The sequence below is a fragment of the Alkalihalobacillus phoenicis genome, from assembly GCF_047302405.1.
Lineage (GTDB): Bacteria > Bacillota > Bacilli > Bacillales > Bacillaceae_D > Alkalihalobacillus.
In genome coordinates this window covers 3,344,942-3,575,627 of the sequence record NZ_CP154853.1, presented here as the reverse complement: position 1 = coordinate 3,575,627, position 230,686 = coordinate 3,344,942, and the positions used below count along the sequence as shown (strand labels likewise).

The following is a 230,686-nucleotide window of genomic DNA, read 5'->3' as shown; positions in this document are numbered from 1 at the left end:
GTGCGGACACAGGGTATGATTCTATGGGTGATTTCTCCATGGCACGTGATTTAAATCAATTTTTGAATGAGCTTGATCAAAAAAATCAGCTGCCAAAGACGATCATCTACACTTTAAATCCGATTTATAATGAAGTCATTGCAACAGCGATCGGTAATTTCCAATCTAGTGGTACTGTCGGTAAAATTCAATTTGGTTCTGGTTGGTGGTTTAACGATCAAAAGGAGGGCATGGAAAAACAAATGCGCGATTTAGCGAATATTGGGTTACTCAGTGCTTTTGTCGGCATGTTAACCGATTCACGGAGCTTTCTTTCCTATACTCGTCATGAATATTTTAGACGAATTTTGTGCAATATGATTGGCAAATGGGTTGAGGATGGTGAAGTTCCTTATGATGAGGAATGGCTTGGTCAAATTGTGCAAAATATTAGTTATCATAACGCTAAAAATTACTTTCAGTTTTAAATCAGTGTGTACTCGTTTCAGGGTTAAACCGACTCCGCTTAATATGTGGGGTGATTGCACTTGAAAAAAATCATCCTTTTAGGTGGAGCTGGAACCATTGGTGCGGTACTAGCTAAAAAGTTACAAAATGAATATAAAGTGATCGTGATGGATAAACAAAAGCCCAATACAAATGTGGAGTTTATTCCGGTTGATGCGACGAACTATAACGAGCTGTTTAAAGCGATACCAGGTGACGCCGATACAATTGTCAATCTGTTACGGATTGAGGCTTCTAGTGGGGTTGAAAGTATTGACGAGTTTAATCACTTAACTAATGTGTTTTTTCAAGCGAGTTATTATGTTTTGATGGTCGCACGAGAGAAAGGCGTTCGCCGTGTTGTCTTTGCTAGTAGTAATCACGTCACGGATGGTTATGAAGAAGATGGGTATTCGCTTTTATCTCGTGAAATTACAGTGGATGATTTTCCGAAAACGAAATGTCTCTATGGGGTTTTAAAGTTTGCTTCAGAACAGCTAGGTCATTTATTTGCAGAAGAGGGAAAACTCTCGGTAATTAACTTACGAATTGCTTCCGTACCTGCTAAAAAGAAAGGGAGTCCTGATACCGACCGGTTGAATCGAACGCTCCTTTCTGATTATGATTTAGTTTCACTTGTAAGAGCAGCCATTGAAACGAAGACCTATTTTGGAACTTATTACGGTGTGTCTAATCATTTAAATAAACCATGGAGTACATTAAATGCCTATCAGGATTTAGGTTTTCTATCAAACCTTTGTAAAGGGATGGAAGAAGGGGAAGGGGTCTGACAAGTTCTGTCAGGCTCTTTCCGTTGTAAAAAAAGTAAGACGTCATTGACAAAAGAGCAAAATTTAATCAAACTATTCAAATAAGTGATAGTCTCCTTTAGATAAAGAAAATGACTTTCATTTTCTTCTATTTATTATTTCGTTCTTTCATTAATTACCTAAAGGAAATGATAGATTATTGTCGAATTTCTATTAACAGCTTATGTGCATATGGTCGACTAGACTATTGGATATTCTATTTTTAAAAGCGGTTACATAAATAAGGGGAAACCTTTTACTCTTTGAAAATAGCGATTTATTTTAATTATTTTCAAAGTTGAATTTTTCAAGTTCAGAGCGGGCACTTAATGTTGACAAAGGTAGTTGATTCACCTCTGACATTTAAAATAAGTCATGAGGGAGAGGGGTGAAAGACAATGCATCGTAGTTTATGGATTAAGTTATTAATCTATGGAGGAATCGTAGGAACGATACCAGTTATTATCGTAGGCGTATTTGCGTATATACAATCAACAAGTCAAGCGGAACAAAGAGTAGAGAATGAAAAGATGGAACTAATTCGACAGGTTCAATCGAATATTGAACAAGTCTTAACCACCGTTCATCATTCTTTAAATAATACGATTGAATCGCCTACAATGGAAACTGCGATACGTCGTCCGCTTTTAGCGGATGATTTTATCGTTTATCGAGACTTGCGTAGCCAACTTATTAAACTGCAGTCCTTTGATACAAAAGTAGAAGAGACGATCGTTCTTAATAATGATCAAAATTGGATAGCGACCAATCAAGGAATCAAACGCTTTAATGAGCACCCCGACTATGAACGTTATTTAACTTATTTTGATTTGCCATATGATACAACATGGCAACTACTTGAAACAGATTCTTTTGAAGAAAAGATCATTCGGCGTAATTGCCCTTATAGCATTAGTTTAATTAAAAAGCTCCCAGCACGGATGAGTGATAAATTTGGACTAGCTTTTGCCAATATCCCAATGTGTAGCATTCGTGATTTATTGGGGAGTGAGGGTGTCAGTGATGAACTAATGATCTTAGATGAAAACAATCGAATCATCGTTCATTCAAATGATGATGCTGTTGGAAAAACGTTGGCAGAGATAGGCTTTTCTGAACCTGAATGGGAAGAAGGGGAAGAAGCAGGTCGTTATATTGTCGATAATGATCATGAGTCTTATGCCCTTACGTACTCAACCTCAGGATTTTCAGGGTGGAAATATGTTTCAGTCACATCAATGAAAGAGCTATTGAGTGAATCTAGAAGCATTGGTTGGTTTACTTTTTATGTTGTATTAACGATGGTGGCGATTACGGCGCTTGTCGTCTGGGCTTTTGCGAATAAGCTTTACTCACCTGTTCAAAAGCTGGTTTCATCGATTAATCAAAAAGGGAATCGAGCTACTGATGAGAAAGATCGAACAGAGTTCCAAGTGATTGAAGATCATCTTCAAGAACTATTTTCGTCCAAATCATCGCTTGAACAAGAGTTAAGCATTCATTCTCAGCAATCATTAATGTTATTTATTATTCGCTTATTTCAGGGGCATTTTTCAGAAGATGAAATGAAAGAACGATTAAGGCTTTACGAATTAGAAGAACGAATGTCGTCTTGGAATTATTTAAGTGTGTTAGCGATTCATTATGAAAAACCAGGTGAGGAAGAAGACCAACAAGAAAAAGAACTAAGAACATTTGCGATCCGCAACATTGTTGAGGATACAGTTCCTGAACCATATCGTTTGCCAGCCGTTTGGGTCGATGATTTACTTGTTCTGTTAATTGGGTTCACTGAGCACGAGGATGGAGAAGGGGAAAAATCAGTTTATTATTGGAGTGAACAAATTAAATCGTATACACAGCGATTTATAGAAGCGGAAGTCAGCATCGGGATAAGTGCACCGTTTAAAGATTTACCGCGGGCAAGTATCGCCTTTATGGAAGGGAAAGAAGCATTAACACATCGACTTAAGTTTTCGGAAAATGTGATTATAAATTATAAAAGCATTGAAGCTAAGGAAAAGGCGACCATTTATCAACATCCGACTCAGATTGAGGAAGAGTTACTGCTTTCGATACGGTTGGCCGATAAAGAACGTGTTGATCATTTGTTTAGCTCTTGGCAACAAGAAGTGATGAAAGAAGGGCATAGTATTGGTGAAGTGCAAGTTTCCTATATGCATCTTCTCAATAAGTTGTTGCGGCTATATCAAGAAAGTGGCATGAAGCGCTCGGAGATTCTTTTACAAGAAAATGTGCTTTATCAAGAAGCTTTAATGATTCGTAGTCAAGAACAGATGAAACATTGGTTTGAGGTTCAATTACTTAATCCTTTAATCGCGGCTTTTAATGAAGTCAGTGAATCTCAATTTAAAAATCTCTCAGAAAAGATGATTGATTATATTCATCAGTATTATGACCAAGCGATTACGTTAGAGCAATGTGCCGCTGACTTACATTACAATGCAAATTATTTAAGCAGTGTATTTAAAGAAGGAACAAAAATGACCTTTAGTGAATATTTAACTCAGTATAGGTTAGCAAAAGCGAAAGATTGGTTAGTGAACTCTGGGCGTTCGGTAAAAGCGATCGCAGAGGAACTTGGATACAATAATTCACAAAACTTTATTCGCTCCTTTAAAAAGTTGACAGGAAAAACGCCTGGTCAATATAGACAGGAAAAGCAAGCAGATTAACAGCTCATTTTTGGGCTGTTTTTTTGATTGTTCAGATAAAAGAATAGGAGGATGAATGTATTTGACTTTGTAATGTTTGAATGTTCGACATAAATGCTGGATATAACACGAGTAATCATTCTATCAGATATGGCTGAATAGCCTGATAAATCAAGGTTTTCTGATAAGATGATTATTCAAGAAAACGATTCAGAAGGATAGAATTGAAACATAGATAGATAAGCTTTTACAAGTAGAGATTTCGGAGAGGACGCAACGTAACTTAATAAAGATGGGGGTTTATTGATGAAGAATTGGAAAAAGTGGTGTCTAGGAATTGGTTTACTAATCATCTTAACTGTTATTGCTGCTTGTGGAGGAAACGGTAATGGTAATAATGAAAGCGCTTCCTCTGAGGCGGGTGGAGAAACGGCAAGTGATGAACCATTTAAATTTTCAATCATGGCAAACTTGCACACAGCTGAAGTTCCAGATAAAGCTGTGCAAAACTTATTAGAAGAAGCAACGAACACCGTAATGGATATTCAATGGGTACCAGACAATAACTATGAAGAAAGATTAAACACAGCATTTGCAACGGGGTCACTTCCTCAAGCCGTTTATATGAAAAACCAAACAACATATAATCAGTTTAAAGACGCGATCAGAGACGACCAGTTTTGGGAAATCGGTCCATACTTAGATGAATTCCCGAATTTACAAAACTTAAAACCAGAAGTAGTTGAAAATACGATGGTTGATGGTAAGATTTATGGTCTTTATCAAGGGCGACCGTTATCACGTTCTGGAATCATTTATCGTAAAGATTGGGCGGATAATCTTGGAATTGAAGCTCCTACAAATGTAGAAGAATTTATGGAAATGGCCAGAGCGTTTACAGAGGATGATCCAGATGGCAATGGTCGTGACGATACATTCGGTTTAACAGACCGGAGCGACTTAGTATATGGCGCCTTTAAATCAGTATCCTCTTGGTTTGGAACTCCAAATGGTTGGGGTGAAAAAGACGGACAGCTTTTACCGGAATTTATGTTTGATGAGTATATGGAGACATTGGAATTTTTTAGAGAGATGCATTCGAACAAATTTATGAACCAAGATTTCCCTGTAACAAGTAAAAATGACCAACAAGCACTTTTTAAAAATGGAACAGCTGGTATTTATGTAGGTTCAATGGGTGATGTCGTTTCTTTATACGCTGAGGCTTCACAAATTAATCCTGATATTGTCTTTGATGTTCATAATTATGTAGAAGGTCCAAACGGAGAATATAATATTTGGGCTATTCCTGGATATGGAAATTTAGTTATTTTCCCTAAATCAGCAGTACAAACAGAAGAGGAACTTAAAGGGATTTTATCTTTTTATAATCAATTAATGGAACCAGAAAATGCGAACTTAATTTACTGGGGGATTGAAGGCGATCACTATACAGTAGATGGTGACCGTGCTGTTCCTAGTGAGGATACTCAACGTACAGACCGTGAAGTGAAACCATACCAATCGATTGAAATTGGAGAGGCGGACACAAGTGGTCGTTATCTTGGAAAGAGTATGTATGATGTGAAATTAAAAGCGGATGAGTTAGAAATCGATAATGAGCAATATTTGATTCACGATCCGACAATTACACTTGATTCGGCAACAGAGCAAACTCACGGTGAGCGCCTGCAACAAATTATTAATGATGCCACTTACCAATATATCCTTGGTCAAATTGATGAAGCTGGTTTTGAGAATGCGATTGAAACATGGAAAACACAAGGTGGAGATAACATTATAAACGAATATAACGAATCCTATCAGCAATAAATGATTGAAGCTGGGACAAAACGAAAGGGTTTAACTTTAACTGAGAATACGAACCATATACAACCTTAGCGAAGGAAATAGACGTAGGATTCTGTGGAAATACAATCTAATGGTTAAGCACCTGACCCTTCCTCGTGCGGGAGTCTCCGTGTCTTCTGTCCGCTTGAAATAGGTGAATCATAGAGACGCTTCTTTAGTAACTCAGACTTCCAAGTAGGTAACTAGTTATCGATTCAAACAATCGTTTCCTTAACCAAAACGGAGCCAGCGCAATACCCGAAGACTCCTACGGGAGAAGTGAAGAGGTCACTCAAAAAGTTTTATTATCGCCTTTAACTAGGAAGAATATCAAACAATTAGGTTATTCGTGGATGAGCCATTATTGCTTCAGTTGGTTTTTCTTTTACCAAAACGGAGCCAGCGCAATACCCGGAGACTCCTGCGGGAGAAGTGAAACACGGGAGACCCCTCAAGCGAAGCGAGGAGGCTCCCGGTTCACCCGCTATTGCTGTGGGTATGGAGCTGGCGGAGTAAAGCTAACTAATATAACCATGGTTCAACTATCATTAAGTTCAGACTTCTCATCGGAAAAACCCTTTTGTCCCAAACTTTTCATCACGAATCATTTTATGAGTTATTAATCTGTAAGAAAAGAGGTGTGCTATGGACAACCCGATAGTAGTGGAAAATAAGAAACCAATGCAGACAAAGCCAGAAAAAAGAAATGAATTGTGGAGAAAAATTGTTAAGAATAAATGGATTTATCTAATGATTGCTCCAGGGATTCTCTATTTCTTTATTTACAAGTACATACCAATGTATGGGTTGGTCATTTCTTTCCAAGATTATAAACCTTACTTAGGAATTTCAGGCAGTGAATGGGTTGGTTTCGAGCATTTTCGTCGCTTGTTTGCCGATCCGGATTTCTGGATGATTTTCCGAAATACATTGATGTTATTTGTTTTACAAGTCCTGATTGCTTTCCCAGTCCCGATTATTTTAGCTCTTATGTTAAATGAGTTAAGAAGTCGTTGGTATATGAGAAGTATTCAAACGTTGATTTATATCCCGCATTTTATGTCATGGGTTGTTATCGTATCGATTAGTTATGTGATGCTAACACTTGACGGTGGTATTATTAACAGTATTTTAAGAGCACTACAATTTGACCAGGTGAACTTCTTATTGAATCCAGATTGGTTTAGACCAATGTACATTATACAAATCATTTGGAGAGAAGCTGGTTGGGGCACGATTATTTTTATTGCTGCGATTGCCTCGGTTGACCCGCAACTATATGAAGCGGCGAAAATGGATGGGGCCAGTCGGTTACGACAAATGTGGCATATTACGATCCCGGCCATTCGAAGTGTCATCATTGTTCTGTTAATTCTGAAAATTGGAGATGTACTTGAACTAGGTTTTGAGCATGTCTATTTGCTCCTAAATGCCTCAAACCGTGAAGTAGCTGAGATATTTGACACATATGTGTATACAGCTGGTTTAAGACAAGGTCAATTCAGTTATAGTACGGCGGTTGGTTTCTTTAAGGGGTTTGTTGGACTTATCCTCGTAGTCGGGGCCAACTGGTTAGCAAAAAAATACGGCGAAGAAGGCGTTTATTAGAAAGGAGGCATTTTAAATGGTTGGGGACAAAACGATATCCAGTCGATTATTCAATGCCACAAATATGTTCATACTTGGCGTCATTGCCTTGCTTTGTATTTTACCCTTTATTCATGTGATTGGGAGCTCCTTTGCAACAGGTGCAGAGATTGCTCAGCGAAGCTTTTTACTCTTTCCGACACAATTTAGTTTAGATGCTTATCGTTATATCTTTTCAACGGATACGTTAATGCGTGCATTAGGTGTATCGATTGCTGTGACACTCGGCGGAACGCTTTGGAGCATGCTATTTTCCGTTCTTACCGCATATGGATTGTCACGTAGAGATTTAGTTGGTCGACGTTTTATTATGTTCTTTATCGTTTTTACGATGTTGTTTAATGGTGGGATGATTCCAACTTTTTTAGTTGTTAAAGAAACAGGGCTGATTGACTCATTGCTAGCACTTATTATTCCAGTGACGATTAATGCTTTTAATATGATCATTTTACGAAGCTTCTTTATGAACTTACCGAGTGGTCTTGAGGAATCAGCAAAAATTGATGGCTGTAGTGATTTTGGAATCTTGTTCCGGATTGTTATTCCATGTTCATTACCTGCGATTGCGACGATTTCCTTGTTTTATGCCGTAACGTATTGGAACACGTACATGCACGCGATTTTGTATTTAAATGATCCGAGTAAGTGGCCAGTTCAAGTGTTATTAAGGCAAATTGTTGTGCTAGCAACGGGATTAAATTATGACGGTTCTGAATATACGAGCGTTCCGCCACCGGAAATTAGTGTAAAAATGGCCGTAATCGTTGTAGCCACGTTACCGGTTTTACTTGTCTATCCATTTTTACAAAAGTATTTTGCTAAAGGTGCCTTAATTGGTTCGATGAAAGGGTAAGCATTTATGCATGAGGTTGATCGTTTTTTGCAAGTGCTTTATCAAAAAGAGTCGAGGACCGTTGTGGGGAAAAAGGAACGGAAGGCTTACCTCCAAAAAACTATTGGTACGTTTGAGCCACCAAAAGAAGCGGATGCTAAATTACTTTGGAAACAAGTGACAAATCGATATGTCGAAATGGCTTATGTACTCCCAACGACGAATGGGCTGCAGCTTTCTTTCCGGTTATTAGAACCGAAGCAAAAAAAGGACGATTCACCGGTAATTATCGCCTTACATGGACATGGAAAAGGGGCGGAGGAAGCACTCGATCCAAATAGCATTCATAATGGTTTTGCCGAGACCTTAGTGGATCAAGGGGCGACGGTCCTTCTCCCCGAGCTTATTGGTTTTGGAAGGCGGAAACAAGAAAGTGAAGAAGGGGAGAATAGTTGCTATACGCTAGCCTCTCATCTCTTATTATATGGAAAGACATTAGCTGGATTGAGAGTATTTGAATGTAAAAGATTATTAGATTGGTATGAGAAAAAGTATCATGTCTCACAGTTTGGCTGTTTCGGCTTTTCGGGAGGCGGACTGATTGCTCTTTTACTCTCGTGCTTAGACGAGCGAGTGAGAGCCACCGTTTTATCTGGGTACGGAAGTTTGTTAAGAGATAGTATTTTAACAAGAAGACATTGCTTGGATAACTATATTCCAAATGTACTCTTAATAGGTGAAACAACTGATTTGATTGAACTAGTGGAACCGAGACCGATATTGATTGAAAGTGGTCATGAGGATCTTCTATTTCCAACACAATCGATCCAACAATTAGCCAAATCACAGCACCATGTAACGTTGGATTCTTTTGATGGAAAACATGAAGTGAATGGAGAAAAGTCGATCCCATGGTTGCTGGAACAAATGAAGAAGGAGAAATGATAAATGAAGACATTTCAAAATCCTGTCATTCCAGGTTTTTACCCGGACCCATCCGTCTGTCGAGTGAATGAGGACTATTATTTAGTCACTTCTACATTTGAATATTACCCAGGAGTTCCTATTTTTCATTCGAAGGATTTAGTGAATTGGACACAAATTGGTCATGTACTGGATCGACCTTCTCAATTAAATTTAGATGAAACCCCTAATTCAAAAGGGATTTATGCTCCGACTATTCGTTATCATAATGGGCTCTTTTATATGATTACAACCTTCGTGGTGAGTCAATTAGGGGAACGCCGTAATTTTTATGTCACGGCAGAGGATCCGAGTGGGCCGTGGTCAGAACCAGTTTGGTTAAAAGGGGCACCAGGCATTGATCCCTCCTTATTTTTTGATGAAGATGGGCGAGTTTATTACACAGGTAACCGCGTCCCAAAAGCAGGACAAACGCATGCCAAACATATGGAAATTTGGTTGCAGGAGCTCGATTTGAAAAAAGGTGAACTAATCGGAGAACCTGTTGGAATATGGGATGGAGCGTTAAAAAATGCCCATGCTCAAGAAGCGCCACACTTATATAAAAAAGATGGTTATTATTATTTACTTATTGCGGAAGGAGGCACGGGTTTTACTCATGCCGTAACGGTTGCAAGAAGTAAATCGCTTACGGGACCGTATGAAGCGAATAAACGAAATCCGATTTTAACGCATCGCCACTTAAGTAAGGATTATCCGATAACGAATGTCGGTCATGCTGATATTGTCGAAACACAAGACGGAGAATGGTGGTTATTTTGTTTAGCTTCTAGACCTTATGGCGGCGGTATGTTTAGGAATATGGGACGTGAGACCTTTTTAGCCCCGATGATTTGGGAGGATGGGTGGCCAGTCATGTGTCCGGATACTGGACGGATTGAAGAAATCATGCCAGGTCCTTCGTTACCAAGAGAGGAAGCCGTCGATTTCCAAAAATATGATCACTTTGATTCAACGGAATTAGGGTTGGAATGGAATATGATTCGTACACCGAGAAGAGACTTTTACTCATTAAAAGAACGTGATGGTTATTTACGTCTCAAGTTGCGACCTGAAACATTGAATGAGCAAGTTAGCCCGAGCTTTATTGGAAGAAGGCAACAGCATAAAAGTTTCACTGTGACGACATTATTAGAATTAGATACCGTTCAAGAGGGAGAAGCGGCTGGTTTAACGTTATTCCATACACAAGAAAACCATTATCGATTTGAGCTGATTCAAAAAGAAAAGCGAATGATCCAACTCGTCAAAATGGAAAATGGAAAAGTGGATGTGGTTGCACAAGAGGTGTTCGATGCTAGTTCCATTGAATTAAAAGTGACAGCCGATTTGCAAGAGCTTCATTTTTCATTTCGAGGGTCAGAGGCAGGGTGGAAGCTTTTAGCAGAAAATCAAGATGGTCGTTTATTAAGTACTGATCGTGCCGGCGGTTTTGTTGGGACATATATCGGAATGTTTGCTACGAGTAATGGGCAAGAAAGTGAAACTGTCGCCGACTTTGATTGGTTTGAATATAAGGAGGAGAAACAATGACAAATGCTGAAAAAATTCAAAATCAAACACCATTAGAATGGGGAAAAAGGGCTTCTGAAAGCATTATGAATCAATACAAACCGATTGAGATGCCACCAGCGAATCGTTGGCATTATCATCAAGGGGTCTTCTTATGTGGTGTGCATCGTATTTGGGAGATGGAAAAAGACGAGCGTTATTTCGATTATGTTAAAGAATATGTGGATGACCTAATCGATGAAAACGGGAATTTTTTATTTGCGCGTGATGAGCTTGATGCGATTCAAGCTGGGCTATTATTGTTGCCTTTATATGAAAAAACAGGTGAGTTTCGTTACAAAGAAGCAGCCCGTAAGCTTAGACATTTATTAAATACAATTAACCGTAATCAATATGGTGGCTTCTGGCATAAGGACAAATATCCGAATCAAATGTGGTTAGATGGTTTATATATGGCAGGACCATTCGCTCTTGAATATGGTCGATTATTTAATGAACCAGAATTAACCGAGCTATTCCTTAGACAAGAGGCACTCATTCGTCAATATACAAAAGACGAAGTGACTGGACTTTATATGCATGCTTGGGATGCGAGTAAGCAAGTGAGCGTTTGTGATAAAGAAACAGGTAAAACAACAGAAGTATGGGGGAGAGCTCTTGGTTGGTATACGATGACGCTTGCCGATGTTATAGATTGGCTCGGTGAGGAGCATTATAAACAGCCTGAACTTGTTCGTGCATTTCAAGAGTTAATGACCAATTTATTGACGTATCAAGATGAAAAATCTGGTCTTTGGTACCAAGTTGTTGATAAAGGAGATCAACCAGACAACTGGTTAGAAAGTTCTTGCACGAGTTTATTCGTTTATGCCTTAGCAAAAGGGTATCGTCTTGGATTGTTAGACGAAATAGCTTATAAAAAGGCCGAAAAAGGATTGGCAGGAATTATTGAGCATTCTATTGAAACGGATGAAAAGGGCGAATTGTTATTAAAAGATATTTGTATTGGCACCTCTATTGGATTTTATGAGGATTATGTGACAAGACCGACAAGTGTGAATGATTTACATGGAGTGGGAGCGTTTGCTCTTGCTTGTACAGAAATTGAAAAGGCACGACAAATATAAGTAAGGGCGGGGAAGGTATGAAGCGATTCTTTTTTTTCATCAGTATAAGCATATTGCTTATGAGTTTAGGGGCATGTAATAACACGAAAGACGAACGCCTTCATGTCATGGCCTTCTCCGATGAACTTTATGAAAATCAGGATGTGCTAAGTGAGTTAATAGAAGATGAGAATGTTCAGTTTACCGTTTATCCAACGATTTTGGAAAGACTGATCGTTGAGCTCGCTGGACATGACGCTGATATTCTTTTTGTAGAAGAAAGTATAACAGAACCGATGGACCCAGAAGGCCTTATTTCCTTAGATGAGGTGGATGGCACACGATTTGTTCTAAGGGATGAGGAGTATGTAGCCGGCCTGTCTTTAAATGAAATGTTTGATGGGGTTGTTGAATTAGAAATCAAGCATATGGTAGCAGTGCCGGTATACAATGAGCGGCAAACAGAAGCGTTGGCATTAGTGAAAAAATGGCATGAGGAGGAGTTACCATGGAGTTAAGTGGCATTTGGGGGAGTTTTTATCGGATATCGGTCGTGATCTCTAAAATGGCTTACGTCAATTTATTGTGGATTGCCTTTACGTTACTTGGGTTCGTTGTATTAGGAGTTGCTCCGGCAACGGTCGCTTTATTTACGATTACTCGTGATTGGGCCAAAAAAGATTGGGACCAACCGGTATTTAAAACGTTTTGGCAGACGTATAGGGAAGAATTTTGGAGAGCGAATGGAGCAGGAATAGCCTTTTTTGCTATCGGCTTTTTACTCTATTGGAACTTTACTTTATTTGCTGGAGCAGGGGTCGTGATGCTCATCGTTCGTGGTATTTTACTCATAATCACCGTCCTCTTTGGCTGTATGCTTGCTCTTTTCTTTCCTACGTATGTTAGCTTTCATTTAAAAGGATTACACCGAGTACGGGCCGCATTATTAATTGCCTGTGGCCATCCTTATCACTTGATTTTAATCGCTGTTAGTCTATTTATTCTTCAATCTATTTTTATGTTTATTCCTGGACTTATTTTATTTTTCGCAGCAGCGAGTGTTGCTTATCTCATTTCATGGATTTCACACCGGATTTTTGAAGCAATGAAACAAAAACAACTTTCTCAAAATGAAGCTCCTCAACATGGGTGAGCTCAGAAGGGGTGCGAGATGAAGAAAATAGTCGTTTGTGGCCTTAGTAATAGGGCCCTTAAGATGTTTATAGAACCGATTTTGACACGATTTCATCATGAAAATCAAGTCGTTGGTTTGTTAGATTTTGATACGAGAAGATATGAAGTTTGTATAGATACGTATCCAGAACTTGCTGGGGTTGGCTTTTATACACCAGAGCAATTTGAACAAATGGTGAAAGAAACAGGTGCGACAACGGTCATTGTCACAAGCCGCGATGACACCCATGTGGATTATATTTTACGTGGTCTTGCGTTAAACCTAGATATTATTAGTGAAAAGCCAATGGTGACAACGAGTGAGGATGCAAGAAGGGTCCTTGAAGCAGAACAAAATAGTAAAGGAAAGGTTACGGTTGCTTTTAATTATCGTTATAGTCCGTACCATATTAAAATCAAGGAATTAATTCAGTCAGGTAAAATTGGCAAGGTCACATCAATAGATTTAAATTGGTATATTGATACGTATCATGGCTCAAGCTACTTCAAGCGTTGGAACAGAGAACGTGCCTTTTCCGGAGGGCTTTCTGTGCATAAATCGACACACCATTTTGATTTAGTTAATTGGTGGATTAACCAACAGCCTGAAGAAGTGTTTGCTTTTGGAGATTTACATTATTACGGACAAGAAAGCGAGTTAAATCCAAGCCCTCGAGACGGCAGACATTGCGGAACATGTAGTGAGCAGCAAAACTGTTCTTACTATCGCCGTTGGTTTGGTCGTAGTGACACAACGGCCGCGAAGGACGACCATTTAATGGCGGGACAGGATTTAGGAGCTTATACAAATTACCGTCCAGATTCCTGTATTTTTGATAGTGAAATTGAAATAGAAGATACGTATGTCGCAACGGTTAAATATAACAAAGGCGCTTTACTTAGCTATTCGATTAACTTCTCTGTTCCTTATGAAGGCTATCGTCTTGCGATTAATGGGACAAAAGGGCGCATTGAAACACAAGAATATCATGCCCCTTCTAGAACGCCATTCCCTGTTCCAGAGCAAACGATTGATTTTATCCCGCTCTTTGGCTCGAAGGAAATTATCCATGTTGTCAAAAATGAGGGGGGTCATGGTGGGGGGGACCCGTTAATTCAAGAAGATATCTTCCTTGGTCCAGACCCGGCACGTCCGTATGAAATATTAGCAGGGGCCGAGGCTGGAACTTATTCAATCGCAGTCGGTGAAGCGGTCTGGAAATCGACGAAAAGCGGCCAACCGATCAAAATTAAAAGCTTGCTCACGGAAAAAGAGGAGGTGTAAAGATGGACCATTTACTCATCCATGCTAATGATGATGTCCTTGTTTTGTTAAAAGACTATCAAAAAGGTGAAACGATAGAATTTGATAGTCAAGTGATTACATTGAAGGAAGACGTTGCCCGTGGTCATAAAATCGCTCTCCATGACATTCAGGTTGGTGAACCGATCCACAAATATGGGTTTCCGATTGGTTTCGCTAAGGAAACGATTGAACTTGGCTCTTGGGTGCATACCCATAATACAAAAACAACTCTGGATGGCACATTAGATTATGAGTATAAACCAAACCAAGCGGCAGCCACATTAGAACTAGAACAGAAAACGACAACGAGAACGTTTAAAGGTTTTGTTCGAAAAAATGGTGAGGTCGGGATTCGCAATGAAATTTGGGTGATCAATACAGTTGGCTGCATTAATAAAACGGCTGAGCTCGTTGCCCGCTTAGGTAATCAAGAAGGGTATGAAAATATTGATGGTGTCTACCATTATCCACATCCATTCGGCTGTTCACAATTAGGCGATGATTTAAAACATACGCAAGCGATATTAAGCAATCTTGTTCAACATCCAAACGCGGCAGGAGTGCTTGTCCTTGGATTAGGTTGTGAGAACAATTATATTGATTTATTTAAAGAAGCGATCGGTGATTATGACGCTAGGCGGGTAAAGTTTCTTTCCGTTCAAGAAGCGGCAGATGAATTAGAGGAAGCTTCAGACCTTGTGACAGAAATTGCTGAGCTTGCGAAAGCGGATGTACGGACAGAATTACCGGCTTCTAAATTAAAGGTTGGTCTAAAATGTGGAGGTTCAGATGGGCTTTCTGGTATTACCGCAAATCCACTTGTCGGGGCGTTTTCCGATCGTTTGATTGCACAAGGTGGGTCGACGATTTTAACAGAGGTTCCCGAAATGTTTGGAGCAGAGACCATTTTAATGAACCGTGCCGCAGATGAACAAGTTTTTACCGATATTGTGGAAATGGTTAATGGCTTTAAGGACTATTTTATTAGACATGGGCAAGTTGTTTATGAAAATCCATCACCTGGTAATAAAAAAGGTGGGATTACAACACTTGAAGAAAAATCACTTGGCTGTGTCCAAAAAGGTGGCTTTGCCCCAGTAGCTGATGTTTTGCCGTATGGAGGGCGTGTTCGGAAAAACGGGTTGACACTCGTACAAGGACCAGGAAATGATCTCGTTTCGGTCACAGCCCTTGCTGCAGCTGGAGCTCATATTGTGTTGTTTACAACCGGAAGAGGGACACCATTTGGCGGTCCAGTCCCGACTGTAAAGCTCTCCACAAATACGCCACTTTACGAACGTAAGAAAAATTGGATTGACTTTAATGCCGGACAATTGGTAGAAGGCAAAGAGATACATGAATTGGCTGATGAATTATTAACATACGTCCTTCAAGTCGCTTCAGGAGAAATCACGACACATAATGAACGTAATGGCTTTAAGGAAATTGCTTTATTTAAAGATGGAGTTATTTTGTAAGTGGGAGGCCAATTATGGATAAGACGGAAACAAAACGATTAACAAAAAAAGCAGTTAATTTAGATTTTGTGCAAGGCAATGAGACGATTGTGCAAATTGGTGAAGGGAATTTTATGCGTGGCTTTCTCGACTGGATGTTTCACCAACTTCATCAAAAGGGATTATATGATGGAACGGTTGCCACGATTCAACCGACACCGCATGGGAAGATAGTTCCAGTATTAGAAGCACAAGATGCTTTATACACGACCATTTTACGTGGCAAGTTAGACGGCGAGATAGTCGATGATGCGGAGTTAATTCAATCGATTTCTAGAGGGATTAATCCATATAGTGATTGGGATGAAGTGTTGAAACTTGCTTATTCCCCACATGTGAAATGGATGTTTTCTAATACAACGGAAGCGGGTCTCGTCTATCAAAAAGAAGACTATGAACGAGGGAAGTCCCCGCTATCGTTTCCAGGGAAAGTGACCGCCTTTTTATATGAACGCTTCCTCTATTTTGATGGAGCGCATGAGGCTGGGATAAATCTCGTACCATGTGAATTAATTGAGGATAACGGCCAAGTCTTGAAACAAATTGTCAGACGAATCGCTTTTGATTGGGAGCTTCCTGACGCCTTTATGAAATGGGTCGATGAGGCGAATATTTTTTGCAATACATTAGTTGATCGGATTGTGACGGGATTTCCGCGTGGTGAGGAAGATGTTTGGGCTAAAAGGCTTGGATATGAAGATCATTTATTGACGGTGGCCGAACCCTATCATTTATTTGTGATTGAACCTGAGCGCCCAATTGCTAATGTCTTACCGTTTCAAGAAGCTGGCTTAAATGTAAAGTGGGAAAATACGGGTTATTATCGTGAGCTCAAAGTTCGTTTATTAAATGGGTTGCATACGATGATGTTTGCTGCTTGTTATTTGGCAGGAGAAAAGACCGTAAGTGGAGCACTAGCCAATCCGAAATTACGAACGTTTATTGAAGCAGGGTTAAAAGAGGAGTTGTTGCCAGTCGTTGCGGCAGAGGAAGCGGAAAAATTAGCCTACGCTGAAACGGTATTGGAACGTTTTGAGAATCCATTTTTAGCTCATCAATTAACCGATATTGGGATGAATGCGATTTATAAATTTCAAACGAGACTCCTACCGACATTAGCAGCTTACGAGCAGCAAAATGAGGAGCCCAAACGTCTATTATTTAGTTTAGCTGCCTTGCTTGTTTATATGAAACCAGTTGGAAAAGATGGAGCGTTTTTAAAAGGAGATTTTGGTGGAACAAGCTATACAATTCGTGAAAATGAAGGAACGATGAGTTTATTAGAAGAGCAATGGTCAAGTTTCGATAACGGCTCCCAGTCGCTTGAAGAGACGGTTTCTTTATTGCTGCAAGCAGAAGAGCTATGGGGACAGGATTTAAGTCACTATTGTAAACTAGTTAGTCTATATGTTGACGCTTTATTAAATAATGGAGCTTTGTCGGTTATCGAAAGTTTGTAGAATGATAGGGGCAGAGTGTTTTAAGGACTTGAAGTCGTTTGAGACAGGGAAGCCCAAATTATTTAATAAAAAATATAGGAGCTAAGCAATGAAATTTACATTTAAATCGATTGCTGATCAACGTCAATTTTCCCCTCTTTCAGTCAATGCTTGTTTTAAACTAACAAGTGGGGAGCATTTTTTACCAGGTCAATACCATGATGAACAAGTGCCGTCCTTTTTAATCAGTGTTCCAAAAGGGATTTATCAATTAAAAGCCGAAGTTGAGCCACATACGACCGTTAAGCTTCTGACCGGTCAGCTTGCACTTTCGCCAAGAAAAGAAGCTTTTATTATGACAAATGATGTGTATGTAGAGCACGATCAATTTGAAATAGCTTGGTGGGGAAATGGTGTTGCTTCGTTAGAATTGGTCCCAATAAAGTTGTCCCATAGAAAAATGGTCTTAATTGGTGATTCAACGATGTCTGAGCATCCGCCAGGTCATTATCCACAGTATGGTTGGGGGCAATTACTTGCGGAGCAATTGCGAGACTACCCAACATTAAATATTGCTCAGTCAGGTCGGAGTTCCAAAAGTTTTCGAGAAGAAGGCCATTTCCAACGAGCCCTACAGCATCTTGAAGCAGATGATTTGCTTCTTATTCAATTTGGCCATAATGACCAGAAAACGGATCAGCGTGGGACAACACCAGAAGAATTTAAGCTCAATCTCAAACAATATGTTGAGGAAGCGAGAAATAAAGGAGCCGTTCCTGTGTTGCTTTCTCCGGTACAGCGTCGTTATTTTTCAGAAGGTGGAAAAATACTCAATCCGCATCAAGGTTATGATGAGAAGGTAGCTGAGTTAGCAAGCGAAGAAGAAGTCGACTTTATTGATTTAACGAAATTGAGTTCAGAAGCTTATCAAAGGCTTGGTAAAGAGGAGTCGAAAAAATGGTTTATGTGGCTCAAGCCGGGGGAAGCACCTAATTACCCAGAAGGAAATGAAGATAATACACATTTTTCAGAGAACGGGGCGAGAGCGATTTCTGGGATTGTGATCTCTGAACTTCAGAAGCAAAATCTATTATAAAGACGTTCCAAATGACTTATTAGCTTAGGCTAGTAAGTTTTTTGAATTAAGCAGGAAATGAAAGCATCAAAGAAGAAGAAATGTAGAGTGACAAAGCTTGAGCGAATCGACTTCATATACGAGGTCATGATTTTGCTAATATGAAACGAAATAGGACTAATCGAAAATGATTGAGCAGGTCGTATTAATTCAAGGACTGATTGAAATGAGCGAAATTGAGAAATGAGTTGGGACTGATTGAATGTGAAGAAACCGTTTGTAGTCATGATTATCTTAGTAGCAGTCGGAGCTATCATTTATTTTCCTTTTTATCAAAATAGTGAAGAACCCGATAGTGTCGAAAGTAGAGAGCCTATAGAAACGGCAGCACTAAATACAGAAGAAACAGTGGAAGATGAAACTGAACCAATTATTCAAGCGATCGAGGGTGAAGATATCGAAGCCCTTCTGCCTTTAGCGATGAGTGAAGAAAGTGTTCAAAACCGAATTCATCACATGTCGCACGGTTATATTCACGCCCGGCAAAAATGGGGGAAGTTTGAGGTAACCCAAGAGCGGCTTGAGAGATTAATAGAAGTGATTGAAGAGAATGACTATGAAAATGAAGAGCTTTATTTAGAAATATTAACACGTTGGACAGATGGAGACTTCTCAAAGGCGGTAGAAGATCATAATGCAATTTGGCGTTTACAAAATGGTACAGTTGGTGAAGCCCTTCGTCTCTTAAGTGCAGATGAAAGAGAAAAGTATCAGGAGCAACATTTTGACCAAGAATAGGCGATTGATTTAATGGTAGCGTAGTTCCTCATGCAGAGCGGAACTACGTTTTTTATTGTCTTTATTTTTAAAGCATTAAACAGGTTGAAATCGGTTATATATCGACATCCACCTACATAATGATAAGAAGGAACTTTTACTGATAGTAAATAAACAGTATGTATTAATTGTTTTGTGACATTCTTAATGTTAAAGGAAATGTCACTATATTTATTCTAGCTACGTCCGTTAGAAGCTCGAGAAAAATAGGTTCTGGATGAACGGACTTCGCTTTATTTTAAAAAGGGGTGATAAGATGACAGAAGAAGTAAATCCTCAATTAGAAAGCAATGATGCGGGCCCTAGTCGTGTGATGAAATGGATTTTTGGTGGTCTTGAAGCATTTTGGGGAATTCCATTTATTGGTGGTCTCATTATTCTTTCGCTTGCGTGGATTCCTCTTGGGATCATGTTGATTTTACATATTATTGGATTAGTTTTTGCCTCTAAAGAAAACAGAAGTAAAACGGGTCATATTTTAGGAATCTTAGCATCAGCACTCGGATGGATTCCAGGCGTAGGAATGATTTTGCATATTTTAGCGGCGATTTTCCTTATGATTGAAGCTGGGAAAAATAATTAAACAAATTGGTTGAAGGTTCTGTATCAATAAAATATATAAGTCCGTCGATGAGGAGTTTAGGAGCCTTTCATCGACTTTTTTTATGGGAATTAATTCTTTGAGGTAAATAGAAAAAACAGCTGATTTTAACTTCAGCTGTCTCGACAAAATCCGGGAGGTACCACCTCGCTTAATGCTCACCGTGATCGATAGGTGGATTCGGTCTAGGTCTTGGCCTTTCAATCGGTGTCCCATTATCGTGGCCGTACCCGTGTCCTGGAGGCATTGGACTCGGGTTGTTATCGGTTGGGTCGACAACTCTCATTGGTCGCATCATATCGTAATCTTCATGTTCTAAAATATGACAATGCCATACATACAGGCCTGCATATGGAGTAAATCGGCAAATGAGCTTCGTGATTTGACCAGCAGGAGCTGCAATGGTATCTTTCCAGCCTCGCTCATTTTCCTTCGGAGGAATGAGTGGGCCGATAAGTTGGATTTCTCCGGTTTCATTATATAAAGGTAAATCAAACGCTTGATGGCCGATCACTTGAAATTGAATTAAATGAATATGCACAGGGTGTGGAAAATTGGTCACATTTATGATATTCCATATCTCAGTAGCTCCAAGCTTTGGGTTTTCTGTGATTGGGTCATGCCAAAAATGATTATCTAATAAAAGGAGTGCTCGACCGATATCATCGACACCACCATTTAGTGTCAAATTTCGGATCTTCGTTACGTCATTTTGTCTTAAACAAGGAATCGTTGATAGATGCTTTGGGAGCCGGCTTCTATCACGCCCTTTGAGAGGTAAGATCACTCGAAATTGCATAATATCAGCAATGGGGTTTTCTGGGTCCGCATTTGGCCCGAGGTTATTTCTTAAGGTGATCGTTTCCCCCACGTGTTTTGAAAAGTCGATAATCACTTCAATTCGTTCAGCGGGCTCGAACTCGAATTCTTTTAGAGGAACTGTTCTTCTCAATAATCCGCCATCAGAAGCAATTTGATAAAAGGTTTGATCGCTATCTAGGAAAAGTGTGTACCCTCGTGAGTTCGAACCATTTAAAAGTCGAAAGCGATATTTTCTAGGCTCTACTTCTAAATAAGGCCAAACCTTTCCATTGACTAAGATTGTATTTCCCCCAAAAAAAGGGACGATACAAGGATCTGGAAAATTGGGTCCAGGATTATTGGGTTGTCTAGGGTAAAATAAGGAACCATCCTCTTCATTAAAAGTACGATCTTGAATTAAGAGGGGAATATCATAGTCTCCACTTGGCAACTTTAATCTATCTTCATCCTTATCGTGAAGTAAATATAGCCCTTCTAAACCAGCATAAACATTTAATCTGGTAATGCCCATCGCATGATCGTGATACCATAATGTTGCCGCCCTTTGTGCATTCGGATATTCATAGATTTCCCGTTCAAATAATGGCCCCTTTTGTTCGAACCCTCGTGTATACCAAGCTTCTGGATAACCATCACTATCTGCTCTTGTTTCAGCTCCGTGTAAATGAACGACTGTACGAACTTCTGGCTCCATATCGAGATGGTGGATCGATTTATCTATCGGTAAAAAATGTCTGTCAGGCAAGTTGTTGATCCATTTGACGTGAACTGGTTGGTGTCTTTGGGCATGGATCGTTGGCCCAGGGTATTGACCGTTATAGCCAAATAATTGTGTTGGCTCTAAATCTCTGTGAAGCTTCTGAGTAAATTCTGTCATTTCAATTTCATAATGAGCTCCTTTATCATCAACATGTGTAGGTTGTGCTGCCTCCATAATCGGAAGGGTGTCGACAAATTTTTCTAACGCCATCAAGTTCAACTCCTGTTTCTAGGTATTAATCTATTTTATGAACGAGAGAAGATTGTGCTTAGGCAAATGCCAGGTGTAGATGAAAGTAAATATTTAATTTTTTTGTCGATGAAAAGCAGAGTAGTCATTAAGAGAATAAAAGTCTTAGACCAAATGAAGTTAAAAGTTGATCGAAAAAGAGGTGAAAGGGAATCAAAGGGGGGCAATGAAACCGGAAGCTGCTGAATCAGAGGGGCAAAGGGAATCGAAGGCGACCAATGAAGCCGGAAGCCGCTGAATCCAAGAGGCAAAGGGAATCAAAGCCCGTTAATGAAGTCAAAAGCCGCTGAATCAGAGGGGCAAAGGGAATCGAAGGCGACCAATGAAGTCAAAAGCCGCTGGATCCAAGAGGCAAAGGGAATCAAAGGGTGGCAATGAAGCCAAAAGCCGACAAATCAAAGCCGCAAAGGGAATCAAAGGCCACCAATGAAGCCAAAGTCCGACAAATCAAAGCCACAAAGGGAATCAAAGAGAGCGAATGAAACTAAAAACCGATCTGAAAAGGGTACAAAGCCATTATTCAAACTAATGAATATACGAATTGATCACTTGTCTTTCCAATATATTAATCTAGATTATTTCGTGGTAAATATATAGAATAAAGGAAGTGAGAATTTAGAAAAATTAACCAAACGATTGGCGAGGTTTAAATGTGGAGTTTCTTTTTGTTTGTAGCTCTTTTTATAGGATGTTGAATCATTATTTAATATTTCGCTATTTCGTTAATGAAAGGATTGATCGAAGTGTCAGAACAATCAGCATTGTCTGTTGGGGAAAGTGACTCATTTTCACAGCAGCAAGAAAAAGTATATAAACGTACATTGTGGATTGTCGTTATTTCACAAATTTTTGGTGGAGCTGGTTTGGCGGCTGGAATTACGGTTGGGGCATTACTGGCACAGGAAATGCTTGGTACAGATGCATATGCTGGGTTGCCAATAGCGTTATTTACATTAGGATCAGCATTAGCGGCTTATGTAGTCGGTCGTTCTACGCAACAATTTGGACGCCGCTTAGGATTATCCCTAGGCTTTTTTACTGGAGGAGTAGGAGCAATTGGGGTTGTTTTTGCGGCTCTTTTTGGTCAAATATGGCTATTATTTCTTTCTTTATTTATATATGGAGCGGGGACAGCGACTAATTTACAAGCCCGATATGCGGGAACAGACTTAGCTAAACCGAGACAACGAGCAACGGCGATTAGCATAGCGATGGTTTTTACGACCTTTGGAGCGGTTGCAGGACCAAATCTTGTCAGTGTTATGGGGAATTTTGCTGAGCGGATGGGGATTCCTTCCCTTGCTGGTCCTTTTATTTTGGCAGCTGTAGCTTTTCTGTTAGCTGGACTTGTTATTTTTGTCTTGTTAAGACCGGATCCTTTTCTTTTAGCGAAGAAAATAGAAAAGGAAAAGAATGAGCGTAAAACGGAGGAGCAACGGGCGAACGAGCCTGTTGAAATTTTTAATAAAAAAGGTGTGATTGCTGGGGCAACTGTAATGGTATCCACCCAAATTGTAATGGTCGCGATTATGACAATGACACCTGTTCATATGGGACATCATGGGCATGGTTTAAGTGAAATTGGATTAGTGATTGCGGTTCACGTAGCGGCGATGTATTTGCCATCTTTAGTTACAGGAGTATTGGTGGATAAAATTGGACGGAAGATAATGGTGCTGGCTGCGGGCGTGACGTTAATTTTAGCGGGGGGCTTTGCCGCGTTTGGACCTGCAGATTCCTTAATGAATTTAATGATTGCTCTTGCTTTGTTAGGGTTAGGTTGGAATTTTGGACTAATAAGTGGAACAACGATCATTGTTGATGCAACAACAGCGACAACTCGGGCTAAGACTCAAGGAACTGTTGATGTTCTAATTGCTTTAGCAGGAGCATCTGGTGGAGCGCTTTCAGGGATGGTTGTGGCTCATTCAAGTTATGCCACGTTATCATTAGCAGGTGGTGTTTTAGCCTTTTTATTCATTCCATTTGTCGTGTGGATGTTAAGAAGGTAGGTAGTGGCAGGGAGTGGTTTCGCATTTTTATGATAATAAATAAAGGGCATTAGGTTGTTGGTATCGTTTCCTAGCAAATTTCCTTCCGAATAAGAGGAGAACGGTCACTCGAAATGGAATACATAATAAAGAGATAAAATGGTAAGATGTTTCGACTTTATGTATGAACATGAGGCCGGTTTGGATAGGAAGGACTTGGAACTACTTAACGAAAAGAAGTAGGAGGTTTTTACACATGTCAGCAACTTCAGAGATTCTAAAAAAGACAGAAAAATATGGGGCTCATAATTATCATCCACTACCTGTTGTGCTCAATAAGGGAGAAGGAGTCTGGGTTTGGGATCCAGAGGGCAATCGATACTTGGATATGCTTAGTGCCTATTCGGCGGTTAACCAAGGGCATTGCCATCCTAAGATCACTCAAGCCCTAAAGGCTCAGGCGGATAACATTACTTTAACATCAAGAGCTTTTCATAACGATCAACTTGCTCCTTTTTATGAAAAAGTAGCCCACTTAACGAAAAAAGAAATGATTTTGCCAATGAATACAGGGGCAGAGGCGGTTGAAACAGCGGTGAAAGCTGCGAGACGATGGGCCTATGATATAAAAGGCGTGAAAGAAAATCAAGCCGAGATTATTGTTTGTGAAGAGAACTTTCACGGGCGAACGATGACAGCCGTTTCGCTTTCTTCAAATGAAGAGTATAAAAGAGGATTTGGACCAATGTTACCTGGTATTAAGGTTATTCCGTATGGCGATCTAAATGCTTTAAAAGAGGCAATTACGGAAAATACAGCTGCTTTTCTATTAGAGCCAATTCAAGGAGAAGCAGGGATTATTGTCCCTAAAGAGGGTTTCTTAAAAGAAGCTTTTCAAGTTTGCCAGGAGCAAAATGTTCTTTTCATTGCCGATGAAATTCAAGTCGGGCTAGGGAGAACGGGAAAAATGTTTGCTTGTGACTGGGAAGATGTTGAGCCAGATATGTATATTTTAGGGAAAGCCCTCGGTGGTGGGGTATTTCCGATTTCAGTAGTAGCGGCTAATCAAAACATTTTAGGGGTATTTGAACCTGGGTCACATGGGTCAACTTTTGGTGGAAACCCACTAGCGTGTGCGGTTTCAATCGCGGCTCTCGATGTGATTGAGGAAGAGAAATTGGCCTGGCGTTCGTTTGAGCTAGGCGAATATTTGAAATCTGAACTAGTGAAAATAGACAATCCTCTTATTAAAGAAGTTCGTGGAAAAGGTTTATTTATCGGAGTTGAGCTGACAGTACCAGCTAGAAAATATTGTGAGTCGTTAAAAGAAGAAGGCCTTTTATGTAAGGAAACACATGAAAAAGTCATTCGCTTTGCCCCGCCACTAGTTATAAAAAAAGAAGAGTTGGACTGGGCCCTTGAGCGGATTAAAAAGGTATTGAGTAGTTGAGCTGGTTTGAAGGATAAAGTAGAAGAATAGTATTAAAGAAGCTTGTGGGTGATGGTTTTGTACCACTTACAAGCTTCTTTTGTTGTTTGAAGGCCTTTTTAAATGAAGGGTTATACGCCCTGTAATATGAACGCTCATCAACCGAAAAAAGGCTTCTCAAAAGGCGATGTAGCCTTTTGAGATAGTCCTTTCTAGCTAACATTAAATGAATATTAATTCTTATAAAGCATCTGAAACGGTTTTTGGTTGTAAGAATAATAATAAATGATCGGGTCCGCCTGCTTTAGAGTCTGTACCAGACATATTAAATCCACCAAATGGTTGATAACCAACAATGGCCCCTGTACAACTACGGTTGAAATAAAGGTTGCCGACATGGAACTCATGACGAGCTCTTTCAAGGTGTTCACGGTTATTAGAGATAATCGCTCCTGTTAGCCCGTACTCTGTGTTATTAGCAATTTCTAAAAGTTCATCAAAATCCTTCGCTTTTGAGAAGGCGACAACCGGTCCGAAAATTTCTTCTTGCATAAGTCGTGCATCTGGGGCAACGTCTGCAAATACGGTTGGATTCACAAAGTATCCTGTTGAATTATCGCCTGTTCCGCCTATCATTAGTTTCCCTTCAGAAGACCCAATTTCAATATATTGCTTCACTTTATCAAAAGCGGCCTGGTCATTAACTGGGCCCATATAGTTTGTATAATCAGTAGGATCACCAACGGTTAATTTCTCTGTTTCTGCGACAACTTTTTCTAACACTTCATCATAGACATCCTCGTGTATAACGGCTCTTGAGCAAGCTGAACATTTTTGTCCAGAGAAACCAAACGCCGATTGTACAATCGATTGGACAGCTGTTTCGATATTGCTGTCGTTATCAACGATGATTGTATCTTTTCCGCCCATTTCAATCGCTACACGTTTGAACCACTTTTGGCCAGGATGTACTTTTGCAGCCCGTTCATAAATGCGTACGCCAACATCTTTGGAACCTGTGAAGTTAACAAAAGCCGTTTTCGGATGGTCAACTAAATAGTCACCGATTTCAGAACCGCTACCTGGAATGAAGTTGACCACTCCTGCTGGCAGTCCTGCTTCTTCTAAGATCTCCATAAACTTATAAGCGATAACAGGAGTTGTACTTGCTGGTTTTAAAAGAACGGTATTACCAGCGACAACGGGTGCAATCGTCGTTCCTGCCATAATCGCAAAGGCGAAATTCCAAGGAGAAATCGTTACTCCAACTCCTAATGGAATGTAGTTGTATTGATTATGCTCGACTTGTTCACGACTGTGAATTTTGACGCCATCTTTTAAAGAAAGCATTTGTCTGCCATAATATTCGAGGAAGTCGATTCCTTCCGCTGTATCGGCATCCGCTTCTTTCCACGGTTTCCCAGCTTCATAAACAAGATAAGCTGAAAATTCATGTTTTCTTTTACGAATTAATCCTGCCGCACGGAAAAGAATCGCCGCACGTGACTCAGCTGACCAAGTTTTCCACGTTTTAAAAGCTTCTTGAGCCGCTTCATGGGCTTGCTCCGCATGATCGCGAGATGCTTTTGAAACATAGCCGACAATTTCTTTATGATTGGATGGGTTCTCCGAAACAATTTTATCCTCGGTAAAAATTTTCTTCCCACCAATTACAATCGGATATTCTTTTCCTAATTCTTTCTTTACTAATGTTAAAGCTTCCTTAAATGCTGCTTGATTGGTGCTATCGCTAAAATCTGTAAATGGTTCATGTTTGTAATCCCAAGTCATGAGAGATCATCCTTTCGATTTCGAATTTTAAGTAAAGCTTAAAGACAAATATTTTTTATGAATTTTGTCTATTTGATTGTCTAATGAACTATTATGCAATTTATATGCCAACTTTTTTATTTAACGAACCAAGAAGTGTTCATTGCTGACAGATAGCTTTCTATTAAAATATAATGATTTATTTTAATGTAATCGTTTAATATGATTTATACATAAGTGTAAATGTTTAGACAGTTTTGTTTATTTATTTGACTAAAAACAGATTTGCTGGCTGAATAACTAGTAAAAAAATCAGAAAATATAAAAAATTAGGAGAAAAACTGTTTTAAAGCTCTGAAGTACTATGGGATTTTTAGATTGAAAGATAAATAATGTAGGAAAAGTCAGGAGCAACAAAGGGGGAAAGGCCAATTAAATTCAAGCTTTAGGCAGCAAAGTCATTCAATGTTTTTTAGGTAGGTAAATAAGAACAAAAAACTAATCCGGAAGATAGCCGAAGAAAAGAGGTTATCATTCCGGATTATTTACAAGGATACTTAGAATAGGTTATTAAAAAGGAACACTAGTTTAATTTGTATTTTTTCATTTTGTTATATAATGTGGCTCTTGATATTCCTAAGATTTTGGCAGCAGCAGAGCGGTTGCCGTATGTTTTGTCTAGGGCACTTACAATTTGCTCTTTATTAATAGAGTGACTAGTATCTTCTATAGTAGGAGTACTTTCACCTAGTGGCTCAGTAAGTTTCGTTTGTTGTGATTCGAAAAAATTTGGAGGCAGATGTTTAGCATTAATTGTATCAGTATCACTTCCGAGTATGACGAGACGTTCAATGATATTCCTCAACTGTCTAATGTTTCCTTGCCAACGGTGTTGCATAAAAGCATACATCACTTCCGAGTCGATATGTGGTGCTGGTGTTGAGTATTTAAAAGAAAACTCTTTCAAAAATAACTGGACGAGAGCTGGGACGTCCTCGATTCTTTCCCGTAGAGGAGGGACGTGAATCGCGATCACATTAAGGCGGTAGTAGAGGTCCTCTCTAAAGCGACCATTTAAAACCATTTGCTCAATATCACGATTCGTAGCCGTAATGATGCGAACGTCAAATGGGATCGATTCCGTTCCACCAACACGATAATATTGTTTTTCTTGAAGAACGCGTAATAATTTTACTTGGAGCTCCAGTGGCATCTCACCAACTTCATCTAAGAAGAGGGTACCCCCTTTTGCTAAATCAAATTTCCCCTTTTTACCTCCGCGTGCAGCTCCGGTAAAGGCCCCTTGTTCATAACCAAAAAGCTCACTTTCAAATAATGCATTCGGTATCGCTCCACAATTGATCGCAATAAAGGGCTTCTTGTTCCGTTTGCTTGCTTGGTGAGTACCTTCTGCAAAAAGCTCTTTACCGACCCCGCTTTCACCCGTAATTAGAACGGGGGCATCTGTACTAGCAACTTTTTTAGCTAATGTAATGGCTTCTTGTAATTTGGTACTTCTACCTTTTATTTTTTGAAAAGATGGCTCGGCTTGCCCATTTACATTCTGCTCTAAATCATGCAAGTAAGCCGTTGTTTCAGATAGGTGTTCATTTAGTTTCACCATATCGGTAATATCACGTTCAATGGAAAGACCGCCAATAATCTTATTGTCGACATAGACCGGTGCACTGTTAATGAGTACATGTACGTTCGGGCGTGGTTGATTGTATTGTTGATGAACACCAAGCTGCGTTTGCATGGTTGATAATAAAATAAGAGCTTCTTTCTCGAAAAAGTTGGTAATTGGTTGTCCGATAATTTCTTCTTTTTTTAGTCGATACATTTCTTCTGATTTGCGATTCCAAGCACTCACATTTCCGTTTGTGTCTGTAATCGCAATCGCATCTTCCACATTCGTCAGTAAAGTGTCGTAAAAGGCACTTATTTCTTTTGTATATTGAAAAAGCTTTAGGACAAAATCATCCATAGATACCCAGCCAACTAAGTTTCCTTCAACGTTTTCTAAAAGAAAATCCTGACCGAGTTCGAGCGTGGGCAAGTCAAGGATATGCAAATCCTCAGAAACTATTTTCATCTCATTGATTGGTAGACGTTCGGTTAATGGTTTAGCCATTTCCTTAAGTTGAAAAGCTGTTTTCAAATGAAAGCCCTCCTAAATGTAAACTCATTAAGACAAATGTGTATAACTATTTTCTTCATCATAAACAAAAATGTCTAATAATTCTATATCTTTTCGCTTTCAAATACAGGAAGTTTTTATCTTTTTTAATAGACAAAGAAAAAGACGGGAAAATCGGCATGAATTTTAAGAAGGAATAGTTTATTAGAAAAACAATTATTTGGCGCGGAATTTGCAATAGATAGAAGTATATAAGTTGTGGAAAAGGGACGTAGCACACACTTGCAAAGACTTTGTTTCATATTAAATCCAGCTACGTCCGTTAGAAGCTCGAGAAAAATCGCCCATCTGAATGAAGACAAAAAGCGTCTTCATCAGCTGTTCTTATTTTTTCTCACTTCTGAGCAAACGGACTTCGCTTTATATTAAAGGAGGAATTGGTATGATGGTGGTTGAAAAGGTTTCGCGGAATTTCTTTTTGTTTTTATCGCATAATCGATTGATTAGTAGTGGGGCAAAAAAATGGGGCTTGAAATTTGGCGCTTCCCAAGTTGTGGCAGGAGTTGCGATTGAAGAAATGATTGAATCATTAAAAGAATTAAATCAAAAAGGACTTGTTTGTACAGTCGATCATTTAGGCGAGTATGTGCAGAGTAAAGAAGAAGCTTTAGAGTCAACAGCTATGGCGATTCAGACGCTTGAAGCGATTGCGTCTTCAGGAGTTTCTTCACATATGTCGGTCAAGCTGACCCAACTTGGACTTGATATAAATGCGGAATTTTGTTTAGAGAATATGAAGAAGATTGTCGGTGTAGCCAAAAAACATGATATCTTCATGAGGATTGATATGGAGGACTATACGAGGTGTCAGAAAACACTAGATATTTTAGCCGAGTTAAGGAAAGATTATGAAAATATTGGAACCGTGATTCAAGCTTATTTGCATCGAGCTGAAAAAGATGTAGACGAATTACAGGATCTTAGCTTACGATTAGTAAAAGGCGCTTATAAAGAGCCAGCCAAGGTTGCTTACCAAGAGAAAGAAAAAGTTGATGAGAATTATTTCAATATTATAAAAAAACATTTGTTAAATGGAAAATATACAGCAATTGCTTCCCATGATCATCATATAATTAAGAAGGTGAAAGCGTTTGCTAAAGAGAATAATATTCCTAAGTCACAGTTTGAGTTTCAAATGTTGTATGGCATGAGAACGGAAATGCAACAAAGTATTGCCGATGAAGGGTATACGATGAGAGTCTATGTACCGTTTGGGAAAGATTGGTATGGTTACTTTATGAGGAGATTAGCTGAGCGGCCGCAAAATGTAAAGTTTGCTCTCCGAGGACTCTTCTCAAACAAGTAAAATCTTGTAAGGAGTGAACGAGGATGCTTGATTTTAGTTTGGTTCAAAAGCAGCGTACTGACTTATATATGACAACAGAACTACGTCACGCCATATCCTTGCTTCAACTGTCAACGCATGAATTAATTGCTCATATTGAAGAACAAGCGTTAGAAAATCCATTATTGGAAGTTGAGTTGCAATCTGAAAAAGAGGCCACTAAAAATGACGAGTTTCAGCCGGATTATGAGGTGAGAAAAGCTCGACAATCAAGTGGAGTGGAAAGTGAGACAAATTGGCTTGAACAAATTTCTGAAGAGTCAACAGGTCTACATCCTTATTTAATTGAACAAGCTAGATTTTTGCCACTTACTAGTATTCAATTTGAGCAGCTATGTTATTTTATTAATCATTTAAACGATGATGGTTATTTATCCTATCCATTAGATGAATTGTGTTCAGAATTAAAAATATCAATTGAAGAGGCAGAGGAAATATTATCGACCTTACAGCAGTTTGAACCATACGGAGTTGGAGCAAGAACACTAAAGGAATGTTTGTTAATCCAATTGCAACAGTTAGAATCTCGTCATCTCTTAGTTGAGCAAATTGTCGTAGAGCATCTTGACAATTTGGCGAATAAGAGATGGAAGGAGATTGCCAAAAGTTGTTCGATAAATCTTTTAGAAGTGCAACAAGCTTATGACTTCATACAGCAACTTCAGCCGAGGCCAGGTTTAAATTTTCAATCAAGTTTAACGAGATATGTAACTCCAGATGTGAGTGTTTATTTAGATAAAGAGACAAATGAAGTTAAAGTCCATGTTCATATGGAGAGAATCCCACGTATCACGGTGAATCAGCAATATGTAAAGATGATGCATAATCCAAATGAAGATGTGACTAAATATGTTCGCTTGAAGCATGAAGAAGTAAAATGGCTGTTAACGAGTATTGAAAAAAGACAATCCACATTAAAAAGAGTAACGGAAGTGATTGTTCGTCATCAAGCTGATTTTATTTTCAAAAATGCTTCTTTAAGGCCTCTTATTTTAAAGGATGTAGCAGATGAGCTAGAGATTCATGAATCTACAGTGAGTCGGGTGACAAGTAATAAATATTTACAATCGCCAAAAGGATTATTGGAATTGAAAGCTTTTTTTTCATCGGCTGTAAGTTCTAATCGAGAGGATTCAGCAAACACATCTGAATCGATAAAGCAGTTATTAAAGCAGTTGATTGCAAAAGAAAATAAAGAAAAGCCATTGTCTGATCAGAAATTGGTCGACTATTTGCAAAAGGAACACCAAATTGAAATATCGAGAAGAGCGATTGCTAAATATCGTAATGAATTGAGGATACCGTCTTCTAGCAAACGAAAACGATATGCCTAGTTGAGGAATGGTTTTATTGTAAATGAATGAAATAAGGTCTAAAACTTCTATTCGAAGCATTTGCTTTTTGATATAGAAGTTTTTTTATAGAGTTGAAACAAAAAGGTGTTGATAAACGTATAATTAATAGGTTGCTTATAGAAATTATTTTTTAATGGAAGAGTGTAGGGGTCTATTTATTTTTGTTCGTCTAATGTTATAAAAGGCACATCATGTAAAAGTAAAAAAAAGATAGTAATCTTATCGATAGTTATGTAGAATGTATGTATTATTTAATTTGAAAAAAATAGGTTATTTTATCAATGTTGTCAATTTATGTGAATGGAAATTTGTGTCTTGTTTATGGTGTATCTGTAGGGCTCCCAATTCTTCTACTTGGGGAATATCCGTCTTAAGGCTGAGAACCAATCACCCTCAAGATTGTTCTCTTTATCTTTTTTATTGATGATAATGTAAGAGGGAAAATTGTTTTGCATTCATTCTATTTTATTTATTTTATTAAGCCTTTAATTGAGGAGCAAGGGTTGATTTCTATGAGGAAAAGATATATTTATATTTTATTATCTGACACAGGTACTTTATTTGCAAAGGCCATCAGACTGTATACAAAAGAACAATTGAATCATGTTTCGATTTCATTTAATAAAGAACTTACTGAGGTTTATAGCTTTGGAAGGAAGCGCCCACATAATCCATTTGTTGGTGGATTTGTGAAAGAAGATATGCACTCATTTATTTTTCAAAGAGCTAATTGTGAAGTCTATCGTTGTGAGGTTAGTGAACGTGATTTTGAGCGAATGAAACGGAAAGTGGAGCAAATTTCGATTCAACGCGAAATGTATCGGTATAATATTCTTGGTATGATTGCTTTAATGTGTAAATATGATTTTAAGCGCAAAAATGCATTTTTCTGTTCTCAGTTTGTAGCGACCGTATTAAATGAAGGGGAAGTTCCGATTGCGAAGTTTTCACCGAACTTAATGCAACCACGTCATTTTCCAGAATCAGAATACTTAGAGCAAATTTTCGCCGGTAAAGTAGGCTATTATCCATATTTAGAAGAAAACAAACGAATAGAACTATTCCTAAAACCAAGCCGATTTGAGAAGAGTGTCTGAGAAATGGGCAATGGGTTAGTGAAAAGGTATCAAGTCATATTAAAAGATATAGTTAAAATAATGGAGACTATTTTAAAAGGTCATGTGACTCATTGAGTAGTCTCTTTTGTTGAGTGAAAAAGGATACGAAAAATTTGTGAATGGCAATAAAATAGTGTAGTCGCACTGGCCCGTACGTTTTAGGAAGAGCGAATTAATTCATATTATAATCTGGAAAGAAGTCTTTTTGTCTTTTTTGATAGAAAATGAAACTTATTCGAGCGGTGACTGATCTTTCATTTGATAATATTAAAAAAGGGGCTGGACCCTCAAAGGTCATTTTCATCACCTTTTGGGACAGCCCCATTTTTTAAAAGTCTCTCTCCTTTAGTTCGTTTCTTTCGCTGACACGATCATTTTTGCTTGCTTTCTTGCCGCTATGGGGGTGTTTTATTTGTATCCTCCGCCATAGCCGCCTCCAAAGCCACCACCGCCGCAGCAGATAATGATGAAGAGGAAGAGTACGATCACAATGGCAATACCGAATCCGCCACCACCATAGCCACCGCCGTAGCCACCACCATAGCAAGGAGGAGGTGGAGGAGGAGGACAATAGTTATATGGAGTATAACCGCCACCATAAAATCCCATGAATGAACACCACCTTTTATTGTTTCAGTAAGAAACTCATAGCTTCTTGTAGTTTATTTTATGGTTGACAACCTTAAAGAGTGAAGGACGGTCATGAGATTGGGTATTTACCTAAAAGGACTTATATTTTTCGAAATTATGAAAAAACGTCTTGCAATTGTTGGAAATATCGGCTAAGATTTTGAATGTAATCAAACTAATTATTTTTAGAAAAGGAGGAGCGGGACAATGCGTACATTCATTACATTTGATCAATTTCATTATCACAACTGTATAAAAGTGCCGTCTCCTTTTCTTTGTATACACCAATAGGGGTTTGTATAATGGAGGGCGGCTTCCTAGTCGTCGTTTATTTTATTGATTGTGCTATTTGTTTATGGTGAGCAAAGCATATCGCGACTAGCGGTATGCTTTTTTGTTGGCCTGAAAAAGGCTCCTACTGTATGAATACAGAGTTTGATCAAGTAAACGAAGGAGGAGAAGGATGATGATAGTGCCTAGAGCTCAAATCTTATCAATGGGAGAGTTAGAAGGCGGTTAGTTGAACGAAGAGGGAGGAAATTGGATGTTTAGGATTTTTAAACAATTATCATGGTTTTTTAAAGAAGAGTGGCGGAGGTATACGATTGCCTTATTGCTTCTAATACTAGTTGGAATTATTGATATTATCCCACCAAGTTTAATTGGGCGGGCGATTGATTATTTTCAAATGGGTCAATTAAGTGGGTCTGTTTTTTGGACACTCATTGGGGTATTTGTCATTGTGACGATTGTCAGTTATGGCTTTACGTATATATGGATGTCTAAGTTATTTGGAGGTGCCTTTGTCCTAGAAAGGAAGCTTCGGAAAACGTTTATGAGACATTTATTAAAAATGGATCCACCGTTCTATGAAAAGCAAAGAACGGGCGATTTAATGGCGAGAGGAACAAATGATTTAAAGGCTGTTTCGATGACGGCTGGTTTTGGAATTTTGACGTTAGTTGATTCGAGTGTCTTTATGTTAACGGTTTTAGTAGCGATGTGTATTTTAGTAGATTGGAAATTAACGCTCGCAGCGATTTTACCGTTACCGATTATGGCTATTTTTATTTCAATTTTAGGAAAGCAAATTCATACTCGATTCACATCTGCACAAGATGCCTTTGGTAAGTTAAATGACCGTGTTCTAGAATCGGTTGCAGGGATGAGAGTCATTCGAGCGTTTCGGAAAGAACGCCTTGATGAAAAGAAATTCCGAGATATGAGCGAAGATGTGTATAAAAAGAATCTTCAAGTGGCTAAAACGGATGCATTATTTGAACCCGTGATAAATATTTTAGTGGGGATGAGTTATGTAATAGGAATTGGTTACGGTTCTTACCTAGTGTTTCAACAACAAATTTCATTAGGTCAACTTGTCACATTTAACATTTATTTAGGGATGATGATTTGGCCAATGTTTGCAGTAGGGGAGCTTATAAATATTTTGCAACGGGGAAGTGCATCTTTAGATCGTGTTAATCAAACACTAGCGATCAAACAAGATGTTGTCGATCCGGTAAATGCTGCTATCCAGCCATACCCTGACAAAATCAATTTTAATGATGTTACATTTAAATACCCATCCACTAAGCATGCACAGCTTCAGGATGTTTCGGCATTGGCTCATTCTGGTGAAACGATTGGAGTTGTCGGCAGGACGGGTAGTGGGAAAACGACCTTTGTAAAGCAATTATTAAAGTTTTATCCGATGGGTCAAGGAACCATTAAAGTTGGGGAGCATTCAATCGCTGATCAAACGAAGGAACAAGTTCGATCTTGGATCGGCTATGTGCCACAAGAGCATATTTTATTTTCTCAAAGTGTCGAAGAAAACATATTAGTTGGAAAAGATGGTGCATCGGAGGAAGATCTTGAGAAGGCGATTCGTCTCTCTGCTTTTGAACAAGATTTAGCCTTTTTGCCAGAGGGATTGGAAACACTTGTTGGAGAAAAAGGAGTGGCTTTATCTGGAGGCCAGAAGCAACGAATTTCAATTGCTAGAGCCTTGATATCAGACCCTGAAATATTGATTTTGGACGATTCATTGTCAGCTGTTGATGCCAAAACGGAAGCTTTAATCGTCAAAAATATTCAAGAAGAGCGTAAAGGGAAAACAACGATTATTACAACGCACCGTATGTCTGCGGTTGAGCATGCCGACTTAATCCTTGTGTTTGATGATGGGAAAGTGGTAGAACAAGGAACACATGAACAACTTATTCAACAAAATGGTTGGTACAAAACACAAGTTGATAGACAGACATTATCTACAGGAGGGGGTGCTCTTGCATGACAGTAGGAAAAAGACTTTATCAATACGCCCTTTCGAGTAAAAAAACGATCATTTTTGCTCTCATCTTATTATCTGTCAGTGTGGCGGCAGAGCTAACAGGTCCTTTTATTGCAAAGACGATTATTGATAATCATATTATGGGGATAGAGGAGCCTTGGATTGAAACGGTCGAGCAGGAACAGGCTGTTTTATATAATGATACATGGTATATACGTGAATCTCGACTATCAGAGGGAAGTGATAGGGGGGATACGATTCAAATCGTACAAATTGGTTTAAATTTTTACGTCACTAACCAGCTTATCCCGTTTGATGGTGAAAAGAGTTTTGAAAACGGAGAACTGACGATTACAAATGCTGATGACACTTTTGTTTCTGAAGCGGTTGCATTATCTGCTTCGGAAGTGATGGATTTTTATAGACCGGAAATTATGCCGGTTGTGTATTGGCTTTTATTTTATTTAGGCTTAATCATTTTTGCTTCGTTCTTCCAATATGGTCAACGTTTTTATTTACAAAAGGCTGCGAATCGAATTATTCAAAAGCTGCGGACGGATGTATTTAACCATCTATCCCGTTTACCTGTTCGTTTTTTTGATAATTTGCCGGCTGGTAAGGTCGTTGCGCGCGTTACAAATGACACGGAAGCCGTACGAGAGTTATATGTCGCCGTGTTAGCAAATTTCTTCTCAAGTGTAATTTATATGATTGGGATTTATACGGCATTATTCCTTTTAGATGCTAGGTTAGCGGCAGGGGCACTCGTTCTTATCCCGATATTATGGGTCTGGGTTGTGCTCTACCGTAAGTTTGCGTCTAAATATAATCATGAAATTCGTTCGAAAAATAGTGAGATTAATGCGTCGTTAAATGAATCGATTCAAGGGATGGAGATCATTCAAGCCTTTCGTAAAGAAAAAGGTCGCGAAAAAACCTTTGGCAAATTGAATGATCAGCATTTTACGGCTCAGAATAAGATGCTACGTTTAAATTCTTTAACGTCACATAATTTAACAGCTGTGCTTCGAAACATGATTATGGTTGGGTTAATCTGGTTTCTAGGAGGAGCTCAAACGGGTGTTGGGGCTGTTTTAACATTAGGTGTTCTCTACGCGTTTGTTGATTATATTAACCGTTTATTTGAACCGATTAACCGTATTGTGAACCAGTTAGCAAACTTAGAGCAAGCTCGTGTCGCTGGGGAACGTGTCTTTGAACTTATGGATAAAGAAGGCGAAGATGTAGCAGAAGAAGTTATGAAGCGTCCAAAAGGTGAAATTACATTTGATGATGTAAGCTTCAGCTATAAAGAAGATGAATACGTCTTGAAACATTTATCCTTCACCGCAAAACCTGGTCAGACGATCGCTTTAGTTGGTCATACTGGTTCAGGGAAAAGTTCAATCATGAATCTTTTATTTCGTTTTTATGATTGTCAAAAAGGGGCCATAAGGTTAGATGGTCAAGATATTAAGGACATTCCACGTCAGACATTACGTGAGCACATGGGGATTGTGTTGCAGGAACCATATTTGTTTACGGGGACGATCGAAACGAATATTACGTTAAATCGAAATGATATTACGAGAGAAGAAGTGGAGCATGCCTTAGAATTAGTTGGTGGCAAACAAGTCTTTTCACGACTGGATAATATTTTGGAAGAAGAAGTAAAAGAAAAAGGAAGTACTTTATCAAGTGGGGAAAGACAGTTAATTAGCTTTGCCAGAGCATTAGTTGTCAATCCTGCGATTCTTGTTTTAGATGAAGCAACATCGAATATCGATACGGAGACGGAAACCATTATTCAAAAAGCGATGGATACATTAAAAGAAGGGCGTACGACTTTTATTATTGCCCACCGTCTATCGACGATTAAAAACGCTGATCAAATTCTTGTGCTCGATAAAGGAAGAATCGTTGAACAAGGTACACATGATGAGTTAATGGAGCTCGAACAAAATTATGCGAAAATGTATCAGCTTCAGCAGCAAGTAAAAGAAGAAAGCAAAGTAGGTTAAGGGTTCTAATCTTTAATAAACTTGGAACAGAAAGAAAATTGATTGAAATAGCATTCTCATAAAAGGCTGTCCCATAAGGTTATGAAAATAATCTTATGAGGGCGGCTTTTTTGTGTTTTTAAAGGTAGAAAGTGGGAAATACACTGCTAATCAAATAATCAAAGTTAAAAAGGCTCGCAGGCTCCCGTCCGTTAGTTAAACATTACCTATAAACGTGGATAGGTAATGAAAAGGAAGAGTGTCTCCAATTATGGTGCGAAAAAAGGGGAATAGGTAATGAAAAAAGAGAGTGCCTCCAATTACGGTGCGAATAAACAGGCGTTTTTAAGTAGCTGCCCTTTTATACGAAATCACTATTTTGAATTTTTTGTAAATGTTGGCATGACCTCTATCACAAATGGTATTATGGAAGTACTCCAAAATAAAAAAGGGGAAAAAGGTAGGTTTTACTCACTTTTTGTAGAATATAGTCTCTGGGAGATTAGTAGGATTTTTAGAATAAGTCTATTAAAGGCATAAAAGTATGTATAGATTGATTGGATTTTGACTTTGAATATTGGACAAGGAGAAATGGAGGCACGGATGACAACATTACACCAAATCGAAAAGGTCATAAATAATATAGAAAAAGTGGTTGTAGGGAAGAGGAAAGAAATTGAATTATGTTTAGTTGCTTTAATGGCAGATGGTCATGTTTTATTGGAGGATGTTCCAGGAGTAGGGAAAACGATGCTTGTAAAATCGATGGCACGTTCGGTTGGAGCTGAATTTAAGCGAATTCAATTCACCCCTGATTTATTACCCTCAGATGTAACGGGAGTTTCCATCTATAATCAACAAACACAAAGCTTTACCTTCCGACCGGGGCCGATTATGGCGAATATCGTATTAGCAGATGAGATTAACCGTACCTCACCCAAAACACAAGCCGCTTTATTGGAATCTTTAGAAGAAGCAAGTATTACTGTTGATGGCGAAACGAGAGTCCTGCAAAAGCCTTTCTTTGTAATGGCAACCCAAAACCCAGTTGAATATGCAGGAACCTTTCCGTTGCCAGAAGCTCAATTAGACCGTTTTTTAATAAAACTTCAAATTGGTTATCCGAGCGTTAATGAAGAATTAGAAATGTTAAGGCGGATAGATGAAGGGCTACTAATAGAAGAAATTGATTCGGTCATTTCTACTGAGCAAGTGCTCGCTTTGCAAAAACAAGTAGGGGAAGTACTAGTTGATGTCCATGTTAAAACCTATATTGTGCGTTTAACACATGCAACGAGAGAGCATCGTTCGGTAGAGCTAGGTGTCAGTCCGCGTGGAACGATCGCTTTAATGAAAGCTGCTCAAGCGTATGCTTTAATTCAAGGCCGAGATTACGTCATCCCCGATGATGTACAGTATTTAGCCATGAATGTGCTCTCTCATCGGATTATATTAAGTACGGATGCAAAAATGGCCAATATTACCGTGGAGCATATTGTGAAGGATATTTTAAAACGCGTAGAAGTCCCAGTAGCGAGAAGAAGGTTAACGACATCGTGAACAGGCGAGGAATGAAACAAACATTAAAGGAGATTTTAAAATACATTTTGTTCCTTTTAGTGGCTATGATCGTTTTGATTTATGCGATGTTTCAAGGTGGGTTTGTCAGTTGGTTCTTATTTTATAGTACGATCACGGTATTAGGCCTCACGTTGCTCATGTCGTTGCTCCCAGTTAAGGGTTTTAAGGTTGAGCGTGTGATTCAACCTACTGTAGCCAAAGGTGGGGATGACTTGCTCGTAACGGTTACGGTGAGAAAGTCTTCTTTCCAGCCATTCTTTTATATGCATGTGTTTGATCACGTGTCAGCCGACTTAGGTGAGGTTCAAAACCCTAGTGCTTTCTTTTTCTTTTCTTTTCAAAAAAAGTTTCAATATCGGTATTCGATTCATAATGTTAAACGGGGTCAATACGAGTTTGATAAAGTGGAGCTAATCTTTGGTGATTTATTTGGTTTTTTTGAAAAAAGAAAAGCGATTGTAAGTGAAACGATCGTCAATGTTTATCCACGTTACCAAAAAATTAGAGAAGTGCCACATGGAAAACAAGTGGAATCGATTGAGGGAAAACTAAGAGCGAAGGAATTAGGGGAGGAACGAAATCTATCGAGTGTTCGTCAATACATTCCAGGTGATCGATTAACGAGTATTGACTGGAAACAATCGGCTCGTTCGACACAATTAATGACAAAGGAATTTGAATCCTTTCGTGGTGAAGGTATTGTCATTGCTTTTGATCCTTATTTGTCTGCACAGACAGAAGAAATGTTCGAAAAATCAATTGAACTAACCGCTTCCTTACTCGTTACTTTTATGGAGAGTCAAGGTTCTGTTCAGCTTGCTGTTCGACTAGATGATTGGGTCTCGCGTGTTGTTTCATCCAATCAATTGTATAAGGGTTTAGAGTTGTTAGCACAAATTGAAGGAACAGGTAAGGTACTGACTTTTGGAAGTGTTTATGAACAATGGAGAGGAGCGACCGTTTATTTTGTTTGTGCTGAATTAAGTAAAGACATGCTCCCGGCATTTGAAAAGTTAAGGCAGCAGCAAATTTCGCTTCAAGTTTGTTTAGTTCGAAACAACGGGCGTAATCAATGGATGATCAATGATTTGGAAAGACTCGGAATCAAAACTCATATTGTTCAGTTGTAAATTGTTTATTTTGGGAAGGGGGTAGGGCTCAACATGTTTGGAAAAAAGAAAATCGAACTTGGTAGGGACTTCCTCCTTTATGGTTTAAGTTTTCTTCTATTGGCAGAATGGATTTTGCCTTTACCACATATTGCGAATACGGGTTATATCTTTATTTTTCTTATCGTGACTGCTCTCTTTTTTGCAATTACATTTTGTCAGTTGCCACTTTACCTTTCATTAGGATTAAAAGTCACGACCATCATAGTGGGCTTAAATATTATGTTCTTTGATGATTCTTTCTTTTCATTAGGATGGGTAGGAATCATTATTCGAGATTTAAGTGTCAATATAGGAGCGATTTTTAGTGGGCAATGGTATGAATTAACCGATATGTTTAGAAGTTTTTTATTCTTTTTATTATTGGCGATATTAAGTTATTTGCTCTTTTATTGGACTGTTATTGTTAGACGAATTTTATTCTTTTTTATATTTACGGTTATTTACATAGCAGTGATTGATACATTTACGGTATATGATGCTACTTTTGCGATTATTCGAACGTTTATTATTGGCTTCTTACTTGTTGGCTTATCATCGATTTATCGAATGATTGATAAAGAGAAATGGCTTTCGTTTTCGAAAGATGTGCCAAAGCGTCTCGTCATGCTGATGGTGGTTTTACTAGTGATAGCGAGTACGTTTGGAATCTTGTTACCGAAATACGAATCACAATGGGATGATCCTGTCCCGGCTTTACGCCAGATGGTAGGGCTTAGTTCAGGAGGTGGAGCGACCCAAAAAATTGGGTATGGAGCAAACGATACCCGTTTAGGAGGAGGGTTCGTTCAGGATACGACACCTTTATTCCACGCTGAGACAACGAGGAGCCATTATTGGCGCGGCGAAACGAAGGATTTTTATACGGGCCATGGTTGGGAAGTAGGAACTCCTGAGCCGGAGAATGGATTTAATACGATTGTAGGCGGTTATGGACGGAACTCAGAGGCCGTTGAGTTTGAACAGTTAACAACAACGATTTCATTTGTAGATGACGAAAGAGCTGTTTTTCCTCATTTATTTTACCCTGGTGAATTTCTAGGGATGATCGATTATTTGTCTGAGTATGCTTTATGGCAGTATGACCCATTTACGGCTAAAGTATCGACTTACAACGGGGATAGAAGTGGAGAGGAAGTCGCTCTTTCTTCTTATACACTTGAGTATGAATATCCGACCTTTTATTTAGAAGAGCTTCGAAATTTATCGAGGAGTGCACCAGCTGATGTTGTTTCTACTTACACACAGCTTCCGGAAACGGTTCCTCAGCGTGTTTATGATTTGGCTGCTGAAATCATAGCAGAAGAGACGAATGTTTATGACCAAGCCAAGGCGATTGAACGTTTTTTGGCAGGGCCTGATTTTGAATATGAGACGGAGGATGTTCCGGTTCCGGCGGAAGGACAGGATTATGTCGACCAATTTTTATTCGAAACACAAAGAGGCTACTGTGATAACTTCTCGACCGCGATGGTTGTGATGCTGCGAGCAAATGACATTCCAGCTCGTTGGGTAAAAGGGTTCACAAATGGAGCTTTAATTGACTCTGAATTTGGGCAGCAAATTTATGAAGTTACGAATGGAAACGCACATTCATGGGTAGAAGTTTATTTTGATGAAGTAGGTTGGGTTCCTTTTGAACCAACCAAGGGATATAATCACTCATTCGAATTTATTTCGTCACAAACAGAGTTAGATGATGCCATTGATGCGGAGGATGCTCCAGAGGTTGAACAAGAAGAAGAGGACCTTCCGGACGAAGATTTAGAGCAGGAGGAGGAAGAAGAACGAGAAGAAGAACAAGCAGCTGGTAGTTCTAGTTCTGGCTCTGATTTTCATATTAATTGGATCCCTATTGTGGTGATGGTTATTTTGTTGCTTATCCTTGTTTTTATTTTTAGGAAAAAAATGATTCGTCAATATCTTTTGTTTCGTTTTAAATATCGAGATGATGAACAGGCTTTTGTAGAAGCGTATGAAAAGTTATTATGGTATGCCGAGTATTGTGGTTATAATCGGATGGAAGGCGAGACTTTACGAGAGTATTCAAAGCGGATCGATAAAGAAACAGGTGTTAACGGCATGTTCATTTTAACTAAAGCGTATGAACCGATTTTTTATGGTGGAAAGCTAGGGAAGACAAGCTGGAAGGAGCAAAAAGAACGTTGGATTTATGTTGTTCAAAAAATCACCGCTTGACCAGCTTTTTTCCTGTTGTTAAAATGTATCCGTGCTTAAAAAATAGTGTATAGAGTAATAACCTTCGTATATCCTTAGGAATAAGGCCTAAGAGTCTCTACCGGATTTCCGTAAAAAATCTGACTATGAAGGCAGAATAGACATGCTAGAATTCTGCCTTTTTTTCGTTTGTTTACATAGCGATTGGCAGATTCTAGCTTTTTTCTGTTTATTATGGAAATAGGTGTTTATCATATTCTTAATGTGAACGAATGTCGGCTCACGACCTATATCAATTATCGTTTGTTTTTTATAAGCAAAAGAAGCGCAAAATAATTGATAACGGACACGGTTTTGCGAGAGTCTATTAGTGTTGGATAATCCTTTTTGAAGGAAGAGACATATGAGTCGGAATCATTCTATGCAAGAATATTGTCTTTGCTAGAAAGACAAAGTTATTTGAGCGATATCAATTTGAGAAAAGGTGGGAGAAAAATGAATGAATTGAATCAAGAAATCGTCGTTGTTCTAGATTTTGGAGGTCAATACAATCAATTAATTACACGTCGTATTCGTGATTTAGGGGTATATAGTGAGCTTCATTCACACAAAATTACGGTGGAAGAACTAAAAGGCATGAATTTAAAAGGGATCATTTTCTCTGGTGGTCCTAATAGTGCCTATGCAGAAGGTGCTCCGCATTGTGACCCAGCTATTTTTGATTTAGGAGTACCGATTCTGGGAATATGTTATGGAATGCAATTAATGACTCAGCATTTTGGCGGGAAAGTTGATGCGGCTGATCACCGTGAATATGGAAAAGCTAATATTAACGTTCAAAATCAATCAAAATTGTTTATGGGGTTACCGATTGAACAAAGTGTATGGATGAGTCATGGGGATTTAATTTTAGCTCCACCATCTGGATTTGTAGTCGACGCTTCTAACCCATCTTGTCCGGTAGCGGCGATGAGTAACGAGGAACGCAAATTCTATGGAGTTCAATTCCACCCTGAAGTTCGCCATTCTCAATTCGGTAATGAGCTATTAAAGAACTTTGTTTATGAAGTGTGCCAATGCGAAGGCGAATGGTCGATGGAGAACTTTATTGAGATTGAAATTGAAAAAGTAAAAGAGCGTGTAGGGAATAAAAATGTCTTATGTGCCCTTAGTGGTGGTGTAGATTCTTCCGTTGTTGCTGTTCTTCTTCATAAAGCTATTGGTGACCAATTGACGTGTATGTTTATTGATCATGGTTTATTGCGTAAAGATGAAGCCGAAGGGGTTATGAAAACTTTTAGCGAAGGATTTAATATGAAAGTGATTAAAGTTGATGCCAAAGAGCGCTTTATGAGCAAGTTAAAAGGTGTTTCTGATCCAGAAGAAAAACGTAAAATTATTGGAAATGAATTTATTTATGTGTTTGAGGAAGAGACAAGCCAATTAGAGGATATGGATTTCTTAGCTCAAGGTACTCTTTATACAGATATTATTGAAAGTGGTACAGATACAGCTCAGACGATTAAGTCGCATCATAATGTTGGTGGATTACCAGAGGATATGAAATTTGAGTTAATTGAACCACTAAATGCTTTATTTAAAGATGAGGTTCGTGCTGTTGGGACAGAATTAGGTATTCCTGATGAGATTGTTTGGCGCCAACCATTCCCAGGTCCTGGTTTAGGAATTCGTGTTTTAGGTGAAATTACCGAGGATAAATTGGAGATTGTTAGGGAATCTGACGCTATTTTACGTGAAGAAATTAAAAAAGCTGGTCTTGATCGTGAGGTTTGGCAATATTTCACGGCATTACCAAATATGCGTAGTGTAGGTGTTATGGGAGACGGCAGAACCTATGACTATACAGTGGGAATCCGTGCAGTGACTTCGATTGACGGCATGACATCGGATTGGGCCCGCATTCCATGGGATGTGTTAGAGTTAATTTCGACTCGTATTGTGAACGAGGTAAAGCATGTTAACCGTGTTGTTTATGACATAACATCTAAGCCGCCAGCAACAATCGAGTGGGAATAAACGAACGATATTGTGAAAAAATATGACAATGTTCGGATTTATCATTGACAAAAAATTGACTGATTGATAAAATTCATTTGTGATAATTAAAAAGATCAAACAACCATGTCGTATAACTGCAGGAATAGGGTCTGCGCGTTTCTACCAAGCTACCGTAAATAGCTTGACTACGATTTCAGTCAATCAGTCTTTATATATGAAACCTTAGTACGGAAGTCTAGGGAGTGAATGTATAAAACTTTTGTCGGAATTTGTAGCTTCGGGTAGAACTGTACTCGGAGCTTTTATTTTTCTCCGATACGATTTCTGTTTTATGCCATGGTGAGATTGAGGAGGAAATAAATTGGAACGTATAGCTCAGTTCTTTAAGTTTAAAGAAAATAACACAGATTTACGTACAGAATCAGTAGCGGGTATGACTACTTTTCTTGCGATGGCTTACATTTTATTTGTAAACCCAGATATTTTAGCTGCTGCTGGTATGGATCAAAATGCGGTCTTTGTAGCAACGGCCTTATCTGCAGCAATTGCAACATTAATAATGGGGTTACTTGCGAACTACCCGATTGCTTTAGCGCCGGGAATGGGTTTAAACGCATTTTTTGCATTTTCAGTTGTTATTGGAATGGGTATTGATTGGCAAGTAGCATTATTTGGAGTTTTTTGTTCTGGTATCTTATTTATTATTCTTTCTGTAAGTAACATTCGTGAAACGATTATTAATGCTATTCCAGCAGAAATGAAATACGCAGCAGGTGCTGGTATCGGGCTTTTTATTGCTTTTATTGGTCTACAAAATACAGGAATTATCGTTCCTTATGATGCGACGATTGTAGCGTTAGGTGATTTATCTAACCCTTCTGTGTTACTAACGATTTTTGGTTTAGTTGTAACAGTTATTTTCTTAGTGATTGGATTAAAGGGTGGAATTTTCTTCGGGATGGTTGTGACAGCTGTTGTTGGGATGATTTTTGGAATTATTAACACACCTGATAGTATCGTTGCACCGATTCCGAGCTTAGAACCGACGTTTGGTCAGCTTTTTAATATTGATTTCTCATCTGTGTTTACTTTACAGCTATTAATTGTTATTTTAACTTTTTTATTCGTTGATTTTTTCGATACAGCTGGAACTCTTTATGGGGTAGCAAACCAAGCAGGGTTTATTAAAGATAATAAATTACCACGTGCTGGTCGTGCTTTGCTTGCTGATTCGACAGCAGGACCAATTGGTGCAGTTTTAGGGACATCAACTACAACTTCTTATGTTGAGTCTGCAGCAGGTGTAGGATCTGGTGGACGTACTGGTTTTACATCAGTTGTTACTGCGCTATTTTTCCTTGTTGCTTTGTTCTTCTCGCCATTACTTGCAGTTGTTACACCTGCTGTTACAGGGCCAGCTTTAATTTTAGTCGGGGTAATGATGGCATCGGCCTTAAAACAAATTGATTGGAATCGATTAGAAATTGCGATTCCGGCTTTCTTTACGGTTCTCGCAATGCCACTTACTTACAGTATTGCAACAGGGATTGCTATGGGCTTTGTCTTTTATCCAATTACGATGATTTGTAAAGGTAAAGGAAAAGAAGTTCATCCACTAATGTACGGATTGTTTGTTGTCTTCTTACTATATTTCATTTTCCTTAAATAGATAAAAGTAAGGAGGGCTGTCTCAAAAGCCCTTAAGATAGAAAAAGCCGATGTCTTTTACAATGAGTAAAAGACATCGGCTTTGATTCTTTTTGAGTGGTTTTAGTTTTGGGAATGCTAAAAGGATTAGAGTGTCGTTTGGATTAATACTAGTTATTTTAAAAAAAGATAAAAAGATCATAAAAAACTATTGCATAATGATTATATATCATGGTATATTATTTCTTGTCGCTAAGACACACAGCAAAAACAACTCATTAAACAAAATATTTTAATGAAAAAAGTTGTTGACTTGAATGAGTCGAAGTGATATATTAGATAAGTCGCCAATGAGCGAAACAAGTTCTTTGAAAACTGAACAAAAGCCAAGCGAATTAAAGAGATACAAGGTATCTCGTCAATGTTAGTCATTGAGAAATCAATGCAAAATGGAACTTCAGTGAAAGCTGAAGCTAGCCAGCAAAAATGAGCGAATCAGCTTATCCTTTAACGGAGAGTTTGATCCTGGCTCAGGACGAACGCTGGCGGCGTGCCTAATACATGCAAGTCGAGCGAATCAAAGGGAGCTTGCTCCCGGAGGTTAGCGGCGGACGGGTGAGTAACACGTGGGCAACCTGCCCTGTAGACTGGGATAACATCGAGAAATCGGTGCTAATACCGGATAATCAAAGGAATCACATGGTTTCTTTGTAAAAGATGGCTCCGGCTATCACTACGGGATGGGCCCGCGGCGCATTAGCTAGTTGGTAAGGTAATGGCTTACCAAGGCGACGATGCGTAGCCGACCTGAGAGGGTGATCGGCCACACTGGGACTGAGACACGGCCCAGACTCCTACGGGAGGCAGCAGTAGGGAATCTTCCGCAATGGACGAAAGTCTGACGGAGCAACGCCGCGTGAGTGATGAAGGTTTTCGGATCGTAAAGCTCTGTTGTTAGGGAAGAACAAGTGCCGTTCGAATAGGTCGGCACCTTGACGGTACCTAACCAGAAAGCCACGGCTAACTACGTGCCAGCAGCCGCGGTAATACGTAGGTGGCAAGCGTTGTCCGGAATTATTGGGCGTAAAGCGCGCGCAGGCGGTCTTTTAAGTCTGATGTGAAATATCGGGGCTCAACCCCGAGGGGTCATTGGAAACTGGGAGACTTGAGTACAGAAGAGGAGAGTGGAATTCCACGTGTAGCGGTGAAATGCGTAGATATGTGGAGGAACACCAGTGGCGAAGGCGACTCTCTGGTCTGTAACTGACGCTGAGGCGCGAAAGCGTGGGGAGCAAACAGGATTAGATACCCTGGTAGTCCACGCCGTAAACGATGAGTGCTAGGTGTTAGGGGTTTCGATGCCCTTAGTGCCGAAGTTAACACATTAAGCACTCCGCCTGGGGAGTACGGCCGCAAGGCTGAAACTCAAAGGAATTGACGGGGGCCCGCACAAGCAGTGGAGCATGTGGTTTAATTCGAAGCAACGCGAAGAACCTTACCAGGTCTTGACATCCTTTGACCACTCTAGAGATAGAGCTTTCCCCTTCGGGGGACAAAGTGACAGGTGGTGCATGGTTGTCGTCAGCTCGTGTCGTGAGATGTTGGGTTAAGTCCCGCAACGAGCGCAACCCTTGATCTTAGTTGCCAGCATTAAGTTGGGCACTCTAAGGTGACTGCCGGTGACAAACCGGAGGAAGGTGGGGATGACGTCAAATCATCATGCCCCTTATGACCTGGGCTACACACGTGCTACAATGGATGGTACAAAGGGCAGCAAAACCGCGAGGTCGAGCCAATCCCATAAAGCCATTCTCAGTTCGGATTGTAGGCTGCAACTCGCCTACATGAAGCCGGAATTGCTAGTAATCGCGGATCAGCATGCCGCGGTGAATACGTTCCCGGGCCTTGTACACACCGCCCGTCACACCACGAGAGTTTGTAACACCCGAAGTCGGTGGGGTAACCTTTTGGAGCCAGCCGCCTAAGGTGGGACAGATGATTGGGGTGAAGTCGTAACAAGGTAGCCGTATCGGAAGGTGCGGCTGGATCACCTCCTTTCTATGGAGTATTTAACTCTAGTCGACGAACAACTTCGGTTGTTTGCGCTTTGGTCCTTTTGTTCAGTTTTGAATGAACTTTGATTCATTCTTATATAACTAAGGTGAATGGTTTATTCCCGAAGTTTTATTAGAAGTTATATATGGGCCTGTAGCTCAGCTGGTTAGAGCGCACGCCTGATAAGCGTGAGGTCGGTGGTTCGAGTCCACTCAGGCCCACCATATATACTCATCCTAATAAGTGATAAGTGATGCTTATTTTTTGTCTGGAAAAGTAGTTTGATAACTAAGAAAAGGGCAGAAGAAATAGGATTATCATTTACAAATAAAGGGCAAAGAGAACCGAGTAGTTCGAGGAAACGAATGACCGAAAGAATGGAATGTATCTTGATACATGACATGATGGAGGGAGTGAAGTTGACGAAGAAATACGAAGGTTATCTGAAGTCATATTGGGGCCTTAGCTCAGCTGGGAGAGCGCCTGCTTTGCACGCAGGAGGTCAGCGGTTCGATCCCGCTAGGCTCCACCAATTTTACACAAAATGGTTCTTTGAAAACTAGATAATAACGATAAACATGATTAATTCATCGGAGTCTATAACGATAGACGAACGAGAATGTCAAGAATTCATATCAAACCTTTGATAATACGACCAACGAGATTCGATTCATCGAAAATCGGAAGTCAAATTTGGCCAAAAGCAACGGTAAATTTATTTTTACGTTGATTTGCAGCCAAAATGGTTAAGTTAGAAAGGGCGCACGGTGAATGCCTTGGCACTAGGAGCCGAAGAAGGACGCGACGAACGGCGAAACGCCTCGGGGAGCTGTAAGTAAGCTTTGAACCGGGGATATCCGAATGGGGGAACCCACCATCTTTAATAGGATGGTATCCATATCTGAATACATAGGGTATGAGAAGGCAGACCTGGGGAACTGAAACATCTAAGTACCCAGAGGAAGAGAAAGCAAATGCGATTTCCTGAGTAGCGGCGAGCGAAACGGAATCAGCCCAAACCAAGAGGCAAGCCTCTTGGGGTTGTAGGACACTCTATACGGAGTCAAAAAGAAACGAAGTAGGTGAAGCGACCTGGAAAGGTCCGTCGAAGAGGGTAACAACCCCGTAGCCGAAACTTCGTTTCCTCCAGAGTGGATCCTGAGTACGGCGGGACACGTGAAACCCCGTCGGAATCCGGGAGGACCATCTCCCAAGGCTAAATACTCCCTAGTGACCGATAGTGAACCAGTACCGTGAGGGAAAGGTGAAAAGCACCCCGGAAGGGGAGTGAAAGAGATCCTGAAACCGTGTGCCTACAACTAGTTGGAGCCCGTTAATGGGTGACAGCGTGCCTTTTGTAGAATGAACCGGCGAGTTACGATGTCGTGCAAGGTTAAGCTGATAAAGCGGAGCCGTAGCGAAAGCGAGTCTGAATAGGGCGAATGAGTACGCCGTCGTAGACCCGAAACCGTGTGATCTACCCATGTCCAGGGTGAAGTTCAGGTAACACTGAATGGAGGCCCGAACCCACGCATGTTGAAAAATGCGGGGATGAGGTGTGGGTAGGGGTGAAATGCCAATCGAACTCGGAAATAGCTGGTTCTCCCCGAAATAGCTTTAGGGCTAGCCTCGAGGTGAGAGTATTGGAGGTAGAGCACTGATTGGACTAGGGGTCCCCACAGGATTACCGAATTCAGTCAAACTCCGAATGCCAATTACTTATCCTCGGGAGTCAGACTGCGAGTGCTAAGATCCGTAGTCAAGAGGGAAACAGCCCAGACCATCAGCTAAGGTCCCCAAGTATACGTTAAGTGGAAAAGGATGTGGAGTTGCTTAGACAACCAGGATGTTGGCTTAGAAGCAGCCACCATTTAAAGAGTGCGTAATAGCTCACTGGTCGAGTGACTCTGCGCCGAAAATGTACCGGGGCTAAACGTATCACCGAAGCTATGGATTTACACCTTCAGGTGTAAGTGGTAGGGGAGCGTTCTAAATGCAGCGAAGTCAGATCGTGAGGACTGGTGGAGCGTTTAGAAGTGAGAATGCCGGTATGAGTAGCGAAAAGAGGGGTGAGAATCCCCTCCGTCGAAAGCCCAAGGTTTCCTGAGGAAGGCTCGTCCGCTCAGGGTTAGTCGGGACCTAAGCCGAGGCTGAAAAGCGTAGGCGATGGACAACAGGTTGAAATTCCTGTACCACCTCCTCACCGTTTGAGTAATGGGGGGACGCAGAAAGATAGGGTAAGCGCACTGATGGATATGTGCGTCCAAGCAGTTAGGCTGAGAAGTAGGCAAATCCGCTTCTCATGAAGGCTGAGCTGTGATGGCGAGGGAAATTTAGTACCGAAGTTCCTGATTCTACACTGCCAAGAAAAGCCTCTAGCGAGGTGAGAGGTGCCCGTACCGTAAACCGACACAGGTAGGCGAGAAGAGAATTCTAAGACGCTCGGGAGAACTCTCGTTAAGGAACTCGGCAAAATGACCCCGTAACTTCGGGAGAAGGGGTGCTCTATTAAGGTGAATAGCCTGAGAGAGCCGCAGTGAAAAGATCCAAGCGACTGTTTAGCAAAAACACAGGTCTCTGCGAAGCCGCAAGGCGAAGTATAGGGGCTGACACCTGCCCGGTGCTGGAAGGTTAAGAGGAGGGGTTATCCTTCGGGAGAAGCTCTGAATTGAAGCCCCAGTAAACGGCGGCCGTAACTATAACGGTCCTAAGGTAGCGAAATTCCTTGTCGGGTAAGTTCCGACCCGCACGAATGGTGTAACGATTTGGATACTGTCTCAACGAGAGACCCGGTGAAATTATAGTACCTGTGAAGATGCAGGTTACCCGCGACAGGACGGAAAGACCCCATGGAGCTTTACTGTAGCTTGATATTGGATGTTGGTACAGTTTGTACAGGATAGGTAGGAGCCTTGGAAGCCGGAGCGCTAGCTTCGGTGGAGGCGTCGGTGGGATACTACCCTGACTGTGCTGACATTCTAACCTCGGACCGTGATCCGGTTCAGGGACAGTGTCAGGTGGGCAGTTTGACTGGGGCGGTCGCCTCCTAAACAGTAACGGAGGCGCCCAAAGGTTCCCTCAGAATGGTTGGAAATCATTCGTAGAGTGCAAAGGCAAAAGGGAGCTTGACTGCGAGACCTACAAGTCGAGCAGGGACGAAAGTCGGGCTTAGTGATCCGGTGGTTCCGCATGGAAGGGCCATCGCTCAACGGATAAAAGCTACCCTGGGGATAACAGGCTTATCTCCCCCAAGAGTCCACATCGACGGGGAGGTTTGGCACCTCGATGTCGGCTCATCGCATCCTGGGGCTGAAGTAGGTCCCAAGGGTTGGGCTGTTCGCCCATTAAAGCGGTACGCGAGCTGGGTTCAGAACGTCGTGAGACAGTTCGGTCCCTATCCGTCGCGGGCGCAGGAAATTTGAGAGGAGCTGTCCTTAGTACGAGAGGACCGGGATGGACACACCGCTGGTGTACCAGTTGTTCCGCCAGGAGCATCGCTGGGTAGCTACGTGTGGAAGGGATAAGTGCTGAAAGCATCTAAGCATGAAGCCCCCCTCAAGATGAGATTTCCCATGGAGTTAATCCAGTAAGACCCCTTAGAGATGATGAGGTTGATAGGTCTGGTGTGGAAGCGTGGCGACACGTGGAGCTGACAGATACTAATCGGTCGAGGACTTATCCATTATATTCTTGACATCATGTTTTTATCGATTATCTAGTTTTGAGAGAATCCTCTCAACAATTCAATAGACATCACGTCTATTTGACGAAGAGACCCTTCATAGGGGATCGGACGTCAAAAGTCTGGTGGCGATAGCGAAGAGGTCACACCCGTTCCCATGCCGAACACGGCCGTTAAGCTCTTCAGCGCCGATGGTAGTTGGGGGCTTCCCCCTGCAAGAGTAGGACGTTGCCAGGCAGATAAAGCACATTCCAAGAGGAATGTGCTTTTTAATTTGCATAATGAGCATAATTTGTGTCGCATTAAGGGATTTACGACGCGAAATCGATTTGAAGTTCACAATTCGAGTCGTAACTGAAGATTTTCGAAGTAGAATCAGTCTGAGTATCACAATTCACGCCGTATCATGGAATTTACGCCGTGAAATCAGTTAGAAATCGACAATCCAAGTCGTAACAGATAATTTAGTACACGACTCGCTACTTCTGTTACAAGTTTCGTATCAAATCGACCTTAGCTCTAATATCTCTTCTCTCAATTATACGAAATCTGATTTCACAAAAAAGATATCACGAATAGCTCTACTCCCTTGAAATTTTGAATGGTACAATATAAAAAAACAGAACATTTAATTTATTGAATTTAATATAATCTAATTATTAATAGGAGAGATGAGATGAATCAGGCGTTATTAATCATTGATGCTCAGCAAGAGTTAATGGATGGAAATAGGGATGAAAAAGAAGTGTTTCAAAAAGATAAGTTAATTGCTAATATAAATAACGTCATTGAGCAGGCGTTAGTAGAAGGTGTACATATTATTTTTGTAAGAGATAAAGATGTTGCTGATGGTAAAGGGGCCGGTTTTCAGGTTCATAAAAAAATTAAGATACCAACTAGTCCAGTCACTTTTATAAACAAAGAGGCAACGAATTCATTTTATAACACGAGTTTGCTTCCACTTTTACAAAGGAACCAAATAGAACACTTGGTGATTATGGGGTGTAAGACCGAACATTGTATTGATACAGCGGTTAGAACGGCTACAGTTAATTCTTTTGATGTAACCCTTGTAGGCGATGGACATTCGACGACAGACTCGAAAACATTGTCTGCTGAGAATATCATTGCCCACCATAATGAATTGCTTGATGGTCATTATAACGTAGATAATTTTTCGGTTGTTAGATATAGTAATGAGAACTTATTCGAACCAAACCATAATCAGTATCGGTAGTTTTCTTTAAACCTGCGTTGATTTATCAGGTTAATAGAAAGTAGGGGGGATAAAGTGAACCTGATCGCAACTGGAAATACAGCCAAAATATATCTTCATGAAAATAAAATCTTCAAAATATATAATGATGAATTGCCTGAAACCGAGTCAATACATGAAGCCAATAAACAAAAGTGGGCGTACTCTTTTGGGCTCTCTGTCCCTAAAGTATTGGATGTTACAAAAATTGAGGGAAAACAAGCACTTGTCATGGAGTATAGTAGGGGAAAGACATTAGGCGATTTTTTATTAGAAAACAAGGAACAAGCAGAATATTATATGAACCTATCCATTGGTTTTCAACAACAAATTCATACGGTTGTTCCGGACACTACATTGGAATTGATGACGGAAAAGCTCCAGCGTCAAATAGAGGCTGTTTCGATTTTGGAGCAAAGGCGAAAGGCTACATTAATTAAAAAGTTACATTCTATCCCATTTGAAAAAAAGCTCTGCCATGGTGATTTTCATCTATTTAACCTAATTAAGACGAATAACGGAGTAACTATTATTGATTGGGTAGATTCTAGTGTTGGCGATATTCGTGCGGACGTCTATCGAACCTATCTTTTGTATTCACATTTTTCATTAGAATTAGCGGATATGTATTTGCGACTTTATTGTGAGAAAAGTGGACTGTCAAAAGTCGAGATTTTTCAATGGGCACCGATTATTGCAGCGGCAAGGCTAGCTGAAAATGTCACATCTGAAAGTTCTGAACGTCTTTTGGAAATCGTTAATCAATTCTGCCCGTTATAGTTTTAATAGAGGAATAAGACTTTTATTAAGGAGCAGCGGTAGGGAGAATGGGTATATTTTTTGAAAAAGCGACTAAACCTTTGTTAAAACCTTTTATGATTGCGAGGATAGTCGTTTTATTTATGATTTTTATTCAGTGTGTTTTTGTTTTCCAAGGTGAGCGATTTTATAAGTACTTTGTTTTATCGGGAGCATTCATCATATTGGCACTTATTACTTTTTGAATAAAGGAAGATGAGGGCTGTCTCAAACCCTTAAATTAGAAAAGGTTAGTAAAGTGGACATTGAGCGGTGTCACCGCTTCAGAAAACACGATCCCCGTCAACCGCCAGACGCTAAGCTTAGAGGACAAGATAGAGTAGCCGACTCCTGTAGACGGAAAGGGTAGGCTACTAAAAAAGTCCCATTCTCAATTTTAACTGAGAAGAACCTCAAACCATTAGTTGATTCATTAGATGATCTATTATGGCTTTAGCTGGTATTTGTTTGACTAAAACGGAGCCAGCGGAATACCCGGAGACTCCTGCGGGAAAAGTGAAACACGGGAGACCCCACAGCGGCTTGCGTGAGGATGCTGTCCCGATCTAGGAAACCGGTGTCTTCCCACTCACTTTATAACATTCTAAAAGGAAGCTAATGAGAGACAACAAGGTAATAGACCATATCAAGAGTGTTTTTGTATATATCTTGAATAATTCACCATAATATTACCGATCTTTCTATACAATCCTGAAAAAAAATTTAAGATAAGATAAGGAGTGAACATATTATGAGAACGAACTTTTTTTGTGATTTCCTTTTGATATAAAAAGGAGATAAAAACATTAATAACGAATAATGATTAACAAAATATTTACTTTTGAAGGAGGTTTATTGTTGCTAAGTGACGCGATAATGATGTGGGTCTTGATTATGATAATGGCCAGTCCTTTTATTTATTTATGTTTAGGGAAAAGAAGATTTGCGATGATAAATGCTGTTTTATGTGTGTTATATGTTTTTATTTGGTATAACTCATCAAAGTATAAAGGCAGTTTGACCTTGAATATGGAGACGATTATTTGGCTTACCTTATTACTTACACTCATCTTGTTTTTGGGGGTAGCGATATCTTTAGTGATGATGCAATGGTTTGCTTTAAAAAAGAGTACTTTAATTGTAGTTGCTTTCCTCGTTTTAGTTTTAGGTGTCATGCTTACATCGTTTATTAATGATGGAGCATTTAAACTATTAGAAGTCACGTTGATTGTCGTTGTGCCAATGTACGTTTTTAGTCTCCTTCTAATAGGGGTGATTAAATTTGATAAAGAACATAGAACCGTTGAACGATTGTTAAAACACCCCAATCAAGTAGAGTGAGGTGTTTTTGGGTGGTTCTTAAGAAAGTTCCTTTATTTTTTTAGTAAGTTCATTAAACTTTTGATCGAGTTCTGTATATTCTTTACTGCTAGGGCTCATAAAGCTCAGTTTACCTAACACTTCCTGTCGTTCTGTTTCAAGTTTTAACCTTAATTCTTCAACATCATTTGTTTTGGGTGAGGATTCGTTTCCATTCAGCTGCTTGTAGATACCTTTCTCAGAAAAAATAAGATTGATGTCAGTTGTTTTTTCGAGAAAATAACGATCGTGGGAAACGATCAGCAGTGTTCCTGTATACTGTGCCAAAGTATCTTCAAGCTGTTCACGAGAAGGTAGGTCCAAATGATTGGTTGGTTCATCTAATATAAGGACATCTTTTTCTTCTAAAATATATTTCATCAACTTAACCTTCACTCGTTCACCCATACTCATATTTTCAATCGGTTCTGTCCATTGCGAAGCACTGAAGCCTAAATGTTTCATTAAATTTTGGACATGACCTCTTCCTGAAAAAGTTTCCTGATAAAATAGTTGATCTGGCGTTTGCCGAAGGGGAAGGTCAAATACCTCCTGTGTTAAATAACCTATTTTAGCTGATGGAGAAATCCAAATATCCCCTTCTCCAGTCTCTTCTCCAACAATCATTTTCAAAAAAGTTGTTTTTCCACTTCCATTTGGCCCCGTTACGGAAACTTTTTCACCGTGTTGAATCGTAAAATGAACATTTTGAAATAGGATTTGCTTGCCAAATGTTTTAGCTAGATTTTTGACTTCTAAAAATCTTTTCCCAACTTTGTGGGTGGATTCCATCGAAAACTGAACTTCATATTCAGGCTCAAGTGGTTGAGCTTTGATTCTTTCTAGTTCTTTCTCTAATCGTTTTTGCTTGGATTTCGCTTGTGAATCTAGACGTTTTGCTTTAACACGATAATATTCTTTGAAGCCTTCTTTTTTAGTCGATTGTGCATGACCTGATTGAGCCCATGAGGTTAACTGATTCATTTGTCCTTCAATGCGCTCAACCATTTTTTGTTGCTTTTCGTATTCACGTTGCTGTGTTAGTCTTTTTTGTTCGCGTGCTTCCATATAACTTGAGTAATTGCCTGTATGGACGTATACCTTTTTATGCTCAATGGACCAAATTTTTGTTGCCACTTCATCTAAAAAATAGCGATCATGTGAGACTAAAATAACGGTACCGTGATAACTTTTTAGTTGTTTTGTTAAAAAGTCTAAGCTTTGTTGATCAAGGTGATTGGTCGGTTCGTCGAGTAATAAAAGGTCGGTTCCTTTTGCTAAACCTCTAGCAAGGCGTGCTTTTAACTTTTCTCCGCCACTTAATTGTGCGTAAAAGCGAACTGGTACATCCCATTTCTTTAATAGGATTTCTTCTTGATTGGTGATGTTATCAAAAGAATGGGATTCGGTTTCTTGCTCAACGATCGTGATTTTGAGATGGTTTTCTATTTGCTTGATTTGCCCTGTTGTCGGGACTAAATCACGATTTAATAGTTGTAACAAAGTCGATTTCCCAGCTCCATTTTTTCCAATGATCCCAATGATATCCCCTTGTTGAATATTTGTGTTCACCTTCTCAAAAATAGTCTGATCATTTATTTCATAGCTGATATTTTGTAGTTGTAATAATTCTTTCATTAAAATTTCCCCCTTCTTTTTTAGGAGAATAAAAAAATCCTCCCAATAGACATGGAAGGATTAGTCGCATTTTAACGTACCTAAATGAAGCCATATAATCATATAGCTCAAACGTTTATAGAAAAATGGGCAGACTAATCCTATGTTTTATAATCTGAAATATACGATTTCAAATGTAAAAAATAGGTTAGTTATCCATCGTCCACCCATCATTCCTTTCCGTAAATAATAATAAAATTGTAGCATGAATAAAATATGGATGCAATAAGTCATAAATATCCTATTAAATGTCATAGGCCATACGTAGAGTTTTGTCGATTGATGCTAAAAAAATGTTCTAAATTTAAAAGGGAATGTCCTATTATAAGAGTCGATAAATAATAAAATAATCGGGTGTTTGTTCTCAATTAAATGAGGGGAAAGAGTGAAATGAGAGAAAGAAATATGCGATTTTTTAAAATCTTTTTTTTATGAGAGAGTCGAATTAAATTTGTTGTTAGTCGCTATATATTGTGTTAATATGTGATAAGAACATCAATATATTGACGATGGTGAAGGATTTGTCAAGCCCTAATTTCGCACACTTTTAAAAGTATATACGATATAAGTAGATAAAACAAATCTATTACTCACGAAAATATTTCTATATGATCGAGAGGCTTATAGAATAGGGCTTTATCTCTTTAATTTGTCTAGGTTTGCTTATGAATATGAATAATAATATAAAAGAATGGTGGTCATAATTATGTCAAAAGTGACAGTGTATACAAAAAACGGTTGTCCGCAATGTGAAATGACAAAAGTCGTTTTAAATGGAGAAGGTATTGAGTTTCAAGCTTTTAATATTGAAGAAGATCAAAAGGCTTTTGATTATGTTGTGAATACCCTAAATTTACGTCAAATGCCAGTTGTTGTGGCGGATGGGACAGAACCATTTACAGGATTTCAACCAGATAAGTTAAAAGAATTGGTGTTGAATTAAATTGCTCATTGCCTATCTTTCTTTAACGGGGAATGTTAGAGAATTTGTGGAAAAAACAGGTGAGAAATCTGTTGAAATTAATTACAGCGACCCTTATGAAAAAATCGATGAACCTTTTATTGTCGTTGTCCCTAGCTATGACGAGCAAATTACTGAGGTAGTTAGCTCATTTATTGATTATCAAATGAATAGGAGCCATTTAATCGGGTTCGTAGGTAGTGGTAATTTGAATTTTGATGGGGATTATTGTTTTAATGCGAAGGACTTGTCCAAAAAGTATAATAAGCCATTATTATATACATTTGAATTTAGTGGGACGAATAATGACTTACTGAATTTCAAGGAGGAATTGAACCACTATGCAGGCACCGGAATTAAGTAAAAAGGTAAAAGAGGATACGTATTTTACCTTAAACAATCTATTGAACTTGCCAAAGGAAGGCAAGATTCAAATTGATAAAGATAGAGAAGCCGTGAAAGCTTATTTTTTAGAATATGTAAATCCGAATACTGTCTTTTTTCATTCATTAGATGAGAAGCTCGATTATTTGATTGAGAATGACTATATAAAAGAGGATTTTTTAAATAAATATGACCGAAAGTTTGTTAAAAAAGTATTTAAATCGATTTATAATCATAAGTTTCGTTTTCGTTCTTTTATGGGGGCTTATAAATTTTACTCCCAATATGCGATGAAAACCGATGATGGGCAGCGTTTTTTAGAAAGATATGAGGATCGTTTGGCTTTTAATGCTCTTTCGATTGCGGATGGGGATGAACAATTGGCTTTAGATTTAGCGGAGGAATTAATTAACCAACGTTATCAACCAGCCACTCCAACATTCCTAAATATCGGTAAAAAGAGATCAGGTGAAATGGTGTCGTGTTTTCTATTAACGGTTTCCGATGATATGAATTCCATTGGTAGAAGTATTAATTCAGCATTACAACTATCTAAATTAGGTGGCGGAGTTGGAATTAGTTTATCGAACGTCCGTGCAAATAATGATCCAATCAGAGGCATTTATGGACTAGCTGATGGGGTAGTACCTGTCATGAAATTGTTTGAGGATGCTTTTTCTTATGCCAATCAAGGCGGAGCAAGAGATGGTGCCGGGGTTGTTTATTTGAATATTTTCCATCCTGATATTGTTGATTTCTTATCGGTCCGAAAAGAAAATGCGGATGAGAAAGTAAGAATTAAGACTTTATCGCTTGGCCTCGTTGTGCCTGATAAATTTTATGAACTAACAAAAAGCAATGACTTTATGTATTTATTCTCACCACATGATGTGGAAAAAGTGTACGGCAAGCCTTTTTCTTATGTAGATATCACCAAAGAATATGACAACATGGTCGACAACCCTGAAATTCGAAAATCGAAAATCAAAGCGAGAGATTTAGAGACGGAAATTAGTAATCTTCAAAATGAGAGTGGCTATCCGTATATTATTAATATCGATACGGTTAATCGTGAAAATCCGATTGATGGACATGTGATTATGTCAAATCTTTGTACTGAAATCTTTCAAGTGCATAAGGATTCTATGATTAATAATGACCAGACATACGCTCAATTAGGAAATGATGTTAGTTGTAATTTAGGTTCAACAAATGTCGCGAACTTAATGAAATCTCCTGACCTTGGGAAATCGGTACGAACGATGCTTCGTGCTTTAACATATGTGACAGACCATTCAAGTATTGATGTCGTTCCTTCTGTAAAAAATGGTAATGATATGTATCATTCAGTCGGTCTTGGAGCGATGAATTTGCATGGTTTCTTAGCGAAAAACCAGATTTATTACGGATCTCCTGAAGCGATCGAGTTTACGGATATTTATTTTATGTTATTAAACTATTGGACACTCGTCGAAAGTAATCAAGTTTCGATTGATACAGGAAAAACCTTTTACGATTTTGAAAAGTCTAAATATGCAACAGGTGAGTATTTTGATAAATATTTAGCGGAAGAGGACTTTTCGTTTAAGCATGAGAAAATAAAAGAAATCTTTGAAGATATCTTTATTCCTCGTCACGAAGATTGGGAGAAGCTTAAAGCGTCCGTAATGGAACATGGGATTTATAATGCGTACCGACTCGCTGTGGCCCCTACTGGCTCGATTTCTTATGTGAATGAAGCAACCGCCTCAATTCATCCGATTACGCAAAGGATTGAGGAACGTACAGAGGGTAAACGTGGGAAAGTGTATTATCCAGCCCCTTATTTAACGAGTGAAACGATTCCACATTACGAGTCTGCTTACGATATCGATCAACGAAAGATTATTGATACGTATGCGACCGCACAAAGGCATGTAGACCAAGGATTAAGTATGACCTTATTTTTAAGATCTGAATTACCAGAAGGGCTATATGAGTGGAAAGTTAACAGTGAGTATCCGACGAAAAAAACAACAAGAGACTTAAATATTTTAAGAAACTATGCATGGAAAAAAGGCATTAAATCCGTTTACTATATTAGAACCTATACGGATGATGGAACTGAAGTTGGTGCCAACTATTGTGAATCGTGCAGCATTTAGGGAGGTTTTAATTGGTGACGGACTATGCAGCTTATGAAGCGGTCAATTGGAATAATATAGAAGACGCGATCGATAAAATCACCTATGAGAAGTTAACGGAACAATTTTGGTTATCGACTCGTATGCCAGTATCGAAAGATCGTTCAGATTGGACAAAGTTACCCGATGAAGAAAAGCGTTTAGTGGAGAAAGTATTTGGTGGTCTAACGATGCTTGATACTCTTCAATCAGAATCAGGTATTGATGCACTAAGGAAGGATGCGAAAACTCAACATGAAATTGCGGTGTTAAATAACATTCAATTTATGGAGTCTGAGCATGCACGAAGCTACTCTTCGATTTTTAGTACGTTAAATACGAAGAAGGAAATTGAAGATATTTTTAGATGGGCACGTGAAGATGATTTTCTGCAAACGAAGGCTCGTATTATTGATGAAGTGTATAGAAATGGTTCAGCTCTAGAGAAAAAAGTAGCAAGTGTTTTCTTGGAATCATTCCTCTTTTATTCTGGTTTTTATACCCCACTCTATTATTTAGGTAGAGCGAAACTGATCAATGTAGCTGAAGTCATTAAGTTGATTATCCGCGATGAATCGGCACATGGGGCGTATATCGGTTATAAATTCAAAGTCGGATTTAATAAACTATCCGATTCGGAAAAAGAATCGTTAAAAACGTGGACTTATTCATTGTTGTATCAATTATATGAGAATGAAGTGAAATATACAGCCTCCCTCTATGACCAAGTCGGATGGACAGAGGATGTGAAGGTCTTCTTACGTTATAATGCAAACAAAGCGTTAATGAACCTTGGGTTATCTCCATTATTTCCGGATACAGCGGATGATGTGAATCCGATTGTCATTAATGGATTATCGACAGGTACAACGAATCATGATTTCTTCTCAACGGTTGGAAATGGTTACTTGCTTTCAGTTGTTGAGGATATGGACGAGTCAGATTACGATTATTAAAAAGAGAGAGGGACTAGTGAATTTAGTCCCTATTTTCTTTGTTACGAAAAAGGAGAATAAGATGTCAACAGAGCAAATTAGAATTAAATATTTTAATGATAATCTTGTAAAGGCTGATAAAATCGTTCAAGGCGATTGGATTGATTTACGTGCAGCCGAAACAATCGAGTTTAAAAAGGATGAATTTAAATTAATCCCACTAGGAATTGCGATGGAGTTGCCAAAAGGATATGAAGGCCATGTTGTTCCGCGTTCAAGCACGTTCAAGAATTTCGGCATTATCCAAACGAATTCTATGGGGATTATCGATGAATCGTATAAAGGCGATAATGATCAGTGGTTTTTCCCAGCATATGCCTTAAGAGATACGGTGATTGAGAAAAATGATCGGATTTGTCAATTTAGAATCATGAAAAAAATGCCAGCGATCGAATTTGTAGAAGTTGAAAAACTTGAGAATGAAAACCGTGGTGGACACGGTTCAACTGGAACGAAATAAAGATAGATTCGATACTAAATATTTGCGATGTATTTACCTTTAGATAGTTTTATCTAAGGGTTTTTTTTGGTTTAAGGAGTTTCTAGTGAGTTAGGTAGTTTGGATTTGGACGTGTATTAGGGTTTATCGGACATAAAGAGAGAATCATCTGTAGAAAGTTGTCCTATAGAACCTGTTTCTGAGACAAATAAAGAAAGTTTAGCTTCGACTTGTCCTATAAACCAAGGTTCTAAGACAAACAAGGGAAGGAATGTTATCGACTTGTCCTATAAACCAAGGTTCTAAGACAAACAAGGGAAGGAGTGTTATCGGTTTGTCCTATAAACCAAGGTTCTAAGACAAATAGGGAAACAGCAGCTACCAGATTGTCCAATAAAACAAGTTTTAGGGCATTTTACTATTGTTGGACATTAGAGGCATTTCTTTAATTGAAGAGCATCAAAAAAGAACAGCTTACGCGACTGTTCTTTTTTTCATCATTAATAAAATTTGTGAGACGGCGGCAAGGACCGGCAGTTCGATAAGTGGACCAATCACTAGTGCTAAGGCGATAAGAGGTTGTTCGGGAAAGGCTATGACGACGATAGCTAAGGCGATCGGTGAATTCCGAGCGATAATCGTTAAATTTAAACTTGTCGTGTCCTCGAATGAAAATTTGAGAACCTTACCAACTGTTTGAGCCACAATAAAATTGATACTAAAGAAAAGCAATAAAGGAATCAGTAATAAATAAATAACCTCTAAATTTGCTAATAAATAGGAGCCTTGTGAAGCGAACATTGCGACTATCGCCAATGATAAAAAGATGATTTGTGATGTTGCAAAAAACGGTATGATCTTTTCTTGGAGTATGTTCTGTCTATTTTTGAATAGATAGCGTGTGACTGCCGCTAAGAAAAGAGGAAGTAACAGTACGAAAACAACACTTTCAATAATCGATGAAAAGGCGACCGTCTCCATCGTACCAGCAAAAATAAAAAAATAAACAGGCAATAGAATGACTTGTAAAATTAAGTTAACGGGTAAGACAGATGTGGATAAAGCAATATTTCCTTTCGCAATCGAAGTAAAAACTAAATACCAATCTGTACAAGGTGTGACGAGCAGCAAAATAAACCCAAGCCATAATGCCGGGTGATCGGATAGAAAGACAGCCCCTAGTAACCAAGCGAGAATAGGCGTCCAAATAAAGTTAATAAGTACATTTGAGCTTAAAAAGGGAATGTTTTTAAAAGCTTTTTTAAGATTATCAATGGGAGTTGTTAAAAATAAACCGTATAACATGAACAATAAAAACGGCAAAATGAATGAACCTGCTTGGGTTTCGATATAGGGGACTTGACCAAAAAGCAGTCCAATTCCTACTGCTAATAAAATAATGAATGTTTGAAATTTTTCAATGATGCTCATAAAGAGTACTCCTTCTTACGATTAATACTTTTATTAAAATCATATCATATTTACATAGGGAAATAGGAATCGAGGAGATTGGATGCAAGAGATTTAATATAAATCTTGGGAGGTTTATAAGGTTCAAGAAGAGGGTGTGACAAGAGGGAGAAATCATAGAACAGAGTAGAAAAACCATGTCTCCAAGGGAACATGGTTTTTTAGGTTATGATTTATCACTAGATGAACGGTTTTTTGTTTTCTTTTTGTTCCGCTCGTCTTTCATTTCTTCTTCTATTTCTTCAAGTGGTAAGTCATCAATCGGCATGATCAATTGATCGACTTCCTCTTGAGATTTTTTGTCTTTTTTAAATTTATCAGGATCATTTTTTCTTGTTTTGTTTTTATCGGTTGTCATTTTATGTTCCTCCTTCAAGGCTTTTTCTTTTCGGAGTTGCTTATAAAGGCTATTCCCTTTGGCCCTTTTTTTAAACAAGTCTTCTCATTAAAGGGGAAAAAAGATAGCTGAAGGTTAATTCAACTTTTGAGAGAATTGCTGAAAGACAGCCTTTGTAGGTTCTGGGTATATCTCACGTCCAGCAATCGTGTTAATGACCTTTTGGTTTCGTAAAACAGAGAGTCCGAGATTTGTGGCACTAGCCCCGTGCGAATGCTCGATGTTTGTGAGGGTGAATAGAGCATTTTTTCGTTCTGTTTTAAAGGTAAGGCGGTAATCTTCTGTTACTTTAAAACGCTTGTCATCTTCCCAAAGGATTTTATCTTCAAATCGATTTAGCCAATCAGGTAGTTTTGGTTTGTAGCCTGTGGCGAGTATGAGCTTTTCTGTTTCGTACGTAAAATCGTGATCTTCTTGCCATTGTGTACACGATAATTGATACGTTTTATTTGCCTTTTTGATGCCGTTCAACTCAGTCGTTGGTTGAATGGTGACGGCAAGCTCTTGCTGAATCGAGCGATTGTAGAGTAAATCATAAATGCCTTTTAAGATTTTTGGATCGACACCATTTCGGACGGGATCAAGCGTATCAAGTGCATCCAACCGTTGCTCAAATGGCAAATGATGAAAATAATGAACATATTCTGGTGAGAAAACTTCAGTCCCAAGCTTGGCCTCTTCTTTTTGAAAAAAACCACCTGAGCGCGTGAACCAAGTTAGCTCATAGTTATAATATTTTTGTTCCAATAATAAATCATAAAAAACCTCCGCGGCACTCTGTCCAGAGCCAGCAACTGTAATCGATTTACTTTGTTTTAAATTCTTTTCGTACTCAAGATATTGACTCGTATGAAGGACATCTTCACTTGGGTAACCTTCAAAACCATCTGGTACATTAGGAACACCGCCCGTCCCTAAAACGAGATGTTTACAGTAGTAAGATTGCTTTTTACCATTTTTAGGATGGAAAACAACAACTTCATAATACGGCTTTTCTATATTGGTATGATCGAGTACATCAACCACTTGATGACCAAAGTGGCAAAATTTGAGCTGAGAGAGAACCCATTTACAGTATTCATTGTATTCTTTACGAGGAATATCAAATCGATTAAAAAAATAAAACTGGTATAAACGGTTATGTTCGTGCAAATAATTGACAAATGTATAAGGACTTTGTGGGTTAGCGAATGTGACGAGGTCCGCTAAAAAGGGAGTTTGTAAGTCCATTCCCTCAATTAACATTCCAGGATGCCATTCAAAGGAATCTGATTGCTCGAAAAAGAGAGCTTCTATTTCATCTATAGGCTCAATAAGGGCAGCTAGACTTAAATTAAATGGACCAATTCCTACACCGATCATATCGTATATTTTTTGTTCGTTCATTGCTCCGCTCCTTTTGGGAATTCCTTTAATAGTTTGTATTTTCCCCATTTTCTCTTAAATGAAACGAATCTACTCTAAAGAGAAAACTTCCATTTGCCAGCTGCAAACTTTTTGAGTATAATATCTAGAAATATATTTGTCTGTGAGGAAGAGAGTAGTGATGGGGTAGTTTAAGCGAGTTAGGGTTGGTGTGAGCCTAATAACGAAACCATGATGAAGCGCACTTCTGAGATGCATCCTGAAATAACTAGTAGGGATTGCCGGTGCTAGCCGTTATCTAGTTGAAAGTAGGTTCGTATTTTGAACAATCAGAGTGGTACCGCGGGTAAATCTCGTCTCTAAATAATAGAGACGGGATTTTTTTGTGAAAAAAATGAAAGAGGTGTAGAGATAATGGAAGCAAAGCAACTATATGCAGAGAAAATAGAAAAGGCGATTAATGGTGTAAAAAAGAAAGAGGAGATTGAGGGATTAATAGAGAAGCCTAAATTTGAGGAGCAAGGAGATTTAGCTTTCCCTTGTTTTGTTTTAGCGAAGCAGTTGAAGCAAGCTCCAGCTAAAATCGCTGAACAATTGGCTAACCAAATTCAGGCATCCGTTTTTTCCAAGGTGGTCGCGGTAGGGCCTTATGTGAATGTGTTTTTAAATCGAGCGGAAATGAGCAAGAGTATTTTGTCGAAGGTTTTAGCTGAAAAGGAGTGTTTTGGTGCTCAATCGATAGGTGAAGGCCAAGTGCTGACGATAGATTACTCTTCACCCAATATTGCAAAACCTTTTTCAATGGGGCATTTACGTTCAACTGTGATCGGAAATTCACTGGCTACGATTGCTGAGAAAAATGGCTATCAGGTCGTTCGTATTAATCATTTAGGTGATTGGGGTACACAGTTCGGTAAGCTCATTACTGCTTATAAAAAATGGGGCGATCCTGATATGATTAAAAGGAATCCGATTAAGGAACTACTTGCTTTGTATGTGAAGTTCCATGAAGAAGCAGAGGAGAACCGAGAGCTTGAAGATGAAGCAAGAGCTTGGTTTAAGAGGTTAGAAGATGGGAATGTCGAAGCAACAGAGCTTTGGAATTGGTTTAAGGATGAATCATTACAAGAGTTTGCGAAAATCTATCAGCTGTTAGATGTCCCGTTTGATTCCTATCATGGGGAAGCTTTTTACAATGACAAAATGGACGGGGTTATTAAAGAACTAGAGAATAAAAATGTGTTAGAACGTTCAGATGGAGCGGACGTTGTTTCATTGAAGAAGGAGAATTTACCGCCTTGTTTAATTCGGAAATCAGATGGAGCGACCCTTTATGCAACAAGAGATTTAGCCGCCGCCATTTATAGACAAAATACGTATCAATTTTCTAAATCATTTTATGTGGTCGGCCATGAACAGAGCTTACATTTTCAACAAATTAAATTAGTATTAGAAAAGCTTGGCTATGATTGGGCCAAGGAAATGGAGCATATCCCATTCGGGTTTATTTTACAAAATGGCCGCAAGATGTCGACGAGAAAAGGTCGGGTTATTTTATTAGAGGAAGTGATTAAAGAAGCAATCGATTTAGCGAAGCAAAATATTAATGAAAAGAACCCAAATCTTGAAGACAAAGACGAAGTGGCCAAACAAGTAGGGGTTGGGGCGATTATTTTCCATGATTTAAAAAATGAAAAACAGAATAATGTCGAATTTTCATTAGAAGATATGCTTCGTTTTGAAGGAACAACGGGTCCTTATGTCCAATATACACATGCAAGAGCTGGCTCAATTTTGCGTAAGGCGAAGCTTGGGGAAGTATCGTCTCCGGAAGGTGGTTTGGACGATTCGTATAGTTGGGCCGTTCTGAAGCTTGTCGATCATTTTCCGCATGTCGTGGAAAGAAGTTTCCTATTAAGGGACCCATCAAAGGTAGCCAAATATGTCCTAGAGTTGGCTCAAGAATTTAATAAATATTACAGTCATGTCAAAATCTTAGTGGAGGACGAACATTATGAAGCTCGTTTAGCCTTAGTGAAAGCCGTGACGATTGTCTTAAAAGAAGGATTACGATTACTTGGAGTCAAAGCACCAAAGCAAATGTAAAAACGAGGGAGAACATAAGGAGGAACAGCCATGTCGATAACAATTGAAGGCATTTATGTTGGAAAGCCAAGGGAAGTCATGATGAATGGTAAACCAGTCAAAACGAGTATATATAAGGAACCACTATTTTCAACAGTACAGGTGAATTCATTAGGGATTATCGGTGACACGCAATCCGATCTAGTTCATCATGGTGGAGTGGATATGGCGATTTGTTTATATCCGGCTGAACACTATTCCTATTGGGAAGAAAAACTTGGTCGAAATCCAGGGCAATCAGCTTTTGGTGAAAATTTAACGGTTTCTGGGTTAAGCGAGCAAGATGTGCAAATAGGTGATGTGTATAGAATTGGAGACGTCTTACTTGAAATTAGCCAACCACGTTCCCCTTGTTACAAAATTGGCCTAAAACACAATGAGCCAAAAATGGCTTTATGGGTGAATGAAAAAGGCTGGAGTGGCTACTATGCCCGCGTGTTGCATGATGGAGAGGTGAGTGTGGGAGACGAGTTGGAACTAGTGGAGCGCCATGCTAAGAATCCGACGGTTTTGGACGTAAATAAAGCAAGGTATTGGAAAGAAGCGACATCAGAAGATTGGCAGGAGCTTGTCAAAGTGAGACAACTTTCCCAAGAATGGCGCGAGCATTTTCAAAAAAGATTGGAAAAGCAGAAATAAAAACGGAACCCACATTCAATTGACGTTGGCTGTGGGTTTTTTGTGTTGATTTTAGGAGTTTTTGAAGTATGGAGGGATGAATGAGTGGATAAGTAATGAAAAAGTGCGGAGTGGGGAATTAGAGTGCGAAAAAATGTGAATAAGTAATGAAAAACCGTGCAGAGTCAAATTACGGTGCGAAAAAAGCACATTAGGTAATGAAAATCCAAGTTGTTCTATATTACGGTACGTATAACCAGAAAAGAAGTAATAAACTGGAAACCGAGACGACATGAAGGTACAAACTAGAATAAATTAACTAATACTGGAAAACCTAAACTATCAAAATAAGGATAGGGGCTTAATTATGGTTAGTATTTTATCGGTAGGAACCTTTCGTCCGCCCAATAGGTTGACTCAGGATTTAACGATGGAGTTTGCGAAGGAATTGTTTAGTGAAAGTTTTTCAGATATTAATCGATTGCTGCCCGTTTTTAAAAATGGGCAAATTGATGAGCGACATTTTGCTGTTCCAATTGAATGGTTTGAGGAAAGTCATACTTTACAGGAACGTAATGATTTATACATCGAACTCGCCACCGAATTTGGGGTCGAAGCTATAAAGACTTGCCTACAAAATGAAGCGTTCCTCAAAGAGCCAATTGAAGAAAAAGAAATCGATGCGATTGTACTGGTGACGAGTTCAGGTATGTCGACGCCGAGCTTAGATGCAAGAATTATGAATCAAATGAACTTTTCCCCTCATACAAAAAGAATTCCGTTATGGGGATTAGGGTGTGCCGGTGGGGCAATTGGAATAAGTCGTGCCTTTGAATATGCTCGTGCGTATCCAGAGCAAAATATATTGGTCTGTTGTATTGAACTTTGTAGCTTAACTTTTCAAAAAAATGACCGATCAAAAAGTAATTTAATCGGTGCGTCTCTATTTGCTGATGGTGTCGCTTGTGCGTTAATTTGTGGGGAACATTCTTCATTAATACAAAAGGCAAAAAATCCCCTTCGTCCAACGATTACTGCAACACATTCGACTCTAATGCCAGATTCAGAGGGGATTATGGGCTGGGATGTGAAGGATACAGGCCTTCATGTTGTATTCTCGCGTGATATTCCTAGTGTCGTGGAAAATTGGTTTAAACCAAATGTAGAAGGTTTTTTGCATGAGTACGGCTTAGAAATAGGTCAAATTGATTCTTTTGTTGCTCATCCAGGTGGGAAAAAGGTACTTGATGCTTATGAAGCGTCGCTGGCGATTCCGACGACCTTAACAGAGGAAGCGAGAGATGTATTACGAATGAATGGCAATATGTCGTCGCCAACTGTTTTATATGTACTCGAAGAATGTATGAAAAAGGAACGGCAATCAGGTGATATTGGTTTAATGGCGGCGTTAGGACCAGGCTTTTGTTCCGAACTTGTTCTGCTAAAGTGGGAGGGAGTTCATTGAGTATATGGATTTATATTTTCCTTGGCTCTATTGTGTTTCAAAGAGTGTTGGAGTTGATGATTGCCAATCGTAACAAACGTTGGATCGAGAGCCAAGGAGGATTTGAAGTGGGGAAAGAACATTATCCTTTTCTTGTCTTATTGCATGTAGGTTTCTTTCTTTCCTTAATTAGTGAAATGGCAGTGAAGCAACCTGAAATGGTGAAATGGGCGGCGATTCCGTTTTGTCTATTTATCAGTGCTCAAATTGTTCGGGTCTGGGCTTTGTCATCGCTCGGGCGTTTTTGGAATACACGAATTATGATTTTGCCGGGGGCGAAGGTTGTGACTAAGGGACCTTATCATTTTATGAGGCATCCTAATTATGTGGTCGTGGCTGTCGAGATTATCAGTTTACCTATTATTTTTCAAGCGTATTGGACGGCCTTTTTGTTTACGATTTTAAATGGAGTCGTCCTTTCGATTCGAATAAAACAAGAAGAAAGAGCCCTTCAAGCAGATACGAACTACAATGAAATTTTTGAAAATAAAAGTAGATTCATTCCGAGTTCCGATGATTGACGTCACGATGTCGCTCAAAATGTAATGGGGAAGCCACTGAAAAAATTTTCATCTCATCTTTTAGAGAAAGTCTAAGGAATTTGGTTTCTAAGTAAATAGTCGTACATAGCTCAAACTGTTTTTTTTATAATCCAAAACGGAGCGAGCGGAATGCCCGATTCACCCGCGGAACACGTAGTGCATGCAGCTCGCGGAGTAAGCTAACTAATGTAACCACCTATTTACGAGTAAACTATTTTTCAGTCGCCTCTTTAATAGGTGTTGTCAGTCTTCCTCAGACACACTACAATATGGTGTATGTCGGGCATGAAATTCCGAACAAAAAAAGAAAACAACATAAGTAATGTTCATATAGGGGGAATGTATGTGAGTCAAAAGAAAAAAATGAAGTTTGAGGTTCAGGAGGGGGAGTCGATTGCTGGTTGTCTTGAACGGATGGATAAAATGGGGTATAGACCGATAAGGAGAATGGAGAAACCTGTATTCTCGGAGGAGAAACAAGGTCAAAATGTCCACTATGAGCCGATAAAACAAGTGATTGTCTTTGAAGGGTTATTAAAAGAAGACGAACGATAATTATTTTATGATAGTAAATGTTCGATTTTTCGTTGACATCACGGTGAGTTACTTGTAAGATGAAGGTGAAAAGAACACAAATACGAAATTACCTCATATAATCCTTGGGGATATGGCCCAAAAGTTTCTACCTAATAACCGTAAATTATTAGACTATGAGGGAAAGTTCGGCATTCATTCATCTTAATGTCCTAAAATGAATGATTTACGTTTGGATAAAAAGCGTAGAATTAGCTTACTTTCTCTCGAAAAGATCGATGATAAAGAACCTAATTCTATGTTTTTTTATGTTTAAGTAAAGGATTGACCAAGGAAAATAATAGATTGTTGGATAGGGAGAGATTGAATATGGATCCGGTTGTCGGTGTCATTATGGGAAGTACATCTGATTGGGAGACGATGAAACATGCCTGTGACGTATTAGAAGAGCTTGAAATTCCTTATGAGAAAAAGGTTGTATCCGCTCATCGTACACCTGATTTAATGTTTCAATATGCAGAAGAAGCAAGAGTAAGAGGTTTAAAGGTGATTATTGCTGGAGCTGGGGGAGCTGCCCATTTACCAGGAATGGTAGCTGCTAAAACGACGTTACCGGTCATTGGTGTTCCCGTTCAGTCAAAAGCTCTACAAGGATTAGATTCCTTATTATCGATCGTACAAATGCCAGGTGGTGTACCAGTTGCAACAGTCGCCATTGGGAAGGCAGGAGCAACAAATGCTGGTTTACTTGCCACTCAAATCATTGGCTCTTTTAATGAAGAAGTTCAATTACGTTTAGAAAAAAGAAGAAAACAAACGGAACAAAAAGTGTTAGAAAGCAGTGATACATTATGAGTCAGCCTTTAACACCAGGAGCAACTATTGGAATTATTGGCGGGGGTCAGCTTGGAAGAATGATGGCGATGGCAGCAAGACAGATGGGGTATCGGATTGCTGTACTAGAACCAACGGCTGATTCACCTTGTGGGCAAATAGCAGATGTCCAAATCGAAAAAGGTTATGACGATTTAGATGGGGCAAAACTACTCGCAGATGTGTCAGATCTTATAACATATGAGTTTGAAAATATTGACCAGAAGACAGCTGGCTGGATGGCTGAACAATGTTTTTTCCCACAAGGGGATAAATTGTTGAAAATCACACAGCATCGTTTAAAGGAAAAGCAAGCGATTGAAGCATTAGGTGTTAAAGTCGCTCCGCATCGTGCTATTTTAGCGGAGGAAATGATTACACAAGCTGGTGAAGATATCGGATTTCCAGCTGTTTTGAAAACATGTCGTGGTGGTTATGATGGCAAAGGGCAAGCGGTTGTCAACAATCATGAGGAGCTTAATGAAGCGGCGAGAAGGTTACTCAAGCACGGTGAACTAGTATTAGAAGCTTGGATTCCGTTTCAATGTGAGGTTTCGGTAATCGTTACTCGGTCAACGACTGGAGAAGTGAAGACTTTCCCAGTAGCGGAAAACATCCATCGTAACAATATTTTATATCGTTCCATTGTTCCAGCAAGGGTCTCACAGGACATTCAAGATGTTGCCAAAAGAATGGCTTTAACGATTGCGGAAGGGCTCGGGTTAGTCGGAACGCTCGCTGTTGAATTTTTTGTCGGCTCTGATGGTACCCTTTTTGTAAATGAACTTGCCCCAAGACCTCATAACTCTGGACATTATACGATTGAGGCTTGTGAAACTTCTCAATTTGAACAACATATTCGTGCGGTTAGCGGTTGGCCACTTGGAGAAACAACGTTGCATAATCCGGTCGTGATGGAAAACATTTTAGGTGAGGACTTGCCGCAAGTTTTAGCCAATATTGAGCAATTTAATGATATAAAGCTTCATCTATATGGAAAAGCCGAGGCAAAAGAAAAAAGAAAAATGGGACATTTAACCGTAATGGCTAAAACCGTTGAAGAGGCATTGCAAAAATTAGATGAACGCTCATAATAAAGAAGGTACGAAAAAGATAATTGGAGGCATTAAATTATGATTGAACGTTATACGAGACCTGAAATGGGAAATATTTGGACGGACCAAAACCGCTATCAAGCTTGGTTAGAAGTTGAAATTGTTGCTTGTGAAGCATGGGCAGAGCTTGGCGAAATTCCAAAAGAAGATGTACAAAAAATTCGCGAAAATGCAAGCTTTGATGTAAACCGTATTTTAGAAATTGAAGAAGAAACACGTCATGATGTCGTTGCATTTACTCGCGCTGTTTCGGAAACGCTTGGCGAAGAGCGTAAATGGGTCCATTACGGTTTAACGTCTACAGATGTAGTAGATACGGCCCTTTCTTACTTATTAAAACAAGCAAATGAAATTTTACTACATGACTTAGAAAATTTCTTAGAGATTATTAAAAACAAAGCAAAAGATCATAAATATACGGTAATGATGGGACGTACGCATGGTGTCCACGCTGAGCCAACAACTTTTGGATTAAAGCTTGGCCTTTGGTACGAAGAGATGAAACGTAACATCGAACGTTTTAAACAAGCAGCTGAGACCGTTCGTGTCGGAAAGCTTTCTGGTGCGGTTGGAACGTATGCCAATATTGACCCGGCGGTTGAGCAATTAGTTTGTGAAAAATTAGGTTTAGAGGCAGCACCGATTTCAACGCAAACCTTACAACGTGATCGTCATGCTCAATATGTGAGCACATTAGCCCTTATTGCGACGTCAATTGAGAAATTTGCAGTTGAAATTCGTGGGTTACAAAAAAGTGAAACACGTGAAGTGGAAGAGTTTTTTGCAAAAGGTCAAAAAGGTTCTTCTGCAATGCCACATAAACGTAATCCAATTGGTTCAGAAAATATGACAGGTCTTGCTCGTATTGTTCGTGGACATATGTTAGCGGCTTATGAAAATGTTCCATTATGGCATGAGCGTGATATTTCCCATTCGTCAGCAGAGCGTATTCTGTTACCAGATGTGACAATCGCCTTGAATTATATGTTAAATCGTTTCGGAAATATCGTGAAAAACTTAACCGTCTTCCCAGAAAATATGAAACGCAATATGACAAGAACATACGGTTTAATTTACTCACAACGTGTACTTCTTTCTTTAATTGATAAAGGTCTTGTTCGTGAAGAAGCGTATGACCTCGTTCAACCAAAAGCGATGGAAGCATGGGAAAAGGGTATTCAATTCCGTGAACTAGTGGAAGCTGAAGAACGAATTACTTCTGTATTATCACCAGAAGAAATTGAGGAGTGCTTTAACTACGAGCATCATTTAAAGCATGTTGACACGATCTTTACACGCTTAGGAATTGATGAGTAAGACAATTAGGTTATTCATTAAATGAGCCATTATGGCTTCAACTGATTTTTCTTTAACCAAGCGGTGCGAGCTTAATGCCTGGAGACCCCGTAGCGATTCGAGGGGCTCCCGACTCACCCGCGGAACGTGTAGGGCATGGAGCTGGCGGAGTAAACCAATTAAAAAGAACGACTGTCTTACATTGGTTACCACTCATTGCTTTTGATTATTCTTAATATTTATGCATATCGCATTTACCTGTGTTTTTTGACTTTTAACTATTACTTTAGTGGAGGCTCCAAATGGAAAAACAACAACTCCTATATGAAGGAAAAGCGAAAAAGATTTATCAAACGAATGAAGCAAATATCCTCTGGATTGAATATAAGGATGAGGCAACAGCCTTTAATGGCGAAAAGAAAGATACACTCGCTGGGAAAGCTCGTTTAAATAATGAAATTTCTTCTCTTATTTTTACTCAGTTAAAGGATAAAGGAATTGAGAGCCATTTTGTTGAGCGGCTATCGGAAACAGAACAGCTCGTGCAAAAGGTTGAAATTGTTCCATTAGAAGTGGTTGTTCGTAATATTATTGCAGGAAGTATGGCAAAGCGTCTTGGAATGGAAGAGGGAACCCCGCTCGGAAAGCCGATTGTTGAATTTTATTATAAAGATGATGATTTAAGAGACCCGCTGATTACAGAAGCCCATATTGAACTACTTGAGGCAGCATCAGATGAAGAGGTAGCTCAATTAAGAGAGATGGCATTAGCGGTAAATGAACATTTGATTGCTTTATTCTCTGAAATTAACATTCGTTTAGTAGATTTCAAGCTTGAATTTGGTCGGACGGTGGAAGGTGAACTTCTTTTAGCAGATGAAATTTCGCCTGACACATGTCGTCTTTGGGATAAAGATACAAATGAACGCTTTGATAAAGATTTATTCCGTCGCAATTTAGGTAATTTGCAAGATGGTTACGCTGAGATTTTAGCTCGACTCACGCAACATTCGTAAACTTCACTAAATCATAAAAACCATTCTAGGAGGACTTATCCATGTTGAAAGTAAAAGTATTTGTCACGTTAAGAGAAAGTGTGTTAGACCCACAAGGAGTAGCAGTTAAGGGAGCTCTTCACACGATGGATTATAAAGAAGTTCAAGAAGTGCGTATCGGTAAATATTTGGAACTTCAATTAGAAAAAACGGAAAATGTAGAAGAACGTGTTAAGGAAATGTGCGAAAAGATTCTTGCGAACACAGTGATTGAAGACTATCGTTTTGAAATCGAGGAGGTCGTGCCATCATGAAATTTGCAGTAATCGTTTTTCCTGGATCCAATTGTGATTCAGATATGTACCATGCAATTAAGGATGGTTTAGGAGCGGAAGTCGAATATGTTTGGCATGATGAGGCTTCACTTGAAGGTTTTGACGGAATTCTTTTACCTGGTGGGTTTTCATACGGAGATTATCTCCGCTCAGGGGCAATTGCTCGTTTTTCAAAAGTGATGAACGCGGTCATCGAAGCGGCTCATGCTGGTAAACCTGTACTTGGCGTTTGTAATGGTTTCCAAATTCTTCTTGAAGCAGGTCTCTTACCTGGAGCGATGAAACGAAATGAAGGGTTAAAATTCATTTGTCGTCCGGTTCAGTTACAAGTTGAAAATGCTAGCACGATGTTTACAGCTGGTTATACAAAAGGTGAAGTTATTAATGTTCCTGTTGCTCATGGGGAAGGAAACTATGAATGTGATGAAGAAACACTTGCGAGATTAGAAGAGAATAATCAAGTCGTTTTCCGTTACGTTGATGCGATTAATGGGTCTAGAAATCAAATTGCTGGAATTACGAATGAACAAGGAAATGTACTAGGAATGATGCCACACCCAGAGCGTGCGGTAGAAGAGATTTTGGGTAGTGCCGATGGATTAAAATTATTTCAATCGATGTTACGAAATTGGAGGGAAACTCATGTTACAACAGCTTGAGCCAACATCTGAACAAGTAAAGGAACAAAAATTGTATCGTGATATGGGCTTAACAGATGAAGAATTTGCCCTTGTGGAACAAATTTTAGGACGTACACCGAATTACACTGAGACAGGAATTTTCTCTGTTATGTGGTCTGAGCATTGTAGCTACAAAAATTCGAAGGTTCTGTTAAAGAAATTCCCTGTTGATGGTGAAAAGGTTTTACAAGGTCCTGGAGAAGGGGCGGGGATCATTGATATTGGGGATGAGCAGGCGGTTGTTTTCAAAATAGAAAGTCATAACCATCCATCCGCGATTGAGCCTTATCAAGGAGCTGCAACAGGAGTCGGTGGAATTTTACGCGATGTTTTCTCGATGGGAGCTCGTCCAATTTCGTTATTAAATTCATTACGTTTCGGAGAATTAACCTCTCCAAAAGTGCGCTATTTATTTGAGGAAGTTGTTGCTGGCATTGCTGGTTATGGAAATTGTGTCGGTGTACCAACGGTTGGAGGAGAAGTTCAATTTGACTCTTGTTATGACGGCAACCCACTTGTAAACGCAATGTGTGTCGGTTTAATTAATCATAAAGATATTCAAAAAGGCCAAGCAAAAGGTGTTGGCAACACGGTTATGTATGTTGGTGCTAGTACAGGGCGTGACGGAATTCATGGAGCTACCTTTGCTTCTGAAGAATTAAGTGAAGGTTCAGAAGCGAAACGACCAGCGGTTCAAGTGGGCGATCCGTTTATGGAAAAATTATTGCTTGAAGCTTGTCTAGAGCTTGTCCAATGTGAGGCGTTAGTTGGAATTCAAGATATGGGAGCAGCCGGACTTACTTCATCTTCAGCAGAAATGGCAAGTAAGGCAGGGTCAGGAATTGAAATGAATCTTGATTTAATTCCGCAACGAGAAGCTGGCATGACACCATATGAAATGATGCTTTCAGAATCTCAAGAAAGAATGTTACTAGTTATCAAAAAAGGCCAAGAGGATGAAATTAAAGAAATTGTTGAGCGTTGGGGATTGCTTTGGGCCGAAGTAGGCCATGTAACTGATGATAAGAAACTTCGCCTTTTACATAAAGGAGAAGTGGTTTCAGAAATTCCAGTCGATGCTTTAGCTGAGGATGCACCTGTTTATCATAAGCCATCAACTGTACCAGCTTATTACGAAAAATTCCAACAGCTTGAGCAAGTGATTCCAGTGATTGAAGATAAAAAGGAAACATTATTAAAGTTATTAGCTCAGCCAACGATTGCGAGTAAGGAATGGGTATACGACCAATATGATTACATGGTACAAACGAATACAGTTGTTAGCCCAGGTTCAGATGCTGCGGTCGTTCGGATTCGTGATACACGTAAAGCTCTTGCGATGACAACTGATTGTAATTCTCGTTACTTATATTTGGACCCAGAAGTGGGCGGCCAGATTGCTGTCGCTGAAGCAGCTCGTAACATCGTATGTTCAGGCGGTGTGCCACTTGGTGTGACGGATTGTTTAAATTATGGTAGCCCGGATAAACCAGAAATTTTCTGGCAGCTAGAAAAATCAACAGACGGAATGAGTGAAGCGTGTCGTACGCTCGAAACACCTGTTATTGGTGGAAACGTCTCTTTATATAATGAAACGAATGGGGAAGCGATTTTCCCAACACCTGTTATTGGAATGGTTGGCTTAATCGAAGACATTGACCATATTACGACCCAAGCTTTTAAAGCGGCGGGCGATTTGATATATGTGATTGGGGAAACGAAGCCTGAGTTTGCCGGTAGTGAATTACAAAAACTTTTAGAAGGCGAAATCTCTGGAAAAGCACCAGCTCTTGATTTAGAAGTGGAAAAAGCAAGACAAAAGAAATTATTAGCGGCCATTCAGCAAGGCCTTGTTGCATCAGCCCATGATGTTGCAGAAGGTGGACTAAGTGTCGCAATAGCTGAAAAAATGACATCAGGAAATGTTGGGGCGAGAGTTACTTTAGCAGGAGATGTTGTCACGGTTCTATTTAGTGAAACCCAATCTCGTTTTGTCGTTACGGTAAAACCAGAAAATCGTCTTGCCTTTGAAGCGGCTGTTGCTGAAGCGACTCTAGTCGGTGAAGTAACTGATGAAGCGCGTTTAGTGATTACGGATGAGTCAAGTAAGATCGTGGTTGATGCCACTCAAGAAGAAATTGTGACATCTTGGAAAGGGGCTATCCCATGTTTGCTGAAATCAAAGGCTTAAATGAAGAATGTGGTGTGTTTGGTGTTTGGGGTCATAAGGATGCCGCACAGATTACGTATTATGGACTTCATAGCTTACAACATCGTGGTCAAGAAGGAGCAGGGATCGTTGTTTCAAATGGCGAGCATTTAAAAATTCATAAAGGTTTAGGTCTCGTAAACGATGTGTTCCGTCCGGAAACTTTGGCTGAGTTACAAGGGACATCAGCCATTGGTCATGTGCGGTATGCAACAGCAGGAGGTGGGGGTCTCGCAAATGTGCAACCCCTGCTTTTCCGCTCTCAAACAGGCGGTCTCGCGATTGCTCATAACGGGAATCTCGTAAACGCTAATAATATGAAACGCCAACTAGAAGCACAAGGGAGTATTTTTCAATCGACCTCAGACACGGAAGTTTTAGCACATTTAATCAAAAGAAGTGGGTTTTATAGCTTAGAAGAGCAGTTACGCAATTCATTAGCGATGCTCAAAGGAGCTTATGCTTTTACGATTATGAATGAAAAACAGATGATGGTCGCTCTTGATCCGAATGGTTTGCGTCCGTTATCGATTGGACGTTTAGGTGATGCCTATGTTGTCGCGTCTGAAACATGTGCGTTTGATGTAATTGGGGCCACTTATGAGCGTGAAGTGGAACCAGGGGAGCTTGTCATTATTGATGATAATGGATTACGTTCCACACGTTTTGTCAATAAAACGGCTCGTTCGATTTGCTCAATGGAATATGTATATTTTGCACGTCCAGACAGTAATGTCGATGAAATTAATGTTCATACTGCCCGGAAAAATCTAGGAAAACAACTAGCAATCGAATCACCTATCGAAGCAGATGTTGTTACAGGTGTGCCTGATTCTAGTATTTCAGCGGCGATTGGTTATGCCGAACAAACAGGTATTCCATATGAGCTTGGCATGATCAAAAACCGATATGTTGGCCGAACGTTTATCCAACCGTCACAGGAATTACGTGAGCAAGGCGTTAAGATGAAGCTATCGGCAGTGCGTGGTGTTGTAGAAGGTAAACGGGTAGTCATGATTGATGATTCAATTGTTCGTGGGACAACGAGTCGGCGTATCGTTAATATGTTACGTGAAGCTGGTGCTCTTGAGGTTCATGTTCGCATTAGTTCACCACCGATTAAAAATCCTTGTTTTTACGGCATTGATACATCGACAACAGAAGAATTAATTGCTTCCCAACACTCGATTGAAGAAATGCGTGAAATAATGGGGGCCGATTCTTTATCGTTTTTATCAACTGAAGGGCTAATGAAAGGAATTGGACGCTCAGATAGTGAAGCAAACTGTGGTCAATGTTTAGCCTGTTTTACAGGACAGTATCCGACCGAAATTTATTCCGATACATTGCACCCACACGCAAAGGTTTAACCTCACACGGGTTGAGGCAACTGATAAACTCTCATGCTGCCCCGCGATTGCTGCGGGCAAGCAGCTGGTGGAGTATATGAAAATGATCTATCTTCTAAACATATGAAAAATTAAAAACATATAGTAAGTAGTTAGCTAAAGTAGGAGGCAATTAAACCATGTCCGAAGCGTATAAAAAAGCAGGCGTTGATATAGAAGCAGGTTATGAAGCAGTGAATCGAATGAAAAGCCATGTGGAAAGAACCTCTCGATTAGGTGTCATGGGTGGTCTAGGTGGGTTTGGCGGCATGTTCGACCTTTCTGCTCTGCAAATGAAGGAACCGATTCTCGTTTCTGGAACAGATGGAGTTGGCACAAAGCTTATGCTTGCTTTTATGATGGATAAACACGATACGATTGGGATTGACGCGGTTGCGATGTGTGTCAATGATATTGTCGTACAAGGAGCAGAACCCCTTTATTTATTAGATTATCTAGCTTGTGGAAAAGCGATTCCGGAAAAAATTGAAGCCATTGTTAAAGGGTTTGCTGATGGTTGTGAACAAGCAGGATGTGCCTTAATTGGTGGGGAAACAGCTGAAATGCCTGGAATGTACGAGGTTGAGGAATATGATTTAGCTGGTTTTGCGGTAGGTGCTGTTGAAAAAGCCAATGTCATTACAGGTGACAAAATCAAAGCGGATGATGTCGTGCTCGGGCTTGCTTCAAGTGGACTTCATAGTAATGGTTTTTCATTAGTAAGGAAAGTTTTGTTAGAGGATGCCAAGCTAAGTTTGCAAGACGAGTTGCCGACACTTAATCGAACATTAGGAGAAGAACTTTTAACACCAACGAAAATTTACGTGAAACCACTTTTAGCTTTACAAAAAGAGTTTGATGTCCACGGTTTAGCTCATATTACAGGTGGAGGTTTTTATGAAAATCTTCCACGAATGCTCCCAGAGGGCTTAGCGGTGGAAGTTAGTGAAATTTCATGGCCTGTGCCACCTATTTTTTCAATCATTCAACAGTATGGCGGGTTAACCGAGCGTGAACTATTCTCTACTTTTAATATGGGAATCGGAATGGCAGTTGTCGTTTCTGAAAAGGATGCGGACAAAGTGCTTGAATTTTTACAAAAAGAAGGAGAGCAGGCCTTTGTGGTTGGTCGAGTGATTGAAGGTGAAGGGGTTCATATCGGGGGCATTGATTTATGAAAATAGCTGTGTTTGCTTCAGGTAGTGGCTCCAATGCAGAGGCTATTATTAAGGCGACAAAAACTGGGAAATTACAAGCGGAAGTGGCACTCGTTATTTGTGATAAACAGGGGGCGAAAGTGGTGGAACGTGCAGCCAACTACAATATTCCTGTCTATGAATATATGCCGAAAAACTTTCCGACAAAGAGTGCGTATGAAGAAGAGGTTGTCCGTCATTTAAAAGAAAACGAAATTGATTTTATCGTGTTAGCAGGGTATATGCGATTAATCGGAACGACACTTCTTACTGCTTATGAAGGGCGTATTGTCAACATTCATCCGTCACTATTACCGGCATTTGCCGGGCTTGATGCGATTGGCCAAGCGTTTGAAGCTGGGGTGAAAGTTACTGGGGTTACAATCCATTATGTTGATGAAGGAATGGATACGGGACCAATCATTGCTCAAGAGGCAGTTCAAGTTGAGGGGAATGACACGAGAGAGTCATTAACGAAAAAGATACAAGCTGTGGAACACAAATTGTATCCAGAAACATTACAAGCAATTTTTTCCTTACATAAGGTGGAAGGGGAGTAAGATGACAAAGAAAAGAGCATTAGTGAGCGTATCGAATAAGGAAGGCATTATAGATTTTGTTAAAGGTTTAGTGGAGCGAGGCTTCGAAGTTGTTTCAACTGGTGGGACAAAAAAAGCGATTGAAGATGCGGGTGTTCCAGTAACTGGTATTTCTGAAGTGACAAACTTCCCAGAAATTATGGATGGTCGTGTGAAAACCTTACATCCAAACATTCATGGTGGTTTATTGGCCATGCGTGAAAAGGAAGATCATGTCGCCCAACTAAAGGAACATAATATTACGCCAATTGATGTCGTTTGTGTCAATCTTTACCCATTTCAAGAAACGATTGCTAAACCGGAATCAACTTTTGCTGATGCGATCGAAAACATTGATATTGGTGGACCGAGTATGCTTCGTTCTGCCGCAAAAAATAATAAGCATGTTACGGTCGTAGTCGATCCAGCTGATTATGAAACGGTTTTAACAGAATTAGATAGTGGAGCTACAACAGAAGCAACACGTCGTAAGCTTGCGGCAAAAGTATTCCGTCACACAGCAGGGTATGATGCTTTAATTGCCCAGTATTTAACAAAAGAAGTCGGAGAAGAAAATCCAGAATCATTAACGGTTACTTACACGAAAAAACAAGACTTACGTTATGGGGAAAACCCACATCAACAAGCTGTTTTTTATGAAAAGCCATTAGCGGACGATAATTCGATTGCTAAAGCCATTCAGCTTCATGGCAAGGAGCTCTCTTATAACAATATTAAAGATGCAGATGCTGCGTTAGCGATTGTGAAGGAATTTGATCTGCCAGCAGCGGTTGCCGTCAAGCATATGAATCCATGTGGTGTTGGAACAGGTGAAACGATTGAAGCGGCTTATGAGGCAGCTTACCAAGCGGATCCAGTTTCTATTTTTGGCGGGATTATTGCCTTGAACCGTGAAGTGGACCAAGCGACAGCACTAAAATTGAAAGAAATCTTTTTAGAAATTATTATCGCGCCATCCTTTACAGAGGAAGCACTGGATGTATTAACATCTAAGAAAAATCTTCGTTTATTGACCATTGATGTAGCGGCTAAAGAGAAAAAAGAGCAAGTGATTACATCGATTCACGGTGGTTTGCTTGTACAAGATGAAGATCGCTATGGTTTTCATGAGGCTACGATCTCAGTACCAACGGAGCGTCAACCGAGTGAAGAAGAATGGGCAGCATTAAAGCTTGCTTGGAATGTGGTAAAACATGTGAAGTCTAATGCGATTGTTTTAACGAATGATAAGATGACGGTAGGAATCGGGGCCGGTCAAATGAATCGTGTCGGAGCGGCTAAAATTGCGATTGAACAAGCAGGAGAAAGAAGTGCTGGAGCTGTCTTAGGTTCTGACGCCTTTTTCCCAATGAATGATACGGTCGAAGCAGCTGGAAAAGCAGGAGTTACCGCTATTATTCAACCAGGTGGCTCGATTAAAGATCAAGAATCGATTGATAAAGCGAACGAATATGGCATCGCAATGGTCTTCACAGGAGTTCGTCACTTTAAACATTAATCAAAAGTTAAAAGGCTCAAATAAAAGCTCAATAAAAAAAGAAGGCACTGAAAAAATCCCATGCTCAACCTTAACAGAGGAAAATTATAAATAATTGGTTATTCATTTAGAAGATCTATGTCGCTTTAGCTGTTTTTTCTTTGACCAAAGCGGAGCGAGCGCAATACCCGGAGACTCCTGCGGGATTAGTGAAGTACGGGAGACCCCGCAGCGACTAGTCGTGAGGAGGCTCCCGATTCACGCGCGGAACGCGTAGGGTATGGAGCTGGCGGAGCAGTCTAATTAATGTAACCATTTTTAACGAGCAGATCATTTTCAGTGGTTTTATAAAAAAGGGGACATTTTTGTGAATGTATTAGTTATCGGTAGTGGCGGAAGAGAGCATACGATCGCTTGGAAATTTTCAAAAAGTAAACATGTCTCAAAGGTATTTGTTGCACCAGGTAATCCTGGGATGGTCGATGTGGCCGAAGTCGTAAATATCGCTGAAGCGGCTCATGAGGAAATCGTCAAATTTGCGATTCAACATGAAGTAGAACTCGTCTTTGTCGGTCCAGAAGTACCACTTTTAGCTGGCTTAGTGGATCGTTTAACGGTTGAAGGCATTCCAACATTCGGACCAAATAAGGAAGCCGCTTTATTAGAAGGTAGTAAATCTTTTGCGAAACAAATGATGAAAAAGTACAATATTCCAACCGGCGATTATGAGAATTTTACAGATTATGAAAAAGCAGTTGCTTATGTAAAAGAGCAAGGGGCTCCGATTGTCATTAAGGCAGATGGTTTAGCGGCAGGCAAAGGAGTCGTTGTCGCTTTTACTGTGGAGGAGGCGATTGCTGCTTTACAGTCGATGCTTCAAGATAATCAATTTGGCGATGCAGGTGCCTCGGTTGTCATTGAAGAATATTTAGATGGTGAAGAGCTTTCCTTAATGGCTTTTGTTCATGGCGATATTGTTGTACCGATGGTGGGAGCACAAGATCATAAACGTGCCTATGATCAGGATGAGGGACCAAACACAGGTGGAATGGGAGCTTATTCTCCAGTACCTCAATTTACCGAAGAAGATGTTGACCGTGCGGTGAAAGAGATTTTACAACCAATGGCCGAGGCGATGATTCAAGAGGGACGTACATTTACAGGGATTTTGTATGCCGGTCTAATGATGACAAAAGAAGGCCCTAAAGTCATTGAGTTCAATGTTCGTTTTGGTGACCCAGAGACACAAGTTGTTTTACCACGCTTGAATTCTGATCTTTATGAAGTGTTACAAACATTATTAGCTGGAAAAAGACCTGAATTGGACTGGTCAGATGAGGCAGTACTTGGTGTTGTTCTAGCAAGCAAAGGGTATCCAAGAGCATATGAAAAGGGTATTTTAATTAAAGGATTAGAAAACATAAAAGAGCCACATCTTCTTTTCCATGCAGGGACTAAAAAAGAAGAAGAACAATGGGTGACAAACGGAGGGCGTGTCCTATTAGTCGCTGGAAAAGGTAAAACCATTGCTGAGGCACAAAAAGAAGCTTATTCAGCGGTAAAAGAAGTAAAATCATCTGGCTTATTTAATCGTAGCGATATAGGGCAAAAAGCGATTTCCAAAGTCATTTCATCATAAGTTAAGAAAAATGACCATTTTAAAGAGGAATTCGTTGTACCTCTTACGAATAATACAGTATGGGATGGCATATACATGTTCCCATACTGTATTTTTATGATTATGAAGGATTAACCACTTCGTTTGGTGATTCTTGCTTATACTCTTTTTGTTTTTGCACTAAATAAATGATAGGGCAAAAGCGAGTAATCCCTTCTGCCACCTTCATTGCCCCTATTAGACCGGCAATTATAGGGAAATCACGAGTATGGCGGTTGGCACATTTTGAGCCTGTCCATGCTAAAATAACAAAACCAATCGTAATTCGAATGAAAGCACCACATATTCCAATATTTTGTTTCAAAAGAAAAACCTCCTAAAAGTATAAAGCGAAGTCCGTTTGGTCAGAAGCGAGAAAAAGTGTAGTTTGTTTACTCCGTCAGCTGCATGCCCTACGCGTTCCGCGGGTGAGCCGGGAGCCTCCTCAGCTATTTGGATATTACTGGATGAATACCGAGAAAAAAGCTCTTTTTTTACGATTTAATGTTACAAAGTAATGACTTTTTAAAAAATGTGTGAAAACATATCACATAGATGTTAGTCTTTAACAATTTATGTGGTACTATAGAAAAAACTGATTGGAGAAATGAGTGATTGCACATTATGACTGAGAGATTGAATCGATCGACAAAGAAAAAACTACGACATCAACTCGCTGTTGTTAAAGGTGAACAGGCACCATCACTTGTTTTAAAGAATGCTACTTATTTAAATCAAGCTCGTCAGAAATGGCTTAAAGCAAATATATGGATTTCCGAAGACACCATTGTTTATGTGGGAGATGAAATGCCGCCTGTTTTACATGATGCGGAAGTCGTTGATTGTGAGAACCAATTTATTGTTCCTGGTTACATTGAACATCATGTTCACCCATTTCAACTTTATAATCCCCTGAGCTTTGCAAAGTATGCATCTATAACAGGTACAACAACACTGATAAGTGACAACTTAATTTTTCTATTGGCCCTAGAAAAAAAGAAAGCGCTTACTTTAATTAGCGACTTAGATAAACAACCAACCTCCATGTATTGGTGGTCACGTTACGATCCACAGACAGAACTAGCAAATGAAGATGCGATTTCGAATTCAAAAATGAAGGAGTGGCTTGAGCATCATTTAGTCGTCCAAGGGGGAGAGCTAACATCTTGGCCCAAGGTATTAAGTGGAGACGATGCAATTCTTCATTGGATCCAAGAAACAAAACGACTTCGTAAACCAATCGAAGGACATTTTCCTGGAGCCTCAGAAAAAACACTAACCCAGATGGCTTTAGTTGGTGTCACATCTGATCATGAATCAATTACTGGAAAAGATGCGTTAATGCGAATTAATATGGGCTATTACACGTCATTACGCCAATCCTCGATTCGACCAGATTTGAAAAAGATTTTAATCGAGTTACAAGAGTTAGGTCTCGAGCGCTTTGATCGCTGTTTGATGAACACGGATGGTTCTCCGCCTTCCTTTTATGAGTCTGGCGTGATGAATCATCTCATTCAAATTGCGATCGACAATGGCGTTCCGCCGATCGAAGCTTACAATATGGCGACGTATAATGTGGCCCGCTATTATAATTTTGAAAATAAGCATGGTTTAATCGCGCCAGGTAGAATGGCGAATTTAAACTTTTTATCTGCAGAAGATAACCCAACACCTGTTTCCGTATTGGCAAAAGGGCAATGGATTGTTCGAGAAAATAAAGTAATCGAACGTGATGATTTCTTCCCATGGAAAGATTACGGAGTCGATAAAGTTGAATATAATTGGGATTTACATGAGGATGAGCTTCACTTTTCGATGCCAATGGGAATTGAAATGGCTAATGCAGTTATTTTGAAACCTTATCATATTTCGATTGATTCAACGACAAAAGAATTAAGCCAAGAACATGATGAAAGTTTTTATGCCCTTATTGACCGCCATGGGAAATGGCATATTACGACGATGATTAAAGGATTTGGAAACCAAATTTCTGGTTTAGCAAGCTCCTATAATAATTCAGGCGATGTTATCTTAATCGGTAAGAGTATTCCAGATATGGTTTGTGCGTTTAATCAAATGAAAGAACAAGGTGGAGGAATTGTGCTTGCCGAAAAAGGTGAGGTTATCGGAAATATAGAGCTTCCTTTGCTTGGCATGATGTCTAATAAATCGATGGAAGAAATTATGGGAGAAGAAAAGCACTTAGTTTCTTTATTACGAGAACGAGGATATAAACACGAAGACCCAATCTATAGTTTACTCTTTTTCTCTTCAACCCACTTACCTTATGTTCGTGTGACTCAAAAAGGAATTTATGATGTCAAAAAGAAAACGGTATTGTTCCCGTCTATTATGCGTTAAACTAAAAATAGGTTCTTTAGCCTGATGCTAGGATAAAGAAAAATAGGGAAAAGGTTGTGGGAAAAGAGGATGAAATATTGGATTGGAATAATTATGACTCTACTCATAATAATCGCTGGATGTAGCGAACCTCATGCCGAGGAAGAAAGTCCTAATCAAAATGAACAAATACCAGAAGATAATGAGGAGCCGGAAGTCCCTGAATCAGAAGTGATGTTAACGCATCCTTTAACAGGAGTAGAAACGGATGTCATCAATAATAATCGTGTGATTGGGGCGGTTATCAATAATTCTCCGGCTGCTCGTCCGCAGTCGGGGCTATTAGAAGCGGATCTCATTTATGAAGTATTGGCAGAATATGAAGTAACGCGTTTTGTGGCTTTGTATCAAAGCCAATTACCAGAACGGATTGGACCTATTCGAAGTGCAAGGCCTTATTTTGTTGATTTATCAGATGGGTACGAGGCGATGCTTGTGATCCATGGCTGGAGCCCAGACGCACAGACGATGCTTACAAATGGTACGACAGATTATTTGAATGGATTATATTATGATGGCACCTTATTTGAACGTTCAAGCGATCGTGTCGCCCCTCATAATTCGTACTTATCATTAAATCATTTAATGGAAGGTATGAAACTAGAGCAATTGGAGTTTGAGGCTGAAGTTGAGCCAAATGTCTTTTTAGATAAAAATGTTGAGGTTTCTGGTGAGGAAGCAACCGAAATATCCATTAATTATTTAGATTTATATAATGTCCATTATCGATTAGACGAGACAAAAATGACTTATTATCGGTATAATGAAGAGCAGACAGTCGATTATGAAACAGGGGCTGCCATTGAATTAGCTAATATTTTTATCGTTGAGGCCACGCATCAAGTTTTGGATGAGGCAGGAAGACGGTCTGTTGATCTCGAATCAGGAGGTAAGGCTTTACTGATTCATAGTGGTAAAATACAAGAATTAGAATGGGTTAATAACGCCGGACGAATTCTTCCGATAAAAGATGGGGAAATCGTACCTTTTAAGCAAGGTCAAACGTGGGTAAACATTATTCCTGATTCTCCCGGTCTTAAAGGAAGCGTAACTTATTAATAGAAGACAAGAAAGGGTGCTTACCGTGCAAATAAATAAATTAAGAGGCAAAGAGCTCGACCAATTATTTAATGCCATTTTGTCATTAAAAGATTTAGAAGAATGTTATGAGTTTTTTGATGATCTTTGTACCATTAATGAGATTCAATCTCTTGCACAGCGTCTCGAAGTAGCTCGTATGTTACAAAACGGATATACATATCACAAAATTGAAACAGAGACGGGTGCAAGCACAGCGACGATTTCACGAGTGAAGCGCTGCTTAAACTATGGAAATGATGGTTATAAAATGACTCTAGATCGTATAAAAGAACAAGAAACAGTTGGAGAATAACCAAGTTGCATATATTTCTAAAAGTTAGGGACAAAACTAGCTAAAAAAGAGTTGGATGACTTAAATGACGGTCATCTAACTTTTTTTATTGGAAATTCCTTATTTTATATTCAAAATAGAATGGAAAAATTCACAAGTATAAAAGGAGGAATCCTAATCTTAGCGGAGCATAATTTTCGGGAGCCGTGAACATCGCTCCATGTCCACCTCTAACTAATCTCATGCAAAAATAATCACTGCCGATGTATTTTACAACGAGTAAAATGCATTGGCTTTTTCTATTTAAGGCTTTTGGGACTGTTCCTTTTGGGGAAAAGTAAGTAGTCGGAAGCGGAGAGATAATTTTATATTACATTAAAAAAAGCTAAAAAGCGTAGTCTGTCTAAATTGAAATAAAATTTTATAAAAATATGTTATATATTGATTTATTATTTCAGATGATAGTATAATAAAAACGTTAAAAACTATAAGAGGTAGATGAGTATTAAGGGAGATGTTATAAATGCTAGACAAATTATCAACAGAAAAACGAAATGAACGAACGATGAAGATGGATGAAATGTCTACGTTGGAAGTACTGAAGATTATGAATTACGAAGATCAGGCAGTCCCTCATGCTGTTAAGGCAGCTATCCCTATAATAGAGAGCTTAGTAGAACAGACGATTCAATCCTTAAAAAAAGGAGGAAGAGTGATTTATGTTGGGGCTGGAACGAGTGGACGCTTAGGTTTATTAGATGCTGTTGAATGTCCACCAACTTTTGGAACCGATCCCAAAGTCGTCGTTGGATTAATCGCTGGGGGAGAGGAGGCTTTTGTAAAAGCAGTAGAAGGGGCAGAAGATTCATTAGAACTAGGGAAAAGTGATTTACAACAAATAGAACTCAGTAACAATGATGTTGTCATTGGAATAGCAGCAAGCGGAAGAACCCCTTATGTGATTGCAGCTTTAAAATATGCTAATGAAGTAGGTGCTGTAACAGGGAGCATTTCTTGTAACGATGATGCTGAAATTAGTCACTTCGCCGATTATCCAATTGAAGTAGTGACTGGTGGGGAAGTGCTCACGGGTTCTACAAGATTAAAAGCTGGAACAGCCCAAAAGCTAGTGTTAAATATGATTTCAACGGCTTCGATGATTGGAATTGGGAAGGCTTATAACAATTTAATGGTTGATGTGAAACCGACAAATGAGAAATTAGTCGTTCGTGCAAAGCAGATTATCATGCAAGCAACAGGCATAGATGAAAAGAGAGCTGCGGAAGTGTTTAAGCAAGCAAATAGTCAAGTAAAACCAGCGATCGTTATGATCTTGGCTGATGTTTCTTATGAGGAAGCATTGGATCGCTTAAATAAAGCGGAAGGGTTCGTCAAGGGAGCCATTTCAGATAATTAATAGGGGGGAAAGAATGATGAAAAAAGAACAAGCCATTGCCGAAGGAATTTTAAGCAATGTTGGGGGAAAAGAAAACATTATTAGCATTACGCATTGTATGACCAGAGTTCGATTGAAGCTTAAAGATGAGCAAAAGATTCAATTAAGCGAGGTAAAGAAAGTCGATGGTGTCATGGGTGTAGTAGAAGATGAAACTTTGCAGGTTGTCGTAGGTCCAGGAACAGTTAACAAAGTTTCAGCTGAACTATGTCAACTTACAGGACTAACACTTGGGAGTGAACAATCTGATTCGGTAGAATATCCGGCAAAAAATAATAAAAAACGCTCACCGATAAAAAACTTTTTGAAAAGAATTGGGAGCATCTTCATTCCATTGATTCCAGCTCTAGTCGCTTCAGGTTTAATTAATGGAGGGGCGAACTTTGCTCAAAATGCCGGAGTTGATCCTGAAACGACATGGCTACAAATTCTACTTGTCATCGGTGGAGGAATTTTCGCCTTTTTAGGGATCTTGGTTGGCTGGAATACGGCAAAAGAGTTTGGAGGGACACCTGCACTAGGAGCGATTGCTGGTATCCTCATAATTAACCCTGCCCTTGCAAACATCACTTTGTTTGGAGAACAATTAGTACCTGGACAAGGGGGACTTTTTGCGATTATATTAGCAGGTTGGTTTATGGCTGTTGTTGAAAAATTTGTTCGAAAAGGGGTTCCATCTTCTCTAGATATTATCCTTACTCCGTTTATCACAGTATTGTTTGTTGGGGTTCTAACAATTATTGTTCTTCAACCAATTGGGAGCTTTTTGTCAGATGGGATTACACAAGGAATTCATAGTGTATTAGATGTCGGAGGAGTATTTGCAGGTGCGATTTTAGCCGGAACATTTTTGCCGCTTGTTATGATCGGAATGCATCATGGATTAACACCTATTCATTTAGAGTTCGTAAATATAATGGGTGCGACCCCACTGCTGACGATTTTAGCAATGGCTGGTGCTGGACAGGTAGGTGCTTCCATCGCTGTCTATGTGAAAACAAAAAATCAACGTTTAAAAAATACAGTAAAAGGTGCATTGCCAGTTGGGTTTCTTGGAATTGGAGAGCCACTCCTTTATGGGGTAACGCTTCCGCTTGGACGCCCATTTATTACCGCGTGTTTAGGTGCTGCAGTTGGAGGAGCTTTTCAGGCTGCTATGCAAACGGCTTCATTAGGGATTGGAGTGTCAGGTTTATCACTTCTTCCACTTATTGCTGATAATAAGTATTTTCTTTATTTCTTAGGACTTGTCATTGCGTATACATTTGGTTTTCTGTTTACGTATGCATTTGGATATAAAGAAGAAATGGCTAAAAACCTGGAATAAGGTTGTCATCAATCTAGCTGCGCCTGTTAGAAGTTCAAGAAAAATCGGCCTGCCTACAGGAAGTGGGTACAAGGCGTTGCGACAGGACGTCGCGAACTTAGCGTTGATCTTTAGTGTTCTCGCTTCTGAGCAAACGGACTCCGCTTTTTATCAATCTAGCTCCGCCTGTTAGAAGCTCAAGAAAAATCGGTCTGACTATAAAGTCAAAAAGCGACTTTCTAGTCAGCCCTGTATTTTTTCTCACTTCTAAGCAAACAGGCTCCACTTTTTATATTAAGGAGATGAGGAAATGATGCGTGGGGTGTCTATCTTTTTGGGGCAACGTTCACAGGAACAAATAAATGAATACCTTACAACGATGAAGGAACATGGATTTCAAACTATCTTTACGTCCCTTCATATACCGGAAGACGACTCATCTATGTATATAAAAGAATTAAAGCAGTTAGGTGAGTGGGCAGTTCAACATAATATGGAACTGATTGCTGATATTTCTCCGAGTTCATTATCTCTATTAGGCTCTTCCATTGAGATAAAAGGATTAAGTGGGTTAAGAATTGACTATGGAATTGGGGCTGAGGAAATTGTTAGGCTTTCAAAGGTCATGCGAGTCGTTCTTAATGCCAGCACACTAACGGATTCCTTTTTTGAAGAGCTATTGGAAAAAGGACTGAATCTTGCGAATGTAGAAGCATGGCATAATTATTACCCGCGACCAGAGACAGGCTTAGCCAAACATTCGTTCATTCAGAAAAATAGGCAACTGAAACAATGTGGTATAAAGATTGCCGCCTTTGTCCCTGGCGAAGGAGAGAAAAGGGGGCCAATAAATAAGGGATTGCCTACACTTGAGCAGCATCGTCACGTTTCGCCTTTTGCCGCAGCAGTAGAACTATGGCGAGAATGCGGGGTAGATAAAGTCATTATAGGTGATCCATGGCTCTCTAAAGAAAGTGCTCAAACGTTCTCTACCTATGATAAGGGCGTTATCACGTTTCGAACAACGTTCTTAAAAGCGAGTGAACCAACAAAAGAACTTATTGAACAGGTACATTATGAACGGCTGGACTCTGCTCGAGATGTTATTCGTTCAGCTACTTCTAGGAGTTATGCTCAAACAGGTAAGTTTCACGTACCGATAGTTTCAACAGTGGAACGGCCTAGAGGAAGTATAACAATTGATAATGAACGATATGGACGTTATCAAGGTGAATTGCAAATTACTAAAAAGTCGTTGCCAGCACATGATGCCGTTAATGTTGTTGGTTATGTTGTACCGGAAGATCAGCTGCTTTTAGATGTCATTAAGCCAGGTGAAGGCTTTTGCTTTCGCTGTACTGAAGCATAAATTAATTAAAGATATACTAAGATTAGTAGCATAGATCATGGCCTGTGCTACTATTTTTTTATTTTAGGGTAACTTTCATTTTGTCCAAATAAAAACACTTCCAAGTAATAACTCAACTTTCGCATCGAGAAAATCCGTTCAACTAGTTGGCAGAGCGAAAGGGAAGCTCTTAAACAAATGCCCTTGACACGTTTGAAAAGCGAGAACGTACTATCACACCAAACGGATAAACTGCGCAGTAAAAAAAATATGCCCTCCGGCGGTCGCTACCAAAACCTTACTCCGCGTCCTTGCCGAGAACCTGGCGAGCCTCCTCGGTACACCTGTGGGGTCTCGCTCCACGGTTTATTCCTGCGGGAGTCTCCGTGTCTGTTTGGGAGCGACCGCCGGAGGGCCTAATTTTAGTGAACAAATCCCTTCAACAGCCTACGAAAAGATGTGTTCAGACTGTCAACGATTGAACTGTTCATGTAAAGTCAATTTGAGTCTTGTATCGCCCTAAAGTCAATCTCTATCAACGGTTAAGGGGCAATTATACGCTGCGAAAGTTGAGTAATAAGAGTTAATCTGTTTAAAAGTAAAAGCTTTCCCGGTGATTTCCTTACGAACCAGGTGCATTTTGAATCAATTCATACTACAATAGGAAAAATGTATATTGAGGCGGGTGTGCTTATGGTTCCTAAAAATGAGTTGAAAAATAAGATTGCTGCAGCAGCTAAAGCAGAAGAGGCTGATTTAATTTTAAAAAATGGAAAAATCATTGATGTGTTTACATTATCGCTTTACGAGGCAGATGTGGCGATAAAAAACGGCTATATTGTTGGAATTGGTTCATACGAGGAGGCAAAAGAGATCGTCGAATTGAACGGTCAATACATTTCGCCTGCTTTTATAGATGGTCACGTTCATATCGAATCTGCGATGGTCCCCCCAGAAGAATTCGCCAAAATCGTCGTTCCAAGAGGAGTGACAACGGTCATGGCTGATCCTCATGAAATTGCCAATGTCGGTGGATTAAGTGCGGTCAAATATATGGTCGAAGCGTCTAAGGATTTGCCTCTTGATGTAAAAGTCATGGCCCCATCATGTGTACCAGCGACTTCTTTTGAGAATAATGGAGCGGATTTAACAGCAAATGATATTGATTTATTATTTCAAAATAAGGAAGTGCACGGTTTAGGAGAAGTAATGGATTACCCTGCCGTTCTTTCAGGTGATGAATCGATGCTTCAAAAGCTGAACATTGCCAAAAAGAACGGAGCAGGAATTGACGGTCATGCAGCTGGTCTTGATGAGGACGGCTTAAATGCGTATATGACGGCGGGAATCCGCAATGATCATGAAGCAGTAACAGCAGAAGAAGGGTTAGCAAGACTTAGACGGGGAATGTACTTATTAATGCGGGAAGGGACAGCAGCCAAAGATGTTGAAGCATTATTGCCTATCTTAACCACTGCTAATGCAAGGCGTTGTGTATTTTCAACTGACGATAAACATTTGGATGATATAGTTGAAAAAGGAAGCATTGATGCAAGTGTTCGTTTGGCGATTCAACACGGTGTTGACCCAATTCAAGCGATACAAATGGCAAGTTTAAATGCAGCTGAATGTTTTGAACTGAAAGAAAAGGGTGCGATTGCCCCAGGATACGAAGCAAACTTTTTGATTGTGAGTCACTTAGAGAATCTTGAAGTTGAACAAGTTTTTGTGATGGGGGAAAAGGTCGCAGAAGATGGCCATCTAATAACTGAATTACGCCATCAAGTAACCCCACCTCTTGCATTAACCGATAGTGTACGTTTACGTGATTTTACTCTTGAATCATTAGCATTGTCGCTTGAAGAAGGCAAAAAGGCTAATATTATTAGTACAAAACCAGGCTCGATTATGACGGAACATTTAAAAGAAGAAGTGGATATGGAGGACGGGTTGTTTAGAAGCTCGGTTGAAAAGCATCTTTTAAAGCAGGTCGTTGTCGAGCGTCATCATAATTTGGGGCATGTCGGGGTTGGTATTGTTAAAGGAATCCCTTTAAAAGAGGGAGCAATTGTCTCAACCGTTGCCCATGATTCTCATAATATCGTGGCCTGCGGTGTCGACGATCAAAGTTTATATACAGCGATCTCTCATGTAAGAGACATTCGTGGTGGGATAGCAGTCGTAAGGGGAGACGAGGTTTTAGCATCGTTGCCATTAGAGCTAGCTGGGTTGATGAGCTTAAAACCATTTGAAGAAGTGTATGCCCGTTTGAAAAAGATCGATCAAGCCTTAGAGGAGATTGGTTTTGAGGGGGACTGGAACCCGTTTATCACTTTGTCCTTTTTAGCACTTCCAGTTATTCCGGCGATTAAATTAACAGATAGAGGTTTGTTTGATGTCATTAATTTTACTCATATAGGAATTCAAGAATAACGAGAAGAAGCAAAAACGGCTCCATCCTTATTGACAGGGGAATATTTTTTAAAAATGAAACTATTTGTCTGAAGGTGACGTAAATAGAATTAGATAAGATTGATCTAATAAAAGGGGGCGGCAAGATGTTAGTTGTCACGACAAATGAAGTAGCAAACTATACGGTTGAAGAAGTATTAGGTTTTGTTGAAGGTGGAACGGTGCAAACGAAGCATATTGGGCGTGATATTACAGCTTCATTAAAAGGAATCGTTGGCGGAGAGATAAAAGGCTACAGCGAAATGATGGAAGAAGCTCGCAGTTTGGCAGTGGAAAGAATGAAAAAAGCTGCTGAGAAAAAAGGAGCTAATGCGATTATCGGGTTTCGGATGCAAACCTCAACGGTTATGGCAAATGCATCTGAGATTATTGCATATGGAACAGCCGTTATTATTCGGCCAAAATAGTCATTGAATTTATAGTATAAAAACCATTTTGATCTCTCGAAATGGTTTTTATATATTTAAGCCTCTTTTTAATTCGTTTTTCTATTGTAACTATGTTAAAAGTTCATTGACTCACACTTTATAATTGGTTGGGATAACATAAAAGAACTAATTATTTGCACCGTTCCTTTTTCATTTGTTTATTTATCAGGGAAGATAGATGCGTTTTTACTTAGAAGGCGAGCAAAAAGTTAACGAGACTTGCTCTTCACAACTTGTCCCTTTATACTATAGTTATAAGTGAAAATGATTATCAATATTAATTGATTCCGATAAAAGAATAATGAATAGGTGGTGCTTAAAATGGGAGTTTTTATGAACGAAAAAGTGAGTACGCTTTCGACATTAATTCGTGAGCGTCGAAGCATACGTGATTTCAAAACCGATCCAATTCCACTTCAGGACATGGTGGAGCTTTTAAATGACGCAGTATATGCTCCAAATCATGGGAAACGTGAGCCGTGGCGTTTTATTGCTTTTGAAGGAAAAGGAAAAAAGAAATTTGCAGAAGCTGTGATTGACACATATAATGCTGAGCAAAAAGAGAATAAGGCCACGGCAATGGAAAAGTATTATCAAGATATACCATTGCATCTTTTAGTAGTTATGCCAGAGGACCCAAGACAGAAAAAATGGGAAGAAGACATTTGTGCCGTATCAGCTATGATTCAAAACTTCCAATTACTAGCTTGGGAAAAAGGAATAGGAGTTTGCTGGAAAACAAATGCTTATAATCTCGATCCTATTTTTAGAGAAGCGGTAGGGGTTCAACCAGGAGAAAAAATCGTGGCAACTTTGCATATCGGTTATTATGAAATCGTTCCAAAAGCAAAGCAACGAACATCAGTCGAAGATAAACTAGTTGTAATTAATGATTAAGTGAATGGATATAAAAAAAGACAACAAATTGCTAATGGCAGCTTTGTTGTCTTTTTTTTTGATGGAAATGAAAACCGCGTTTTGGCCGTCGCTGATGTGAAAAAAGAGCCGAGCAACGCCGTCACCCCCCGTTTGGCCAGCACTGATGTGAAAAAAGCCGTCAACTCCGGGTTCCCCCAATGTTATGTAAAAATAGAATCTGATTCCCATTCTTTTCTACAATTTGGTCACAGGATAACGGGGAAGAAGCAACGACAACAGTCTTTATCTTTGATATAATGACGAACAGAATAAGTCTATTTTAATTGGAGTAGAATGGTTAAAAAGATTGTAGGGAAGTAGGAGATTGAGATGCTAAACTATCAAGAGTGGCGTCATGTTTTTAAATTAGATCCGAATCGGGCGTTGACAGATGAACAAATAGAAAGAATTTGTGAATCGGGAACAGATGGAATTATTATTGGAGGCACGGATGGAGTGACTCTTGATAATACGTTACACGTAATGGCTAAGGTGCGTCGTTATGCGATTTCGTGTGCACTTGAAGTATCTAATGTCGATTCGATTACTCCAGGTTGTGATTACTTTTTTATTCCGTCTGTGATGAATAGTGAAAAAAGAGAATGGATTTTAGGCCAACATCATCAAGCGATTAAAGAGTTTGGGGCGATTATGAACTGGGATGAAGTCGTAATGGAAGGCTACTGTGTTTTAAATCGCGATTCAAAGGTCGCTGAGTTAACAGAAGCGAATGTTGATTTAGATCAGGATGACATTATTGCGTATGCAAGAATGGCTGAAAACCTTTATCGTTTTCCTGTTTTTTATTTAGAATTTAGTGGCATATATGGCGATGCGGATACAGTGAAACAAGTGTCAGCGGTATTAGAACAAACGAAGCTCTTTTATGGTGGAGGTATTCGTTCTGAGGAGCAGGCGAGACAAATGGCCGCTTATGCTGATACGATTGTCATTGGGAATTTAATATATGAAGATTTTGAGGCAGCCTTAAAAACCGTTTCGGCAGTTAAAGGTGCATTGCAATAAGGGTAGAAATCTATTATGATAAAAAATAAGAACATTTGTTTGGTGGTGAGCGTATGCAAGAACGAATTATCGATAAAATGCTAGCAGGGTTGAATCCAGAGCAAAAGGCTGCAGTGAAGCATACGGAAGGACCGTTGCTGTTAATGGCAGGGGCCGGAAGTGGAAAGACGAGAGTGTTAACGCATCGAGTAGCCTATTTATTACGTGAGAAAGGAATTGCTCCTTGGAATGTATTAGCGATTACTTTTACAAATAAAGCAGCACGTGAGATGAAGGAGCGTGTCGCGAAACTTGTTGGGCCAGTAGCAGAAGATATTTGGATTTCGACCTTTCACTCCATGTGCGTGCGCATTTTAAGACGAGATGTCGACCGGATTGGTTACAGTCGTAATTTTACAATTCTTGATTCAGCCGATCAGCTTTCGGTTATTAAGCAAATTTTAAAAGAAAAGAATTTAGATCCAAAAAAGTTTGACGCAAGAAGTATTCTGGGAACGATTAGCAGTGCCAAAAATGAACTCACTAAACCAAAAGAGTTTGTCGCAAGTGCAACCCAGCTGTATGAGCAAACAGCAGCAGAAGTCTATGTTGAGTATCAGAAGCGTTTAAAAAACAATAATGCAATGGACTTTGATGACCTCATTATGAAAACGATCGATTTGTTTAAGCAAGTGCCTGAGGTGTTAGAGTTTTACCAACGTAAATTCCAATACCTTTTAGTAGATGAGTATCAGGATACAAACAGGGCCCAGTATTTACTCGTCAAAATGATCAGTGATAAGTATCAAAACCTTTGTGTTGTCGGAGATTCCGATCAGTCGATTTATCGCTGGCGTGGAGCCGATATTGCGAACATTCTTTCCTTTGAAGAAGATTATCCAACTTCAACGGTCATTTTACTTGAACAAAATTACCGTTCAACGAAAACGATTTTAGAGGCGGCGAATCAAGTCATTGGCAATAACCGTAACCGAAAGCCGAAAAATCTTTGGACGGAAAATGACCAAGGGAATAAAATTAATTATTACGCAGCAGGAACGGAACAGGAAGAAGCTCAGTTCGTTGTAGAAAAAGTACGTGAAGCAACGAGAGAAGAAGGTTTCAATTATTCTGAGATTGCGGTTTTATATCGTACGAATGCTCAATCTCGTGTAATTGAGGAATTTTTTGTGAAATCTAATATCGAATACAACATTGTCGGCGGAACAAAATTCTATGACCGGAAAGAAATTAAAGACGTGCTTGCGTATCTTCGTCTGATTTCTAATCCGGATGACGATATTAGTTTAAGAAGAATTGTCAATGTTCCTAAGCGTGGGATTGGAGCGACAACAGTTGATAAGCTTGCTTCTTATGCGATTGCAAATGGGCTTTCTATTTTTTCTGCCCTTCAGGAAATTGAGCAAACCGGTGTAACTCCACGTGCGATGACGAAGCTCAGAGAATTCCGCGATCAACTTGGGCATTGGATTCAAATGCAAGATTATTTATCCGTAACAGAGCTTGTTGAGGATTTATTGGAGCGGACAGGCTATCGTGATGTTTTAAAAAATGAACAGACGATTGAAGCACAAAGTCGTTTAGAAAATATCGATGAATTTATTACAGTAACGCAAGAATTTGAGAAAAGTAATGAAGACAAAACTCTTGTTGCCTTTTTAACCGATTTAGCCCTTGTTGCCGATATTGATCGACTTGATGATGAGGAGGAAGAGGAGAAAAAGAAAGATGCGATTACGCTAATGACCTTACACTCAGCCAAAGGGTTAGAATTCCCTGTCGTTTTCTTAATTGGTATGGAGGAAGGCGTTTTCCCACATAGTCGCTCTTTATTTGAAGAGGATGAAATGGAAGAAGAGCGTCGTCTTGCGTATGTCGGGATTACTCGTGCTGAGCAGCGCCTTTATTTAACGAATGCAAAGCTGAGAACGATGTACGGTCGGACTAATTCAAATCCACCTTCTAGATTTATTAAAGAAGTTCCAGAACATTGCCTCGAGCTTTTACATGAGGAGCAAAAAGCAACACCTGCGTGGATGAAAACATCTAGGCCACAAATGAGACAAGCTCCTACCCCACATCGTCCACAGATGACAGAAACGGGTGGAGACACATTTGAATGGAAGGTCGGCGATAAAGCCAACCATAAGAAATGGGGAGTTGGTACGGTCGTAAGTTTAAGAGGTGAAGGCGATTCATTAGAATTAGACATCGCTTTTCCACAGCCGACAGGGATTAAACGTTTATTTGCTAAATTTGCTCCGATTTCAAAGCAATAAGAAAGGACGAAAGCTATGGAAAGACAAGAGGCAAAAATCAAGATAAATGAGCTGAGGGAAGTATTAAATGAGTATGGGCATTACTATTATGTGCTTGATAATCCGGTCGTATCTGATGCCGAATACGATCAAAAGCTCCAACAATTAATTGAATTGGAGGAGCAATTTCCTGAATTAATCACCGATGACTCTCCAACGGTTCGTGTAGGTGGAGAGCCCCTTCCTTATTTCGAAAAAGTGGAGCACCGTACGCCAATGTTAAGTCTTGGTAATGCATTCTCTGAACAAGATTTGCGTGATTTTGATAAGCGGATTCGCAATCAACTGGGGGATGACGTTGCTTATACTTGTGAGCTGAAAATTGACGGGTTAGCGGTCTCTTTAACGTATGAGCAGGGTCGTTTTGCGCGAGGGGCAACAAGAGGGGATGGAACGGTTGGCGAAGACATCACAAATAATTTAAAGACGGTTCAAGCCATCCCGTTACGATTAAAAAGAGAAGTGACGATGGAAGTTCGTGGCGAAGCGTATATGCCGAAACGATCATTTTTAAAATTAAATGAAGTGAGAGAGGCGGCGGGAGAGGAGAAATTTGCTAATCCTCGTAATGCGGCAGCCGGTTCTTTAAGACAGTTAAACCCTAAAATTGCTGCGAAACGAAACTTATCGATGTTTTCGTATTCGATTGGCTACCTTGATAATGACGACTTAAACTCTCATTATGAGGCGTTACAACTCATTAAGGATTTAGGCTTTAAAACAAATCAAGAAACGACCCTTTGCGTGAGCATTGATGAAGTGATCGAGTTTGTACAGGGCTGGTTAGAAAAGCGGCAGGAGCTCCCTTATGAGATTGATGGGATTGTCATTAAGCTTGATTCGATTGAACAGCAAGAACAATTAGGTTTTACCGCTAAAAGTCCACGTTGGGCGATTGCCTATAAATTTCCAGCTGAAGAAGTCGTAACAACTTTAAGAGAGATTGAATTAAGTATTGGTCGGACAGGTGTTGTGACCCCGACAGCGATTTTAGATCCGGTGATTGTCGCAGGGACGACTGTAAAGCGAGCTTCTCTTCATAACGAGGATCTCATTCGAGAGAAGGATTTAAAATTAGGTGATTCGGTTGTGATCAAAAAGGCTGGAGATATCATTCCAGAGGTTGTCAACGTCCTAACGGACAAACGTGATGGAAGTGAACGCGAGTTTTTGATGCCGTCTCATTGTCCGGAATGTGAAAGTGAGCTTGTTCGTTTAGAGGGCGAGGTAGCTTTAAGATGTATTAATCCTCAATGTCCTGCACAAATTCGTGAAGGGTTAATTCACTTTGTTTCGCGAAATGCGATGAATATTGATGGTCTAGGCGAAAAAGTCGTAGCGCAATTATTTTCATATAAGCTGATTCAAACTGTTGCGGACTTGTACAGGTTAAATCGGGATGAGTTATTAGAGTTAGAACGAATGGGTGCTAAATCAGTGGATAATTTATTAGCGGCGATTGAAGCATCTAAGGGGAACTCACTCGAACGTCTTTTATTTGGTCTAGGCATTCGTTTTGTCGGAGCTAAAGCTGCGAAAACATTAGCGGCTCATTTTGAAACAATCGAGGCTTTACAAGGGGCTGGCGAAGAAACTTTATTAACGATTGATGAAATCGGTGAAAAAATGGCTGGCTCGATTCATTCTTATTTTGAACAGCCTGAAGTCACGGATTTAATCGAGCAATTACGTTCATTAGGAGTTAATTTAACTTATAATGGGCCAGTCGTTTCTCAATCAGAAGACGTATTGGAAGAAAGTCCATTCCTTCAAAAGACGGTCGTTTTAACGGGGAAATTAGAGCAGCTCACTCGTAATGAAGCGAAGGAAAAAATTGAGGCGTACGGTGGTAAAGTGACGGGAAGTGTAAGTAAAAAAACCGATTTAGTCGTTGCGGGTGAAGAAGCTGGTTCGAAGCGAACAAAGGCAGAAGAGTTAGGCGTGCTTATTTGGGATGAGCAACAATTAATGGATGCTTTTTTTGAGCTTGAAAATAAATAAACAATAGGGGAGGAGGGGTATGATGAAGAAATGTTTACTTTTGATGAGTGCAATGCTCCTAGTTTTATCAGGCTGTATCCCAATTTTACAGCCCCAAAATGACGATATTAGCATTGAGGACGAACCAGCAACCGAGAACCAAGATGTTGCAGTTATCCCTCATATCTCAAATTCAGAAGACTATTATCGGAGCATTTTATATGACGGGGTTTATCCTCATGGGGAAACGAGAGGACTCGGGACATCTCTTGTATCAAATCGTCTTGATTTAGATCAATTTGAAATTGGCTTAACAAGAATGGCTCAGGAGTATTTTGATAATGAACGTTACTTTTTCCGTGAGGGTCAGTTCTTGTCTAGTCAGGAAGTCAATAGCTGGATCAGAAGATATGATGAAGAAAATAACCCATCTGGTTTAAATCCAGCACTATTTGGGGATGAAGATACGGATAGGAGAGAACGAGAAGAAGAAAGCCCAAGATATCTTTCACATTTGATCGAACATAACTATTTAGTAGAGAAGGATAACGGCAATTATGAAGTCGGTGGGATTGTGATTGGTCTGTCGTTAAATAGTGTGTATAACTTTAATGTAGATACAGATAGTGGACGTTACTTCTATTCCATAGAACTAGAAGATGATAATATTTTAGAAGAGGGTCAAAAGATAGCTGAGGAAGTTGTGAATCGAATTCGTTCAAGTAACCGCGAAGACGGGGCCTTTCAAAATATTCCTATCGTTGTTGCCCTATTTCAAGAACAGCCACGTCAAGCGGCAGTACCTGGAAACTATATTGCACGGTCTATAGCAGAGCCGAATGAGGGATTATCAAGGTGGCAGGATATTAATGAACAGTATTACTTGTTTCCATCTACAGAAGCAAACCGTGATGCCAGAGGCGACGCCGATCAATTTAACTTGTTTAAAGATGACATTCAAGGCTTTTTTGAAACGTATGTCGGTGCGGTTGGAAGAGGTTTTTACAATAATGATCAATTACAAGAGTTGACTGTTGAGATTTCCTTACAATATCAAGGGAAAACGGAAATTGTTGCATTATCTCAATTTGTGGCGAATCGAATAAAGCAGCGTTATCAAGACACTTTAAAAGTAAATGTTTATATAAACTCGGTTGGTGGAAAACAAGAAGCACAAGTCATTCGAAATCCGAATGAAGAACCACTGATTCACATCAATCAATAGACTCCTAATTATTAGGGGTCTTTTTTATAAAATTGTTATCAATTAGGTGGCTTAGTTGGGCTTACTTCTATAAAAAGTAAATGACTGAAAAAATAGAATAAATAGATAAATAAAACTTTTAGAAATGTCGAAATATCTTTTCGTACAAAGTATGACAAAAATCGATTTTTCGTTAGAAAGATGTTTATTATTTAAGTTAAACATGATATATTTAGGACGTTTCTAAGTAAGACATCAGAAGTCTGATCTCTTATAGGAAATTCCTTAATGAATCTTATACATTCATAATATGATAGCGGTTTATTTGGAGAGTAATCAAATTATTAGGGAATAAATATGCCATAAGATCTAGTCATTTTTTAATAAAGAGATTAGAATAAATCCTAGCAATAGTTGTCACACTAAAATGGTGAGCGTACTATTGAAAGTTACTGCTATGATATGAATGTGTATAAGTAGTAATTAAAAAAAGAGGGGGATTCATTCAATGAAAAAGTGGTTACGTAATGCAACATTAGGTTTAGCTGCTACTGTCGCTCTAACAGCTTGTGGTGCTGGGAACGATGATAACGGGACAAGCACTGGTGGGGGCGAAAGTACAGAGCCAAGTGATTTTACTGTAGGGATGGTAACAGATGCAGGTGGGATTGATGATAAATCCTTTAACGAGTCTTCATGGAATGGTATAAAAGATTTTGGTGAGAAGTTTGATCTTACTGAGGGTACAAACTATTCTTATGTTCAATCAGGTAGTATTCCTGATTTTGAGCCGAACTTACGTGGTTTAGTTCGTGAAGGTAAAGAATTAGTCTTTGGTGTAGGCTTTTTGATGGAAGATGCGATGAGAACTGTCGCGAGTCAAAATGAAGATGCACAACTAGCGATTATTGACATGGTCGTTATGAATGAAGAAACTGGCGAACCGTTCGAAAACGTTGCACATATGACGTTTGAAGAGCATGAAGGTTCTTTCCTAGTTGGTGTTGTTGCTGCTTTAGAGTCTGAGACTGATCAAGTTGGTTTCATTGGTGGAATGGATAGTGACCTTATTAAAAAGTTCGAGAATGGTTTTAAAGCCGGAGTGAAGGCTGTAAATCCTGACATCGAAATTGCCGTTCAATATGTAGGTGACTTTAACGATTCAACTACAGCACAACAAATCGCAAACACAATGTATAGTCAAGGTGCTGATATTATTTATCATGCTGCTGGTGGATCAGGTAATGGTTTAATTACAGAAGCAATCAACCGTGCACGTAATGGTGAAAATGTATGGGCAATTGGTGTTGACCAAGACCAATATGAAGATGGAATTTATGATGGCGAAAAGTCCGTTATGCTTACATCAATGGTTAAACGTGTAGATGTTGCGGTTGCCGATGTTGCGGAAAGAACAATGAATGGCGACTTCCCTGGTGGAGAAATTCTTGTCTATGGTTTAGAGGAAAATGGTGTCGGTATTGCTGAATCTACTCAAAACTTATCTGATGGAATTGAAGCACAAGTGAACGAATATCGCGATAGCATTTTATCAGGTGATGTGGAAGTTCCAACGACAGATGCAGAATACGAAGAGTATTTAAACGGTCTTTAATTTATAATTAAAAGAAAATATCAACAAAGGCTAGTGCTACACTAGCCTTTGTTGTCAGTAATATGAATAAGATGAATGTAGGGAAAATGATGAATTGAACCGTTCTCCCAATTCATCATTCGCCCTATAAAATGCTAGAGTGTTGATTATGAGCGGTAAGGAGTGAACTAGGTGAGCTATGTAATTGAAATGAATAACATCCGTAAAGAATTTCCAGGAATTGTTGCGAATGATAATATCACCTTACAATTAAAAGAAGGCGAAATTCATGCTCTTTTAGGAGAGAATGGAGCGGGGAAATCAACATTAATGAATGTTTTATTTGGCTTGTATCAGCCTGAAAAAGGAAACATTCGTGTCCGTGGTGAAGATGTCAATATTACCGATCCTAATGTTGCTAATCGCCTTGGAATAGGTATGGTTCATCAGCATTTTATGTTGGTTGAGAATTTTACAGTAACTGAGAACATTGTTTTAGGAAATGAACCGACAAAAGCGGGCCGATTAAATATTCGAAAAGCAGCAAAAGAAGTAGCGGAGATTTCTAAACAATACGGTCTTAAAGTGGACCCGCATGCCAAAATTGAGGATATCTCAGTAGGGATGCAGCAACGTGTCGAAATTTTAAAGACGCTTTATCGTGGGGCGGAGATTTTAATCTTTGACGAACCGACAGCCGTGTTAACACCACAAGAGATTCAAGAGTTAATTGGCATTATGAAAAAGCTTGTCGCAGAAGGAAAGTCGATAATTTTAATTACACATAAATTAAAAGAAATTATGTCTGTTTGTGATCGTTGTACCGTCATTCGCCGTGGTAAAGGGATTGGCACAGTCGATGTTAAAACATCAAGTGAAGCAAAACTTGCTGAAATGATGGTTGGACGCGAAGTAAACTTCTCTGTTGAGAAAACACCAGCAGAACCAAAAGAGACTGTGCTTAAAGTTGAAAATGTCACGATGAAAAATAGTCGCAAAGTGGACGCATTAAAAGGGTTGGATTTAGAAATTAGGGCTGGAGAAATTGTTGGGTTAGCTGGAGTTGAAGGCAATGGACAGTCAGAGCTAATCGAAGCGATTACAGGCTTACGTAAAGTTGATAGTGGACATATTTATTTAAATAGCAACGAGATCACTAATAACCCACCTCGAAAAGTGACAGAAGCAGGTGTCGGTCACATTCCAGAGGATCGTCATAAACACGGCCTTGTTTTAGATTTTTCAATTGGTGAAAATATTGTGTTACAAACATATTATAATGAGCCTTATTCAAAAATGGGAATTCTTCAGTATCCAAAGATTTATGAGAAAGCTCGTGAACTAATTGACGATTACGATGTGCGAACACCGAGTGAATATACAGAAGCCCGTGCATTATCTGGTGGGAATCAGCAAAAAGCGATCATCGCCAGAGAAGTGGATCGTTCACCAGACTTCCTTATTGCGGCACAGCCAACACGTGGTTTAGATGTAGGGGCGATCGAGTCCATTCATACGCGTTTAATCAAAGAACGAGATAAAGGGAGAGCCATTTTACTTATGTCGCTTGAGCTTGATGAAGTTCTAAATGTCAGTGATCGAATTGCGGTCATATACGATGGGAAAATTGTTGATATTGTTGATGCTGACAAGACGAACGAAAAAGAACTTGGGTTATTAATGGCTGGAGGTAAGCGTCAGAAGGATGGTGAAGAGAATCGTGGATAAAAGAAATAAATTTGGGAAATTAAGCGGTTTGCTAATTCCAATCATTTCAATTTTCTTAGGGGTTTTAATCGGAGCAATTTTAATGCTGATTTCTGGCTATAATCCGATTGTTGCCTATAGTGCGTTATTAAGAGGGATCTTTAGTGATACATACTATATTGGCGAAACAATCCGAGCGATGACGCCACTCATCCTAGCGGGTTTAGCTGTTGCGTTTGCTTACCGGACAGGTTTGTTAAATATCGGGGTAGAAGGACAATTAATCGTTGGCTGGCTTGCGGCGGTTTATGTCGGTAGTGCTCTTGATTTACCGATGATTATTCATTTGCCCCTGTCGATTTTAGCTGGTGCGGTTGCCGGAGCACTTTGGGGCTTCTTGCCAGGCTTTTTAAAAGCTCGTTTTGAGGTTCATGAAGTTATCGTTACCATTATGATGAACTATATTGCTCTTTATAGTGCTAATGCGATTATCCGTGCATTCTTAATTGTTCCGGGGGAAAGAACGGAAACCATTTATCCATCCGCTTCTTTACAATCGGATTTTCTTCAATCGATAACGGATTACTCACGACTACATTATGGTTTTGTTATAGCCATTTTAGCGTGTGTCATCATGTGGTTTGTATTATGGAAAACGAAAAAAGGTTATGAGCTGAGAGCAGTTGGTTTTAACCAACATGCTTCAAAGTATGCAGGTATGAATGTAAAAAGTAATGTTGTCCTCGCCATGGTTATTTCAGGTGCCTTTGCAGGTGTCGCAGGTGCGATGGAAGGATTAGGTACTTATGGATATATGTCGATTTTAAGTGGCTTTAGTGGAGTAGGGTTTGATGGAATCGCAGTTGCCTTATTAGGGGCTAATACGGCCATCGGTGTTTTCTTATCTTCCTTCCTATTCGGAGGCTTACAAGTTGGTTCCTTAACGATGCAACAACAAGCTGGAGTGCCAATGGAATTAGTTGATATCGTTATCGCTTTAATTATTTTCTTTGTAGCATCAAGTTATATTATTCGTTGGGTTACGAACCGCATTAAGAAAGGAGGAATTTAAAGATGGATATTATGCAAGTTCTTGCACTTGTCATCCCAGCAGCTATTTATGCTGGAGTTCCTCTTATCTTAACAGCATTAGGTGGTTTATTTAGTGAAAGAGCCGGTGTTGTAAACATTGGTCTTGAAGGGTTAATGATTTCTGGAGCTTTTATCGGGATTGTGTCGACTCTATGGTTAGAGGGAGCTGGAGTTGGTGCGGCGTCCCCGTGGATTGCTCTTATCATCGCAGCCATTGTCGGATCAGTTTTTGCATTATTTCACGCAGTTGCATCTATTTCGTTCCGTGCCGATCAAATCGTTAGTGGTGTTGCGATTAACTTTTTAGCTCTAGGTCTTGCGATTTTCTTAACGCGTTTAATTTTTGGAAGAGGACAAACGGATTATATTCAAAATCGTATTTTTAGAACGAATGTGTCTGGATTAAGTGAGATTCCAATTATCGGACCATTGTTCTTCTCAAATGCCTATGTCACTTCTTATGTCGCTCTTGCTTTAGTTTTTGTCGTTTATTATATTATTTTTTATACGCCATTCGGTTTAAGGCTTCGTTCAGTCGGGGAGCATCCAATGGCAGCTGATACGATGGGCGTAAACGTTAATAAAATGCGTTATGTAGCAGTTATGTTAAGCGGAGCATTTGGAGCTCTTGGTGGAGCTGTATTTGCGGTAACTGTTTCTGGAAACTTCTCTGCGACAACGATTGTAGGACAAGGGTTTATGGCTTTGGCTGTCCTCATCTTTGGTCGTTGGAATCCACTCGGGGTTCTTGGAGCTGGACTATTCTTTGGACTTGCTCAAGCGTTGAGTACAACAGGTGCTCAGTTGCCATTTTTCTCAGAAATCCATCCCGTCTTTTTATTAATTGCACCATATGTGTTGACGATTATTGCGTTAACTGGTTTTGTCGGTAAAAATGCGGCACCAAAAGCAATCGGAAAACCATATATTAAAGGTTCAAGATAAAGTTTCATAAGTTTAAAATGAGTAACTCTCGTTTTTAGTTTAACTAAGAACGGGAGATTTTTTTTGCTTAAAGTAGTTGAAAAAGAGCTTCGAAATAGAATAAACTTGTTTTAATGGGATTTAAATACAGATAATTATGATAATTAATCTTCATTTATTTTTTTGAATATATATAACGAAAAATACATATATGGACAAAATAAGTCTATTGTTATGCATGATTATTCATTTTAAAGTTGTTTTTAAAATGATTACAATGTTCTGATTTTTGTGGTGTGTTATGATCGATTCTGTTGTTTTAACCATTTCTAAGAAGGGTGTTTAGCTTTCAAGGAATTTGGGTATGCATAGACGTTGTATAAAATCCTGTGAGGAGGTGTCTTGGTGGATTATACATTAACAACGGCGACATGGATTTTATTATTGGTTCCAATGCCATTATTAATTGTTTTATCCATTTTACAGTGGATCATAAAGAGAGGAGAATGACATGGGTAGCATTAGTCAAGCAACATTTATAACATTTATATTTTATATGATACTTTTATTAGCATTTGGTTTATATGCTTATTTTAAAACAAAGGACTTATCCGATTATGTATTAGGTGGTCGAAAACTTGGAGGGGCAACAGCTGCTTTAAGTGCAGGGGCTTCTGATATGAGTAGTTGGCTATTATTAGGTTTACCAGGGGCTATTTATGTTGGTGGTATGAATGAAATATGGATCGCAGTTGGTTTAGCTATTGGTGCGTATTTAAATTGGCAGTTTCTTGCGAAGAGATTACGTCTTTTTACAGAAAAAGCGAAGGATTCAATTACAATACCGGACTTCTTTGAAAATAGATTTGAAGATAGCTCCAAAGCGTTGAGAGTGATTTCCGCTATTGTCATCTTAGTATTCTTTACCTTTTATTCCTCATCAGGACTAGTAGCAGGGGCGTTATTATTCCAATCGTCATTTGGGATGGGGTATACGGAAGCATTATGGATTGGGGCTTTAGTAATTGTTTCCTACACATTTATCGGTGGATTTTTAGCAGTAAGTTGGTCGGATTTATTTCAAGGAACGTTAATGTTTTTAGCTTTAGTTATTGTTCCTGTTGTCGCTGTCACTGAAATTGGGGGCTGGAATGAAACGGTTCAAGCTATCGGTCAAATTGATACTGCCTATTTAGATGCGTTCCAAGGTGTTGGTTTTATCGCAATTATTTCTTTACTTGCTTGGGGGCTAGGTTATTTCGGACAGCCACATATTATTACTCGATTTATGGCGATTAAATCCACGAAAGAGCTTCCGAAAGCCCAAGCAATCGGGATGACTTGGATGATTTTATCATTGTTTGGTGCGGTCTTTACCGGACTAGCGGGTCTTGCTTATTTCTCAGAATTTGGTCCGGCCGGAACAGCTTTACCAGCAAATCAAGAAGAAACAGTGTTCATTTTATTCACACAATTATTAATGAATGAATGGGTAGCTGGGTTTTTAATTGCCGCGATTTTATCAGCGATTATGAGTACCATTGATTCACAGTTACTTGTATCATCTAGTGCTTTAGCTGAAGACTTTTATAAACCGTTTTTCAGAAAAAAGGCGTCGCCAAAAGAATTAATGTGGGTTGGACGTATAGGTGTATTATTAATTGCTTTTATTGCGATTCTCCTTGCTTACAATCCAGAGAGCTCTGTCCTTGAGCTTGTCAGTTATGCATGGGCAGGGTTTGGGTCAGCCTTTGGCCCGGTTTTATTATTAGCTCTTTTCTGGAGACGTATGACTCGTAACGGTGCGTTAACGGGAATGATTGTCGGTGGTTTAACGGTTATTATTTGGGCTGAACTTGAGCGAATTGTCGGTTGGTTTGGTGTATCTGCAGAGAGTTTTAATGAAATTGCTTTCTTTAGTTTATATGAAATCATTCCAGGCTTTATCTTAGCGGGATTAGCAGCGATTATCGTCAGCTTAACAGGAAAAGAACCATCCAAAGAAATCCAAGCTCAATTTGATGAAGTGAAGCAATTGAGTGATGAGTTGAAGTAAGATCTAGATAAAGAAAAGCAAAAAACCTCTTGGCTGTATTGGCTAGGAGGTTCTTTGCTTGCTTTTAGTTTGCCGGTGATGTTGTGTAAAAAGAGAAGAGAAACGCTGTCGAAAAGAATTTAGTCGTGCTTGTTGTGTAAAAGCGGCCGAGGAACGCCGCCAAAAAAGTAGATAAATCTCAGGGTATTTACCTTGTTCCTTACTTGGCTTTATTGCCTATCCTATCGGAATTTGGTATTATTAATCATATTGTCAAGATGCTCGAAAATGAAGGGGGGAAGCGAGTAATGTCTCAAATTTCAAAGGAGCAAGTGAAGCATGTTGCCAATTTGGCACGCCTTGCGATTACAGAAGAGGAAGCAGAAATGTTTACAGAGCAATTAGATAAAATTATATCTTTTGCTGAACAATTAAATGAATTAGACACAGAAGGTATTGAACCGACAACACATGTATTAAATATGACAAATGTTCTGCGCGAAGATAAGTCAGATGCGGGTTTACCAGTAGAAGAAGTATTAAAAAATGCACCGGATCATGAAGATGGACAAGTTCGTGTTCCATCTATTATAGATTAATAAGGAGGGTAGGCTTCATGTCATTATTTGACTTACCAATGTCGGAGCTCCATAGCAAGCTCCATAAAAAAGAATTGAAAGTATCGGATCTCGTTGATCAATCTTATAAACGAATTGCCGAAGTGGAAGACAAAGTAAAAGCGTTTGTCACACTTGATGAAGAAAAAGCACGTACATATGCCTCCCAGCTTGATGAAGCATTAGGAACGGACCGTTCATTTGGCACTTTATTTGGAATGCCAATTGGTGTAAAGGATAATATCGTGACAAAAAACTTGCGGACTACTTGTTCAAGTAAAATTCTTGAAAACTTTGATCCTATTTATGATGCAACGGTTGTGCAAAAGCTACAACAAGCTGAAGCTGTGACAATCGGTAAATTAAACATGGATGAATTTGCGATGGGTTCATCAACTGAAAATTCAGGTCTACAAGTGACGAGAAATCCTTGGAATCTTGATTATGTACCTGGTGGCTCAAGCGGTGGTTCGGCGGCTGCTGTTGCAGCGGGTGAAGTTCCCTTTTCATTAGGTTCGGATACAGGTGGTTCAATTCGTCAACCAGCGGCTTATTGTGGCGTCGTCGGCTTAAAACCTACATACGGTCGTGTATCGCGTTTCGGTTTAGTCGCATTTGCCTCATCTCTCGACCAAATTGGACCGATTACGCGCAATGTAGCGGATAATGCCTATCTCCTCCAATCAATTTCCGGACTTGACCCTATGGATTCAACATCAGCCAATGTCGAGGTTCCTGACTTTTCTTCTAAGTTAGAAGAAGGTGTGAAAGGTTTAAAGATTGCGGTTCCTAAAGAGTATTTAGCTGAAGGGGTCGACCCAGAAGTTAAACAGTCCGTACTTGATGCATTAAAAGTATTAGAGGCTGAAGGAGCCGTTTGGGAAGAGGTTTCATTACCACATTCTAAATACGCTCTTGCTACGTATTATTTAATTTCATCATCAGAAGCATCCGCTAACCTTTCACGTTTTGATGGAGTTCGTTACGGTTATCGTACGGATGATGCGGAGAACTTAATTGATATGTACAAGAAAACTCGTGCTGAAGGTTTTGGTGATGAGGTCAAACGTCGAATTATGCTTGGAACATTTGCCTTAAGCTCTGGTTATTATGATGCTTATTACAAAAAGGCTCAGAAAGTACGTACGTTAATTAAACAAGACTTTGAAAAGATTTTTGAAGACTATGATGTCATTGTTGGACCAACAACACCAACACCATCGTTTAGACTCGGCGAAAATACAAAAGATCCAATGACGATGTATGCGAATGATATTTTAACGATTCCAGTAAACTTAGCGGGTGTACCAGGAATTTCTGTACCATGTGGCTTTAAGGATGGACTTCCTTTAGGTTTACAAATTATCGGCAAACACTTTGACGAAGTAACGGTTTACCGTGTTGCTAATGCCTATGAAAAGGCAACAGACTATTATAAACAGAAGCCAGAATTGTAAGGGGGGGAATAAGCGATGAATTTTGAAACAGTAATCGGACTTGAGGTCCATGTTGAGTTAAAAACCGAGTCAAAAATCTTCTCTGCTAGCCCTAATCATTTTGGTTCTGAACCAAACGCAAACACGAGTGTAATTGATTTAGGCTATCCAGGTGTCCTGCCAGTTTTGAACGCAAAGGCCGTTGAGTTTGGGATGAAAGCAGCGATGGCTCTAAACTGCCAAGTAGCAACAGATACAAAATTTGACCGTAAGAACTACTTTTATCCAGATAACCCTAAGGCGTATCAAATTTCGCAGTTTGATAAACCAATCGGGGAGCATGGTTGGATTGAGATTGAAGTTGGCGGTAAGAAAAAGAGAATCGGTATTACACGCATTCATTTAGAAGAAGATGCAGGTAAATTAACGCACTCTGGTAATGGTTATTCACTTGTTGACTTTAACCGTCAAGGAACACCATTAGTTGAGATTGTTTCGGAGCCGGATATCCGTACTCCTGAAGAGGCATATGCTTATTTAGAAAAATTAAAAGCAATCATTCAATTCGCTGGTGTGTCCGATTGTAAAATGGAAGAGGGTTCTTTACGTTGTGATGCTAATATTTCTCTTCGCCCAGTCGGTCAAGAGCAGTTCGGTACAAAAGCAGAATTGAAAAACTTAAACTCGTTCAACTTTGTTCGTAAAGGGCTAGAGTATGAAGAAAAACGCCAAGAGCAAGTGCTGTTATCTGGTGGAATCATTGAGCAAGAAACACGTCGTTTTGATGAGGCAACAGGTAAGACACTTTTAATGCGTGTTAAAGAAGGTTCTGATGACTATCGTTATTTCCCAGAGCCAGATTTAGTCGCTCTCCATATTGATGAGGAGTGGAAGGAACGTGTCCGTGCGTCGCTCCCTGAATTGCCAGATGCTCGTAAAGCTCGTTATGTCGAAGAGTTAGGCTTACCAGCTTATGATGCGGTCGTTTTAACGCTAACAAAAGAAATGTCGGATTTCTTTGAAGAAACGGTTGCTAAAGGTGGAGACGCAAAGCTTGCATCAAACTGGTTAATGGGAGAAGTTTCAGGATACTTAAATGCTGAACAAAAGGAGCTTGCAGATGTTGCGTTAACTCCTGAAGGTTTAGCAAAAATGATTCAGTTAATCCAAAAAGGGACCATCTCGTCTAAAATTGCGAAAAAAGTGTTCAAGGATTTAATTGAAAAAGGTGGAGACCCAGAAGAAATCGTCAAAGAGAAAGGCCTCGTGCAAATCTCTGATGAAGGTGAGCTTCTGAAAATGGTAACCGAAGTCCTCGACAACAACCCACAATCTATCGAAGACTTCAAAAACGGAAAAGAACGTGCGGTTGGCTTCCTAGTCGGCCAAATTATGAAAGCTTCAAAAGGGAAAGCTAACCCGCCAATGGTCAATAAGTTATTACTAGAAGAAATAAATAAACGTTAAACATGAGAGGTTGGGGCCAAAACACCTCTTAAATAAAAAGCCGGTGACATTTTACTCGTAAAATGTCACCGGCTTTTATTATCTATATTGGAATGGAAGTGGAGGGCGATGAAGCCACTGAAAAAAGTCTTAAAGGGAATCAAAAGCCGTCAATGAAGCCCGAAGCCAGCAAATAAAAGTGTCAAAGGGAATCAAAAGCCGCCAATGAAGCCCGAAGCCAGCAAATAAAAGTGTCAAAGGGAATCAAAAGCAGTCAATGAAGCCCGAAGCCAGCGAATAAAAGCGTCAAAGGGAATCAAAAGCCGTCAATGAAGCCCGAAGCCAGCGAATAAAAGCGTCAAAGGGAATCAAAAGCCGCCAAAGAGCCCGAAGCCAGCAAATAAAAGCGTCAAAGGGAATCAAAAGCCGCCAAAGAACCCGAAGCCAGCGAATAAAACTTTCTATAGCTAGTTATGTCCCAGCCTCTTTTAAGCTTTCCGCGGCTTCCATCACAAAAAAATAAAAAATTTTATTCACAACTGTAGGGGAAACTGAGAAAATGAACGTCTAATAGGTAGACAGTGAGAAGGGGGGAGAGCGGCTCTATATGGATGAGTTAGTAAAAAGGGCTCAGCAGGGCGATGAGTGGGCGTTTCGACAAATTGTTGAAGAGCATCGAGCTCATGTGATTCGTGCGATTATGCCTGTAATTAAAAATGTTAAAGATGCCGAAGAGTTAGCTCAAGATGTTTTTGTCCGCGTGTTCTATGCTCTCCCCCAGTATGAGGCACGTGGATTTAAGACATGGGTTACGCGAATCGCTGTCAATATGGCTATCGATGAAAAAAGGAAACGAGCAAGGCGGAAAGAAGAGGCTCTCGGTGATTGGGAAGGCACGACAACAAGCAATGAAATCGAAGAGCAGTTGATTAAAAAAGAAACCAAACGAATCGTACTTGAAAAGATGGAGTCTGTTCCAGAAAATTACCGCAATGTATTAATTGCTTTTTACATAGAAGAAAAAAGCTATCAAGAAATTGCCAATGAGCAGAAGGTGGAAGTGAAAACGGTGGAAACGAAACTTTACCGAGCGAGGAAATGGGTTAAAGACAGATGGAAGGAGGATGAGTTTCGATGAGTCATAATCGATTTACAAAAGAAGATTGGATTCTGTATATAAATGGTGAGGTAACAAGAGCAATGGAAGAAACAATGGAGGAGCACCTCTATACGTGTGACGAATGTTTGGATGTTTATATGGTGGCATTAGAAAAGATTGACGTTGCTACAAGTGAGCCAGCGATATTTGTTGATGCTGTAATGGAAAAAGTCGAGCCGCTAGCAAAAGCTCAGCAGCATCTTCAGATAAAAGATATCACAATAGAGCAGAGCTCCAAAAATTATCAACGACATGAATTACCGAAAGTGGCGAATGGGGATAACCAATTCATTCATAGAAAATCAGCAAAAGCGAAACCGAAAAAGAAACAAACTCTCCTTCATTATGTGTTGGCGGCTTCGCTTACTTTTGTTTTGATGACTTCCGGTATATTTGAAGAGATTGCCTTTGGTTCCGACCATCTTGAGGGCATTCATGATGAGGCATCACCACGTAGCGATGAAGAGATACCTCTACCGGTTTCAGAGCGCGTATTAGATAAAATTACATTAGTATTTGATAAAATGACAAACGCAGAAAGGGGCGGTCATCATGAATAGAAATAATTTGGTAGCATTCTTTTTAGCCTTTATCCCAGGTGGGAGCTTCTTTTACTTAAGAAGACCTATTATGGCGTTAATATATGTAATACCGTTTACAATTCTTTTTTCATTTGGGATAATAATGGTTTTTGATCTTGGCTATATTGCAGGAGAAGCCCTAATTGCTTTCTTTTTAGCGATGTGTGTATGGTTCGTTCAATTTATTCATTCCGTTATTAATGTACTAAGGAATCAAAGTTATGAACCAACAGAAGGGGAGGTCCAACAAAAAACAGATGATAGTGAACGACTGTTTATTACGTTTATGTCACTCATTCCCGGACTTGGCCATATGCAGCTTGGTTTAATGAACCGCGGATTAACGTTAATGGTCGCCTTCTTTGGTTTAATCACAATGGTTATTTTTACAACGGTTCTTACCGGACAAGGTGTGTTTATTGTCTTCTTAGGATTGCTGCCAATTATTTGGATTTTTAACCTATTTGATGTCATTCAATTTGTGAATAAAAAGGGAAAAGGCGAAGAACTTGTGGACCGATCGATTTTAGAGGATATAGAAGCGAATAGAATTGGGAGAAAGAGTAAACCAATTGCGATGTTATTTGCGATTTTTCCAGGGGCTGGTCATTTATATTTAGGTCTGCAACGACGTGGATTACAGCTTATGGCTCTGTTTTTAGTCGGCTTATTTTTAATGGATTTATTACGTTTGACGATGTTTCTGTTCTTAATTCCAATTATTTGGTTTTATAGCTTTTTTGATGCCTTACAAAAGGTGGCTCAATACGATGAAAATTTAAAGGATGTACCGATTTTTACAGCCTTTCAAAATTACCAAAAGTGGATTGGGATTGGGGCCATTTTACTTGGTGGTTATTATTTATTTGATCAAGTACTAATTCATGCATTAGCTCCAACATTTGAACAATATTTTGGAATGGATTTACGTTTTTGGTTTTATAACTATTTTCAAACATTTATCGTCTGCACGTTATTAATTGCAGCCGGAGTATATTTGCTTTCTGGTTCAAAAAAACAAGAGAAAAAGGATATGGAAGGGGAGTCTGAGGCTTGAAAACTTGGAGAGTTGGCTCATTTTCAATGGGCATTACATTAATATTACTTGGAGTCGTTTTAGTAGCATCAAACTGGCTCAATGTGAGTATGTATGAATTATTTATGTCATGGTGGCCGTTTTTACTAATCATTGTGGGGACGGAAATGCTCGTCTATTTGAAAAAAAGAGATGATGAGGATGCACGGATTAAATATGATTTCCTTAGCATTTTCTTCGTTGGAATTATCGGAACGATTGCGTTAAGCTTTATGTTTTTATCGGTGTCAGGTCTGATGGAGGAATTCCGTTATTCAATTGGTCATAAAACAGAAACGACTCAAAATTTACCTTCATACTCTGAGGAAGTGGCCGGGAGGTACGAGCGAGTCGTTGTTGAAGCCGATGGCCAGGATTTAAATATCGAAGCGTCAGAGCATGATGCTGTAGAGGTGTTCGGAACTTATCAGAGCATTAATGAAGAGACGGTTGTGGCCAAAATCGAGGATTATTTACAAACGCATATTAAAGGAGGCACGCTTTACATATCACTAAAGGCGTTACCGACTGTGAAAGGTTTATACAATTATCAACCAGAAGTACGACCGACCCTGTTAATTCCGAATGAATTGGAATTAGAAGTCCGTGGTCAAAATTACAACGGAAAAATCAATTTGTATGCAAGTGATTTATCCGCTGATTGGACGATTCAGTATGAAGGACTTATTGAGACATATGTAAGTGAACAAAGCGACGTGCTTTTAGAGGGCGATCAGCTCTTCGTCGACAACGCTGGCTTGGAAGAAACAACCTACAAAATTGGAGAAGGCCAAAATCGTATCAGTTTCACCGCTGGCAGCTCGATTATGGTCTATACACAGCCATAATAGGCCAAACACGTCCATTCATCTAATCTTGCTCTAGGTTTAACTTGAATACTAGCCGGTTTATCCCCTTAGTTTTTCGGCTCTTTATTTGAGCGGCATTTGACATGGTGTTGTGCCTGTACTGCTTACTGTAATCGTTAAAGATGACGGGCTGAGAATAATCAACAATCATGACAATTTATCGAATCTATTGTGCGAAATTTGTTGTTTGGGTCCATTTTGATGTAAAATAGTCTTTAATGTATTAATTACAATATGTGGAACATAGAAACTTGGCTTCTGGTCAGGTCTTCCAAGCATGGGAAAATGACGATGCATGAAAAGCATAAAACGATGAATCGACTCATACAATGACAACACATTTAGACTTGTACTGTTAAGAGAAAATAGGGGGATATTTATGAAGCGAGCACGTCTGATCTATAATCCAACTTCAGGTCGTGAACAAATCCGAAAAAGTTTAGCCTATGTCTTGGAGCGTTTAGAAACCGCGGGCTATGAAACATCGGCACATGCGACAACAGGAGAAGGCTGTGCGAAACGAGCAGCAGAGAAAGCAGCAAAAAATGGATATGACCTTGTGATCGCAGCTGGCGGTGACGGTACCATTTTTGAAGTAATCAATGGTTTGGCTCATTTAAAGGAAAGGCCGATGATCGGGTTAATCCCTGCCGGAACAACAAATGATTTTGCAAGAGCTTTAGGTATTCCAAAAGATATTGAAAAGGCATGTGATGTCTTGTGCGGCGATCATATTGAACCAATTGATATTGGGAAAGTGAATGATAAATATTTTATTAATATTGCCGCAGCAGGAGCTTTGACGGAATTAACGTATGAAGTTCCAAGTAAGATGAAAACAATGGTTGGACAATTGGCTTATTATATAAAAGGTTTGGAAATGCTACCGCAAATCAAACCAACATTTGTACGAATTGAGTATGATGGTAAGCTTTTTGAAGGCGATATCATGATGTTTCTTGTTTCTAATACGAACTCGGTTGGAGGCTTTGAAAAACTGGCTCCAGATGCATCTCTACAAGACGGAATGTTTGACTTTATTATTGTTAAAAAAACAAGCTTTCCAGAATTTTTAACGTTGGCGGGATTAGCATTAAGAGGAGAACATCTCAATCATTCAAAAGTACTGTATGTACAGGCAAACCGTATCAAGGTTTTTGTTGAAGATGAGGATATGAAATTGAATTTAGACGGAGAACATGGCGGAAAGCTACCCGCTGAATTCGTCAACCTGTATCAGCACTTTCAAATGCTCACACCAAAGGAACGGAAAAATAAGCAATAAACAGACAACAAGCATCCCAAGCGCTCAGACTTATAGGGATGCTTGTTTGATTAATTGCTAGCCGTAATAATGTTTATTTTCAACATTAAAACATGTTAATATGAACATATAATCAGCATTTAAGGGGCGTAACTAATGACAAATCAATATAATGATCTAGATAAAGAAACGTTGTTTATCGTATCGCAAACTTTTAAGGCTCTTGGTGATCCGACACGAATAAGAATTTTACATCTTCTAGCGGAAAAGGAATGTTCGGTAGGGGAGATTGTGGAGCAGTTAGCCTTAGGACAATCAACGGTTTCCCATCAATTACGTTTTTTGAAAAATTTACGACTTGTGAAATCACGTAGAGTAGGAACATCTATGTTTTATTCTCCGGAAGATGAACATGTTTTGGAAATCCTTGTGAAAACGATTCAACATTCCATTCATGATTAAGGGTGTTTTAGAGCTTTAGTCGATTTTTAAGACTATAAATTTAGAGGAAAGTATGTTATTATCAATATATGAATACATGTTCATATATTGATAATAGGTAGAGGAGTGATAAAATGGGTCACCATCACGGGCATCATCATGCGACAGGTCAGGAAAATAAGAAAAATTTAGTTATCGCGATGATCATTATTGGAAGTTGGATGTTTATTCAATTTCTTGGAGGGCTTTGGACAGGGAGTTTAGCTCTTTTAGCTGATGCGGTTCATATGTTTAATGATTTCTCGAACTTGTTCATCAGTTTATTAGCGATTATTTTAGCTGCCAAAGCGGCAACTCATAAACGCACTTTCGGTAATCATCGCTATGAAGTGTTATCATCTTTGTTTAATAGTGTAGCATTGTTAGTCATTGCTGCATTTGTGATTCGTGAAGCGATTGGTCGACTAATGTCACCTCAAGAAGTCATGGGGGGAGCGATGATGCTAATAGCTTTCATCGGTCTTTTAGCTAATATTGGAGCTATGTTTGCTCTCATGCGAGGAGATGTGAAGGATAATCTTAATATGCGCGGTGCCTACTTGCATGTCCTTAGTGATACATTAGGATCGGTCGCTGCGATAATTGCTGGGATTATTATTTATTTTACTAGTTGGTATATGGCCGACCCTATTTTAAGTATAATCATTGCTTTAATGATTGCTTTTTCAGGCTTCCGCTTGTTGAAGGATACGGTTCATGTACTGTTAGAGGGCACTCCTGCTAGTATTAATGTTGTAGAGGTTGAGAATGATTTACTGGCAATTGAAGGGGTTACAAATGTACATGATCTTCATATTTGGACGATAACATCAGGCATTAACAGTTTGACAGCACACCTCGTTATTGACCCTTCTTATTCAGAAGAACATCATGAAATTTTGTTACAAGCGAATCACTATATTAGAGAAAAGCTTCATATTGAGCATAGTACGATTCAAATAGAAAAAGAAGATTTGAGAGAATGGGAGCACCCTAGCATATAAAAGCAGGGAGCATTTACCTGAGGGGCTGGGCTTATCTAGGTTCAGGATTCAATCTCAAAAGAAATAAATTTAAGGTAGCCTTTTTCTGGCTGGCATCACAGAATTTAATTATTGAAAGTAACACCAAATAATAGAAAAAAACCGAAACATTCACTGAAGAAGTTTCGGTTTTTCATTTCGATAAGTCTATCTTTTGAACAGTTTACTTCGACTCTGCTGTACCTAGAGCTTCGAGTGCCATTTGTTTGTATTCGTCTAATCCGGAACTAATCGCGAATTCGGCCACGTCAATTGGGTATGTGGAATGCAATTCAATAATATGCTCTTTCATTTTCGGCCATGTATAGCCACCGGTTTGCTCGTAATAATAGAGTAGCTTATCAAGAGCTTCTTCACCAAAGACCATATAATGTGGTAAAAAGTCCTTCGAAATATCGGCAACTTGTGCTTCGGTCCAATCGATCATACCGGTAATCGCTCCTTCTTCGTTAATGAGCATATGGCCAACATGGTCATCACCATGAAGCATTCCTGTTTGCTTTGGCCACATTTCATCGTTAGCTAGCCACCTTTGCCAACGAGACCAAAGTTCCTTACTGATTGGGAATTCTTCTTTCACTTTTAGCATTCGTTCTTGTATTGTTGCTCGAATTTGTTCAGGTGATTGAACGATAATCTCACTTGGAAGTTCCGTCTCGCTTAAAGGTAATTTATGCAACTCAGCTAGACAATTTGCTAAAGACTGATGGTAACTTTCAGGGACATTGTTTTCATCCAGTTCATAAACATAAGCTTTCTTCTCCATATCGATCGTGGCTGCTGGAACACCAGATAATTGCTTATAAGCGATCAATTCTGGCGTGTGAACTTCCCAAATTGGGACTTCAAAGGAAACGTGGTGGGCGATATAATCTAGCGCGATTTTTTCTGATTTTGTTTTCGGAAAGACGTCTTCTCGACGGGGAATCCGAAGTAGCCACTTTTCGCCTGTGATGGATTCCGCTAAGGTGACCTGAAAATCTAGACCAGATTCGTTTATCTTAATCGTTTCTTCTTTTAATTCAATGCCATTTTGTTTAGCTCTTTTTATTATTTCATGTACTGGAATCGTATTTGTCATTTTAAAACACCTCTTATAGTAAGTTTAAATTTTGATTTTCAATTTTATATTGTTGATTGGCGACTTGCTTGACGAATGTACGGTCATGGGAAACGAGTAAAACGGTACCCGCGTATCCATTAATAAATGCTTCTAAAGCGTTCAGACAATCGACATCGAGAAAATTTGTTGGCTCATCCAAGACGAGCACATTGTATCGGCCGAGGAAGAGCTGGCACAAAATAAGGCGAATACGCTCACCACCACTTAAGCTACGAACATCTTTTTTAATATCATTACCTGAAAAATTCATCGAATGCAAGGCAGCCCGAATCACTTTTTCCTCATGAACACTGCGTTCCTCGATATAGGAATAGACAGTTTCTTCTTTTTGAAAATGATAGCTCAGCTGGGCGTAATATCCGAATTCGACCTTTGGTGATATTGTCAGCCCTTCACCGCTTTGCAAAATATGACGCAGGAGCGTTGACTTACCTGAACCGTTATCACCTGTAATCGCGATTGTTTGGCTAAGTGGAAACTGGAAGCTGACGTCATCAAGTAATGTTTTCCCTTCAATCTTAAGTGTTAGACGATCAGCCATCACTGGAAATTTATTGTGAAGTTGCAAGGATGCTGGTTGTGGGAACGATATCGATCGTTCTCGTTCAGGTGCTTCAACGACCTCGAGCTGTTCGACCCTTTGCTCCAAAGCCTTTGCTGCTTTATGAATCGCCTTTTGACTCGTATCTTTTGATTTGGTCATAAACATTAAGTTCGCTTTTGCTTTTGTTTCTTTTTGAGACGTTTTTTTGCTTGCTTGTGTGACTTTTTGAGCCTTTTTCATTTTCTCTTCAGCCGCTTTTAATAAACGATTTTTATCCTTTACATATTTCTCGTGTTGCTCCTGCTGCTGTTCTTTTTCCAGCTTCTTTTGTTCGATATAATCTGAGTAATTCCCTGTATACTCGGTTACCTCTCCATCCTTCACTTCCCAAATTTTATTAACCAGCTCATCTAACATATATCGGTCATGACTGACGAGTAGGAGAGAGCCGTAATAATATTTGAGCTCTTCTATTAAAAATTGGTGCCCGCTCTGGTCCAAGTGGGTCGTTGGTTCATCTAACAATAACCCTTCATAATAAGTGGAAAATAATTGGGCCAGCTTTAAGCGAGTTTGTTCGCCACCACTTAGGTGATCATGTGCCGTTTCGGGAATCGCCAATCGTCCGAGCATTTGGTAATCAACTGTACCGACTGTTGGTGGTTCAGTCTGCTCAAAATAACCAAAGTCGACTTGATGATTGACCGTCCCTTTATTTGGTTGTAATTCTCCTTTGATGAGTTTGAGTAATGTACTTTTTCCACTACCGTTTTGACCCACAATGCCAATCCGGTCAAATTGATAAACCGATAGTTTTGGAATATCGAGAATCACTTTATCTAAAAAAGAGATTTCTATATTCGATAGTTCTAATGTTAATGTTTCCATCATAATCCCTCCCCGTTTTTTTGCATGAAAAAAATCACAAGCATCTGCCTGTGATCGGGAGTAAACGGGTACACCTTTCCGAATTCATATACACCAAAATGCCACCTATAATCGGTCATTTTTTGGGTTACATGAAAGAGACCTACTTTTCTTGAAGCAAAAAGTAGAACCATTTTTAAACATAAAAAAAGAAAGGCAGAACGAGTCGCCTTTCTACAAATAAGCATACATCGATGATGCTTAAAATTGAAGATTATTAAAAAAGGACAGACTGCTCCCGTTTACTCTGCTTACACAAACAGAGCCTTTGATCGTATTAAATTACGAATTCAAAGTTGGGAAACGCAATCTCATTGAATACATTTTTAATAATCCTCCTCCGATTTAAGATAAAACTATTGTAAAACGGCTAAATGAATAAGTCAATGGTTGAGATAAGGAGGTTACTGAAAAACGTTACTCGTTAATATATGGTTGCATTAGTTAGTATACTCCGCGAGCTGCATGCCCTACGAGTTTTGCTGGTGAGTCGGGATCCTCCTCGCTTTGGAGGAGGCCACTGAAAAACGATCTACTTGTTAAAATATAGTTACATTAGTTAGTATACTCCGCGAGCTACATGCCCTACGCGTTCCGCGGGTGAATCGGGATCCTCCTCACTTCGCTTGAGGGGTCTCCCGTCCTTCACTAATCCCGCAGGAGTCTCCAGGCATTCCGCTCGCTCCGTTTTGGATAATGAAAAAATAGTTTGAAGCCATGGCCGACTATCTTACTGAGAAATGAAGAGAGTGAGCTAGACGGTATTCGAAACTTTTTCTTTAGTTGTTGCGTAAAATAAGAAAAGCTAGTAGGTGAGGTGGTTTTTATGGAACATATTGTTTATTTTCGAGAGAACTTTTTTTCAAGTGGTTTAACCGATATTATGGATAGCAATGAGCAAAAAATTGGTTCTCTTGATTTAAAATCTGCATTTTCAACAAAGGTTTCGATATTAGATGAAAACAATATCGAAATGATGCGTGGTTTTTTTCGTGGCTTTTCAGGTAAATGGCGTATGCTTGATTATAAAGAGCGAGAATTAGGGTATGTTCAACAACAAATTTGGTCTTGGAACAAGAAGTTTTATTACATCAAGCCAGATGAGACACGTTATTTGATTCAGGCCCCAGCGTTTTCACATTCTTATCAAATTTTAAATGAAGTGGAGGAAGTCGTCGGAGAGTTTGAGCGGATTAGCTCGTTTTTTTCAGCTCCTGCTTTTAAATTAACGAATCGTTCCACAGAGCTATCAACGGAGGAATTAATTTTAGCGATTATTGGTGTTAATTCGATTCAGCGCAGAAATAATGCGGCGGCAAATAGTGGCGGTGCTTAAAGGTTGTAGGCATTTCCTAATGAGGAACAAAATATGCTACAATCACATATAGCATATAAAAAAGGACGGCAAAAATAATGAAACAAAAAGGATTACCTGTACAAAAAAATGATATCGTTGAACTTCAAATAGAAGACTTAACCCATGAAGGGGCAGGCGTAGCAAAAATTGATGGCTACGCCTTATTTATCCCTGAAGCGATTCCAGGGGAAAAGGTCAAAGCAAAAGTACTGAAAACGAATAAAGGTTACGGTTTTGCGAAACTTTTAAAGATTATCAAAGCAAGCCCAAACCGTGTGGAACCACCCTGTCCAATCTTTCACCAATGTGGTGGCTGTCAAATCCAGCATTTAAGTTATGAGGCTCAATTGAAGATGAAACAGAAACAAGTGCAGGACGTGCTTGAGCGAATTGGTGGAATTAAGGATGTTCCTGTCCATCCAACTCTCGGAATGGACGAGCCTTGGCAATATCGCAATAAATCACAAGTGCCATTTGGTGAAAAAGATGGGGAGCTCATCGCTGGCTTTTACCAACAACGCAGTCATCACATCATCGATATGGACAGCTGTATCATTCAACAAAAAGAAAATGATATTGCTGTCCAATCGGTTAAAGAAATTGCCTCTCGTTACGGGATTCGAGCATATGATGAAGAAAAACACCGTGGCACTTTACGCCATGTCGTCGTTCGCCAGGGTAAAAAGACAGGTGAACTGATGATTGTCCTCGTCACAAGAGGGAAAGAATTACCGAATAAAAAGAACATTATCGACGACATCTGTGAAGCTTTACCAGACGTGACATCAATCGTGCAAAACATCAACCCAAAACGGACAAACGTCATTTTCGGTGACGAAACAAATGTGCTTTGGGGTGAAGAATATATCCATGATTATATCGGCGAAATCCGTTTTGCGATTTCGGCTCGTTCTTTCTATCAAGTGAATCCTGATCAGACGAAGGTTTTGTATGACAAAGCCTTAGAATATGCCGATATCAAAGGGCATGAAACGGTGATTGACGCTTATTGTGGAATTGGTACGATCTCGCTATTTTTAGCACAAAAAGCGAAACGAGTCCTTGGAGTTGAAATCGTACCCGAAGCCATTAGCGACGCCAAACAAAACGCCCGAATCAATGGATTTGATAATGTCGATTTTGCCGTTGGAGAAGCTGAAAAAGTGATACCATGGTGGTATGCCCAAGGTGTAAGACCAGATGTCATCGTCGTCGACCCACCACGTAAAGGCTGTGATGACAAGTTATTAGAAACGATTTTAGCAATGAAACCAGAGCGAGTTGTTTATGTTTCCTGTAACCCAGCTACCCTTGCAAGGGATTTAAAAGTGTTAGAAGAGGGTGGTTATAAGACGAAGGAAGTACAGCCGGTGGATATGTTTCCGCAGAGTACGCATGTGGAGTGTTGTTCACTGTTAATTAGGAAGGACTAAGAATAACCTGATTTTGGCTCTGATTCTAAAGAGAACTATTGATTTAACAAAGAGAATAAATGAGGAAACCGATAAGTAATTATTGGCAACTTATCCTCACCTACCTCAATTCGGTTGATAAATTGGGGTAGGTTTTTCTTTGTTAACTGGTGGTCTTGAAAGAATCTCTATGGTCGTATAAATAACATTTGTAGAAGAAGTATAGCAGGAATCACTCTGGACAAAATATAGTTAAATTATATTAGGAGATGTAGTATGAAGAAAAAAATTAGCTTCATTTTGTTTAGTGCAGTAGTTATAACTTTACTAGTAACGGGTCTGTCTACTGTGTCAGCCGAAGAGAATACCTGTCACAATGAAATTAATAAAGACAGTATTGAATGGGTTGCTTCATTAAAAGAACCTATCACAAGAGAAGAAAAGTTGGAAAGTGCATTAACATTGGAGTTACAAAGAAGAACCCTGCTCACTTTGGAAGAGAGATATATAGAGGGTGGAAAAGAAAATGTTTATTCTTTTGAGCCTTTTCAGGTAAGTGATATTAGGCAAGATGATGGAGGGTTTATTGAAATAGATGTCGTTGCTTCGTTTCAAAAGTTAATAAATAATGAACCTGATAAAAATATAAGGAGTTTTCAAATTACTTTTAAACATGACTATAATTGTGGGTTTTTGGCCATAAAAAGTAAAGAGCTATGACAAGGATTCACTTTATAAAAGGACATTTCTAGATTAAATGGAAATGTCTTTTTAATGTTTTTAAGTGAATGAGCATAGAGAATTTCAAGACATTAAAATCGTGAAAAATGGGAGGCTTATAATTTCAGAAGAAGCAGTTTTGTTTAATAGTAAAATTAGAATTAAGGGTTATTATCAATTATTATAAAGGAATTCATAGGTGAAGCATTGAAACCATTATAATAAATTAATATTTAATTCAATATTCTAATAAAATGGGGGGATGGTTTTGATTGACAATTTACAAGCCGTGTTTATTGATAGAGATGGAACTATTGGTGGTAATGGTCATTTCGTTCATCCAAAAGATTTTTCTCCTTATTCTTTTTCAAAGGAAGCACTAAAAAAGCTAAAAGATAATGACATAAAGATATTTGCTTTTACGAACCAACATCGTATTAGTAAGGGAGATGCCACAGTAGAAGATTTTAGGAATGAATTTAATGAATTGGGGTTTGATGATTCATTTATATGTCCTCATAGTCCAACAGATAGGTGTACTTGCCATAAGCCTGGAATCGGATTGCTTTTAGAGGCTGAGCAGAAACACAGATTAGATTTGTCTAAAACCGTTGTTATAGGCGATGTGGGCTCTACTGATATGTTAGCGGCTCATAAAGTTGGTGCATATAAGAGGTTCTCGTGAGCACATGTCCTATAGCTATATCGTATCACCACCTCTCCAAATAAAGAGTTCTGACATTAAACTTACCTTTCATGAATTCAAGTCATCATATAAACAAGAACCAACAGGTATGGAATTTTCAATCGTTATTAATTAGCTACTTTTATCTGTTGATACAAGGTTAATTTTTAATTATACCAGCTACGTCTGTTAGAATTTTTGGAAAGATAGAACCACCTTCTAGGAGGAGAAAACCTAGGTATTAATTTTGACCTAACAGATTCAGAAGAGTTGAAGAAGGTTATTTTAGGGGGAGAAAATGAGCAAATTTAGAGGAATAATCTTAGAAGGTTATTCAAATGCTGGAAAAACATCTGTCTTAAAATCATTGAAACAACTTCAAGCATGTGATGATGTCGAAAGAAGTGTCATCGTTCTCAGTGAGCATTATTCGCAAATATTATACAAAGTAAATGGTGAACTGAAGTGGTTGAGCCGTGAAGAACACTTACAACTTTTAAAAGAGAGAGTTATGATGTTGAGAAAGTTAAATAATTGGGCAAGAGAAATTGGACAATCATCCGAACGTTCCAAAGGTTTATTCTTTATATTGGAAAGATTTCATTTAAATCATCGAGTGGCATTCTCGCATTCTATATCAGATGAAATCAAACAATTAGAAGCTGAACTGTTTGAAATGGGAGCCCGATGTACCTTGCTAACTATATCTCCAAATAATCTAGAGCAAAGAATAAGTAGTAGAAACCCCAATGAATGGATAGGAAAAACTGAAAAAGAAATGAAAAAGGCTTGTGATTTATTATTATCACAACAACAAGAGTATAGAAATCAAGCTGAAAATTCAATCATTCCTACAATTGAAATAAATACTGATCATAAAGATTGGGAGTCTTATGCAAAACAGATTTACTCCTAAATTCTTTAGGTTTAAAAGGGTTAATTAAAAGCTCCAGTCAGTGAATAGGAAAAACAATTAAGAGGTTACTAGAAATTGAAACGACTTTAATGAAAATCTCTCAACGTCAGAAAGAAATAGTTGAGATGAGGGTTAATGGAGAGATTACCAATGCGGAATTTCACGAACACTATTATAATTATTTTAAGGAGTGAAGTTTTTGAAAAAATTAATTTTAATTTCTTCAATTTTAATTGGTTTGTTAATAAGCATAATGTTGTTTCGATTTATTAGTACAACTTCATTTGGAGAAATGTTAGAAGAAGACATTAGCGGAACGGATGAAATCACTCATATTAATATATACTCTCGAGTAGAAGATGAGCCTTTATGGTTACAGATTGATGATCCTGAAATGATTAATACTTTAATCGAAGAACAATCAATCATTTCGATAAGAAATCAATATAAAAGAATCCATAAAACGTTAGATTATAGCATGACTATACATACAAGGTTTAATAGTTATTTCTTTGATTTCGATGATGAATATTTTAGTGGAAGGCGTTCTGATTATAAAATTATTAATGGTAGTTTTATCGAACCTATTCTTCAATTAGATGGTGACTTAGAATGGCTAACAGGTGATGAATTTTTAAACATAGATTAATTTGTAATTCAAGCAAGAGATGGCTAACTAAAAATAGCTGTTCTCTTTCTTGAAAGGCAATTTTTACGTCCCATTAGAAGACGGTTTTAAAAAAAGCAATCAAAACAAATTTATTTAGAGGAAGCGCGAAAACCGCCCTATGCTTCGAAATGTTGTAGACATGGGAACGCAAAGGGTTGTTTGTGGTATCTTTATGTAAAAAGGAAAATGGACATTATAAAGGTATGGGTGTATTAATGGATATAAAAACATTATGGGGTTTAAGGGCTCAGGAATTTTATAGAAAGATGTTCAGATACTATTCAATCATTGGTGCGAATGTTGTTTATTTTTTTCTGATTATTAGTAGTATTTTCATTTACTATTTTCATTTATTCCTTCAGTGGATACCTCCCCAAATATCTGTTGAAGTAATCTTATCCCTATTTGTAACTTACATTTTAAAACGGACAAAAGTACGGACTTTTGTTAAAAGGGCAGATATACACTTTTTGTTGCCATTAGAATGGCGGTTAAAGCCTTATTTTATTAAATCACTGCTATATAGTTTTGTTATTGATGTTATTAAATTGGTAAGTTTCATAATGGTTTTTTTATCCCTATTTTTGCACACAACGAATATAAATCTTCTCTTTCTTTTTTTGGTAGTGGGGATTGTTGCTTATAACATTTTAATGAAGTGGATTGAACAATGGTTAGAGAAGCATGGACAACTTGTGCTACATAGGTTGAATAGGTTTTTTTTAATATATTTAATGTGTTATTTTTTGTTTAAAAATGACTGGATTTATGTACTTCTATTAATGAGTATAAATTTTGTCTATTTAATTTACTTTATAAGGAAAAAAAGAAATTTGAATTGGCAGTGGCAAATAGATGAAGAAGAAAGTGCCTTATTAAGAAATTTTAAATTTATTAACTTTTTTATAGATGTCCCTAATCTTAAACGTTCTTTTCGGCGTAGACGATTGCTCACAATGATTTTGAAGAGGTGTATCCCATATAGTCAGAGTAGTACATTCTTATATTTATACTTACACTTGTTTGTAAGATACAATGATTACTTTTACCTTTATTTAAGACTGACTGTCATTGGCTTATTTGCTAATTATGCTATGCCGGCAAGTGGCTGGGTCTTTAATCTCCTCATTTTATTTATGACGGGATTTCAAGTAATTCCTTTACAACATGAAATGAAAGAAAGTGTATTACTTTATCCTATTTCAAAATCTCAGATAAAAGATTCTTTCTTAAAGTTTGTCTTGATCATACTATATGTACAATTTTTTATTCTATCTTTCGCAATGTTCATGCATACTTCTACTGCTAACTTATTCAATCTTGTCATTGGAAGTTTATTTGTTTATGTATTTGTCTATTTTTTTGTATCAAAGAGAGTCAATGTCTTAGGAAGTATCTTTAAAGAATAGCGTGGGATTCAACTACCGGGGGCATTAGCACAACTAGAAGACAGTCACTTCTTGAATGGAAGTGGCTGTTTTTGATTTTTGTATTGATTAAGGATGTCTTAAGACTAGTTAGGAACCAACATTTCTCCAACTTAAAAAAATTCTATTTATACTCCAAATTGGTATAATTTGGATGTTCCAAGAATAATCTGTTCAGCGTTCTATTATTTACTTTCTGCAATCCCATACCAAAACAAGTCCAAAATTTCATTTATTAATTGATCCAACTGTTGTTCTGTTTCAAAGTTTTTACCTGCAGTGAGCAAAGCTACAAATGAAACAGCCTGAAGACGGGCATTACTCTTTGGAATTATTCCTTTATTCATCTCGTTCTGTAGTGCTTTTTCTAATGATGAATACATTTCATCTTCTGACGTTTTCATTAGAAGCAATTGTTCAGGCGTCAATGAGATTTTTGCTTCTTTCATGAAGGAATTGATATCAATATCCACTGTTGCCTCAATATGTGCTTTTGCAAGCTTAAACATACGTAATCGTAATGGTTCCTCTGCTGATAAAATACGAACAATTTGTTGTTTGATGCGTACCATCAACTGAACCATCGCATCAGTAAATAAATCATTTTTTGTTTTATAGTAATAATAGATAGTTGCTTTTGTCACATTGCAATGTTTTGCTACATCATCCATTGAAACAAAGGTATAACCCTTATCAAGAAATAGATCAGTTGCTAAGAATAAAATTTTATCTTTTGTAGATAATCCATTAGATGTTCTTTTTGGTCTTCCTAAAGGTTTTCGTGATTGATTTCCCATAATTTTTTCACCCTACTATATAAATTCAATTTATTATAACATAATTTGAACTTGATTAATTAACCGACCAGTATATATAATTAAGTGGGATAAAAAGGAGTTGGTTTTATGTTTAAGAAATTAGGAAGTCTTGTGGCGAGCCCAAAAACTCGTTGGTTGACCATCTTCGTCTGGATTCTTATGATTGGATTATTTTCAATCATATGGCCACAAGTGAATGATAAAGAAACGACAGATAATCAGTTACTACCAGATAATACGATGTCAGTTGAAGGAAATAAAATATTGAATGAAGAGTTTTCAGATGATATTGGAGTTCCTTTATTATTAGTTTGGCACCGGGCTGAAGGGTTACAGTTAAAAGATGTGGAAATGATTCAACAACTGTATACATTGCTTGATGAAAAGCCGATTAATGAGCAAAGTTTCATTCCACCATTTGGGGAAATGCCCGCAGAGGCCTTATTAGGTAGTGTTTCTGAAGATAAAAAAGCACTTATTACACCTATTTTCTTCAATGATGAAGCCTCAACAAAACAATTACAAACTGGATTAGACGAGTTAGAGCACTTAATTCGTGCAGATATTGGTGTCGAAGTATTAGATACAACACTTGCCTCAGATGATTTAAAAGTTCGCTTTTCGGGTCCTGTAGGTATTCAAACAGATACCGTTTCATTATTTAGTAATGCAGACATTACGTTACTGATTGCAACCGTGCTCATCGTCTTTGTTTTACTTATTGTCTTATATCGTTCACCCATTTTAGCACTTGTTCCGCTTGTTGCCGTGGGAATTGCGTATGGATTAATAAGTCCATTGCTTGGATTTCTAGCAGACAAAGGTTGGATTGTTGTGGATGGGCAAGCGATATCTATTATGACCGTCTTATTATTCGGTGCGGGAACAGATTATTGCTTATTTTTAATCTCTCGCTATCGTGATGAATTAAAACAGCATGAAGATAAGTATATGGCTTTAAAGAAAGCATTAACTGGTACTGGTGGCGCCATTATGATGAGTTCGGTGACCACTGTCATTGGTATGCTTGCATTAGGTTTAGCATATTATGAATCTTATGATCGTTTTGCTGTCCCATTTAGCTTGTCTATTTTTATTATGGGAATTGCAGCATTAACATTATTGCCAGCCATTTTAGCTCTATTAGGTCGAATTGCCTTTATTCCATTTATCCCTCGTACAGAAGATATGATCGTTGAACGTGAGAAGAAAAAGGACAAAAAATTACGTCGACCGAAACCAAGTCATCGTTTCGGAAGGAAAATTGGCAAACTAGTTACAGGAAAACCGTGGACCATTATAATTGTCGCCACCATTTTATTAATGGCACTTGCAGCGTTTGTTCCTAAAATGCAATTTACATATGGTTTACTTGATTCATTCCCAGAAGATATGCCGTCAAGAGAAGGGTTTACGCTAATTGCAGAGCATTATCCACCTGGAGAAATTGCTCCAGTTCAATTAATTGTCGATACGAAAGGGAAGGAAATTTCATTAGATGATACGTTAAAAAATCATCCGCTAGTTGAAACTGTAGAAGAAGTAAAAGCAGGAAAGAACAAAACAGATTATCAGCTCTGGGAATTTACTCTAAACATTAATCCTTATTCAACAGAAGCTGTAGAAAGCATGGCTGATTTCAAACAACTAACGAGCCATGTTTTGAAGGAAGTAGAAATATCAGTAGATGAACAATCTATGTGGTTAGCTGGTGAAACGGCTACATTGTATGATACAGATCAGATTACAAACCGAGATCAAAGTATCATCATTCCTGTTCTTTTAATCATGATGGCTGTCTTATTATGTGTTTATTTTAAATCAATTGTTGCAAGCATCTATTTACTTGCAACCGTAGTGTTATCCTATTTCTCAGCGTTAGGATTAGGTTGGATTGTGCTCCATTATGGTTTTGGAGTGCAAGAAATTCAAGGGTTGATTCCACTTTATGTTTTTGTCTTTTCAGTCGTACTAGGAGCGGATTACAATATCTTTTTAGTATCAATCATCTGGCAAAAACGAAAAGTTATGCCATTAAAACAAGCGATTGCTAACAGTGTTGCAGAAACAGGAAGCGTGATTAGCTCAGCGGGACTAATCTTAGCTGGTACATTCTCTGTATTGGCTGTGATGCCCTTACAAGTGCTGGTTCACTTTGGTGCTATTACGGCATTGGGAATTTTGCTAGACACGTTTATTGTTAGACCATTACTAGTACCGGCCATTACAACTGTCTTAGGACGCTATGCATTTTGGCCAGGTAAGTACTGGAAGGCGGATGAAGAGAAAAGTTTTGATGAGCATTTGAAAATAAATGAGAGTTCAAAGGAAAGTGAAGTTTCTAAGAATGTATGATTTATTTAGAATAATATAAAATAATTTCCTGTTTAAAATTTCCATAAATGTTGACATTTTATTTTTTGTGTAATAAATTATGCTTAAGTTAATCTATTAGTGTGTTGGAGAAAGAGGACTTACACGATTACCCACCAGATTTAGGGGGGATTGGGTAGGTCTTTTTTTATGGAAGTTATTTTGTGAAAAAATAGCAAAAGGAGTAGTGTGGGTGGATACAAATTTATCTTTTACATTTGATATAAATGACGGGTTTAAGGTTTTTGCAAAAAAGTGGGTTACGGAGGAAAATCCACGTGCCATTGTTCAAATTGCTCATGGAATGGCAGAGCATATTGAAAGGTACGATGAATTTGCAAAGAAGTTAGTTGCGGAGGGTTTCTCAGTCTATGGCAATGATCATCGTGGGCATGGCAGGACAGCGCAATTAAATGGGATTTCTGGATATTTTGATGATGAACAGGGATTTGAAAGGGTAGCTGGTGATATGGCCCAATTGACATCTGTTATAGAAAGGGAGAATCCTAATATCCCCATCTTTATTTTTGGACATAGTATGGGCTCCTTTTTAGCAAGGAGGTATATCCAGTTACATGGCAACAGAATTACGGGTGTTATCTTATGCGGTACTGGAGGGAATCCAGGGTTAAGTGGAAAAATAGGAAGATTGATCACGGGATGGGAAATAAAAAAACATGGTCGCCAAACACCAAGTTCTAGGATGAATAACTTAATCTTTGGTGGTTATAATAAAGCTTTTCATCCGAAACAAACTGATTTTGACTGGTTAAGCCGTGATGAAAAGGAAGTAAAGAAATATATAGAAGAGCCATTCTGTGGAGGGATTTTTACAACAGGATTTTTTAGTGATTTGCTTGAGGGCGTGGAACTTGTAAGTAGTCCCAAAAATATTAAGCGTATCCCTTCTACTTTACCAATTTTCTTAATTTCGGGAAGTGCTGATCCTGTTGGGAATGATACGAAAGGTGTGCTACAAGCTTATCAAGGATTTAAACAGGCCGGAATTGGTGATGTAACATATAAATTATACGAAAATGCCAGACATGAATTACTGAATGAAGTAAATAAGGAAGAAGTTTCTTCAGATATTATCCAATGGATTCACACACATTTATAGTCTACTATTTTGGAAATATGGCACCGGATCGACTAACTTAACAAATGAAGCCGAGCAGCCGTATAGGTATGAGGATCATTCTAGGTTAAGGTAAACACTAGTCCGTCTATATAAAACTGTCATCATCATTCAAGCCATATGGAGTTCATGGCACAACTAACTCTAAAGGAGTGAACATAATGGAAGCAGCAAAAAAATGGCTTTCTATCCCGAAAGATATTAGAGAAATGCTCGTAAAAAACGTATTTTGTAGCCATTGTGGTGTAACGGAAATTGTGAAGTATACGATACAAGAAGGAGAATATGCCCCTGTATTGAAGGGGGAATGTAAGTCTTGTAGTAGGAAGGTTGCACGTGTGATTGATTAGTAAAGGATAGAACTTTAAAAGGATGGGTAAATAAACCATTCTTTTTTGAATTGTGGTTAATGATGAAACCTTTTGGGCTTCAACATCGAACTTGCCCATGCTCTTTTGTTGGTTCAAACAAGAACACATTTGGAGGAAAAAATGTTAATTAGACAAGAAACTATAAATGATTACGATAAGGTATATGCTCTTGTAAAAGATGCTTTTAAAGTTGCGGAACATAGTGATGGTAATGAACAGGATTTAGTTGTGGCCTTAAGAGAAGGTGATGCATTTATACCTGAATTATCACTAGTAGCGGAGGTTGATGGGAAGATTGCAGGGCATGTTCTGTTTACAAAGGCAAAGGTAGGGAACGACACAGTTCTTGTTTTAGCTCCACTGTCTGTATTACCAGAATATCAAAGTCAGGGTATTGGTACTGTGCTGATAAAGAAAGGGCATAAAATTGCTGAGGAATTGGGATATAAGTATTCGCTTGTTTTGGGAAGTGAAAAGTATTACCCACGCTTAGGCTATATTCCAGCAGAGAAACTAGGGGTATTAGTTCCAGTAGGAATCCCTTCTGTTAATTTTATGGGAATTCAATTACAAGAGAATGCAAAGCCTATTAGCGGGGCTGTAATCTATGCAAAGGAGTTTGGGGTATAGGGAGCGAGTACCTAAAAGATAAAACTGGAGTTGATGTTCCAGTAAACAAATGTGACGATAGAATGAATTGATATGTTCCCGAGGACAGATAACCTGGAAGAATGGGTATTTTACTGTTTACAGGAATAGATTTATCTATAATCCTAGTAGAATGATTATTAATAATTAATTTGCACTAATATAAAAATTCCATTATATGTTATTGTAAATATGGTGATATTTTAACTATGGAGGGATAAGTATGACACGATATCGATTCGAACCACCAGTCGATCATTATAATGAAAATATTAAAGAAGTAGATGAGCAAATATGCTCTTTACTTAAAGAAAGAAAAGAGCTCTCAAATAACAATCCAGGTTTTCCTAGTAATGACTTTATCTCTTTATGGGCAAAAAAGTATCACTTTTATGAAGATTTTCTAAACAGTCTTTTTTCACTTTTGCTAAATGAAGATTTGCATAGGCCAATGGTTGAGCCAAAAGGGTTTATTAAGAATATCCCTATTTTAAAATCCTTCGAACATGATGAGGTATTTTATTCGGTTCCTTTTATTCGTCAGTATGAAAATGCAAGTGTCATCCACTTAAATATGGATAGTCATGTAGTTGAAGATTTGTTTGATGAACAGCCGAGGCCCAAAGAGTTTCATCACTTTGAACTTTCAATTGATGCTAATAATGGGATTGAATATGATTGTCGTAGCAATGGTGGAGGAGGTTCGCGTGAGCATATGTCCTATAGCTATATCGTCTCACCACCTCTTCAAATAAAGAGTTCTGACACTAAACTTACCTTTCATGAATTCAAGTCATCATATAAACAAGAACCAACAGGTATGGAATTTTCAATCGTTATCAGTTAGCCACTTTTATCTCGTGATATTAGGTTAATGTTTAATCATACCAGCTACGCTTTTAGAGGCTCGAGCAAACGGACGCTGCTTTATAAGAAGGAGGGGAACCTATGAGAAATCTAATCACAATGCCACTCTTGTTTCTGTTTTTGATATTGATCGGCTGCTCAGATGAAGAAGGCACAAACTATAAATACCTATTTGCTGGAGAAGGAGAATTTTGGCAGGCTGATTATGTATATGAGGGGATAGAAGCATTTAGTGAAGAGAATGGAAGAACCGTATATTCTAATAAATATAGGGATACGTTTACTCTGACTTTTAAGGGAGCGACTGAAGATATTCATCCTTTAGAAAAAATCGAATTTTCTTTCGAAACGAGCAATCATGGCAGTAGTAGTGCTAGAGAATTTGATAGACCACCAAATAATATAACATTTACTATAAATGGTGGTGGTAGTGGTATGAAATTAAAAGAAGATGAAGTTATACAGGTGAATGTAAAGTGGAATGAGTTTGAAGAATCGTTTGAACTCGTTAATCAAGAATAATTAAAAAAGTTGATGTAGCAGCCCTAATTTGAGCAAATTAGGGCTGCTTTACTATGTATCTATAAGAGTTACTTAACTGATAAAATAGTCGCTTTCTCGCAATTTGAGATGGCATCATTCTAATGGTTGCTTTATCGTCGTATAACACTAACATCATCGGCTGATGTAACGTTTTAATGACTTTCGTTTATTCAGAAGCCATTTTAACCATTGTTTGTAATTGAACTTCTACGTTACCTTGGATGGCTCGGCTAATCATACAGGATTTTTCTGCTTTCTCAGCAAGTTGATGTGCTAACTTGTTATCTTGGGGGGAGGCATTTTGTTTTAATACGATTTCGGGACGGTGAATAATTTTTTTATAGGTAATGACTCCTTTGGTCACATCGACAATACCAACTGATGTCATCGTTAAGTCAACTTTATCTAAGTGACTACGCTCCATCATAGCCGCTAAAGTAATGATATAACAGGTTGCGGCTGCACCAAGAAGCATTTCATCAGGGTTGGTTCCTATTCCGGGACCATCCATTTCTGGAGGGATTGAGACTTTTGTTATTAAATTTTTTGTTTCAATCTCCCCCACATCATTACGTAATCCAGGCCAGTTTGCTTTTAAATGAAACTGATGTTCTGCCAACTTTTTTCCTCCTTGTTTTGTCTTTTTTAGGATGATATTTATCTATATAATGAAATGTTTCCTATCTTAGCTGTCGATGCTCTAACCTTTGTCATTTATTGTTTTTATTCTAACCTTTAAAGGAGTAACAGTAAAATTTAATAAGCCTAAACCAATCATTTGGTCTCTTTATGAAAAAAAACCACTTACTTCGATTTGCGGTTTGGCAATCGCTACTCTTTTTTCATATTAAATTTTTCAATGGATAAACTAAAATGGAAAGGTATTTACATTGACAACTTGGTAATCTAATGATAATTTAAATTTATTATTCCGATTGATTAACTGAGAATTTAAAGGGAGCGAAAATAAATGAAAAAGATTTTGTCACTATTATTAATGGTCATGCTTATGCTTACGATAGCAGCATGTGGTACTACAGACGATTCAGCTGAAGAAAATGAAACGGCTGGAGATCAACCAGAAGAAACAGGTACAAATGAAGAAGATACTTCATGGGCTGATATAGAAGAAGCTGGGAAAATTATAGTTGGAACATCAGGTACATACTCACCTGTCACTTATTATAACGAAGATAATGAATTAACAGGGTTTGATGTTGAATTAGTAAGAGAAATGGCCAACTATCTAGATGTAGAAGTAGAATTTAGTACGATGGATTTTGATGGCATTTTACCAGCATTACGTAATGGACAAATTAACTTTGCTACGAATGACTTCTCCATTACTGAAGAGCGCTTAGAGACGTTTGATTTTACGGTTCCATATAAATATTCTTACGGCTCTATTATTGTGAGAGCTGAAGATGTAGATAACTTTGAAACAGCGAACGACCTTGAAGGTGTGGATGTAGCATTAGGCTCCCTGACAAGTAACTACGCTCGTTTTGCAGAACATATTGGAGCAAATGGAACGGCGTATGACGGAGGGGTAGAAGCGATTCTTCGTGATTTAATTAGTGGGAATACGGATGCTTACTTAAATGATCGACTTGTAATAGCACGTACGATTGAAGAGTTCGGCGATGACCGTTTAGCTGTGGCTCCTCAAGTGAAATACCACGAAACTTCTAGTGCAATGCCTGTTCTAAAAGGAAATGAAGCATTAGCCGAACGTTTAAGTGAGGCGATTGAAGCGTTGATTGAGGATGGGACGGTTGCTCGTTTATCAGAAGAATTCCTAGGTGAAGATGCCTCTCAACCTGTCGATTCTTCTGAAGTTGTTGATTTTGACTTTTAATAAAAACGGATATGTTTGGAATAACGAGGGTGTCTCAAGAGGTCGATTTTTGATTTTTTGGGACAATCCCTTTCTTTTTATGTAAAAGACTTAAGGTTTGTATGTAAGGAGGCGAAAATGTGATTGAATGGTTTAATCAAATTCAGTGGGAGCATTTATATGATCCAGAACTAGCATGGAATTCATTACCTTTTTTATTAGAAGGATTAAAAATTACGTTAATTATCTCCCTATTTAGTATGTTTTTTGCACTTATTCTTGGTATTTTATTAGGGATAGCTAGAATGTCAAAATTCTGGTTTTTACGCTTACCTGCGAAAATTTATATATCATTTATGAGGGGTACCCCTCTTCTCGTCTTTATTTTTATTTTGTATTACGGTGTACCAGTTCTTGGTGTCCAGTTCAATAGTGCTGTTGTGGCTGGTATTGTCGGGCTTAGTTTAAACTTTGCCGCATATATTGCGGAGGTTGTCCGTTCCGCCATCATGTCTGTTCCCAGAGGACAATGGGAAGCGGCAGGGTCTTTGCAAATGGGATATGTACAAACGTTACGAAGAATTATTATTCCACAAGCAACAAGGATAGCTTTACCGCCTACTTTTAGTATTTTTATGGATGTTGTTAAAGGAACATCTTTAGCTTCTGTCATAACGGTTCATGAGCTCTTATATACATCGCGTCTTGTTGCTGGTCGGACTTTCGATAGTATGACGATGTACATTACCGCAGCTCTCATTTATTGGATCGTATGTATTGTGATAGGGTACTTCCAAGAACGATTGGAAAAACGGTACAGTCGCTATTTGAGCAAACGATGAAAGGGATTTTAGTTTATGATTAATGTAACGAACTTGAATAAGAAGTTTGATGACGTCACTGTCTTACAGTCTATTGATTTTTCTGTAAAAAAAGGGGAGGTAGTGTGCCTAATTGGGCCTTCTGGTTCAGGGAAAACAACTCTCCTCCGTTGTCTAAATTTATTAGAAATACCAAATGGTGGTTCCGTTACGATTGGTAATAAAGCTCTTTCCTTTGATGGGAAATCTCCTTCTAAAAAGGATATTAAAGAGATTCGGAGCTTTTCAGGGATGGTGTTCCAAGGCTTTCATTTATTTCCTCATAAGACAGTCATGGAAAATATCATCGAGGCTCCGTTATTTGTGAAAAAAAAGAAAAAAGAGCAGTTAATAAAAGATGGTGAAATATTGCTTAAAAAAGTAGGGATGTTCGAATATCGTGATAAATATCCAGATTCTCTTTCCGGTGGACAACAGCAACGAGCAGCGATAGCGAGAGCGTTAATGATGAATCCGGATGTCATGTTGTTTGATGAACCGACTTCAGCCCTAGATCCACAATTAGTAAAAGAAGTTCTTCGGGTTATGGAGGAGCTTGCTAAAGAAGGCCAAACAATGGTGATTGTCACTCATGAAATGAACTTTGCTAGAAGGGTAGCAGATAAAGTATTATTTATGGATGGAGGATATATCGTCGAAGAAGGAATAGCATCAGACGTTTTAGAACAACCGAAAGAAAAGCGTACAAAAGAGTTTTTACAGCTTTTAGATGAATAATGATAGGTGACAAAACTGTGTGGAGTGTGAATTCCGTGCAGTTTTTTTATTTTGGAGAGGTATCTTGATGGTATTTTGAGAATGACGGCGGTGGTGTGTGAAAAGGAAGGAGGAACGCCGTCAAAAGAGAGGTGGTCGAGGTTGGTGTGTAAAAAGAGTCGAGGAACGCCGTCAAAAAGAGAGGTGGTCGAGGTTGGTGTGTAAAAAGAGTCGAGGAACGCCGTCAAAAGAGAGGTGGTCGAGGTTGGTGTGTAAAAAGAGTCGAGGAACGCCGTCAAAAAGAGAGGTGGTCGAGGTTGGTGTGTAAAAAAGAAGGAGGAACGCCGCCAAAAGAGAAGTGGTCGAGATTGTTGTGTAAAAAGAGTCGAGGAACGCCGGCCAAATCATCATGGCATCGCTGATTCATACAAAAAAGCTTGCCGACGGCCTCGTAAAACGAGACTTGGTCGACAAGCTGTACCACCGTTTAATCGTACAACGGTTTTTCTTATTTTCCTGCTAATTCAGCTTGCTTAACTTTAAGATCAAAACGGTCAGCGTTCATAACTTTCACCCAAGCAGCGATGAAGTCATTGACAAACTTCCCTTTGTTATCGTCTTGAGCATACACTTCTGAAATGGCACGTAGTACGGAGTTTGAACCGAAGACAAGGTCAACTCTAGTTGCTGTACGTACGACTTCACCTGTTGTGCGATCGCGTCCTTCATATACGCTTCCGTTTACTGGCTTCCACTCAATACCAATGTCAAGTAAGTTTGTGAAGAAGTCGTTTGTCAAAGCACCAACATTTTCAGTGAATACACCATGTTTTGTGTCACTGTGGTTTGTACCTAGTACACGCATACCACCGATAAGGGCAGTCATTTCTGGAGCAGTTAATCCTAGTAATTGTGCTTTGTCTACTAGAAGTTCTTCAGCCGTTACAGTATATTCTTTCTTTTGGAAGTTACGGAATCCGTCTGCAACTGGCTCTAATACATCAAAGCTTTCTGTATCCGTTTGTTCTTGTGTAGCATCACCACGTCCAGGAGCAAATGGTACGGTTACGTCAAAGCCTGCCTCTTGCGCAGCTTTTTCAATAGCAGCACTACCACCAAGTACGATAAGGTCAGCTAGACTCACTTTTTTATTTAATGTACCTTGAAGTTCTTCTAAAGTACCTAACACTTTTTCAAGTTGTGCTGGCTCATTTGCTTCCCAATTCTTTTGTGGTTCTAGGCGGATACGGGCACCGTTTGCTCCACCACGATTATCTGAACCGCGGAATGTGCTAGCCGAAGCCCAAGCAACTTTCACTAGTTCACTAACAGAAAGTCCTGTGCCAAGAATTTTTGCTTTAAGGTCAGCAATTTCAGTTTCAGATAAGTCATAATCAACCGTAGGAACTGGATCTTGCCAGATAAGTTCTTCTTGTGGAACTTCTGGTCCTAAGTAACGAGCTGTAGGTCCCATATCACGGTGTAGCAATTTGAACCAAGCACGAGCAAAAGCATCTGCAAACTCTTCCGGGTTCTCATGGAATCGGCGAGAAATTTTTTCGTATGCTGGGTCATGAAGTAAAGCCATGTCCGCAGTCGTCATCATTGTCGGAACTTTTATGGATGAATCTTCTACATCTGGTGCAAGATCCTTCTCTTCAGGGTCAACAATATGCCAGATCCATGCACCTGCAGGACTCTTTGTAAGCCACCATTGGTTCCCAAATAATAAATCAAAGTAACCATTATCCCATTGTGTTGGGTTTGCTGTCCAAGCCCCTTCAATCCCACTTGTGATCGTATCGCGACCTTTACCGCTTCCATGTGAACTTAACCAACCTAAACCTTGTGCTTCAAGAGGAGCAGCTTCTGGTTCTGGACCAACTTGAGCAGCATCACCGGCACCGTGTGCTTTACCGAATGTATGTCCACCAGCTATAAGAGCCACTGTTTCTTCATCATTCATTCCCATACGAGCAAAGGTTTCACGGATGTCGCGACCACTTGCAACTGGATCTGGTTTACCGTTAGGACCTTCTGGGTTTACATAGATAAGACCCATTTGTACCGCAGCTAGTGGGTTTTCAAGCTCACGATCACCACTGTAACGGTTATCCCCTAGCATTTCTGTTTCATTACCCCAATAGATATCTTCTTCAGGATGCCAAATATCAGCTCGTCCACCACCGAAACCGAATGTTTTTCCACCCATTGATTCGATCGCAACGTTACCTGTTAAAAGCAATAAGTCAGCCCATGAAATTTTGTTGCCGTACTTTTGCTTGATTGGCCATAGAAGACGACGTGCTTTATCAATGTTCGCATTATCAGCCCAGCTGTTAAGTGGAGCAAAGCGTTGGTTACCTGTATTACCGCCCCCACGACCATCACCAGTACGGTAGGTACCAGCTGCGTGCCAAGACATACGAATAAACATTGGACCGTAATGACCATAGTCCGCTGGCCACCAGTCTTGGCTATCAGTCATAAGATCATTCAGATCCTTTTTAAGTGCATCGTAATCTAATTTATTAAATTCTTCGGCATAATCGAATTCTTCACCTAAAGGATTAGACTTTTTATCATGCTGATGTAAAATATTTAAGTTTAATTGATTTGGCCACCAGTCTTTGTTTGTCGTACCGCTTGTTTTTTGACTAGTTGCACTACCGTGTGAAAATGGGCATTTACCTCCAGAATTTTCACCATGATTTGCTTCTGAAATAATATTTTTTTCGCTCATACTGATTCTCCTTTTCTTTGTGAAGATTAGTAGAAAATAATTATACAACTGCTAACAACTATCAGATGATAATTATTCTTATGTAATCATTATATTAAATTATTACGGAAAATGAAAGACTATTATTTCACAAAATCAAAATTTTTTCTGGAAATATGTGTACCATCAGGTTTTTTATAGATTTATTTTATTGCTTTAGGAGTGTTTGGAGATTTGTTTTTACGTATATACAGCTTATAGAAGAGAAAGCTTTTTTATTTGATCTGGTAAGGAAGTCTAAATTTTGACGGTTATTGTCAAATCTAGAATTATGAAGTTAGAAGTTGAAGTTTGGTTGAATTTTAATCATTTCAGTTACATTTCGTTTCTCATGTAGTGAAAATAATTGAGAAAAATAATGGGAATAAACAAATAATGCCCGGTAACAATAGAAGTACTACTTCGATAATCTAGGTAATATCTCCTTTAATTTTAAGGAGGAAATTGAATTAGCCACTTGGATAGCTAAAAAAAGTTTAGTTATTTTATTTAAAGGTAGGATAGTAAGTATTTGGATATTTAAGAAACGGGATTTTAATGATAGACTCTGCTAAAATCTCTTAAACTACGAGGGATTCTAGCGATATATTACAAAGGAATTACAATTTTCATAATAGATTGACAATTTATAAACATGATAATATTATAATGTTTAGATGTCTATATAGGTAAGGTGATATAGATTTATGCCAAAAAACGATATAGGTGTCAAAAATTTATTCATTTTGTAAGGGGGAAGAATTATTGAAAACGATTGCAGTTTCACGGAATCGAAGAGTTGTTTTTGCATTGGTGTTTAGTCTACTGCTTGTGCTCTCATCGTTAAGTTTTCTCATTCAACCGACTAACACTGTTCATGCAGAAAAAGGTAGTATTGTTTTAGGGTACTATACCTCTTGGAATCCACCGGAAAATCTGGACCCGAATAAAGTAACACATATTAATTATGCGTTCGCCGATGTGTGTTGGGAAGGCGAACATGGAAATCCAGACAATGAAGAAATTCCTGATGATGAACCGAAAACATGGTCTTGTAAAGATTTGCAAGGAAATGAAGCAGAGCTTGCAAACGGAACAATTGTTTTATACGACTATGAAACTGATTTAGTAGAATTACCGAAATTAGCTCAATTAAAAAATCAAAACAAAGATTTAAAGACTTTAATTTCGGTTGGTGGATGGACGTTATCGAATAATCTTTCTTTAGTCGCGAGAACAGACGAAACTCGTGAAACCTTTGCTCAATCAGCGGTCGATTTTGTGAGGGCGTTTGATTTAGATGGATTAGACCTTGATTGGGAGTATCCAGTGGCAGCGGGAATGCCTAATAATCATCGCGACCCGAGTGATAAAGAAAACCATACATTATTATTACAAGCTGTTCGTGATGCTTTTAATGAGGCAGAAAAAGAAGATAGCAAAGAGTATTTAGTGACGATTGCTGGTGCTGCGACATGGACCTATGCAGAGAATAATGAATTAGGGAAAATTGCAGAAATTGTTGATTATATGGCGATAATGTCATATGACATCAATGGTACATGGACTGGATTAACAGGACATAATTCACCATTGTATTTTGATCCATTAGAAGAACAAGTAAGAGGATGGAGCTTTGGGATAGCTAGTACACCAAATGTTTATGGGGCTGTACCAAAAGATAAATTATTATTAGGTTTACCATTCTACGGCCATTCTTGGGCAGGGTGTAATGAAGAAAATGATGGCAAAAAAGTGATGGAAAATGGGGCGTATCAACAATGTGCAGCTGGCTGGGAAAAACCAGGACTCGGTGGTGGAACACTCAATTATGATATTGTGAAGCCACTTATTAATCAAGATGGCTATAATTATTTCTTTGACAATGTCGCTAAGGTTCCATATTTATACAATGAAAACAAGGGTGAATTTATATCTTATGATAATGTCGAATCCCTTGGATATAAAGTTAATTTCATTAAAGAAACTGGACTTGCTGGTGCAATGGTTTGGGATTTAGCGGGTGATGATGGGGATTATAATTTATTAAAGACCGTTTCTTATGGGTTAGGTGTTTCAAATGAAGCTCCAGAGCCAGACCCAGTACCAGAAGTTGAAATTGGTCTTACTGATGATTTTGCCCCTGTTAGTGCGGGAAGTCTTATAAAAGTCTTAAAAGATGGGGAAGTAACCGGTGTCCAAATCCAATTACCTGCCGATTTACCAGAGGGCACAAAGCTAAAGATTGAGGAAGCTACGGAAGGGATGGACAAGCTTTCAAGTATAAAAGCTGATGGCCCTGTGTACACGTTTACCTTTGAATACCCAGATGGTGAAGCTTTCACGAGCGAAGAAGGGTTTGGATTAACATTCCCTGTTAAAGAAGACTCAAATGGCCCAGCACTTTATTATTTTAATAGTGAAGATGGGGAATGGAAGAAAGTTTCTGATGAAGTGGCTCAGAATGAAATTACCGTAATCGTACCCCATTTTTCTACTTTTGGAATTTTTGTAGAAGATGAAGAAATAGACAACGGTGGTTCTGGTGATGAAAATAAAGATGATGAAGACAAGGGAGACGGAACTGGAACGGATGGAGATGATGGTGACGACAAAGGAGACGGAACTGGAACGGATGGAGATGGTGATGACAAGGGAGACGGAACTGGAACTGGAACAGGTGGAGATGGTGACGACAAAGGAGATGGAATTGGAACCGGCGGAAATGGTGATAATAAAGGGAACGATAAAGGAACTGACAAAACAGATGAAGGGAAAAAATCAGGAAGTAGCAATGAACTTCCAAATACCGCAACCAATCTATATAACATATTAGTAGTGGGATTTATCGTTATTTTAGTTGGGGCTGGTCTTTTTATTTATCAAAGAAGAAGAGAATTAACAAAAGAATAAAAATAGAAAGGGCCGCTTGCAATATTGAAGCGGTCTTTACTATGGAAAGCTTACGTCATCAAAATCCATAACGTTTCTGCAACAGCAGTATTTTCTAATAACTTCTAGAATACTTGAAGGAATTTCCTATTAAAAACCAAATTATAATTTATCAGTGTTAAGGTTTAAATATACTTTAAAAACATGGGAATCGATGCTCAAGCCGTTAGCTAAAACTAGAGATGAGGAGGAATAATAATTGTTTAGTAGAAAGGAACCCTCAAAAGAAAATGTTCAAGCAGAGATTTTACTCGCTGGTCAATCCCTTTCCTTCAAACTTGATGAAGGTGAAACTTTGGAACTAATGGAGAATTTAGACGCGGTATCTTATGACTTCAAAAAGTTGGATTCGATAAAATTATATCACCCCGATGGTAGATTAAAATCTGTTATTAACTCTTTACAAATATCGAGAATTTGGTTCTCCTAATAAGATAGTAAAAAACCGTTATTTTGAGCATTTTTTCAAAATAACGGTTTTTTAATGATTTTTATTATAGAGGTGATAAGTTACTATCATGCCTTCTTCTCATCGCGAATAACTACCGTTCCCACAGCCCAATCATAAATGTTTTTCTTTCTTCGATTAGTCAGGGGTATTATTAAATATAATAAGATAGCCAGGTTGACGGCATTTAAGATAACAAAGACGGTCATCTCGCTAATGTTGGTAGGAAGCATTAAACGCCAAATCCCGAAGTGAGCGACTTCCCAAGGCAGAAATTTGATCGTTGTTCGAATAGCCGCACGTCCGATGTCAATCCGCTTGCCACTATTATCGACAACTCGTATCCCCATTTTTTTCTTTCCCCATGTTCCTTGCCAGCTAGAACATTCACATAAGATAAAATAAATTGAAACCGGAAGCGTCATCATTAAAAATCCAGTCAGTTCTGCTATTACTGGAGAAGTGGAAAATAAAGGAGAAATCAAAGAATGAAACAGAAGTGAAATAGAACCTACAACAAAAATACCGTACAAAACGATAATCAAATAATCTAATAAAAAAGCATAGATGCGAATTTTAAAAGGAGCATAATACATATTTGTAGTTCCTCCTACTATTGGTAAATTTAAAAACAAGTCTTCTTTCAAAATACTATCATAAAATTATGACAATTATGTAGCTGCAGAAAATCAATTCACATAGATTATTCGTTAATTAGTGGCCACTGGGTTCATTTGACTTAGTACATATTAAGGATTATTATTATGTTGACCGTTCGTTATAATTAGTTTGAGGAGTGAGTATACTTGAGTGAAAAGAGTAAACAAAAGGAAAAATTATTAATAACAGCTTCTCGTTTATTTCAAGCCCAAGGTTATCATGGGACTGGAGTAAAACAAATTATCGAAGAAAGTAATTTTCCAAAAGGGTCTTTGTATTATTATTTTCCGGGTGGCAAAGAAGAATTAGCCATTGAAGCAGTTAAAATGACGGCTGAGTATGTTTCGAAAAAAATTGAAATGGGTCTTAATAAATACGATGAACCATTGGAAGCCATTCAAAAGTTAATAATCGATATGGGCCAATCTTTTCAAAAGAACCGTAGTATTGAAGGTGTACCTATTGCATCAGTGGCATTAGAGTCTTCCTTAATAAGTGAACCTTTAAATCAAGCTTGTCAGAATGCATACCGCACATTTCAAGATTTATTTACACAGAAGCTAATTAATTCTGGTTATGGAGAGAAAAGAGCAAGAGAATTAGGGATAGTTTTAAACTCAATGATAGAAGGGGCTTTTTTAATTTCATTTACAACTGGAAATGCTGAATCTTTGTTTTTAATAGCAGAGCAGCTGCCAGCTATTTTAAAATAAAACCTTTGTAACGAGATTAAACCAACTTATGTGCAAGGAGAGATAAATATGAAAGTTCTTGTTACAGGAGCTTCAGGAAATGTTGGAAGATTTGTTACTCAGAAATTATTAAGGTTAGGGGAACAGGTCGTAGTAGCAGGAACAGACTTAGAGAAATTAGAGCGGTTGTTTAGTGATAGTGTATGTAAGGTCGTCTTAGATTTTACAGACCCTCATACATTTAGCGAGGCATTAAAAGGTATTGATCGGGTCTTTTTAATGCGGCCGCCATATTTAGGTAAACCTGAGCAAATGTATCCGTTTATTGATGCCATGAAAAAGCACAATATAAAGTTTGTCTCTTTTTTATCTTTAATGGGAATTGAAAATAACAAATTCCCACCCCACCATAAAATCGAGAAATATATTGAAGCGAAAGGCTTTCACTATTCACATATTCGTCCTGGTTTTTTTATGCAAAATATATCAGGAATCCATGCGGTAGAGATTAGAGAACTGAACCAAATCTTTATCCCCGCAGGAAAAAGTAAAACAAGTTTTGTTGATGCAGAAGATGTTGGTCTTGCGGTGGCGACGGTTCTCCATCAACCAGAAAAATATAAGGATACTTCTTACACTATTACAGGGGCCGAAGCTCTTAATTATGACCAAATTGCCACAATCCTGACTGAAATTACTGGCCATAAAATTCTTTATACAAGACCTGGCTTTTTAAAATATAGAAATCATTATGTTAAAAAGCGTGGGTTGGCTAAGAGTTATGTGAATATTACCCTAATGCTATATTTTATGACAAGAATAGGGACGGCACAATCAATCACAAATGACTTTATGGAGTTGACAGATAAGCAGCCATCTTCATTTAAAGAGTTTGCACAAAAAAATAAAGAAAAATTTATATAATAAGAGGAGATGTTGAAATGGGTTTCTTTGAAGATATCAAGCCGGCTTTTAAGAAAAAAGAGCTTACGTTGAAAGAAAAAGTAGCGGAAAAAAACAATGTATATACATTTATTTTGGAAAAGGCTCCTGATGTAAATTGGAAAGCAGGTCAACACGGAATTTTTGAAATATCTCATAAAAAAATTAAGAAAGCTACGAGACCTTTTAGTGTCGCTTCCACACCTAGGGAAGGGAAAATACAAATTTCCATGCAAATTACGGATACACCGAGTGATTTTAAACAAGCTATGTATGAGCTTGAACCGGGGATGACAATGAATATGCGTGGCCCCATTGGACCAATGTATTTTAACGCTCAGGAAAAAAATAATCTTATTATTGCAGGTGGACTTGGAATTACACCATTTAGAGCGATGCTTAAAGACTTGCAGTTGAGCAAAAGTGACATTAAATGTACTCTTTTATATATGGATAGTACAGGTGCCTTCTTATATAAATCAGAGTTAGATAATATTGTTGAAAATAGTGAAGATATTGAAGTCCAGTATCTTCAGCAAAGAGATTTATTGTTTGAAGAAATAACGCAATATACAACTAAACAAGGAAACGATAGTCAATATTTTATTGCAGGGTCAAAGAAGATGGTACAATCAATTTCTGATTTATTAAAAACAAATAATATAAAGAAATCAAAAATTAAAAAGGACTCCTTTAGGGGTTATAAGGGCTAATGGTAGATCAAGAGTTTAGATTTTTAATCTACTCGATACGTTGACCAATATATGTATCGGTTGCTAAAAAAAGAAGATAAGTGATTTCGTAATAGGGAGGCGTTTCTTCATGAAGGAGGGATGCCTTTTTCTTTTAATGAAGAAACTTGTTAAGTGCTATAAGTAAGTAGTAACTTGGTTGAATATGGTAATATAGAGATGTACTTTGAATATGCTTCAGATAAGAAGAGGTAATAAATGTCATTTTATTACCATCGACTTTTGGTGAGCGTGTCCTTTTTCTTTTAGTTGCTATTACAGTAGGGTTTTGTGAAGAAATTATTTTTCGTGGTGTGATGCTCACTGCCTATTTAGGAGCTGTTTTTTTCTTTCTTTTTGTACAGACGGGAAGTTTATGTTCACCTATTCTTTTACATATTCTTGTTGATGCAAAATTTGTGTTTTTACCGAATAAAAAAATTCTGAAAAGTGATAAAGAGAGTTCGATAGTGTGAAAAATAAAGAAGTATAAAAAAAAGCTGTGAAGGAGAAGTAGAAATGAATAGTAAAGAAAAAATGTTGAGTGGTGAGCTGTACGACCCGACAGAAAATGAATTAATGAGTGAACAACAGAAGTGGAATGAGCTTTTATATGATTTTAATCAAACGAGACCTTCTGAATCTGCTAAACGTGAAAGCTTATTAAAAACGTTATTAGCGGAATGTGGGGCTGATTGTTATGTAGAGCCTCCTTTAAGGGCGAATTGGGGATCGAATACACATTTTGGAAATGGTGTTTACGCTAATTTTAACTTAACGCTTGTCGACGATGCACCTGTTTATGTAGGGAATGATGTGATGTTCGGACCGAATGTGACGATTGCTACTACTGGTCATCCGATTGATTCTGATTTGAGAAAGATGAAAATGCAATTCAACTTAGCTGTTACCATTAAAGATAATGTGTGGATAGGAGCAAATTCTGTTGTACTTCCAGGCATCACGATTGGTGAAAATTCGGTTATTGGTGCAGGGAGTGTGGTTACAAAAGACATACCAGCCAATGTGGTAGCCGTTGGAAACCCTTGCAAGGTGTTACGGGAAATTGGCGAACGAGATAAGGTATATTACCATAAGGGTAGAAAGATTAACAAGTAACGAGATAGGAATTGAGATTGTTTAATCTCTGTTTTATAAATTTAAATAATGGCAAGTATAGAGCTAACCTCTATGCCTGCCATTTTAATTTTAGGGATACCATTCATTCTATGCTAGTTCCGGAGCACCACTAGGAGCTGTCTGATAGTTGAGAAGCTTTTCACGGATTTCATTAGTTAATGGTGTTGCTTTCTTATTATCAAAATTGTAACAAGCTAGTATTGCTTTACCACGTGCAACCCAGTTTTTATCCTCATCCTGTATCGCATGTTCAACATCAAAGCTTGAGTTTCCAAGTCGGCTCACCCATGTATAAACGGTGAGCTGTTGGCCATAGACAACTTCATGTAAATAATCACATTTGGTAGAAGCCAAAATCAGATTCCAAGAACTGATTTCTAAAGTAGGGTTGAAAATTTGAAAAAGTCCTGTTCTTCCTTCTTCAAAATAGGTAAAGTATGTAGCGTTGTTCACATGACCTAAAGAGTCACAATCATTAAAACGTACGATAATGTCAGTTTTAAACATCTCAACAGCTCCTTTTAGTAGGTAGGTATTTTTAAAATAATAGTAATAAATTGATTGTTCACATTATTTTAACATGAAAGGCTATCTTTACTAAGTGATTGTGAATGAGGGGTCTTCCGTCGGATAAGAATAGTGATGAGCTCTCTTCAATTTGAGTTTTTGAGATAGCATCTTTAAGATTTGTTGAGAGGTGTGTTAGTTTAATGCATAAATGTTTTTTTATGGTACTATAGGTGCTATAGAGTAAATAAGAGTGAAAGTTTTTTTGGGATTCAAGAAGAGGTATAAAGGAGGGTGACAATGAATACGAGAGAAAATGTAAAGGTAACGGAATTAATCGAAAAGCTTCCAGAACATATTCAGGAAATAACATTGAGTTTGAGAAAGACTATATGGGAGGCATCGCCTGAGCTAGTAGAAGAAGTGAAATGGTCAAAGCCGAGTTATGCTCAAGATGGACTTGTTTGTTACTTAGCACCTGCCAAAAACCACGTAAACCTTGGCTTTTACCAAGGCTCAAAACTTAGTGACACTGAAGGAGTACTTCAAGGAACGGGAAAAGATATGCGCCATATTCAGGTGAAAAAAATAGAGGATATTAGGCCAGATTTGTATACTTCCCTTATTCATGAAGCGATAGCGCTGAATAAATAATTTGAGAGGTGAGTAACTTATGGAAAAAATCTTGGAACAAAATCGTGAAGAAAAAGAATGGACGCTTATCATCGTTACTTTAATTTCATGCCTGACCTTTAAAAAAGTGAAAAAAGTAGAGCGAATAAAAGAGAAGTTAAAAACTGAATTAAATAGGAAGTAAATTCGGCAGTTGACAGTTGATCTTGTCGAAAATTCACTGCTCTGATTCGCTGGCTTTTGGCTTCTGGGGCCTATGATTCCCTTTGCGACTTTTATATGATGGCTTCGGGATTCATTGGTGCCTTATGATTCCCTTTGCGACTTTTATATGATGGCTTCGGGATTCATTGGTGCCTTATGATTCCCTTTGCGACTTTTATATGATGGCTTCGGGATTCATTGGTGCCTTATGATTCCCTTTGCGACTTTTATATGATGGCTTCGGGATTCATTGGTGCCTTATGATTCCCTTTGCGACTTTTATATGATGGCTTCGGGATTCATTGGTGCCCTATGATTCCCTTTGCGACTTTTATATGATGGCTTTGGGATTCATTGGTGCCTTATGATTCCCTTTGCGACTTTTATGTGATGGCTTCGGGACTCATTGGTGCCCTATGATTCCCTTTGCGACTTTTATATGATGGCGTTGGGACTCATTGCTGGCCATTGATTCCCTTTGAAACTTTTAGTTGATGGCTTTGGGATTCATTGGTGGCCTATGATTCCCTTTGACACTTTTAGTTGATGGCGTTGGGATTCATTGCGGCTCTTTGATTCCCTTTGCACCTCCTAATTCACTCGCTTCGGCTTCAATGACTCCCAAAATCTACTCCTGCCCTCTCCACCCTCAAAAAAGAGGTAGTTCGACAAGTGATAGTCACCTGTCGAATTCTGAAAATGAATCGAACATTTATTCATTTCTCTTTACTCTCCTTCGTTTTGTGAGAAAATAAAGGGAGTTTGAAGATGGGAGATTCTTTTATGAACCGTAAAATAATCATTATATTTATATATTTATTAGTGGCTTTATCTATTTTTGTATATGGAGAAGGGCTGCTTGTTTGGTTACAAGAGGGTGGAACGCAATTTGTCTTATTAACGATGGTGTTGGCTACATTGTTTGCCCTATTTCCAATTATTCCGTATCCGATCATCGGAGCGTTATTAGGAGCTGCTTATGGTGGGGTTTTAGGAAGTGCGGTCACGTGGATTGGTTCTTCACTTGCTTCTATTATAATGTTTGTTTTTGTCCGATATGGATATCAGGATTGGGGAATTCAGCTTTTGAATCGGTATCGTTCATTAGCAAAGGTGACGAGACTTTTTGAACAAAATGCTTTTATGACGATTTTTATGACACGATTAATCCCAGTCATTCCATCCATTATCGTCAATATCTACTCGGCCTTAAGTCAAGTTCGGTTTCTATCCTATGCGATTGCTTCATCCTTAGGGAAAGTTCCGGCGATGATCTTGTTTGCAACGGTTGGAAATTCCTTTGTTCATAACCCTAGTCAAATCTTATTAATAGCTGGAGCCTATGCCATTTTCTTAGCGGTCGTATATGGTTGCTATCGTCTTTGGCAAAAAACAGCGGTGAAAACAGAAGAGCTTCCTAAATTATAGGGGCTCTTTTTTAGTACAGAAGAAATGAATTTAATGACTATACGGATGAATGAGACCTCAATTGTTAGGACAATAATTGGAGGTGTTTTTATTATAGAAAAAACGATTAAAGGGAAAGATTAAAATCGATTTTTTCCTGTTTGAGGTTTATCACTATTTTTTATATAGTTTTGCCTCTAATTAATCCGGTTTTTTGGTTATTTCGCCTATGTTATTTTTAATATGAAAGCGTTTTAATTTAAGGCTGTAAAAGGAGGTTTTAGCTAGTTAGGATGGTAGAAAGAATTTTGTTATCACCCTTTTTGTTTTGTCAGTGTGATAGTTAATAGTAAAAGGAGGATATTTGGAGAATGAATGTAATGGGTAATATTGGTAGAGGAAGACTCCTTTGGAAAACTAGCATGAGCATATTAGCAGCGGTACTTGTTATAAGTATGTTTTTGGTGGAAACAAGTTTTGCATTCAATGAAGACAAACAAGAGGTGGATATTCAACAATATGTAGAAGAGATGCAACCAGGATGGAATTTAGGAAATACATTTGATGCAGTTGGGGAGGATGAAACAGCCTGGGGCAATCCATTTGTATCAAAGGAATTAATCAAAGAGATTACCGCTCAAGGCTTTAAAAGTATTCGAATTCCTCTAACGTTTGATCAGCGTATGGCTGAAGGGCCTGATTATACAATTAAAGAGGATTTTCTTAATAGAATTACACAAGCAGTTGACTGGTCTTTAGAGGAAGGTTTATATGTCATGATTAATGTACATCATGACTCTTGGATTTGGTTAGAGTCTGGTATGTATGAAGAATATGATGAGTCCTTCACTCGTTTTCAAGAGATATGGCAGCAATTATCTGCTCATTTTAAAGATTATCCGCTAGAACTGATGTTTGAGAGTATTAACGAACCAAGGTTTTGGGGGACAGAGGAAGAAAAAAGAGGCTTTTTATATGACCTAAATACTTCTTTTTATGACATTGTTCGAGAATCGGGTGGTCATAATGATAGACGCCCGTTGGTTTTACCGACCTTAGATTCGAGTCCTGATCATATAGAGGAATTGGAGCATTTATATGAAACGATTATCGAACTAGATGATCCATATTTAATTTCTACTGTTCACTTTTATGGATTTTGGCCGTTTAGTGTCAATGTGGCCGGCTATACTCATTTTGATAATGAAGTAAAAAATCATATTATGGAGACATTTGATCGGGTAGCAGATAAATTTACAGCCAATGGTATTCCAGTTGTATTAGGAGAGTATGGGTTATTAGGCTTCGATACACATACAGGAGTCGTTCAGCAAGGAGAAAAATTGAAGTTTTTTGAATTTATGATTCATTATGCACAAGAAAAAGAAATAATCCATATGCTTTGGGACAACGGTCAACATTTTGGACGTACGACGTTTGAATGGGCTGATCAAGAGCTCTATGACATGATGAGGGCTAGTTGGGAGTCGCGTTCTGCCACAGCCGAAGCGAATTTTCTTTATTTACATTCGGGAGAGGATATAGAGGATAGAAGCCTTGAACTTAATCTGAATGGAAATGAATTTGTGTCTTTACTTTTGGAAGGGCAACCATTGATAGAGGGAGAAGATTATGTTTTAGATGGTCAACAATTAATCGTAAAAGCCAATTTATTAGAAGAGCTAACGTCAGCTGACTCATTAGGTGAGAATGCTCTGTTAACCGCGACGTTTAATCAAGGGGCTGATTGGTATATTAAGGTCATTGTGTATGATACTCCTGTTTTGGAGAATTCAGAAGGTAACACAAGTGATTATGTCATTCCTACTCAATTTAATGGTGATGCCCTACAAACAATGGAAGCGATTTATCCAGATGGAAGTGCAGCTGGACCACATGATTGGACGACATTTAAAGAATTTGGCTATGCGTTTTCACCAGATTATGAAAAAAACGAAATCAGTTTTCCTTATGGTCGTTTTTTCGATGAATTAAATGATGGGGACGTAAATCTTACCTTCTATTTTTGGAGTGGTGAGACTTTAAGTTATCAACTTACAAAAAATGGTGATGAGATTGTCGGTATATTTGTTTCAGAGGATGAAAAGACACCACCAGAAACTGAGGAGGAAAATCCAGTACCAGATTTAGAGGAAGAAAATGATTCAGTTGAAGAAGATCAAAAAGAGGAGCAAATAAAAGAATTACAACAGAAAGTAAAGGAATTGCAAGAACAAATTAGTTCTCTTCTCAGTCAAATCGAAAGTTTAGATGAGACAGCTGAAATCTCTGAAATAAAAAGGAAACTGGAGGAGTTTCAAAGATTTCTGGAGGAAGAGCTGAACAGTTTGGAATTTGCACAAGCCTTAAATCAGATTCAAGAAATGGAAAGTGAATTAAATAGATTAAAAACTATCATTGAGGAATGGCAGAAAGAGAAGGAAAAAGAAGAAGAAATTTCCTCAACTAATAACAATGAAGAAGAAGGGTCTAGTGGAGGAGGAGCGGTAGACAAAAAGGGCGGAGACATCCTGCCAAATACGGCTACGAATGTATTTAATTATCTTCTGCTTGGAGGACTATTGTTCATATTAGGAGCGGCGCTTACTGTTTACTTAAAGAGGAGACAATCGTTTGAAATGTAGGGAAAAGGAGCTTCCAATGTGATTACACTTGGAAGCCAACCATCTCTATCTAATGAAAAGCATGACATTAACAATGGAGGTTAAATCAATGATAAGTCGTAAACTCCCGAAGGTTTGGTACGGTGGTGATTATAATCCTGAACAGTGGGATGACCCTGCTGTATGGGAAGAAGATATTCGAATGTTTAAAAAGGCAGGGATTGATATAGTGACTTTGAATGTATTTTCTTGGGCACTCAATCAACCTAATGAAGACACTTATCATTTTATAAATTTAGATGCTCATATTAATCGGCTTTATGAACAAGGGATTTATACATGTTTAGCTACAAGTACGGCTGCTCATCCCGCCTGGATGGCAAAGAAGTATCCTGACGTACGGCGGGTTGATTTTTATGGAAGAAAAAGAACATTTGGAGGTAGACATAACTCTTGTCCGAGCAGTCCCACTTATCGAGAGTATTCAGAAAAAATGGCTGATCAATTAGGTGAAAGATATAAAGGGCATCCAGCTGTTTTAATTTGGCATGTTTCAAATGAATATGGGGGTTACTGTTATTGTGAAAATTGTACGAATGGTTTTCGACAATGGTTACAGAAAAAATATGGGAGTTTAGAAAAGCTAAACCAAACATGGAATACGAGATTTTGGGGACATACCTTTTATGAATGGGACGAAATTGTCGTTCCAAATGCTTTAAGTGAAGAAGGCGAAGGGAATGTGAGTGCGTTTCAAGGTATTTCATTAGACTATCGAATTTTTCAATCTGAAAGTTTATTAGAGTGTTATAAATTGGAGCATAACGCTTTAAAAAAACATACACCAGATCTTCCGGTTACGACCAATTTAATGGGGACCTATCCAGAGTTGGATTATTTTAAGTGGGGAAAAGAAATGGATGTCGTTTCATGGGATAGTTATCCAGGAATCGATACGCCTGTTAGTCTGACAGCGATGACCCATGATTTGATGCGTGGATTGAAAAATGGTCAACCATTTATGTTAATGGAACAAACGCCGAGCCAACAAAATTGGCAACCGTATAATGCCTTAAAGCGTCCAGGTGTGATGAGATTATGGAGTTATCAAGCGATGGCTCATGGGGCAGATACGGTCATGTTCTTTCAATTAAGACGTTCTATCGGAGCTTGTGAAAAATTCCATGGTGCTGTGATTGAACATGTTGGACATGAGCGCACGAGGGTTTTTAGGGAGACAGCCGACTTAGGAAAAGAGTTACAGCAGTTATCAGATGTTTTTATCGATTCGAGGATAGAGGCAAAGGTAGCAATTGTTTATGACTGGGAAAATCGTTGGGCGATTGAGTTATCGAGTGGACCTTCTGTGTCGTTAGATTATGTTAAAGAGGTACATAAATATTATGCCGCACTGTATGAGTTAAACATTCCAGTTGATATTGTTAGCACAGAGGATGACCTTAGTAAATATGACCTTGTTATAGCTCCTGTTTTATATATGGTAAAAAAAGAGTATCACGAAAAACTAGAATCTTTTGTGGAAAAAGGAGGAACGTTTATTACCACTTTTTTTAGTGGAATTGTTAATGAACATGACCTAGTGACGTTAGGGGGCTATCCAGGAAAGCTTCGAAAGCTGCTAGGTATTTGGGTTGAAGAGATCGATGCTCTTGATCCCAGCCAATTTAATCAAATCGTCATGAAGGAAAAGTGGGGAAGGCTAGAAGGACATTATGATTGTAATCTTCTCTTTGACATTATTCATACGGAAGGAGCTGACGTAATAGCAGAATATGGCTCAGAGTTTTATCAAGGTTTACCGGTTGTTACGTCCAATCCTTATGGGAGTGGAAAAGCGATTTATGTTGGTTCAAGTGGAGAGCAGGCTTTTATAAATGGTCTCATTGAAAACTTGTGTCAAGAAAAAGGGATAACCTCCCTTCTAGTTACACCGAGTGGAGTTGAAGTAACTGAGAGAAGTAAAGAAGGAAGAGCCGTTTTATTTGTTTTAAATCATAATGACATTGAGACTTCATTCGAGGTGAAGGAAGAGTTCGTTGACCTTTTAACGGGAAGCGAGATATCAGGAACTATACAGTTAAATAAACAAGGAGTCATGTTATTAGAAAAAGTAAAAAAGTGAATCTAAAACAAAAATTAGGCACTTCTGTTATTAAAATTTACAATTCGCTCGAACAAAGGAGTTGAGGTAGCGTGATAAAAAAAGAAGTGAACAGTGAAGTTCCGGCGAGAGGATTGGTAAGTGAAAGAGCGGCAGAACGGTGGGAGGAGGCATTAGTAACAGGGAATGGCAAAATGGGTGCTTTAGTATATGGTCAACCATTAAATGAAACGGTTATCCTTAATCATGAGAAGTTATATGAGCCATTTCATGAAGAGGTTGTTCAAAATAATCATATAGCCCCATATCTAGGTGAAATTAGAGAAAGGATGAAAAGAGGAAAGTTTAGAGATGCAGCGGAATTATTTGCTCATAAGTCTGGACATCCTCTTCTTTGGACGGATGCCTATCATCCCGCATACGCACTAAAATGGAATCAATCCGAACAAGGAGTTATTAAAAACTATCGTCGCTCAGTTGATTTTGAAACCGGAGAGGTGAAAGTAAGCTGGGAAGATGAACGAGGGGGCTATGAACGTAACTTATTTATTTCGCGAGCGGATGATGTGACCGTTCTTCAGATGAAGTCAATAGGGGATGGGAAGTTAAATGGTGAGCTTTTGATTGAGGATTTAATTCATGAGGGCAGTGGAACGTATAAAGTGATGACTTGCGGAGCTCATCTATCCTTTGCTTGTAAATATACCGTCTCCCAAAAAGGATATGTGGGAAGTTCGTATATTTTATTAAAAGGAGAAAAGGGAAATATTAGTTCAGAGAATGAGCGTTTTATCATTGAAGAGGCGAATGAGATTATCGTATTTACTGAAATTATTCCGCTGAGTGATTATCAAAAGGAAGAAATAGAACAGTTAAATAAGCTCAAATCAAAACTTTTGACATTAGCAGAAACCGCATATAGTGAATTACTAAAAAAGCATGAACAGCTTCATGGAGAGATGTTTAATCGAATGAGTTTGTCTATTGGCCCCCCAGATGAAGGTGATGTGGCGACCGAGTCATTGCTTTTCAATCAGAGCCAAGAGCTGGACCAGCGTCTTTTACAGAAGATGTTTGATATGGGACGGTACGTCTTCATTTGTTCCTCTGGTGATTACCCTCCTAATTTAGTTGGTTTATGGACAGGCGATTGGCGTCCACCTTGGAGTGGGGATTTTACAACAGATGCGAATGTGAATTTAGCGGTTTCATGTGGTGGGATTGGGAATATGCGAGAAGCATTGGAAGGTTATTTTCACCTTATTGAAAAAATTTCGCCAGATTGGAAAATAAATGCACAAGTTTTGTATGGCTGTAGGGGTTTTTTAGCAGGTTCTAAAACGGATGGCAATCATAATATTCATACCCATTTTAACGTTGACTGGCCACTAGGTTTTTGGACAGCGGGAGCACAATGGTTAGTTATGCCCTTTTTTGAATGGTTTCAAATTAGCGGTGATAAAGAGTTTTTTGTTGAAAGAGCACTGCCTTTAATGAAAGAAATTGCCTTGTTTTATGAAGATTTTTTAACGGAAGAAGATGAACATGGAAAAAGCTTATTTATCCCATCTTATTCTCCAGAAAATACGCCGGTCATTTCAAAAGAATTACTTCAGCAAGGCTGGCAGACAAGTCAAGCTTCTATAAATGCAACGATGGATATCGCTGTGGCTAAAGAGCTTTTGATAAACTTAATCCAAATATGTAGTGAACTACAAATAGAGAGTGAAAATATCGAAAAATGGAAAATACAACTTGAGAAACTCCCTGATTATATGATCAATGAAGATGGAGCTTTAAAAGAATGGATTCATAAAGACTTACATGATCAATACGACCATCGCCACATCTCTCATCTGTATCCTGTATGGCCGGGGCATGAAATCACTCCTGAATTAACGCCTGAATTATTTAAGGCTTCAGAAAAAGCGCTCAAATTGAGAAAAAGAGGAAATTATTCTGCTCATGGGGTGATGCATTGTGGTATTGTAGCTGCCCGCTTAAAAAATAAAGAGTTAGTAAGGGAAAACTTAAAGCTACTTTTAGAAGGAGACTATATTTATTCTAGTCTAGTCACTTCACATAACCCCAATCGTGAAATTTATAATGTTGACGCAAATTGTAGCGTGCCAACATTAGTATTGGAAATGCTTATTTATTCATACCCAGGTATGATTGAACTATTACCTGCACTCCCAAAAGAGATGACAAAAGGTTGTTTAACAGGTGCCCTTACTCGAACCGCTGTAGAGATAAATAGATTAGAGTGGGATCTAGAAATGAAAAAAATGAAAATCGTCCTCCAGTCTAAAAAGGATCAGCAAATTGAGGTAAGAATGAGAGAAGGCCTGGCGAGTATTTCTAGTAACCATGCCCACTTAGTTCATTTAAAAGATCAAACTCATTTAACGGTGACGCTATTAGAAAATGAGCCATTAGAAATAAATATCAATTTATAAAGTATAGAAGTCGGGCCAATTAGAAGTAATCGACATAATTGGTCGGCTTTTTGTAAACCCGTATTCAAACCAAGCCTATCTGCCCTCGTCACGGAAGATCCAAGCCACCTGTAAAATAGAAACCTAAAGAACCACTGATCTGAAAAAATAATCGGATGTAGGGTTATTTTTCATCCCTTATAAAAGGCTGTAAAAAAAGGACTCTCTGGCCAGAAAGGGATATCAAGCGTGCCCCCCATCCCGGGAGCGATCGGATTTCCTCTTTCTCGTTGAAAGAGTTTTTTTAATTTCGGGCTTACGGTTATATCAAATTTTTGTATGATTTATTTAAAAATTGTTGCTGTATATTTTTTGGCTTATCTAATATAAAATGAAAATAAATATAGTTTTTTTATATAATGAAAGCGTTTTCTGTTAGAAATTAACTACATTGGAGCTCACTTATGAAGAAATTTTTTCTCAAGAAAGTGAATAATATGAAATTAAGAAATAAGCTGATTTTTTCTTTCCTAGTAGTTGTTTTTATTCCTGTTCTGATCGTGGGTCTTTTTTTGACATCTGAATTACGGAAGATGGCTTTAGATAGTACTCTTGAGCAAACGGCTTCGGATATGACAAGAATAAAAGCGAGAATTTCTGATGCCTTGATCCCACCAGCATACGTATCTAACGCTCTCCTGGTTGATCAACGATTAAAAGATATCGTTAATACAAATTATGATTCTGTCTATGAAGTAGTAGAAGCATATAGAAATTTTAATTATTTTGAAAACAATATTCGTTACTATAATGAAATTGAAAATATTCGATTTTATGTAAATAATGATTCAATGTTAAATAATTGGAGATTTATTCCTGTTAAAGCGGAAATTTTAAAGGCTGATTGGTATCAAGAAGCGATAGCAAATAGTGGATTAATGAGTTGGGGAGTTATTGAAGATGAAATAAGAGGCATCAAGAACAATTTTAGCATTACAAGAATGATACATTTTGCAGAATTTAATACGTATGGTGTTTTAGCTGTGGATATAAATACAAATTATCTTAACTTTATTCTGTCACAAGAAAGTCTTCCTATTTTGTTCTTAGATGCTAAAAATAATATCGTCGCTACGAATGTAGGCGAGCTATTAGGAAATAATTTAGAGGCTCTTACCATATCGCCTAAATTAATAAAAGGTGAATTGGGGACATTTCAAGATGTCGTATTCAATGATCCTTCTCATATTATGGTGGATGCTATTAGGGTCCCAAATAGTGTGAATGACTTAAGAATTGTTTCGATCATTACGGATGCTCAAATAATGGAAGGTGCTAATAAGTTACAGAGATTAGGTTTTATGGTGATTTCGATTAGTATCATTATCGCCCTTTTCTTAATATATGGTGTCTCACACTTAATTTCTAAACGAATATCGATATTGAGTAAGAAAATCCAAACGGTAGCAGCTGGGAATTTAACGACGTACGCTCAAGTTGAAGGGGAAGATGAAATCGGGAAATTGTCCAAAGAGTTCAATCGGATGACGATAAGTATTAAGGAGCTATTAGAGGAAGTTGAACAAAAGAATAAGGAAAAAAATGTATTAGAAAAAAGACAAAATGAAATGAAGTTAAAAATGTTAGCGAGTCAAATTAATCCTCATTTTCTATTCAATACGTTAGAAACGATCAGAATGAAAACCCTTTTAAAAGGTGAAAAAGAGATTGCCCATGTTGTGAAAAGATTAGGGAAATTATTGCGTATCAGTTTAGAAGTTGGCGGGAAAATGGTTCCGTTAAAGCAAGAAATGGATATGGTCACTGCCTATTTAGAAATTCAAAATTTCCGTTTTGATGAACGCCTCGAGTATGAGTTGAATATAGATTCAGAGTCTCTTAATATTGAAATTCCACCATTAATCATCCAGCCGTTGGTGGAAAATGCGGTTATTCATGGGCTAGAACGTAAACTTGAAGGCGGTAAAATTGTTGTAGAGACCAAAATAAGAGGAGACGAGCTATTTGTACAAGTAATTGACAATGGAATCGGGATATCAGAGAAGAAAAAAGAAGAAATCTTCTTTGTATTAACAGAAGATAACATGGAAGAGGAGAGTAGGATTGGAATAAAGAATGTCCATGAACGTATTTTATTAACTTATAACACTGGTAAAGGACTGGTTATTTTTAGTGAAGAAGACAAAGGGACTCGAATTTCTTTTACAATTCCATTAAAGAGAGCTTAAAAAAATGAAAAAAATTTATTAATTCTTTTTACATGTGAGATAACTTATTGGAAAATGTCATTGCATTCATTCTAAAATAGAGGTGGTTTTCATGTATAAAGTATTGATCGTTGATGATGAAACAACCGTTAGGGAAGGTTTAAGAGTGGTTATACCTTGGGAAGCATATGGTTTTCAGGTAGTAGCATTAGCTCAAGATGGTCAGACCGCCTTGAATATGTGTAAAGATGAAGAATACGATTTGATTATTTCTGATATTCGGATGGTGGGAATGGACGGATTACAGTTAATTGAGAATATTCGAGAGTTTGATAAAAGAATTCAATGTTTAATTTTAACTGGGTATGCCGATTTTAACTATGCGAAAAAAGCGATTCAACACAATGTAGCTGGGTATTTATTAAAGCCAATAGATGAAGAAAATTTAATAGATGCGTTAGTGGAAATAAAGCAAGAATTAGATAAAGAGAATACGGTTCAAGAATTAACCTTAATTGAAAACGAGCGAAAAAAAGAGATGTTTATTTTATCTAATGTACTGAATAGTACGTACGACAAAATGACTACTGAGAGAAAAAATCTAGCAAAAGAATTCGAAATGGAATGGGATAAATATCAAGTTCTATTAATTCGAATGGAAGAGAAAAAACCTGAAATATTTCAGATTTTGACGATAAAAGAGCAAATAAAGAATTTAGTTATTCATGACAAAGAAGCTAGTCTTTTTTTACACGAAGCTTATTTAGGCATTATTATTAATTGTAATATTTATAAAATGAGTGTGATTGAAAAGCTTTACAAAAAAATTAGCGATATATTGAAAAAAAGTGATATTAATTATACCGTCGCTTTAGGTAATTGTGTGGATTCGTTATGTGAAATTAAAGATTCATATAAAACAGCTTTAACCTTAATCGAAAAGAAGTTTTTCTTTCCAGAAGATCAATTGCTCATAAAGGGTCGAGAATTAATCAGAACAGAAAAGGAAAAATCTTCTACCCAGATGAAGGATATTATTGATAGAGTATACATGGCCTTAGAAGTTGGTGAGCTACATATGGTTGAACCAACACTATCAGGCATCTTTGATTTAGTGGATGTTCCTTATTCCGAAGAAAATGTAAAAAAGAATTATGTTTATGCCCTAACAATCGTTATGAATAAACTTCAAAAGGAAAAGCCAGAGAAAGAATCGTTTATTTCCAATACATCCGAGAAGATATTGGAAATTTATCAATTGAAAAATTATTTAGAGTTAGAGCGTTTTGTAAATTTGTTAATGGAAGAGGTTTATCGAGAATTTAAATATGATCAGGCGGATGATCAACTAAAAAAATTATTAGTCCTAATCAATAATAATTACCATGAGAATTTAAAACTAGAAAAGCTTGCAGGTCTTTTTAATTATAATAGTGCTTATTTAGGAAAGTTATTTAAAAGCTATACGGGAGAATATTTTAATACGTACCTAGATAAAGTGAGAATAAAAAATGCCAAAAAATTATTATTAGAAGGTCTTAAAGTGTATCGTGTTGCTGAGATAGTCGGTTATAATAATGTAGATTATTTTCATAGCAAGTTTAAAAAATATGTCGGATTATCGCCGTCCACTTATCGGCGAAAAGAGAAAAATAACGTGTAAAGAACCTCTTCTTTTTTTGAGAGGTTCTTTGTTGTGTAGTCTAAATACAAAAGATGATAATTTGATTCTATAAACCGATAAAAATCCCTTATAAATCAATTATGTAAGCGGATTCTTAATCCAATTATTATATGATTTTAGTAGTAATCATTTGGGTATTTGAAATGCTTTAAATTAGCTATGATAGAAGAGTAAAGAGGGAGGGATTACATTGAAAATTTCGGTCGAGTCACAGCAATCAAAAGTAGTTATTCCAAAGAAAAAAAACTTTTGGGAGACAATGAAGAAACAAAAAATCTTATACTTAATGTCAATTCCAGTCGTCATATATGTATTCATTTTTAATTATCTTCCGGTTTGGGGCTGGACGATGGCTTTTCAAGATTTCAGACCGGGAAGGGCATTTTATGAACAGGAATGGGTAGGATTTGCTCATTTTATTGAACTATTTAATGACCCACATTTTTATTTAGTTTTACGGAATACGATAGCGATGAGTGTGTTATTATTAGTGGCCGGTTTTTCGATTCCGATAATTTTTGCCGTTTTCTTAAATGAATTAAAAGATTCTATATTTAAAAGATCTGTTCAAACGATTTCTTATTTACCTCATTTTGTCTCATGGGTAGTTGTAGCAGGGATCGTAACAAAGATGCTCTCAACGGATGGTGGAGTCATTAATGATTTATTAGTAGGTTTGAACATAGTTGATAATCCGATACAGTTTATGGCAAAAGGGGAATGGTTTTGGTATATATTAACAGCTTCTGATGTTTGGAAACAAATGGGGTGGAACTCTATCATTTTTTTAGCTGCTATGGCAGGTGTTGACCCGCAATTATACGAAGCGGCGAAAGTAGATGGAGCTGGTCGATTTAGACGAATATGGCATATTACCTTACCTGGAATTCGCCCAACTATCTTAGTCATTTTGATTTTATCGATTGGAAATTTAATTAGTATTGGATTTGAAAGACAATTATTATTAGGAAATTCTCTAGTGAGAGAGTATTCTGAAGTTTTAGAATTATATGCGTTGAATTATGGTATTGGAATGGGAAGATATTCTTACGGTACAGCTATTAGCATATTTAATGCGATGGTAAGTATTGTTTTGTTGTTGATTGCAAACGGAGTATTTAAACGATATTCAAATACAAGTGTTATGTAGTGGGGGTGACTATCGTGAGGAAGAAAAAAGGTTTGAATAGAATGACTCCAGGAGAGAAACTTTTTGATTACTTTAATTATTTGTTTATGGGGATTGTTATTGTCGTGATGCTCTACCCATTTTTAAATGTTCTTGCTATATCGCTAAATGAATCGACGGATACAGTAAGGGGTGGAATTTATATATGGCCAAGAGAATGGACGTTTGATAACTATGCGGTTATATTGCGGTACGATAGTTTGGTTACTGGGTTTATAAACTCTGTTTTAAGAACGGTTATTGGGACTGTATTAGGTCTATTTGTTTGTTCAATGGTCGCTTATACTTTGGCGAGAAAAGACTTTCAAGCAAGACGATTTGTTTCCACGGTTATTGTCTTAACTATGTTTTTTAGTGGGGGATTAATTCCAACCTATATGTTAATGCGTGATTTAGGATTAATTAACACATTTGCGATTTATATTTTACCGCTTTTAGCGAGTCCATGGAATATTATCATTATTCGTTCCTTTATGGATACGCTTCCAGCTGCCTTACAAGAGTCAGCTAAAATAGATGGCGCCAATGATTTCACGATTTATTGGAAAATTATCTTACCTATTTGTAAACCTGTGTTAGCAACAATTGCCTTATTTATTGCCGTTATGCAATGGAATATGTGGTTTGACACTTATATTTATAATAGTGCAACCCCTGCTTTAACAACGTTGCAATATGAATTAATGAAAATTTTACAAAATACAGCCACAAGTGCAGGGATTGACGCTACCCGTGGTGGACAAGGGGCAGACTTGGTAAGTCGAGTATCACCAGAATCGGTTCGGATGGCGATTACGATTGTAACGATTGTGCCTATCTTACTTGTTTATCCATTTTTACAGAAATATTTTGTAAAAGGTATGACATTAGGGGCAGTGAAGTAATGAAATCGGTAACGGCTCGTCATCTTAACGAAGGGTACGAGTTGATATACAAAGCTTTTTATAATAAAGGGAGGGTTATTTTATGATGAGCAAGTACAGAAAAAGGTTTATGTTATTTTTTATCATCGGTTTATTTTTTAGCTTAGTAGCTTGTAGTGGAGGTACCGATACTACAACTGACAATGAGAATGAGACAATTGTCGATGTTGAAATTGATGGTGATTTAGAGCCGATTACGTTTAGTTTGTTTGCAGCAGATAATAATCCAGATTGGGATGGAATGAATTCACCGATTGGGCAAGAGATTTTAAAAGCAACCGGTGTTACATTAGAAACGGATTATGCCATTGGCGATCCAGCGGAGAGAATCTCTTTGTTTGCAGCTGGTGGAGATTATCCTGACTTTATGTTACCAAAAGGGGATGGCAACTTATTAGTTGAAGCTGGTGCCATGGTAGACTTAAGACCATTAATTGAAGAACATGCACCGAATATTCAAGAAATTTATGGAGATTATTTAGAACGGATGGTATGGAGTGAAGAGGATGATTCGATTTATTTCATTGGTACAAATCCAGTAGATGAAGAATATAGAACTCCAGGTAATGGATTTTGGTTACAACACGCAGTCGTAGAAGAATTAGGTTACCCTGAGATTAATACATTAGAAGATTTTGAGAACGCTATCAGAACTTATTATGAAATGTACCCAGAAATTGATGGTCAACCTACGATTCCATTCACCCTTTTAGCTGATGATTGGAGATTATTAATTTCCGTAACAAATCCTGCTTTCTTTTCAACAGGTGCACCTGATGATGGGGAATGGTTTATTGATCAAGACACCTATGAAGCAAAATTACACTATAAAAGACCGGAAGAAAGAGAATACTTCCGTTGGTTAAACCATATGAACACAGAAGGCTTATTAGACCCAGAAAGCTTTGTTCAGCAAGAAGATCAATATAAATCTAAAATTTCTTCTGGACGCGTGCTAGGTATGATCGATGCCGAGTGGTCAATTGCCGATACTCAAACAGCGCTACGAGAAGATGGCAAGTTTGACAGAATGCATGGCGTTTATCCGGTTACGTTAGATGAAACGTATAAACACGGGAACTTTAAACCTACTGGGTATCTTTCGACATGGGGGATCGGAATTACTGTCGATAATCCAGATCCAGTGCGTGCGATTCAATTCTTAGACTGGATGGCGAGCGAAGAAGCTCAAATTTTAAACAACTGGGGAATCGAAGGAGAACATTATCAAGTTGATGAAGAGGGCAACCGTTATTTAACAGAAGAACAACGAGAAGAGCGTCGAGCTGATAGCACATTTAATGAAAGAACAGGAATTAATGTTTATAAAGCTTATGGTCCTCATTATGGAAATGGTGTCTTAGATTCAGCAGGACAACCGTTTACAATCAATACACCAGAAACATTAATTGAGGATTATACAGAAGTAGAAAAGGAAGTCTTAGCCGCTTATGGAGCAGAAATTTGGAAGGATTTATTTCCACAAGAGGATGAATTCCGACCAAGACCATATGGTGCTGCTTGGGAAATTAATTATGGTGCCAATTCACCAATTGCTGTGCCATTCCAACGAGCACAAGATGTGATGTTTACGAGAATCCCACAGGTCATTTTAGCTAGTCCAGACCAATTTGATGAAATCTATGATCAGTTTATGGATGAAATTAGTACGGATGCTATTGAAGAAGCGGAAAGAGAATTTACTAAGCTTGTTCAGAACCGTGTTGAGCTCTGGGGAGGAAACTAATACCGGAGGAAATTTATAGAAATGGTCCTCTTGAATGCCCGTTATGTGACATGGAGCCGTAACGGGTATTCTATTAAAAAATGAGTGACAGAGACATTATATAAATCGCAATCGCTGTCGAGGATAAGGAGTGTTTACTAATGAAATTTACAGATGGGAATTGGCTAATCAGAGAAGGGTTTGAACTGATTACACCTGTTCAACTATTTAAAGCAACATATGATGAAACAACTCTATCAGCCTTAGTAGCCCCACAAGATCTCACCAATCGTGGGGCACAATTAGACTTACCATTACTTACTGTTGAATATTCTTCCCCTTTTGATGACGTAATTCGTGTCAAGATCGTTCGCCATAAAGGGGGAAAGCCACGTTATCCCCAATTTCCAATTCATGATCAAAGGAAACACATAAATATAACAGAGAATGACGATGAAATCTCTTTATCTAGTGGAAAGTTAACCGTACAATTGCAGAAAACAGGCGGTTGGGGAGCCCGGTACTTATATGATGGAGAATCAATAACTGGCAGCGGCTATAAAGGGATGGCTCATATAACAGATTCTACGAAAAGGACCTATATGCGAGAAGAGCTAGGTATATCTGTTAGTGAAAATTTGTATGGCCTTGGGGAACGGTTTACCCCTTTTATTAAAAACGGTCAAGTAGTCGATACTTGGAATAAAGACGGTGGAACGAGTACAGAGCAATCCTATAAAAATGTTCCTTTTTACTTATCAAATAAAGGGTACGGAATTTTTGTTAATCATCCGGAAAACGTTTCTTTTGAAATAGGCTCTGAGAAAGTATCTAAAGTTCAATTTAGTGTAGAGGGGGAGTCGTTAGAGTATTTTATTATTGGGGGTGGAAATCCGAAAAAGGTGTTGGAGAACTATACGACATTAACAGGTAAACCAGCCCTTCCTCCAGCATGGTCGTTCGGATTATGGCTGACGACGTCTTTTACAACTAATTATGATGAAGAGACCGTTAATCAATTTGTACAGGGGATGACAGAGCGAGAATTACCATTACATGTTTTTCATTTTGATTGTTTTTGGATGGAAGCATTGAAGTGGTGTGATTTTGAATGGGATAAAGAAGTATTTCCTGATCCAAAAGGAATGTTACAGCGATTAAAGGAAAAAGGTTTAAAAATATGTGTTTGGATTAATCCATATATTGCTCAACAATCACATCTTTTTGATGAAGCGGTAGAAAAGGGATATTTATTAAAAAAAGAAAACGGCGATGTTTGGCAGTGGGATAAATGGCAGCCTGGGATGGGAATTGTAGATTTTACCAACCCTGAAGCGTGCAAGTGGTATAACTCTCACTTAGAAAGACTGTTAGATATGGGGGTGGACAGCTTCAAAACGGATTTTGGGGAAAGAATTCCGACAGATGTCGTTTATTATGACGATTCTGATCCGATGAAGATGCATAATTACTATTCCTATTTATATAATAAAGTCGTTTTTGAATTATTAGAGGATAAATTAGGTGTCGGTGAAGCAACCTTATTTGCACGCTCATCAACGGCAGGTGGGCAGCAATTTCCCGTTCATTGGGGGGGAGATTGTGACGCAACCTATGAGTCGATGGCAGAAAGTCTTCGTGGTGGTTTATCGTTAGGATTATCTGGATTCGGTTATTGGAGTCATGATATCGGCGGATTTGAAAGTACAGCACCTGCTGATTTGTATAAACGATGGGCGGCCTTTGGTTTACTTTCCAGTCATAGTCGATTGCATGGGAGTAAATCGTACCGAGTCCCTTGGAACTATGATGAAGAATCAGTTGATGTCATTCGCTTTTTTACGAAGTTAAAGTGTTCGCTTATGCCTTACTTATATAACGAAGCCTTCCGTTCGTCTAAACTTGGAATTCCTATGATGCGTGCAATGTTACTGGAATATCCAAACGATCCTTCATGTGATTATTTAGACCGCCAGTATATGTTAGGGGAGTCTTTACTAGTAGCACCCGTTTTTAGTGAAAAGGGAGATGTTTCCTATTATTTACCAAATGGTTCGTGGACCAATTATTTAACGAATGAAGTGATTGAAGGTGGCAAATGGATAAAGGAGCATCATGATTATATGAGTCTCCCACTATTTGCCCGTCCTAACTCTATCATTGCAGTTGGAGATACAGAGACAAAACCAGATTATGATTATGCCGAACAAGTAGAGCTTCATGTCTTTCAAATAACGAGTTCAGCAACTTCTATCATTAGAAATCAAAATGGAGAAGAGGAGTTCACCATAATGATTGAAAAAAATGAAGCAGCTTTAAAAGTGAAGCTCAATAAAATGCCTACTAAACCGTGGAGTATGATTCTTCGAGGGATGGAATCAATCTCTAATGCAGAAGGGGTAGCCATTGAAAGAACGACATTTGGGGTAAAGTTATCATCTGAGAAAAAGGTTCAAGAGTTTACGATTCAATTGTAAAAGGTGTCTAAAAAATCGCCATATAGGGAGAGATTTCAGTGCCTCAAGCCGTAAAATTTCCATTTCAGAATACAGAGTTATTAATAGAAGAAAGAGTAAGAGATTTAGTTAACAGATTTACACTTGATGAAAAAATAGAATTAATGATGCAACATCAGCCCGAAATTAAAAGGCTAGGGGTTAAGGCTCATAAACAAGGAACAGAAGCGGCTCATGGAATTGCATGGTTAGGCGAGGCGACGGTATTTCCACAAAATATAGGGTTGTCTAGCACATGGAACCCAAATTTAATGAAAAAAATTGGAACCGTTATTGGTGATGAAGCAAGAGTATTTTATCAAAGAAACCCTTCCAAACATGGGTTAACTCTCTGGGCACCAACGGTTGATATGGAAAGGGATCCACGCTGGGGTCGTACCGAAGAAGCATATGGGGAAGATCCAGAATTAACGGGACAATTAACAACAGAATTAGTTAAGGGAATGCAAGGCGATGATCCGGTTTATCTTAAGTCTGTAGCCACTTTAAAGCATTTTCTTGGAAACAATAATGAAATAAATAGAGGTGAGTGTTCCGCCAGTATTGACCCAAGGAATATGCATGAATATTATCTTAAAGCATTTAAGCCAGCCATTGTAGAAGGAAAAGCGAAGTCTATCATGACCGCTTATAATTCGATCAATGGCACACCAGCTCTTCTTCATCCTTATGTAGAGAAAGTAGTTAAACAAGAATGGGGAATGGATGGTTTTATTGTAAGTGATGCAGGAGATGTAGTAGGAATTGTTAATGAACATAAATACTATGAAACTTATTCAGAGGCTTTAGCTGATACGATTAAGAGCGGAATTGATAGTATTACGGATGATGTGGAAATTTCTATTCAAGCAATGAAAGAGGCATTATATAAAGGATTACTTGTAGAAGCTGATCTAGATAAAGCTCTCATTAACACTTTTAAAGTACGATTTAGGCTCGGTGAGTTTGATGAAGAAAGAAATCCCTATGCCTCTGTCTCTGAATCGAAATTACTTGCAAAAGAGCATAAGCAACTTTCTTATCAAGCAGCCCAAGAACAAGTGGTTTTGTTAAAAAATGATGGGCTCTTGCCTCTGAATAAAAGGGCGACTGAGTCGATAGCTGTCATTGGGCCACTTGCAGACGATGTTCAAGTTGATTGGTATAGTGGGACCCCGTCCTATCGGGTCACTGCCTTAGAAGGAATTAAGAATAAACTCGAAAATAAAAAGGTCACCCATAAATCTGGGAATCCTCTGATTCGAATTCGGACGGCACAAACAGGTAGTTATCTAGGGGTAAATCAGTCATTTAATCATGCTTTGGTGGCTAACTGTAAGGTTGAGGAAGCAGAGGTATTTGAATGGACGGATTGGGGCTGGGGAAGCCAAACCCTAAAATCACTATCAACAGGTAAGTTTTTGACGATAGATGAAGGGATGATTACAGCTACTGCAGATGAGGCAAGAGGATGGTTTGTGAAAGAAAGCTTTCAACTTATAGAAAGCAGTGAGGGAGTGTATAGCCTTCAGTCTTGGGACGATAAGAGAGTCGTTATCTCAGCTGCTCAATCTTTAGTTGTACAGGAACATGAACAAGAGTTGGTGGAATCGCAAGCTCATTTTGAGATAGACGTACTCGAAGATGGGATTGAAGAAGCGGTCAAAGCCGCCGCCGATCAGGATTATGCAGTCGTTGTTCTTGGAAATAATCCGTTCATCAATGGGAAAGAGTGTGTCGATCGTGAGGATATTATTTTGCCTCCTGAGCAAGAAAAGCTGCTTCAAGCGGTTAAACAAGTGAATTCAAACACAATCGCTGTTCTTGTTAGTAGTTATCCATATGCCCTTAATTGGGCTAATGAGAACCTAGGTGGAATCATGTACACTTCTCATGCTGGACCAGAGTTAGGAAATGCCGTTGCCGACGTATTATTTGGAGATTACATTCCAGCTGGTAGACTAAGTATGACATGGTATCGTTCTGTTGAGCAGTTACCTGATATCATGGACTACGATATTATTAAAGGAAAGCGTACTTATCAATACTTTGAAGGAGACGTCTTATACCCTTTTGGGCACGGATTAAGTTATACGACATTTAATTACAGCAATTTTCAAGTTAGCGAGACGACTTTAACATCAGCTGATAAAGTGAAAGTGACGATCAGTATAGAAAATACAGGAAAATTTGCTGGGGATGAGGTTGTTCAACTTTATGGACGAGCAGAACGTTCTAGAGTAAAACGGCCGCTCAAAACATTATTAGACTTTACTAGAGTTCATCTGCAATCAGGTGAGAAGAAGCAGGTTGAATTTACTGTACCTATTTCAAAACTCGAATTTTGGGATGTAACGCAAGAAAGATATTGTGTGGAAAATGGAGTGTATAGCTTAATGATCGGAAGTTCTTCTAAAAATATAGCTTGCTGTACGGAAATTCACGTTGATGGAGACAAGATTCCGGCTCGTAACTTACATGATGGAGTGTATGCGTTTAATTATGATGATTATGAGAATGTAATCATCGATGAATACGAAGGTAGGAATTATTGTATACGAACTGTGGATAAACAAGGATGGATTGCTTTTCATCAAGTGAACGGAACGACTCCTTGTCAAAAGCTAAAGATCACGACCGTCTCTCATTTAGAAGAAGGAGAAATAAGAGTGAATTTAGGCAGTTTAGATGGTGAAATGATTGGCAAGGTGATGGTTCCTCAATCTAATGATTGGAAGGAAATGGAGATTGAGATATCATCTCTATCAGATGAGAGTGATATATACTTCATATTGAATGGGGATATAAAAGTAAGTAAAGTCCAGCTCCTTTAAAAGAGCAGAAAATAAAGGGGATGCTGTAAGGAAATTAGTAACCTTATGTGACAGCCCCTTCTCCTCTTTTATTTTCACAAAAAAGAAGGTGATAACATGAAGATTAGGTTTTGTGTAGGGACGGTCATGATATTGCTATTTATTTCGGGCTGTAGTGGCCCTACTGAGAAAGAACACTTAAACATTATGGTGTTTTCTGATCTTCCCTTTTCTTATAATGAACGTATTGAAAATTACTTTGAAAACGTCAATAATGATGAGGGCATAAGTATGGAAGTACAAATGTTTTTACCTTCCCCGGAAAAACTAACGGTCGAAATGGTAGCAGGTGAGGGGGATATATATCTAGTTGAAAAATCGCTGTTTCCGATTATCTTTGATCCGGTTATTTTACATCCTCTTGATTCGATTGTAGCGGTTGTTGAAGAAGAAAATCAACATATAGGAAAAAATGAGCATACAGGAGAAGAACATGTATACGCAATGACTGTGGATAGCGATACTAGTTTTTTTCAATATTTAGAAATGGATGAATCCGGCTCTTACGTTGCCGTGATGATAAAGGAACGACCCTTTTATTCATACGGTTTTAGTGTATTAGAAGCTATGATAGATGGAGAGTCTTAATCGACTCATATGTAATATGTATCGAAATCAATACTATTTGTAGAGAAGGTGATCATCATGCAAAGAAGTTGGGTAGATTCACCGCTATATTCGATATCTGATTGGATTATGCGTTTAGCCTATATAAATTTACTATGGCTATTTTTTACGATGATCGGCTTGTTTATTGTCGGTTTTATGCCAGCTACAGTGGCGATGTTTACGGTCATAAGAATGCTTTTGCTAAAAGAAGAGAGCGTGCCGATCTTTAAAACTTTTTTTAACGTATTTAAAAAGGAATTTATAAAATCAAATATCATTGGACTTATTTTAGTTATTTTTGGTTATGTTCTTGTTATAAACTTTACGTATTTAGGGACGATTTCAGGAATGATTCATACATTATTAAGTTTTGGACTTGTATTTATAGGGTTATTTTATTTAGCTTTATTAATGCTTATATTTCCAATGTATGTTCATCTTGATTTGAACTTTTTTCATTACTTTAAACAGAGTTTATTAGTTTCTTTTATTAATCCACATATTATGATCTTTATGGCAGCAGGAATGGTGGCCGTTTATTATCTATTTAATTTTATTCCTGGATTAACTTTATTCTTTTTTGGAAGTGCGATTGCGACTTTTCTAATGTGGTCTACTATGTTAGCTTATAATCGTATTGAAAATAAAAAAAGAAAAATGGTTTCGTCAGGTTCGACAGGTGACAGGCACCTGTCGAAATTTGGAGGGTGTTAATGTGAATCAGAAAAAGCACAGTGTCAATGTAATCGATTTTGTTCGTGCGGGGCATCAATCGGTATTTGTGCAGATATCCGGTTATGATGCCGAGTTGGAGGAACCATTTACTGGTGAGGTGAAATTTTTAGCAGATAGAGTGTTTGGAGATATTATTCACCCTGAACGAACTCATTTATCTCCTGATTGCAGGGAGTATGTAGAAGGGAAGCTATTATCTAAATATCTTAATGGAGATTTTAGCTAACTCATTTGTTAGCTGTAGGATAGAAAAGGTGCTCGTTATTTCCCGGAAAATGTCGAGTCGAAATATTTGTACATGTAGAAGAGCCTCCTAACGATAGGAGCTTTTTTATTTTGGCCAAATGTGCGTTTTTTGAAAAAGATTAGCTTGTCATACAGCGATTTTGAATATTCGTATCATATTACATATTACACATAAAAATTCAGCACAAAATATGATATTACAAACTGAAAAATCGACAGTTGTCTGACACTTGTCGATTTTTTGTTCTTTAAAAAGAATTTAATCTACTATCTTTATGAAAAAGTTATTAAAATCGAGTAAAAAGGAGAAAATTAAAGTTATTTGTTCGTTATATCGGTTATTTGATTGATTTTAACAGTTTACCTTTCTCTGTCATATGAAATATACTATGCTTAACGGTTCGTTATACAGAACAAAAACAACGGATTATGGTTTGGTTGTTCTGTAAAAAGAAATGCAATATTTTAGTCAATGAAGTACCAATGACTTACTGGTTGATACCTTTGTCATAACAAAGGTTCATATAAAAAAACTACATACCCACAAGGGTTGAAAGGATGGAATCATTTATGAGTATTAAGAAAAAGTTAGGTATGGGCGTTTTAACAGCAGCACTGGGTATTTCATTGATCGGTGGAGGAACGTTTGCTTATTTTAGTGATACAGCGACGCAAACAAACACATTTGCATCTGGAACAATTGTTTTAGATGTAGATCCAACCGTTCAAATTCCGATGGAAAATATAAAACCTGGTGATTGGATGCCAAGATCATTTGAGCTTCAGAATAATGGAACTTTGGATATGAAGTATGTTGATCTTAAGACAGAGTATACAGTGACAAAAAATGGTGAGGCCGTTCCGAATCCATTAGCTAATAAATATGCGGAACAACTTTATGTTCAGTTCTTGAAAAATACGACTGGGGATGAAGATTATGAAGTATTGTTTGAAGTCTCTTTAAAAGATTTACGTGATTTAACTCCAGAGGATTTAGCAACGAAGGTAAATATAGAAGAAATTATGAAAGAAGAGGGCTATGAATATTGGCAATGGATTATTTGGCCACTATTTGGTTATTGGGTTACTGTAGATCCTGTATTTGAGGATGTACCAGAAGAAATCACAGGAATTACAGCCGGTGAGACAGCAGATTTTACCGTACAATTTAGATTTAATGATACTGGAAAAGCTCAAAACGATCTTCAAGACTTGGATTTAGATCTTACTTGGACTTTTGAAGGCTTCCAAACAGATGGAGAAGAAAGATAATAAAGTTTCAAGCTGGAAAGGTGAGCTCACCCTCACCTTTCTCCTATTTATTATCATAAATCTATAAATCCCTTTGTACATTTATGATAGCAAATAAAAAGGCCTTTATTTATAGGAGGATTAGAGAAGATGAGAAGTTTACGTGCTGTTAAGTATCGAAAAAAGTATAAGAAGTTAATTATATTAGCACAACTCCTTGCGATATGGTATGCAGTCGTTCTTTCAACAGCTGTCTTAACATCAGATACATTTGCTTTTTTTAGTGATTCTAGTCAATCCAAAATGTCCATTCAGACAGGGACATGGTGGGACGGGAGTGATTTGAGTTTTATAGGTGAAGGTGAAGAACTTGAAGCATGTGTTCCAATGGATATCACTGTAAAAATCAAAAATGATGGGTTTGACATGATTGGTTCGACGGAATATGAAGTGTACTATTCGGAAAATGGAGATCCTAAGGACAATGGCGAGAAAGTCGGTGGGGGTACCGTTGACTCGATAAAACAAGGAGAGAATATGGAACTTGTATATGAGGATGCATCCATTGGTTCCTATATATTTAAGCTCTATCAACGAGATGGCTATGATGATAATTATGAAGAACGAACAGAGCTCTGGAGTGAGAAATTTGTCATTAATGAATGTGTTATGGAAGAAGAAGAGCCTGAAATAGATGAAGAGATTGAAGAAATGGAAGAGGTAGCAGAAGAAGATTTAACGCAGGAAGAAGAGATAGAGATAGAAGATGAAGAACAGCCGACTGAAACTAAAGTTGAAGACGAAAAAACGGATTCAGAAAAAGAAAAGGCTGATGAATCAAATGAGGATAATCCAAAAGAAAACATAGAAGAAAAAGAGAATGAAAAGCCAAAAGACGAGCAACTGAAAAAGGAAAGTAAAGAAGATGAGAAAGAAATCGAGGTCAACAAAGCTGAAACGAAAAAAAAGACCAAAAGTGAAAAAGAAGAGGAAGAATCTGAGTCTACAGAGGAAGGTGACGAATAAATGAAAGTAGCCATGAAATGGAGTAGTCGTCTAATTAGCTTTGTCTTATTTGTAGCATTGGTATTTATGGTTTTTATTGTCATTTCATCAAAAGCGTCTGGGGGAGAACCAGAACTATTTGGTTACCAATTTAAAACGGTCTTATCTGGGTCAATGGAGCCAGAGTTTCAAACCGGATCAATTATTGCGGTGAAACCAGGTGGGGACATGACTCGGTTTAAAGCAGGTGATGTTGTCACGTTTATGGAAGGCGAAAATAAATTAATTACTCACAGAATCATTGATGTTGTGCATAGTGGCGAACATGTTATGTATGAAACAAAAGGCGATAACAACAATGCTCCAGATAGTGCTCTCGTTTTATCGGAAAATGTCGTCGCTGAGTATGTTGGTTTTACGATTCCGTTTGCAGGTTATGTTGGAAATTTTGCTCAGTCAAAAGAAGGAGCGGCTCTTTTATTAATCCTACCAGGGCTTTTACTCTTGATTTATTCAGGCTTCACGATCTGGCAAGGGATATCTCAACTTGAAAAAGATAATAAGGCCAGAAGTAAATTAGAGGAAGTAACAAAAGTAGAAGAAATGAAGGAATCGGTCTAGAAAATCTATCAATGCGGTCGTAAGCTTACCCATTAGCTGAAGGTGATGATATGGTAAATAAAACACGATTTATCTATATATTAGTAACAGCACTAACTGTATTTCTGCTCGGCAGCTTGAGTATCCAATATAGCCAGCAAACGCTAGCAGAAACGAATCCTATCAGTATTTCAACTTCTCCTGATAGTCTTTTATTTCAGGTCGATAACATGAAACCAGGTGATTGGGCGGAACGGAGATTAACAATTCAAAACAGAGGTTCAGAAGATTTTACGTATAATTCAGAAGTGCTGTTTCAAGGTGGTTCTAAAAAGCTTTATAACGAATTTTTATTAGAAATTGAGAATGAGAATGGTCTTTTATATAAAGGGAAGTTAAGTGAGTTCACTGGATTTGAACCAAGACACTTAAAAACATTACACGAAGAAGAACTTTTATTTATTATAAGATTTCCAACTGAGTTAGGTAACGAATTTCAAGGGTTAGAATTTGAAGTGGAGATTAAATTTATAGCAGAGGGAGCAGAACAGTCTCAAGAACCAATCGATCAAGAGGATGATACAGGCAATAATGTGGTGGCACCTCAACGACCAATTTCTGAAAGTGATCTTGGTAGAAAAGTGAAAGATGGTCAAATTCTTCCTTCGACGGCGACCGAATCTTATAATTATCTTGTTCTTGGCATTTGTATAATGGTGTTAGCCAGTCTCTTATATGTATACAATCGGAGAAAGAATGTGAATGAATAGTGCTTTTGAGCTTAGAGTAAAGATATGGGTCTAAAAACTTAGAAAAAATATGAAAGGGCAGTTCTAAAAGTTTATATGCAAAAACTTTTGGATGCCTTTTTTTGTGGTTTTATGATTATTTAGCGAATATTTGCATCGTAATTCAGGAAAGGCGAGAATTTCATTATGAATCAGAGAGAATAAGCACCCAACCCCCAGCAACTTTTATGACCAACCCACTAGGCCAACATTCCTCTTTACAAAAAAAGATGACTCAAAAGGTTTAATCCCCTTTTGAGCCACCACTTTCTTTAATCGTATACAATTCCTTTTTTATCGATGTAACGATGGTTGATAATGGTGCGTTCAAACGGTTGGCCAGCTGTTGTTTTTCCTTCAATGTCGATTGTGATCGTTTGTGATTGATTAGTTTGGTATGGAATGCTTTGAATGGTGGAGGAATCGCTCATTTTCTTATCATTAATGTAAACCGTATAAGACGTTTCACTGTGTATAATTTCGTCTTTGTCTAAATTCGTTTGTAGGTTCGATGAATTAATGTGAAGTGCTTCACTAATACCCCCTTCGAACATAGCAACTGCTAAATAAGAGGCTTCTTGATCGTGACTCATTGTCACGTTCCACATTCCTGGTTCTGGTGTTTGCACTTTAAAGTGGTGTACATATGTGCCATTAAAAATACTATGTTCAGGTTCCTTTTTAACGCTTTCCATTTGAAATAACTTCCCATCTGGTGCATGAAGTGAGGCTTCTGCAAGTTCATCACTTGCTAATAAAAATATATTTAATTCATTCACACCACTCTCGACGGTGAATGGTTGCTCAGCTTCATTTGACAATTCGCCGCCTCGAACAATCATGTTTGCCTTGTCACTTCCAGATTCAGTTGTTATGTTTGGATGATTAAGTTCCTCTTGTAGATAAGGAAAAATGAGGTGCCCTTGATTGATTTTAAAGTGATCCAATGGCAAAGAAGCGATTTCAGGGGCACCGGGTAGTCGTGCACTGTTTAACGTCACCGCTCCATCATTTGTCCCATGAATAGATAAATAAAGTCCACCAAAATACAGGACAGAGCCAAAAGAGCCCCATGAGGTTCCGGATATTGTTGAAAATGGAACAGAGCTTGGATCAAATAGTGGATCGGTTTGGCTTCGGAAATAAGCCATGTTTCCGGTTTGCAGAGCGTCTGTACCATCTGAACGCATTCCAATAATTTCTGCTAACCACCAAGCCCAAGAACTATGGGCCAAGTTTGCCAATTCACTGCCATGGTGTGGGGAACCGAGCGTAATAACTCTTTCAATGTATTCACTCGCATTATAATGAACGACGGCCGTTTGCACATCGACTCCTCCTTTGCTATGAGCAACGACCATCATTTTTTCGCCAAAGTATTGATAGATTTCAGGAAGGACTTCGGTGAGCAATTCAGCGTTATCCCAGTTTGAATGGTCGGGGTAAAGGTTTAAATAAGCAGTAGGGTGGCCATGATCATATGCTTGTTGGAACATATCGTTTGAGTCAAACCATGTAGAGGAAGAACCGTTTAAACCATGCAAGAATAGAATGGGTGTTTTTGTTTCTCCTTCTGGTATTTCACCAACTGTCCACGAGCCAGGTGGAGCTCCCGGTCCAGGTTTGCCGATACCAAGAAAGCCAGCAGATGCTTGTAAGGGGGCAAAAAATAAAAGTAGAAGCATAATAGAAATCGTTTTCACTAAAATAGGTTTCATATACCACACTCCTTTTTTGAAAAGATAATTCAGTGTATGTACGTTGAACAGTCGGATATGAATGGTTTTGTAAAGGGGACTTTTTTTCATTAAAAAGACCTTATAAACGAAAGAATCTTTATTACCGATGTTGGCTTTTTTTCTCTCATTCCTATCGAGTATCAGATATGCTCAAGAGAGTCTACCCTGTGCAACTGCATGGTGCAAAATGTCTAGTTTTAACCTAATGTATATTTCTCTTTTTCTTTCTCATAATAAAAGAAAGGAGTGATATTTATGGCAAAAAGAAATGGTAAAACAGGACCGGATCAAAAGAATAAGCAAGGATTTGACTCAAGTAAAACGGATTCAGAATTCGCCAAAGAACCTGGTAGTGCTGCTGCGAATCGAGCACATAAAGAAAAAGCCAAACAGAAAAAATCATCAAAAAACCAAGGGGAATGGAAAGGGATGCATTAATATTTTACTGAGATGATAAGGTATCCTTGTTATAGTGTTAAATAATTAATAAAAAACGGTTCTTTGCTTACGACTGCAGGCAAAGAACCGTTTCTATTTTTCTCAATAAATACTATGAACTACGTCTATCATCAAACCATCCAATTAAATGCTCTAACCGTTCTAAGCGATGTTTAGGTTTACCTGAGCGGGATAGCTCATGGTTTTCATCTGGAAAACGAATGAGTTTTGTTTCAACGCCTAAACGTTTAAGGGCGATATACCATTGTTCAGCTTGTTCCATCGGGCAACGTAAGTCCTGTTCGCTATGTAAAATAAGGATTGGCGTTTTGACGTTACGGGCATAATGAAGCGGTGAAAGTTTGATTAATTTCTCGAAATCATTCCATAAATCAGCGTGTCCGTGTTGCCATTCTGTGAAATAGAAGCCAATATCACTTGTTCCATAGAAGCTATGCCAGTTGCAAATACTGCGTTGAGTGACAGCTGCCTTGAAACGATTAGTACGAGTAATGATCACGTTCGTCATATACCCACCGTAGCTTCCTCCTGTTACAAAAAGCTGATTGTAATCGATGTAATCATAATTTTCTAAAGCATAATCGACCCCAGCGATAATGTCCTCATAATCCATACCACCGTAGTCACCTATCACAGCATTAACAAAGTCATGTCCATACCCATGACTACCACGTGGATTTGTATAAAGAACTGCATACCCTTTAGCCGCCATTAATTGCATTTCATGATGCAATCCATTTCCGTAAGCGGTCGCTGGGCCACCGTGAATTTGTAAAATCAGTGGATATTTTTGCTCCTTTTTATAATTATAAGGTTTTAAAATCCATCCTTCTATCTTTGAACCGTACTCTTGTAATAAAAATTTTCTGGGGTGCTTAAGTGAATCCCGTTATATAGTTCTTCGTTCCACTTTGTGAGTGGAGCGATTTGGCTTACATTATTTAAATCTAAAGTGACTAAATCTCCAGTCGAAAAAGGTGTTGCGAGAATAGCAACAGCTTGCTCTGGGCTGACAATATCAAAGGAGGTAACAGATGCAACAGATGGGGAAAGGGCAACAGAAACTTCACCGTCTAGATTCACCTTAAATAATTGACAATCCCCACCAATTGTCGCACTAAAGAAAAGATGAGAACTAGAAGAGTCCCAAATCAGTCGAAGCTCAGCCGTATCATATTTTGCATCAACGCCTACTAGATTGCCGACCGTGTAATCGAAATGTTCTGTTAAATTTGTGAGTTTGCTCGTTTCTAAATCGAGTAATAGAATGTTCGTGTTGCCTTGCTTTCTTTCGCCTCTTGTATGTCCCGCAATCGCTAACCATTTCCCGTCTGGTGATAGAGAGGGAGCATTAAGGTTTCCATTTCCTTGGTAAAAAAGTTTTTCTTTTTTTGAAACTATGTCATATTTCCAAATCGCAGGGAGGTAGCCCCACTCTTTATCCTCGGCTTTTGTTCCGATATAAAATAAGCTTTGGCCGTCAGAAGAGAAGCGAGGTTGTGAAAAATCATGCTCACCTTTAGTAATATTAGTATATGATTTTGCCTGGATGTCAAATAAATAAAGATGTTTTCGCTCTTCACTTAAAATCCCAACCCCGTCCATTTTATAACGAAGTCTCGTAATGACTTTTACATCACTTTTTTCATCCAGCTTTTCTTCTTGTTTTTCAGTCGCAAGCTTTAATTCACCTTTAATAGTAAGGGCAAGTTGGTTGCCAGTGGGTGACCAAATAAAATCACCAACACCTTGTTTTACGTTTGTTATTTGTATCGCTTCTCCACCATCAGCAGGAATGAACCAAACTTGATTTTTCCCTGTACGATTTGAAAGAAAGGCAATCGTACTTCCATCTGGTGACCACTTTGGAGCCGAATCTTTTACTAATTCCTCGTTTGAATAATGAGCCGTAAACTTTTTCCCATTTCCTTGTAAATCCGTTACATAGATATAAGAGTAATAGCCATCTTTTTCTTCGTCGATATGAGTTAAAACATAGGCGACTTTGTCTTTGTTTGGGGATAATTGTGGATCGCCTACAAACTTAAATTTACATAAGTCAACTGCTGTGATAGGACGCTTCGTCATGGATAGATTCCTCCGTTTGGGATCGTTCAGACAAGTGCCTGTGGTCAAGCCCCCTAAATATGGACAATAATAAATTCGGCAAATAAAAAAAATTCTAGTACAGAAACTTTGGATTATTTAATTTAATGAATACTAATAAATCGTGATTTTAGTAGAACTCAAACAGCTTTCAAGTAATTTAATAAATACAGTTTCGGAGATATCAATCCTAGTTTATATTGGCTTCGTTTTTCATTGTAATATCTCATATATTTATTCAAATTCTGTTCTAATGACTTTACTTTAATGGTTGGATAGAAACAAGGATACTCGACTTTTAAGTGAGAGAAAAAGCTTTCAATAACCGCATTATCCCAACAATTTGCTTTCCGGGACATACTTGGTATGAATTTTAGCTGCTTACTTAGTTCCAAGTAGTGAAATGACCGATAGATGTTACCTTGGTCACTGTGGATGGTTACACCGTCTAAAGAAGTAAGCTTTCGTTTCTTTTTGGCAGCCTCGATAGTAGCTCTTACAAGCTCGAAATTTGCACTAGAGCTAATCTCAAAGGCTATCACTTCGCGGTTAAAAAGATCCATGAGTGCTGATATATAGAATTTTTCTTGTTCGACCGTAACTTCTGTCACATCAGTTACCCACTTCTGGTTAGGGTGGCTAGCTTGAAAATCTCTTTGTAATAAGTTTTCATAGATATATCCAGCAGCTTTAGTCTTTGTACTCTTTGTTGTTTTAGGACGTCTTACCGAGGCTTTTAAATTGGCCTCTTTCATTAAACGGGCCACTTTTTTGTGGTTTACTAGAGTTTTTTTACTCTTTAAGTAGCCAGCAATTCGCTTAGCGCCGTACGTCCCTTTATGCAAAGAAAAGGCACGTTTAATTTTCGTGAGGATCTTTTTATCTTTACTAAATACTTGCTTGTTGGGACGTTTTAGATAAGCATAATAGCCACTTTTAGACACACTTAAAATGCTACACAGAAGGGATACGGAGTATTCCTTTCTCAAAACAGAGATAGCTTCATACTTTTTGCTTACTCGTTCTCTTTGAGAAAGGCCTGGAACTTTTTTAGGATTTCAATCTCCAGATTTTGTGTTTTAATTTGCGCTTTTAAAGCATTCATTTCAGTACTATCTGTATTCCGCTTTTTGGTTGGATTAGCGTTGGTTCTTTTAAGACCACTCTTTCCATGATCTTTATATTTATTGATCCAATTATTAATAGAATCTTGATGAACGTTAAGTTCTGAAGAGAGCTCTCGTGTAGTTTTTTCACCGTTAAGATATTGTTGTACAGCTTCTAGTTTAATTTCGGTGGTGTTATGTGTATTTTTTGTTTTCTTAGACAAAATAATCTCCCCCATAAATGTTGATAGACCGATATTTATCATACCTTATTTGTCCATTATAAGGGGGTTAATCACTGTCACCACCCGAATTTTGTCGATATTATCCAACTATACAAAATAGTCTTTCGTTTTGGAAGGGAGAAGTGTTATATCAGTCTAAATATTAGGAAGATAATGAATGTTGATAGAAAGAGGGCTGACTTGACAATAACAAAGAACATTCACTCTTCTCCCCTTGCTTACAAATATTCTGTCGGCTAAACTGTATTCAACTACACTAGATGTAAGGGGGAGATGGCTATGGATCAATCGATATTACCAGCTTCATCAAATATGAAGGAGTTTGAGAATTTTTTAAAGAGCCCCTTTAAAGTAGGGATCTTTTTGGAAACGCATATTTCTCAATTGAAAAATATTTCTAAGATGGCAAAGGCGAATGGAAAAGAAATGATCTATCATGTCGATATGATTCAAGGAATCCGAAATGATGATTACGCAACAGAGTTTATCTGCCAGGAGTTTAAACCATATGGACTGATTTCAACGAAGTCTAGCGTTATTTTAAAAGCAAAACAAAAAGGGGTTGTAGCCATTCAACGAATTTTCTTAATCGATTCACACGCTCTCGGAAAAAGTTATAGGCTCATTGAAAAAACGAAGCCTGATTATATCGAAGTTTTGCCTGGAGCGATGCCGTGGATGATTAAGGAAGTACAAGAAAAGGTGAAGACACCTATTTTGGCAGGGGGATTAATTAGGACGAAAGATGATATAAAAAACGCCCTAGCAGCAGGAGCTTCTGCTATTACGACTTCTAAGACGTCTTTATGGGATATTTATCAAGAGTAAACTAACAGAACGAAACTTGTGAAAATAAGGGGTTGACGACGCTTTCATTAATAATATATACTTTGCCTATCAAGTTAATACATGTGGCGGAGGTTAGGAGACTCACATTATGCAATTCCCTTTGTATTCGTAGAGAAGGGGGATTTGCTTAATTGTGGGTCTCTTTTCTTTTGTCAAAAAGAACGGGGAGATAAGATGTCAGCATTTGTAGGAGAGTTAATAGGTACGATGATTCTCATTATTTTTGGTGGTGGTGTGGTAGCCGGTGCTAATCTGAAGAAAACTTTTTCTCATAATGGTGGTTGGATCGTCATATCAATTGCATGGGGTCTAGCTGTTACAATGGGGGTTTTTGCAGTAGGTTCGATTAGTGGAGCTCACCTTAACCCAGCGGTTACAATAGGGTTAGCTGTAAATGGTGATTTCTTATGGGCAGATGTCCCAAGCTATATTGTGGCACAACTACTCGGTGCTTTTATTGGTGGGATTATTGTCTATCTTCATTATTTACCACATTGGAGAGCGACAGAAGATCAGGGGGCAAAGCTTGCTGTATTTGCGACAAGTCCAGCGATTCCTCACACATTTTCAAATTTATTAAGTGAGATGATCGGAACATTTGTGCTTGTGCTAGGTTTACTTTTTATCGGAGCAAATGAGTTTACGGAAGGTTTGAATCCGCTTGCAGTGGGTCTACTAATTGTTGTGATTGGAATGTCCTTAGGTGGTACGACAGGCTATGCGATAAACCCAGCGAGGGATCTTGGTCCACGTCTTGCTCACTTTTTGCTTCCGATTCATGGGAAAGGTTCATCACAATGGAAATATGCTTGGATTCCAGTAGTAGGTCCGATTATGGGGGGAGCACTTGGAGCTATATTTTATCAGGTATTTTTTATGGGGAACTTTTCAAATATCGTTTTGTTGATTTTAGCTGGTATTATAGTCATATTAGCGTTAGCTTGGACATTCGAGTATAAAGGAGATTCAAATCAGCAAGAAATCAAAAAAGTATCATAATAGAGGAGGAGTAAGAATGGAAAAATATATTTTATCAATTGATCAAGGAACTACAAGTTCAAGAGCTATCTTATTTAATAAAAAAGGGGAAAGTGTTCATACGGTTCAAAAGGAGTTCACACAAATTTTTCCTGAGCCTGGTTGGGTCGAGCATAATGCTAATGAAATCTGGGGTTCTGTTCTTGCTGTTTTAGCCGGAGTGCTAGCAGAATCAGGTGTTCAACCTGCACAAGTGGAAGCGATTGGGATTACGAATCAACGTGAAACGGCCGTTGTCTGGGACAAGGAGACAGGGGAACCGATTTACAATGCAATTGTGTGGCAATCAAGACAGACGAGTGAAATTTGTGAAGAGTTAAAAGCAGCCGGACATAATGAATTGTTTAGGGAAAAAACAGGACTTTTAATTGATGCTTATTTTTCCGGAACAAAGGTGAAGTGGATTTTAGACAATGTTGAGGGAGCGAGGGAAAAAGCGGATAACGGTCAATTATTATTTGGTACAATTGATAGCTGGCTTATTTGGAAGTTATCTGGTGGCAAAGCCCATGTGACTGATTATACGAATGCTTCGCGGACGTTAATGTTTAATATTTACGAATTGAAATGGGATGAAGAATTACTCGATATATTAGGTGTTCCAGCCTCGATGCTCCCTGAGGTGAAGCCATCGTCTGAAGTATATGCCTATACGGTTGACTATCATTTCTTTGGACAAGGTGTTCCAATTGCAGGAGTTGCTGGTGATCAGCAAGCGGCTTTATTTGGACAAGCGTGTTTTGAAGAAGGAATGGCGAAAAATACGTATGGAACAGGCTGCTTTATGCTGATGAATACAGGAGAAAAAGCAGTTCCATCTAATCATGGCTTACTGACAACGATTGCTTGGGGATTGGAAGGGAAAGTACAGTATGCTCTAGAAGGAAGTATTTTTGTGGCGGGATCGGCGATTCAATGGTTAAGAGATGGCATGAGAATGATTAACCATGCTAAAGATAGCGAAGACTACGCGGTAAAGGTTGATTCTACAGATGGTGTGTACGTTGTACCTGCTTTTGTCGGTCTGGGGACACCATATTGGGATAGTGATGTACGTGGTGCAACCTTTGGGCTGACACGTGGAACAACGAAGGAGCATTTTATTCGAGCTACTTTAGAGTCACTTGCTTATCAATCAAAGGATGTGCTTTCGGCGATGGAAGCTGATTCAGGGATTGAATTGAAGGCTTTAAGAGTCGATGGTGGTGCTGTTAATAATAACTTCCTGATGCAGTTCCAAGCGGATATTTTAAATGTCCCAGTAGAGCGCCCAAATATTAGTGAAACAACAGCTTTAGGAGCGGCTTATTTGGCAGGATTAGCAGTTGGCTATTGGAAGGATAAAGAAGAAATCTCGAAGCAGTGGGCAAAGGAGAGAAGCTTTATACCTGAGATGGAAGAAGAAAAACGTGAGCAACTTTATGCGGGTTGGAAGAAAGCCATTTTTGCGGCTACAGCATTTAAATAAGACTTTATCGTATCTATTAGAGCATAAAAGTGTTACAATGAAATTAAGTTAATAACTCGGTAGGAGATTCGGAGAGACCAAAAAGCATTATTCTGAGGGAATAATGCATTTTGGTCTCTTTTTGTGTTCTTTGAAACTAAAATTTGATCGTTAAAAAGGAGAGAATTTAAATGAATTTTTCAAACTTACAAAGAGAGTCAATCAAACAACAATTAAAAGAAGTAACATTAGATGTATTAATAATCGGTGGTGGGATAACAGGTGCAGGGATAGCCTTAGACGCTTCATCAAGAGGGATGAAAGCAGGTCTGATTGAAATGCAAGATTTTGCTTCTGGTACATCAAGTCGATCCACTAAGCTTGTCCATGGTGGTTTACGTTATTTAAAACAATTTGAAGTGAAAATGGTAGCTGAAGTAGGGAAAGAAAGGGCTGTTGTTTATGAAAATGGCCCACATGTGACGACACCTGAGTGGATGCTCTTACCGATTCATAAAGGGGGAACCTTTGGGAAGTTTAGTACCTCTATCGGTTTAAGAGTATATGATTTTCTAGCGGGAGTAAAAAAAGCCGAGCGACGTTCGATGCTTTCTATTAATGAAACCTTAAAAAAGGAACCTTTAGTTAAATCAGACGGCTTAAAAGGTGGAGGTTACTACGTTGAGTATCGTACAGATGATGCCCGCCTTACACTAGAAGTAATGAAAGCAGCCCATCAAAAAGGAGCGATTGCGTTAAATTATTCCAAAGCGGATGAATTGTTATATAAAAATAGTCAGTTAGTAGGTGTTGTTGTTCGTGATGAACTAACCGGAGAACACTATGAAGTTTATGCCAAAAAGATTGTCAATGCTTCTGGCCCTTGGGTGGATACAATTAGACAAAAGGATGGTTCAAAAGAAAAGAAATCGTTGAAACTAACAAAAGGGGTTCATATTGTCATTGATCAATCGAAATTTCCAATGGGTCAAGCGGTCTATTTTGATACACCTGATAAACGAATGGTTTTTGCGATTCCACGTGACGGCAAAGTATATGTTGGGACGACGGATACTTTTTTTGAAGATGATCCAATTGACCCGAAAATGACAGATGATGATCGTACCTATTTATTAGAGGCAATAAAATTTATGTTCCCATCGGTTTCTGTTGGCGAAGAGGATGTAGAATCAAGTTGGGCAGGAGTTCGACCACTGATTTGGGAAGAAGGAAAGGACCCTTCAGAGATATCGCGTAAGGATGAAATATGGCGATCTAAATCAGGTCTTATTACGATTGCTGGTGGGAAATTAACGGGATATAGAAAAATGGCCGAAATGATTGTCGATTTGTTAGCAAAAGAATTGAAGGAAGAGACGAACAAAGAATTTAGTGCTTGTGTAACGAAAAATATCCCGATTTCAGGTGGTGATGTTGGAGGAAGTAAAGGCTTCCAGCGTTATAAACAGGAGCAAGTGAAAATAGGAATGATGGTTGGTTTAAAACGTGAAGAAGCGGAGCATTTAGTCTCATTATACGGTTCAAACAGCCCTATTTTATTTAAATTAGTAAAAAATGATGGAAAAGAAGAAGCGGCACGTTATCAATTGCCAGTTGTCCTATGGGCGAAGTTAAAATATGCGATTGACTATGAAATGGCGGCTACTCCAATTGATTTCTTCAATAGAAGAACAGGGGCGATTTTATTTGATATTGCGACTGTGGGACGTTATAAGAATAACATAATTGATTATTTGGCTAACCAATTTTTATGGAAAGAAGAGAAAAAGGAATTTCATCTACAAGAATTAGAAAAAGCGATTAAACAAACAACGGAGGCCTAATAGTTTACCTTTTGATTTCTTTCTCAAGCTGAGTGACAGTCTAAAAAGGGATGATTTATTAAAAAATTAAGAGGTCTTAACCCTTTCTTTGTTATAATGAAGATGATTTTGGCGATAAAAGGGGACGATTTTTTGTTATTATTTATTATTTTGGTCATTTTAACGGGGCTTGTTATGAGCTGGATTAGAACGATAAAAATAAATTCAGAAAAACAAGTGGAACAAAATGAAAGAATTATTGCAAACTTAAAAGGAATAAAGGATAAGTTAACGGAGTCTCAATAAAAATAGTTAAATTTAGTAGGGTACGTCTCAAAAGCCCGTAAATATAAAAAACAGTTCGAGGAGGGTTGGGCTTCTCGAACTGTTTTTTTATGAATAGGAATATATAACCTGTTTTCAAGGACGGTAAGCCCAAACTTCATATGAATTTTTTCTTCCCCTTGTAAGTGTAAACTTTGAAAAAGAGGTTGCAGTTGTGGAAGAAGGTCATATTGAGTCGCAATTTAATTGGGGAAATAAGGGGCTTTATTACCGACTACCGCTTAATTTGAGCAAGGCCTAATTTGGCGTAACTTGGGCATAGAAGGAAGAGCCTTCTATAGTTTTAAGCCGAACCCAGGCTAACTCGACGTATAAAGAAGAGTCTTTCATAGTTTTAAGCCGAACTCGGCCTAATTCGGCATATAAGGGTGAGCCTTCCATAGTTTTAAGCCGAACCCAGGCTAACTCGGCGTATAAAGAAGAGTCTTTCATAGTTTTAAGCCGAACTCGGCCTAATTCGGCATATAAAGGTGAGTCTTCCTCGCTTTTCTTGGACGCTTACAGTTTATATGAACTGTTTAACGAATAGATGAGCATTTGGGGCTTCCTCCATTTTGGATGTTTGTTTTTATTGGTAATAACATCACCATGTAGAATAAGAGCTGTTCTCTAAAAAGTCATATGTTTGACCATTTGGGAACGTCCTTTTCGGTTTTATGTCAGGGGTCAACTTGCGAGCGGCAGTCAATCTTTTATTTAATTTTAATTTTATGTAAATTATCTTGACCTTAGAGCATACTCCAATGTTAGCCTAATGGTAAGGAGGAGAGAATATGTATATTAAAGAATTTGCTAATAAGTTTCATTTAAGTAATGATGCCGTCCGTTATTATGAAAAACAAGGTTTGCTCAGTCCTATTCGATCAGAAAATGGGTATCGATTTTATGATGAAAAATCTGAAATGCAGATGAAGTTAATACTAGTCTTAAAGCAGTTAGGATTTTCATTGCAAGAAATTGATTTCATTCTGACCCTTGAGCAAAAACCTCCTTCAATTGAATGTATGGAAGAATCATCAAAGGTTTTTCAAAAGAAGATATTAGAAATTGAAAATCAAATGGAATTTCTTCAACTTTCTTTATTCTCCTTACATAAGGCTCAAAGGATGATTGATACGGGAATGTATAGAGACAATAAAAAACTTATGGAAAAAAAGTTTGATGAGCTATATCAGCAAATGGTCAAGGGGGTTAGAGGAAATGTCGCTACAAAGTTTGATAAGGATTGAATATGCCGTTGCGTTTTTACTTTGTCTATTTCTTTACGTCCATCTAGATTACTCTTTCTTTTTATTTGCGATATTATTATTACTTCCTGATGTAACGATGATTGGATACTTCATTAATAATCAGGTTGGTGCTCGTTTATATAATGTAGGACATAGTTTTATTATTCCAATTACGCTCACGGTTTTCTCATTGTCGATGGGGGTATCGAGTTTACTAATGATTGCACTTATTTGGTTTGCACATATTTGTATGGACCGAGCGTTAGGATTTGGATTGAAGTCCAATCATCACTTTAAGGAAACACATATTCAAAGGATCTAGGTGCCTGTCACTCCTCGAACTTTGTCGAATAACAATCCTTCATTGATTATGAAGGGGTGTTATTTTTTATGCACGTACTTATTTATTTGACATAACAATTAGACGGTTGTTAGTATTATATTATCGAATTAAATATATTAATATGACATTTAGGGTTGTTGTTCATTTTGCTTTAGCATTGATTTAAGTAAGTATACTTATCATTTGGGGAGTGAGAGGAATGAACAAAGTGAAGATCGGCATTATTGGAAGTGGTGGGATTGCTGCTGCTCATGCACGAGCGTATAAACTTATGGAAGACGTAGAAGTAGTGGCTGTAGCAGATTTAATACCTGGAAAAGCCGCAGAATTTATTAAGACCTTGGAGCTTGATGGTGCTCAAGATTTTAAAAATTATAAGGACTTATTAAGATTGGACCTTGATGGAGTCAGTATTTGTACACCAAACATTGCCCATCATCAAACAAGTATTGATTCATTATTGTCTGGTAAACATGTGCTTGTTGAAAAGCCAATGGCGATAACATTAGAGCAAGCACTGGAAATGGTGCAAGTGGCTAAAGATACAGGCAAAATCCTCTCGATTGGATTTCAACCGAGATATGACCCTAATATGCAGGCCGTAAAAGAGATCGTACAATCAGGAAAGCTCGGTCATGTTTATTATGTAGAAACGGGTGGTGGTCGCCGTCGAGGTATGCCGAAGGGGACGTTTATTAATAAAAAGTTAGCGGGAGCTGGGGCTATGGCTGATATAGGGTGCTACTCGTTGGATTTAGTTTTGCATGCATTAGGAAATCCTAAACCGCTTACTGTGTCTGCTTCAACCTCGAACCATTTTGGAACGAATGCCAAGTATCATCCCGAAGCGGCAAAGTTTGAGGTAGAGGATTTTGCGGTGGCCATTGTACGCTTAGAAGGGGGAACGGTTTTAAATTTTAAAACAGCCTGGGCCATGCATATGGATACACTAGGAGCAACAATGTTTTTAGGAACGGATGCCGGTTTAAAAATCACACCAGCAGGAACAGGTCCATGGAGTGGTGTTTGGGATGGAGGTATTGGGTCTATTACCTTATACCATGATCAGGATGGTTATCATCAAGAAAGTGTCATTCCAGTGAAGACGCATCAAATAAATATATTTAATGAAAAAGTAAAGGATTTTGTCGAGGCAGTAAAAAAGAACAAGGAAGCACCGATACCTGGGGAACAAATTTTAATGAACCAAGCGATCATTGATGCGGCACTACGGTCGTCTAATCAAGGGCAAGAGGTCAAAATTTTATTACCTAAATGGTTAAAATAGATCATTTTTCCAAGGGAAGGAGTTAGGTTTTAGTTAAGGTCAAGCTAAAATGCTGACTTCTTTTAAATATCAATCGATATATGGTAAAAAAGTAGTGCGTTACTAGTGATGAACTAAATAACAATATGATATATTAATAATAGGAGGAGTTGAAATGAGCCATCCTTTAAATAACATACAAAAAAAACCAAGATATGAGATCATTTATGAAGAAATTAAGCAGAAGATTATGTCTAAAGCTTATAAAATAGGTGATAGAATACCGACGGAAAAAGAATTAATTGACTATTATAATGTCAGCAGAATTACGACAAAGAAAGCTCTAGATCAATTAGTACACGATGGATTAATTGAGAGAATTGCTGGGAAAGGTACTTTTGTTATCGGTAGTGAGGGGCATGAAACGCCAAAGTTACCTAAAAATACAAAAGGATATATTATTGGTTTCGTGTTCCCCGAAATTGAAGAAGAGCATGTCACCGGTCTTCTGATTAAATCATTAAATATAGCAGCGCGAGAATACTCAATAGATATTGTGATTAAACAAACATTTGGTAATATAGAGTTGGAAAAAGAAGCCATTGTTTCATTATTAAATCTTGGCGTAGATGGAATGATTATCCTACCTGTTTCAGGAGAATATTTTAATGAAGAGGTGCTTAAATTAACGATAAATAAGTTCCCTCATGTGCTTGTTGACCGGTATTTTAAAGGGATTCAAACAACCTCTATCTGTACGGATAACGCTAATGCAGCTAAGAATGCCGTGAATTATTTATTTGATAAAAACCATCAACAGATTGCTGTTTTTTCTCCACCATACAAAGATATATCAGCGATTGAAGAACGAGTGGACGGTTTTATCCAAGCCTATGCGGAAAGAGGGCATATGGTGAATAGAAATATCTGGTTAACAGATCTAATCTCGGAGTTATCAAGTAACAAAGGGAATGAAGAATTAATTGAGCGAGATATACAAGTGATCAAGGAGCATTTATTAAAATATCCAGAAATAAGTGCGATCTTTGCTGTTCATTACAATATTGCTGTATTGGTGAAGATTGCAGCTGATGAGTTAAATTTATTAGTGCCTGATGATTTATCGATCATTTGTTTTGACGGTCAAAGAAAAACACGAGATCGGTTTCGATTTACTCATATTGAACAAGATCAAAAAGAAATGGGCGAAAAAGCGATTGAAGCACTTGTAGCTTTAATTGAAGAAAATAACTACCCAGATAAGGTGACAATCTCAACTAACTTAGTTGAGGGAGAGTCAACAAAAATAAAGCGAGTAGACCGAGTATAAAGATAAAGACAGACTCACGAGTAAGTAACGTGGTCTGTTTTTTTTATTTGCGTGTAAATGAAAATAATTTTTATAATTTTTAGAAAATAAAGTTGACATATCATTACTTCGTGTATAACATATTATTTAAGTAATGACATGTCAATTAGGTGTGAGGTGATAAGTTAAAGAGGTGGGTGTCAGCTGATTAGGGGTTGTCTTTGAAAAAGGGAAATCAAAAGTTCACTAAAATGTAAGCGTTGACAAAAAGAGGGGAGCATTAATATGAATTTAAAAAAAGTCTTGTTTATTGCTGCTATAACTACATTTTTGACGGCGGGATGTGGAGGAGAAAGTGCATCAAATGATGAGGGAGAAAGTTTTGAACTAAGGTGGACAACATCTACTGGATATTCTCCTCAGTCAAGCATTAGTGGAACGGCCAATTATATCTCTGAAAAAGTGAGCGAGTTTGAAGCTGATTTTCCAAATGTTGATTTAAATATAGATATTCAATCGTCTAATATTGATGAAGCCATGTCTCGTTTAATTGAACAGGCAAATACTGGTAGGGCGCCAGATGTGGCTGCGATTGATGGCTACTTATTTCAACGTTACATCGATTATTTACAACCACTTGATGATTTAATGGAAGAATACGGAATTGATATTGATGATTTTCTACCGTTCGTTCAAGATGTTGTGACCGGTCCAGATGGTAAGGTTTATGGACTTTATATGGGGACAGACACAAGAGTTCTTTTTTATAACTCAGAGGTTATCAGTGAGCCACCGACAACTTGGGATGAAGCCATTGAACTTTCGTTAGAACTTCAAGAGGAAGGATATAATGGTTTACTTTTTCCAGGGGGACGAGGTGAAGGAGCTTCGATTACAACGCTTTGGCCACTTTTCTGGGCACAAGGTGGGGAGTTAGTGGATGAAGAAGGAAGACCGGTGTTTGGTGAAGGAGAAAATAGAGAAAAGATGCTCAATGTTTTATCGACAATAGAAGAAGCGGTTAAAGCAGGGGCAGCCCCGCAACGATTGGCAGGATACGGTTCAGAAAATGATTTAAATGAAGAAATTGCAACAGGTAGTACGGCGATGTTCTTAGGCGGAAATTGGCAACAAACTTTCTTAAGGGAAACATTAGGGGAAGAAGAATTTGCGAAATGGAATGTAGCACCACTTCCGCAACTTGAGGATGGATTAAGTGGAACAGCGGCTGGTGGTTGGACTTGGGGTATTTTTACAGACGATGAAGAAAAGAAGAGAGCAGCTTTTGACTTGATTGCACGTCTTTTTATTACTGAACAAGCAATGGGTGAATTTCAAAGCATTCATGGGGGACTACCGACACGTGTTTCTGTTTATGATTCAGAGTATTATGAGGGAACTCGATTTAGTTCCTTGTTTCGAGATTATTTAGAAGATGCAAATGTTCGTCCATCTTCTACTCATTACAATACAATCTCCATTCAAATGCAAATTGCCCTCTCAGATATTATTTCTGGAAATAAAACAGCTGAAGCAGCGTTGGACGAGGCTTGGAATGTGGTAAATAACGAGTAAAAAGTGAGGTTTGATATGAATAGTCAACTACAAACAAAATCTGTCCAAGTCAAACAAAGAGCATTCAAGGGTTGGGGAAATTCTCCCCTCCCTTGGCTGCTACCGTTAGCGATTATTCTACTATTCGTCTTTTTATATCCGATCTTTGAAATTATTAAATTTAGTTTTACTAATGCTTCATTATTAGAAACAGACTTAACGTTCACACTTGATTCCTATAAAAGGTTGTTTTCGTTATCTGGGTTTTATCATATGCTCACGATTACAGCCATTTTTGTTGTATGTAGCGTTTTATTCCAACTGTTTTTTGGTTTTTTAATCGCTTCTGCTATTGATCAAGGGCAAAAGTTGAAATTGAGAGGAACGGTTATCGTTAGGACGGCAGTTTTGACGGCTTGGGCCATTCCGGGAGTCATTATTGGAATCATCTGGCGCATCATGTACAACGAAACGAATGCAGGCATTTTAAATTATTTTGTAACGACGTTGGGATTCAATTCGATTTCATTTTTATCGGATCCGAATTTAGCCCTTTTTTCAGTGATACTAGCAAATGTTTGGCGTGGAACCGCATTTAGTATGATTTTAATTTATGCAGCCATTCAAACATTGCCAAATGATGTGATGGAAGCCGCAAAGATTGATGGGGCGAATGCTTTTCAAAGATTAATAAAAGTGATGTTACCGATGTTGGCTCCTATCATTCTGATCACGCTAATCATTATTTCGATCGATACCTTTAATACCTTTGATATGGTGATGGCTCTTACAGCAGGTGGACCTGGAAAAAGTACAGAAGTTATTGCTTTAAGTATTTATACGGTCATTTTTAGAGAATTTAATTTAGGTCAAGGGGCTGCGACTGCTGTTGTTCTATTAGCTATTAATGTGATTATGACGTTGGTTTATTTGAAAATGTTAGGTAGGAGGGGAGAGCAATAAAATGAGTATTCAACAAAAAAGAATCTTACAAAAGAGTGCCCTGTATTTTGGCTATTTTGTCATTCTATTGTTTTTCCTCTTTCCACTGTTCTGGATTATTTCATTATCTTTAAAAACGTCTCAAGAATTATTTGCTGTACCACCACGTTTAATTCCGGAACATTTTGCCTTTGAAAATTACAAACATGTTATTGATAATACTGGTGTTTTGAATTATTTAAAAAATTCGACTGTGATTGTATTTTATACGGTCGTTGGTGCTTTGTTTGTAGCGATACCAGCAGCATACGCCATTTCACGTTTGAAGTTTAAATTTAAGAACTCTGTACTCGTTAGTATTTTAATGACACAAATGATTTCTGCTGTCGTTATTTCCATTCCCTTGTATCGTTTGTTTGCGAAGTTAGATTTATTAAATAACTATATAACACTGATTATCGTTTATGTAGCAGTAGTTTTACCTTTTTCCACATGGTTTTTAAAAGGGTATTTTGACACAATCCCAAGAGCTTTGGATGAAGCGGCAATTATGGATGGGTGTAACAGGTGGCAAGTCTTAACAAAGATCGTGATACCGACATCTTTACCAGGGATTATTTCAGTTACGATTCTCGTGGCTGTGCAAAGCTGGTCTCAATTTGTGATTCCATTCATTTTATTGGATGATGAGAGACTTTATCCTGTTTCAGTAGGAGTCATGAATCTGCAATCGACCCAGGAAGCGGTCACCACTCATTATCTAGCAGCAGGAAGTGTATTGTCTGTACTACCAGTTATTATTCTATTTATCCTTCTACAAAAATTTATTGTAGGAGCTCTAACAAGTGGTGCCGTAAAAGGTTAACCATTTATAAAAAATGATGAGGTGATAAGGATGATTAATGTAGCCCTTTTAAGTAAATGGCATGTTCATGCAGGGCAATATGCAGAGCAAGCGTTGAGTAATGAACAAGTTTCAGTGAAGGTTGTTTGGGATGAGGATGAGGTTCGAGGAAAGGAATGGGCAGAAGAGTTAGGTGTTCCATTTGAACGTGATTTAGATATTGTTTTAGCGAATCCGCAAATTGATGCTGTTATTGTGGACACACCAACGAATCTACACAAAGAAATTATCATTTTGGCAGCTAAGCAAAAAAAGCATATTTTTACAGAAAAAGTGCTGGCGTTCACGATAGAGGATTGTGAAGAGATTTATCAAACCGTTCAAGAAAATAAGGTGAAATTCATGATTTCTCTTCCTCGATTAAATGAAAGTTATTATTTGTATGCCGAGGAAGTAGTGGATAAGGGCTTATTAGGAGAAATTAGTATGGTCAGATGTAGGCTAGCTCATAATGGGGCTGTACCTACAGAGTCGCACCCTAATGGTTGGTTACCGAAGCACTTTTTTAATGCCGAGCAATGTGGAGGAGGAGCTTTTATAGACTTAGGTGCTCATCCCATTTATTTAACAAACCGACTGGCTGGAGAAGCAACAGCTGTAACAGCAAGGTTGAAACAAACGAGCAACCATCAAGTCGATGTCAATTCAACTGTAATGGTAGATTATCAATCGGGAGCAATCGGGGTTTTAGAGACTAGTTTTCTTTCTGGTGCTAGCCCGTTCCAATTAGAAGTCTATGGGACAGAAGGAACACTATTAATAGAAGATGAAGCGATTCGAATCAAAAGTAGCCAATTAGGCGAAGAGTGGATTGTCCCATCCGATATTCCAGAACCATTGCCACTCGCTTTAAACCAATGGGTAAATTCGATTATTTCTAATGATGAACCAAATATTAAATATGAGGATGCCTTTAACCTGACGTTAATTAATCAAGCTGCCTCCCTTTCAAATCAAGAGGGGCGTCGAGTGGAAATAAACGAAATCGTCCAGCAAAGCGAACGAGTCAAATAAGTGATTTAATAGGAGGCATTAAAAAGATGGAAAGAATCGTTAAAATCGGAATTATTGGCTGCGGGGGCATTGCAAATGGAAAGCATATGCCGAGTCTCTCAAAAATTAAAAATGTTGAACTAGTTGCATTTTGTGATATTACTGATGAAAAAGCTAAGAAAGCAGCGAAACAGTATGGAAGCGAAGCGGCCACTGTTTATTCAGATTATCAGGAGCTTTTAAAGAATGAGGATGTGGAAGTTGTTCATGTTTTAACTCCAAATGATAGTCATGCGGAGATTTCGGTTGCTGCACTTGAAGCAGGCAAACATGTGATGTGTGAAAAGCCGATGGCCAAAACAGCAGAAGAAGCGAACTTAATGGTCGAAGCGGCTCGCCGTTCAGGAAAAAAATTAACGATTGGATATAACAATCGCTTCAGACAAGACAGTCAATACTTAAAGGAAGTATGTGATCGTGGCGATTTAGGGGAAGTGTATTTTGCCAAAGCACATGCTATCCGGAGACGGGCGGTTCCAACATGGGGGGTCTTCCTTGATGGAGAAAAGCAAGGTGGAGGACCTTTAATTGACATTGGTACCCATGCATTAGATTTAACTTTGTGGATGATGAACAATTACAAGCCAAAATCAGTGATGGGAGCCGTCCACCATAAGTTAAGTCAGAAAAAGAATGCGGCAAATGCTTGGGGACCTTGGGATCCAGAGAAATTTACCGTCGAAGATTCAGCTTTTGGGTTTATTACTATGGAGAATGGGGCAACGATTGTGCTGGAAGCTAGCTGGGCTCTTAATTCCTTAGAAGTCGATGAAGCAAAATGTTCTTTAAGTGGAACAGAAGGAGGGGCGGATATGAAAGACGGCCTCCGGATTCACGGTGAGAACTTTGGTAAATTATTTACAACACAGGTAGAGCTGAACAATGGTGGGGTAGCCTTTTATGATGGAAAAACGGAATCTGATGCTGACTTAGAAGCCCGTATGTGGATTGACAATATCATCACGGATACAGAACCAGTCGTAAAACCCGAACAAGCTTTTGTTGTCACACAAATTCTAGAAGCTATCTATAAATCTGCGAAAATTGGAGAGGCCGTTTATTTTTAATTGAATAGTAATAGTTATTTTTATAGGTTGTTGCAAAGGGAGATAAGTTTACCTTTTGCGATAACCTTTTCTTTTTCATCATTGTTTACAAAAAAAGCTGGAGCTTTCCTAAAAGCCCTTAAATAGAAGAAACCGATGATATTTTACTCGTAAAATACAAGGGTTTTGATTATTCTTGTATGAAATTAGCTAGGTGGACATGGAGCGTTGTTCACCGCTCCCGACGCTCCTGAAAACTATGCTCCGCTGGGATACATGAGCCAAGTCATGATTCATACTTATAAATATTAAAGCCTCTTTTGTAGCCAAATCGGTCTGTATGTTTTAGGGAGATAGAGCTGGTTCATGTTACATTCAAAAAAGGACTGGCCCCTCAAAGGTCATTTTCAAGACCTTTTGGGACAGCCTCCAACCCGTTTTAAGTAAGTTTGACTGGAGGATTAACCTTTTTTGGATATTATTAACTGTAACGGAATAAGTTTAGGATGGAGGATTGATATCATGAGGGCTAAGAAGTGGGTTCATATTCTTTATTTTGTGCTTTTAATCATGCTTACGTGTTTTTCTTTTTTTACTATTTTTAGTTTCGGTTTTGGTCCGGGATTAGAGTGGCCGATTTTTATTTTGCTCGCTATTATGGCATTTGTTTGGGCTAAAACTTATGTAAAACGCCTAAAGATGAGTCACTCCTATTTATTAATGACATCAGGAGCTCTATTAGCTTATAACTCTTTTCTTTCATCTTTAATTTTCAACCCTATAGAATTACAAAGTGGTTGGCTATTTATTGGAACACCTATAATGATGTTAATGATTTGGTATATTTTTATATATTATATGAATAAACAGAAGGCTATACATTGGTCTATATGGTTTTTATTTATTTGTCTTATTTTTTACTATGCTATAGATGTGACTATGTACTATGTGACTAATACTATTATGTGAATTTGTAACCTGAAAATAAATACAAGCGGTAAAAGTAAATTTAACTTAAAAATCAGTGAATGAGGTGAGAGTAATGCTGTTAGTTAGTGCGTGTCTTGCTGGATTTAAAGTGCGTTATGATGGACAAGACTGTATGGATAGTACGATTAAGAAATGGTTTGATAATGAAGAGGTTGTATCGATATGCCCAGAACTATTGGGTGGATTTACTACACCAAGAGAACCGGCCGAAATCATCGAGGGAAATGGTGAAGACGTTTTAGACGGCTTCGCTAAGGTCGTTGATAAGTTGGGAAGAGATGTAACAGAACTTTATCTTAATGGTGCCAAAGAAACGTTAGACAAGGCTAAAAGTGTAGGAGCTACAGCTGTAGTTTTAAAAGAAAATAGTCCATCTTGTGGTAGTTCCTTTATTTATAATGGAAAATTTAATGGGGAGAGGCTCGATGGTATGGGTGTCACGACTGCATTGTTAAGGAGGAATGGGTTAGACGTATATTCTGAAAATGAACTTTCGAAAATACTAGATATAAGGAAAGAATAGGAGCACTCCTGCAGGGGGAGTGGAAAACGGGAGACCCCGCAGCGGAGCGAGGAGGCTCCCGGTTCACCCGCGGAATAGACCAACTTAATGTAACGCTATTTTAACGATGGTGCCGTTTTTCAGTTTCTACGTTTAATAATCGGGTGTATTTATCTTTCTAGTTATTTGTTCCAAGTAACGACTTCCCAAACATGTCCGTTCGGATCTTTAAAATGACCTGTGTAACCCCACTCTTTTTAGCTAATTTAATTGTCTATTATACCTTGATTGGAAAAAAGGTTATTTCGATCCATTTTGACGATAAATAGTAACTGCTCGGCCATATAATTGGAGCTGTATTTGAAATCATTCTCAATCCATTCAATGATTATACCCATGATCGCATATGAATGATAACTTGCTAGCAATTCTTTATTTATTGTATGTGTAGAAATATAATCCGTAAGGTCGTGCAAAATTAGGTCTTTAATCACTTTATAAATCTTATGATGAAAACCAGATAAGACGTTTGATTGAACAATCAGCGAATAGAAATTTGAATATGTTAAGACATGGTCAAAAATATGAATGGCATTTGAACTTAGCTGTGACACGTCAAAAGTCTCTTTGTCTTTATACGGTTTACGATAGGAATCAATTAAATGGGTGATGACATCATCGATAATCTCTTCAAGAATATCCTCTTTGTATTGGTAATGTTTATAAAAAGTTCCTCGATTTAAGTCAGCGATTTGCACAATGTCTGTAATCGTAATTTCTTTAAAATCTTTCGTATTCATTAAGGAAATTAATGCTTCTTTTAAAGCGTTTTTTGATTTGATAATTCTTCTGTCTTTAGAATTGTTTTTTATCGACATATTATCCTCCGTTTATTCGTTAACAGACATATCGTTTCACTGGTGTTTGATAATGAACAAATAGGTCTATATTTGCGGATTGTATATTATTTCTTTCATTATTATACTATACATAGATTTAAATAAATCAACAAGTGTTCATTATTTTCATTGTGAAAACGGATTCATTTTTCGGTTTCTTGACTACGATTGAGAATAGATAACGATTAAATAGGATAATAAGGGGGCATATATTATGGAAATTAAAAATAAAGTATTTGTTGTTACTGGTGGAGGTAGTGGAATTGGACGTGAGTTAGTTCTCAATCTTCTTTCAAAAGGGGCTCAAGTAGCAGCGGTTGATTTGAATAAGAATGGATTAGAAGAAACAGTCCAACTAGCGGGGGAAAAAAAAGATAAGGTTTCCACACATGTTGTCAACATTACAGATAGAGAAGCCGTAGAGGCGCTACCTGAGCAGGTAATGGCCTACCATGGTGCGGTTGATGCCCTCATTAATAATGCTGGGATTATTCAACCATTCGTACATGTTAATGACTTAGACTATGAAAAAATTAAACTAGTGATGGATGTCAATTTCTATGGCACGTTATATATGGTGAAAACGTTCTTGCCTCATCTGCTTAAAAGACCGGTTGCCCATATTACGAATATCTCAAGTATGGGTGGATTTTTACCTGTTCCTGGACAATCTATTTATGGGGCATCTAAGGCTGCCGTTAAATTGATGACAGAAGGTTTACATTCTGAGCTAAAGGATACAAATGTCAATGTCACAGTTGTCTTCCCTGGAGGGGTTGGCACAGATATTACGAAAAATTCAGGTGCTGATACTGGTGAGAGAAAAGAAGCTACTGCTGAACAAAAGAAAAAACTATTAACACCGCAAGACGCAGCTGAAATTATTATAAAAGGAACAGAAAATAACCAATACCGAGTTTTAGCTGGTAAAGATTCAAAGCTGTTGGACTTTATTTATCGAATGAACCCTAAAAAAGCAGCTTCGCTCATCGCGGAGAAGTTGAAATAGGTACTACACTACTTGATATTTAATAAACGTAAATTTCTCTTCACTAAAAAAGACTATCTCAAAAGGTAAAAACCCTTTTGAGATAGTCTTCTATTTTGCAAATGGAACATTTAACAATTCTGGTACGGTCACGAACTCATAGCCTTGCTCTTGTAAGGTAGGAATAATTTGGTGAAGGGATTCGATCGTATTGGTTCTATCTCCATCCCAATCGGCCCCGTCATGCATCAGAATGATTGCCCCTGGTTGAACGTTATCTAATACATTAGCAGCAATGGTCTCAGGTGGGTCTTCCTGCCAGTCCAATGAATCGACTGACCAGCCAATAACTAAATATTGCATTTCCGCTAGTTTTTCGACTAGTTCATTGTATAAAAAGCCATATGGTGGACGGAATAAACTTGTTCGGTAGCCAATAATGTCATTCAAAGCATCTTCAGTTCTAGATACTTCTCTTTCTAGAGTTTCGATATCGGATTCATCAACGAGGTTCGGATGTAAATAAGTGTGATTGGCAATTACATGACCTTCATTTTGAATTCGCGTCACAATTTCAGGATAAGCAACCGCTCTTGAGCCCAATAAGAAAAACGTTGCTGGTACATTGTACTGATTTAACACATCTAATACATCATTTGAAAAACGTTGATCGGGGCCATCATCAAACGTTAACGCAATTCGATTTTGATCAGCTGGACCTTGTAAGATAAACGTGTCGGGATACCGTTCTTGTAGGAGGTTCATGTCAACAGGCTGCTGCCGTTGTCGTTCAGGGTTTTCAGGTCCTCCTCTAAGGTCAGGAAAGTCTTCATCAGGTTTATCTCGTTTGTCTTTTTTCCACCACTGCTGCGAAATATCACCTGCTGTATCCTCATTAGCAGAAACAATCATGAGATCCGTCATTTGGTAACAAAATAGAAGCCCAATAATTAACACCCACTTAACTATTCTTTCTTTCATTTATTCATCTCCTTTTTTCATTCAATGTTATTCTTGATAAAAAAGGAATGTTTATGCAAAAAGAATGAAATATTTTTGGAACTTACCAAAACAAACGGAGAACAGTTAAGAAATTATGAGACTACTGATAAGGATATTCCTTTATCAGTAGTCTTTTTTTATTGTTGGAGTGTCCTAAACTTTTATATCTTCTCGGGAATAGAAAAAAATAGATTTGTTTAAACTAACCGGAGGATTAAATGTATTAAATAAAGGTGTGGTGAAGTTGTCGAGAAAATTAAGAAAAATAAAATATCAATATTCAATGAATGAGAAAAAGAGACAACCAATTACGACAGCTTCTCCTGTTTTTGAAGAAAGTCTTGACGATAATTTACTCAAGATAAAAAAGAGTTTTGATAATGATTGTGATTTAGTAATACGAAAGCTAAGTATTAATCAATTCGAACACAAAAAAGAGATGGCTTTAATTTATATTGAGGGTATCGCCGATTGTAATGTCATAGAGGAATCGGTTATTGTCGCAATTAGAGATGAATACAGGAATAAGGAATGTTTCGAAGAGTTAATGGATTTATCAAATATTATAGAGTGTATTTCGACGAGTGATATTAAGAAGATAAATGAGTATGAGGACGCCTATGCTATTTTATTTAATGGTAATACGTTGTTGCTTGTAGATGGGATAAACGAAGCACTAGCCATTGATACGAAGAACTATAAGGAACGAAGTATACAAGAATCTGAAACAGAAGTATTAGTGCGAGGGCCTAGAGATTCTTTTACTGAAGTGATAAGGACGAATACAGCACTTGTTAGACAGCGTATTCGCTCGATCAATTTAAGAGTTGTATCGATGGAGATAGGGCGTGCAACGAAAACGGAAATTGCTGTTATGTATCTAGATAATATTACTGAACCAGAATTAGTGAAAGAAGTATTTCGACGCTTAGAAAAAATTAATATTGATTCGATTTTAGAAAGTGGCTATATTGAAGAACTGATTCAAGATGAGACATTTACACCATTTCCTACAATCTCAAGTACAGAAAGACCAGATTCGGTTTCTGGGAAATTGTTAGAAGGAAGAGTAGCTATTTTGGTTAATGGAACGCCATTTGCTCTTGTCGTGCCTGCATTGTTTACAGAATTTTATCAAGTTCCAGAAGATTATTATCAGCGTTCTGATTATATAACATTGATAAGAATATTAAGGTTACTTGCTGTGCTTTTATCTTTATTGGCACCATCTTTTTATATTGCGATTACAACTTTTCATCACGAAATGCTTCCACCAACATTATTAGTTAGTTTGTATTCACAAAGGGAAGGGGTTCCTTTCCCTGCATTTGTTGAAGCATTAATCATGGAAATTGCCTTTGAGATTATAAGGGAAGCAGGACTGAGGATGCCTAGAGCTGTTGGTCAGGCTGTTTCAATTGTCGGTACACTTGTTGTTGGGCTAGCAGCTGTAGAAGCAGGTCTTGTTTCAGCTGCAATGGTTATTATTGTTGCGATCACAGCTATCTCAAGTTTTGTGATTCCTTCCTTTAATATGGGAGCTTCATTTCGGATATTGCGTTTTCCAATGATGGCTCTGGCTGCATCGTTTGGGCTATATGGAATATCCATTGGTTGTATTCTTATTGTTCTTCATCTTTGTAGCTTACGTTCTTTTGGTATTCCGTATATGTCACCGTTTGCTCCATTTAATTTAGCCGATCAAAAGGATAATATATTAAGATTGCCACTTTGGGATATGATAGCTCGCCCGAAATTAATGAATCATCAGAATGTCAAAAGAGAGAAAGAGAATGAAAAAGAAGTTAAATCACTCTAGCTTCTGAGCAAACGGAGTACGCTTTTTATTAAGGAGGTGTGAGGTTTGAAGGGTCTGCTCATAAGAATATTGCTCATTTTTATTTTGCTTAGTTTCGTAACAGGCTGCTGGAATCGTCGTGAATTAAATGAACTTGCTATATCAGCAGCGATGGGAATTGATTATGCAGAAGATGGCCAGTTCCTAGTTACCGTCCAAATAATAAACCCAACCGCTATTGCTTTACAGGAATCAGGAAGTAGTTCTTATAGTCCAGTAGTTGCTTTTCATGGAAAAGGGGATACGATGTTTGAGGCATTACGAAGACTGACAACCCAAATACCGAGAAAAATTTATGAATCTTACACAAAAGTCGTTATATTTGGTGAGAACTTTGCAAAAAGTGGGATTTCAGAAGGGCTAGACTTTTTATTGAGGGATCATGAATTTAGAGCTGATTTTTTCTTTTTAGTAGCAAAAGATATGAAAGCAAAAGAAATATTGGAGGTCTTAACTATTTTAGATAAAATTCCAGCGAACGAACTATATCAGTCTTTACAAACTTCTCATAAAACTTGGGGTACAACCGAAACGGTCACTATTGATAATTTGATTAATGAGTTAGCGAGTAAAGGAAATGCACCTGCTTTACCAGGTGTATTTATACTAGGAAATCTTAAGGAGGGAGAATCGATTGATAGTCTGAATCAAAGTGAGTTACCAGCGATACTTGCTAATAATGATTTGGCTGTGTTTAATCAAGACCGGTTAGTTGGTTGGTTAAATGATTCTGAAAGCCGTGGGTATAACTTCACGCAAAGTGAAATTAACAGTACGATTATAAACATTCCATGTCAACAATCAGAAAACGAGAAGATAGGAATTGAAATTTTAGCCACTTCAGCAAAGGTTCAAACAACTGTTGTAGAAAATAAAATTAAGGGAGAAGTGAAAGTTTCAGCTGACGCACAAATCGGAAATACTCTATGCTCTATGAATTTTGATGAAAAAGAAACGATGACTTCCATTGAAGAGAAAACGAATAATGAAATTAAACAAGAAGTCATTGCGTCGATAAAAAAGGCTCAAGCATTAGGGACCGATATTTTTGGTTTTGGAGATGCTCTTTATCGGAGCAATTTAAAAGAGTGGAAGAAAAAAGAGAGTGAATGGAATCAAACCTTTATGGAGATGGATTTTGATGTAGCGGTAGATGTAAATATTCGCGGAAAGGGCAATATTACAAATTCAGTAAAAAAAATAATTGAAGGATTATGAATATATGTGGCCATTAAATTTTGTCATCTTCATGATAATTATTGTAGGGATAATAGAAATTCCCTATTTGCTTAAAATGAAAACGAAAAAAAGAGAGTGGTTTATTTTTTTGTTTATATTCTCGATTGGAATAGCATTACATCTTACTTTAAGTATAAGAGGGAGTTTACCGGATCCATTTGAGATGCTTCAAAAGTTATTTGGACAAAATGGTTGACCTAATGAAAAAGGAAGGGGGGATTATGATCAAAGTGGAAAAAATCTCTGCCTCTCAATTTATGGTATTAGTTTGTTTATTTATTATTGGTAGTACCGTTCTTATCTTACCAGCGGCACTTGCAGGAGTTGCCAAACAAGATGCTTGGATTTCAGGATTATTAGGGATTGGCTATAGCTTATTATTAGTATACTTTTATTCGTCTATTTGCTCACTTTATCCAAGTACAGCGTTTCCTGAGTTACTTGAAAAAATATTGGGCAAATGGATTGGCCGGTTATTTATTCTATTGTATTGTGGTTTTGCTTTCTTTTTGGCAAGTTTGACACTTAGGGATGCTGGTGATTTTCTAAAAACTCAAATCATTCCTGAAACACCTATTTACGCTATTCAATTACTGATGCTTATTGCCGTAGTTGTTGCTTTGTTATATGGGATAGAGACCTTTGCAAGAGCTTCGGAATTATTTTTTCCAATTGTTATTTTTGTTGTCCTTGTACCCGTTATTCTCTTAATGAAAGATATTAATTTTGATTACATAAAGCCAATCTTTGAACATGGTTTTGTTCCTATTTTTGAAGGTTCTCTTTTAATGATTTCCATCCCATTTTTAGAGTTAGTCCTATTGCTAGCTATTTATCCGTTGATAAACGATCAAAAAAAAGCTAGAAAATATTTTTTCATAGGTGTGTCATTAGGGGGTTTCTTTATTTTGTTAAAAGCTCTTTTAACGATTCTTACTATAGGTGTTGGTCTTACTTCCTCCATTAGTTTTCCTGCTTTTTTTTCGGCCAAAAAAATCAATATAGCCGATTTTTTGCAGCGAATCGAAGCTTTAATTGCGATCCAATGGATTGTTACATCATTTGTTAAACTGAGCCTATGCATGTATGTGGCATTAAACTTATTTGCTCGTCTATTTCAAGTGAGTTCTTACCGGATTTTAGTATTTCCAAGTGTACTAATTGTTTTAGCTATTGCTCAAGCTGTTCCTCCTTTTACAAGCTCTATTCGTGCGTATGTTGCAGAACTCTGGATTCCTTTCGTTCTCTTTTTTGGGTTATTATTGCCTCTTGTCATTTTCATTGTTGGTTTAATTAGGAAAAAACGAGAGGAGAAAAGCGTCAAGGCATAACTCAGAAGAAGAGTATGTTATGAATTAAAAATAAATATTAAAAGCTAGTGGTAGAGCGTATTCTGGAGAGTTGTATTCCCACTTCTTGCTCCGATGAATTACGGTGGGATCTATGAGGCTGAGAAATCATAGTGAAAAATGTGGTGTTAAAGAGTTACTAGATGAGAGGATAAATTCTGAGCAAATAAGTTGATTAGTTGAAGCGGCTCTTTTAACATTTATTTAACATACATCTTCATATGAAAAGTATGTAAATATCTGAGAGAAATACACTAATAATAGAATAAATCAGGAAACTGCTATATTAAACTACCTGTTACGATATGTTGAGCTTTTATTGAGGAGTGATGAAAATGAAAGAAATGTCTAATTTTCAAAGACAAATCAAAGATCATTGGTATGTAAAGTATGAAGAAGCTTCTTTTCCATTTATTCAAAAGGGATGGGTTCTTCCAGTCGAGCGCTGGGCTGATTTTGATCCATTTATTTTAATGGCTGAAGATTGGTTTAAAAGGGGAGCATTTTCAGATCATCCTCACCGTGGCTTTCAGACGATCACTTATGTTGTAGATGGGCGATTAGAACATATTGATAATGGTGGAGGACGTGATATTTTAGAGGCTGGTGATGTGCAATATATGAATGCAGGCTGGGCGGCAAGGCATGCAGAAGAAGGAGTTAAGGATGATATTGCTCATACTCTGCAATTATGGTTAAACTTACCTAAAAAATTGAGAAAAACAGAAACCTCTTATCAAAATATATATGCGGAGGATGCTCCAGTTATCGAGATCGAAGGTGGATTCGTCAAGGTATTTTCTGGTCAGTTTCATGATAGGGTGAAGGGGCCACTTGATTCAGTTGTGCCCATTACATTAGCGGAAATCAACCTTGAAAAAGGAGCAATTTACACCCATTCCTTACCTGAAATCCATAATGCATTTCTTTATGTATTATCTGGTGATTTAGATTTTGGAGAAGGTACAGATTCCGTACAATTATCTAAACATGGTGTAGCAACACTTACCTTTAATGAAAATGGAAAGGAATCAAGAAAAAGTGAGTTAAAAATAAAGGCTAACAGTCGGCGTTCAAAAGTACTCATTTACTCAGGAACTCCGATAAAAGAAGAAATTATTCCGCGTGGTCCATTCGTTATGAATACGATGGAGGAAATTAAACAAGCTTATAAGGATTATCGTGAAGGTAAATTCGGTCCACCTGCCATTTAATCATAGCCGATGACTCTCATTCACTTGGAAAGATCTTGTTCCATTGTAGAATACAGATAGCTTTGTTCTAAAAATTCGTAAAAATATGAGCATATTTTAGGGAGTTTTTTGAAGAACATGCGATAATAAATCATATATATCAAAATTAAGCTAAAAAAGGAGTAATGGCCAATGAACCATGTAACGTTAAATAATGGATTAAAAATGCCTCAGCTTGGTTTTGGAGTCTGGCAAGTGGAAGATGAGAAAGCAACAGCAGCGGTAACGAAGGCGATTGAAACAGGGTATCGCTCCATCGATACAGCGATGATTTATCAAAATGAAAAGGGTGTTGGAAAAGCTTTAAAAGAATCATCTGTCCCACGTGAAGAACTATTCATTACAACAAAGGTTTGGAACTCTGACCAAGGGTATGAAAATACTTTAAAAGCTTTTGATGAGAGTTTAGAAAGGCTTGGATTAGACTATGTGGACCTCTATTTAGTGCATTGGCCGACACCTGAATTTGACGAATATGTCGATACGTACAAGGCGTTGGAAAAGCTTTATCACGATGGTCGTGTGAAAGCGATCGGAGTCTGTAATTTTGACATAAACCATTTAGAAAGAATTTTGGCTGAATGTGATGTAAAGCCTGTCTTAAATCAAGTGGAATGCCATCCATACTTAGCTCAAACGGAATTAAAAGAGTTTTGTGCTAAACATGATATTTACGTAGAAGCGTGGAGTCCATTACAACAAGGTGGAGAAGTTTTAAACCTTGATGTGATTCAAAGAATTGCAGCTGCCCACCAAAAAACAGCCGCTCAAGTCGTCCTCCGTTGGCACTTGCAAAATGAGGCAATCGTTATTCCTAAATCTGTCACGCCATCAAGGATTGAAGAAAACTTTAATGTCTTTGACTTTGAGCTATCAGCAACGGAAATGGAACAAATTAATCAACTTGATCGTAATGAACGCAAAGGTCCAAAGCCGAGTGAAATGAATGTAAGATAAGCAAAAGTGAAGAGGGCTGTCTGATAAGGTCGTTAAGAAGACTTTATGGGAACAGCTTTTTTTGTTTTACAAATTTTTGTAATCAACAACTTTTGTAGGGCAACTTCTCATAATAATTCTCTATATTATGAAGCAGATAGAATCTCATTAAAAAGCTCGCCTTCACCGTTTTGACCAGTGCTTATGATTTTAAACGTTGTTCTTTTTTGATAAATACCGATTTATATTCAGGGTTGTTCCCATTATTATAGTTAAGAACGCGACTTCCTCCTTTATCATTAACTACTTTAATTAGGGTTCATGTTTCAATTAGAAATGAGAATAAATTCCTTTTGTTTATGACAATATAAGTATTATTAGACTAAGAGGAGATAAAGCCTGTGTTTTCAGCCGACTTTAAACAAAATAAACAAAGATTAAAGGAAATAATTGGTCACCAAGCCGATTTAGTAGTGGAACATGAGTATGTCCCGAGCTTAGATCGACATATTTCTTTTTTTTATTTTGGAGAAATTGATCCGCAGAAAATGGAAGTGTTTCTAAATTATTTTTCACAACTTCCGAAGAGATTTTTTGACAAAGAAGGGTTGGAAAAGGAATTTCATGAGCCGACGATTCGTTATGCGGAAAAAGTTGAAGAAGATATTTATGAGGCTGTCAAGGCCATTTACCAAGATCGCTGTATTTTGCTTTTAGAAAATATCCCATTTGTTTACATCTTAAATTTAAAGCATGCGTTGCGGAGGAACTTAGAAGAATCAAAAACAGAGAGAGCTATTAAAGGCCCAAAAGTTTCTTTTATTGAAGATATTCAAACAAATGTCGCACTGATTCGACGTTTTGCAGAAGATGGAAGTCTTGTTACGAAAGAACATTTAGTTGTAACGGGAAATAAACAAAAGGTCGTTAATTATGTTTATCATAAAGAAAATACGGACCCAGTAGTGATTACAGAATTGCAAGAACGGCTTAACAAAATTAAACAAGCTAATATTGAAGATTCTGGAAAAATCGAAAGTTTATTAGATAATTCACCCTTTTATTCCCCTTTTCCACAGGTTCAAAGCACCGATCGAATTGATCCGGTTCTAGCGGGGTTTGAAGAAGGAAGAATTGCAGTATTCGTTGATGGATCACCGTTTGCCTGTATAGTCCCAACGACATTGGAGCAGCAAATGCAAGCGGCGGACGACTATTATGACCGGTGGATGCTCGGTTCTACCATTCGTATCTTGCGTTATGTGGCTCTTTTTATCACTTTATTCGTTCCACCGATTTATATTGCTTTAGTTTCCTTCCACCAAGGGTTAATACCAGATGAACTATCGCTTACGATTATCAATACACGAATGAATGTCCCTTTTCCAGCAGTAGGAGAGGTTGTCGTAATGACCTTATTTGTCGAGCTGCTTAGAGAAGCGAGTATACGTTTACCAAATCCACTTGGACAAACAATAGGGCTAGTAGGTGGTGTTGTTATCGGCCAAGCGGTAGTTGATGCCCATATTGTTAGTTCCATTATGGTAATCATTATTGCAGTGACAGCCATTTCATCCTTCGCAGTTCCTATTTATAGTTTAAGTATGTCATTTCGTTTGCTTAGTTTCATTGCGATCGCTTTTTCAGCTGTTCTTGGTTTATATGGGGTTGTCTGCTTTTTTATTATCCTATCGATACATTTATCGAGTTTACATAATTACGGTGTTCACTATTTTTCATTTGAATTTTCTCTCAAAAAACATGGGTTTACTGATTTATGGTTTCGCTTGCCAACGATCCTAAAAGATAAAAAGGGGTGATATCAGTTGGATCCGAAAATACATACGGAAAAAACGGTCACAAGTTATCAACTCTTTGCATTACTTATGTCAATTATGCTTGGCGTGGGTGTTTTGAATTTGCCTAGAACCCTTACCGATAACATCCGTACAGCTGATGGTTGGATATCGTTATTTTTGGCCGGGATCATCGTTTTACTCATCTATTTATTTATCATTTTTGCTTTTAAATCACATGATATTCCTTCCATTGATGTTTATATGGAGCAGGCTTTTGGACGATGGGTAAGTAAAGTTTTATGTATTCTCATTTCCGGTTATTTTTTATTACTTACTGGATGGCAGGCGGTTGCTATGAGTGAAATGATTCGTTATTTCCTTTTAGAAAAGACACCCAATTATTTGGTCATAATTCTCATTATTTTATTGTGTGGTTATGTTGTTTATTACCCTTTACCGACACTAGTTCGCGTTGCTTGTCTTTTTTTGCCGATTGCTTTGATCGTTCTATTATTTGTCCTAGGAATTGGAACAAAAGATTCGGTTCTTTATAATATTCGCCCCGTAGCATCTGAAGGATTTCTACCGATTGTGAAAAATATACAGTATGCATTACAGTCATTTCAAGGGATAGAAGTGGTGATGATTTTGTTCGCATCTTTACAATCGAAAGCCAATCCAAATCGAGGGGGAGCCTATGCACTTGCCTTCGTTACCGTTATTTATATGGTTACGTATTTAGTTGTTGTATCTGTACTTGGTGTTATAGAAGTTCAAACCCTCACTTGGCCAACTATCACCTTAACTCATGCAGCCGAGACAAATGTACTATTTACGGAACGAATGGATACTTTTTTAATTACGGCTTGGACATTACAATTTTTTACGACTAGTATGATTGCCTTGTATGCTGCGGTGTACCTTTTAGATAAGAGCTTACCTATTCGTAGAGGATATTTACTTTTAAGTTGTACTATTATAGCTGCAGTAATTGCTGTATTGCCAGAAACGACTTTTCAAATTCAAAAAGTAAGTACATGGCAGCAGTATGTCTTTGTCTTTATCTTTGTTATATTGCCATTTGTTTGCTATATCCTCGTTTCGATCAAGAAAAAGGTGAGGGCATGAGAGCGATAGTGAAAAAAATACTTTTCTTGAGTTGTACATTGCTCCTTGTAAGCTGTTGGGACAGTTCTAATATCGAGGATGTTTCATTAGTAATGGGAGTAGGTATTGGGATAGATTCAGATAATGAGGAGAACATCGAATTGCTGACACAGTTATACTTACCGATTGGAAATGAGCAAAGCTCTGAATTAACTTATCGAAATTTACGAACAACAGGAAGAACCTCTCTAGAAGCTATCCGAAGACTTGAGTTAATAGACCAAGGAATTATTAGTGATCACCAGCTCGTTCTTGTAATCCATAGCGAAGCTTTAAAAAAGTGGACGGCAGAACAACTTATTAATCAAAAAATTAGAGATGAACGAACGAGACGTGGGATTCGAGTTTTTGTGACAGATGAACCTTTGAATAAAATCTTTACCTATCCGAATGAAAGTGGCGCTGCACCAACATCACAAATTCTTGATGCACTTTCACAGAATTATGAGCGATCCTCGGAAATTATGCGACCAGTAACTTTGGGTAAATTGTCAGATTATATCCAACGTGGTTTTTCCATTGTGATGCCAAAAGTTTCGATCGTTAATGAAGAGCTCAAGTTAAATGGGGGAGAGATTCTAAAAAACGGCGTTCATATAGAGGGGGAATTTACTCCAGAACAAATAAGTAGTCTTAATTGGTTAAGTGGTGATATAGAAGGTGGGATGGTTGATGGAGAAATCGATGGATATCGAGTCGTTTATGAAATATTAGATGCGAAATTAAAATCGGTTGAAACAAGGCTTGAAAACGAACAAGTTTTTTTTAATATTGATATGGAATCACGAGGAAGACTTGCGGAAAATTGGGATCCGAATGAAGATGCTTTTAATCCGGATTATCTCAAAAAACTAGAAGTCATATTTGAGAAACAATTAGAAGAACAAGTGAAGAAAATGATTCAACAATTGCAAACAGAATATCAAACGGATCCGATTAATTTAGTTAAATATGTTAGAGTTCAACATTATCCATTTTGGAAAGAGTATAAAGATAATTGGGACGAAATATTTGTAGAAGCAGATATTCAATATAGTATCGATCTAACGATTATAGATTTCGGAACAAAAGGAAAAGTGCAACAGGGTTAAGGGATACGTCGAATAGTAATGGTTTTAACTGATCATTTGATGTAAAGGGTATTCTAATGGAATTTGCATCGAAAAGACATTGTATTTAAAACAGCCCTACAATAATGTCTGCAAATGATGAAGGAACTGAAATAGGGTTACATTAGTTAGCCTACTCCACGAGCTGCATGCCCTACGCGTTCCGCGGGTGAATCGGGAGCCTCCTCGCTACGCTACGGGGTCTCCCGTCCTTCACTATTCCCGCAGGAGTCTCCGGGCATTCCGCTCGTTCCGTTTTGGTCATCAAAAAAAGATAGAAAATAACATTGAATGAATTTCCTTTTCTTTTAGTCACAGAACCTACTTTTTCAGTGGCCTCCAAATGATACTGTGGGCTGTTTTCTATAGTTTACTTAGACTCTTTTACGTCTTTTAAATAAAATAATGGCAAAAATAAATGATACGATCAGTAGTCCACCAAACCAGGCTAATGTTAACCAAAGGTTATTATCAATTGGTGTACCAAGCAAAAGCCCACGTAAAGTTTCAATGAGCGGGGTCATTGGTTGGTTTTCTGCAAAAGCATGTAACCAAGTCGGCATGGTTTCTGTCGGCACAAAGGCACTACTCACATAAGGAAAAAATAGCATAGGGAATGTGGCAGCGTTGGCTGTTTCAACACTTTTAGTAATTAATCCGATCGCAACAAACAGCCAATTAAGTGAGAACATATAAAGAGACAAAACCCCAATGACACCAAGCCATTCGAGAAAGCTTGCATTTGGCTGGAACCCAATAAGCAAAGCAACAAGGAAAATGACCGTCGTGGCCATCGCGTTACGAACAAACCCACCGATGACATGACCAAGCATTAAAGAGGAGGGAAGGAGAGGCATCGTCCGGAAGCGCTCAAATAACCCACCAACCATGTCTTGTGTCACACTGACTGTTATCAGAGAACTCCCAAACCCGACACAAGTAATAATGACGCCAGGAACAACATAATTAACATAGTCGGTTCCTGTCTGAATCGCCCCGCCAAAAACGTAAACAAACATGATCATAATGGCGATGGGTAATCCGATTGCCATTAATAGTGATTCTGGTTGACGGAAAGTATGTTTAAAACTACGTTGTGTCATTGTCCATCCGTCTAACAAAGCCCAATACAATTTAGATTCACCCATTTATGGTCAGCTCCTTTCGTTTTCGATTGGTGATGTCTAAAAACACATCATCTAATGTTGGTTTGCGGAAAGTAACGGATGTTGGATTGATGTTGTGCTCATGTAAGGTGTTTAATAACTGCCGTAAATTTTCCGTTGAATTGGCAATAACGGAAATGCTTCGGTCAGTCTCGTTGACTTGCCCTTGTAAAAGGGTTTGAGCGTGTTGAAATTCGCTATCCTCACTAAACGTAAATTCAAGCCTTTCTTCACCAATCATACGTTTTAGCTCTTCGGCTGTGCCTTCTACGACCATTTTTCCGCCGTCAATCACGGCAATTTTATCGGCAAGTTGATCGGCCTCTTCTAAGTATTGGGTCGTTAAGAAGATTGTGACACCGCTCTTGGCAAGGTCTTGAATCAAATTCCACATATTTCTTCGACTGCGTGGATCTAACCCCGTTGTCGGTTCATCTAAAAAGATGACGGACGGTGAAGCGAGTAAGCTAATCGCAATATCAAGTCTGCGTCGCATTCCACCGGAATAGGTTTTTGCTTGTTTTTTGGCGGCATCTGTTAATTCGAACTGTTCAAGAAGCTCAGCCGTTCTTCTTTTTACCGATTGTCGGTCGAGATGATTTAAACGCCCCATCATCATCAAATTTTCTTCTCCTGTTAGCAGTTCATCTACAGCGGCGAATTGCCCAGTTAAACTTATGATTTTCTTAACGGAATGGGCGTCACGTCTCGTGTCAAACCCTCCGACATTCACGGTGCCACTATCTGCCTGAATTAATGTCGATAAAATACGAACGGTCGTTGTTTTACCAGCTCCATTTTCTCCAAGCAAGGCAAAAATAGAGCCGCTTGTTACGTCAAAGTTAAGTCCATCAAGCACGATTTGTTTGCCATAGGTCTTACGTAAATCTTTTACCGATATGACGGTATTATTCATAAAAAAAACCCTTCCCTTTATATTGATTGACTTGTTCAGTCAATTAAAAACCAAAAATAATGACCGACTAATTTTATTGATTGATTAGTTCAGTCAACATAAATTTATAATAACACCTTCACTTTGTCAATCTTTATTTTGGGATTTTGTTAAGAGAAGGGGTTAGTTGATTAGAGTTTAACGAGTCGAAATCATTCTTAAGAGAATAGAGACTTTGTAATCAAGTTTGTCTTTCCACCAATTAGGTTCATCGGCCATGATACCTGAAATAAGGCTTAAATAAAGGGCGACTAATTCGTTAGGATCGCCTTCAATGATCTGCCCTACACTTTGTCCCTCTGTAAATATAGGGATAAAAAATTCAAAATAAAGGACGCCTGCATTTTCGGTTAAAGTTTTTACATGGTTTGGGACATCCTCTGAGTCCTCTAAGTGTTGGATGATGCGAAAAATATCACTTGTTCCAAACTCACTTGATAAAATAGCGAACTTTGTAAACTCTGTTATTTTTTCTAAAGGGGATATTGGTTTTTCGTCGAGTTGTTGCAGATATGTACGAGTTTCATCCGCATTCATTGTCCACTCAAGGCTCTGATATAGTACTTCTTCTTTTGAGTTAAAATAGTGATAAACTAAGCCATGGCTAATTCCAGCTTCCTTGGCTATCATGCTGATTTTCGTAAGTTTTACACCATTCTCGGCAAAAACCTTAATGGCAGCACGCATGATTTGTTCTTTTCTCTCTAATTTTTTTTTGTCTAAATCGGCTGCATTCAAACGGGCCATATGAATCAGATCTCCTTAATCGATAGTATTCAGTTTTCATTTTACCACGAGAAAGACAAAAATAAAAAAGAGGGACGCTGACGGGAATTTGCTCTCTATCTATTAGTTTGAGAAATTTTTTTGTTTAAGAGGGAAACTATTAGAAGCAGAGTCACGCTACTTTATGGAATGAAGTTGCCGGCTCTATTAAAGAAATGGGATGTTAGGACTAATAATCTGACTTTTGGAAATATGACTTTCGCTCTATAAAACTATGACTTTTGACCGATATAAATAAAGATAGAGGAAATTTGTTTTGTATATTGGGGGGAGCGTTTTGAATATGCAGCTAAATCAAAGAAATAAAGCGATTAAAAAGGGGTCTGTTCTTAATCGATTTACGATTAAAAACAAGTTAATCGTTGTTTTTATCATCGTGTTACTCGTCCCAACTAGTTTGATTGGGTTCTTATCTTATGAAAAAGCAAAGGATGAGATAGCCGAACAATATATGATTAGTGCTACTTCGAGTGTGGATTTTATTGAAGATTTGATTACAAGTACGATCGAACCAAAAATAGAAAACATCGATTATTTTGCAAATATTATAAGAGCAGACATGTATGAGGGGGAAGAAAGTCCAGAAGTTAGAGCATATTTTTCACAATATATGGAGTTATTTTCTGGGTTAGAAAGTGTATATGTTGGGACAGAATTAGGTGATATGATCCAAGTTCCACCTGGGGAGTATGGGGATGATTACGATCCACGCCAAAGACCTTGGTATCTTTTAGCAAGGGAGCAATCAGGAGAAGTTATTATCACAGAACCATATGTATCAGCTGACACTGGACATTTAGTTGTATCGATTGCTAGAACAACTAATGATGGTTCTGGTGTTGTTTCAATGGATATTAATTTAAATCAGTTATTAAATACGACTGAGCAGGTGAAAGTTGGAAAAGAAGGTTTTGCGATGATTTTAGACGAAAATCGTTATATTATCGTAAGTCCTACAGAGGAAATGGGCGTTCAAGTGAATGAACCCTTCATAGATAGGATGTACCAAGAGGCATCAGGGGAATTTGAATTTAGTTATGAACAGCAAAATTTATGGCTTATTTATGAAACGAATGAGATAACGGGTTGGAAAGTTGCTGGAGTAGTTGATAATCAAGAAATTGCATCCTTGTCTAGACCGATTTTGTATCGAACTCTATTGGTATTAATTCCATCTATTATCCTTGGTGGTGTTTTGGTTGTATTCCTCATTTTAAACATTACAAAACCGTTATTTAGATTGAGAGATTCTGCCGCTAAAATTAGTAAAGGTGATTTGAAAGAACAAATCGATGTGAAATCAAAGGATGAGCTAGGTGAATTATCACAATCATTTAATGAAATGGCTCGTGATCTAAAAGCAGTTATTCAAGAGGTAGCGAGTAAATCTGAAAATATGGCGGCATCCTCCGAGCAACTATCTGCTAGCTCTGAACAGTCAACTAGAGCGACCGAATATATTGCCACTTCTATTCAAGAAATGGCTGGCAGGGTAGAAACTCAAAATGAAAATTATCAATCGAATGCAGAGGCATTAAATCAAGTAACAGAAGACATTAACCATGTGACAAGTAATGCGTTGAGTGTTTCGCATTTAACAAAAGCGGCTATCGAGCAAGCGGAAGAAGGAAACCGATCCGTAGAACAAACGATGGGTCAGATGGCCTCCATTGCCCAATCGGTTGAAAAATCGAATCTGCAAATCAAATCACTGCAGGATCGCTCAAAAGAAATTGGCATGATTGTCGATGTCATTAGTGGGATTGCTAGTCAGACAAACTTACTTGCTTTAAATGCTTCGATTGAAGCGGCTAGAGCGGGCGAAAGTGGTAAAGGCTTTGCAGTCGTAGCAGCCGAGATTGGCAAACTAGCTAAAGAGTCTGACCATTCAGCAAATCAAATTGCTTCGTTGATTAAAGCGATTTTAACGGATACAGAAGAAACGGTTGATGGCATGAAGGAAGCGACCCATATCGTTGAGTCTGGTTTACAAATATCAACAAATACGACCGAGAAGTTTAAGGCGATTATGGAAGGGTTTCAGGACATTTCTCCGAGAATAGAAGAGGTTGCCCTTATTTCAGAACAAATTTCCCGAAATATAGAAGTGGTTAACTCCTCATCTAATCAACTCTTAATTATCTCAAACGAAAACTCTTCTGTAGCAGATGAAATGGCAGGAGCGACCCAAGAGCAACTTGCCTCAATGGAAGAGATTCAAGCTACCTCAGCTTTATTAGCTACTTTAGCAGAGGAGTTACAGACCCTTATTCATAAATTTAAAATATAAAAGAAGAGAAGTATGGTCCCAAAAGTCTATTTATGAGCTTTTGGGGCTTTTGTTATTTGTAGGATGGTATGAGAGCTTTATATTAATAACAGGATGGTTTGCACCGAAATTCTGCAAAACCGAGAGTTACATGAGTAGTAAGTCGTTATTCGTATTGAACTTCCGCATTTCCTTTAATCTCAAAATTAAATTGTTGAAGAGAGAAATACGGATTTTCAGGTTACCGTACTATCTTTAGTTTGATGAAAAAGGAATAGGGTAAAGTTTATATATTTATAAAAATGATATAAAAAGAAATACGTCTTTACTGAAACTTAGTGAATCTCACACAAACTCAATCTTTTTTTACATGACGTTTAAGGGAGCTTAATAGTAATCTCCTATACTTTCAAATGTAGGTTACTAATTACTTAGGAGGAATGCGATTTGCGGACATTTAAATGGGTCGGAGTAGGGCTAAGCTTTTTAGTGATTTTAGTAACTGGTTTTCTCTTTTTTCAGCATGCTGGGGCAGAAGAGGTAGCGAATGTAAAAAAGTCCTCGGGAGAAGAAGTCGAGAATGTGATTTTTATGATTCCTGATGGATTTTCAACTGGTTATGCGACAAACTATCGTATTTATAAAGGAAAAGAAACGATTTTTGATAAGATACTTGTTGGAATGATGAAAACTTATTCAGAAGATAATTGGGTGACGGATTCAGCGGCGGCGGGAACGGCGATGGAAACCGGTGTAAAAACAAATAATGGCATGATTAGCGTAACACCTGATGGCGAAGAATTGACAACGATTCTTGAAGTAGCAAATGAGGCTGGCAAATCAACCGGTTTAGTAGCGACTTCAACCGTGACACATGCAACACCAGCTGTCTTTGCCTCTCATGTGGAGTCGAGAGGAAGTGAGGCTGATATTGCCTTACAAATGATTGAGAAAGTAGATGTTCTTTTAGGTGGAGGGAAAAATAATTTTCTACCAGAAACGGAAGGTGGAAATCAACCAGAGCGGCATGTCATTGAAGAGGCGATGATGAAAGGCTTTCAGTTTGTTGAAACAAGGGATGAATTATTAACGATTCGTGGAGATCATCAACAATTGCTAGGGCTGTTTGCCACTGAGGCGATGGCACCAGAATTAGAACGAAACCAGACAACAAATGAGCCGAGCTTAGCTGAAATGACAGAAGCCGCTATTCAAACATTATCAAAAGAAGGAAATGGTTTTTTCTTAATGGTAGAGGGTAGTCAAATAGATTGGGCTGGACATGCTCATGACGCTGCTTGGGCGATGACAGAGACGGAGGCGTTTGAAGCCGCTGTTCAAAAAGCAGTGGAATTTGCTGAGCAAGATGGGAATACGTTAATAGTCATTGCAGGCGACCATGAAACAGGTGGTATGACGGTCGGTGGTTATGATGAATATTTAGCTAATATCGACGTTTTACATGATGTTAAAGCAACAGGAAACTATATTGCTAGTCAATTAAATGAAAAAAGAAGCAATGCACATAATGTTTTGGCACATTATGCCAACACCGAGTTAACTAAAGAAGAGGAAGAGCGCATTATGGAAGCGAGTGATGATGTGCTTGTGCTTGCCATTAATGAGATCATTAGTGAAAGAGCTTATGTTGGTTGGTCAACAACGGCACATACAGGAGTCGATGTTCCACTCTATGCCTATGGCCCATCCTCTCACTTATTCCGTGGCGTTCTAAATAATACAGACATACCGAAACGAATAGCTGAGGCGATGAAGCTTGAATTAAAAGTGGGAAATCAATAATTTACAATAAAGGTGCTATGATTAGTATCGAATAAAAGGCTTAGAGGTGAATGGATCTCTGAGTCTTTTTTGATTTCCTATTAGATTTGTTTTAGGACAAAAGAGAAAGAGGAGGTAGTCAGAATGTCCAATAACCCAAGTTTAAAGGACAAAGGAGAAAGAGGAGGTAGTCAGAATGTCCAATAACCCAAGTTTAAAGGACAAAGGAGAAAGAGGAGGTAGTCAGAATGTCCAATAACCCAAGTTTAAAGGGCAAAGGAGAAAGAGGAGGTAGTCAGAATGTCCAATAACCCAAGTTTAAAGGACAAAGGAGAAAGAGGAGGTAGTCAGAATGTCCAATAACCCAAGTTTAAAGGACAAAAGAGAAAGAGGAGGGAGTCAGAATGTCCAATAACTCATGTTTAAAGGACAAAAGAGAAAGTGGAGGGAGTCAGAATGTCCAATAACCACATTTTAAAAACAAAAGAGAAATAATAAGTCTCAAACTGTCCTACAAACGCCACTCTTCCAGTACAATCACCATATATAACCTCTAAGGTTGTTATATAATTTTTTGAGCGAAATTTTAAACAACCATAAACCGCTACCTTTTCAATATAGGGTCTTTTAAGTAAAGGGGAAATGAGCAAAGAGTAGTATTCGAAATTTATACAATTAATTAAATTGTTGTATTATTTAGTTAATTTATTATATACTTCTAATGTAAGGGCTTTCAATGGAGCGGAGCAGAGGAAGCTCTCAAAAATTGGTGCAACGAAGAGGAGGATTTACATATGAAAAACAGATGGCTAATTGCTTTGGCCGCAATCTCCATCCACCTGTCAATTGGTGGTGCTTATGCTTATAGTGTTTATACCTTTCCGATCAGTCAACAAATGGGTTGGACAGCTACTGAAGTAACCATTGCCTTTACAATTATGATGGGATTAGCTGGTACTTCAGCTGCTTTTTTTGGGAAGTTCGTGGAAAAGAGTGGTCCGAGAAAATCAGCTTTAGTGGCGGCTGTCCTTTTTGGAATTGGACAAGCGGGTTCTGGTGTCGCTATTATGATTGACTCCCTCCCGTTATTTTTAGCGATGTATGGAGTGGCGAGTGGTTTAGGCCTTGGAATTGGTTATATTTCTCCTGTTTCGACACTGGTCAAATGGTTCCCTGATCGGAGAGGTCTTGCAACAGGAATGGCCGTACTTGGTTTTGGATCAGGGGCTTTAATTACAGCACCAGTGGCTGATAGCTTAATGGGCTCAATTGGAATTGAATCTACCTTTTATGTGTTGGGTGCCTGTTATTTCTTATTAATGGTAGCTGGAGCTCTTTATATCGCTCCACCAGCGGACGGCTGGATGCCTGCTAATATGAAAAAGGATATCGCGTCTGGAAAAAAAGTTGTCAAAAAAGACTTACAACAACTTACAGCATTTGAAGCGGTCAAGACAAGACGATTTTGGATGCTTTGGACGATGATGCTAATTAATACGACAGCTGGAATAATGATGATTGCAGTTGCTTCGCCAATGGCACAGGAAGTAGTAGGGTTATCAGCTGCTGCTGCCGCCACAATGGTTGGGATCATGGGGATTTTTAATGGTGGTGGCCGTTTGGGCTGGGCCGCTTTATCGGATTATATTGGGCGACCGAATGTCTTCATTATTTTCTTTATGATTCAAATTGTTGCTTTTTTAACGCTTCCATTTACAACAAGTATTATTTTATTCCAACTATTTATACTGCTCGTTGTTAGTTGCTATGGTGGTGGTTTCTCGAACCTACCAGCCTTTGTCGGAGATTTATTTGGAACAAAACAACTAGGGGCCATTCATGGTTTTCTGCTAACAACATGGTCACTTGGTGGTGTATTCGGTCCGGTAATTGTAACACAAATTTATGACCGTTCAGGCAGCTATACACCTGTATTCTTCGTCTTCTTAGCACTAATTACAGCCGCCTTTATCGTATCGATTTTATTAAAACTCGATATAAAGAAGAGTGAGCAAAAATTAGCAGCAAGTCAAAAGCAGATGATCTCGTAGGTGATGCCTGTCACCACACCCGAATTTTGTCGGAAACGATCGATTTTGTTGATTTGGATATGATTGATAAAAGGACCGTCTTAAATGGGATTAACCGTTTGAGACGGTTTCTTTGAATGGGGCGTAGAAACTTTCTAATAACAAGGGCATATGCTGAGAGAGAGCAAGAGAGTTTTGAAGGGAGAGAGAACCATGTTTAATCATATTCCATACTTTTATTATCAAAATAGGCAATTGAATCAATCCCATGTTCCATTAAGAAATCACCCATTAAGTCATTTCACCAGCGATTATGGGCCGCAACCTTTTGTTGTCAACATTGATAATGCTACAAAAAACAATCAATCATTTCGTAAGTCTTTATGGACAGGGGAGCATTTACAGGTCACATTAATGAGTATTAATGTTGGGGATGATATTGGTTTAGAAATTCATCCTGATAATGATCAATTTTTACGGATTGAACAGGGGCAAGGGCTTGTTCAAATGGGGGACTACCGAAATCATTTAACTTATGTGCAACATGTTCAGCAAGACTTTGCTATTCTTATACCAGCAGGAAAGTGGCATAACATTATTAACACAGGACAAGTGCCTTTAAAACTTTACTCCATTTATGCTCCCCCACATCACGCTCATGGTACTGTACACGAAACGAAGGCAATTGCACTCGCGGCTGAAGAGCATTAATGGTGCACTGTCACCGCTCGAATTATGTCGATTTGGAGATGAATGATTGAAGGGATGGGCCGTCTTAAACGGGATTAAACCGTTTGAGGCGGCCTATTTCTAATGCTCAGTTAATTCATTTAAATGAACTCCGTTATAAAATTGTTAAAAAATGGTTATATAACCAAAGGAAAGGAGATTATGCCCACCAGTGACGTCAAAAATAAAAGGATCTGAAAAGGGAGTTTGGACCAGCTGCTTAATCGACAAAATTCGAGGAGTGACAGAACCTACTTCCTCTCGCCGACGATGCCGTAAAAGAATAGCTTCGTTAACTCTTGAGTTACTGGTAAAAGAGTTTGGGCAATGTCTTTCCGTTGCATAAAATCTTTAAACATTTGGAGATATAGCAACATTGCTTCGTTCGAAATATTTGGATCGATATATCCTTGTTTCTTACCTTCATTGAATAATTCAATCAATCTAGGAAGCCCTTCTTTTAGATAAAGTTCTTCGACATAACTTTTTCCGCTTGAATAATCGATCATAAAATCTTGAAAAAATTTCTCTCCCATTTCGTCCGTTAAATCATTTTTCTCAAACATCATACGTTCAATTTTTTCTTTAAAAGGGAGGTCAAGATTAAATAAAGCTTTTTGTTCTTCCCAAACTAGGTCGACATAATATTTAAAAACCAGCTGAACTAAATTGTCTTTGCTTTCAAAATAATTATATATGGTCACTTGCGACACATTAGCTTTTTGGGCGATTTCGGCAATGGAAACCTTTTGAATACCAAATTCTTTAAATAAGGCTAAGGAAGCTTCTATAATATTCTTTTTCTTTTGTTCTTTTCGTCGTTCAAAACCATTCATTTCTTTCACCTCTAAAGTAAGTTTATCAAAATTATGTAATAAAACAATGGAAATAGTTCATAAAGTATTGTCAAAGGGGTTATTTATATATATTATGAACTATATAGATAAAAATATTACAAAACTAAGCAAATAAAGTCTTTTATATGAGGAGTGAAGGGTAATGTCTGTTATTGAAATTAACCATTTACGAAAAGAATTTGGCAAGTTTAAAGCCTTAAATGGAGTAAATCTTGAAGTGAAAAAGGGCGAGGTGTTTGGTTTTATCGGTCCAAATGGAGCGGGGAAATCGACAACGATTCGGGTTTTACTCGGAATTTTAAAAGCGACAGATGGTGACGCAAAGATTTTTGGGAAGGATGTTTGGAAAGATGCTGTAGATATTCATAAACGAATTGCCTATGTACCAGGAGATGTGAACCTTTGGCCAAATTTATCGGGGGGAGAAGTGATTGACTTATTTCTCAAATTACGTGGTGGAGGAAATAAGGAACGACGTGAGGAATTGATTCAAAGATTCGCTTTAGACCCGACAAAAAAATGCCGTACTTATTCAAAAGGAAACCGGCAAAAAGTGGCCTTAGTTGCGGCATTTGCTTCTGATGTGGACTTGTTTATTTTAGATGAACCAACTTCAGGGCTCGACCCATTAATGGAACACACTTTTCAGGAGTGTGTATTAGAAGCAAAAAAGGCTGGAAAAAGCGTGTTACTCTCGAGCCATATTTTATCTGAAGTGGAGAAGTTATGTGATCGAGTTGGAATTATTCGCCAAGGCCAAATTATTGAAACGGGGACGCTCGATGAACTACGTCACTTAACGAGGACGAATATGGTCATTAAAACAAGAGAACCAATCGTTTCGTTAAATGAGCTGAAGGGAGTTCACAACATTCAAGAGGTCGATTCAGAGCTTACCTTCCAAGTAGATACGGAAGAAATCGATACGGTGATTCGTCACATTAGTCAATTTGGTCTTGTAAAATTAGAAAGTGCCCCACCGGCCTTAGAGGATTTATTTATGCGTCATTATCAAGGGACAGATCACACGGCTTCTAGTGTGGGAGGTTCGGTGTAATGTATTCACGATTATTTAAGGGAACAGGAGCCATTACAAAATTGATATTGAAGCAACAACGCCTTAAAATCTTCTTTTGGTTGCTAGGCATTGTAGGTATTACGCTTGCAGTTGCAGCGGCTTATCCGAGTATTTATCCAGATGAACAGTCAAAACAAGCTTTTGCCTTTACGATGGAAAATCCGGCAATGAAAGCAATGGTTGGAAGTGGATACGATTTAGCTGACGTAACGAACGTTGGAATTGGAGTTATTTTTTCTTATGAGATGTTGCTTTTTACGGCGATCGCTGTGGCCATAATGAGTATTTTACTGGTGAGTAAGAGTACTCGTGCTGATGAAGAGGATGGTCGGACTGAAATGATTGGCTCTCTTCCTGTGGGACGTCTCGCTTATTTAAGTGCTGCTACACTTGTTTTAATAATGACTAATGGGTTGATAATTTTATTAACTGGAATTGGATTAGGTTCGCTTGGAGTTGAAGGAATTGATTTTAGTAGTTCCCTTTTATACGGTATGGTTTTAGGGGCATCAGGTCTTTTATTTGGTAGTTTTGCGATTTTATTTGCACAATTAGCGGAAACTTCAAAGGGAACAGTTGGATTGTCCTTCGCTTTTTTAATTGGTATGTATCTTGTCCGGGCAATAGGGGATGTCGGTAATGAAACGATTTCTTTATTCTCTCCCCTTGGTTGGACGGTTAGAACGTCTGTTTTTTTAGATAATGATTGGTGGCCTGTTTTCTTATTAATAGGAGTGGCCATTTTGATTGCCATTATTGGTTTCTATTTAAATGCGATTCGTGATATAGACTCAGGGTTTCTTCCTGTAAAAAAAGGGAAAAAGCATGCTTCACGTTTTTTACAAACACCCATCGGTCTTGCACTCAGACAGCAGCGCACGAATATTATTGCTTGGGCAATCGGTCTCTTTGTATTAAGTGCTACTTTTGGTTCGATTTTAGGAGAACTAGAAACCTATTTTGCTGATTTAGAGATTATGCAAGCCTTTATTCCTGAAGATTCGAGCAGTACGATGACAGAACAATTTGTTACACTTTTAATGGCGATTATGTCTTTATTTAGTGCGATTCCAGCTGTAATGGTCGTATTAAAATTAAAAGGGGAAGAAAATAAAAATCGAATGGAGTATTTTTATAGTCGTGCCCTATCACGGACTAAAGTGCTCGGAAGTTATTACGTTCTAGCGATTATAGTGAGTGTTGTGATGCAACTATTGCTGGCGATTGGCTTATGGTCGGTTGGAAGTACGATGATGGATGAGGCGTTATCATTTGGAAGTATTTTGGGTTCTGCTCTTGTCTATTTACCGGCCATTTGGGTCGTGATTGGTTTGGCTATCTTGTTGGTCGGTCTAGCTCCAAAAGTAGCGGCCGGTATTTGGGCATATATAGTGTATGGTTTTATTGTTGTTTATCTTGGCGACTTACTTGATTTTCCGAAGTGGATGAAGGCTGTCTCTGTTTTTGAGTATGTGCCACAAATTCCGGTGGATGAGATGAATGTTTGGGTAATGATTCTTTTAGTTATTGTGGCAAAAGCGATAACTATAGGTGGGTTCATTTTTTATCGGAAGCGAGATATAGCGGGGTAAGTTAATGGAGGATAATTAGGGTGAAAATGGGGTCGGGTGAGCTTCTGGAAGATTGTTTGGATCTTTTGGGGGCTTTTTTGTATATGATAGGTAATGAAAATCGAGAATGGCGCTTTTGGATTCATTGAGGGTCTTTGATTCCCTTTGAGGCTTTGATTCGCTGGCTTTCGGCTTCATTGCGGTTCTTTGATTTCCTTTATGGCTTTGATTCGCTGGCTTTAGGCTTCATTGCGGTTCTTTGATTCCCTTTGTGGCTTTGATTCGCTGGTTTTCGGATTCATTGCGGTTCTTTGATTCCCTTAGCAGCTCTTATTCGCTCGCTTTTGGATTCATTGACCTCCTTTGAGTTACTGAGATTAGGGTGCGAAAAAGGGGTGATAGGTAATGAAAATAGCGAGTGGCCGGAAATAGAGTACGAATAATAGTTAATTAGTAATGAAACTACTGAGTCGACGAAATTAGTGTTCGAATAACACCTGATTGGTTTTTATGAAAAAATAGAAACATTCACAAAATGTATAGCCGAGCATAAATATATTTACGGTGCTTATGTTTTAATAGAAAAGAACGGAGATGGTAGTGAGGAGGAGAGAATGATATGAAAATATCAGAGTTACAAGCTAGTCAATTAACGGATGTACAAAAGACGGATTTTATTTTTCGGAATATAAAGCAGGAACATCAAAATGGGGATGTTATTTTTGTCCCTGGAAGTAGCAAGGCGGTTGAGTATCGCTTACCTAAAGCAGTTGAATTATTTCGAGCTGGGAAGGCGAATAAACTTTTGTTCTCGGGTGGGGTTACGTGGCAAGGACAGCAGCTAACAGAAGCTGAACTTTTAAAGGTGGAAGCGATGAAAATGGGGGTTCCAGAAGAGGCGATTCTTGTCGAAAATGCGTCACTGCATACGAAGGAAAATGTACTCGCATCTTTGCTTGTTTTAGATAGAGAATTTGACCTTCATAATATTAAACGGGTGTTAGTCGTCACTACTTATTTACAAATGCTACGAATCTATTTAAGCTTCAAAACCTATATGCCAAGCTGGATTGAGTACTCTTTATATCCAGTCAACGACCGAACAGCAAGAGAAGATAATTGGTTCTTATCTCCTTATGGGCGATTAAGAGTGGAGACAGAAGTGGAGAAGATTATTCGATATGTAAATGAAGGAATTCTTATCGATGAAGAGGTCAAGATCTCAAACGGATAAATGGATTCTAGCAACATTATTAATAAGTTAGCCGATATGACGTGAAGTGTGAAAAGGAGGGAAGGGACCGAGTCGTAAGTCAGCCGTACGACTCGAAATATGTAAAGGGCACATGAAATCAAGTCGTAAGAGCATCCTTTTATCTCTTCTAGTTCTAGGCTTCATTCATTTTGTAGAGATTTCGTATATTCACTTTGCAATAGGCCCATTTGGATAATATCGTGCCACTTGCCATTACGGAAAAGACTTTCGCGACTCATTCCTTCTTGAACAAAACCGAGCTTTTTGTATAAATGAATCGCCTTTTTATTAAAAGAAAAAACGCGTAATGAGATACGGTGCAAATTCATTTCAAAAAACGCATAATCGAGTAATAATGACAACGATTCTTGTCCATAACCTTTGCCCCAGTAGTCTTTATTGCCGATATCAATAATGCACTCGGCATTTCGATTTTTCGAATCAATGTTAATAAGTGAAACGATTCCTATGGCGATGTCGGTGTTGACATCGGTAATCATATAACTTTTAGAGGTTGTTGAACTTAAGATCACATTCTCAACAAAGGCTTTCGTTTCCTCATATGTATACAGATCGAGTGATGGACTAGTCGAATTCATCACTTCTAAGTCATTGCGCCAACTATGGTAGATTTCGCTATCCTCTATTACCATTTTTCTTAGCTGTACTCTTTCAGATGTTAGCATACAAATCCCCCTTGAAAGTAATTGAATCTCTTATTTATACGTTGGAATAAATGATAAGTTTCATTCATCATTAGGGTTAATAATCGCCAACACTTGATGATCTTCCCAATGTCTGTTAATTTTGATGCTTTTTCTGGCGATGCCTTCCTGATGAAAGCCAGCTTTTTCTAACACACGAATCGAAGCAATATTGTGGGGTAACAGCAGCTTCAATTCGGTGCAAATGAATCTTTCCAAAAATGATAACACTATATACATATTCTTAGTGATTAAAAATCATTAGAGATTTAATAAAAAGATAAGGGAAAACCCAAGACCAACTAATATAATCGTTCCTAATAATCCCGCATAAAACACATTCAAGCCTAATTTCTTAAAGATGGCTAAATCAACGTTAAAACCGACACCAGCCATGGCCATTCCAAGTAAAAGATAAGAAACCGTAATGAGTACGTTAATTAGAGTCTCTGGCAAAATTCCGACTGAGTTTATGGCACTCATTGTTAGAAAGCCAATTATAAACCAAGGAATAGGAAGTGTTTGCGTAGTGAATCCGTGTACGGACTTATCGCTAGTCTTAGTGTTTCTATTCATATAAAATCCGATTAAAATCGCAACGGGCACTAGTAGAGCGACACGAGTGAGTTTCACGACGAGGGCAATATCTTCTGCTTCGCTTCCACCTGCTGAAGAGGCGGCGATAGTGTGGGCGATTTCGTGTAATGTCCCCCCAGTGAAGAGGCCAAATTGATAAGCCGATAGTGGGAGCATTGGAAATAGAAATGTAAAAAGAAGGGTAAAGATTGTTCCTAAAATGGCAATAACAGCAATGCTGACAGCGGTGATGCCCTGTTTCGCTTTGACGAGTGGAACAATCGCAATAATTGCAGAGGCACCGCAAATTGCTGTTCCGCATGCGGTTAAAAGGCTTAGCGTTTTA

188 protein-coding genes, 2 tRNA genes, 3 rRNA genes, 1 pseudogene, 3 riboswitches and 1 other annotated feature (2 of these 198 cut by a window edge) are annotated in these 230,686 nt (G+C 38.2%); of the genes and pseudogenes, 164 read left to right on the top strand and 30 right to left on the bottom strand.

Annotation, left to right across the window (positions count from 1 at the left end):
- The 17 genes from uxaC to AA0017_RS16635 all read left to right on the top strand — a co-directional run.
- On the top strand, nucleotides 1-467 hold the 3' portion of the coding sequence (gene uxaC, locus AA0017_RS16715) for a glucuronate isomerase (protein ID WP_413376280.1). It extends 946 nt beyond the left edge of the window; 467 of the gene's 1,413 nt are visible here — the last part of the coding sequence; the start codon falls outside the window, past its left edge; its stop codon occupies nucleotides 465-467.
- Between the two features lie 60 nt (nucleotides 468-527).
- Nucleotides 528-1,277, top strand: coding sequence for an NAD-dependent epimerase/dehydratase family protein (locus AA0017_RS16710; RefSeq protein ID WP_413376278.1), 750 nt, complete (start codon nucleotides 528-530; stop codon nucleotides 1,275-1,277).
- Between the two features lie 416 nt (nucleotides 1,278-1,693).
- Nucleotides 1,694-3,991, top strand: coding sequence for a helix-turn-helix domain-containing protein (locus tag AA0017_RS16705; RefSeq protein WP_413376276.1), 2,298 nt, complete (start codon nucleotides 1,694-1,696; stop codon nucleotides 3,989-3,991).
- 285 nt (nucleotides 3,992-4,276) lie between these two features.
- A complete protein-coding gene (locus tag AA0017_RS16700; RefSeq protein ID WP_413376274.1) occupies nucleotides 4,277-5,803 on the top strand; it encodes an extracellular solute-binding protein in 1,527 nt (508 codons plus the stop codon).
- A 663-nt stretch (nucleotides 5,804-6,466) separates the two neighbouring features.
- Nucleotides 6,467-7,429, top strand: coding sequence for an ABC transporter permease (locus AA0017_RS16695; RefSeq protein WP_413376272.1), 963 nt, complete (start codon nucleotides 6,467-6,469; stop codon nucleotides 7,427-7,429).
- A gap of 16 nt (nucleotides 7,430-7,445) precedes the next feature.
- Complete coding sequence (locus AA0017_RS16690; RefSeq protein WP_003324375.1) at nucleotides 7,446-8,321, top strand: carbohydrate ABC transporter permease; 876 nt, start codon at nucleotides 7,446-7,448, stop codon at nucleotides 8,319-8,321.
- Between the two features lie 6 nt (nucleotides 8,322-8,327).
- Entirely contained in the window at nucleotides 8,328-9,245 is a 918-nt protein-coding gene (locus tag AA0017_RS16685) for an alpha/beta fold hydrolase (RefSeq protein ID WP_413376270.1), read from the top strand.
- A gap of 3 nt (nucleotides 9,246-9,248) precedes the next feature.
- On the top strand, nucleotides 9,249-10,817 hold the full coding sequence (locus tag AA0017_RS16680; RefSeq protein WP_413376268.1) for a glycoside hydrolase family 43 protein: 1,569 nt from the start codon (nucleotides 9,249-9,251) through the stop codon (nucleotides 10,815-10,817).
- Complete coding sequence (locus AA0017_RS16675) at nucleotides 10,814-11,923, top strand: glycoside hydrolase family 88/105 protein (protein ID WP_413376266.1); 1,110 nt, start codon at nucleotides 10,814-10,816, stop codon at nucleotides 11,921-11,923. The genes AA0017_RS16680 and AA0017_RS16675 overlap by 4 nt, the downstream gene beginning before the upstream one ends.
- Nucleotides 11,924-11,940: 17 nt before the next feature.
- Entirely contained in the window at nucleotides 11,941-12,420 is a 480-nt protein-coding gene (locus AA0017_RS16670; RefSeq protein WP_413376265.1) for a hypothetical protein, read from the top strand.
- Nucleotides 12,411-13,055: a YesL family protein gene (locus AA0017_RS16665; RefSeq protein ID WP_413376263.1), complete on the top strand. Its 645-nt coding sequence runs from the start codon at nucleotides 12,411-12,413 to the stop codon at nucleotides 13,053-13,055. Before AA0017_RS16670 ends, AA0017_RS16665 begins: the two co-directional genes overlap by 10 nt.
- An 18-nt stretch (nucleotides 13,056-13,073) precedes the next feature.
- A complete protein-coding gene (locus tag AA0017_RS16660; protein ID WP_413376262.1) occupies nucleotides 13,074-14,360 on the top strand; it encodes a Gfo/Idh/MocA family protein in 1,287 nt (428 codons plus the stop codon).
- Between the two features lie 2 nt (nucleotides 14,361-14,362).
- Complete coding sequence (locus AA0017_RS16655; RefSeq protein ID WP_413376260.1) at nucleotides 14,363-15,859, top strand: UxaA family hydrolase; 1,497 nt, start codon at nucleotides 14,363-14,365, stop codon at nucleotides 15,857-15,859.
- A gap of 14 nt (nucleotides 15,860-15,873) precedes the next feature.
- Nucleotides 15,874-17,358, top strand: coding sequence for a tagaturonate reductase (locus AA0017_RS16650; RefSeq protein WP_413376258.1), 1,485 nt, complete (start codon nucleotides 15,874-15,876; stop codon nucleotides 17,356-17,358).
- An 88-nt stretch (nucleotides 17,359-17,446) separates the two neighbouring features.
- Entirely contained in the window at nucleotides 17,447-18,433 is a 987-nt protein-coding gene (locus tag AA0017_RS16645) for a rhamnogalacturonan acetylesterase (protein WP_413376256.1), read from the top strand.
- A gap of 243 nt (nucleotides 18,434-18,676) precedes the next feature.
- Entirely contained in the window at nucleotides 18,677-19,210 is a 534-nt protein-coding gene (locus tag AA0017_RS16640) for a DUF6241 domain-containing protein (protein ID WP_413382663.1), read from the top strand.
- Nucleotides 19,211-19,505: 295 nt separating this feature from the next.
- Nucleotides 19,506-19,832: a hypothetical protein gene (locus AA0017_RS16635; RefSeq protein WP_413376254.1), complete on the top strand. Its 327-nt coding sequence runs from the start codon at nucleotides 19,506-19,508 to the stop codon at nucleotides 19,830-19,832.
- Between the two features lie 169 nt (nucleotides 19,833-20,001).
- Here AA0017_RS16635 and AA0017_RS16630 read toward each other — a convergent pair whose 3' ends face one another.
- A complete protein-coding gene (locus AA0017_RS16630) occupies nucleotides 20,002-21,642 on the bottom strand; it encodes a multicopper oxidase family protein (RefSeq protein WP_413376253.1) in 1,641 nt (546 codons plus the stop codon).
- Nucleotides 21,643-22,424: 782 nt separating this feature from the next.
- Between AA0017_RS16630 and AA0017_RS16625 the strand changes: the two genes are divergently transcribed.
- Both AA0017_RS16625 and AA0017_RS16620 read left to right on the top strand, forming a co-directional pair.
- Complete coding sequence (locus AA0017_RS16625; protein WP_413376251.1) at nucleotides 22,425-23,693, top strand: MFS transporter; 1,269 nt, start codon at nucleotides 22,425-22,427, stop codon at nucleotides 23,691-23,693.
- Nucleotides 23,694-23,928: 235 nt separating this feature from the next.
- Entirely contained in the window at nucleotides 23,929-25,122 is a 1,194-nt protein-coding gene (locus tag AA0017_RS16620) for an ornithine--oxo-acid transaminase (RefSeq protein ID WP_413376249.1), read from the top strand.
- Between the two features lie 219 nt (nucleotides 25,123-25,341).
- Here the strand turns inward: AA0017_RS16620 and pruA are convergent, their stop codons facing one another.
- Nucleotides 25,342-26,892, bottom strand: coding sequence for an L-glutamate gamma-semialdehyde dehydrogenase (gene pruA / locus AA0017_RS16615; protein ID WP_413376247.1), 1,551 nt, complete (start codon nucleotides 26,890-26,892; stop codon nucleotides 25,342-25,344).
- 562 nt (nucleotides 26,893-27,454) lie between these two features.
- Complete coding sequence (locus AA0017_RS16610; protein ID WP_413376245.1) at nucleotides 27,455-29,032, bottom strand: sigma-54 interaction domain-containing protein; 1,578 nt, start codon at nucleotides 29,030-29,032, stop codon at nucleotides 27,455-27,457.
- Nucleotides 29,033-29,453: 421 nt separating this feature from the next.
- Between AA0017_RS16610 and AA0017_RS16605 the strand changes: the two genes are divergently transcribed.
- The 3 genes from AA0017_RS16605 to AA0017_RS16595 all read left to right on the top strand — a co-directional run bounded on the left by AA0017_RS16605 (nucleotide 29,454) and on the right by AA0017_RS16595 (nucleotide 32,868).
- Complete coding sequence (locus tag AA0017_RS16605) at nucleotides 29,454-30,377, top strand: proline dehydrogenase family protein (protein WP_413376243.1); 924 nt, start codon at nucleotides 29,454-29,456, stop codon at nucleotides 30,375-30,377.
- Nucleotides 30,378-30,400: 23 nt separating this feature from the next.
- Entirely contained in the window at nucleotides 30,401-31,750 is a 1,350-nt protein-coding gene (rpoN, locus tag AA0017_RS16600) for an RNA polymerase factor sigma-54 (RefSeq protein WP_413376241.1), read from the top strand.
- Nucleotides 31,751-32,283: 533 nt separating this feature from the next.
- Nucleotides 32,284-32,868, top strand: coding sequence for a hypothetical protein (locus AA0017_RS16595; protein WP_413376239.1), 585 nt, complete (start codon nucleotides 32,284-32,286; stop codon nucleotides 32,866-32,868).
- A 429-nt stretch (nucleotides 32,869-33,297) separates the two neighbouring features.
- Here AA0017_RS16595 and AA0017_RS16590 read toward each other — a convergent pair whose 3' ends face one another.
- Complete coding sequence (locus AA0017_RS16590) at nucleotides 33,298-33,498, bottom strand: hypothetical protein (protein WP_413376237.1); 201 nt, start codon at nucleotides 33,496-33,498, stop codon at nucleotides 33,298-33,300.
- Nucleotides 33,499-34,063: 565 nt separating this feature from the next.
- On the opposite strand from AA0017_RS16590, the gene AA0017_RS16585 reads away from it, so the two are divergent.
- The 16 genes from AA0017_RS16585 (at nucleotide 34,064) to AA0017_RS16510 (ending at nucleotide 55,537) form a co-directional block, all read left to right on the top strand.
- A complete protein-coding gene (locus AA0017_RS16585; RefSeq protein ID WP_413376235.1) occupies nucleotides 34,064-35,815 on the top strand; it encodes an ABC transporter ATP-binding protein in 1,752 nt (583 codons plus the stop codon).
- Nucleotides 35,812-37,833 carry an ABC transporter ATP-binding protein gene (locus AA0017_RS16580; protein WP_413376233.1) on the top strand — a complete coding sequence of 674 codons (2,022 nt, stop codon included), beginning with the start codon at nucleotides 35,812-35,814 and terminating at the stop codon, nucleotides 37,831-37,833. Before AA0017_RS16585 ends, AA0017_RS16580 begins: the two co-directional genes overlap by 4 nt.
- A gap of 276 nt (nucleotides 37,834-38,109) precedes the next feature.
- Nucleotides 38,110-38,352 carry a hypothetical protein gene (locus tag AA0017_RS16575; protein WP_413376231.1) on the top strand — a complete coding sequence of 81 codons (243 nt, stop codon included), beginning with the start codon at nucleotides 38,110-38,112 and terminating at the stop codon, nucleotides 38,350-38,352.
- Between the two features lie 63 nt (nucleotides 38,353-38,415).
- Nucleotides 38,416-39,372, top strand: coding sequence for an AAA family ATPase (locus tag AA0017_RS16570; protein ID WP_413376230.1), 957 nt, complete (start codon nucleotides 38,416-38,418; stop codon nucleotides 39,370-39,372).
- Nucleotides 39,373-39,383: 11 nt separating this feature from the next.
- On the top strand, nucleotides 39,384-40,523 hold the full coding sequence (locus tag AA0017_RS16565; RefSeq protein WP_413376228.1) for a DUF58 domain-containing protein: 1,140 nt from the start codon (nucleotides 39,384-39,386) through the stop codon (nucleotides 40,521-40,523).
- A 33-nt stretch (nucleotides 40,524-40,556) separates the two neighbouring features.
- Nucleotides 40,557-42,761: a transglutaminase-like domain-containing protein gene (locus tag AA0017_RS16560; protein WP_413376226.1), complete on the top strand. Its 2,205-nt coding sequence runs from the start codon at nucleotides 40,557-40,559 to the stop codon at nucleotides 42,759-42,761.
- Between the two features lie 44 nt (nucleotides 42,762-42,805).
- Nucleotides 42,806-42,907: riboswitch (purine riboswitch) on the top strand.
- A gap of 328 nt (nucleotides 42,908-43,235) precedes the next feature.
- Nucleotides 43,236-44,777, top strand: a complete 1,542-nt coding sequence (gene guaA / locus AA0017_RS16555) for a glutamine-hydrolyzing GMP synthase (protein WP_413376224.1) — start codon at nucleotides 43,236-43,238, stop codon at nucleotides 44,775-44,777.
- Nucleotides 44,778-44,865: 88 nt separating this feature from the next.
- A riboswitch (purine riboswitch) is annotated at nucleotides 44,866-44,967 on the top strand.
- A gap of 162 nt (nucleotides 44,968-45,129) precedes the next feature.
- Nucleotides 45,130-46,428 (top strand): NCS2 family permease, encoded by a 1,299-nt coding sequence (locus tag AA0017_RS16550; protein WP_413382660.1) that lies wholly within the window; start codon nucleotides 45,130-45,132, stop codon nucleotides 46,426-46,428.
- 485 nt (nucleotides 46,429-46,913) lie between these two features.
- Nucleotides 46,914-48,464: ribosomal RNA gene (locus AA0017_RS16545) — 16S ribosomal RNA — on the top strand.
- A 144-nt stretch (nucleotides 48,465-48,608) separates the two neighbouring features.
- A tRNA-Ile gene (locus AA0017_RS16540) sits at nucleotides 48,609-48,685 on the top strand.
- Nucleotides 48,686-48,917: 232 nt separating this feature from the next.
- Nucleotides 48,918-48,993, top strand: a tRNA-Ala gene (locus AA0017_RS16535).
- Between the two features lie 212 nt (nucleotides 48,994-49,205).
- Nucleotides 49,206-52,144: ribosomal RNA gene (locus tag AA0017_RS16530) — 23S ribosomal RNA — on the top strand.
- 120 nt (nucleotides 52,145-52,264) lie between these two features.
- Nucleotides 52,265-52,380 (top strand): 5S ribosomal RNA (rrf, locus tag AA0017_RS16525).
- The 16S, 23S and 5S rRNA genes sit together here with 2 tRNA genes alongside, the layout of an rRNA operon.
- A gap of 439 nt (nucleotides 52,381-52,819) precedes the next feature.
- On the top strand, nucleotides 52,820-53,380 hold the full coding sequence (locus AA0017_RS16520; RefSeq protein ID WP_413376223.1) for an isochorismatase family protein: 561 nt from the start codon (nucleotides 52,820-52,822) through the stop codon (nucleotides 53,378-53,380).
- 54 nt (nucleotides 53,381-53,434) lie between these two features.
- Nucleotides 53,435-54,178, top strand: a complete 744-nt coding sequence (locus tag AA0017_RS16515; RefSeq protein ID WP_413376221.1) for an aminoglycoside phosphotransferase family protein — start codon at nucleotides 53,435-53,437, stop codon at nucleotides 54,176-54,178.
- 876 nt (nucleotides 54,179-55,054) lie between these two features.
- Nucleotides 55,055-55,537, top strand: a complete 483-nt coding sequence (locus AA0017_RS16510; RefSeq protein WP_413376219.1) for a hypothetical protein — start codon at nucleotides 55,055-55,057, stop codon at nucleotides 55,535-55,537.
- Between the two features lie 18 nt (nucleotides 55,538-55,555).
- On the opposite strand, the gene abc-f is transcribed toward AA0017_RS16510, so the two are convergent.
- The gene (gene abc-f / locus AA0017_RS16505; protein WP_413376217.1) at nucleotides 55,556-57,193 is read right to left on the bottom strand and encodes a ribosomal protection-like ABC-F family protein; all 1,638 of its coding nucleotides are present in this window, start codon (nucleotides 57,191-57,193) and stop codon (nucleotides 55,556-55,558) included.
- 745 nt (nucleotides 57,194-57,938) lie between these two features.
- Here abc-f and AA0017_RS16500 point away from each other — a divergent pair.
- The 5 genes from AA0017_RS16500 to AA0017_RS16480 all read left to right on the top strand — a co-directional run bounded on the left by AA0017_RS16500 (nucleotide 57,939) and on the right by AA0017_RS16480 (nucleotide 62,194).
- On the top strand, nucleotides 57,939-58,175 hold the full coding sequence (locus tag AA0017_RS16500; protein WP_003323099.1) for a glutaredoxin domain-containing protein: 237 nt from the start codon (nucleotides 57,939-57,941) through the stop codon (nucleotides 58,173-58,175).
- Nucleotide 58,176: 1 nt separating this feature from the next.
- On the top strand, nucleotides 58,177-58,557 hold the full coding sequence (gene nrdI / locus AA0017_RS16495; protein ID WP_413376215.1) for a class Ib ribonucleoside-diphosphate reductase assembly flavoprotein NrdI: 381 nt from the start codon (nucleotides 58,177-58,179) through the stop codon (nucleotides 58,555-58,557).
- Entirely contained in the window at nucleotides 58,535-60,721 is a 2,187-nt protein-coding gene (nrdE, locus tag AA0017_RS16490; protein ID WP_413376213.1) for a class 1b ribonucleoside-diphosphate reductase subunit alpha, read from the top strand. Before nrdI ends, nrdE begins: the two co-directional genes overlap by 23 nt.
- 14 nt (nucleotides 60,722-60,735) lie before the next feature.
- A complete protein-coding gene (gene nrdF, locus AA0017_RS16485; protein WP_413382657.1) occupies nucleotides 60,736-61,695 on the top strand; it encodes a class 1b ribonucleoside-diphosphate reductase subunit beta in 960 nt (319 codons plus the stop codon).
- Nucleotides 61,696-61,756: 61 nt separating this feature from the next.
- On the top strand, nucleotides 61,757-62,194 hold the full coding sequence (locus AA0017_RS16480) for a dUTP diphosphatase (RefSeq protein WP_413376211.1): 438 nt from the start codon (nucleotides 61,757-61,759) through the stop codon (nucleotides 62,192-62,194).
- 453 nt (nucleotides 62,195-62,647) lie between these two features.
- On the opposite strand, the gene AA0017_RS16475 is transcribed toward AA0017_RS16480, so the two are convergent.
- The 3 genes from AA0017_RS16475 to AA0017_RS16465 all read right to left on the bottom strand — a co-directional run bounded on the left by AA0017_RS16475 (nucleotide 62,648) and on the right by AA0017_RS16465 (nucleotide 65,426).
- The gene (locus AA0017_RS16475; RefSeq protein WP_413376209.1) at nucleotides 62,648-63,604 is read right to left on the bottom strand and encodes an arsenic resistance protein; all 957 of its coding nucleotides are present in this window, start codon (nucleotides 63,602-63,604) and stop codon (nucleotides 62,648-62,650) included.
- 205 nt (nucleotides 63,605-63,809) lie between these two features.
- The gene (locus AA0017_RS16470; protein ID WP_413376207.1) at nucleotides 63,810-64,001 is read right to left on the bottom strand and encodes a hypothetical protein; all 192 of its coding nucleotides are present in this window, start codon (nucleotides 63,999-64,001) and stop codon (nucleotides 63,810-63,812) included.
- Nucleotides 64,002-64,115: 114 nt separating this feature from the next.
- Entirely contained in the window at nucleotides 64,116-65,426 is a 1,311-nt protein-coding gene (locus AA0017_RS16465; protein ID WP_413376205.1) for a lysine N(6)-hydroxylase/L-ornithine N(5)-oxygenase family protein, read from the bottom strand.
- Nucleotides 65,427-65,559: 133 nt separating this feature from the next.
- Nucleotides 65,560-65,769 (top strand) — a binding site (T-box leader).
- Nucleotides 65,770-65,819: 50 nt separating this feature from the next.
- On the opposite strand from AA0017_RS16465, the gene argS reads away from it, so the two are divergent.
- The 18 genes from argS to purD all read left to right on the top strand — a co-directional run bounded on the left by argS (nucleotide 65,820) and on the right by purD (nucleotide 84,550).
- The gene (gene argS / locus AA0017_RS16460; protein ID WP_413376204.1) at nucleotides 65,820-67,511 is read left to right on the top strand and encodes an arginine--tRNA ligase; all 1,692 of its coding nucleotides are present in this window, start codon (nucleotides 65,820-65,822) and stop codon (nucleotides 67,509-67,511) included.
- 30 nt (nucleotides 67,512-67,541) lie between these two features.
- Complete coding sequence (locus AA0017_RS16455) at nucleotides 67,542-68,189, top strand: MOSC domain-containing protein (RefSeq protein ID WP_413376202.1); 648 nt, start codon at nucleotides 67,542-67,544, stop codon at nucleotides 68,187-68,189.
- A gap of 346 nt (nucleotides 68,190-68,535) precedes the next feature.
- Nucleotides 68,536-69,633 (top strand): type III polyketide synthase, encoded by a 1,098-nt coding sequence (locus tag AA0017_RS16450; protein WP_413376200.1) that lies wholly within the window; start codon nucleotides 68,536-68,538, stop codon nucleotides 69,631-69,633.
- Nucleotides 69,630-70,193, top strand: a complete 564-nt coding sequence (locus AA0017_RS16445) for an isoprenylcysteine carboxyl methyltransferase family protein (protein ID WP_413376198.1) — start codon at nucleotides 69,630-69,632, stop codon at nucleotides 70,191-70,193. Before AA0017_RS16450 ends, AA0017_RS16445 begins: the two co-directional genes overlap by 4 nt.
- 366 nt (nucleotides 70,194-70,559) lie before the next feature.
- Nucleotides 70,560-70,769, top strand: coding sequence for an NETI motif-containing protein (locus AA0017_RS16440; RefSeq protein WP_413376196.1), 210 nt, complete (start codon nucleotides 70,560-70,562; stop codon nucleotides 70,767-70,769).
- 73 nt (nucleotides 70,770-70,842) lie between these two features.
- Nucleotides 70,843-70,945: riboswitch (purine riboswitch) on the top strand.
- Between the two features lie 172 nt (nucleotides 70,946-71,117).
- On the top strand, nucleotides 71,118-71,603 hold the full coding sequence (gene purE / locus AA0017_RS16435; protein WP_413376194.1) for a 5-(carboxyamino)imidazole ribonucleotide mutase: 486 nt from the start codon (nucleotides 71,118-71,120) through the stop codon (nucleotides 71,601-71,603).
- Nucleotides 71,600-72,715, top strand: a complete 1,116-nt coding sequence (gene purK, locus AA0017_RS16430) for a 5-(carboxyamino)imidazole ribonucleotide synthase (RefSeq protein ID WP_413376192.1) — start codon at nucleotides 71,600-71,602, stop codon at nucleotides 72,713-72,715. The genes purE and purK overlap by 4 nt, the downstream gene beginning before the upstream one ends.
- Before the next feature lie 39 nt (nucleotides 72,716-72,754).
- A complete protein-coding gene (gene purB / locus AA0017_RS16425) occupies nucleotides 72,755-74,053 on the top strand; it encodes an adenylosuccinate lyase (protein ID WP_413376190.1) in 1,299 nt (432 codons plus the stop codon).
- 74 nt (nucleotides 74,054-74,127) lie between these two features.
- Complete coding sequence (locus AA0017_RS16420) at nucleotides 74,128-74,268, top strand: hypothetical protein (protein ID WP_413376188.1); 141 nt, start codon at nucleotides 74,128-74,130, stop codon at nucleotides 74,266-74,268.
- 66 nt (nucleotides 74,269-74,334) lie between these two features.
- Nucleotides 74,335-75,048, top strand: a complete 714-nt coding sequence (purC, locus tag AA0017_RS16415) for a phosphoribosylaminoimidazolesuccinocarboxamide synthase (RefSeq protein WP_413376186.1) — start codon at nucleotides 74,335-74,337, stop codon at nucleotides 75,046-75,048.
- 41 nt (nucleotides 75,049-75,089) lie between these two features.
- Nucleotides 75,090-75,341: a phosphoribosylformylglycinamidine synthase subunit PurS gene (gene purS, locus AA0017_RS16410; RefSeq protein WP_003321566.1), complete on the top strand. Its 252-nt coding sequence runs from the start codon at nucleotides 75,090-75,092 to the stop codon at nucleotides 75,339-75,341.
- Complete coding sequence (gene purQ, locus AA0017_RS16405) at nucleotides 75,338-76,021, top strand: phosphoribosylformylglycinamidine synthase subunit PurQ (RefSeq protein ID WP_413376184.1); 684 nt, start codon at nucleotides 75,338-75,340, stop codon at nucleotides 76,019-76,021. Before purS ends, purQ begins: the two co-directional genes overlap by 4 nt.
- On the top strand, nucleotides 76,005-78,233 hold the full coding sequence (gene purL, locus AA0017_RS16400) for a phosphoribosylformylglycinamidine synthase subunit PurL (protein ID WP_413376182.1): 2,229 nt from the start codon (nucleotides 76,005-76,007) through the stop codon (nucleotides 78,231-78,233). The genes purQ and purL overlap by 17 nt, the downstream gene beginning before the upstream one ends.
- Nucleotides 78,209-79,621 carry an amidophosphoribosyltransferase gene (gene purF, locus AA0017_RS16395; protein WP_413376180.1) on the top strand — a complete coding sequence of 471 codons (1,413 nt, stop codon included), beginning with the start codon at nucleotides 78,209-78,211 and terminating at the stop codon, nucleotides 79,619-79,621. Before purL ends, purF begins: the two co-directional genes overlap by 25 nt.
- A gap of 158 nt (nucleotides 79,622-79,779) precedes the next feature.
- Complete coding sequence (gene purM / locus AA0017_RS16390; RefSeq protein WP_413376178.1) at nucleotides 79,780-80,817, top strand: phosphoribosylformylglycinamidine cyclo-ligase; 1,038 nt, start codon at nucleotides 79,780-79,782, stop codon at nucleotides 80,815-80,817.
- Nucleotides 80,814-81,395, top strand: coding sequence for a phosphoribosylglycinamide formyltransferase (gene purN / locus AA0017_RS16385; RefSeq protein ID WP_413376176.1), 582 nt, complete (start codon nucleotides 80,814-80,816; stop codon nucleotides 81,393-81,395). The genes purM and purN overlap by 4 nt, the downstream gene beginning before the upstream one ends.
- 1 nt (nucleotide 81,396) lies before the next feature.
- Nucleotides 81,397-82,932, top strand: coding sequence for a bifunctional phosphoribosylaminoimidazolecarboxamide formyltransferase/IMP cyclohydrolase (gene purH / locus AA0017_RS16380; RefSeq protein ID WP_413376174.1), 1,536 nt, complete (start codon nucleotides 81,397-81,399; stop codon nucleotides 82,930-82,932).
- Between the two features lie 346 nt (nucleotides 82,933-83,278).
- Nucleotides 83,279-84,550 (top strand): phosphoribosylamine--glycine ligase, encoded by a 1,272-nt coding sequence (gene purD / locus AA0017_RS16375; RefSeq protein ID WP_413376172.1) that lies wholly within the window; start codon nucleotides 83,279-83,281, stop codon nucleotides 84,548-84,550.
- Nucleotides 84,551-84,650: 100 nt separating this feature from the next.
- On the opposite strand, the gene AA0017_RS16370 is transcribed toward purD, so the two are convergent.
- Entirely contained in the window at nucleotides 84,651-84,893 is a 243-nt protein-coding gene (locus AA0017_RS16370; protein WP_413376170.1) for a DUF2892 domain-containing protein, read from the bottom strand.
- 299 nt (nucleotides 84,894-85,192) lie between these two features.
- On the opposite strand from AA0017_RS16370, the gene AA0017_RS16365 reads away from it, so the two are divergent.
- From AA0017_RS16365 to AA0017_RS16230, 28 genes are all read left to right on the top strand, one after another.
- Nucleotides 85,193-86,932, top strand: a complete 1,740-nt coding sequence (locus AA0017_RS16365; protein ID WP_413382654.1) for an adenine deaminase C-terminal domain-containing protein — start codon at nucleotides 85,193-85,195, stop codon at nucleotides 86,930-86,932.
- Nucleotides 86,933-87,001: 69 nt separating this feature from the next.
- A complete protein-coding gene (locus AA0017_RS16360; protein WP_413376168.1) occupies nucleotides 87,002-88,030 on the top strand; it encodes a DUF3048 domain-containing protein in 1,029 nt (342 codons plus the stop codon).
- A 25-nt stretch (nucleotides 88,031-88,055) separates the two neighbouring features.
- Nucleotides 88,056-88,364, top strand: a complete 309-nt coding sequence (locus AA0017_RS16355) for a YerC/YecD family TrpR-related protein (RefSeq protein WP_003324773.1) — start codon at nucleotides 88,056-88,058, stop codon at nucleotides 88,362-88,364.
- A gap of 502 nt (nucleotides 88,365-88,866) precedes the next feature.
- Nucleotides 88,867-89,760 (top strand): N-acetylmuramic acid 6-phosphate etherase, encoded by an 894-nt coding sequence (gene murQ, locus AA0017_RS16350; RefSeq protein WP_413376166.1) that lies wholly within the window; start codon nucleotides 88,867-88,869, stop codon nucleotides 89,758-89,760.
- Nucleotides 89,761-89,776: 16 nt separating this feature from the next.
- Nucleotides 89,777-91,126, top strand: a complete 1,350-nt coding sequence (locus AA0017_RS16345) for a PTS transporter subunit EIIC (protein ID WP_413376164.1) — start codon at nucleotides 89,777-89,779, stop codon at nucleotides 91,124-91,126.
- A 292-nt stretch (nucleotides 91,127-91,418) separates the two neighbouring features.
- Nucleotides 91,419-92,474 (top strand): DUF871 domain-containing protein, encoded by a 1,056-nt coding sequence (locus AA0017_RS16340; protein ID WP_413382651.1) that lies wholly within the window; start codon nucleotides 91,419-91,421, stop codon nucleotides 92,472-92,474.
- A 672-nt stretch (nucleotides 92,475-93,146) separates the two neighbouring features.
- Nucleotides 93,147-94,886 carry an adenine deaminase gene (ade, locus tag AA0017_RS16335; RefSeq protein WP_413376162.1) on the top strand — a complete coding sequence of 580 codons (1,740 nt, stop codon included), beginning with the start codon at nucleotides 93,147-93,149 and terminating at the stop codon, nucleotides 94,884-94,886.
- Between the two features lie 125 nt (nucleotides 94,887-95,011).
- Nucleotides 95,012-95,332: a YbjQ family protein gene (locus tag AA0017_RS16330; RefSeq protein ID WP_413376161.1), complete on the top strand. Its 321-nt coding sequence runs from the start codon at nucleotides 95,012-95,014 to the stop codon at nucleotides 95,330-95,332.
- Between the two features lie 342 nt (nucleotides 95,333-95,674).
- Nucleotides 95,675-96,250, top strand: a complete 576-nt coding sequence (locus AA0017_RS16325) for a nitroreductase (RefSeq protein WP_413376159.1) — start codon at nucleotides 95,675-95,677, stop codon at nucleotides 96,248-96,250.
- A 351-nt stretch (nucleotides 96,251-96,601) separates the two neighbouring features.
- A complete protein-coding gene (locus AA0017_RS16320; protein ID WP_413376157.1) occupies nucleotides 96,602-97,297 on the top strand; it encodes a heptaprenylglyceryl phosphate synthase in 696 nt (231 codons plus the stop codon).
- Between the two features lie 53 nt (nucleotides 97,298-97,350).
- The gene (gene pcrA / locus AA0017_RS16315; RefSeq protein WP_413376155.1) at nucleotides 97,351-99,576 is read left to right on the top strand and encodes a DNA helicase PcrA; all 2,226 of its coding nucleotides are present in this window, start codon (nucleotides 97,351-97,353) and stop codon (nucleotides 99,574-99,576) included.
- Nucleotides 99,577-99,591: 15 nt separating this feature from the next.
- Nucleotides 99,592-101,616, top strand: a complete 2,025-nt coding sequence (gene ligA / locus AA0017_RS16310; RefSeq protein WP_413376153.1) for an NAD-dependent DNA ligase LigA — start codon at nucleotides 99,592-99,594, stop codon at nucleotides 101,614-101,616.
- Nucleotides 101,617-101,638: 22 nt separating this feature from the next.
- The gene (locus AA0017_RS16305) at nucleotides 101,639-102,820 is read left to right on the top strand and encodes a CamS family sex pheromone protein (protein WP_413376151.1); all 1,182 of its coding nucleotides are present in this window, start codon (nucleotides 101,639-101,641) and stop codon (nucleotides 102,818-102,820) included.
- Nucleotides 102,821-103,307: 487 nt separating this feature from the next.
- The gene (locus AA0017_RS16300; protein ID WP_413376149.1) at nucleotides 103,308-104,414 is read left to right on the top strand and encodes a BMP family lipoprotein; all 1,107 of its coding nucleotides are present in this window, start codon (nucleotides 103,308-103,310) and stop codon (nucleotides 104,412-104,414) included.
- A 171-nt stretch (nucleotides 104,415-104,585) separates the two neighbouring features.
- Nucleotides 104,586-106,121: an ABC transporter ATP-binding protein gene (locus AA0017_RS16295; RefSeq protein WP_413376147.1), complete on the top strand. Its 1,536-nt coding sequence runs from the start codon at nucleotides 104,586-104,588 to the stop codon at nucleotides 106,119-106,121.
- A gap of 28 nt (nucleotides 106,122-106,149) precedes the next feature.
- Nucleotides 106,150-107,172: an ABC transporter permease gene (locus AA0017_RS16290; RefSeq protein ID WP_413382648.1), complete on the top strand. Its 1,023-nt coding sequence runs from the start codon at nucleotides 106,150-106,152 to the stop codon at nucleotides 107,170-107,172.
- Nucleotides 107,173-107,174: 2 nt separating this feature from the next.
- Nucleotides 107,175-108,137, top strand: a complete 963-nt coding sequence (locus AA0017_RS16285; protein WP_413376145.1) for an ABC transporter permease — start codon at nucleotides 107,175-107,177, stop codon at nucleotides 108,135-108,137.
- 490 nt (nucleotides 108,138-108,627) lie between these two features.
- Nucleotides 108,628-110,172: a sodium/proline symporter PutP gene (gene putP / locus AA0017_RS16280; protein WP_413376143.1), complete on the top strand. Its 1,545-nt coding sequence runs from the start codon at nucleotides 108,628-108,630 to the stop codon at nucleotides 110,170-110,172.
- 287 nt (nucleotides 110,173-110,459) lie between these two features.
- Complete coding sequence (gene gatC / locus AA0017_RS16275; RefSeq protein ID WP_413376141.1) at nucleotides 110,460-110,750, top strand: Asp-tRNA(Asn)/Glu-tRNA(Gln) amidotransferase subunit GatC; 291 nt, start codon at nucleotides 110,460-110,462, stop codon at nucleotides 110,748-110,750.
- Between the two features lie 17 nt (nucleotides 110,751-110,767).
- A complete protein-coding gene (gene gatA, locus AA0017_RS16270; protein ID WP_413376139.1) occupies nucleotides 110,768-112,225 on the top strand; it encodes an Asp-tRNA(Asn)/Glu-tRNA(Gln) amidotransferase subunit GatA in 1,458 nt (485 codons plus the stop codon).
- Nucleotides 112,226-112,240: 15 nt separating this feature from the next.
- On the top strand, nucleotides 112,241-113,671 hold the full coding sequence (gatB, locus tag AA0017_RS16265) for an Asp-tRNA(Asn)/Glu-tRNA(Gln) amidotransferase subunit GatB (RefSeq protein ID WP_413376137.1): 1,431 nt from the start codon (nucleotides 112,241-112,243) through the stop codon (nucleotides 113,669-113,671).
- 586 nt (nucleotides 113,672-114,257) lie between these two features.
- A complete protein-coding gene (locus tag AA0017_RS16260) occupies nucleotides 114,258-114,788 on the top strand; it encodes an RNA polymerase sigma factor (RefSeq protein ID WP_413376136.1) in 531 nt (176 codons plus the stop codon).
- Nucleotides 114,785-115,369: a hypothetical protein gene (locus AA0017_RS16255; protein WP_413376134.1), complete on the top strand. Its 585-nt coding sequence runs from the start codon at nucleotides 114,785-114,787 to the stop codon at nucleotides 115,367-115,369. Before AA0017_RS16260 ends, AA0017_RS16255 begins: the two co-directional genes overlap by 4 nt.
- Entirely contained in the window at nucleotides 115,362-116,447 is a 1,086-nt protein-coding gene (locus AA0017_RS16250) for a hypothetical protein (protein WP_413376132.1), read from the top strand. The genes AA0017_RS16255 and AA0017_RS16250 overlap by 8 nt, the downstream gene beginning before the upstream one ends.
- Nucleotides 116,444-117,313 (top strand): LiaF transmembrane domain-containing protein, encoded by an 870-nt coding sequence (locus tag AA0017_RS16245; protein WP_413376130.1) that lies wholly within the window; start codon nucleotides 116,444-116,446, stop codon nucleotides 117,311-117,313. Before AA0017_RS16250 ends, AA0017_RS16245 begins: the two co-directional genes overlap by 4 nt.
- Before the next feature lie 400 nt (nucleotides 117,314-117,713).
- Nucleotides 117,714-118,619, top strand: a complete 906-nt coding sequence (locus AA0017_RS16240) for a diacylglycerol kinase (protein ID WP_413376128.1) — start codon at nucleotides 117,714-117,716, stop codon at nucleotides 118,617-118,619.
- Between the two features lie 135 nt (nucleotides 118,620-118,754).
- A complete protein-coding gene (locus AA0017_RS16235) occupies nucleotides 118,755-119,060 on the top strand; it encodes an ArsR/SmtB family transcription factor (protein ID WP_413376127.1) in 306 nt (101 codons plus the stop codon).
- Between the two features lie 113 nt (nucleotides 119,061-119,173).
- Nucleotides 119,174-120,082: a cation diffusion facilitator family transporter gene (locus AA0017_RS16230; protein WP_413376125.1), complete on the top strand. Its 909-nt coding sequence runs from the start codon at nucleotides 119,174-119,176 to the stop codon at nucleotides 120,080-120,082.
- A gap of 202 nt (nucleotides 120,083-120,284) precedes the next feature.
- Here AA0017_RS16230 and AA0017_RS16225 read toward each other — a convergent pair whose 3' ends face one another.
- Together AA0017_RS16225 and AA0017_RS16220 are read right to left on the bottom strand one after the other, a co-directional pair.
- Nucleotides 120,285-121,202: a macrolide 2'-phosphotransferase gene (locus AA0017_RS16225; protein ID WP_413376123.1), complete on the bottom strand. Its 918-nt coding sequence runs from the start codon at nucleotides 121,200-121,202 to the stop codon at nucleotides 120,285-120,287.
- A gap of 13 nt (nucleotides 121,203-121,215) precedes the next feature.
- Complete coding sequence (locus AA0017_RS16220; protein WP_413376121.1) at nucleotides 121,216-122,676, bottom strand: Msr family ABC-F type ribosomal protection protein; 1,461 nt, start codon at nucleotides 122,674-122,676, stop codon at nucleotides 121,216-121,218.
- A gap of 865 nt (nucleotides 122,677-123,541) precedes the next feature.
- Here AA0017_RS16220 and AA0017_RS16215 point away from each other — a divergent pair.
- From AA0017_RS16215 to AA0017_RS16185, 7 genes are all read left to right on the top strand, one after another.
- The gene (locus AA0017_RS16215) at nucleotides 123,542-124,051 is read left to right on the top strand and encodes a hypothetical protein (RefSeq protein WP_413376119.1); all 510 of its coding nucleotides are present in this window, start codon (nucleotides 123,542-123,544) and stop codon (nucleotides 124,049-124,051) included.
- Between the two features lie 77 nt (nucleotides 124,052-124,128).
- Nucleotides 124,129-125,505, top strand: a complete 1,377-nt coding sequence (gene rlmD / locus AA0017_RS16210; RefSeq protein WP_413376117.1) for a 23S rRNA (uracil(1939)-C(5))-methyltransferase RlmD — start codon at nucleotides 124,129-124,131, stop codon at nucleotides 125,503-125,505.
- Between the two features lie 255 nt (nucleotides 125,506-125,760).
- Nucleotides 125,761-126,204, top strand: a complete 444-nt coding sequence (locus AA0017_RS16205; RefSeq protein WP_413376115.1) for a hypothetical protein — start codon at nucleotides 125,761-125,763, stop codon at nucleotides 126,202-126,204.
- Between the two features lie 268 nt (nucleotides 126,205-126,472).
- A complete protein-coding gene (locus AA0017_RS16200; RefSeq protein ID WP_413376114.1) occupies nucleotides 126,473-126,889 on the top strand; it encodes an HAD-IIIA family hydrolase in 417 nt (138 codons plus the stop codon).
- 298 nt (nucleotides 126,890-127,187) lie between these two features.
- A complete protein-coding gene (locus tag AA0017_RS16195; protein WP_413376113.1) occupies nucleotides 127,188-127,805 on the top strand; it encodes a hypothetical protein in 618 nt (205 codons plus the stop codon).
- A 199-nt stretch (nucleotides 127,806-128,004) separates the two neighbouring features.
- The gene (locus tag AA0017_RS16190; protein ID WP_413376112.1) at nucleotides 128,005-128,454 is read left to right on the top strand and encodes a hypothetical protein; all 450 of its coding nucleotides are present in this window, start codon (nucleotides 128,005-128,007) and stop codon (nucleotides 128,452-128,454) included.
- A gap of 224 nt (nucleotides 128,455-128,678) precedes the next feature.
- The gene (locus AA0017_RS16185) at nucleotides 128,679-129,884 is read left to right on the top strand and encodes an ABC transporter permease (RefSeq protein WP_413382645.1); all 1,206 of its coding nucleotides are present in this window, start codon (nucleotides 128,679-128,681) and stop codon (nucleotides 129,882-129,884) included.
- 203 nt (nucleotides 129,885-130,087) lie between these two features.
- Here AA0017_RS16185 and AA0017_RS16180 read toward each other — a convergent pair whose 3' ends face one another.
- Nucleotides 130,088-130,699 (bottom strand): TetR/AcrR family transcriptional regulator, encoded by a 612-nt coding sequence (locus tag AA0017_RS16180; RefSeq protein ID WP_413376110.1) that lies wholly within the window; start codon nucleotides 130,697-130,699, stop codon nucleotides 130,088-130,090.
- 108 nt (nucleotides 130,700-130,807) lie between these two features.
- Between AA0017_RS16180 and AA0017_RS16175 the strand changes: the two genes are divergently transcribed.
- The 6 genes from AA0017_RS16175 to AA0017_RS16150 all read left to right on the top strand — a co-directional run bounded on the left by AA0017_RS16175 (nucleotide 130,808) and on the right by AA0017_RS16150 (nucleotide 136,639).
- Nucleotides 130,808-133,075 carry an MMPL family transporter gene (locus AA0017_RS16175; RefSeq protein ID WP_413376109.1) on the top strand — a complete coding sequence of 756 codons (2,268 nt, stop codon included), beginning with the start codon at nucleotides 130,808-130,810 and terminating at the stop codon, nucleotides 133,073-133,075.
- A gap of 211 nt (nucleotides 133,076-133,286) precedes the next feature.
- Nucleotides 133,287-134,213, top strand: coding sequence for an alpha/beta hydrolase (locus AA0017_RS16170; RefSeq protein WP_413376107.1), 927 nt, complete (start codon nucleotides 133,287-133,289; stop codon nucleotides 134,211-134,213).
- Between the two features lie 179 nt (nucleotides 134,214-134,392).
- A complete protein-coding gene (locus tag AA0017_RS16165) occupies nucleotides 134,393-134,581 on the top strand; it encodes a hypothetical protein (RefSeq protein ID WP_413376105.1) in 189 nt (62 codons plus the stop codon).
- Nucleotides 134,582-134,722: 141 nt separating this feature from the next.
- On the top strand, nucleotides 134,723-135,232 hold the full coding sequence (locus AA0017_RS16160; RefSeq protein ID WP_413376104.1) for a GNAT family N-acetyltransferase: 510 nt from the start codon (nucleotides 134,723-134,725) through the stop codon (nucleotides 135,230-135,232).
- Between the two features lie 241 nt (nucleotides 135,233-135,473).
- On the top strand, nucleotides 135,474-136,097 hold the full coding sequence (locus tag AA0017_RS16155) for a hypothetical protein (RefSeq protein WP_413376103.1): 624 nt from the start codon (nucleotides 135,474-135,476) through the stop codon (nucleotides 136,095-136,097).
- Nucleotides 136,098-136,198: 101 nt separating this feature from the next.
- Nucleotides 136,199-136,639, top strand: a complete 441-nt coding sequence (locus AA0017_RS16150) for a hypothetical protein (RefSeq protein WP_413376101.1) — start codon at nucleotides 136,199-136,201, stop codon at nucleotides 136,637-136,639.
- A gap of 187 nt (nucleotides 136,640-136,826) precedes the next feature.
- Here the strand turns inward: AA0017_RS16150 and AA0017_RS16145 are convergent, their stop codons facing one another.
- Nucleotides 136,827-137,279 carry an OsmC family protein gene (locus tag AA0017_RS16145; protein WP_413376099.1) on the bottom strand — a complete coding sequence of 151 codons (453 nt, stop codon included), beginning with the start codon at nucleotides 137,277-137,279 and terminating at the stop codon, nucleotides 136,827-136,829.
- 351 nt (nucleotides 137,280-137,630) lie between these two features.
- Between AA0017_RS16145 and AA0017_RS16140 the strand changes: the two genes are divergently transcribed.
- The 3 genes from AA0017_RS16140 (at nucleotide 137,631) to AA0017_RS16130 (ending at nucleotide 140,095) form a co-directional block, all read left to right on the top strand.
- Nucleotides 137,631-138,518, top strand: a complete 888-nt coding sequence (locus tag AA0017_RS16140; protein WP_413376097.1) for a transporter substrate-binding domain-containing protein — start codon at nucleotides 137,631-137,633, stop codon at nucleotides 138,516-138,518.
- A gap of 119 nt (nucleotides 138,519-138,637) precedes the next feature.
- Complete coding sequence (locus AA0017_RS16135; protein WP_413376095.1) at nucleotides 138,638-139,339, top strand: amino acid ABC transporter permease; 702 nt, start codon at nucleotides 138,638-138,640, stop codon at nucleotides 139,337-139,339.
- Between the two features lie 15 nt (nucleotides 139,340-139,354).
- The gene (locus AA0017_RS16130) at nucleotides 139,355-140,095 is read left to right on the top strand and encodes an amino acid ABC transporter ATP-binding protein (protein ID WP_413376093.1); all 741 of its coding nucleotides are present in this window, start codon (nucleotides 139,355-139,357) and stop codon (nucleotides 140,093-140,095) included.
- Nucleotides 140,096-140,582: 487 nt separating this feature from the next.
- Here AA0017_RS16130 and katG read toward each other — a convergent pair whose 3' ends face one another.
- Nucleotides 140,583-142,817 carry a catalase/peroxidase HPI gene (gene katG / locus AA0017_RS16125; protein ID WP_413376091.1) on the bottom strand — a complete coding sequence of 745 codons (2,235 nt, stop codon included), beginning with the start codon at nucleotides 142,815-142,817 and terminating at the stop codon, nucleotides 140,583-140,585.
- A 783-nt stretch (nucleotides 142,818-143,600) separates the two neighbouring features.
- On the opposite strand from katG, the gene AA0017_RS16120 reads away from it, so the two are divergent.
- Both AA0017_RS16120 and AA0017_RS16115 read left to right on the top strand, forming a co-directional pair.
- Nucleotides 143,601-145,748, top strand: coding sequence for a glycosyl hydrolase family 18 protein (locus tag AA0017_RS16120; RefSeq protein ID WP_413376089.1), 2,148 nt, complete (start codon nucleotides 143,601-143,603; stop codon nucleotides 145,746-145,748).
- 238 nt (nucleotides 145,749-145,986) lie between these two features.
- On the top strand, nucleotides 145,987-146,217 hold the full coding sequence (locus tag AA0017_RS16115; RefSeq protein WP_413376087.1) for a hypothetical protein: 231 nt from the start codon (nucleotides 145,987-145,989) through the stop codon (nucleotides 146,215-146,217).
- Between the two features lie 86 nt (nucleotides 146,218-146,303).
- Here the strand turns inward: AA0017_RS16115 and AA0017_RS16110 are convergent, their stop codons facing one another.
- Complete coding sequence (locus AA0017_RS16110; RefSeq protein ID WP_413376085.1) at nucleotides 146,304-146,831, bottom strand: RDD family protein; 528 nt, start codon at nucleotides 146,829-146,831, stop codon at nucleotides 146,304-146,306.
- Nucleotides 146,832-147,041: 210 nt separating this feature from the next.
- Between AA0017_RS16110 and AA0017_RS16105 the strand changes: the two genes are divergently transcribed.
- The 4 genes from AA0017_RS16105 to AA0017_RS16090 all read left to right on the top strand — a co-directional run bounded on the left by AA0017_RS16105 (nucleotide 147,042) and on the right by AA0017_RS16090 (nucleotide 150,379).
- Nucleotides 147,042-147,608, top strand: a complete 567-nt coding sequence (locus AA0017_RS16105; protein ID WP_413376083.1) for a TetR/AcrR family transcriptional regulator — start codon at nucleotides 147,042-147,044, stop codon at nucleotides 147,606-147,608.
- Nucleotides 147,609-147,656: 48 nt separating this feature from the next.
- Complete coding sequence (locus AA0017_RS16100) at nucleotides 147,657-148,511, top strand: NmrA family NAD(P)-binding protein (protein ID WP_413376081.1); 855 nt, start codon at nucleotides 147,657-147,659, stop codon at nucleotides 148,509-148,511.
- A gap of 68 nt (nucleotides 148,512-148,579) precedes the next feature.
- Entirely contained in the window at nucleotides 148,580-149,242 is a 663-nt protein-coding gene (locus AA0017_RS16095) for an FAD-dependent oxidoreductase (protein WP_413376079.1), read from the top strand.
- A gap of 537 nt (nucleotides 149,243-149,779) precedes the next feature.
- A complete protein-coding gene (locus AA0017_RS16090) occupies nucleotides 149,780-150,379 on the top strand; it encodes a sugar O-acetyltransferase (RefSeq protein WP_413376077.1) in 600 nt (199 codons plus the stop codon).
- A 108-nt stretch (nucleotides 150,380-150,487) separates the two neighbouring features.
- Here AA0017_RS16090 and AA0017_RS16085 read toward each other — a convergent pair whose 3' ends face one another.
- Nucleotides 150,488-150,907, bottom strand: a complete 420-nt coding sequence (locus tag AA0017_RS16085; RefSeq protein ID WP_413376075.1) for an acyl-CoA thioesterase — start codon at nucleotides 150,905-150,907, stop codon at nucleotides 150,488-150,490.
- 300 nt (nucleotides 150,908-151,207) lie between these two features.
- On the opposite strand from AA0017_RS16085, the gene AA0017_RS16080 reads away from it, so the two are divergent.
- From AA0017_RS16080 to AA0017_RS15985, 20 genes are all read left to right on the top strand, one after another.
- Complete coding sequence (locus AA0017_RS16080; protein ID WP_413376073.1) at nucleotides 151,208-151,561, top strand: DUF1801 domain-containing protein; 354 nt, start codon at nucleotides 151,208-151,210, stop codon at nucleotides 151,559-151,561.
- Between the two features lie 19 nt (nucleotides 151,562-151,580).
- Entirely contained in the window at nucleotides 151,581-151,724 is a 144-nt protein-coding gene (locus tag AA0017_RS16075; protein WP_413376071.1) for a hypothetical protein, read from the top strand.
- A gap of 803 nt (nucleotides 151,725-152,527) precedes the next feature.
- On the top strand, nucleotides 152,528-153,172 hold the full coding sequence (locus AA0017_RS16070; RefSeq protein WP_413376069.1) for a TVP38/TMEM64 family protein: 645 nt from the start codon (nucleotides 152,528-152,530) through the stop codon (nucleotides 153,170-153,172).
- 350 nt (nucleotides 153,173-153,522) lie between these two features.
- Nucleotides 153,523-155,796, top strand: coding sequence for a cellulase family glycosylhydrolase (locus tag AA0017_RS16065; RefSeq protein WP_413376067.1), 2,274 nt, complete (start codon nucleotides 153,523-153,525; stop codon nucleotides 155,794-155,796).
- An 88-nt stretch (nucleotides 155,797-155,884) separates the two neighbouring features.
- On the top strand, nucleotides 155,885-157,918 hold the full coding sequence (locus AA0017_RS16060; RefSeq protein ID WP_413376065.1) for a beta-galactosidase: 2,034 nt from the start codon (nucleotides 155,885-155,887) through the stop codon (nucleotides 157,916-157,918).
- A 71-nt stretch (nucleotides 157,919-157,989) separates the two neighbouring features.
- On the top strand, nucleotides 157,990-160,356 hold the full coding sequence (locus AA0017_RS16055) for a glycosyl hydrolase family 95 catalytic domain-containing protein (protein WP_413376063.1): 2,367 nt from the start codon (nucleotides 157,990-157,992) through the stop codon (nucleotides 160,354-160,356).
- Nucleotides 160,357-160,799: 443 nt separating this feature from the next.
- Nucleotides 160,800-162,584: a sensor histidine kinase gene (locus tag AA0017_RS16050; protein WP_413376060.1), complete on the top strand. Its 1,785-nt coding sequence runs from the start codon at nucleotides 160,800-160,802 to the stop codon at nucleotides 162,582-162,584.
- A 91-nt stretch (nucleotides 162,585-162,675) separates the two neighbouring features.
- Nucleotides 162,676-164,226 carry a response regulator transcription factor gene (locus AA0017_RS16045; RefSeq protein ID WP_413376058.1) on the top strand — a complete coding sequence of 517 codons (1,551 nt, stop codon included), beginning with the start codon at nucleotides 162,676-162,678 and terminating at the stop codon, nucleotides 164,224-164,226.
- Nucleotides 164,227-164,437: 211 nt separating this feature from the next.
- Complete coding sequence (locus AA0017_RS16040; protein ID WP_413376056.1) at nucleotides 164,438-165,397, top strand: ABC transporter permease; 960 nt, start codon at nucleotides 164,438-164,440, stop codon at nucleotides 165,395-165,397.
- A 41-nt stretch (nucleotides 165,398-165,438) separates the two neighbouring features.
- Nucleotides 165,439-166,320, top strand: coding sequence for a carbohydrate ABC transporter permease (locus AA0017_RS16035; protein ID WP_413382642.1), 882 nt, complete (start codon nucleotides 165,439-165,441; stop codon nucleotides 166,318-166,320).
- 82 nt (nucleotides 166,321-166,402) lie between these two features.
- Nucleotides 166,403-168,106, top strand: coding sequence for an ABC transporter substrate-binding protein (locus AA0017_RS16030; RefSeq protein WP_413376054.1), 1,704 nt, complete (start codon nucleotides 166,403-166,405; stop codon nucleotides 168,104-168,106).
- Between the two features lie 140 nt (nucleotides 168,107-168,246).
- Nucleotides 168,247-170,562: an alpha-xylosidase gene (gene yicI, locus AA0017_RS16025; protein WP_413376052.1), complete on the top strand. Its 2,316-nt coding sequence runs from the start codon at nucleotides 168,247-168,249 to the stop codon at nucleotides 170,560-170,562.
- Between the two features lie 38 nt (nucleotides 170,563-170,600).
- Nucleotides 170,601-173,414 (top strand): glycoside hydrolase family 3 C-terminal domain-containing protein, encoded by a 2,814-nt coding sequence (locus tag AA0017_RS16020; RefSeq protein WP_413376050.1) that lies wholly within the window; start codon nucleotides 170,601-170,603, stop codon nucleotides 173,412-173,414.
- 96 nt (nucleotides 173,415-173,510) lie between these two features.
- A complete protein-coding gene (locus AA0017_RS16015) occupies nucleotides 173,511-174,041 on the top strand; it encodes a hypothetical protein (protein ID WP_413376048.1) in 531 nt (176 codons plus the stop codon).
- A 57-nt stretch (nucleotides 174,042-174,098) separates the two neighbouring features.
- Entirely contained in the window at nucleotides 174,099-174,776 is a 678-nt protein-coding gene (locus tag AA0017_RS16010) for a YesL family protein (protein ID WP_413376046.1), read from the top strand.
- Nucleotide 174,777: 1 nt separating this feature from the next.
- On the top strand, nucleotides 174,778-175,023 hold the full coding sequence (locus AA0017_RS16005; protein WP_413376044.1) for a hypothetical protein: 246 nt from the start codon (nucleotides 174,778-174,780) through the stop codon (nucleotides 175,021-175,023).
- A 590-nt stretch (nucleotides 175,024-175,613) separates the two neighbouring features.
- Complete coding sequence (locus AA0017_RS16000) at nucleotides 175,614-176,315, top strand: TasA family protein (protein WP_413376042.1); 702 nt, start codon at nucleotides 175,614-175,616, stop codon at nucleotides 176,313-176,315.
- Between the two features lie 129 nt (nucleotides 176,316-176,444).
- Nucleotides 176,445-177,320, top strand: a complete 876-nt coding sequence (tapA, locus tag AA0017_RS15995) for an amyloid fiber anchoring/assembly protein TapA (RefSeq protein ID WP_413376040.1) — start codon at nucleotides 176,445-176,447, stop codon at nucleotides 177,318-177,320.
- The gene (gene sipW, locus AA0017_RS15990; RefSeq protein WP_413376039.1) at nucleotides 177,321-177,920 is read left to right on the top strand and encodes a signal peptidase I SipW; all 600 of its coding nucleotides are present in this window, start codon (nucleotides 177,321-177,323) and stop codon (nucleotides 177,918-177,920) included. It begins immediately after the preceding gene.
- 50 nt (nucleotides 177,921-177,970) lie between these two features.
- On the top strand, nucleotides 177,971-178,669 hold the full coding sequence (locus tag AA0017_RS15985) for an LPXTG cell wall anchor domain-containing protein (protein ID WP_413376037.1): 699 nt from the start codon (nucleotides 177,971-177,973) through the stop codon (nucleotides 178,667-178,669).
- A 290-nt stretch (nucleotides 178,670-178,959) separates the two neighbouring features.
- Here AA0017_RS15985 and AA0017_RS15980 read toward each other — a convergent pair whose 3' ends face one another.
- Nucleotides 178,960-180,405 (bottom strand): esterase/lipase family protein, encoded by a 1,446-nt coding sequence (locus AA0017_RS15980; protein ID WP_413376035.1) that lies wholly within the window; start codon nucleotides 180,403-180,405, stop codon nucleotides 178,960-178,962.
- 276 nt (nucleotides 180,406-180,681) lie between these two features.
- On the opposite strand from AA0017_RS15980, the gene AA0017_RS15975 reads away from it, so the two are divergent.
- A complete protein-coding gene (locus AA0017_RS15975; RefSeq protein WP_413376033.1) occupies nucleotides 180,682-180,864 on the top strand; it encodes a hypothetical protein in 183 nt (60 codons plus the stop codon).
- A gap of 112 nt (nucleotides 180,865-180,976) precedes the next feature.
- Here AA0017_RS15975 and AA0017_RS15970 read toward each other — a convergent pair whose 3' ends face one another.
- The 4 genes from AA0017_RS15970 to AA0017_RS15955 all read right to left on the bottom strand — a co-directional run bounded on the left by AA0017_RS15970 (nucleotide 180,977) and on the right by AA0017_RS15955 (nucleotide 184,321).
- Nucleotides 180,977-181,708: an alpha/beta hydrolase family protein gene (locus AA0017_RS15970; RefSeq protein WP_413382639.1), complete on the bottom strand. Its 732-nt coding sequence runs from the start codon at nucleotides 181,706-181,708 to the stop codon at nucleotides 180,977-180,979.
- Nucleotides 181,709-181,716: 8 nt separating this feature from the next.
- Nucleotides 181,717-182,973 (bottom strand): TolB family protein, encoded by a 1,257-nt coding sequence (locus tag AA0017_RS15965; protein WP_413376031.1) that lies wholly within the window; start codon nucleotides 182,971-182,973, stop codon nucleotides 181,717-181,719.
- A 158-nt stretch (nucleotides 182,974-183,131) separates the two neighbouring features.
- Complete coding sequence (locus AA0017_RS15960) at nucleotides 183,132-183,980, bottom strand: IS3 family transposase (RefSeq protein WP_413376029.1); 849 nt, start codon at nucleotides 183,978-183,980, stop codon at nucleotides 183,132-183,134.
- Nucleotides 183,981-184,006: 26 nt separating this feature from the next.
- Nucleotides 184,007-184,321 (bottom strand): transposase, encoded by a 315-nt coding sequence (locus AA0017_RS15955; protein WP_413376027.1) that lies wholly within the window; start codon nucleotides 184,319-184,321, stop codon nucleotides 184,007-184,009.
- A gap of 294 nt (nucleotides 184,322-184,615) precedes the next feature.
- Here AA0017_RS15955 and AA0017_RS15950 point away from each other — a divergent pair, with 294 nt between their 5' ends.
- From AA0017_RS15950 to AA0017_RS15875, 16 genes are all read left to right on the top strand, one after another.
- A complete protein-coding gene (locus tag AA0017_RS15950; protein WP_413376025.1) occupies nucleotides 184,616-185,170 on the top strand; it encodes a glycerol-3-phosphate responsive antiterminator in 555 nt (184 codons plus the stop codon).
- Nucleotides 185,171-185,365: 195 nt separating this feature from the next.
- Nucleotides 185,366-186,190 carry an MIP/aquaporin family protein gene (locus tag AA0017_RS15945; RefSeq protein ID WP_413376023.1) on the top strand — a complete coding sequence of 275 codons (825 nt, stop codon included), beginning with the start codon at nucleotides 185,366-185,368 and terminating at the stop codon, nucleotides 186,188-186,190.
- A gap of 16 nt (nucleotides 186,191-186,206) precedes the next feature.
- Complete coding sequence (gene glpK / locus AA0017_RS15940) at nucleotides 186,207-187,697, top strand: glycerol kinase GlpK (protein ID WP_413376021.1); 1,491 nt, start codon at nucleotides 186,207-186,209, stop codon at nucleotides 187,695-187,697.
- 170 nt (nucleotides 187,698-187,867) lie between these two features.
- Nucleotides 187,868-189,520, top strand: coding sequence for a glycerol-3-phosphate dehydrogenase/oxidase (locus AA0017_RS15935; RefSeq protein ID WP_413376019.1), 1,653 nt, complete (start codon nucleotides 187,868-187,870; stop codon nucleotides 189,518-189,520).
- 132 nt (nucleotides 189,521-189,652) lie between these two features.
- Nucleotides 189,653-189,805, top strand: coding sequence for a hypothetical protein (locus tag AA0017_RS15930; RefSeq protein ID WP_413382799.1), 153 nt, complete (start codon nucleotides 189,653-189,655; stop codon nucleotides 189,803-189,805).
- Nucleotides 189,806-190,617: 812 nt separating this feature from the next.
- On the top strand, nucleotides 190,618-191,073 hold the full coding sequence (locus AA0017_RS15925; protein ID WP_413376017.1) for a MerR family transcriptional regulator: 456 nt from the start codon (nucleotides 190,618-190,620) through the stop codon (nucleotides 191,071-191,073).
- The gene (locus tag AA0017_RS15920; protein ID WP_413376015.1) at nucleotides 191,045-191,395 is read left to right on the top strand and encodes a DUF4260 domain-containing protein; all 351 of its coding nucleotides are present in this window, start codon (nucleotides 191,045-191,047) and stop codon (nucleotides 191,393-191,395) included. Before AA0017_RS15925 ends, AA0017_RS15920 begins: the two co-directional genes overlap by 29 nt.
- 220 nt (nucleotides 191,396-191,615) lie before the next feature.
- Complete coding sequence (locus AA0017_RS15915) at nucleotides 191,616-192,704, top strand: Gfo/Idh/MocA family protein (RefSeq protein WP_413376013.1); 1,089 nt, start codon at nucleotides 191,616-191,618, stop codon at nucleotides 192,702-192,704.
- 154 nt (nucleotides 192,705-192,858) lie between these two features.
- Nucleotides 192,859-194,013, top strand: coding sequence for a GntR family transcriptional regulator (locus AA0017_RS15910; RefSeq protein WP_413376011.1), 1,155 nt, complete (start codon nucleotides 192,859-192,861; stop codon nucleotides 194,011-194,013).
- A 264-nt stretch (nucleotides 194,014-194,277) separates the two neighbouring features.
- Nucleotides 194,278-195,567 (top strand): extracellular solute-binding protein, encoded by a 1,290-nt coding sequence (locus AA0017_RS15905; RefSeq protein ID WP_413376009.1) that lies wholly within the window; start codon nucleotides 194,278-194,280, stop codon nucleotides 195,565-195,567.
- Nucleotides 195,568-195,582: 15 nt separating this feature from the next.
- Nucleotides 195,583-196,509: a carbohydrate ABC transporter permease gene (locus AA0017_RS15900; RefSeq protein WP_413376007.1), complete on the top strand. Its 927-nt coding sequence runs from the start codon at nucleotides 195,583-195,585 to the stop codon at nucleotides 196,507-196,509.
- A 1-nt stretch (nucleotide 196,510) separates the two neighbouring features.
- Complete coding sequence (locus AA0017_RS15895; protein WP_413376005.1) at nucleotides 196,511-197,353, top strand: carbohydrate ABC transporter permease; 843 nt, start codon at nucleotides 196,511-196,513, stop codon at nucleotides 197,351-197,353.
- Nucleotides 197,354-197,383: 30 nt separating this feature from the next.
- Nucleotides 197,384-198,406, top strand: a complete 1,023-nt coding sequence (locus AA0017_RS15890; RefSeq protein ID WP_413376003.1) for a Gfo/Idh/MocA family protein — start codon at nucleotides 197,384-197,386, stop codon at nucleotides 198,404-198,406.
- Nucleotides 198,407-198,432: 26 nt separating this feature from the next.
- The gene (locus tag AA0017_RS15885) at nucleotides 198,433-199,512 is read left to right on the top strand and encodes a Gfo/Idh/MocA family protein (protein WP_413376001.1); all 1,080 of its coding nucleotides are present in this window, start codon (nucleotides 198,433-198,435) and stop codon (nucleotides 199,510-199,512) included.
- Nucleotides 199,513-200,013: 501 nt separating this feature from the next.
- Nucleotides 200,014-200,460 carry a hypothetical protein gene (locus AA0017_RS15880; RefSeq protein WP_413375999.1) on the top strand — a complete coding sequence of 149 codons (447 nt, stop codon included), beginning with the start codon at nucleotides 200,014-200,016 and terminating at the stop codon, nucleotides 200,458-200,460.
- Between the two features lie 73 nt (nucleotides 200,461-200,533).
- Nucleotides 200,534-201,004, top strand: coding sequence for a DUF523 domain-containing protein (locus tag AA0017_RS15875; protein WP_413375997.1), 471 nt, complete (start codon nucleotides 200,534-200,536; stop codon nucleotides 201,002-201,004).
- A gap of 245 nt (nucleotides 201,005-201,249) precedes the next feature.
- Here the strand turns inward: AA0017_RS15875 and AA0017_RS15870 are convergent, their stop codons facing one another.
- On the bottom strand, nucleotides 201,250-201,861 hold the full coding sequence (locus tag AA0017_RS15870; protein WP_413375995.1) for a TetR/AcrR family transcriptional regulator C-terminal domain-containing protein: 612 nt from the start codon (nucleotides 201,859-201,861) through the stop codon (nucleotides 201,250-201,252).
- Between the two features lie 235 nt (nucleotides 201,862-202,096).
- Here AA0017_RS15870 and AA0017_RS15865 point away from each other — a divergent pair, with 235 nt between their 5' ends.
- Nucleotides 202,097-202,891, top strand: coding sequence for an SDR family NAD(P)-dependent oxidoreductase (locus AA0017_RS15865; RefSeq protein WP_413375993.1), 795 nt, complete (start codon nucleotides 202,097-202,099; stop codon nucleotides 202,889-202,891).
- A 90-nt stretch (nucleotides 202,892-202,981) separates the two neighbouring features.
- Here the strand turns inward: AA0017_RS15865 and AA0017_RS15860 are convergent, their stop codons facing one another.
- On the bottom strand, nucleotides 202,982-203,851 hold the full coding sequence (locus AA0017_RS15860; protein ID WP_413375991.1) for a polysaccharide deacetylase family protein: 870 nt from the start codon (nucleotides 203,849-203,851) through the stop codon (nucleotides 202,982-202,984).
- A gap of 259 nt (nucleotides 203,852-204,110) precedes the next feature.
- Here AA0017_RS15860 and AA0017_RS15855 point away from each other — a divergent pair, with 259 nt between their 5' ends.
- The 8 genes from AA0017_RS15855 (at nucleotide 204,111) to AA0017_RS15820 (ending at nucleotide 214,564) form a co-directional block, all read left to right on the top strand.
- The gene (locus tag AA0017_RS15855) at nucleotides 204,111-205,691 is read left to right on the top strand and encodes a spore germination protein (protein WP_413382636.1); all 1,581 of its coding nucleotides are present in this window, start codon (nucleotides 204,111-204,113) and stop codon (nucleotides 205,689-205,691) included.
- A gap of 45 nt (nucleotides 205,692-205,736) precedes the next feature.
- A complete protein-coding gene (locus AA0017_RS15850; protein WP_413375989.1) occupies nucleotides 205,737-206,948 on the top strand; it encodes a Ger(x)C family spore germination protein in 1,212 nt (403 codons plus the stop codon).
- A 242-nt stretch (nucleotides 206,949-207,190) separates the two neighbouring features.
- Entirely contained in the window at nucleotides 207,191-208,300 is a 1,110-nt protein-coding gene (locus AA0017_RS15845; RefSeq protein WP_413375987.1) for a GerAB/ArcD/ProY family transporter, read from the top strand.
- Nucleotides 208,301-208,653: 353 nt separating this feature from the next.
- Nucleotides 208,654-209,532, top strand: a complete 879-nt coding sequence (locus tag AA0017_RS15840) for a pirin family protein (RefSeq protein ID WP_413375985.1) — start codon at nucleotides 208,654-208,656, stop codon at nucleotides 209,530-209,532.
- A gap of 171 nt (nucleotides 209,533-209,703) precedes the next feature.
- Nucleotides 209,704-210,528 (top strand): aldo/keto reductase, encoded by an 825-nt coding sequence (locus tag AA0017_RS15835; protein WP_413375983.1) that lies wholly within the window; start codon nucleotides 209,704-209,706, stop codon nucleotides 210,526-210,528.
- Between the two features lie 380 nt (nucleotides 210,529-210,908).
- Nucleotides 210,909-212,327 carry a spore germination protein gene (locus AA0017_RS15830; protein WP_413375981.1) on the top strand — a complete coding sequence of 473 codons (1,419 nt, stop codon included), beginning with the start codon at nucleotides 210,909-210,911 and terminating at the stop codon, nucleotides 212,325-212,327.
- Between the two features lie 6 nt (nucleotides 212,328-212,333).
- Nucleotides 212,334-213,434 carry a GerAB/ArcD/ProY family transporter gene (locus tag AA0017_RS15825; RefSeq protein ID WP_413375979.1) on the top strand — a complete coding sequence of 367 codons (1,101 nt, stop codon included), beginning with the start codon at nucleotides 212,334-212,336 and terminating at the stop codon, nucleotides 213,432-213,434.
- A complete protein-coding gene (locus tag AA0017_RS15820; RefSeq protein ID WP_413375977.1) occupies nucleotides 213,344-214,564 on the top strand; it encodes a Ger(x)C family spore germination protein in 1,221 nt (406 codons plus the stop codon). The genes AA0017_RS15825 and AA0017_RS15820 overlap by 91 nt, the downstream gene beginning before the upstream one ends.
- A gap of 392 nt (nucleotides 214,565-214,956) precedes the next feature.
- Here AA0017_RS15820 and AA0017_RS15815 read toward each other — a convergent pair whose 3' ends face one another.
- From AA0017_RS15815 to AA0017_RS15805, 3 genes are all read right to left on the bottom strand, one after another.
- Nucleotides 214,957-215,730, bottom strand: a complete 774-nt coding sequence (locus AA0017_RS15815; RefSeq protein ID WP_413375975.1) for an ABC transporter permease — start codon at nucleotides 215,728-215,730, stop codon at nucleotides 214,957-214,959.
- Nucleotides 215,723-216,664: an ATP-binding cassette domain-containing protein gene (locus AA0017_RS15810; protein WP_413375973.1), complete on the bottom strand. Its 942-nt coding sequence runs from the start codon at nucleotides 216,662-216,664 to the stop codon at nucleotides 215,723-215,725. Before AA0017_RS15810 ends, AA0017_RS15815 begins: the two co-directional genes overlap by 8 nt.
- Nucleotides 216,665-216,841: 177 nt before the next feature.
- Entirely contained in the window at nucleotides 216,842-217,450 is a 609-nt protein-coding gene (locus tag AA0017_RS15805; RefSeq protein ID WP_413375972.1) for a TetR/AcrR family transcriptional regulator, read from the bottom strand.
- Nucleotides 217,451-217,772: 322 nt separating this feature from the next.
- Here AA0017_RS15805 and AA0017_RS15800 point away from each other — a divergent pair, with 322 nt between their 5' ends.
- The 4 genes from AA0017_RS15800 (at nucleotide 217,773) to AA0017_RS15785 (ending at nucleotide 224,281) form a co-directional block, all read left to right on the top strand.
- On the top strand, nucleotides 217,773-219,779 hold the full coding sequence (locus tag AA0017_RS15800; protein ID WP_413382634.1) for a methyl-accepting chemotaxis protein: 2,007 nt from the start codon (nucleotides 217,773-217,775) through the stop codon (nucleotides 219,777-219,779).
- Between the two features lie 426 nt (nucleotides 219,780-220,205).
- Nucleotides 220,206-221,561: an alkaline phosphatase gene (locus AA0017_RS15795; protein ID WP_413375970.1), complete on the top strand. Its 1,356-nt coding sequence runs from the start codon at nucleotides 220,206-220,208 to the stop codon at nucleotides 221,559-221,561.
- Between the two features lie 773 nt (nucleotides 221,562-222,334).
- A complete protein-coding gene (locus AA0017_RS15790; RefSeq protein ID WP_413375968.1) occupies nucleotides 222,335-223,591 on the top strand; it encodes an OFA family MFS transporter in 1,257 nt (418 codons plus the stop codon).
- Nucleotides 223,592-223,783: 192 nt separating this feature from the next.
- Nucleotides 223,784-224,281, top strand: a complete 498-nt coding sequence (locus AA0017_RS15785; protein WP_413375966.1) for a cupin domain-containing protein — start codon at nucleotides 223,784-223,786, stop codon at nucleotides 224,279-224,281.
- Nucleotides 224,282-224,550: 269 nt separating this feature from the next.
- Here AA0017_RS15785 and AA0017_RS15780 read toward each other — a convergent pair whose 3' ends face one another.
- Nucleotides 224,551-225,135 (bottom strand): TetR/AcrR family transcriptional regulator, encoded by a 585-nt coding sequence (locus AA0017_RS15780; RefSeq protein ID WP_413375964.1) that lies wholly within the window; start codon nucleotides 225,133-225,135, stop codon nucleotides 224,551-224,553.
- Nucleotides 225,136-225,298: 163 nt separating this feature from the next.
- On the opposite strand from AA0017_RS15780, the gene AA0017_RS15775 reads away from it, so the two are divergent.
- The 3 genes from AA0017_RS15775 to AA0017_RS15765 all read left to right on the top strand — a co-directional run bounded on the left by AA0017_RS15775 (nucleotide 225,299) and on the right by AA0017_RS15765 (nucleotide 229,039).
- Nucleotides 225,299-226,213 carry an ATP-binding cassette domain-containing protein gene (locus tag AA0017_RS15775; protein WP_413375962.1) on the top strand — a complete coding sequence of 305 codons (915 nt, stop codon included), beginning with the start codon at nucleotides 225,299-225,301 and terminating at the stop codon, nucleotides 226,211-226,213.
- Nucleotides 226,213-227,826: an ABC transporter permease gene (locus tag AA0017_RS15770; protein WP_413375960.1), complete on the top strand. Its 1,614-nt coding sequence runs from the start codon at nucleotides 226,213-226,215 to the stop codon at nucleotides 227,824-227,826. Before AA0017_RS15775 ends, AA0017_RS15770 begins: the two co-directional genes overlap by 1 nt.
- 598 nt (nucleotides 227,827-228,424) lie before the next feature.
- Nucleotides 228,425-229,039 carry a YdcF family protein gene (locus AA0017_RS15765; RefSeq protein ID WP_413375958.1) on the top strand — a complete coding sequence of 205 codons (615 nt, stop codon included), beginning with the start codon at nucleotides 228,425-228,427 and terminating at the stop codon, nucleotides 229,037-229,039.
- A 161-nt stretch (nucleotides 229,040-229,200) separates the two neighbouring features.
- Here AA0017_RS15765 and AA0017_RS15760 read toward each other — a convergent pair whose 3' ends face one another.
- The 3 genes and pseudogenes from AA0017_RS15760 to AA0017_RS15750 form a co-directional block, all read right to left on the bottom strand.
- Nucleotides 229,201-229,746 (bottom strand): GNAT family N-acetyltransferase, encoded by a 546-nt coding sequence (locus AA0017_RS15760; RefSeq protein WP_413375956.1) that lies wholly within the window; start codon nucleotides 229,744-229,746, stop codon nucleotides 229,201-229,203.
- 60 nt (nucleotides 229,747-229,806) lie between these two features.
- Nucleotides 229,807-229,984 (bottom strand): annotated as a pseudogene (locus AA0017_RS15755) (GNAT family N-acetyltransferase); the annotation flags it as partial.
- Nucleotides 229,985-230,025: 41 nt separating this feature from the next.
- A protein-coding gene (locus tag AA0017_RS15750; RefSeq protein ID WP_413375955.1) for a YeiH family protein crosses the window boundary here: on the bottom strand, nucleotides 230,026-230,686 show its 3' portion. Its footprint extends 362 nt past the window's final position; 661 of the gene's 1,023 nt are visible here — the last part of the coding sequence; its start codon lies off the right edge, out of view; it ends in the stop codon at nucleotides 230,026-230,028.

Excerpts from the sequence above, each read along its gene's own strand:
- AA0017_RS15950 (WP_413376025.1), top strand. The coding sequence starts at position 184,616 with ATGGCTATGGATCAATCGATATTACCAGCTTCATCAAATATGAAGGAG.
- AA0017_RS16480 (WP_413376211.1), top strand. The coding sequence starts at position 61,757 with ATGTCAACAGAGCAAATTAGAATTAAATATTTTAATGATAATCTTGTA.
- AA0017_RS15880 (WP_413375999.1), top strand. The coding sequence starts at position 200,014 with ATGAGGGCTAAGAAGTGGGTTCATATTCTTTATTTTGTGCTTTTAATC.
- AA0017_RS15835 (WP_413375983.1), top strand. The coding sequence starts at position 209,704 with ATGAACCATGTAACGTTAAATAATGGATTAAAAATGCCTCAGCTTGGT.
- AA0017_RS16045 (WP_413376058.1), top strand. The coding sequence starts at position 162,676 with ATGTATAAAGTATTGATCGTTGATGATGAAACAACCGTTAGGGAAGGT.
- AA0017_RS16365 (WP_413382654.1), top strand. The coding sequence starts at position 85,193 with ATGACTGAGAGATTGAATCGATCGACAAAGAAAAAACTACGACATCAA.
- AA0017_RS16700 (WP_413376274.1), top strand. The coding sequence starts at position 4,277 with ATGAAGAATTGGAAAAAGTGGTGTCTAGGAATTGGTTTACTAATCATC.
- AA0017_RS16215 (WP_413376119.1), top strand. The coding sequence starts at position 123,542 with ATGGAACATATTGTTTATTTTCGAGAGAACTTTTTTTCAAGTGGTTTA.
- AA0017_RS16235 (WP_413376127.1), top strand. The coding sequence starts at position 118,755 with ATGACAAATCAATATAATGATCTAGATAAAGAAACGTTGTTTATCGTA.
- AA0017_RS15800 (WP_413382634.1), top strand. The coding sequence starts at position 217,773 with ATGCAGCTAAATCAAAGAAATAAAGCGATTAAAAAGGGGTCTGTTCTT.
- AA0017_RS15920 (WP_413376015.1), top strand. The coding sequence starts at position 191,045 with ATGTCGCTACAAAGTTTGATAAGGATTGAATATGCCGTTGCGTTTTTA.
- purH (WP_413376174.1), top strand. The coding sequence starts at position 81,397 with ATGACAAAGAAAAGAGCATTAGTGAGCGTATCGAATAAGGAAGGCATT.
- AA0017_RS16450 (WP_413376200.1), top strand. The coding sequence starts at position 68,536 with ATGGTTAGTATTTTATCGGTAGGAACCTTTCGTCCGCCCAATAGGTTG.
- AA0017_RS16185 (WP_413382645.1), top strand. The coding sequence starts at position 128,679 with ATGGGTGTATTAATGGATATAAAAACATTATGGGGTTTAAGGGCTCAG.
- rpoN (WP_413376241.1), top strand. The coding sequence starts at position 30,401 with ATGCTTGATTTTAGTTTGGTTCAAAAGCAGCGTACTGACTTATATATG.
- purN (WP_413376176.1), top strand. The coding sequence starts at position 80,814 with ATGAAAATAGCTGTGTTTGCTTCAGGTAGTGGCTCCAATGCAGAGGCT.
- AA0017_RS16305 (WP_413376151.1), top strand. The coding sequence starts at position 101,639 with ATGAAGAAATGTTTACTTTTGATGAGTGCAATGCTCCTAGTTTTATCA.
- AA0017_RS16595 (WP_413376239.1), top strand. The coding sequence starts at position 32,284 with ATGAGGAAAAGATATATTTATATTTTATTATCTGACACAGGTACTTTA.
- purF (WP_413376180.1), top strand. The coding sequence starts at position 78,209 with ATGTTTGCTGAAATCAAAGGCTTAAATGAAGAATGTGGTGTGTTTGGT.
- AA0017_RS15915 (WP_413376013.1), top strand. The coding sequence starts at position 191,616 with ATGAACAAAGTGAAGATCGGCATTATTGGAAGTGGTGGGATTGCTGCT.
- AA0017_RS16685 (WP_413376270.1), top strand. The coding sequence starts at position 8,328 with ATGCATGAGGTTGATCGTTTTTTGCAAGTGCTTTATCAAAAAGAGTCG.
- AA0017_RS16705 (WP_413376276.1), top strand. The coding sequence starts at position 1,694 with ATGCATCGTAGTTTATGGATTAAGTTATTAATCTATGGAGGAATCGTA.
- AA0017_RS16225 (WP_413376123.1), bottom strand. The coding sequence starts at position 121,202 with ATGACAAATACGATTCCAGTACATGAAATAATAAAAAGAGCTAAACAA.
- AA0017_RS16195 (WP_413376113.1), top strand. The coding sequence starts at position 127,188 with ATGAGCAAATTTAGAGGAATAATCTTAGAAGGTTATTCAAATGCTGGA.
- AA0017_RS16230 (WP_413376125.1), top strand. The coding sequence starts at position 119,174 with ATGGGTCACCATCACGGGCATCATCATGCGACAGGTCAGGAAAATAAG.
- AA0017_RS16070 (WP_413376069.1), top strand. The coding sequence starts at position 152,528 with ATGAACCGTAAAATAATCATTATATTTATATATTTATTAGTGGCTTTA.
- AA0017_RS15785 (WP_413375966.1), top strand. The coding sequence starts at position 223,784 with ATGTTTAATCATATTCCATACTTTTATTATCAAAATAGGCAATTGAAT.
- AA0017_RS16050 (WP_413376060.1), top strand. The coding sequence starts at position 160,800 with ATGAAGAAATTTTTTCTCAAGAAAGTGAATAATATGAAATTAAGAAAT.
- AA0017_RS16670 (WP_413376265.1), top strand. The coding sequence starts at position 11,941 with ATGAAGCGATTCTTTTTTTTCATCAGTATAAGCATATTGCTTATGAGT.
- AA0017_RS16015 (WP_413376048.1), top strand. The coding sequence starts at position 173,511 with ATGAAGATTAGGTTTTGTGTAGGGACGGTCATGATATTGCTATTTATT.
- AA0017_RS16620 (WP_413376249.1), top strand. The coding sequence starts at position 23,929 with ATGTCAGCAACTTCAGAGATTCTAAAAAAGACAGAAAAATATGGGGCT.
- guaA (WP_413376224.1), top strand. The coding sequence starts at position 43,236 with ATGAATGAATTGAATCAAGAAATCGTCGTTGTTCTAGATTTTGGAGGT.
- purL (WP_413376182.1), top strand. The coding sequence starts at position 76,005 with ATGTTACAACAGCTTGAGCCAACATCTGAACAAGTAAAGGAACAAAAA.
- AA0017_RS16570 (WP_413376230.1), top strand. The coding sequence starts at position 38,416 with ATGACAACATTACACCAAATCGAAAAGGTCATAAATAATATAGAAAAA.
- AA0017_RS15905 (WP_413376009.1), top strand. The coding sequence starts at position 194,278 with ATGAATTTAAAAAAAGTCTTGTTTATTGCTGCTATAACTACATTTTTG.
- AA0017_RS16635 (WP_413376254.1), top strand. The coding sequence starts at position 19,506 with ATGACAGAAGAAGTAAATCCTCAATTAGAAAGCAATGATGCGGGCCCT.
- purE (WP_413376194.1), top strand. The coding sequence starts at position 71,118 with ATGGATCCGGTTGTCGGTGTCATTATGGGAAGTACATCTGATTGGGAG.
- ligA (WP_413376153.1), top strand. The coding sequence starts at position 99,592 with ATGGAAAGACAAGAGGCAAAAATCAAGATAAATGAGCTGAGGGAAGTA.
- yicI (WP_413376052.1), top strand. The coding sequence starts at position 168,247 with ATGAAATTTACAGATGGGAATTGGCTAATCAGAGAAGGGTTTGAACTG.
- AA0017_RS16240 (WP_413376128.1), top strand. The coding sequence starts at position 117,714 with ATGAAGCGAGCACGTCTGATCTATAATCCAACTTCAGGTCGTGAACAA.
- purS (WP_003321566.1), top strand. The coding sequence starts at position 75,090 with ATGTTGAAAGTAAAAGTATTTGTCACGTTAAGAGAAAGTGTGTTAGAC.
- AA0017_RS16155 (WP_413376103.1), top strand. The coding sequence starts at position 135,474 with ATGACACGATATCGATTCGAACCACCAGTCGATCATTATAATGAAAAT.
- AA0017_RS16565 (WP_413376228.1), top strand. The coding sequence starts at position 39,384 with ATGAAACAAACATTAAAGGAGATTTTAAAATACATTTTGTTCCTTTTA.
- gatC (WP_413376141.1), top strand. The coding sequence starts at position 110,460 with ATGTCTCAAATTTCAAAGGAGCAAGTGAAGCATGTTGCCAATTTGGCA.
- AA0017_RS16590 (WP_413376237.1), bottom strand. The coding sequence starts at position 33,498 with ATGGGATTTTATGGTGGCGGTTATACTCCATATAACTATTGTCCTCCT.
- AA0017_RS16475 (WP_413376209.1), bottom strand. The coding sequence starts at position 63,604 with ATGAGCATCATTGAAAAATTTCAAACATTCATTATTTTATTAGCAGTA.
- AA0017_RS15910 (WP_413376011.1), top strand. The coding sequence starts at position 192,859 with ATGAGCCATCCTTTAAATAACATACAAAAAAAACCAAGATATGAGATC.
- glpK (WP_413376021.1), top strand. The coding sequence starts at position 186,207 with ATGGAAAAATATATTTTATCAATTGATCAAGGAACTACAAGTTCAAGA.
- AA0017_RS16650 (WP_413376258.1), top strand. The coding sequence starts at position 15,874 with ATGGATAAGACGGAAACAAAACGATTAACAAAAAAAGCAGTTAATTTA.
- argS (WP_413376204.1), top strand. The coding sequence starts at position 65,820 with ATGGAAGCAAAGCAACTATATGCAGAGAAAATAGAAAAGGCGATTAAT.
- AA0017_RS16585 (WP_413376235.1), top strand. The coding sequence starts at position 34,064 with ATGTTTAGGATTTTTAAACAATTATCATGGTTTTTTAAAGAAGAGTGG.
- putP (WP_413376143.1), top strand. The coding sequence starts at position 108,628 with ATGGGTAGCATTAGTCAAGCAACATTTATAACATTTATATTTTATATG.
- AA0017_RS16465 (WP_413376205.1), bottom strand. The coding sequence starts at position 65,426 with ATGAACGAACAAAAAATATACGATATGATCGGTGTAGGAATTGGTCCA.
- AA0017_RS16165 (WP_413376105.1), top strand. The coding sequence starts at position 134,393 with ATGGAAGCAGCAAAAAAATGGCTTTCTATCCCGAAAGATATTAGAGAA.
- AA0017_RS15805 (WP_413375972.1), bottom strand. The coding sequence starts at position 217,450 with ATGGCCCGTTTGAATGCAGCCGATTTAGACAAAAAAAAATTAGAGAGA.
- AA0017_RS16075 (WP_413376071.1), top strand. The coding sequence starts at position 151,581 with ATGGAAAAAATCTTGGAACAAAATCGTGAAGAAAAAGAATGGACGCTT.
- AA0017_RS15875 (WP_413375997.1), top strand. The coding sequence starts at position 200,534 with ATGCTGTTAGTTAGTGCGTGTCTTGCTGGATTTAAAGTGCGTTATGAT.
- AA0017_RS16470 (WP_413376207.1), bottom strand. The coding sequence starts at position 64,001 with ATGACAACCGATAAAAACAAAACAAGAAAAAATGATCCTGATAAATTT.
- AA0017_RS15780 (WP_413375964.1), bottom strand. The coding sequence starts at position 225,135 with ATGAATGGTTTTGAACGACGAAAAGAACAAAAGAAAAAGAATATTATA.
- gatA (WP_413376139.1), top strand. The coding sequence starts at position 110,768 with ATGTCATTATTTGACTTACCAATGTCGGAGCTCCATAGCAAGCTCCAT.
- AA0017_RS15890 (WP_413376003.1), top strand. The coding sequence starts at position 197,384 with ATGATTAATGTAGCCCTTTTAAGTAAATGGCATGTTCATGCAGGGCAA.
- AA0017_RS16345 (WP_413376164.1), top strand. The coding sequence starts at position 89,777 with ATGAAAAAAGAACAAGCCATTGCCGAAGGAATTTTAAGCAATGTTGGG.
- abc-f (WP_413376217.1), bottom strand. The coding sequence starts at position 57,193 with ATGAAAGAATTATTACAACTACAAAATATCAGCTATGAAATAAATGAT.
- AA0017_RS16110 (WP_413376085.1), bottom strand. The coding sequence starts at position 146,831 with ATGTATTATGCTCCTTTTAAAATTCGCATCTATGCTTTTTTATTAGAT.
- AA0017_RS16605 (WP_413376243.1), top strand. The coding sequence starts at position 29,454 with ATGATGGTGGTTGAAAAGGTTTCGCGGAATTTCTTTTTGTTTTTATCG.
- AA0017_RS16325 (WP_413376159.1), top strand. The coding sequence starts at position 95,675 with ATGGGAGTTTTTATGAACGAAAAAGTGAGTACGCTTTCGACATTAATT.
- tapA (WP_413376040.1), top strand. The coding sequence starts at position 176,445 with ATGAGAAGTTTACGTGCTGTTAAGTATCGAAAAAAGTATAAGAAGTTA.
- AA0017_RS16675 (WP_413376266.1), top strand. The coding sequence starts at position 10,814 with ATGACAAATGCTGAAAAAATTCAAAATCAAACACCATTAGAATGGGGA.
- AA0017_RS15790 (WP_413375968.1), top strand. The coding sequence starts at position 222,335 with ATGAAAAACAGATGGCTAATTGCTTTGGCCGCAATCTCCATCCACCTG.
- AA0017_RS15985 (WP_413376037.1), top strand. The coding sequence starts at position 177,971 with ATGGTAAATAAAACACGATTTATCTATATATTAGTAACAGCACTAACT.
- AA0017_RS16320 (WP_413376157.1), top strand. The coding sequence starts at position 96,602 with ATGCTAAACTATCAAGAGTGGCGTCATGTTTTTAAATTAGATCCGAAT.
- AA0017_RS16150 (WP_413376101.1), top strand. The coding sequence starts at position 136,199 with ATGAGAAATCTAATCACAATGCCACTCTTGTTTCTGTTTTTGATATTG.
- AA0017_RS16500 (WP_003323099.1), top strand. The coding sequence starts at position 57,939 with ATGTCAAAAGTGACAGTGTATACAAAAAACGGTTGTCCGCAATGTGAA.
- AA0017_RS16330 (WP_413376161.1), top strand. The coding sequence starts at position 95,012 with ATGTTAGTTGTCACGACAAATGAAGTAGCAAACTATACGGTTGAAGAA.
- AA0017_RS15980 (WP_413376035.1), bottom strand. The coding sequence starts at position 180,405 with ATGAAACCTATTTTAGTGAAAACGATTTCTATTATGCTTCTACTTTTA.
- AA0017_RS15775 (WP_413375962.1), top strand. The coding sequence starts at position 225,299 with ATGTCTGTTATTGAAATTAACCATTTACGAAAAGAATTTGGCAAGTTT.
- purC (WP_413376186.1), top strand. The coding sequence starts at position 74,335 with ATGGAAAAACAACAACTCCTATATGAAGGAAAAGCGAAAAAGATTTAT.
- AA0017_RS15945 (WP_413376023.1), top strand. The coding sequence starts at position 185,366 with ATGTCAGCATTTGTAGGAGAGTTAATAGGTACGATGATTCTCATTATT.
- AA0017_RS16360 (WP_413376168.1), top strand. The coding sequence starts at position 87,002 with ATGAAATATTGGATTGGAATAATTATGACTCTACTCATAATAATCGCT.
- AA0017_RS15820 (WP_413375977.1), top strand. The coding sequence starts at position 213,344 with ATGGCAGCAGTATGTCTTTGTCTTTATCTTTGTTATATTGCCATTTGT.
- purK (WP_413376192.1), top strand. The coding sequence starts at position 71,600 with ATGAGTCAGCCTTTAACACCAGGAGCAACTATTGGAATTATTGGCGGG.
- AA0017_RS16140 (WP_413376097.1), top strand. The coding sequence starts at position 137,631 with ATGAAAAAGATTTTGTCACTATTATTAATGGTCATGCTTATGCTTACG.
- AA0017_RS16300 (WP_413376149.1), top strand. The coding sequence starts at position 103,308 with ATGAAAAAGTGGTTACGTAATGCAACATTAGGTTTAGCTGCTACTGTC.
- AA0017_RS16655 (WP_413376260.1), top strand. The coding sequence starts at position 14,363 with ATGGACCATTTACTCATCCATGCTAATGATGATGTCCTTGTTTTGTTA.
- AA0017_RS16575 (WP_413376231.1), top strand. The coding sequence starts at position 38,110 with ATGAAAAAAGAGAGTGCCTCCAATTACGGTGCGAATAAACAGGCGTTT.
- AA0017_RS16285 (WP_413376145.1), top strand. The coding sequence starts at position 107,175 with ATGGATATTATGCAAGTTCTTGCACTTGTCATCCCAGCAGCTATTTAT.
- AA0017_RS16010 (WP_413376046.1), top strand. The coding sequence starts at position 174,099 with ATGCAAAGAAGTTGGGTAGATTCACCGCTATATTCGATATCTGATTGG.
- AA0017_RS16420 (WP_413376188.1), top strand. The coding sequence starts at position 74,128 with ATGCCTGGAGACCCCGTAGCGATTCGAGGGGCTCCCGACTCACCCGCG.
- AA0017_RS15935 (WP_413376019.1), top strand. The coding sequence starts at position 187,868 with ATGAATTTTTCAAACTTACAAAGAGAGTCAATCAAACAACAATTAAAA.
- AA0017_RS15810 (WP_413375973.1), bottom strand. The coding sequence starts at position 216,664 with ATGAATAATACCGTCATATCGGTAAAAGATTTACGTAAGACCTATGGC.
- AA0017_RS16250 (WP_413376132.1), top strand. The coding sequence starts at position 115,362 with ATGAATAGAAATAATTTGGTAGCATTCTTTTTAGCCTTTATCCCAGGT.
- AA0017_RS16665 (WP_413376263.1), top strand. The coding sequence starts at position 12,411 with ATGGAGTTAAGTGGCATTTGGGGGAGTTTTTATCGGATATCGGTCGTG.
- AA0017_RS16255 (WP_413376134.1), top strand. The coding sequence starts at position 114,785 with ATGAGTCATAATCGATTTACAAAAGAAGATTGGATTCTGTATATAAAT.
- AA0017_RS15860 (WP_413375991.1), bottom strand. The coding sequence starts at position 203,851 with ATGAAAGAAAGAATAGTTAAGTGGGTGTTAATTATTGGGCTTCTATTT.
- AA0017_RS15925 (WP_413376017.1), top strand. The coding sequence starts at position 190,618 with ATGTATATTAAAGAATTTGCTAATAAGTTTCATTTAAGTAATGATGCC.
- AA0017_RS16260 (WP_413376136.1), top strand. The coding sequence starts at position 114,258 with ATGGATGAGTTAGTAAAAAGGGCTCAGCAGGGCGATGAGTGGGCGTTT.
- AA0017_RS16455 (WP_413376202.1), top strand. The coding sequence starts at position 67,542 with ATGTCGATAACAATTGAAGGCATTTATGTTGGAAAGCCAAGGGAAGTC.
- AA0017_RS16205 (WP_413376115.1), top strand. The coding sequence starts at position 125,761 with ATGAAGAAAAAAATTAGCTTCATTTTGTTTAGTGCAGTAGTTATAACT.
- rlmD (WP_413376117.1), top strand. The coding sequence starts at position 124,129 with ATGAAACAAAAAGGATTACCTGTACAAAAAAATGATATCGTTGAACTT.
- AA0017_RS16130 (WP_413376093.1), top strand. The coding sequence starts at position 139,355 with ATGATTAATGTAACGAACTTGAATAAGAAGTTTGATGACGTCACTGTC.
- AA0017_RS16660 (WP_413376262.1), top strand. The coding sequence starts at position 13,074 with ATGAAGAAAATAGTCGTTTGTGGCCTTAGTAATAGGGCCCTTAAGATG.
- AA0017_RS16000 (WP_413376042.1), top strand. The coding sequence starts at position 175,614 with ATGAGTATTAAGAAAAAGTTAGGTATGGGCGTTTTAACAGCAGCACTG.
- AA0017_RS15845 (WP_413375987.1), top strand. The coding sequence starts at position 207,191 with ATGATCAAAGTGGAAAAAATCTCTGCCTCTCAATTTATGGTATTAGTT.
- purB (WP_413376190.1), top strand. The coding sequence starts at position 72,755 with ATGATTGAACGTTATACGAGACCTGAAATGGGAAATATTTGGACGGAC.
- AA0017_RS16645 (WP_413376256.1), top strand. The coding sequence starts at position 17,447 with ATGAAATTTACATTTAAATCGATTGCTGATCAACGTCAATTTTCCCCT.
- AA0017_RS15840 (WP_413375985.1), top strand. The coding sequence starts at position 208,654 with ATGAAAGAAATGTCTAATTTTCAAAGACAAATCAAAGATCATTGGTAT.
- AA0017_RS15870 (WP_413375995.1), bottom strand. The coding sequence starts at position 201,861 with ATGTCGATAAAAAACAATTCTAAAGACAGAAGAATTATCAAATCAAAA.
- AA0017_RS15865 (WP_413375993.1), top strand. The coding sequence starts at position 202,097 with ATGGAAATTAAAAATAAAGTATTTGTTGTTACTGGTGGAGGTAGTGGA.
- AA0017_RS15770 (WP_413375960.1), top strand. The coding sequence starts at position 226,213 with ATGTATTCACGATTATTTAAGGGAACAGGAGCCATTACAAAATTGATA.
- AA0017_RS16680 (WP_413376268.1), top strand. The coding sequence starts at position 9,249 with ATGAAGACATTTCAAAATCCTGTCATTCCAGGTTTTTACCCGGACCCA.
- pruA (WP_413376247.1), bottom strand. The coding sequence starts at position 26,892 with ATGACTTGGGATTACAAACATGAACCATTTACAGATTTTAGCGATAGC.
- AA0017_RS16220 (WP_413376121.1), bottom strand. The coding sequence starts at position 122,676 with ATGGAAACATTAACATTAGAACTATCGAATATAGAAATCTCTTTTTTA.
- AA0017_RS16580 (WP_413376233.1), top strand. The coding sequence starts at position 35,812 with ATGACAGTAGGAAAAAGACTTTATCAATACGCCCTTTCGAGTAAAAAA.
- AA0017_RS16090 (WP_413376077.1), top strand. The coding sequence starts at position 149,780 with ATGAATAGTAAAGAAAAAATGTTGAGTGGTGAGCTGTACGACCCGACA.
- AA0017_RS15895 (WP_413376005.1), top strand. The coding sequence starts at position 196,511 with ATGAGTATTCAACAAAAAAGAATCTTACAAAAGAGTGCCCTGTATTTT.
- katG (WP_413376091.1), bottom strand. The coding sequence starts at position 142,817 with ATGAGCGAAAAAAATATTATTTCAGAAGCAAATCATGGTGAAAATTCT.
- AA0017_RS16160 (WP_413376104.1), top strand. The coding sequence starts at position 134,723 with ATGTTAATTAGACAAGAAACTATAAATGATTACGATAAGGTATATGCT.
- purQ (WP_413376184.1), top strand. The coding sequence starts at position 75,338 with ATGAAATTTGCAGTAATCGTTTTTCCTGGATCCAATTGTGATTCAGAT.
- AA0017_RS15900 (WP_413376007.1), top strand. The coding sequence starts at position 195,583 with ATGAATAGTCAACTACAAACAAAATCTGTCCAAGTCAAACAAAGAGCA.
- AA0017_RS16560 (WP_413376226.1), top strand. The coding sequence starts at position 40,557 with ATGTTTGGAAAAAAGAAAATCGAACTTGGTAGGGACTTCCTCCTTTAT.
- AA0017_RS16065 (WP_413376067.1), top strand. The coding sequence starts at position 153,523 with ATGAATGTAATGGGTAATATTGGTAGAGGAAGACTCCTTTGGAAAACT.
- AA0017_RS16520 (WP_413376223.1), top strand. The coding sequence starts at position 52,820 with ATGAATCAGGCGTTATTAATCATTGATGCTCAGCAAGAGTTAATGGAT.
- AA0017_RS15765 (WP_413375958.1), top strand. The coding sequence starts at position 228,425 with ATGAAAATATCAGAGTTACAAGCTAGTCAATTAACGGATGTACAAAAG.
- AA0017_RS15885 (WP_413376001.1), top strand. The coding sequence starts at position 198,433 with ATGGAAAGAATCGTTAAAATCGGAATTATTGGCTGCGGGGGCATTGCA.
- pcrA (WP_413376155.1), top strand. The coding sequence starts at position 97,351 with ATGCAAGAACGAATTATCGATAAAATGCTAGCAGGGTTGAATCCAGAG.
- ade (WP_413376162.1), top strand. The coding sequence starts at position 93,147 with ATGGTTCCTAAAAATGAGTTGAAAAATAAGATTGCTGCAGCAGCTAAA.
- AA0017_RS16080 (WP_413376073.1), top strand. The coding sequence starts at position 151,208 with ATGAATACGAGAGAAAATGTAAAGGTAACGGAATTAATCGAAAAGCTT.
- AA0017_RS15965 (WP_413376031.1), bottom strand. The coding sequence starts at position 182,973 with ATGACGAAGCGTCCTATCACAGCAGTTGACTTATGTAAATTTAAGTTT.
- AA0017_RS16340 (WP_413382651.1), top strand. The coding sequence starts at position 91,419 with ATGCGTGGGGTGTCTATCTTTTTGGGGCAACGTTCACAGGAACAAATA.
- AA0017_RS16690 (WP_003324375.1), top strand. The coding sequence starts at position 7,446 with ATGGTTGGGGACAAAACGATATCCAGTCGATTATTCAATGCCACAAAT.
- AA0017_RS16100 (WP_413376081.1), top strand. The coding sequence starts at position 147,657 with ATGAAAGTTCTTGTTACAGGAGCTTCAGGAAATGTTGGAAGATTTGTT.
- AA0017_RS16180 (WP_413376110.1), bottom strand. The coding sequence starts at position 130,699 with ATGGGAAATCAATCACGAAAACCTTTAGGAAGACCAAAAAGAACATCT.
- AA0017_RS16175 (WP_413376109.1), top strand. The coding sequence starts at position 130,808 with ATGTTTAAGAAATTAGGAAGTCTTGTGGCGAGCCCAAAAACTCGTTGG.
- murQ (WP_413376166.1), top strand. The coding sequence starts at position 88,867 with ATGCTAGACAAATTATCAACAGAAAAACGAAATGAACGAACGATGAAG.
- AA0017_RS15975 (WP_413376033.1), top strand. The coding sequence starts at position 180,682 with ATGGCAAAAAGAAATGGTAAAACAGGACCGGATCAAAAGAATAAGCAA.
- AA0017_RS15815 (WP_413375975.1), bottom strand. The coding sequence starts at position 215,730 with ATGGGTGAATCTAAATTGTATTGGGCTTTGTTAGACGGATGGACAATG.
- gatB (WP_413376137.1), top strand. The coding sequence starts at position 112,241 with ATGAATTTTGAAACAGTAATCGGACTTGAGGTCCATGTTGAGTTAAAA.
- purM (WP_413376178.1), top strand. The coding sequence starts at position 79,780 with ATGTCCGAAGCGTATAAAAAAGCAGGCGTTGATATAGAAGCAGGTTAT.
- AA0017_RS16630 (WP_413376253.1), bottom strand. The coding sequence starts at position 21,642 with ATGGCGTTAGAAAAATTTGTCGACACCCTTCCGATTATGGAGGCAGCA.
- AA0017_RS16035 (WP_413382642.1), top strand. The coding sequence starts at position 165,439 with ATGACTCCAGGAGAGAAACTTTTTGATTACTTTAATTATTTGTTTATG.
- AA0017_RS16085 (WP_413376075.1), bottom strand. The coding sequence starts at position 150,907 with ATGTTTAAAACTGACATTATCGTACGTTTTAATGATTGTGACTCTTTA.
- nrdE (WP_413376213.1), top strand. The coding sequence starts at position 58,535 with ATGCAGGCACCGGAATTAAGTAAAAAGGTAAAAGAGGATACGTATTTT.
- sipW (WP_413376039.1), top strand. The coding sequence starts at position 177,321 with ATGAAAGTAGCCATGAAATGGAGTAGTCGTCTAATTAGCTTTGTCTTA.
- AA0017_RS15760 (WP_413375956.1), bottom strand. The coding sequence starts at position 229,746 with ATGCTAACATCTGAAAGAGTACAGCTAAGAAAAATGGTAATAGAGGAT.
- AA0017_RS16030 (WP_413376054.1), top strand. The coding sequence starts at position 166,403 with ATGATGAGCAAGTACAGAAAAAGGTTTATGTTATTTTTTATCATCGGT.
- AA0017_RS16695 (WP_413376272.1), top strand. The coding sequence starts at position 6,467 with ATGGACAACCCGATAGTAGTGGAAAATAAGAAACCAATGCAGACAAAG.
- AA0017_RS16060 (WP_413376065.1), top strand. The coding sequence starts at position 155,885 with ATGATAAGTCGTAAACTCCCGAAGGTTTGGTACGGTGGTGATTATAAT.